The organism is Kribbella steppae (assembly GCF_004342025.1).
Classification (GTDB): Bacteria; Actinomycetota; Actinomycetes; order Propionibacteriales; family Kribbellaceae; genus Kribbella; species Kribbella steppae.
This window is the reverse complement of sequence record NZ_SLWN01000013.1, coordinates 55,358-241,822: the sequence shown is the minus strand read 5'-3', so window position 1 is coordinate 241,822 and position 186,465 is coordinate 55,358. Positions and strand designations below refer to the sequence as shown.

Here is a 186,465-nt window from a genome sequence, read left to right as displayed (position 1 = left end):
TCGGATGCGAAGAACGTCGCGATGTACTCGGCCTGCAAGAACCGCGGTACCGCGTGGGAGGTGCTGAAGTTCGCCACCAGCAAGGAGCAGGACGGCAAGTTCCTCGAGACCACCGGCCAGATGCCCCTGCGTAAGGACGTGGCCTCGACGTACGCCGACTACTTCGCCAAGAACCCGGACTACAAGACGTTCGCGGACCAGGCCGCGCGGACAACTGACGTGCCGAACGTGCCGAACTCGATCACCATCTGGCAGACCTTCCGGGACGCCTACTCGAAATCTGTGATCTTCGGCCGGGACGACGCGGGCGTGGCCCTCGACGGCGCAGCCCAGACGATCGATCAGCTCGCCTCGAAGCCATGACTCTGATGCGCAGTACCTCGGCCGGCAGAAGGTCTGTCGGTGGGACCCGGAGTGGCGGACGCCTGGACGGACGGCCTTCCGTGAGGTCCCTGTCCGGCCGGATCCTCGGCAACCAACCGATCGGTACTGCGTTCGTCGCTCCGTACCTCGTCTTTCTTGCGGCGATCTTCGCCTACCCGCTCGGGTTCGCCGTCTACATGTCCTTCCACGACTACTTCTTCACCGCGCCCGGCGCGATCGTGGAACGGCCGTTCGTGGGATTCGACAACTACACGGCAGCGCTGTCGGACCCCGCGGTGCGCCGGGCCTTCGGCAACGTCGGGATCTTCCTGCTGATCAACGTGCCGCTGACGGTGGTGCTGTCGCTGGTGCTGGCGACCGCGTTGAACGCGGCGATCCGGTGGCGGACGTTCTTCCGGGTGAGCTACTACGTTCCCTATGTGGCGGCGAGTGTGGCCGTGGTCGGGGTCTGGCTGTTTCTGTTCAACTCGAACGGGCTGATCAACTCTATCCTCGGCCCGCTCGCTCCGGATCCGTCCTGGCTGGTGAACTCCACGCTCGCGATGCCGACGATCGCGATCTACGTGACCTGGAAGCAGTTGGGCTTCTTCATCCTGCTGTACCTGGCCTCGCTGCAGAACGTGTCGAAGGATCTGTACGAGGCGGCATCGGTGGACGGCGCCGGGCGGTGGAAGTCCTTCTGGAGTGTCACCGTCCCCGGAGTGCGGCCCGCCACAACACTGGTCGTCCTGCTGGCGACTGTAACCGGGGCGAACCTGTTCACCGAGCCCTATCTGCTCACGGGTGGCGGCGGCCCCGACGGAGCCTCCGCATCGCCAGTACTGGTGATGTATCAGCGCGGGATCGAGCAGGGCAACCCCGATGTCGGCTCAGCGATCGGCGTCCTGCTGGTGATCGGCGTGCTGCTGCTGGCTCTGTTCGAACGCCGGTTCGTCGGGCGGGAGGATCGATGAAAAGTCCGTGGCGATTCCTGGCCCTGCTGATCGGAGCCTTCGTCTTCCTGTTCCCCTTCTACTACATGCTGATCGGAAGCCTGCAGGCCGAACCGGACCCCAGCGTCAAGGGCGCTTTCCCCTCGCCGGCGAACCTGACCGGCAGGAACTATGCCGAGATCGACACCGCGATCAACCTGGGCAGGTCCCTGCTGAACTCGGGAATCTTCACCGGCGGGGTCATCCTGGGGACGCTGGTGTTCGGCGTCCTCGCCGGCTACGCGCTGGCCCGGCTGCAGTTCCGCGGCCGGGGTGCGGTATTCGGCCTGATGCTGCTGGTCCAGGTGATCCCGTTCCAACTGCTGACCATTCCGCTGTACGTGATGATCGTGCGCAGCTATGGACTGGCCGACTCCTACCTCGGCATGATCGCGCCGTTCGCCATCAACTCCACGGCGGTGTTCGTCTTCCGGCAGTACTTCCTGCAACTGCCGCAGGAGCTGTTCGACGCGGCCCGGATCGACGGCGCGAATGAGCTGAACATCCTCTGGCGGGTGGCCCTCCCGTTGGTCAAACCTGCCCTGCTGACCGGGGTGCTGATCACGTTCATCGGTCCGTGGAACGAGTTTCTGTGGCCGTTTCTGATCACCAAGCAGCAGGATCTGCAGCCGCTCGCGGTGTCCCTGTCGAACTACCTGACCACCGTGTCGGCGCGCGCGGCGAACCCATTCGGCGCGGTTCTCGCCGGGGCCTGCGTGTTAGCCGCCCCAGCTGTGGGTCTGTTCACCGTCTTTCAGCGCCGCTTCATCTCCCAGGGCATCGAGTCCGGGATCAAGGGCTGACCATCCGAGAAGGGCTTGCTGTTGTGACCATTTCCTACACCCTGACCCGCGTCGGCGTCCTGATGACGCCCGAACCCGGCAACGACCTGGAAGTCGAAGGGGTGCTGAACCCCGCCACCGGCCACACGCCGGACGGTACCCTGTACCTGCTCCCGCGGCTGGTTGCTTCCGGCAACGTGTCCCGGGTCGGGCTGGCGAAGGTCGAGCTCACTGATGGTGTACCGACCGGTGTGTTCCGCGAAGGGATCGTGCTCGCTCCCGACGAGGGCTGGGAGCGCGGCCTGAACAACGCCGGTGTCGAGGATCCACGAGTTACCTGGATCCCGTCGCTACGCAGGCACGTGATGACGTACGTCGCGTACGGGCCGCTCGGGCCGAAGCCCGCGCTCGCGGTGTCATCGGACCTGCGGAACTGGGAGCGGCTCGGACCGCTGCACTTCGAGTACCAACCTTGGTTGGACACCGACCTGAACCTGTTCCCGAACAAGGACACGGTGTTCTTCCCCGAACCCGTGACCGGCCCGGACGGCGAGCCCTCGTACGCGATGCTGCACCGGCCGATGTGGGATCTCGGCTGGTTCCGCGAGGGGGAAGGCGTGCACCTGCCGGCCGGGATCACCGACGACCGGCCGGGGATCTGGGTGTCGTTCGTGCCGGTGGCTGATGTCGAGCGTGATGTACGCAACCTCGTGTACCTGCGGAACCACCGGCTGGTGGCGATGTCGGAGCATCCGTTCGAGGAGCTCAAGATCGGGGCTGGGCCGGCTCCGCTGCGAGTGCCGGAGGGGTGGTTGGTGATCCACCACGGCGTGACGGGTGAGCAGCCGCAAGGCTTCGACCCGACCACGCAAAAGGTCATCTATGCAGCCGGGGCATTGTTGCTCGACGCATCCGATGTGACCAAGGTCCTGGACCGCACCGCCGAACCGATCCTCGTGCCGGAAACGGACGAAGAACGGACCGGGACAGTCGCCAACGTGGTGTTCCCGACCGCCATCGAGGAGGTCGGCGGCGTGCACTACGTGTTCTACGGCATGGCCGACTCCAAGATCGGCGTAGCCAGGCTCGACCGGTCCTCATGATCGCCTCGCTCAGCTCACCGAGAAGCTAAGGACCAGACAGCCATGCGAGACCTCACAAGCCTGATCAAGGCGTACGACATCCGCGGCACCGTGCCGGACCAGCTCGACGCCCAACTGACCTACCAGATCGGCGCCGCCTTCGCACACCTGAGTGGCGCGAACCTGATCGCGGTCGGACACGACATGCGAGTGTCGTCACCCGAACTGGCCGACGCCTTGGCAGCTGGCATCAACAGCCGCGGCATCGACGTGCTCGCAATCGGGCTGGCCTCCACCGATCTGCTGTACTTCGCCTCCGGGTCACGTGACGTGCCCGGCGCAATGATCACCGCCAGTCACAACCCGCCTGCCTACAACGGCATCAAACTTTGTCGCGCCGGAGCGAGACCTGTCGGGCAGGACACAGGCCTCGCCGACATCAGGACCCTGCTGGCGACCGGACTGCCGACATACGACGGACCGGCCGGAACCTCGCAGTCCGAGGACCTGTTGCCCTCGTACGCCAAGTACCTCCACGGCCTCGTCAGTCTCGCCGGCAGCCGCCGGTTGAAGATCGTCATCGATGCCGGCAACGGAATGGCTGGACACACCGCCCCCGTCGTGCTCGACGACGCGGCCCTCGACATCGTGCCGCTCTACTTCGATCTCGATGGCACCTTCCCCAACCACGAGGCCAACCCGCTGAACCCGGCCAACCTGGTCGACCTGCGTGCTGCGGTTCGACTGCACCACGCCGATGTCGGCCTCGCCTTCGACGGTGACGCCGATCGGTGCTTCTTCGTCGACGAGAACGGCGAAACCGTGTCTCCCAACAACGTCATCAGCCTCATCGCCGCGCGGGAACTCGCCGGGCACCCCGGCTCCGCGATCGTCTACAACGTCGTCGCCAGCAAAGCTGTCGCCGAGCAGATCGCCGAGCGCGGTGGCACACCCGTCCGCAGCCGAGTCGGACACTCGTTCATCAAGCAGGCCATGGCCGACCACGGCGCGATATTTGGCGGGGAACACTCCGGCCACTACTACTTCCGCCAGTTCTGGCGCGCCGACACCGGCATGTTGGCGGCCCTACACGTGCTGGCGGCCCTGGGGGAGACCGACCAGCCGCTGTCAGCGCTGGCAGCCCAGTCCTCCCGATACGTTGACAGCGGCGAGATCAACTGCACGATCGCCGATCTCCCCGCCGTTCTGGACCGAGTCGAAACGCACTACACAGCACACGGCGCGACCGTAGACCGACTGGACGGCTTGACCATCACCCTGCCCGACGGAGCGTGGTTCAATCTGCGCCCCTCCAACACCGAACCACTACTCCGCCTCAACATCGAGGCAACCGACCACGACAGCATGACCCGGCTCCGCCAAGACGTGGTGACCCTTTTGGACCAGTGAACGGTCATGGGCAACGCGACACCGTCGGCCGGAGTCTGCGCCTTGCTGCCCACGTGCTTACTGGCCAGGCCCGAGGAGGAGGGCCTGGCCAGTGAGCTGCTCCGTTTGAAGTGGCCGGAGCTCGCGGTTACCGCACTCGGGTTGAGTGCACCGCGTGTTCGATGAGCGCGGTGAAGTGTGACGCCAGCCGGGTGATTCCGCCGACGTGACTGGCGTCGGGGAATTCGACAACGGTGGCGCCGACGCGTGCCGCCATCCAGCGTTCCTCGGCCGGGTCGATCATGCGGTCCTGGCCGGAAACGGCGTACCAGGACGGAACGTCGTGCCAGCCCACGGGGCCGGAGGGTGTCCCGACGATCGAGAAGTTCAGCGGCCTCTGGGCGGCGTTCAGCACGGCCGCCTGTCGTTTGCTGAGGTCCTGGGCGAAGAACTGATGGAAGAAGGCCGGGTCGATGAAGGCCGGCGAGGCGAAGGGTTCGCCGGTGAAGATCAGGTGCCCAAAGGCCTCGGATGGGGTGAAGTCGGCGCCGAGGCTGGCGATCGAGTCCCCCTCGTCAGATACCAGGGCGGCTGCGTAGACGAACGCGGAGATGTCCGTGCGGCCGTGGGAGGCGCCGGCGGTGACGATGCCGCCGTACGAGTGCGATACCAGCACCTTCTTACCCGAGATCTTGTTCAGCGCCGTACTGACGATCGCGACGTCCTCGGCGACGCTGTTGAGGCCGAGGCTGGGGGTCACGGTGCGGTAGCCGTCGTCCTTGAGTTGCCGGGTGACCTTGTCCCAACTGGTGCTGTCGGCCCACGCGCCGTGGACGAGCACGATCGTCGGCTTGCTGGTGTGCGCCTCGGCCGGCACCGTGAGGGACACAGCGGCGGTCAGGACAGCCAGTGCGGCGGCCCCGAGCGCGGCGATTCTTCGGCGGCGGCCTGGGGGAGTGGCGGTCTCGGGCGTGGCATGAGTTTGCATGTGGTCCTCCTGGTGTGTGGTGAGTCCGTTGGTGAGGGGATGTCGCCACTCTGGGTGTGAGGGCAGGCCCAGGGCACCCGCGTAGTCCCGGGTCGATGCCCTGGTCGCCCGCCCGTTACTTCACCCGGCGCCGGGTTGTCCTGATCCACTCGCCGCTGTCCGCCGTTGGTCCGGGGCCTCAGACCCGGGGGTGGCTGGGGTACTCACAGGCGCGCGCTCATCTGCTCGGCTCCGACAGTTGAACTGCTGGACCAGAGGCACTGATCGAAGTCCCGAGACCTGTTGATCGAAAGGGTGGTTCGCTGATGACCTGGACTCCCACCATTCAGTCCTGCGACTCCTACCTGGACGATCGCACTGGCAAGTACGAGTTCCGTGCCGTCCGGTACCGCGCTGCTGCCGACTGGTTGACAGCGAGCGGCCTCACCCACGACATGACCGTCGTGGACGTCGGCGCCGGTATGACCGAGCTGGACTACTGCCTGCGCGCCGAGTACGGGTGGCGGGGCCGGTACATCCCCGTGGACGGCGGCATCGACGGCGTCGATCTGAACGACTGGACGCCACCACGGGAGGCACACTTCTTCGTCGCCCTGGAGATCATCGAGCACCTGTCCAACTGGCGCGACCTGATCGAGCGGATGCAGCAGAAGGCGCTCATCGGAGTTGTCATGTCAACGCCGAATCCACGTACTACGGATGTGATCGGCATGGACCCGACACACGTGGTCGAGGTCTTCTCCGCAGATCTGGAGCCATATGCGTTCCTGGTCTCGGAGGAGACATTCTACGGCGGCGCACTTTCAGACGGCGAACCGGACGCGCTGTTCGCGACCTGGCGACACTGACCTGAGGAGGACGGGTGATGACGTCACCCACCGCTGCGCCGGCGAAGTCTCGCCTGTTCCCGATGCGGCCACACGATCCCAACGAGCCCGGCCGGACCGCCTCATCGCTGGAGTTGTTCTTCGACCTGGTCTTCGTCGTGGCCGTCAGCATCGCGGCGGCCGAGCTCCATGACGCCTTCACCGAGGCGCACATCACCGACGGCCTGATCGCCTACAGCGTGGTGTTCTTCGGCATCTGGTGGGCCTGGATGAACTTCACCTGGTTCGCCACCTCCTTTGCCACCGACGACTGGCTCTACCGGATTCTCACCATCGTCCAAATGGGCGGCGTACTGGTCCTGGCCGCCGGCATCGAACCGGTCTTCGCCGACCGAGACTTCACCGTCCTCGTCCTGAGCTACGTCGTCATGCGCGTCGCGATGGTCGCCCAGTGGCTCCGCGCCTCCCGGTCCGCAGGACCAAGCCGACGCGCCACCCAGATCTACGCCGGTGGCATCGCGACCGTCCAGGTCCTGTGGCTGGTCCAGCTGCTCCTGACTGGCCCCGTCTCGTCCGTCGCATTGTTCCTACTCATCGCGGCCGAGATCGCCATCCCCATCGTCGCCGAGAGACAGGGGACGACACCGTGGCACCCACACCACATCACGGAACGCTACGGCCTGTTCACGCTCATCCTGCTCGGTGAGAGCCTCCTCGCCTCGGCCAACGCCATCATTGAGGCCCTGCACGACGACCAGGCCCTCGGTCCACTCATCTCGATCGCGGTGCTCACCCTCGTAGTCACCGCGGCTCTGTGGTGGATGTATTTCTGGCCACCACATCACCGAGCCATCAGCTCCTTCGGCAGCTCCCTGCGCTACGGCTACGTTCACTACTTCGTCTTCGCCGCAGCCGGCGCCTTGTCGGCGGGCGTTGAAGTCGAGATCGACGTCTTGACCCACCACAGCAAACTCGGGGAAGTCACCGCCTCCTTCACCGTCACTGTCCCGATCGCGATCTTTGTCCTGGGCATCTGGTGGATCGCGCTCCGCGGCACCGCCGACCGCGTCGTCAACGCAGTCATCCCCCTGGCAGTTGTCCTCGTCCTCCTCGACCCGATACTCCCGATTCCATTCGCGATCACAGCCGTCGTCATGACCCTGGTCGTCGCTGTCCTGGTCCTCCGCCCACCCCTGCCACAGCAGGCGATTCGCCGTACCTTGCTCGAGGTCGTGCGCGAAAGCTGATGTTCTAGGTCCTGGGGCGGCACATCGCTTGGTCGATCGCGGTCATCGCGGCCATCACGGCTACGTCCGGATCGGGGTCGGCCAGGTTGCGCCAGACCTGGGGATCGCACGGGCGGCCGCCGAGGTCCGGAGGCGTGGTCGAGCTGTCCCAGACAGCGCGTGCGGTCGCGCCGCTGGATGCGAGGGGGATGACGCTCACTCCGCGCTCGAGAGCCGATCGGACCTCGTCGAAGGCGCTGTCTCCTCCGCAGATAACAAGCAGTGCGCGGCAGTTGTCCAGGACGCTGCCGACGAGTTCATCCCGCTCGAGGTCGGTGAAGATCGCGGTGCCGAAGTGCGCGTCCGTCAGTGGCGTCTGCTCTCCGGGATTCTTGCGGAGGTAGATGCGGAACCGGTCAGGCGTGTAGCGATTGTTGGCACGCAGGAGCTCGGCGAGCCGGCTCGTGACGCCCCATCCGGCCGGTCCGCCGAGCGAGGCGAGCTGCCACGACGGAGGACGCGTGGTGAGCGCGACCGCGAGCTTGTCGTACCACGGTTTCAGCTGTGACGTGTCGCCACTCCCGCTGACGAACAAGCGTTCCGGCCGGGTTCGGGTGGTGATTGCGTGCAGCATGGGGGTGAGTTCGCTGAAGTCGCTGATCTCGCAGACATGCACACCGCTGTTCTCCAGGTCGCGGACCCGCAGTTCGTGGAGTTGGATGCCCTTGGGGTCGACCGGTCGACGCAGAGCGGTGAGGTGCCGGTCAGCGGCTGTGGTGCCGTATCGGCGGGCAAGCCGCAGTAGGACGTCGATGTTGGGGTCAGCGAAGCTGAAACCGAGGAAAAGCATGGTGCGGGTGAGGTACGACGCTCGCAGGAGTGCCCACATCCGGGGATGAGTGTCTTCGTACTGCTCGAAGTCGCTGCGGGTGATCACCGGCGGCGCGATCCAGACCGATGGGCCATCGAGACTGAGGCTGCCGTGCATCTTGATGATCGTCCGGCGCCCGGTGCCGATGTCGAGAGCATCGTTGTCATGAGCGGCGACGCTGGCATCGGGAGCTGCCGCTTCCAGCAGCGAGTCGAAGTTGGTCGTCCAGATCTCGTCGATCGGGAGCTTCGCGATCAGGCGATGACTCTCAGCCGGTGTCCGGTACGCCGACAACACGTTGCGCAGGTGGTTCTCCAACGCCGGCCGCCGCCCGGGACCGTTCTGCTCGTAGTACTCGGCGAGCAGCGGTAGATCCGCGAACTCACCCCCTACGCCGATCTCGGCGGCGAGCGGGCCGAGGAGATCGCTCCAGGTCGGCAGTCCGGCTGCCGCGGACAGACCGGCGCCCACGAACAGTGAGGCAACGCCGGCATCGACAGCGCCGCCGAAGATCCCCACGAGCTCGTACCGGTCGATGGTCACCCGACCAGCGTGCCACGTCCTGCCCGCGCTCGTTCCACTTCGAGGATCCGTCAGGCGTTCGTGCCACCGGCCGTTGTGCTGAACGTGTGAGATGATCCGGCGGAGGGTTCCCGCCCGATCCGGCGCGTGTTTCCCGAACGATCATGTGAGTCGTCGAGGCCGCTTGGGCAGTCATGGACCTCGCCTGGAGGCTCAAATGGGCACGACGACAGCACGTGGTTCCCCCGGTGCCCGGTCGTCGTCGTGACGTCACACCGGCTGCCCACAGAGCTGCGCGGCAGGCAGAGCGAGTGCGCGACCCTTGACGCCCTCGTGGGGAATGTGCGCGCCGGCGCGAGCCAGGTGCTGGTGCTGCGCGGCGAGGCCGGCGTCGGCAAGACAGCCCTGCTGGACTACTTGGCGAGTGGGCTACGGCCGACCTGCCGGCTCGCACGAGCGGCGGGTGCCGAGTCCGAAGCGGCGTTGCCCTTCTCTGGCTTGCACCAGTTGTGCGCGCCGATGCTGGACCATCTCGATCGCCTGCCGGGGCCGCAGCGCGATGCGTTGGCCACGGCTTTCGGGATGCACATCGGGCCACCGCCGGACAGATTCCTGATCGGACTGGCGGTGCTGAGCCTGCTCGCGGACGTGGCGGAGGAGCAGCCGTTGGTGTGTGTGATCGATGACGCGCAGTGGCTCGACCCCATCTCGGCCCAGACACTCGCGTTCGTTGCACGTCGCCAACTGGCCGATCCGGTCGCGCTGGTCTTCGCGATCCGGGGCGAGCACGAGGACAGCGACCTGACCGGGCAACCGACGCTGAACGTTCGAGGGCTGGGGGACGCCGATGCGCACGCGCTGCTCGAGTCTGTCCTGACGGGCGACGTAGACCATCGGGTGCGCGAGACGATCGTCGCCGAGACTCGGGGCAACCCGTTGGCGCTGCTGGAACTTCCCCGCGGCCTTTCGACGGCCGAGCTCAGTTTCGGGTTCGGTCTGGCGGATGCCGTGCCGTTGGAGACTCACCTGGAGCAGGGCTTCGCGCAGCGATTGGCAGCACTTCCCGGACCGACGCGCCTGTTCTTGCTTGCGGCTGCCCTCGAACCCGTCGGGGATCTGAGCCTGCTAGGACGAGCCATGCAGCGGCTCGATGTCGACCTCGCAGCCTCAGCGCCGGCGGTGCGGGTGGGCCTGATCGAGCTGAGCGCGAGAGTTCGGTTCCGGCACCCGTTGGTGCGATCCGCCGTTGTTCGGGCCGCAGAGGTGACCGACTTGCGAGCCGTGCACCTTGCTCTGGCCGAGGAGACCGATCCGGAGCTTGATCCCGACCGGCGGGCGTGGCATCTGGCGCACGCGGCAAGCGGCCCCGATGAGGAGGTCGCCGTCGAACTGGAAAGGTGCGCAGATCGGGCGCGCGCCCGAGGAGGTCTCGCGGCGCAGGCGGCCTTTCTCGAACGTGCCATCGAATTGACCCAGGACCCCGCTCGACGTCCTGCCCGCATCCTGGCTGCCGCGAGGGCCTGGCACCAATCCGGCTCGTCGGACGCGGCACTGGCACTTCTGGCGGACATCGAGACTGCGCCGCTCGAGGGGCCTACTCGTGCCAGGGTGGAAGTTCTCCGGGCCCAGATAGCGTTCTTCTCCAGCCATGGCCGCGACGCGCCGCCCCTGCTGCTGTCAGCAGCGCGGCGGATGGAAGCGGTGGACGCAACTGCCGCCCGCGACATCTACCTCGACGCATTGGCGGCGGGGTTGATGGTCGGACGTCTGGCCGGAGATGTGGACGCCCGCGATGTCGCCCGGGCGGCCCGCGCGGCACCTCCGTCGACCGAGCGTCCAGCCGATCTGTTGCTGGACGGTATGGCGTTGCTGATGACCGATGGGTATGCGGAAGGCGTCCCACCACTGCGGTCTGCACTGAACGCCTGGCGAACCGACGAGGTGTCGGTCGCCGATGCACTTCGCTGGCTATGGCTCGCCACGCATGCCGCCCATGACGTGTGGGACGACGAGAGCTGGGAGGTGTTCTGTACACGCCACCTTCGCCTGGCGCGGCAAGCCGGAGCCCTGGCGGTGCTGCCGATCGCACTCAACAGCCGCATGGGCCTTCATTTCCTCGCCGGTGAGTTCGCGGAGGCGGCCGCGCTGGTCGACGAGGTCTCGACGGTCAACGAGGTCATGGGCAATCCTCTGCCGCCGTACGGCGCTTTGGCGCTCGCCGCGTGGCAGGGACGGCCAGAGATTGTCTCCGGCCTCACTCGATCGACCGTTGCGGAGGCCGCAGCGCGAGGTGAGGGCATGGGACTCAGCATCGTCGACTACTCATCGGCCGTTCTCCACAACGGTTTGGGGAACTACCAGGAAGCGCTGAGAGCCGCAGAGCAAGGAGCCGGATACCCCGACGAGCTCGGATTCTCCACCTGGTCGCTGGTCGAACTGGTCGAGGCCGCCGCGCGAAGCGGCCACCCCGACGGCGCCGCGGATGCATTCGAGTTGCTGACTCGGACAACCAGGGCCAGCGGTACCGACTGGGCCCTGGGAATCGAATCCCGATCCCACGCGCAGGTGAGCCGAGGAGAAGCGGCCGAGGGCTACTACGTCGAGGCAGTCGAGCGGCTCGGCCGGACTCGCCTGCGCGTCGAGCACGCCCGCGCTCAGTTGCTCTACGGCGAGTGGCTGCGGCGGGAGAACCGCCGTCGCGAAGCCCGCAACCACCTGAGGTCGGCGTACGACCTGCTCACCGAGATGGGCGTGGAGGCCTTCGCCGAACGAGCCCGTCGCGAATTGGTCGCCACCGGCGAGACGCTCCGCAGTCGATCCGTCGAGGCTCGGGAGGGGTTCACAGCGCAAGAGGCTCAGATTGCTCGATTGGCGGCGGAGGGGCGCACGAACCCCGAGATCGGTGCTGAGTTGTTCCTCAGCCCACGCACCGTCGAGTGGCACCTCCACAAGGTTTTCGCCAAGCTCGGGATCGGCTCCCGCCGAGAACTCTCCGGCACCCTCCTCAACGTGTAAGGCCTGCCCGGCCCGGCTCATCGGCGGAGTGCGGGTTCGACGTACTCGAAGGTCGGGCCGGCTGTGCGGCCGTCCCCGTCGGGCATCTGCATCAGGCTCTGTGCCTGTGCCTTGAGCGTGTACATGGTGTCGACCGCTGCCCCGAGCAGTGTCGGGCTGCCGTTGAACGCCTGATCCAGCAACTGGAGCAGTGCGCAGTACGTGTGGTTGAACGCTGCCTGGGCGGTTCGGATCGGGCTGTCGAGGGGATGGTCAGCCAGTCGCGGGTTGCGACGCATCGGGTGGACGCCGCTGTAGTCAACCGGGAGAGCCTCGCCGGTGGGCCCGGATCGTGGAGTGTCGCCGCACCGGTAGCGCCGACCCACCTTGAGTTCGACGAAGCGGTAGTAGTGCGCAACCTCGCCCCGCTCGGGGTGAAAGATGTCCTGGTCGCCGTCCCAGACCTCGCCCCGCGGGCTGCCCTCGCCCTGCTCGACGATCTCCGTCAGCGCCACGAGGGCCGTGTCGAGATCGTCGACCTGGGGCAGTCGTCCGGCGGTGTGGCTGAAGTGGTCCGCGACGACCTGGCGAGCCGGTTCGCCGGAGAAGACCTTCTGCTCGCCGAGTTGGGCGCAGAGGCGGTGCAGTCCTTGTTCGATCGCGCTGTAGAACTGCCCGATCGTCTCGTAGTCGTCACTCTCGGCCGGTGCACCGGGCGGCGCCGGCTGTTCGAGGCGGAGGAACATCTCGAGTGCCTCCGGCCCGAATGGAACCAGTGAGAACTCCAGCGAGCGGTCGCCGTGGGGCAGGCGCCGAGGGTAGCGGGGCAGCATCTCGGGCTTGTCCAGACAGGGCGTCCCGCCGACGGCGTTGAGGAGGTTCGCGGCCAGCGCGAGGTGGATCATCTCCTCGACGAAGACGCTGCTGACCACTTGAACGGCGTCTGGGTTCCGCTCGCCGAGCGAATAGAGCGCGCAGAGGTACGGCGGCAGGGTGGCGTGCTCCAGTTCGATCGCCCACTGGAGGTGCTCGCGAAGGCTTTCCAGCGTGTCGATCCGCGCCCTCGGGGACGCCACGACGTTCCGTTGCCGGCCTGCCTGATTCATGAGTGCCTCACTTCGGCTGCCGACATGGGTGGGTTCTTGAGTGCTGTAAGTCAACTGTCGGAGCCAGCCAGGAGCGCGCGCGCCTGTGAATACCCCGGCCACCCCCCGGTCTGAGGTCCCGGGCATGGTGTCGGCGACCGGGCCGTTGTCCCGGACGACGCGGGCGCAGGGGTGTGCGGTGAAAGGCCCGTCAGGACCGCGTTCGTCGTTTGCTACCGTGGACGATGAGATATTTGGAGGAGATCAGACGTGGTGGGTGAAGACGACATCTCCGGGTGAGTCCCGAGGTGACAGGCCGCTGGTTCGTGGAGCCGTGGCCTTTTCGTCGTTCCGTCTTCCTGTCTCCCGCCGAGCGGCTGCTGCACGCTCGGCATCTCATCTCACCTCGAGGTCGTCCGCATGTCTGATGCATTTGTCGTTGTCTCCAACCTGTCCTTCTCCTGGCCCGACGACACACCTGTCTTCGACGGGCTGTCGTTCGCGATCGGTGCTGGGCGCACCGGTCTGGTCGCACCGAACGGTGCCGGGAAGAGCACGCTGCTGAAGCTGATCGCCGGGGAGCTCCACCCCACCTCGGGCAGCGTCACTGTCGAAGGGGTGGTCGGCTATCTGCCGCAATCCCTGCCGCTGGCCGGCGATCTGACGGTTGCGGAAGTGCTCGGCGTCGCGCCGATCATCCAGGCGCTGAACGCGATCGAGTCCGGTGACGTCGCGGACGAACACTTCACCACGGTCGGCGACGACTGGGACATCGAGGAGCGCACGGTCGCCCAGCTCGACCGGCTCGGTCTCGGACATCTTGAGCTCGAGCGAAACCTGAGCACACTCAGCGGAGGCCAGGTCATCTCACTCGGCCTGGCGGCCCAGCTGCTGAAGCGGCCGGACGTCCTGCTCCTCGACGAACCGACCAACAACCTCGACTTGGTTGCCCGACGCAAGCTGTACGACGTACTCGAGGACTGGGCCGGCTGCCTCCTCCTGGTCAGCCATGACCGCGCCCTCCTCGACCGGATGGACCGCATCGCCGAACTGGATCGCACTGAAGTCCGGTCGTACGGCGGGAACTTCACCGCGTACGAGGAAGCTGCGCAGGCAGCGCGGGAAGTCACCGAGAAGAACCTGCGCAACGCCGAGCAGGAGGTCAAGCGCGAGAAGCGCGAACTCCAGCAGGCCCGCGAACGCGCGGCGCGGCGGGCGAGCAATGCGAGCAAGAACCTCGGCAACGCGGGCCTGCCGAAGATCTTCGCCGGGACGATGAAGCGCAACGCGCAGCAGTCGGCAGGTAAGGCGAACGAGACGCAGACTGCGCGAGTCAACGAAGCCAAGGCCCGCCTCGACGAGGCCGGCCGGGCGGTCCGCGACGAGCAGAAGATCGCGCTCCAACTCCCGGCGACGAATGTCCCGGCAGGCCGCACGGTCTTCGACGGCGAAGGCCTACGGGTCAGTCTGGGCGGCCGCGAGATCTTCTCCGACGCCGACCTCACCGTCCGCGGCCCGGAGCGCATCGCCCTCACCGGTCCCAACGGCAGCGGTAAATCCACGCTCCTCAGACTGATCCACGGCGATCTCGCCCCCGAATCCGGTGAGGTCAAACGCGCGGACGGCCGTATCGCCTACCTCTCCCAACGCCTGGACCTCCTCGACCTCGACCGCACCATCGCCGAGAACCTCGCCACCTTCGCCCCCGGCATGCCCGAAGCACAACGAATGAACCTGCTGGCCCGCTTCCTCTTCCGCGGGGCACGCATCCACCTCCCGGTCGGCGTTCTCTCCGGCGGCGAACGCCTGAGAGCCACCCTCGCCTGCGTCCTGTACTCCGAACCCGCCCCACAACTACTCCTCCTGGACGAACCCACCAACAACCTCGACCTTCTCAGCGTCGGTCAACTCGAAAGCGCTCTCGACGCCTACGAGGGCGCTTTCATCGTCGTCAGCCACGACGAGCGCTTCCTCACCGAGATCAAGGTGTCGAGATGGCTCCGACTCGACGATCGGCGGTTGCTGGAGACGGACGCGGGCCGTGGCTGACCTCCGGTTGGACGGACGGGCGCTGCTCGATCGCTCAGGATCTCGTCCGGACCTCGGGACGCGGCGGGTCCTCGACGAGGTCTCGCTGACCGCGTCACCCGGGCAGCGGATCGGTCCGATCGGGGAGAACGGCGTCGGCAAGAGCACGCTGTTGCGGCTGTTGGCCGGCACGGACGAGCCGGACGGCGGCAGCGTAGTACAGCCTGCGGAGCCGGGGTTTCTCGAGCAGGAGTTGCCGTTCAAGCCTGAGCAGACGGCGGCCGACGTACTCGATGATGCTCTCCGGGAGGCTCGCGACGACCTCGCCGCGCTCGATCTCTTGACGACGGCGCTCGCCGAGCCACGCCTCGAGCTCGAGGTCTGAGTGGCGGTCGGCGTGGCAATCATGGTGATTGCTGTGCCGGTCGCGTTGCGCCGTGCAGATACTGCTGTCGCATGAGTGTCGTCGCGATGAAGTGGTTCGGATTGAGTAGATAGGTGTCGTTGATTGCATGACGACGCGGGGTGGTTGTGGTTGGGACGGTGATGTCTCCCGACAAATTCTCGGATGGAGACGTCCTGTGGCAACGATCTTGGCTCGGCTTGGCCGGTTCGCCTTCAAGCGCCGTGGTCCGGTGGTCCTCGCCTGGCTGGTGATCCTGGCCGGAGCGCTCTTCGGGGGGCTGACGGCACCTTCAGTTCCCGATGATGACTTCTCGGTGCCTGGCGTCGAGTCGCAACGGGCGTTCGAACTGATGCAGGAACGGTTTGCCGGACTCACGGCCGATGCCGGTGGTGCGACGGTGGTGTTCGTGGCTCCGGAGGGCAAGGCGGTGACCTCGGCGCCTTTCAAGTCGGCCATCGAGTCGGCGCTCGAGCGGCTTGGCGACGGTGATCAGGTGGAGATGGTGGCCGACCCGTTCCAGGCGGGTGGGGTCAGCAGGGACGGATCGGCGGCGTACGCGAGTGTGATGTACACCGTGCCGGCCAGCGGGGTCACCGACGTCAGTCGCGCGCAGCTCGATGCCGCTGCCGGTATCGCCAGGGACGCCGGGTTGACGGTTGAGGCCGGTGGGTCCGCGATGGAGTCCAGCGGTGGAGGCGGTGTCGCCGAGATCATCGCCATCTCGTTGGCTGCGGTGATCTTGCTGATCACCTTCGGGTCGCTGGTCGCCGCGGGGCTGCCGCTGCTGACTGCTCTGCTCGGAGTTGGGGTGAGCATGCTGTCGACGCTTGCGGTCAGTGATGCACTCGGGCTGTCGGCGACCACCGGCACTATGGCGTTGATGCTGGGCCTTGCGGTGGGGATCGACTACGCGCTGTTCGTGGTTTCGCGCTACCGCGAGGAGCGGGCGCGCGGTCTGTCCGCGGTCGAGGCCGTGTCCCTGGCGGCGGGTACCGCGGGCTCCGCCGTGGCCTTCGCGGGTCTGACCGTGGTGATCGCGCTGGCCGGCCTGGCTGTGGTCGGTATCCCGATGCTGACCAAGATGGGGTTGGCTGCTGTCGCGGCGGTGGTGGTGGCCGTCCTGGTCGCACTCACTCTCGTGCCGGCGGTCCTCGGGTTCGTGCCTGACAAGGTGTTGTCTCGCTCGGCGCGCCGTACCGCGGGCCAGCCCGCCGCCGCCGGCGAGAAGTCCCTGGGCCGCGGTGGAACATGGTGGGCACGCTTCGTACTTCGCCGCCCGGTAGCGGTCCTGACTCTCGGTGTGGTGCTGCTCGGAGCGCTTGCGATTCCCGCGACCGCACTGCGATTGGGGATGCCGGGGGATGAGTCCAAGCCGACCTCGGCCACCGAGCGCCGTGCCTACGACGAATTGGCCAAGGCTTTCGGACCGGGCTTCAACGGTCCCCTGATGATCGTGGTCGACGCCGGTGATGCGGCCGACCCGAAGCAGGCAGTCACCTCGATCGCAGCCGACGTTGCTGCGGTGGAGGGTGTGGTTTCGGTCTCGCCCCCGCAGTTCAACGACGCAGGAGACACCGCGTTCTTCGACGCCGTTCCCTCCACCAGCCCCACCGATGAGGCGACCAAGGACCTGGTGCGCGATCTGCGTGATGCGCGATCGCAGTTCACCGAGGGCATGGGTGCGACGTTCCAGGTGACTGGAACCACGGCGATCAACATCGACCTGTCCGCCAAGCTTCAGGGTGCTCTGGTGCCCTACCTGGCCACCGTGGTCGGGCTCGCCGTACTGCTGTTGCTGGTGGTCTTCCGCTCGATCCTGATTCCTCTCAAGGCAGCCCTGGGGTTCCTGCTCTCGGTGCTGGCCGCCCTGGGCGCGGTGGTCCTGGTCTTCCAGGAGGGCTTCGCCGCGGACCTGCTGGGCGTCGAGCAGACCGGTCCGATCATGAGCGCGGTGCCGATCTTCATGATCGGCATCGTGTTCGGGCTGGCGATGGACTACGAGGTGTTCCTGGTCTCGCGAATGCGGGAGGCGTACGTCCACGGTGAGGAACCGCGGCGGGCGCTCGAAACCGGGCTCCGGCACAGCACTCGCGTCGTGGTCGCGGCCGCCCTGATCATGATGGCCGTCTTCGCCGGGTTCATCTTCGAGCATGATGCCTTCATCAAGATGATCGGCTTCAGCCTCGCGGCTGCGGTGCTCCTCGACGCATTCGTGGTCCGCATGGCCATCGGCCCCGCCGTGCTCGCGCTCCTCGGCCACCGGGCCTGGTGGCTCCCGGGCCGGCTGGGCAGAATCCTCCCGCGGGTCGATATCGAGGGCGAGAGCCTGAACCGGACCCCGGTGAGTGAGCAGCCCACGCGCCCCGAAGAGCCCCTACCCGCGCATACGCCGTGACACCTATGACGCCGCGCTCGGTCGTCCGGGGACAATCGACGTCAGAACGCAGTACACCAAGAGGGAGGTCACCCATGGTCAGCGTGGACGAGTACGCCGAGCGAAATCCGCGCCTGACCGATGTGTTCATCGTGATCGCACTACTCGGTGCCGCGGTGCTCGGCGCGAACCTGATCGCTCCAGGCGAGAGCCGTCCGCAAGACGTCTGGGTCGCCGAGGCAGTGACAGGGCTCGCCTGCCTGGCGTTGCTGAAGGCACGCGAACACCCACGGGTCACCGTCATGGTGACCACGGCCTGCGCGGTCGCCACGGGAAGCCTTGGCTTCCTCCTCACCCCGTTGCTGTTGGCACCGGTGATGGTTGCGCTGTACTGGCTGGCTGCCACCAGTTCTTCCCGGACGACCTGGGCGTACGGCGGCATCGCGGTCGTCCTGGTTGTCAGCACCGCGGTCGGTGTCACCATCGACGGGACGGTGGTGCTGCGCGCCGTCGGACCTGCCCTGTGGTTGCTGTTGCCTCTGGCAATGGGTAGCAGGTCCCGGCTGCGCCACGCCTATCTCGACGCCGTCCATGCCCGGGCCGAGCACGCCGAGCGGACCCGCGACGAAGAGGCCCGGCTACGCGTCACGGAGGAGCGCATGCGAATCGCTCGCGATCTCCATGAGGTCGTGGCCCACCACATGGCCGTGGCCAATGCTCAGGCCGGCACCGCGGCTCATCTGTTCGAGACCGATCCAGAGCTCAGCAAGAAGATCCTCACCGAGCTCCAGGCCACCACGTCCTCGGTCATGCTCGAGCTGCGCGACACGGTCGGTGTACTGCGCCAGATGGGCACCGACACGGAGAACCTCGAACCCGCGCCGGGGTTGGACCAACTCACGGACCTGTTGGAGGTCTGCAGATCGGCAGGTCTCGCAGTCAACCTCGAGATCGAGGGAGAACCTCGAGATCTGTCGCCCGGGGTCGACCTCACCGCCTACCGCATCATCCAGGAGGCCCTCACCAATGCCACCAAGCACTCTGCCTCCGCGGTCGCGTCCCTACGCCTCCGGTACAGCAGCACCAGGCTCACGATCACGGTGACCAACGATGTGCGTCCCGACGACGAATCGGGACCCGGCGATCACGGCTACGGCATCATCGGCATGCGGGAACGTGCCCATTCGATCGGAGGAGATCTGCGCGTGAGTGACAGCAGGGACGTCGGCTTCGAGGTCGTGACCGACCTGCCCGTGCAACCCCGCGTGTCCGCGCCACACGTCCCGGCGCCGCAGGTGACGTCGTGACCACCCGCGTCCTCCTCGCCGACGACCAAGCGCTCTTGCGGGGCACCTTCCGGATGCTGATCGATTCCTGCGACGACCTCGAGGTCGTCGCAGAGGCCGCCGACGGCGCACAGGCCGTCGGCCTCGCCCGGATGCATCATCCCGACGTCGTCGTGATGGACGTGCGGATGCCCGGAACTGACGGACTGACCGCCACCGAGACCATCTGCGCTGACTCCGACCTGGCCGGCACCCGGGTGCTCATCCTCACCACGTTCGAGAACGACGAGCACGTCGCCCGCGCACTCCGCGCCGGTGCCAGCGGCTTCCTCGGCAAGTACGTCACTACCGACGCCCTGCTCGAAGCCATCCGTACTGTCGCCGCCGGCGAGAGCCTGCTGTCCCCGGGTGCGACCAAGGCCCTCATCACCCAGTTCCTCTCCACCCCGCCACCAGGATCGGCCGCCTCGCTGCCCACCGCCCCAGGGATCCGCGACCTGACCAACCGCGAGCGCGAGGCCATGAAACTGGCAGCCGATGGCAAGTCCAACGACGAGATCGCCGGCGAACTCCACCTCAGCGTGCTCACAGTGCGCACCCACATCCAACGGGCGATGAACAAGCTCGGTGCCCGCGACCGGGCACAACTCGTCGTCCTGGCCTACAAGAACGGCCTGGTCCCGCCGGACCCTGGCAACACCTGATCCGACACCGCATCCCGGACTACTGACACCCGGCGGGTGACGGCAGGGATTGGGGTCCAGGCTGGCTCGAACTCTGAACGGTCATCGGGTGAACTCCAGGTCGTCGTCGGACTGCTCCTGCACCCGACGGAAGTCGGCGATCCAGGCGTAGCCCGGTGTCGAGATGCCCTGGTCGCTGGGCTGCACCGTCAGCGTTGCGAACACGCTGTTGAGCAGCCAGGGCGGCTTTGTGGCGCTCCAGCCGGTCGTCATCGAGGGGTTCTGGATGAAGCCGTACGTCGCCACGGCGAGCCGGCCCGTACTTCGCAAGCGCGCCATCTCGTCGCGCAGAAAGTGCTTCTTGGACTGGAACCAGGGGCTCTGCGAGAGGAGGTCGTTCCACTTGTGCGACGGGAAGGGGTGCTCGATCGCCTCGCCGATGACTTGCCACACCTGGGTGTCGGGGCCGTAGCCGTAGCGCTGGGCGAAGGTGGCCGGGATCCGGTCGGTCAGGTGTTGCTGCCAGTACCAGACCAGCGAGAACTCGGTGACCAGGAAGGTCTGGCCGGGGCGAAGCCGCGGCAGGGTGTAATCCAGAAAGTCCTGGATACCGGCCTCGTCGGCAAGGTGTGGATGGAGGTCGACGCCCTCGATCTCGGGCGTCTCGCGGACAAAGGCGAGGTACCGTTCGACGGCGGAGGTGCGGTTCGCCGGCAGGTCCAGCCGGTTCAGCGCTCCCATGAACAGATGAGTGGCGCAGTCGGTGCCACAGAGTGTGGCCCGGGTCTCGATGACGTGGCGTGCGACGGTCTCGTAGAACCGGTTGAGCCGCTCGTCGCGCTGGCCCGGCATGCTCTCGATGAACGGCTCGTTGCCGATGGTGACCACGTCGACCGTCCCGAGCACCAGCGGCAGCACGCGGTCCAGTCGCGCCAGCTCGGCGGTCATCTCCGCACTGCCGGGTTGCGGGAAGGAGATTCCGGCCATGGGGAACTTCAGGCTCAGCACGGTGTGAAATCCCCGGGCATGGGCCTCGCGGATCACCCGGATGGTGTCGCTCTGCGCCGGCGGGACATGGTCGGCCTCGGGCAGGGTGTAAAAGCCGCGGACCCAGTCGGCCCGGGCCGTTCGCAGCTCGCGATAGTCCAGCTGGTCGAGGTTCTCGTTGTAGTTCGCGCCGAGAGCACCCAGCGCGGGGAGAGGCTTGACCTGACCGCGGTCCCCTCCTCCCGCCGCGGGGAGGGGGACGGCGAGCGCGATGGCGAAGGTGCCGGCGAGGGTGAGGATCCGGTGGGTCACGCGGCGACGTGGCATCAAGTCAGCTCCTGGTGCGTGCGTGGTCAGCCGTTGAGCGGGCGCTCGCCGCCCCGGCGCTGGACATACAGGCGATTGCCCTCCGGACCGGTCCATTCCAGCCGGACGACGCCGGGTACGGCGGCGTCGGCGATGCGCGACGGGTCGGACCAGTAGCCCACGGTCGGGTTGCGGAAGAACGTCGCCCACAGGTGGCCGTTGTGATCGGTGAAGAAGTTGTTGTGGCCGGCGCCGACACCCGCTGTCCATCGCTCGGAGTACGGGCCCTCGAAACTGTCCGAGACCGCGACGATCGCGTCGTACTGGTACTGCGTGCGGCCTGGACCGGCTGGGTCGTACGCGTACCGCGCGCTGCCGTCAGGATTGGTCGACGACCGGTCCCAGGCCGCCTGGACGAGGTAGTACTTGCCGCCGTGCTTGAACACGTACGCACCTTCGAGATACGGCTCGGGTGCGTAGGGCGTCTGCTGGAACCTCGGGAGGTTCGTCGTCGGGACGATGCCCTCCATGTCGGGCCGGAACTTCGCGTACAGGTCGTTGTGCAGCACCAGCCACGCCTCGTCGCCCTCGGAGTAGAGGCCACCGTCGATGTGGTGGTAGGCGCCAGGTTCGATGAAGTTCGGCCCGCCGATGAACGAATCGCCGAAGGGCTTCTCGAGGTTGCCCTCGACGAGCCGGTAAGGGCCCTCGACCCCGCCGTCGCTGACGAGCATGAAGGAACCGACCTTGCGGGAGTGGTCGCCCATACACGCGACGATGTACCACTTACCGTGGAAGTGGTGCAGCTCCGGAGCCCACACGTCGCCTCGTTTGCCGAACCGGTCGTCGTACCAGTACTCCTGCCACGGAGCGACGACGGTGCGGCCGGGCCGGTTCTCGCCGACGAACTCGGGGGACCACACCTTGCCCCGCTCGGCACCGGGCCGGACGCCGGTCGTGTCTGCCAGCCTCCAGGGTCCTCGCAGAGAAGGGGACGTCCATACGAAGATGCCGTCGTTCCACGGACCCGCGGCATCGCGTCCGGGCACCCGGGTCGTGCCCGTGGCGACGTAGATCGGACGATCGTCGACGACGAAGCAGTTGACGTAGGTGTCCCGCATCCAGACCTGGCCGCGCTCGTGGTCACGGGGGCGGAGCTCGAGCGGGAGGATGAAGGAGTTGTCATCGCGTGGCCAGAGGTCCGGCCGGGTGTCGGCGCGGCCGTAGGGATCGAGGTCGGGCCAGTTCGACGGATACCGCCGCCCCGAGGCGACCTCCGTCGGCGCAGCCTGCGCCGCGGTTGTGGGCAGTACCGCCGCGCCCAAGGAGCCGATGGCTCCAGCCAGCAAGGATCGCCGGTCGAGGTGTAACCCGTGCTCGGAGCTGGTCATCAGTCAGGTACTCCTTCGTCGTGTGATGACTGGGGTGCCTGGTACGTCGTCTCGTCCAGCCCGCTCAGGGTCGGGTCGTAGGCCACGTCGCCGACGTCGTACATCGAGGTCATCCAGTGGTAGAAGTTGTCGCCGCGGTCCCGCAGGACGCCGTACAGCCGGCGCATCATCCGGGTCCGCACCTCGGCCATCTCAGGGTGCTCGTAGACGTTGAGGAGCTCGTCCGGGTCGACCGACAGGTCGTAGAGCTCGTTGACCGAGTCGGGGTTGACGACGAGCTTGTGGTGGTCGGTGCGGAGCATTCGCTGCGGGTACGGGAAGTGGTGTCCGTGGAACTCGCAGACGATGTCGTCATCCCACTCCGCCTCGCCGCCGGCGACGAGCGGGAGCAGGCTGCGCGAGTCCACGGCGGGCTTGGGATCGATTCCCGCCAGCTCGAGGATCGTCGCGGTGCAGTCGAGCAAGCTGACGAACTCGGACCGTTCGATGCCCGCGGGCGCGCCCGGCACGCGCAGCAGCCCGGCCGTGCGGTAGATGTCCTCGTACATCGCCGGCCCCTTGTCGTGCAGCCGGTGCGCTCCGGTGAACTCGCCGTGGTCGGAGGTGAAGAAGACGGCGGTCTCGTCGACCAGGCCGAGGCGGTCCATCGCCTCCATCACCCGCCCGATCTGCCGATCGATCAGCGCCACATAGCCCCAGTAGACGGCGATCAACTTGCGGGTGGTCTCGATCGGCATCGTGTCGAAAGTCCAGTGCGCGCTGTAGTTGCGCTGCACCGGCGGCTTTCCCTGGAAGGTCTCCGCGACCGACCGCGGCAGCTCGACGTCGGCGGGGTCGATGAGGTCGAAGTACTCGTCGGGCAGGATGTACGGCAGGTGAGGGCCGAAGAAGTGCAGCGCGAGGTAGAAGGGGCGATCCCGCTCGTGCGCGTCGGCCGCGTACCGCTCGAGCGTCTCGATTGCCCGCGTGGCGAGGTAGTGCTCGAAGGTTGCCTCGACCGGTTGCTGCAGCCTGGCAGCCAAGAGATTTCCCGGCCCGCCGTTCGGCAGCGTGCCACGAATCCGGTTCCTGATCCGGTACGGCGGGAGGTCGCGCTCGGCCAGGTACGCGAGGTAGTCCGGATGATCGACCGGGTTGTGCCACCCCGGCAGGTGTGGACCGTCGAACCCGAAGTCCGCCGCGGACTTGTCGGTACCGACATGCCATTTGCCGATCAGGCCGCAGCTGTAGCCCTTCTTCCGCAACGCCTCGGAGAAGGTGAACTGCCCGTCGGCGAGGTCCTCGATGTATCCGACGTTGCGCTCGTGGTTGGCGAGCAGTTTGTGCCGGAACGGCGCCTGGCCGGTCAGCAGGCTCGCTCGCGCCGGGGTGCAGATCGCGGTGGGTGTGTACCAGCGGTCGAAGCGGGTGCCGGTCCTGGCGAGCTCGTCGAGGACCGGCGTCACCGCCCGGCTGTTGCCGTAGGCCCCGAGAGTGTCGGCCCGGTGCTGGTCGGTCATCAGGAAGAGGATGTTCGCCGGCTTCGTCACTGCGCGGCCGCCATGAACAGGTCGCCGGTGTAGTACGTCTTCGGATCGCCTGGCTGCTTGAGTTTGCCCGCCTGGACGAAGTAGTTGTCCATCCCGGTGAGCCACTTGTCGATCGTGCCGTCCTTGGTCATCGCGTCGAGGTCCTTGACGCTGAGGATCTTCACGTTGCCCGCGTCTGCCTTCACCTGGTCTTCAGCCACGGACAGCATCTCGGCGGTGAGCTTGACGGCCTCGTCGGGCTTCGCCGACCTGAACTCCATCGCCTCCCGCAGTACCGCGAGCACCTTCTTGGTCTTGTCCTGCTGCTTGGCGACCACGTCGTTGCCGGCGACGAAGGCCGTCGGGAAGGAGACCTGCGACTCGAAGTCGGAGTTCTTGGTCAGCTCGACGAGGTCGGGCACCTGCTTCTTGATCGTCGCGATCGCGGGGTACCAGAACCCGGCGGCATCGATCTTCTTCGACGAGAACGCGGACACGATCGTCGAGGCGTCCATCGGGACGATCTTGACGTCGGACCTGGTCATGCCGGCCTTTTGCAAGGCAAGGGTCAGGATCATGTCGCCGGACGTGCCCTCGGGTACGCCGATCGTCTTGCCCTTCAGCTGGTCCATCGACGTGGTGCCGGCCTGGGCGATGACGCGGTCGGCGTTGCCGAGAGTGTTGATGGCGACGACCTTCGCCTGGCCGGAAGCGGGTAGCCACATCGCACCCGGGCCGATGTAGCCGAAGTCGAGGTCGCCGGTGCCAAGTGCCTGGATCTGGAGCGGGCCGTTGGTGAAGACCTTGGCGTTCGCCTTGAGGCCGTGCTTCTTCCACAGGTCCTGATCGTCGGCGATCGCGAGCAGGCTGGTGCCGTTGAAGTCCCCGATGTAGCCGAAGTTCACCTCTTCGGTGCCGCCGCCGGCGGTGGAGGAGTTGCCGCCACAAGCGGCAACGACGGCGACCAGGGCCAGTCCGACGGCCCCGGCCGTGAAGCGCCGGCGGGGGAGCGGGCGAGCTGATGAGAACGACATTCTGGGTCCTTCGGGTCAGGCCGTCGATGACGGCGACGGAGCGGCCGACCGGCGGCCGTCCTGGTGGTAGACGGAGTGCCAGACGCGGTTGCGCAGCGCGGCGAACTCCGGGCTGAGGCGGAACCCCTCCGAGCGCGGGTAGGGCAGGTCGACCTCGATGACGTCGTAGATCCGCCCGGGCCGGGCGGCCATCACGATGACCCGGTTGGCGAGGAAGACGGCCTCGTCGACGTCGTGCGTGATGAACAGCACGGTGCGCCGCTCCTTGCTCCACGTGTCGAGCAGCTGCTCCTGGAGTTTCACCCGGGTGAGTGCGTCGAGCGCGCCGAATGGCTCGTCCATCAACAGGATCGACGGGTTGACGGCATAGGCGCGGGCGATGGCACACCGCTGCCGCATGCCGCCCGACAACATCTTCGGCAGCGCGTCGGCGAACTGCTCGAGCCCGACCATCTTGATGAAGTACTCGGCGCGCGACCGGCGCTCGGAGCCCGGCACACGAGCTGTCCGGAGGCCGAACTCGACGTTCTGGCGGACGGTCAGCCACGGGAACAGGGCGTACTGCTGAAAGATCACACCGCGCTCGGGCCCGGGCCCGGACACCGGTACGGCGTCGACGAGGGCCTGGCCGCGCGTCGGTTCCTCGAGACCGGCGAGGATGTTCATCAAGGTGCTCTTGCCGCAGCCCGAAGGGCCGACGACGGTGACGAACTCGTTGTCCGCGATGTCGAGCGAGACGTCGTCGAGTGCGGTGAACATCTCGTTGCCCAGGGCGAAGGTCTTGGTGACGCCCCGCACGGAGATCTTGGCTGTCATGGTGGTCATCGGCGTTCCTGCCATCCGGTCAGCTTGCGTTCGGTCAGCAGCAGGATCCGATCCATCACCAGACCGAGGATCCCGATCGAGATGAGGCCGACGAAGATGGTGGGCAGGTCGTAGTAGAGCTGCGCGTTCTGCATCCGGTAGCCAAGGCCCTGCTGGGCCGCGATCAGCTCCGCCGCGACCAGAGTCGCCCAGGCCGATCCGAGGCCGACCCGCATGCCGACAAGGATGAACGGCGTCGAGGCCGGCACGACCACTCGGACGAAGATCGTCAGGTCGTTCGCGCCGAGCACCCGCGCGGCGTTGATCAGCGTGCGGTCGACGTTCACCACACCCTGGAACGTCGAGATGACACAGGCCAGGAAGGCGGCGAGGAAGATGACGAAGATCTTCGGCGCCTCGCCGATGCCCATCAACACGATGGCCAGTGGGATGATCGCCAGTGGCGGGATGGTGCGGAAGAACTGCACCCACGGCTCGACGAGCGCCCGGACGACGCCGTACCAGCCCATCAGGAAGCCGATCGGGATGGCGACGGCGGTCCCCAGCGCGAAGCCGGCGAGCACTCTGGTCAAGCTGGCCAGGATGTCGCGTTCGAGCGTGCCGTTGCCGAGCAGCGTGGCGGCCTGCCCGACAACCTCCGGCGGCGTCGGAAGCTTGAGGCCGAGCGCGGCAAGCGTCCACCAGAGCGCGATGCCGAGCAGGATCGACACCGCGTTCAATGCCGTCGGAACGCCTCGCCGCCCGGACGACGAGGGGTTCCGGCCGATGGCTGCGTCGCTGGCAGTCGCCGGCCCACCGTCGGTTGCGGCCGGTCGGTCGTCTGGTGCGTTTGCCGGGGCGTCAGCGTCGTGCATTTCGACGCCTCGCTTATCGAGAACGGCCATGAGCCACTCCTTCGGTGGTGGTCTGGCGTGGGCCTGCCTGACTGGCCGCGTCTGCCTCGGGGTATCCGGCCAGCAAGGGGGAGTTGTGGAACAGGGCCGCGAGCGCGCCGATGGCGCCGTCGTCGTCGGACAGCTCAGCGGCGCGCACGAGGGGTCTCGCGGCGGGTCTGGGGAAGAGCTCGTAGGCGACGGTCGCGGTGACCTGCTGGACGATGACCGGCGCGATCCGGGTGATCTCCCCGCCGACGACGATCTGCGCCGGGTTGAGCGCCATCGCCGCCGTACCGACGACGTGACCTACAGCCACGGCCGCGGCGCGTAGCACCTGATCGACGACGGGGTGCGAGCGCTCGACGGAGGCCCTCAGGTCATCGAGGGTCTCCAGCCGTAGGCCGAGGTCCTGGCAGGTGGCGAGGATGGCGGGAACCGAGGCGACCGTCTCGAGACAGCCGAACTTGCCGCACCGGCATTCCTTCCCCTCCGGCTCGACCATCACGTGCCCGAACTCGCCGGCCAGGCCGGTCGAGCCGGTGACCAGCCGGCCGCCGACGACGAGCCCACCACCGACGCCGTCGGACAGCCGCACGTAGAGGAGGTCGTCGACAGCGCTGCCGCCGCTGATCGCCTCGGCAAGAGCGGCGAGTCGCGTGTTGTTGTCGACGAGCACAGGCGCGTCGAAGCGGCCGACGAACGCGGCATCGACGTCGTCCGCCGAGCCGTGAAGCGCCGGCACAGCGGTGGCGTGAGGGCTCGCTGTCGGTTGCGTGGGGTACGGACCTGGCACGCCGATGCCGATGCCCTGGAGTGCTCCGTAGTGCACACCGGCGTCGACGCTCAGCCGATCGATGAATTCGAAGGCCAGGTCGATCCGGGTCCGCCAGGGCGCGTCGTCGTCGTACCGGGTCGAACCCGAGACCAGGATCTCGTGCGACGCATCCGCCACCACGACATGAACGCGCCGATGGCCGAAGTCGACTCCCATGAACTGGCCCGAGCCCGGATCGAGCGCGAGCCGCTCAGCCGGGCGTCCGCTGCCCTCGCGCTTCGCCGCGTCGGTGTCCACGACGACGATGGCGCCCCGCTGCAGCAGACTCCCGGTGATCTCGGACAGCGTCGACCGGGAAAGACCGACGATCTCGGCGATCTGACCACGGCTCATGGCGCCGCCCCCTCGAAGGGCGCGGAGGACGCGCTCCTCGTGGGTGCGCCGGACGAGCGCATGCACTCCGGTTGGCATCGACATGTCCGCACCGTAGGAACGCCGGAATTTTTCCGTCAATACTCCGGATAAAAAACTCCACGATTCGTCCGAGATCCGGCGCGACGAAGGCCAGGGCCGCCGGGTGTGAGCTTCCACGTTCCGCGGTGACGAGGACCTGGCCGAAGGCAGAGACCGTGATCGGCCACCGACCCCAGGTCGCTCGGCACCAGGTCGGGTCCTCCGCAGCGGACGTTCGAACGCATCGGTCGTCGGCGCGACGGAGCGGTGCTTGAAGGCGAAGCACTACCTCGAGAACTCGAATCGCAGGCCATGGCTCACTCGTGGGACAGTTGCCCGACGATGACGATCTTTACGTTCCACCTCGCGGAGCTCCGTCCGACGACGACAGCGGGGGTACTGTGGAAGGCGCCGACTGTGCCTTCCACGCCCGGGTTGCGGTACGCCGAGTGCCTAGCGCTGATGCGGCTCGGTGCACCGACCGTCTCGCCGGCCCGGATGCAGCTGCGTCGGATGGCGATGTTCGCGCGGTGGGAGGACGAGGCGGCGGTCGAGACCTTCCTGGCGGATGACCTCCTGGGCAGGCAGTTGGCGGCAGGCTGGCACGTGCGCATGCAGTTCCTGCGCCGCTGGTCGCGGCTTGCGGCGCTGCCCGACCTTCCGGCGAGAGCGGGCGAATGGGACCCTGCCGAACCCGTCGTGGCGGTCACGCTGGCCCGGATGCGCCTCCTGGAGGTGCCGAGGTTCCTTAAGTGGGGCAAGCCCGTGGAACGGCTGGTTCGCGACCATCCGGGGGCCACGCTGGCGCTGGCCGCGATGCGCCCGCCTCGGACGATCTCTACGTTCTCGGTCTGGCGGTCCGTGCGGCAGATGGAAGAGATGGTGCACGGCCACAGCACTGTCCCGGCACCCGACCGTCATGCCGCCGCAATGGCCGAACGCCGGCGCAGGGATTTCCACCACGAGTTCGCCACCCTGCGGTTCCGGCCGCTGTCCGAGCACGGCTCGTGGCAGGGGCGGAGCGGGATCGTTCCCCGGTAGTGGCGCTGCTGCTCGTCGCCTGCAGGTCGAGGGCAGAGGATGTCGTCCGTGAGGTTCTCGAACGGCTTCGTCTGGATCCACCCGTCGAGAAACACCGGCTTGCGGTTGAGTGACGGACGGAGCCGATGATGTTGTGGCTGACGCCAGCGTTCTGCGTCGCGTGACGGCTGACAGAGCTGGATCACCGCGACGCACAGCGTCGCGGTGCGCTGACGCACGCCGCTCCTACTACGGCATCAGCCGATGACAGGAAGTGACCGCGCGGACCGCTCGCTGGCCGTGCCCGGCGGCTGCTGCTGCCCAGCGCCTCTGGATCGGCTCAGCTCCTTGCCGGGGCGCCGCGAGCGGACGAAACTGAGAGGTTGCGACCACCTGGCCGGTGCTCGGGGCAGCCAGGCGCGCCGCGCAGAACGATCCATCTATCCGAGGAGCGTCATGCGCAGGATCAATGTCGCCGCGACGGTCGCCGCGGCAGTCGCAGCACTACTTCTCCCGGCGCCGGCCCAGGCCGCGCCAATCACGCCCGGCGGGTCGACGGAAGTCACCGTTGGCAGCAATGACCAGCTGTTCTCGCAGAACAAGCAGAACGAGCCGGGTCTGGCCGTGAACCCGGTCAACCCCGCGATCCTCGCGGCGGGAGCCAATGACAACATCGACATGGAGGCGTGTAACGCCGGCGATGACCGCACCTGTCCGTTCACCCCGGGCGTGGGCCTATCCGGCATCCAGTTCTCGACCGACTCCGGCCGCACGTGGACGCAACCGACGTACACCGGCTTCTCGGCGCGCGTCACACCGTCCTGCCTCGGCGCACCCGACGTCGCGCCCGGCCAACCCCCGGCCGGCGACACCGGCTGCGTGCCCGATCCCAACGGCCCGATCGGCACGCTGCCCAACTACGACGTCAACGGCATGGTCTCCAACGGCGACCCGGAGCTGGTCTTCGGTCCCGTTCCCGACGCCTCAGGGAATTTCTCCTGGGCGAACGGGCAGCGGTTGTACTACGCGAACATCGCCACCAACTTTCCGGGCAATCCCGGTTTTCCCGGCGATGCCGCCATCGCGGTGTCCCGCACCGATGACCTGGCCGGCGCCATCGCCGGTGACAACGATGCCTGGATGGACCCGGTGGTCGTGACCAGGCAGAACCAGGCCCTGTTCAGCGACAAGGAACAGGTCTGGGCCGACAACGCTGAGATCAGCCCTCACTTCGGCAACGCCTACGTCTGCAACGTCGGGTTCCGCGGGGCCGCCGGAGCCGAGCCGGTGCTGTTCGCTCGTTCCACCGACGGCGGCGACACGTGGACCACGCGCCAGCTGTCCGCGGCGACCAACAACAACCAGACCGGCGGACGGCAGGGCTGTGCCATCCGAACCGACAGCCAAGGCGTGGTCTACGTGGTGTGGGTCGGCACCGACATCCGAACCCGCCAGGGCGTCTTCTTCCAGGCCCGGTCCTTCAACGGTGGCCAGAACTTCGAGCGTCCGAGGGCCGTGGTGTCGGGGCTTGGCGGGATCGGGCAGTTCGACCCCGCGCAGGGCCGGTTCACCATCGACGGCATCGCGGGCGCCCGGACCAACACCTTCCCGTCGTTCGACATCGCCAACGGCGCGCCGACCGGTGCGGACGCCACCGACCAGATCCTGCTCACCTGGTCCGACGACAGTCAGGGAACCAACCTCGAGAAGGCGTTCCTGGTGAGCTCGACCAACGGCGGCAGCACCTACTCGGCCAAGGTGGTAGTCAGCGAGGGCAGCGACCGAGCCAACTTCCCGGCGGTGGCGATCTCGCCCGACGGCACCGACGCGTGGCTGGTCTACAACGCCTGGCTCGACCCATGGCGCAACGACACCACCTCCGCACGCCGGGTGCTGGGCGTGGTACGGCACGCCGACATCACCGGCACGGCCCACACCGTCGGCGCGTTCACGACAGTGTTGCGTGGAGCAGTAGGCGACGGACGCGCGTCCAGCGCCAACAGCCTGACCTCAGAGTTCCTCGGCGACTACAACTACGCCGTCGCCACGCGGGACTACGGCTCCGCCGTCTGGAACGACATGCGCAACGGAACCGTCTGCACCGCCATCAACACCTACCGTCAGGCGTTCGTCGAGGACGTCCTGGCCGGCACCACCGAACCCATTGTGGGAGACGAGAAGGAGGACCAAGACGCGGCAGCCGAGCTACCGGCCACGCACTCCACGGAACTGCGACCGGGACCCAACAACGACTGCCCGGCAACCTTCGGCAACTCCGACATCTTCGGCGGAACCTTCAGCGACGACTCCTGAGCCCGTTCGAGCCGCAGCCACAACAACCCGACGGCCGCCCAGATCGGCGGCCGTCGGTAGTGGCGCTGCGGTCCGTCTGACCTCGGACGGGGTGGCGGACGAGCGCGCGCCGTGTTGAGCAGATCGTGGGCGGGCGGGAGGATGAGGGGCATGATGGATCGCACAGATCACACCGGTCAGCGGGGTGCTCGTACCGAGGCGCCCCCGGAGACCGAGTTGGCGACGATCAATCCTGACGGCGCGGCCGCCGCCGATGTGTTCGCCCGGTTGGCGGTCGAGTTGCACGACGCGCCCGGAGTCGAGGAGACCGTCCAGGCGGTCGTGGACTTCGCGCTGCAGGCCCTGGACTGCTCCTATGCCGGTGTTGCCCTTCATAGCCGCGGCCGCCCCGAGGTTCCGGCTGCTACCGACCCGCTGGTCTGCGAGATCTTCCATCACGCCATGGCGACTGGGCATGCGCCGCTGGTCGAGGCGATGCGAACCGGCCAGGACGTCCTGGTATCGGACACGACCACTGACGGGCGCTGGCCCGCATGGGCTGCCGAGGTCCGCGAACTCGGCGTCCGCACCGTGTTGGACGTGCCGCTGACCACCGCCGCCGGCACCGTCGGGATGCTCGGCCTCTACAGCACCACGCCCGACGCCTTCGGCGCCGATGACATTGCGATCGCGCACATCCTTGCGCGGCACGCCTCGGTCGCAGTCGCCACTGCCCGCCGCGAGGCCACCCTCGGGCAAGCCGTCGACGCCCGCAAACTGGTCGGACAGGCGATGGGGATCTTGATGGAGCGCTACGACCTCGACAGCGACCGGGCCTTCACAGTCCTCAGACGCTACTCACAACACACCAACACCAAACTGCGCGATGTCGCCCAGGAACTCATCGACACCCGCAGACTCCCCCCGCACCGAGCCCGACGAGTGAACGCCGAAACCGCGGCCGGGACTCAGGATGGTCAGGAAGCCTCAGCGCGCGGCACGGCGTAGATCCCGGGGTCGCCCTTGGCGCATCGCCCCGGAAACGCCGAGCCCAGTGACGATGTAGGCGCCCGCGCGCGCTGTTTCGATCAACGCGCACGGCCTGAGCCAGGTCCCCGGTCTCGAGCCCGACGGCCGGGCCTGATGAACGAGTTCCCCGCAAGCCTCGGTTCAATCCTTGCGCTTCAAGGTCACACCCCGATGGCAGCCTGTCCAGAACATATTTCCCTAAGCTCTGCTTCTGGGTATCGGTGCCGGCATCGGGCTCGTTGGCGGGGACGCGGAAGCGGAGTCGGCCGACGACGGCGTTCGTGTTCTTGCGCAGGGCGTGGGCGAGGATGGCTCCGCGCTGGTTCTGGAGGAGGCGCCGCCACAGGTGATCGGGTTCGACCTCCGGGATCAGGACGAACACGGTGTCGATCTTGGTGTTGGCGACGTAGTTGACGATCGGATCGCTGAGGCTGCGGCGTTCGTCGTAGAAGGCGACCAAAGGGATCTGAGGCTGCCAGCGTTGCCAGGTGACAGTCACCTGTCCACTGTCCGTCGTACGATCGGCCGAGAGGGCCGTACTCACGGACCTCTAACGCCTTTGCTGACAGGCCAAACGCCGGTCTCACATGATGTTCTCAGCCGACGTGGATTCCCGGCCTGCGGGTCGGGTCGGATTCGTGCTGGCGGATGATTTCGCGGACGACGGGCGCGGTGTCACCGCGGCCCAGGATGAGGTACCGCAGCAGGTGGCTGAGCGGGTTGCCTTCGGACCACTCGAAGTGGCAGTGCGGCGTGACGTGGGTGGTGTCGCGCAATGCCAGCAGGATCGCGGCGATCGCGTTGGGAACCGCGGGGCTGTCGGCCCGCAGTACCCGGTGCCCGTCGACGTCGACCCCCTTGACCCGCAGTACGTCGCTGAACGTGGACGGGTCGACCACGTCGATCTCGAGGAACAGGACGTCGGTGCGGTGGGGGACCGGATCGGCGTCGCGGACGTCAGCCTCTTTGGCGGCGTACTCGGCGGCGTCGCCGGCCTGGCGTTGGTTGGCGATGATGTTGAGGATGCCGTCGCGGCGGATCGAGTCGGTGAGGAACTCGCGAGCTGCGTCGTCGAACTCGATCCGGTCGGCGCGCAACTCGGTGGTGCGGGAGACGCGCGAGATCAGCGAGACGGTGATGATGCCGGCGATGAACAGGCCGGAGATGGCGATGCCGTCGGGCTTCTCGATGATGTTCTCGACCAGAGCGTAGAGCAGGACCAGGGTGAGAACGGTGAACGCGATCGCGGCCCGCCGTTGGCCTCGCCGCGCGGCGGAGATGGTGACCGCGACGGCGCCGGAGACCATCATCACCAGGATCCCGGTGGCGTAGGCACCTGCCTGGGCGTCGACGTCGGCGCCGAAGGCGATGGTGATCGCGATGCTGATCGCGGTGTAGACCAGCACCACGGGACGTACGGCGCGGCCCCACTCGGGCGCCATTCCGTACGACGGGAGGTAGCGCGGCACGATGTTGATCAGCCCGGCCATCGCCGAGGCGCCCGCGAACCAAAGGATGAGAACGCTGCTGAGGTCGTAGACGGTGCCGAAGCCTTCGCCGAGCATCTCGTGGGCGAGGTAGGCGAGTGCCCGGCCGCTGGCCGCGCCGCCGGGTTCGAACTCGTTGGCCGGGATGAGGACCGTCGTGATGAAGCTGGTCGCCAGCAGATAGACGCTCATGATCAGAGCCGCCGCCGTGAGCAGCTTCTTGGTGTTGCGGATGCGGTTCGCGAGCCGTTCCTCGGCATCCTGGCCGTCGGCGGCGACCAGTGGCATCATGCTGACACCGGTCTCGAAGCCGGACAGGCCGAGCACGAGGAGCGGGAAGGCAACGACAGCTGGTCCGATGACTCCGCCGAAGCCCTCCCGGCCGGCGGTGAGGGCGTCGACCCAGCTCGAGAACGCGCCGGGAACGGTCGCGACGTCGTACAGGCCGACGACCACGATCACGGCGTTGAGGGCGAGGAAGATCCCGACCAAGGGGATCGCGACGCCGACGGCTTCGCTGAAGCCCATCAGGAACACCCCGCCGAGGATCAGCAGCAGCACCACGGTGACCGCGACCTCCTGTCCGTGCAGGAAGTCCGGGGTGTAGGGATTCTCGATCAGGTGCACGGTCGCGTCGGCCGAGGACAGGGTGATGGTGATGATCCAGGACGTTGCCACGAAGCCGAGCAGAACAAGAACGAACAGCTTGCCCCGCCAGAACGGCAGGAGGTTCTCCAGCATCGCGATCGAGCCCTGTCCATGCGGACTCTCCTTGGCCACCCGCCGGTACATCGGCAACATGCCCAGCAGCGTCAGGGCGACAATCAGCAGCGTCGCGAGAGGTGACAAGGCACCTGCCGCGAGGGCGGCGATCCCGGGCAGGTACGACAAGGTCGAGAAGTAGTCGACGCCGGTCAGGCACATCACCTTCCACCAGGCCTGTGGTGTGGCGTGGCCTTCGCCGGCTTCGGGTCCGACCGGCTGCACCCGGTGCTGCAGAAGCCAGCCCGGCAGCCCGCGGCTAGGGGCAGATTGCTCGCCCGGCCCGCTGACTGTGGCCGGTACGACGTACTCGTCTGGAGTGCTCACGCGGGCCAGAATGCATGACCTGCGGGCCATCTCGTAATCGGTGTTAGAGGTGTGTGAGAATCCCGCCACTTCGGCTGAACACGCGCTACATTTCGCCGATGCCCGTTGGAATGATCCTCTGGGTCATCGCCATGATTCTCACCGTCACAGGCCTCGTGGCGGTCCTGCGCGGGCGAATCGCGGTCGGCGCCGTCCTGATTCCCGCAGGTCTCGCCCTCGGCCTGCTGAGCACCGAATACCTAGGCTGAGGTCTGCAGCCGGATCAACACAGACCGAGCACTGTGTGACCACTCCGGTGTGATCGGGAGCCGACGTGGAGGCCTTTGCTGCGGGAGCCATCCGCCCTCGCTGGAGGTCGGATCGCGATGACCGGCGGGGTTTCGGGAGGATGGGCACATGAACGAGGACAAGGACTTCCTGGCTGAGCAGGCGCGTCTGGTGGAAGCCGAAGCCGAACGGATTCGGCAGGAAGCCGAAGAAGCCGCCGCCGACCCGGCGGCCCAGGTGGAATGGATCCGCCAGTCCAACCTGATCTACGGAGGACTGGCGGGCGCCGGCCTGGTAGTGGTCCAGCCGTTCCTGACGGAGACCTCGCTCGACCCGTCCGCGATGGTGTGCGTCATCGCGTTCGCCGTCTCGATACCGTTGCTCGCCGCGCTCCTGGTGCTGAATCGGCAGGAAGAGTTTCGGCATCGGGCGAGCAAGTCACCGTTCGTCGAGGTGGCCAAGGCGGTCGCGCAAGCCTCGGCGTTCGTCGGCCTCACGGCGGCCTTCTGGCACATGTCGATCGTCGCGGGGATCGTGTTCCTGGCCGTGGGGATCGTTGCGGTGGGGGTGCACTCCTCGGGATACGTGCGGCTGGAGTACGACTCGAAGTTCCGCTCGAGATTCCGTCCCCGCAAGGCACCCGAGGCATAACTACCACGATTCGGCACCGCCGACGTCGTTGTGGCGGCACACCGAGCCATGCAGGAAGACCTCAGGCAGAGGGATCCCTAGGCGGCTGTCTATCCGCGGGTTGGCACTGCCGCCTGGGCTTGCTTCGCGTTTCATGTAGAGGACAGACTCCGCATCGCAATATCAGAACGTCGTGCGCGCCGTCCTTGCCAAATGGCGAACTCAACGTCTTGACCTTGATGAGGCAGCCTATGGGTGGCTGGAACTGCGAGGGAGAGCCCGCCACGATCAGCGGCAGAACTGTTGCGTTCGTTCGGATCCTCTATCAAGACTCGACTGTGCGCCGGGGGCAGGAACTCGTCGTCTACCACGCGGACCGGACAGCCGCAGCGCCGAGGCACTTTCCCTTCTCAGCGCCCTCGTCAACTGGTGAACCAGCGCGGTTGGCTTGAGTGAGGTCTTGTATCCGTCACACTGGGGGTTAGCAACGCAACGTCCGGTAACCACGGAACCGAAGGATTGCGCATGAGTGTGTTCGACATGTTGAAGAACAAAGCCTCTGAACTGCTGCAGGGCGCCAGTGAGAAGGTCAGCGACGCGACCGGCATCGACCTTCCGGTCGGCGATGCCGCCGACCAGGTGACGCAGGCGACCGACGGCCTCGGCGAAACCGCGCAAGGATATGCCGACACCGCCGGCGAACACGTCGACGCCGCCACCGGTCTCGACCTGCCGGTGGATGGCGTCGCCGACCAGGTGACGCAGGCTACCGACGGCCTTGGCGAGGCAGTCGATCCGGGGCAGAAGCCCTGAGCATGATCTGCAGGTGAGCGGCTTGGCGTTGGCCATGCGGTGCGCCTTCGGCAGCTGCTGAGGGTTCGTGCATCGGCCTGTCAGTTGCTAGCCCGAGGTAATGCACTGGGCCGCCCTGCGGGCCGCAGTCCACGCCATGGTGGTGGCCCAGCCAACGCTGTCTGACTCCGTGCGCGGGTGCGGCTGGCGCGTCTGATCGTCGGGCAGGGCTGGGCCTGCCCGCGGCGAAGGGGGTTGATGTGTGCGTCGGGGTACCGGGGAGGTCGCGGGGTTCAAAGGGAAGCCTCTGGTACGCCGTTGCGCGCTGGGTCTGGCGCGGACTGGAGGCTTTGGGTGACCGACGACGAATCCGTCCGCCCCGCTGCGGGGTTGGGGCTGAACGATCCGCTGTTGAGCACGTCAATAGTTGGCCGGAGCGGGCTCCGAAGGTCTGCCGGCGCTTCACCGTCCGGCCGGCGGCTGGGCGCGTCCCTCGACGTTGCGCCCCTTGACGCTGCGCCCCTTGACGCTGCGATGCTCCGGTCGCTGTTTGCCGGCACCGTCGCGGGCACCGTGGGGTTCGAGGAGGAGCTCCTGCTGGTTTGGCGGGGGAGCTGGCTACCGGTGGATGTCGCCGCCGTGGTGGCGGGCATCGGCGACCCGCGGGTGAAGCCGGAGCTGCCGGCGTGTCAGCTCGAGATCGCGACCTCCGTTCACGAGAACGTGGCGGAGGCCGTCGAGGAGCTGCGCTCGTGCCGAGCGCTGGTCGCCGCCGCCTGCGGTCCCGACTTGGCCGCGATCGCCGCGCCCGTCCACCCACTTCTCGAAGGGCCTACAGCACTTTCGGCCACGGAGCGGGCCGCCGGGCTCGGGGTGCGATACCGCGAGGTGATCGGCCGGCAGCTGGTCTCCTCATTGCAAGTGCATCTGGCCTTTGGTGACGCCGACTGCACGCTGGGCGTCTACCACGCACTGCGAGATCTCCTGCCGGAGCTGGCGGCGCTGGCCGGAGCCGCCCCCTTCGCGGCCGGCCGGGACACCGGCTTGTGCTCGGTGCGCCCGGTGATCGCTTCCCAGCTTCCCCGCCAAGGTGTGCCCCCGATCATCAGCTCCTGGGAGCAGTTCGCCGACGGCCTTGCCTGGGCGGTGCGAGGGGGCGCCGTGACCGATGCTTCGGAGTGGTGGTGGGAGCTTCGACCGCATCTCCGCTACGGCACGCTCGAGCTGCGAGTCCTGGACGTACAGGCGACCGTGGACCGAACCAGCGCGATTGCCCGGTTCGTCCATGCTCTCGCGGCCAGGCTTGCCGACCTGCACTACCTCGGCGAACTTCAACCGCCCTCGCCGACGTGGAGAATCGCGGAGAACCGGTGGGCCGCGCTCCGCGACGGCGTCCGGGGAGAACTTCTCGACCTGCGCACCGGCGAGTCCCGATCCACCCTGCTCCGCCTTCACGACCTGATCGACGCTGCCGAGCCCTACGCACCGGGCGGCCTGGACGACGTACGGGCGATGGTCGAGGACCCACCGGTGGAGCACCTGCGTGCGCTCGGCCCTGATCGCGTCGTTCCCTGGCTCGCGGAGGTGTTCAGCGCATGAAGCTGCTGACCCTTCCGGGCGTCTTCGCCCCGATCTCAGACTCGTGGATGTTGGCCGAGGCCATCCGCCAGGAGACCGTCGATGCGGGTTCGCGGGCGCTCGACGTCTGCACCGGGAGCGGGGTCCTAGCCCTCACCGCGGCGGAATGCGGCGCTACCACGACCGCAATCGACATCTCCAGACGAGCACTGCTGACCGTCCGGCTCAACGCGACCCGAGCTGGCCTGCGCGTCCGGACGCTCCAGGGCCGGACGTTCGCGCCTGTCGCCGGTCAGCGGTTCGACCTGATCGTGAGCAATCCGCCGTACGTGCCGTCGCTGAGGCCCGACGTACCGCGGTTCGGCGTGAGCCGGGCGTGGGAGGCGGGCCGCGACGGGCGGCTGATCATCGACGCGCTGTGTGACGGAGCCCCTGCCCACCTGCGGCCCGGTGGAGTGCTGCTCCTCGTGCACTCGTCACTCGTACGGGTCGAGGCCACCATGCAGCGACTGCGACGGGCGGGTCTGGTGAACGTCGAGGCGCGAGCCAGCGCGCGCGGTCCGCTGGGACCGCTGATGCGAGCGCAACAGGTCGCAGGGACGATCCCTGCTGACGTCGACGAGGAGGACGTGGTGATCATCCGTGCGAGCGCCCCACCGGCCCGCTGATGACATCTCATCTGAGCTTGGTTTGGCCGAGTACGGGACCCCTTGGCTCAGCTTGCCGCGGTGTGGCGGGGCAGGGTGTGGGTGCCGTCGCAGAAGGGCGGGATGGCGGTGCGGCCGCAGCGGCACAGCGCGATGGTACCGCGGGGAGCCGGAACCGGATCGCCGTGCTCGTCCAAGAGCTGGAAGTCGCCGCGGACCAGGATCGGGCCGTCCGGATAGGCACGGATCTGCGTCGCGCCGTCGTCCTTCGTCGTCATGAACCGGTAGTACCCACCTCTACGTGATCAACGACGGATTCCCGACCAGGTACCGAATCGTTGCCCGATGCCTCAAGGAGACATGCATGCAGCTACCACCGCCACGTGGGCCTCTCAGCGCTTGGCTGAACGATCGGCTCACGGGAATCGACGACCGAGTCGGATCCATCGATGTCGGCGCACCCGGTCGACCGTTCGCCGACGATGATCTCCAGCTGGCGCTCTGGGTCACCTACGAGCTGCAGTATCGCGGCTTCGACAACGTGGACCCGGATCGCCAATGGGATCCGGGCATCATTGCCTTCCGCACCCAGTTGGAGCACTCCTGGATCGATTGGCTCGAAGCCGACTGCCGGGTCCATCCCAGCGATCAACCGGTCGCGGAACAGCTGCGAGCAGTGATCGACGCCGATGACGGTCCACGGCTGGCGCCGTACCTCCGTCGGCACGCCACCAAGGAGCAGTTCCGCCAGTTCGTTCTGAACCGATCTGTGTACCAGCTCAAGGAGGCCGACCCGCACAGCTTTGCCATCCCGCGCCTGGACGGCGCCGCAAAGGCGGCGTTGGTCGAGATCGAAGCCGACGAGTACGGCGGCGGCCGGCTGGAACGCATGCATTCCGAACTGTTCCGTACGACGATGCGCTGGCTCGAGCTCGACGACAGCTACGGCTATTACGTCTCGGCGGTGCCGGCCGTCACGTTGGCCGTGTCGAACGTGATGTCGCTGTTCGCGGTCCACCGCCGCTGGACTGGTGCGCTCATCGGTCACCTGGCAGCTCTCGAGATGACCTCCACTCTTCCCAACCGCCAGTACGCCGCCGGGGCCGCAAGGCTCGGCGCCTCGGCAGAACAGGCACGCTATTTCACCGAGCATGTCGAAGCGGATGCGGTCCACGAGCAGATCGCGGCACACGACCTCTGCGGCAGCTACGTGCAACAGCATCCCGACGCTCTTGGCGACGTGCTGTTCGGCGCACGCTGCTCGCTTGCCCTGGACAACCTCTTCGCCGAGCACCTACTCACCGAATGGAAGGCGCCTACCCGCCATCTACGCAGGCCTGTCACCGCCGCAGGATGAGCCACCTCCGTATTCCTGCGCGGATCGTGACTCTCGATCCGCGCTGTTGAGGGTTACGTCAGTCGTCCGACGTTCCGGGCCCGAGCCGAACAGGCGGCCTCGGCTCAGGTCGTGCGCGTTGAGGGCAGCACCAGCGCGCGCGACCGGTCCGCTTCCTGAAGCGGCCGGATTGCTGGTTTGGCTGCGGGTACCGGGCGTCCAGTTTCAGTAGTGGTACGGAAGTGTGCCATTTCAGTAAGTCCTTGTTGCGAGGCAGAGATGCTGCGCCTTTCGGCCTGAGCCAGGCCACCCCTCGACCTGTCGCCGGCTTTTTCTCGTACGGCGGACCAAAGGGCGAGCCTCGCAACGTCATCAACGCTCCTGGAAGGAGCCGTCACATGACGGATATGAATCATCGGATGGACGCCGCGAGTCCACCGGCAGAAGGTATGACCGAGACTGCGCGGGACGAAGCCGGGCAGTTGAAGGAGACGTCGGTCGAGGCCACTCGCCAGGTTGCGGGGACCGTCAAGGACAAGGCATCGGACGTGACGTCGGACGCCCGTGAGCAGGCCCGGCAGCTGGCCGGTCAGACCCGGGAGGAGCTGGTCGGACAGGCCCGCCAGCAGAAGGAGCGGGCCACCGACGGACTGCGTTCGGTGAGCCACGAGCTGCGCGGGATGGCAGAGCACGGTGAGTCCGGCCTGGGAGCCCAATTGGCACGGCATGGTGCCGACTTCACGGACCAGGCTGCGGACTTCCTGCAGAAGCACGAGCCCGGGGATCTGCTGGAAGAGGTGCGCGGGTACGCGCGGCGCAAGCCAGGCACGTTCCTGCTGGTAGCCGTGGCCGCCGGCGTTGTCGCGGGCCGCCTAACGCGTTCCCTGGCAGCAGGCGGCTCCGGGACGTCGAGCAACAGCACCATCGGAGTGCCAGAGCAGTCGGCTGGAGGCCCTGCAGCGGATGACTATCTGATCCCGCCGCCCTCGGCGCCGATGAGCGCCCCACCGGTCGCTCCGACTTCGACACCGCCGCCGGCGCCCACGCCGGTAGCGCCGGATCCGGATCCGGGCGCGCCCGTGACGCCGAGGTTCGGACCTGGATCGGGGCAGTGACATGACTGTCGGCGGATCACCACCGGGCAGCGAGCCGAGGAGGTTGTCGATGGATGAGTCGGTCGGCGAGCTCGTCTCCCAGCTGACCACCGATCTGGGACAGCTGACCCGCCAGGAGCTGGCGCTGGCCAAGGCCGAGCTCCAGGCCGAGGCGAAGAAGGCCGGCAAGGGCGCGGGGATGCTCGGCGGTGCGGCCTTCGCGGGCTGGATGGTCGCTCTGTTCATCTCCTTGACGGTGATGTGGGCCCTGGATGAAGCCATGGACCTCATCTGGGCAGCGCTCATCGTCGCCGCCGTGTGGGCGCTCGTTGGCGCCGTACTGGCGATGACGGGACGCAAGGAGTTGCGCGAGGTCGATCCGAAACCCGACCAGACGGTCGAATCACTCAAGGAGGACGCGAAATGGCTGAAGACCCGGAACAGCTGAAGCGAGACATCGAGCAGACACGGCGCAATGTGGGTCGCGACGTCGACGCCCTGACCGAGAAGGTCAGCCCCAGTCGCGTGGTAGGCAGGCGGGTCGACCGGGCCCGCGGCGGGGTCCATCGGCTGAAGGAACACGTGATGGGCTCGGCCGAGTCGGTCGGCGGATCGATGAGCGACACAGGGGGTTCAGCGGTGTCAACGATGCAGGACGCGGGGAGCAAGGTCGGTGATGCAGTCGGTTCAGCACCGGACAAGGCTCGCGCGAGAACTCGCGGTACGCCGTTGGCCGCCGGAGTGATCGCGTTCGCGGCTGGCTGGGTCGCGGCCGCCGTACTGCCTGCATCGACCAAGGAACGCGAACTGGCGCAGGACGCCAAGGAAAGGGCGATGGACGTCGCCGGACCGGTGAAGGAGCAGGCCGCCCAGGTCGCCCAAGAGGTCAGGGAGAATCTGCAGGAACCGGCGCAGGAAGCCGTTGAGCAGGTCAAGCACTCCGCATCCCAGGCAGCCGGCGAGGTGGCCGACGAGAGCCGGTCAGCGGCTCAGCAGGTTGCCGGAGATGCGAAGGACTCGGCCGACAACGTCCGGCAGGCGGGTTCCTCGAGATGAGCGATGAACGACGGCCGGACGTTCCGGGTGTGGATGCAGATGGCAGGCGCAGGAACGAACCGGCCACCGAGCGGCCGCTGCCCGATGACAACACGGCCAGGCAGTCCGATCGCGGCCTGAGGCAGGACGAGTCCACGGATGTCGAGCCTGGCAGCAGTACTGCTTATGACCCAGAGGCCGCCTTGGCCAGGGACCGGCACAGTGTCGTGGGTCGCGAGAAGGAAGAGTACGGCGGTATCAAGGTGGGGTCGGCCTTCTTCGGTTGGCTGACGGCGACAGGTACGGCAATCCTGCTGACCGCGCTGCTCACAGCCGCCGGCACCGCGGTCGGGGTCGCGACGGGCACCAGCGCCGCCGAAGCCACTGACCAGGCTGACGCCAATTCAGGAACCATTGGCTTCATCGGCGCCATCCTCGTGCTCCTCATGCTGTTCATCGCCTACTACTGCGGCGGCTATGTGGCCGGCCGGATGGCCCGTTTCAACGGCATCAGACAGGGTCTCGCGGTCTGGTTGTGGGCCGTGGTCATCGCGGGCGTTGTCGCAATCGTCGTGGCGATCGCCGGCGATCAGTACAACGTTCTCGGCCGACTGAACAGTTTTCCCCGAATCCCCATCAGCGAGGGCAGCCTCACCACGGGCGGCATCATCGCGCTGCTCTTCGCGGCCGCTGCCAGCCTTATCGGCGCTTTGGTCGGTGGCCTGGCGGGGATGCGATTTCACCGCAAGGTCGACAAGGCCGGACTTGGCTCCTGAGCGCCTGCACATGTTGAGGGAGCACTATGCGAGTGGTCATTACCGGCGCTAGCGGCAATGTGGGCAGCGCCTTGGTCCGTCGCCTGCGAGAGGCCGGCGAGTACGACATCGTTGCGGTGGCACGACGGATACCCCACTATGCCGCGACGAGTAGCTCCCGGTGGGTGTCGATCGACCTGTCCAGCCGCGAGTGCGAACACGAGTTGCGACGGGCGGTCCGTGGCGCGGACGCGGTGGTGCATCTGGCGTGGGCGTTCCAGCCGTCGCATCAGGTGCGCTACCTCGAGTCTGTCGGTGTCGGTGGGACGCAACGGGTCCTTGACGCGTGTTCGGCGTTGGGTGTCGGGCAGGTGGTGCACATGTCGTCGGTGGGGGCGTACGCACCCAAACGCAACGACATTCCGGTGGCGGAGGACTATCCGGTCGACGGCGTGCCCAGCTCGTCGTACAGCCGTCACAAGGTCAGGGCCGAAAGGCTGCTGGATGCTTTCGAACGGTCCTCTGACGGTACGGCGGTGGCGCGGCTGCGGCCCGGGATCATCGGTCAGCGCTTGGCGGGGAGCGCGTTGCTGCGGTACGCGCTGCCGGTGCTGCTGCCGGCCAGAACCGTCGGTGCGGTTCCGGTGCTGCCGATGCCGGCGGGGCTGACCGTTGCGATGGTGCACGCCGACGACGTCGCGGACGCGGTTGTGCGGGTCCTGCAGCAGCGAGCTGTGGGAGCGTTCAACCTGGCCGCGGCGACGCCGGTCACCTCGGCGATGATCGCTGAGGCACTCGGCGCCCGGTGGGTCAAAACCCCTGCTCGAGTGGTCCACGCGCTGATGCTGGCAGCCTGGCAGGCGCGGCTGCAGCCGGTGTCACCGGGCTGGCTGGACCTGGGGTGCGCGGCGCCGGCTTTGGACAGCTCTCGGGCTGAGCGTGAGCTCGGCTGGTCATCGTCGATCGACGCAATGGATGTACTGCGGGAAACCCTCGACGGGATGGGCAACGCATCGGCCGACTTCACAGCGGTATTGCGGCAGCGCACCGTGCTGAGTGAGCTGTCCGAGCTGCTCAGCCGCGGTCCGGTCAGTCACCGCGCCAATCATGAACCGGGAAACCCTGAGCCGAGCGGGAGCAGTCCGACTGCTGGCTAACGCGCCGACGCACGGGTTTTCGGCGTTCTTAGACGCGATGGCCTGGCTGCGGCATGCTCCCGCCGTACATCCGCGCGGCGTGACCTTCGCCGCGCGTCTCACGGTCGATCAGCAGATTCCGTTGATTCCACAGGGCGATCACCTCGCGACGGTGAGGCTGTCGAAGGGCGGCGGATTGCCTGGCGGATTGCCGGATGTCCTCGGCTTGGCGTTGCGATTCCACTTGCAGGAGCCGGCCGAACCATGTGACTTCTTGTTCTCCAGCGCAGGCGATGGCCGGTGGAGTCGCTGGCTGCCGGTGCCCGCCGGGGACTGGAGTGCCACCCGCTACGGGACGCTGGCGCCCTACGAATCAGCCGCCCGGGCGGGGTCATGAGGCTGGTTGGAAGGTTTCCGTGAACGTTTGGTAGAGGGAGCGGCTTTCGGCCCATTGGGTGTCAGGGGTGGACCAGTAGATGCCGTAGGCCCGGTTATCGCTGGTGACCACGCCGCGGTTGAGGACGTGGCGGCGGCCGGAGGGGGTGGCGTAGGTGAACTCCCAGTCGGCAGCCTTCTCGAAGTAGTCGACCGGCTCGATCCGGATGCGCTGGTAGTCGGCGTAGCCGTCTTTGCGGGCTGCTTCCTGCTGACGCCAGTCAGCGACTGGATCCGGCTTGGGTTGGTTGGTCTGGTCGATGAGCAGGAAGCGCGCGCTGCCCGGCTCACGGAAGTAGACGCGCTCACCTCGCCGCTCCACGGTCCAGTCTGCCGGCACTGCGAGTGAGAATCCGGTCGGGTCCATGTGCCGCTCGAAGCCGGCGGGCACCGGACCACGCTCGGTCGCGGGAGACTCGGGCGCGGTGGTGCGGCTGCTAGGAGAGGCAGGTCTGCTGGTAGCGGGCGACGAGGGCCGGCGTTTGGTTGGTGGCGGCGTACTCGAAGGCGCCGCTGTACTGCGTGGCGCGTTGCTGACTCCACTGGTCTGCGGCGAGCCGGTCGATTCCGGCTGACTTCCCTGGTCGTCGTCGCCCGGTCGGAACAGCGCCCAACCGATCACGGCGACCGCGAGCAGTACACAGGCGAGCATCGCACCGACAACCTTCGGAAGATTTCCGTTGGACGACTCCCTCCCATCCGACGAGGCCGAATCGGGTTCGGCGACAGGACCGTCGGCTGATGACGTGGAATCGGCCGGTGTCGCCACCGCCGTACCGTCTCCGGTTGGCTGAGCATCGCCGTACTGCCCGGGCTGCGAAACGACCGGCGGAATCGGCAGCATCCGCGTCCGCTGACCACTGTCCACCTTCGACGTGTCGACAGCCTCAGATCCCTGCGAACCGGAGGGAACCTCAGACGCCGTCTCGGCTTGGTGAAGTAGACGTCTCGCCTCCCAGACGTCGATGCGATCCGTGGGGTCCTTGCGCAACAGACCGTCAAGCGCCGGCCCGAGCGGCCCAGCCAGCCGCGCCGGGTCGGGCTCCTCGGTCACCGCGGCCGCCAGCGTAGGAAGCGTGGATCCCCGGTCGTACGGCGGCCGCCCTTCCACTGCGGTGTAGAGCGTGGCGCCCAGCGACCACAGGTCCGACTCCACACCGGCGCCCCGACCTTGAACCCGTTCCGGAGCGATGAACGCCGGCGACCCCAGCAGTGTGCCCGACGTCGTCAGCGACGGATCGCCCTCCAAGGTGGCGATGCCGAAGTCCGTCAGCACGACCCGGCCGTCTCCGGTGAGCAGCACGTTGCTCGGCTTGACGTCACGATGCAGTACGCCGGCGCGGTGTGCGGCGTGTAACGCGGCCAGCACTTGCAGGCCGATCCGAGCCACCTCTCCCGGCGGCAACGGTCCGTACTCGCGGATCGCCTGCGCCAGCGTGGTGGACCGGACCAGCTCCATCACAATCCAAGGACGGCCGTCCGCTTCGACGACGTCGTACACGGTCACTACGTTCGGGTGACTGAACCGGCCGGCGGAGCGGGCCTCGCGCAGGGTGCGCCGCCGCAGGATCTCGCGTTCCTCATCGGGTAGCTCCGGCGGCAGCAAGACTTCCTTGACCGCCACTGACCGGCCGAGGAGCTCGTCGCGGGCCTGCCAGACCACGCCCATGCCTCCGCGACCCAATACCCCGACCAACCTGTACCGGCTGGCTAGGAGGCGACCTGCCATCGTCGGGTCGGTCATCGTCATGCCGCCTTCCGGAAGCCGGGCAGGGCAAAGCGAAAGCCCAGCGCACTCTCACCCTGAGCTCTCCGCACCTACAGGTGCCCAGTCCGTCTGGTCACTACACGACCCAACGAGAACCTGAAGATGTGGTGCCTCTCGCTGGGCGTGGCTGATCCGCCTCGTGGATGCATGACATCGGCGGACCGGTCGGTTCGAGATTCGCAGTCAAACGGACAGAGCGAGTCGCAGCTGGAGCATGATGCGGCCGAGGAGTCGGGAGACCTGCATTTGGGTGACGCCGATCTCGTGGCCGATCTCGGCCTGGGTTCGGTGTTCCAGGAAGCGGCGCTGGAAGATCAGCCGATCCCGGGCCGGCAGGTTGGCGACGACCGGGCGGAGCGACTCGATCTGGTCGACGAGCTGATAGGTGTCAGCGGGATCGGCGACCAGTTGTCCGCGGGTGATCGACGAGTCGTCGTGCAGGGGAATGTCGAGGGATGACGGGTTGAAGCATCCCTGAGCCCGTTGGGCCTCGACGACTTCCTTCACCTCGAGACCGAGGGCTTCGGCCAGCTCGTGGCTGCTGGGCCAGCGTTCGAGGCGAGCCGCCAGTGCGGCTTCGGTGACGGTGAGCTGCGTCTGGATGTCCTGCAGGCGGCGCGGCATCTTGACGGCCCAGGCGTGGTCCCGGAAGTGGTGCCGGATGCCGCCGCGGATGGTGGGGATGGCGAAGGAGCGGAAGTCGGAGGTGTCGTCCGGCTGATAGCTGCGGGCTGCCTTGACGAGGTACTCATAGGCGACCTGGTCCAGGTCTTCGGCGTCGACGCCGCGCCGGTAGTAGCGGCTCGCGAGCGTGCGAGCGAGTGGTACGGACGCGACGATTGCTTGATCGAGGAGGTCCTCGCGCCGTGGCCCGGTGGCTGATGCTGCTTCTCGGAGGAGTCTTTCCGCAATCGCTGCCTGATCGACGCGGGAATCGGTGACGGCTGCCAAGGTTGCGGTTGGCTGGGGCAGCCGGGTGGTGAACGACATGTGAGCCGCCTGAAATGCGATTGTCCGGCGGAGGAGGCTAGGGTTTGAACCACGGCCGGACCACACCCAGGTACCCCACGCACACCAGCTTGAAGCTTGCTTCAGCACGCCGCATCGGCGGGTTTGGACCATTCGGCGCAGGGAACCGTCACCAGGTTGCGATTGTGCCGAACAACTTGGTGTGGAGCGCGCTGGCGATCACTGAGTTGGACGCCACGTTGCGCGGTCGCGCGCCCGCCGAGGCAGCGCAGCTCGTTGAATGCTGGAAGACCTGCCTCTGCACACTGGCTGGGGCCGGCCGGACGACAGCAGTCCCGCAGCGGTCTGGATGCGTACCTCCCGCCGTAGCTGCCACACCAGACGGGACGTTCACCGGTTCCGGGTGGGCGTCCCATCTGGTAGCTGGTGCGCTGTCGCGGCGACTACTACTTCTTCTTCTTCGTCTTCTTCTTCGTGACTTTCTGGGCGGCCGACTTCGCCTGGGACTTCACGGTGCCCTTCAAGTCCTGGACGGGGGAGTAGGTGCCGAACAGCGCCGGGTCGGGTGCCGGGGCCGAGGCCGGGCCGCCGAGTGGTTCGGGATCGGTCAGGTACTCCAGCGGATCGTCGCCCTTCGTCCAGTCGCCCTTGGGTCCGTCGGTGCCGTCGGACAGGCCCCAGATGGTGTGGTTGTGTTCCTGGTCTTCCTCGTCGAACAACGCGTTCGGGACGATCGGCGTTTCGAGTCCGTCGGCTTCGAGTTCCTCGATTGCCTTCAGCCATTGCTTCTGGTGCACGGTGTCGCGGGCGAGGTTGAACTGCAGGGTTGCCTTGACGCCGGGATCGTCGGTCATGTTGTAGAGGCGTGCGGTCTGCAGCCGGCCGTGCGCCTCGGCGGCGGCGTTCGCGCGGAAGTCGGCGAGCAGGTTGCCGCTGGCGACGATGTAGCCGCCGTTCCAGGGCACTCCTTGGGAGTTGGCCGGGAGTGCGCCGCCGCCGGCGATGATCGCTTGCTGCGGGTCCATCCCGCCGATGATGGCTGCCATCACCGGGTCCTGGACGGCCTCGGCCGTCATGGTCGCGGGGGCACCTTCGAGGAGTCGCGCGACCATCGTGGCCAGCATCTCGATGTGACCGATCTCCTCGGTCGCGGTGTCCATCAGGAGATCCTTGTACTTGCCTTCCATGCGGCAGTTCCAGCCCTGGAACAGGTATTGCATCGTCACGCTCATCTCACCGTAGGCGCCGCCGATGAGCTCCTGCAGCTTGCGCGCGTAGACCGGGTCAGGGCGTTCGGGTTTGGCCTCGAACTGCAACCGCTTCGTATGACGGAACATCGCGACTCCTTCGTCGACCTCAGAGTTCTCTGAGCCAGACGCAGCTCCTGACTGGACCCCACCTGGCCGGACGGCGCAGGTACCCGCCACGAAGGCCTGAATGCATTCCGCCGAGATTTCGGCCGGCGTACTCGCCTTCAGGTATTGGGATCTGTCGCGTGATCGCGGCCGTGGCGGCTGCCGCGGTAAGCGGCTTCACGAATCTCGCGCAGCCATGCAGGTGCCAATCGCCAGTTCGGCGGACAGTTGAGCACCGGGTCGAACCGGTCGCCGGTGTCGGCGAGCGGGGTCAATAGCGTGAGTCGACCGACGGTGATCGCGTCTCTGGTTCGGCCTGCGATCGAGAGTGTGAACGCCTCAGGCGCATGGTGTACGAGTTGGGACGTCGATGCGTGGCCGGCCGTCGTACCTTGTGGCGTGGCGAAGAGGCGCCTTGCCTGCTCGAGCACCGACAAGCCATGTGCCGAGAGCGCATCGCTCGACCTGAGCTGGGGTACCTCGGCGGCATGAGCGAGATGTCCCCTCAGCGGCTGATTGCGGGCGAGGCACCCCGTGAGTTGCCAGTGATCCAGACATTGGCCGAGTTGGTCGAGTTCGTCGTTGCCCAGGACGGCGTGCTCCTGCGCTACTCCAAGGGGCCCTGGTACGACGCCGAGGCTGGGCCGAGCCGCGACTACGAGGCGGATGTGGACTTGCCCGGCCTGTCCGCGACCACGGTCACTCCAGAGCCGTGGTGGCCACGGCCGCCGGCGGATTGGGTAGCGCGACGGGTCTGTAAGTACGCAGAACTGGGTGAGGACAAGGATCGCTATCCCTGGCTCCTGACCGGCGAGGTCGCAGGCTGGGGACCGGACCATGAGCCGGTGGTCGTTGATGTTCACCCGCTGGCCCGGATCAGCCAGAAGGCCCTGGCCCAGGCTCGAGACTTGTACGAGAAGCGATTCAATGTCGGGAAGGGCTCCGCGTCGTAGTGGTCACAGCAGATCTCGGCTCGTGCCGGAGCGTTCCGGATTATCGAAGGGTCCTTCATCGAAGGCGCGGTATCCGCTGGCCCAAATGCCAATCGGTCTGTGACCGGCAGGACGGCGATAGTTCAGGCAGGGCAAGGTGGCCACGATCGGTGCCGAGGAGGTGCTTCGGCGGCGGGGAGAACTGCTTCGCGCCGGGCGCCGAACCCGGAGGCCAGGACGAGACCCGGCTTTCGAGCTTGGCTGCACTCGGCCTGGCCGGTGCGGCCCGACGCGAAGCGCTGTGGTGAGCGATGACCACCAGTACCCACTGGCGGCGCAACAATGCCTGCTAGAACGGGATTTATGGCTGCTCGGGATCGGCTGTAACGCCGAAGTGGTCGGTGCCGGAGCGCGATCACGCGGCCTCCTCAATCGTCGTCCACCCGTGCCGCCTGTACCCGCCCGGAAGTACGACAATCGGCATGGGCGAACGTTTTCTGAGGGTGCGGGCGGGTACCTCGGGCGCATGCCTCAAGCAATCGTGACCGGATCGGACAGTGGGATCGGCAGGGCGACCGCGGTCGCGCTGGCGGAGGACGGCTTCGATGTCGGTATCACCTGGCACAGTGATCAGGCCGGAGCGGAGGAGACGGCCGAGGAGGTCCGTGGCCTGGGCCGACGTGCCGAGGTCGAGCACCTGGACCTCGAGGCTCTCCCTGACGCTGTCGCCGGGATCGATCGACTGATCGAGCGACTGGGTGGTGTGGACGTCCTCGTCGCCAACAGCGGTACCGGGACCAGCGAGCGTGCCGTGGACCTCGACTACAAGGACTGGCGCCGGGTGCTGAGTGTCGATCTGGACGGTGCCTTCCTGTGTTTGCAAAGGGCGGCGCGGCGGATGATCGACCAGGCACGAGGCGGGCGGTTGATCGCCGTCACCAGCGTGCACGAGCACCAGCCACGAGTCGGCGCCGCGCCGTATGACGCGGCGAAGGGTGGTCTCGGTCTGCTGATGAAGACGCTGGCGCTCGAGTTGGGCGAGTACGGGATCACCGCCAATGCTGTCGCGCCGGGCGAGATCGCGACGCCGATGACCGGCCAGACCGATGAGGCCGGCAGCCACCTCACCGACGACTCCTGGCGCCGACCCTGACCCGACCTATCGAGTACGACGATTGCCCGAAGTCAAGGCCACACGAGCAATAACCGCAGTCACCGCCGCGGCCAGAGTGAGGACGGCCAGCGCGGCTGATCCCCGGCAGCATCATGAGCCGAACATGCGGGTCCGTCGCTTTCCACCTGCTCGGAAGGTGATTTGCAGGCGGCAGGAATGTGCGGTGAGCGCTGGGGTACTGCCCTGAGCGTCGGAGTACAAGGTCTGAAGATTGAGGTGTTCGACATGACGACCGCACGTGACCTGATGACGGCCGGCGCCGAGTGTGTCGGCGAGAACGAGACACTGATCGACGCGGCTCGGAAGATGCGCGATCTGGACGTCGGGGCGTTGCCGATCTGTGGCGAGGACAACCGGCTCAAGGGCGTGCTGACCGACCGCGACATCGTGGTGAAGTGTCTCGCCGACGGTGGCGATCCGGCCTCGGCGACCGCGGGGCAGTTCGGGCAGGGCAAACCGGTCACGATCGGCGCCGATGACAGCGCCGAAGAGGCCCTTCAAACGATGAGCAAGCACCAGGTACGGCGCTTGCCGGTGATCGACGGCCATGATCTCGTCGGCATGCTGGCCATGGCCGACGTCGCACGTAGTTTAGGCAAGTCCGACACAGGTGATGTCATGAAGGACATCTCTCAACCCTGATACGTCGCAACGAATCCGGGGGAGATTCCGTTTGGTGCCTGCGAACCGGCCTCGTGATGCGCAGGCACCAGACCGTTGGGAAGTCATGCGGATTGCTCCCGCCGCGAAATACGCATGCCCTGAACCCGCAATCGTTGAACGGTTCCACGTGGTGCTCTCGTTCCGAATGACGGCGGGGCCATCGGGCACAGGGCGGGCTTCGGGGGACGGAAGGGAATGCGATGCGCAGCGTGGTGATCACCGGTGTCGAGGTCAACGTGATCGGTCAGGTTGCCGTCACCCAGCAGTTCCTGCCCATGCTGCGGCGTTCCGAGGGATCCAGGGTGGTGTTCGTCGGGTCGGTCGGTGGTCGCGTCGCGGCCGGCTTCGCAGGCGCGTACCACGCGTCGAAGTACGCTCTTGAAGCGATCGCGGAGGCTTGGCGGCAAGAGCTGACACCGGAAGCGATCCACGTGGTGATCGTGGAGCCGGGCCCGCTGGCGACACCGATCTGGTCGAAGGCCGCCAAGACCCTGGACGCTCTTCCACCGAGCGACCTCTACCGCGAGCGCCTTGACGCTTTGCGCCAGCGGGTGCAGCGCAGAGGCAAGGAGAGTGCCAGCCCGGAGGAGGCCGTGGAGCTGATCGTGCGTGCGGTGACTGCGAGCCGGCCGCGAACCCGGTACGCCAATGGGCTCGCGGCAACTGCTCTGCCTGCCGTCCGCCGGTTGATTCCGGATCGTATCTTCGACCGCCTCGCACTCCGCATCGCTACTCACCCCGTCGAGAACAAGCACGAGTGACGGCAGGCCGGACAGCCGGATCAGGTCATGGCAGGTTAGGGGAGTGGGCGGCCGCCGGTGGCGCCGATGCGTTCGCCGGTGATGTAGGTCGAGTCGTCGGAGGCGAGGAAGACGTAGGCCGGTGCGAGTTCGGCGGGTTGGCCGGCGCGGCCGAGCGGGGTGTCGGCGCCGAACTCGCCGACCTTCTCGGCCGGCATGGTTGCGGGGATGAGGGGTGTCCAGATCGGCCCGGGTGCGACGGCGTTGACGCGGATGCCCTTGGGCGCGAGTTCCTGTGCCAGTCCTTTGGTGAAGTTGAGGATGGCTGCCTTGGTGGTGGCGTAGTCGAGCAGGTTGGGCGACGGTTCGTAGGCCTGGATGGAGGTCGTGTTGATGATCGCGGAACCTGCGGACAGGTGTGGCAGGGCGGCCTTGCAGAGCCAGAACATCGCGTAGACGTTGGTCTTCATGACCTGGTCGAACTGCTCGGTGGAGATGTCCGCGATGCCTTCGCGGGACATCTGGTAGGCAGCGTTGTTGACCAGGATGTCGAGGCCGCCGAGCTCATCGACGCAATGCTCGACGAGTCGTCGGCAGTGTTGTTCGTCCTGGATGTCCCCTGCCAGCGACGCGGCCTTGCGCCCGGCCTCGGTGATCAGGCGGCAGGTTTCGCGTGCGTCGTTCTCCTCAGCGGCAAGGTGGGAGATCATTACGTCCGCGCCCTCTCGGGCGAAGGCGAGGGCAACCGCGCGTCCGATGCCGGAGTCGCCGCCGGTGATAAGGGCTCGTCGTCCGGTGAGCTTTCCGCTGCCCTGGTAAGTCTTTTCGCCGTAGTCCGGCTCGGGCTGCATCGCGCTGCTGTGCCCGGGGTGTCCCTGCTGATCGGGCTCCTGCTGGTCCGGTCCGCCGTACCGCGTTCGCGGATCTGTGCTCATCGTCCGCCTCCCCTTGTGCGGCACGGCGGTGGAGACCCAGCCCGCGGTTCTGGCCGCACTCCACCGACCGTGCCGTGTGCAAGTTGTGGGGGCTCCGGCCAGGAGTCCGCCGTGGACCGGGAGCCACCCAGCACGACCTCGCGTCCGTGCTCGCACTGAGTACCCGCACCACGCGGATCCATGCGGAGAAATTCGAGCAGCCGGCCGCGGATCAGCTCATGATGCGGTTCGGCGGCGACAGGCTGATGCCCTCGGTCTGCGCCTTCGACCTGATGGCGTCCTCCCTCCGGCCGAGCCGGACGCTCATCAGTCCCACGGGAGTGTTGCCTTCGGCCAGTTCGCTCAACTGCTGAACTTGCTCAACGGTCATTCCTGTCCGCTGTTTCGGCCCGACGTCGTATAGGTCAGGGCAGATCCGGGTACTTGGGGCCTAGTCGTCAAGCAACGGCGGCGTGCGGGATCGCTCAATCCGGAGGCTGCCGTGGTCACTGTGGGCGGCGTGGATACGTACTACGACTATGACGAGCAATGCTGGAAATACAGACGCCTGGGTGGTGGGCCCGTCCACGATCGCGCCGTCTGCCCGGCCCCACCGCGCCTGAGAGATGAGCGCGACGCTGCGCGGTCGATGTCGCGAGCTGGGAACCAGGCGAGGCGTGAGTTGATCCGCGGGGCCAACAACGCATCCGGCCGATCGGCCCGCAGGAATCCAGCGGGCGCGTGACAGGAAGGGCGTAGACCACCGGTGTCTGTGCTTATTGGATGATCTGGCTTGCGGCACCGGTGAGGGTGTAGTGCGCGTGAAGGCCCCGGTGCCCCACATCCATGCATCGGTGTCGTCGAGCGGGGTTTGTGTGGGTGTGGCCTGGCTACCGGTCGGGGATGACAGCTGAACCGAACCCGGTCGAGCCGTTGGGTACTCCGCCAGAGGCGGATCCTGGCCGGGCGACCGAGCCGAATCCCGTTGACCCACTGGGCCGGCCCGATCCGGCGGAGCCCGCGGGACCGCCCGCTCCCGACGTACCCGAGGAGACGCGCCGATCCGACGCACCCGAGGACAGGCGCCGATCCGACGAGCAGGAGGGGAAGCGACGAAGCTGGGGTTCAAGTTGATCGCCGAGGCCTACGGGCCGGTCGAGATCGTCGAGCAGGCGGTACGGGCCGAGGAGGCCGGGTTCGACTTCGTGGAGGTCAGCGATCACCTCCATCCGTGGCTCGGGGAGCACGCATTCCATTGCTAGCATCCTAGACAGCTACCAGTCAACCAAGGAAGCACGATGAGCCGGTCAGGCCTTTGCGCTGCCGCGACCACAGCCTCGCTTAGTCGCCACGCCGAACGATGGTGCAGCGAAATCCGTGTACGCCGCGACAGCCCAATCGGGTGGAATCAGCGTTTGCGGTAGGTGGCGGTGTAGGTGGTGTTGACGGCGGGGGCGGTGATGGTGTGGCTTTGCGGGCCGCCGTCGGACCACGAGGTGAACAAATAGGTGGACTTATTGAAGGGTTGTGGGGACGGGGCGCTGACGGAGTTGGCGGAGCCCACGATGACCGTGACGGAGAACGGGGTCGAGCGGGGTGCCTCGTTGACGACCAGGTTGGTGAGGTTGAGGCCGCCAGGCGTGGTCTTGAACGTGAGTACGACGGTTCGCGGGTTCAACCGGAGACTGGTTGTCGACGTCAGACCGGATGAGTCACTCGCGGTCAACCTCAGTTCGATCCAGGACGGGTATGCATGGTCGGGCGCGGTGAACGAACCACTGGCGACGCCGTTCATCGTCTGCAGGAGATGCGCGTGGCAGTCGGTCGGCGTGATGCAGTGATTCATGTACGCGGACCAGCTCAACGATGACGCCGGAAGCGTTCCGTCCTGTACGTCGGTTGCGTGGCCGCTGAACGGGATCGGGTCGCCGACCTTCCAGGTGAGCGACGCCCCGGGTGAATCGATCACAACGGTCGGCGCGGTATTGCCAGCCGTGACGGTCACCGACGTGGTGTCGCTAGCGCCTTGGTCATCCGTCACCCGAAGCGCTGGATGATAGACGCCCGAAGACGAATAGGTGTACGACGTCGTCGTACCGGTCGCGTCACCAAAGGTCCCGTCGCCGTTGAGATCCCACGAGTACGTGAGCGGACGGCCTTCCGGGTCGGATGAGCTGCTGCCGTCGAAGTTGACCGTCAGTGGGACCGCGCCACTGGCCGGGTTTGCGGTGAAGGCAGCATTCGGCGCCTGGTTGGCGGCGGTGAAGGTGATCCGGTGGACCGAACCGTTCTCCATGTCGACGTAGAACAGGTCGCCACCGGGGCCAATCTTCAGGTCGACCGGATGCCCGGCCGCGCCGCCGGCCGCGTCGACACCCACGAACGACTGCAGTCTGGCCGGATCAGGCAATCCGTTCGTACCAGGCAGCATCGCCCAGATCTCGTTGCGCGAGTGGTCGGCGAAGAAGAGTGCGCCGTTGTACTGCGCCGGATACGACCCGCTTTGGTAGAACGCGATGCCCGTGATCGACGAACCACCGGTGCGGCAGCCGGTGTAGTTCACCACGCAGGCGTTGTGGTTATAGGCGTAGTACGGCGCAACGACCGAGCCAGGCGTCGAGTACAGCGACTGGCACGAGGTGAGACCGGCACCCTGGTAGCCGCTCTGAGGGCTCGTGCCTTCGTAGCACGGCCAGCCGAAGTTGGTGGCCGTGGTCGGTGCCACCAGCCGGTTGATCTCTTCCCAGGCGCCCCAGCCGACATCGCCGACCCATAGTTCGTCAGTGCCCGGACGTTGCGTCATCCGGAACGGATTGCGTACTCCGTAGGACACGATGCGCCGCGCGTTCGGGTCGGTCGACGAGAAGAACGGGTTTCCGGGTACGCCGGCACCGGTCGCCGGGTCGAGGCGCAGGATCGCACCGTCGAGCGTCGCCGGCCCGGTGGGACGCCGTACGCTCTGACTCCGCAGCGCTCCACCTTGCGCTCCGGGCGGGCTCAGCGCAGTACCAACCGCACCTGGCGGATCGCCACACGGGTTGGCCTTATCGCCGGCGTACGTCGCGCCGTACTGCCCGTAGTCCACGTTGTTGAAGCTGGCACCGTCGCCGGCGCTGGCGTACAGGTAGCCGTCGCGTCCGAACAGGAGCGTGCCGACGGAGTGGCTCGGGTACTGCTGGCACCAGTCGTTGATGAGGACCTGTTCGCTGCCCGTCATGACGTTGCCGCTGATCTGGAGTCGCGACAGGCGCGCCGACACCAGGCATCCGTCGGTGGTCGGGCCGGGTGGTGTCGGACAGGCGTCGTTCCACGTCGGCGCCGTACCGCCGATCGGCGCTTCGTACGCGTAAAGCACGTAAACAAAGGGGTTTGCCGGGAAGTTGGGCGGGATCGCGAAGCCGAGGAGACCGCGGTCCCAGTAGTCGTTGACCTGTGTCCTGAGGTCGGCCACCGTCACCGGGTTCGTATCCGTCAGGCTCTGGAAGACCTTGATCACGCCGTTCTTCTGGCCGACGAAGATCCGCCCGTCGGGTGCGAACTGCAGCACCGTCGGGTTGGTCAACCCGCTCAGTACGATGTTGTCGCGAAACCCGGTCGGCAACGTCGAAGCCCCTGCCGGACCAGGCCCGACCTGCGTGAGCAACGCGGCGCCCAGCAACATCGCCGCGACCGCGCTGACCAGCCCGCGCCTACGCGTGGCAAATCCCAGACGCATCATGGATGCCCCCACCCTTTGTTCCCCCGGCGCGCAGCCCCACCACACGCCCTGTGCTTCGCATTCTGCGCGCTCAACCCCTGCTGGGTAAGAGCTTCGGGCAACCGTATTCGCTGCGTGCTCACACGCTGGCGCTGAGCTAAGGGCTCGTGTCAGAGATCCGTCTGTACGACGCGCATCGCGTAAGCGGTCGTGAGGTCCAGAGCGACGGACGCCGTCGTAGACGACGTCGATCGTGCCGGCGACGTCGTGGCGGCGGTTCACCGTGAGCGTCGTACCGATGGTGATGCCGAGCGGTCGAGCTGCCGGAGGAGCTCGGCGTCGCTGTCGGAGACGCGGGCCGGCCTTGATTTCGGAGGCCGGTGCCCCGTCACTGCGTGGTTGCGTGGAGAAGTTGCCGGGTGGTCGGGCGGTCATCTTTGTCGAGCCGTACGACGATGTGCTCGTCCCAGCGCTCGTCGGAGTGCGGGTAGTCCGAACGCCAGTGGCAGCCGCGGCTGTCTTGTCGTGTGGTCGCTGCCGCGATGACAGATCGCGCCACCGTCGCGAGCGGTCCGGTGCCCAGGGGCTCGAGTTCGTCAGCGGCGGCGTTCAGACCTGCGCCGTCGCGACGGATACCGGCGTACTTGGTCAGGATCGCGCGAACCCGTTCCGGTTCGCGATCATGGTTCAGTGCCAGTTCGTGTGAGTGGCCGTGGTCCGTTGCGGGGAGATCGAGGGTCAGGGCCGTTGCGACGCGCCGGCCGAAGACCAGTCCCTCCAGGAGGCTGTTGGAGGCGAGCCGGTTGGCCCCGTGTACGCCGGTTGCGGCGACCTCGCCGACGGCGTACAGGCCTGGTACGTCGGTTGCGCCGTCGCGGTCGGTTCGGATGCCGCCGCACAGGAAGTGTTCGGCGGGCGCGACCGGGATCTGCTCGGACAGCAGGTCAACGCCGATCCGTGCGCAGGAGGCCAGTACGGTCGGGAATCGCTGTCGGAGTACGTCGGGCGCGATGGATGTGGCGTCCAGCCAGACGTGGTCGGATCCGTCGCGGCGCATCGTTGCCTCGACCTCCCGGGCGACGACGTCCCGAGGGGCCAGATCGGCTCGCGGGTGCCGGCCGGCCATGATCCTGCGACCATGCATGTCACGTAGTACTGCGCCTTCACCGCGCACGGCTTCGGTGACCAACGGCAACTGACCGCCGGTTTCACCGGTGAAGAGCGCGGTCGGGTGGAACTGGACGAACTCCATGTCCACCACAGATGCGCCGGCCCGCAGCGCCAGAGCGATGCCATCACCGCGCACCGTCGGCGGATTGGTGCTCGCCAGGTAGGCGTTGCCGACTCCGCCTGTGGCCAGTACAACGGCGCGCGCGTCGATCCGGGTGATCTCCGTGCCGGTTTCGACGAGCACGCCGACGATGCGGCCGGAGTCTGACTTGATCAGGCCGATGGTCCGTCCGTCCATCGTCTGAACGCCGGTGAGCTGTAGCGCGCTACGGAGCGCGCGATGAACCTCCGCGCCGGTGGCGTCACCGCCTGCGTGCACGATCCGGGAACGACCGTGGCCTCCCTCGAGAGTTCTCGACAGCGATCCGTCGTCGTCACGGTCGAAGCGAGCCCCCTGAGCGATGAGTTCGGCAAGTCGCTGCGGTCCCTCCTCGACCAATGCCCGAACGTTGCGTAGATCGCAGAATCCTGCGCCGGCGATGTCGGTGTCGCGCGCGTGGTCGAGCGGATCGTCCTCGCCGTACGCGGCCGAGACGCCGCCCTGTGCCCAGGGCGTGCTGCCGTCGCCGGCGCTGAGCAGGAGCACATCGCGGGTCGCCGCGAGACCGAGCGCGGTTGACAGGCCTGCCACGCCGGCGCCGATGACGACGACGTCGACGGTGCGCGTCATCGAGCACCTGCAGGTTTGCCGATGGCAACCATCCGTTCGACCGAGCGCCGGGCACGCTCGACGACCTCTGGTGCCAGTTGGATCTCGTCGCGTCCCTCACGCAGGCACCGCACCAGTAGGTCCGGGGTGATCATCTTCATGAATCGGCATGAGGCCTTCGGGTTCACCGGCAGGAAGGTCGTCTTCTGGTTCACCTTGCGAAGTTGATGGAGCATGCCGATTTCCGTCGCGACCAGGGCGGTCTTCGCGGTCATGTCGCGAGCGGCGTCCAGCATGCCGGCGGTGGAGAGGATGTGGGTCCGATCTGCCGGCAGATCACCCACGCCGGCGAGCCAGATCGCCGACGACGCGCAGCCGCACTCGGGATGGACCAGAACCTCGGCAGCAGGGTCGGCCGCCACTTGAGTGCGCAGGTCGGCCGCGCTGATGCCGGCATGCACGTGGCACTCGCCCATCCACACCTCGATGTTCTCCCGACCGGTCTGCCTCCTGACATGGTCCCCGAGGAACTGGTCGGGCAGAAACAGAATCGGCTGATCCGCCGGGATCGAGTTCACCACCTCCACCGCGTTGGACGACGTACAGCAGATATCGGCCTCGGCCTTCACGGCCGCACTGGTGTTGACATAGGCAACAACCGCAGCGTCGGGGTGCTCGGCCTTCCAGGCCCGCAACTGGTCAGCGGTAATGGTGTCCGCCAAGGAGCAGCCGGCCCGGGCGGTGGGGATCAGCACGGTCTTGTCAGGGCTGAGCAGTTTGGCGGTCTCCGCCATGAAATGCACGCCACAGAACACGATCGTGGACGCGTCGGTACTGGCCGCGACGCGCGACAACGCGAGCGAGTCGCCGACGTGATCGGCGACATCTTGGATCGCCGGTTCCTGGTAGTTGTGGGCGAGCACCACCGCATCTCGCTCCCGGGCCAGGCGGCGTACCTCTTCCTGCCAGCTGATTGCTGTCCCAACGGTCACAACAGGTCCTTCTCTCGGGAGATTTTCGCTTCATAGGCGATAACTGGGGATGACGACGCCGCCGGCGCCGTGCCGGAGCTCAGTTGAGTTCGTGGTCGCGAGTGACGAGCAGGCTGATGTCGAGTGCGGCAGGGGAGTGGGTGAGGGCGCCGACCGAGACGGCATCGACACCGGTGGCGGCGACGTCGGCGACGGTGTCCAAGGTGATCGTGCCGGAGGCCTCGAGTTGGGATGTCGACCCGGAGGTGTTGCGCCGCTCGACGACCGTGGCCATCTCCTCGGCGGACATGTTGTCCAGCAGGATCCACTCGACCTGGCAGTCGAGCGCTTCGCAGGCTTCCTCCGCAGTGGTGACTTCGACCTCGATCGCCATACCTCTGCCTTCCGCGGTCATGCCGTCTCGGACCCGGCGAACGGCCGCCAGGACGCCGCCGGCCGCAGCGAGATGGTTCTCCTTGAGCAGCACCATGGCGGCCAGGTCGAGCCTGTGGTTCGTTCCACCGCCGCAACTCACGGCGTACTTGTCCATGGCCCGGAGACCGGGCGCGGTCTTGCGGGTGTCGAGCAGCCGGACCGGGCGCGCTCCGATCGCAGCTACGAAGGCCGACGTGAGGGTTGCGATGCCCGACATCCGCTGGACGAAGTTCAGCGCCACCCGCTCGCCGGTGATGATCGAGTGCGCCGCACCACTGATCCACGCCAGCGGCTGTCCGGGGAGAACCGAATCGCCATCGGCAACAGCCGGCCGCACCGTGACGGTGGGATCGATGGCGGCGTAGACGCCTTGTACAGCAGGCAGACCGCCTACGCGTCCCGGCTGCTTGGCGATCATCGTTGCCTCGACTTGTAGCGCCGCTGGGACGCTCCACCGTGTGGTGACGTCGTCTGCCGACTGATCCTCGGCCAGTGCGGCCAGCACCGCGGTCCGGACCGTCTCCGTCGTCAGTTGCATGGGTTGTTCCGACCTTCTGTCTGTGGTGCTGATCTGCGTGGATCGCAACCATTCGGATGTTTTCGCCTGATAGTCGATAACTACACGCACGCTACCATCGTCGTCGTGCCCGCAGCCAAGAAAGGTGATCCGGTTAACTTCCCCAGTTATCCGCACGAAGTGCTCGCCGTGGTCCTGTCCGTCCGCGACGGCAGGTTGTGCGTCCTGCTCTGGAAACGCGCACGGAGTCCGCACCGTGGCCGCTGGGCTCTTCCCGGCGGCGGGGTCGAGCCTGTAGAGCGGCTCCGGGAGGCCATCACCGGGCACCTCGCGACGAAGGTCGACGTCCGCGACGTCGCGCACCTGGAACAGTTGGCCACCCACAGTGCGATCGATCGTGATCCGCGGGCCCGCGTGCTGGCAACGGGCTATCTCGGCCTGGTTCCGTCCGACGTACGGCCGGAGCTTCCGTCCGACACGCTCTGGCACCCGATCGACGACCTGCCGCGGACCGCGTTCGACCATCACTACTTCATCGATGCCGCGGTCGGGCGTCTGCGCGCGAAACTGTCGTACACGAACATCGGGTTCGCGCTGGCTCCCTTGGAGTTCACCATTGCCGAGCTGCGTGACCTGTTCGGCGCCGCACTGGGCTATGAGCTCGGCGCCACCAACCTCACCCGCGTCCTGACCCGGCGGCACGTGATCGACCCGACCGAGCGGCGAGCCAGCCCCGGCCAGAGCGGCGGCCGTCCCGCGACCGTCTACACGTTCGTGGCCCGCGAGCTGACCGTCACGGACCCGTTCGCAGTACTCCGCCCACCACGCTGACCAGCTGCGGTCACTCGTCGGCGATCGGATGCGACGAGCGAGTCGCCCAGCGGCGTTCGCCAGTACAGGACCTCTCGGCAGAATGGGTTGTTCATGGGGCTGTGGACCGGGTTGTCGAGGGGGTCTGCGGTGGTGGTCGGTTAGCGTCGGGGCGTGTTGCTGCCTGAATTGTCGGTGCCGGGGGCGGATCTGCCTGTCCGGGCCGTTCTGCCTGCCACGGTCGATGCGGTGCGTTCGCGCGGTACTGCGGTGTTGGTTGCGCCGCCTGGATCGGGGAAGACCTCGCTGTTGCCGCTTGCGCTGGGCGACGCGCTCGGGGGCACGATCATCGTCGCCGAGCCGCGAAGGATGGCAACCCGCGCGGCTGCGACCCGGCTGGCGATGCTGGTCGGCGAACCGCTCGGGCAGCGGATCGGCTACGCGATGCGCGGTGAACGCAGCGGCGGCAAAGGACTCCGTGTCGAGGTGGTGACGACAGGGCTCCTTGTACGGCGTCTGCAGCAGAACCCGGAGCTGCCGGGGGTCGCCGCGATTGTGATCGACGAGTGCCACGAGCGGCACCTCGATGCCGATCTACTGCTCGCGTTCTGCGTCGACATCCGGGCGAATCTTCGGGAAGACCTGGCGATCGTTGCGACCTCGGCCACGGCGGACACCACCAGGCTGAGTCGCGCATTGGGCTTGGACGCGCCGGCGCCCGTGATCACGGCGTCTGCTGCGCTGTTCGACGTGGCGATCGAGTGGGCCCCACCACCGGTCCCCGTGCCGCTGCTTCCCGGTGGGCGGGTCGACCCGCGCCTACTGGATCACGTCGCGGCCGTCGTCCAGCGTGCACTGACCGAGAACGACGGCGACATCCTCGTGTTCGTCCCGGGGGAAGCCGAGATCAACGGTGTGACTCGCCGGTTGGCCGGTCATAATGTCCTGCCGTTGTTCGGTCGCCAGTCCAGGGCTGAACAGGATCGCGCGTTGGCGTCGGCCGCCACTCGTCGGATCGTGGTCACGACGTCGGTCGCGGAGAGTTCGCTGACTGTGCCCGGGGTCAGGGTTGTGGTCGACTCGGGTCTTGCCCGGGAGCCGCGGACCGATCAATCCCGTGGCCTCGGTGCGTTGGTTACTTGCCGGGTTTCGAGATCGTCGGCCGACCAGCGAGCGGGTCGCGCCGGGCGGGAGGCGCCTGGCCGGGTCTATCGGTGCTGGTCTGCCACCGACCACTCGCATCTCGACGATCACGCGGCGCCGGAGATCGCGATCGCCGATCTGGCGGCCTTCGCCCTCGACCTCGCGGCGTGGGGTGCGCCTGCTGGTGACGGTCTGACCTTGCTCGAGGCGCCGCCGGTGGTGGCGATGACCGCGGCCACCGACTTGCTGCGCCGCCTCGATGCCCTTGACGAGGGCGGCCGGATCACCGAGCGGGGACGGCGGATGGCGGCGATCGGGGCGCATCCTCGGTTGGCTCGTGCGTTGCTGGACGGGACGCCGCGGGTCGGCGCCGACCGGGCACTCGAGGTCGTCGCGATGCTTTCGGACGACTCCGGCCGCGACTTCGGCGATGATCTACCGGCCCGCTGGCGAGCCCTCCGCCGGGGCGAGGACCGCGGAGCCACGGCCCGCTGGCGAGAAGAAACAAAGCGTCTCGGCCGAGGCACGATGACCGGCGACCCGTTGGGTGGAGCTGGAGTGCGGCCGGCGGTCGGTGGGCCGGCTGGTCGGGGGACGCGCGCAGTACCGGATGATCTTGCGGTGGGGGTTGTGGTGGGACTGGCGTATCCGGATCGGATTGCGCGGGTCCGGGGGGTCGACTCGGCGACGTACCAGATGTCTGGTGGTACAGGTGCTGCGCTGGATCCGCAATCGCCGTTGCGGACCACGACATGGCTGGCGATCGCGGTTGCTGACCGGGCACCCGGTCGCGCCGACGCCAGGATCCGTTCCGCGGCGCCGATCGATGAGCAGACCGCGCGAGACATCGCAGGCGACCTCGTCTCGACCACCGACCAGATCCGCTGGGAAGACGGCCGGATCGTGACGCGGCGCGTCGAGGCACTCGGCGCGATCGTGCTCAACGACGTCCCGCTGGCAAAGCCCGACCGGCTGCTCGTCCAAGCGGCCGTCCGCGACGGCATCCGGCGCAGCGGTCTGTCCGTACTGAGCTGGTCGGAGGCCGCTCTCGCCTTGCGAGAGCGGCTCGCGTTCTGCCACGCCCACCTCGGAGCCCCGTGGCCTGCGGTCGACGACGAGACACTCCTGGCCGATCTCGACGAATGGCTGGGTACCGAACTCGCCTCGGTGCGAGGCTCGCGCGATCTTGCCCACATCGACGTGGCTTCGGCGCTCCGGCGACTACTGCCATGGCCCGCAGCAACCCGGTTCGGCGAACTCGCACCGGAACGGCTCCGGGTCCCATCGGGTTCCGAGGTGCGACTCGCGTACAACGGTGCCGAGCCCCCGGTCCTCGCCGTGAAGCTGCAGGAGGTATTCGGCTGGACTGCCACTCCAGCCGTCGCGGACGGTCGTGTCCCAGTCGTTCTCCACCTACTGTCGCCCGCACGGCGCCCGGTCGCGATCACGAGCGACCTCGCCTCTTTCTGGAAGCAGGGCTATCCCCAGGTCCGAGCCGACCTGCGAGCCCGCTACCCCCGCCATCCGTGGCCGGAAGATCCACTCACTGCCATCCCGACCAAGCGACTAAAACCTCGCCAGTGACCGAGCTGCCCTGGCAGTGTGTACGTACTGTCCGCGCCGTTCCGGCGTTGTTGCGCGGTCGCACTCTCGGCTCTCAGTGTGGCGGCACCAGGAGCAGCGGTGGGTGCGACGCTCTGGCGCGGCTTGAGCCTGACGTCGATCCGAGAGAGGGTCAGATCCCGGCTCAATCCGCCGCTCAGGGAGCCGTGTCCACGTGGGCGGCGCGCGACGGCGGGGTCGGCCAGGGTGAACGCGACCGGCCTACCCGGTGCGCTCCAACCGAAGCGGATGGCGCTTGGTCTTCGTCCCGCAAGGTGCCCTGTGCCTATTCGCACACGCGACTCAGCTTTCGAATTGACCAAGAAAGGAACCTGGAATCGAGGGTGGCAGGGGCCACGTCAGTGTGCTCGCGCACTGCGCCGCGCGTTGTCCCGTTGCGGGATCGTCAATCGTTCCGGGTGCGGAGGCTCCGGGCCAGGATGGGGATCATCACCGTCGCAGCGACGACGTGTAGCCCGAGGAGGGCGGCGGTGGTGGCGGTGTTTGCCCCGGCGAGGAGGGGCGGGACCAACGAGATCGCGGTCAGCGACACTGCCGTCCACACGAATCGCTTGGCGGGGCGAGCGCTCCAACGAAGAAGAGCGACGGCAATGAGGAGGCCCACGACCGAGAAGAAGCCGGTCACCACGGCGAACCCGGACAACGGGATCGTCTCGCCACCATCGGGGACCTCGAAGTCGACGCCAACGGCCTGGGCAAGCGCAGCGGCGAGGGTGGTGGCCGCCATCGCTGCGAGCGTGGCAATGACGCCGGTGCCGGCGAGCCCGCGGAGTTGGTGGGTGTGGCTGGTCTGGCCCGATGCCGGGCCTGCGACGACCCCGGTGTCATCCATGGTGTTCATGTCGTTCCTCCATCATTCGGTAACTGGCGTACGGGGTGTGTTGACTGGCATATGACGGTCCTGGCGCTGGGGGTGACGATGCGCACCCTCGCCGTGCGACGGCCAGGGTTCCGCAGAGCGCGGACGCCGGTGCCGCGGAGCCAGAACCCGGCGTCGCGTCGGAGGACCGGCCCGGGCTCGCCGTCGCGCAGCTCCAGCTGCACCCGCCCGCGGGTGACGACGCCGAACGCGTCGCACCACTCCGCCGCGACCACCGCGACACCCGCGCCACCGCGCAGCGCGAGCGTCCACACCGGGACTACTCCGTGCCGTCCGCCGGCAGGCGCCCCGGCAGCCCGAGTCGCGGGAACTGGTCGTCGTGGAACGTGACGATCTCGGTGATCGCCTCTCCGGTGACGCGCAGGACGTCGATCGTCAGCGGCAGGTACGCGCCCTCCCGCTCCCGCCAGAGGTAGAAGGCGACGGCGGGCTGCCGGTTCACGGAGGTGAGGACGGCGCGCAGGTGCTTCATGTCCTCGAAGCGGCTCTCGACCCAGTCGTTCACCACCGCGTCGCGGCCGACGTACAGGCCAGGCGTGGGCGGCATCGAGCAGCGGACGTCGTCCCGCAGCAGTGCGGCGAGCCCGTCGACGTCCGTGGCCACGCTGGCGTCGGCATAGCGGCGCACCAGCTCGCGCGTCCCGGCGTCCTCCTCGCCGCCGGTCCAGTCCTGCCGCTCGGCGGGCAGGTGCACCCGCATGCCGGCGCGGGCACGCTGCAGCGCGCTGTTCACGGAGTTGACGGAGTCCCCGAGGAGCTCCGCGACGTCCTTCGCCGGCCAGCCGAGCACGTCCCGCAGGATCAGCACGGCCCGCGGGCGCGGCGCGAGGTGCTGGACTGCGACCAGGTACGCCAGCTCGATCGTCTCCCGCGCGACGGCGACGGTCTCCGGCTCGTCCGCGTCGCCCGCGGGCAGCTCGTCGAGCAGCCGGTCCGGGTAGGGCTGCAGCCACAGCACCTCGCCGCCGGTCGCGGGCTCCGGGCGGCACTTGGCGAGCAGGTCCAGGCAGGCGTTGGTGGCGATCCGGTACAGCCAGGCCCGGAACGTCGATCGCCCCTCGAAGGTCTCCCGCCGCCGCCAGGCACGCAGGAACGTCTCCTGCACGGTGTCCTCGGCGTCCTCGAACGACCCGAGCATCCGGTAGCAGTGCACGTGCAGCTCCCGCCGGTGCCGCTCCGCCAGCCCCGAGAACGCCCGCTCGTCTACCTCGCCCAGACCGCTCACGCCCAGACCGCTCACGCCCAGCTCCTCCAGCCACGTGTCCGCACTCATCACGTCATCCTTCCGTCTCGTCGTGTCCCGTCGTAGGTATGACGGGTGCGGGCGCGACAACTCATCACTAGGGTCGGTCGGCATGGCTGAGCGTTTCCTCCTTGGTCGGTCGGATTTCGACGTGGTGGAGAACGAGGACGGCCTGCACCATTGCGGTCGTCCGGGAGGGGGACGCAGCGCAGCTTGGTCAGAATTTCCAGGTCTTGAGGGTGGCGACGGGGCGTACCCGCCGCGGAAGCGGATCCGGGCGTGGGCCCTGTTCACGGCCTTCTGCCGGCGCGACAGCTTCGGCCGGTAGCGGTGACGGGTCACTCGACCGAGTCACTGCAACGGGAAGGGTGGCTGCCACCACCACGGCCGGGTATCGACGACCACGTGGTCCAGCCATTTGACCCACCAGAAGCCTCGCCGACCCTGCGCGACGAGCCGTGCGGGCGCACCATGCCCGATCGAGAGCGGTCGGTCGGCGACATGTGTCGCGACGAGCAGGTGTGGTAAGTCCCGCAACGGCAGGCGCCGCGCGTACCCGGTGACGGAGACTGCGACGACGCTGCGTGCGTCCGGCGGGAGCGATGCCGGCAGTAGCCGGTCGAGCCGCACCCCGCGCCAGTGCTGGTCGGCATACCAACCGCCCGTGCAATCGAGCACCGCCTCCATCTCGTCGGTGGCCATCGCCAGCAACGCGTCAGGGTCGAGCTCGGCCACCTGTCGACCCGCCACCTCGACCCGCAGCCGCCATGTGGCCCGGTCGATCTCCGGCACAGCGTCCAGTGCCCACTGGGTGACGGGCATCGCCCGCGGGCGATGCGAGCCGACCTCGTGCGAGCCGGTCGCTCTGCGGTCTTGCCCTGGTAAGGAGAGGCCCCGGGCGACACCTTCAACGGCGAGATAGGCCGCAGCCGCACCCCCGCCGAGACCGAGCGCGCGGAGCAGGGTGCGCCGGGACAGGTCCGTGCGCCGCGGCCGCTGCGGGTGCCGGAACACGTGCACGGCGGCGAACGGCACCGCGAGCACCGCGGCGCCGACGTGCGCCTGCATCGGGGTCAGTCCCGCGTAGGTCCGGAAGCCGCCGAGGACGTGTACGACGCCCGCGAGGACCGATACGGCGACGAGAATTCCGAGGGCGACGCCGTCAGCCGCGCGCCAGGAAGCTGACCGGAACGCCTTGCTCCGCCGCACGATCAGCGACTTCCACGGGACGAGCAGCACCAGCACGAGGCCCGCTGCGCCGTGCAGCACCGTGACGACCCTCCCGGGCGTGGTGGTGCCCGTGCCGAACGCGACCCAGCCGGTCGCGAACGCGAGAAAGAGCAGCACCAGCAGGGCAACGTTGGTACGGCGCCCGGCACGTCGGCGGACCCCACCTTCCCGGCCCATACCTCAAGTGTGCAGTGTGAGAGCTAGCCGGCGTGGACCAGTCCGGACTCGTAGGCGAAGACGACCGCATAGGCGCGGTCACGGGCGGCGGTCTTGACGACGACATGCCCGATGTGGGTTCGCACGGTGGCTTCTGCGAGGTGCAGGGTTCGGGCTATGTCGGCGTTGGACAGGCCGCGGGCTACCTGGATGAGGACCTCGCGCTCGCGAGCGGACAGGCAGTCCAGGCGGTCGGCCGACGGCTCGGTCAGGGTTCGTCGCCATCCGCTACCTCGACACGTTCGTCAAGCAGGACGGAACGTGGCTGTTCGCCGAGCGTCGCCTGATGGTCGACTGGACCGATATTCACGATCGCGACATCGAGCACGACCATGAACTGCGCCGCGCAGGATAGGAGGAGAACGATTCCTTTGCTCGTGTGTGTCCTCGTGACCACAACGGTCTCCGTCAGTCGTCCAGGCTGCCCATGGTCAGATTGACCGTGGTTCCGGTCATCCCGCCCGCCTTGTCGGATGCCATGAAGACCGCCACGTTCGCCATCTCCTCCAGCGTCATCAGCCGTCGCGGATGTGTTCTGGCTGCGAGCGACTCCTGCCACTGCTCCCAGGTCATGCCCGATGCCTTCGCGCGAGGCTCGTAGGCGTCCTTGATCGTGCGTGTCTCTGGCATGCCCTGCGGTCGCAGACCAACCACGCGAATGCCGTGTGGTGCAAGCTCGGCGGACAGTTGACGAGTGAGTGCCTCCTTGGCGGCCTGTGCCGGACCGTAGCCTCCGACCAGGGGGACGCCCGTCCGCGAGTGGAGCGCGGTGACGGTCATGACCACCCCGGAGCCGTTCGGAATCATGCGCCGGGCCGCCAGTCGTGCGGTCAGGAAGTACGACGTGAGGTACGTCGTGACCGCCAGGGAGAAGCGCTCGGCGTCCAGCTCGGCCAACGGCGCACCCACGATCCGCGCGTTCGGGATTCCGACTGCGTTGAACGAGATGTCGACACGGCCCGCCGTGTCGATCACCGACTGCAGATGTGTCTCCACGGCCTGCTCGTCGAGTGCGTCAACCTCCGCCGCCTGCGCGGATCCGCCGGCGGAAACGATGTCCTTGGCAACTGTTTCGACCGCTGCCAGGTCGCGCCCGGTGAGATAGAGGTTGGCCCCCTCGTGCGCGAACGCGCGTGCCACCGCACCTCCGATCCCGCCGCCGGCCCCGTAGATCACCGCAACCTTGTCCTTCAGCATCATCTCTGGTTCCTTTCGCCAAACCATCGGACGGCCGGGTCTTCCGAGCCGTCGATGATGCAGACACCTCGACGCCGCAAACTGGGCGCCCCTCCAGCGCCCAGTTCGCTGCTTTGCCGGTGTCTGTACAGGATGGAAGTACGACGAGAGGCGCGAGGAGAAGGTGAGCGCGGTGACAGCCGAACTGATCTCGAGGGCGCGGGCCGGGGACGGCGACGCGTTCCGGGAGTTGACCGAGCCGTACCGCCGCGAGCTGCAGGTGCATTGCTACCGGATGCTCGGCTCCATCCAGGACGCCGAGGACATCCTCCAAGAGACGCTGCTGGCCGCCTGGCAAGCCTTCGGAGCGTTCGAGGGCCGCTCCTCGGTCCGCACCTGGCTGTACCGGATCGCCACCAACCGGTGCCTGAACGCGCGTCGCTCCGCCGGCCGGCGACCCGCCAAGGAGTGGAACGTGCCCACAGTTGAACCGCCCGAGCCGACCCGGCTCGGCGAGATCGTCTGGCTGGAGCCACTCCCCGACGCCCTGCTCGAGGGTGCGACCGCCGTGCCGCTCGGCCCCGAGGCCCGCTACGAGCAGACCGAGTCCATCTCCCTCGCCTTCGTGACTGCCCTTCAGGTTCTGCCGCCCCGCCAAGTCGCCGTGCTGATCCTGCGCGACGTGCTCGGATTCCACGCGAGCGAGGTGGCCGAGATGCTGGACTCGACCGTCGAATCCGTCACCAGCGCCCTCAAACGGGCGCGCGCCGGTCTGCGGCGTTCCTGGCCGGCGGCCGACCAGGAACCGCCGCCCGGCTCCGACTCGCCGGCCGAGGATGTGCTGGTGGCGCGGTTCGTCAGCGCCTGGGAGTCCGCCGATCTGGACGCGCTGGTGGCCCTTCTCACCGACGACGTCTTCGTCTCGATGCCACCGATGCCCTTCGAGTACGAGGGCCGAGACGCCGCCGAGCGCTTCTGCGCCAGTATCTTCCGCTCGGGCCGCCGCTTCGACCTCGTCCGGACGCGAGCTAACGGTCAGCCCGCGTTCGGAGCGTACCTGCGCGCGCCGAGCGGCATTCGCCATGGGACCGGCCTCTACGTCCTTACCCTCAGCGGCGACTCGATCTGCGCCATGACCCACTTCGACAAGAGCGTGCTCCCTTGGTTCGGGCTACCACGATCACTCCCGAACCAATAGCAATCCGCCGGTGCAGTCATACCGAAGGCCCGGACCATATGGTCCGGGCCCCTCAACATTGACTCCGGTCATGACCGGGCGATCGCGTCCGGCATCGGGTGCACCTCGAAGGTGGCGAGCCCGGAGCCGACCGCCGGGTCCTTGGCCCCAAGGGCGTGGACCTCGTCCGCCTCGCGGGCCGTGACCACGGCGAGCCCCCAGACCGGTGTGCTGAGGACCTGATGCCAGGGTGGCATCAGGTGAGGCGGGCTCCGACTCCGGGGTCTGCGCCTTGGAGACTGCGCAGGCCCTCGAGGGCTACGGCGAGCATGGGGACGTCGACATCGGCTGCTGCGCGGAGGTGCTGCAGGGTGTGCTCGAAGAGCGCAAGCCTGCGCCCGCGGGGATGGAGCCAGGTGGCAATTGCTTCGTGAGGTGACGAGGCGGTGCCGACTTCGTGGAGGATGGCGAGTGCGATGCGCTGCTGTTCGGCGACCAGGTCGTCGCCGTACGCACCCTGGCCAGGATCGACCAGTGGTCGTCGGTGGGTCGCTCGGTGGCCTGGTCACGCAGCCAGTCGACTTGGAGCTGTTCTCCTACCAGCGCGAAGATGCCGGTCAGGAACGTCAGGTCGGCGCCGCTGGCCTCCGCGGCTTCCACCACGCCCAGGGTCAGGGTGAGTGGCTTGAGAAGGCAGACCACTCGGGCGAGTTCCTGCGGCGCGCCCTCATTGGTCACCAGGTCGGCGACGCGGGCATCGAGTCGCTGCCGAGCGTGCGGCGGCATCAGCTCGTCGAGGCAGCCGCTCAGCTTGTCGATACCGGGTCGCAGCCGGGCCACCTCGATCGCCGGGTCCACGGCGTGCCCGTGCCGCATGAACCAGCGGGCGGCGCTTTCGACGATATGCCTGGTCTCGCCCAGGAGCCGGGTCTGCAGCTGGGCGTGCCGGACGACGTCGAGGCGGTCGATCTCCGTCCAGACAGCCGGAAGAGCGAACACGTCACGTGCGGCGACGTACGCCACGACGAGGTCCTCCCGGTCCCGGCCGGTGAGCTCCTGCACTCCTAGCAGCGCCCCGGAGCCCATCCGGTTGAACACCTCGTTGGCGAGCACGCTGCAGGCGATCTCGCGGTGCAGGGGATGGCGGGGGAGGAGCTCGTTGAACTCGGCGCGCAACGCCGGCGGCAGGTATCGCGCGAGGGCGGCGGAGCCGATGTACGCGTCGTCCGGTACGCCCGACTCGAGGAGGAAGTGGGTAGCCACGTCCTTGCTGACTGCGAGTAGCACCGCGATCTCAGGGCGGGTCAGCCCGAGGCCGCCGGCCTGCCGCTGCGCGATTGCCTCTTCATCCGGCAGTGACTCGAGCGCGCGCTCGAGGACGCCCAGGTCCTCGGCGTGCCGGATCATCTCCACTTGCTTGTCCAGCCACGCGGCGCCCAGCGCGTGGCTGACGCTGATCGCCCTGGCTTGCGCGGCGTTGTTCGCCAGTACCTGCTCGACGATTTGTGGAGCAACGTGCCGGAGCAGTTCGTCGCGCCGGGAGCGGGACAGCCGCCTGCCCTTGACCGCCGCGTCGAGCAAGATCTTCAGGTTGACCTCGCGGTCGGAGATGTCCACCCCGGCGGAGTTGTCGATGAAGTCGGTGTTGATGAGTCCACCCGCCAGGGCGTACTCCACCCGGCCGCGCTGGGTCACGCCGAGATTGCCACCCTCTGCCACCACCCGAACCTGCACCTCGGACGCGTCCACACGGACGGCGTCGTTGGCACGGTCGCCGACGTCGGCGTGCGACTCCGTCGAGGCCTTGACGTAGGTGCCGACGCCGCCGTTGAACAACAGGTCGGCCCGGGCCCGCAGCACCGCCCGGATCAGCTCGTCGGCGGGGAGTTGCTCTGCTTCCACGTCCAGGAGGGCGCGCGCCTGTGGTGACAGCGGCACTGACTTCGCCGTCCGCGAGAACACCCCACCACCTGAGGAGATCAGCTCGGGTTCGTAGTCGGCCCACGAGGTTCCGGGTAGCCGGAAGAGTCGCTGCCGTTCGGCGTACGACGCCACCGGGTCGGGATCAGGGTCGAGGAACACATGCCGATGGTCGAACGCCGCGACCAGCCGGATCCGGTCCGAGAGCAGCATGCCGTTGCCGAAGACATCTCCGGACATGTCGCCGATACCGACCACGGTGATCTGGTCCTTCGCCGGGTCCAGCCCGAGCTCGCCGAAGTGCCGTCGTAGCGACTCCCAGACGCCTCGGGCCGTGACGCCGAGAGCCTTGTGGTCGTAGCCGGTGGCACCGCCGGAGGCGAACGCGTCGCCCAGCCAGAAGCCGTACTCCTGGGCGATCTCGTTGGCGAGGTCCGACATCGTCGCGGTGCCCTTGTCCGCGGCCACCACCAGGTACGCGTCCGCATCATCGCGGCACCGCACCCGCGGCGGCTGGGCTACCGTCCCATCGACGCGGTTGTCGGTGACGTCGAGCAGCCCACGGACGAAGGTCTTGTACGCCGTTCGCACCTCCTGCCGCATCGTCTCGGCATCCGTGGCGGCAGGCGGCCGCTTCACGACGAACGCGCCCTTCGCGCCGTGCGGAACGATCACCGCGTTCTTCACCCGCTGCGCCTTCATCAGGCCGAGCACCTCGGTGCGGTAGTCCTCCGTCCGGTCAGACCAGCGCAGGCCACCTCGCGCCACCTTGGCGGTGCGCAGGTGCAGCCCCTCCATTCGCGCGGAGTAGACGAAGGTCTCCGTCATCGGCCGGGGGACGGGCAGGAACGGCAAACGTGTCGAGTCCAGCTTGAGCACGATGTACTTCTTGTGAGCGCCGTCTGTGTCGGACTGGTAATAGTTGGTGCGGACCACAGCGCAGACCAGCTCGAGGAATGCGCGCAGCAACCGGTCCTCCGAGATGTTCTCCACCGGTGCGAGCGCCGTCTCCACCTCGGCCAACGCCTCTTCCTCGCGGGTGCTGCCGATGTACGCCGGATCCAGCCGCGCATGGAAGAGCGCCACCAGCAGCCCGGTCACCCGCCTGTGCATCAAGAGCGTCCGCTCGACATAGGCCTGACCGAAGGTGAGGCCTGCCTGCCGAAGGTAGGCGAAGCAAGCCCGTAGCACACTCACCTCACGCCATGACAGGCCTGCTCGCAGTACCAGCTGGTTGAACGCATCGTTCTCCGCATCTCCCGACCACACCGCCCGGAAGGCGTCAGCCACTTCGTTGCCGATGGCAGGGTCGGCTGTCAGTACCGCCACATCACGCGGCAGCAGCGCGAACTCCTCGGCGCGGACCGATGCCCGGCCGGCCGGACGCACCTCGTATGCCTCATGCCCGGCGATCCGCAAGGCCAAGTTCTCCAGGACCGGGAACACGTCCGCCAACAGTGCCGGCGCCGGGCTGGGCCACAAGAGCAGAAACCGGGTGCCGTCGTCCAGATCCAGGTCTAGCTGCCCGTCGGCCGGGCGGTCAGGCACCACCAGACGCAACAGCGGTCCGGTGCCGCCGGCGTACTCCTCCAGCGCCGTCACCCAGGCGCCAGCGACTGCCGGCGGATGTGTGACGTGGAACCCGGCAGGGAACGCCTGGGCGTATCGGCCCGACGTCATCATGGCGCGCGCCTCTCCGAGGCGCCTGGTCAGTGCCTCCTGGAGCCCGGCCTGCCACCTCCGGAGTGAACCGGTGGCCATGCGCTCATCGTAGGCCTGGAGAACCGACACTCCCACTGTGCGGACTCCGCGCGGTGGAGAGCAGCTGACGAAGACCCCGGCGCCCACTCGACCAGCTTGGCGTGATGCCCTGACCCGCGCAGTGTTTTCGGCGGATCGCGGCCCGGCCATGCCGGGAGCGTACGGCGTGGTCGTGGGGGATCCGGCGTGCATGCGCCGACGTAGCGCCGCGGATGCGTCGTCGGAAGGGGAATGAGTCGTTGTCGCGTTGCCGTCTGGCGCAAGGGCGGGCGCAACGTCTTGACCTCGGGTGCGTGTCGCCGGAGCGTGGCGATGAAAGCGCTCCACCGCCTATTCGCCCCGAGGAGCTCGTCATGCGTTTGAGCGAATCACCACGTAGCATCTGGGCGCGCCGGACCACTCACACAGCGATCGCAGGCGCACTCGTCCTTGCACTCGTCGCCACGCCGTCCGCCGATGCCGCGAGGACCGCCTTTGCGGCCGACCCGGGCCTGACGTCGTACCCGACCGATGCGTTCGGCCGTCCGCTGATCAGCAACACCGGGCAGGCCTATCTCGACCCGAAACTGCCGGTGCGGTCCCGCGTCCAGGATCTGCTGAGCCGGATGACACTGGAAGAGAAGGTCGGCCAGATGACGCAGGCCGAGCGTGGCGCCGTCTCGGACGACCCGTCACTTGTCACCGCCTGGCGGCTCGGTTCGGTGCTGTCCGGCGGCGGCTCGGTGCCGACGCCGAACACCCCGCAGGCATGGGCCGACATGGTCGACCGGTTCCAGGCCGCCGCGTTGCAGACCCGATTGCAGATCCCGCTCGTGTACGGCGTCGACTCGGTACACGGTCACGGAAACTTGCTAGGGGCAACGGTCTTCCCGCACAACATCGGCCTGGGCTCGACCCGGGATCCGCGACTGGTCGAGCGGATCGAGCATGTCGTCGCCGAGGAGACCCGCGCGACCGGTCCGCAATGGGCCTTCGCACCCTGCGTCTGCGTCGCGCGGGACACCCGCTGGGGAAGGACCTACGAGAGCTTCGCCGAGGATCCGGAGTTGGTCACCCGGTTCGCGTCGGCCATTGAAGGCTTCCAGGGCACCCGGCTGACAGACGCCGACCGGGTACTGGCGACCGCCAAGCACTACGCCGGTGACGGCGACACCGAATTCGACACCGCGGCCGGCGACTACACCATCGACCAAGGTGTGACCATCACGAACCGGCACGACTTCGCGCGGATCGACCTCGCGCCGTACCAGGCCGCCGTACGACGACACGACACCGGCACCGTGATGCCGTCGTTCTCCAGCGTCGACTGGACCGAGGACGGCATCGGGAACCCGATCAAGATGCACGCGAACCGTGAACTCATCACCGACGAACTCAAGGGCAAGCTCGGGTTCGACGGTTTCGTCATCTCCGACTGGGAGGGCATCCACCAGATCCCTGGCGACTGGCCGACGCAGGTCCGGACCGGGGTGAACGCGGGCACCGACATGTTCATGGAGCCGTTCTCGGCGCTGCAGTTCGAGACCACCCTGCTCGACGAGGTCCGGGCCGGCCGCGTGTCGCAGGCGCGCATCGACGACGCCGTACGACGGATCCTGGCGAAGAAGTTCGAGTTGGGCCTCTTCGAGAAGCCGTACACCGACCGCACGCATCTCGCCGAGGTGGGGTCCGCGGACCACCGGGCGCTCGCGCGCGAGGCCGTCGCGAAATCCCAGGTGCTGCTGAAGAACACCGACGGTCTGTTGCCGTTGCGGAAGGACGCCAAGGTGTACGTCGCCGGCCGCAACGCTGACGACATGGGCAACCAGGCGGGCGGCTGGACGCTCAGCTGGCAAGGCGCATCGGGCCAGCACCGGCTGCCGGGCAACACGATCCTCGACGGCATCCAGCAGGTCGCTCCGGGTGCGCAGGTGACCTACAGCAAGGACGGCTCGGCCCCGACCGCGGGCAGTGATGTGGCGGTCGTGGTCGTCGGCGAAACGCCTTATGCGGAAGGTTTCGGCGACGTCGGTGGTCCTGAGTGGGCGTTCGACCCGGAGGACGGTGGAGTACCGCGCGAAGCAAAGAGCCTCGACCTGCAAGCGGTGGACCAGGCTGTCATCGACAAGGTGTGTGGTGCGATCGCGAAGTGCGTGGTGCTGGTCGTGTCTGGCCGTCCGCAGGTGATCCCGCCGGCGCAGCTCAGCACGATCGATGCACTGGTGGCGTCCTGGCTTCCGGGTTCACAGGGAGAGGGCGTGGCCGACGTACTGTTCGGCCAGCGCCCATTCACCGGCAAGCTGTCGCACACCTGGCCGCGCAGCGCCGACCAGGAGCCGATCAACATCGGCGACCGCGGCTACGACCCCCTCTACCGCTTCGGCTGGGGTCTCCGAACCACCGTCAGCCGCTAGACCGACGCGCAGGATCGAGTCCTGCGAGAGCGATCCGGAGACGGCGACGGCCGCAATCAGTCGATCTGTACTCGGTCGTCGCCGACCCGTTCGCGACTTGCGCCTGCTCAGTGGGATCCGTCGCGACTTGCTACGTTGCCGCCATGACCAGGTGGGCTGCGGGGCGGGCGTGAAGGCGGTCGTCTACGACCGGTACGGGTAGCCTGATGTGCTGCGGGCCAGGCGTCGACCATCCCGCAGGCGGGGCGATCGACCTGCAGGGCACGGAGAGGGCCGTGTCGGGTCGCCGGGTGCTGATCAACGGCGCCGGCGGACGGTCGGATCCTTCGCGATTCAGCTCGCCAAGCGGCTCGGGCTTACGTCACCGGTGTCGACAACGTCGCCAAGCTGGACTTCATGCGCTCGGTCGGCGCGGACGACGTCATCGACTACCGCCGGGACGACTTCACCCGGACCAACGGGCCGTCCGCTGGGACACCCTAATCACGCGCTTGGGCCTCAGCGCGTGGCTGGCTGGTCCTCTTCAGGAGTTTCCGTGCAGAAGGACGATGGAGCGGGGGTTGACCCGGACGTGGTCGCCGGGGGCGAGCTGGGCTGGTGCTGCAATGCCGTCGGGTTCGTAGGTGTCGATCTCCGGGGTCCATGTCTTGCCGGTCTCGGTCGCGGGTACGACGAAGTCCAGCGGCTCCCACCAGGCGTTGACCAGGAGCAGGAAGTCGTCATCGACCAGCAGCGTTCCGTCCGGGGCGCGATCGGGATCGTCGTCGCCGTCGAGGTAGAGCGCGACGCTCCGCGCACCCGGATCGGCCCAGTCCGCCTGAGTCATTTCCGTTCCACCCGGGGTGTACCACCGCAGCTCGCCGGCCTCCACGCCGGTGAGGAACCGGCGCCGCCGGAATACCGGGTGAGCTCGGCGCAGCGCGATGAGCTTCTTGGTGAAGGCGGTCAACTGCTCGTCCGGTGTGGACCAGTCGAACCAGCTGATCGCGTTGTCCTGGCAGTACGCGTTGTTGTTCCCTTGCTGGGTGCGGCCGAGCTCGTCGCCTCCCAGGAGCATCGGTACTCCGAACGACAGCATCAGCGTGGTGAGCATGGCACGGCTCTGCCGGGCTCGTAGGTCCAGGACATTTTGATCGGAGCTGGGCCCCTCGACTCCGCAGTTCCAGGAGCGGTTGTCGTTGCTGCCGTCGGTGTTCGCCTCGCCGTTGGCCTCGTTGTGCTTGGCGTCGTACGAGACGAGATCGGCCAGCGTGAAGCCGTCATGCACCGTGATCAGGTTGACCGAGGCGGTAGGACGCCGGCCGGCCGCGGAGTACAGGTCGGACGACCCGCTGAGGCGGGAGGCGAACTCGCCGATCAGGCCGTCGTGGCTGCGCCAGAAATCGCGCATGACGTCGCGGTACCGGCCGTTCCACTCACTCCACAGCGGCGGGAACCGGCCGAGGTCGTAGCTGTCGGCCTGTCCGACGTCCCACGGCTCGGCGATGAGCTTGGCGCGCGAAACCACCGGATCCTGCGCGATCAGGTCGAAGAACGCCGCCATCTTGTCGAAGCCGCCGTCCTCACGTGCCAGCGTCGGTGCCAGGTCGAAGCGGAAACCGTCGACCCGCATCTCGGTCAGCCAATAGCGCAATGAGTCCATGATCAGCTGCAGACTGATCGGACTGTCTGCGTTCAGTGAGTTGCCGGTGCCCGTCGTGTCCACGTAGAACCGCGGGTCGTCGGGGTTCAGCCGGTAGTACGCCGGGTTGTGCAGTCCGCGATGGCACAGCGTCGGGCCGAGGTGGTTCCCCTCGGCAGTGTGGTTGAAGACCACGTCCAGGATCACCTCGAGGCCGGCACTGTGGAGGGTGTCGACCATCTCCTGGAACTCGGCGACCTGACCTCCGGGGCGACCGGCACGTACTGCGGCCGAGTAGCCGGCGTGCGCCGCGAAGTACCCGATGGTGTTGTAGCCCCAGTAGTTGGTCAGGCCGCGCTCGACCAGGAAACGCTCGGGCACGCTTTGGTGCACCGGGAGCAGTTCCACCGCGGTCACCCCGAGGTCGACGAGATGGGTGACCGCGGCGTCGTGGGCGAGGCCGGCGTAGGTGCCTCGGAGCGGCTCCGGTACGTCGGGATGCGCAGCCGTGAAGCCTTTGACGTGGACCTCGTAGATGATCGTGTCGGCATAGGAGTGGGCGGGCCGGGGACGGTCGCCCCAGTCGAAGGAGGCGTCCACCACCAGGCTGCGAGGCACGTGTCCGGCCGAATCCAGCGTGCTCGGCGCATCGCCAACCGTGTAGCCGAGCAGCTCCGGCCCGAACCGCACTTCGCCGTCGACGGCCCGCGCGTACGGATCGAGCAGCAACTTCGCGGGGTTGCAACGCAGCCCTCGGTGCGGCTCGTAGGGCCCGGTGGTCCGGTAACCGTAAGCCTGACCAGGTCGTACGCCGGGCACGAATCCGTGCCAGACGTCGCCATCACGCTCCGGCAGCGGGACCTGGGTCTCGGTGCCGTCGGAGTCGAACAGGCACAGCAGCACGCCATCGGCTGCCGACGCGACGGCGAAGTTCGTCCCCCCGGGCCCGGGAGTCGCGCCCAGCGGGGCCACCGCGCCGGGCAGAGCCGGCGCGGTGGTGGCCTGCGCGCTCATGACGGTCCGCCCATCGCGCGGAGGACATCTCCGATGGACTGCACGTCCCCGTGGCGGCGCCGGATGATGTCGGCCACGATGCCGGTCCAGCCGGTCTGGTGGGTGGCACCCAGGCCTGCCGCGTTGTCGCCATGGAAGTACTCGTTGAACATGAGGTTGTCCCGCCAGTTCGGGTCGTGTTGCAGGCGGTCGACGCCGCCGAAGCAGGGCCGCCTGCCGTCCGGGCCGACGAGGAAGATCGACACCAGCCGGGCGAACAGGTCGTCGGCGACGGCGTCGAGAGCGAGCCGCCGGCCCGATCCGGTTGGGTACTCGATCGTCAGGTCCTCGCCGAAGAAGCGGTGGTAGCGCTGCAGGGCGGTGGTCGCGAGGAAGTTCAGCGGGAACCACACCGGACCGCGCCAGTTCGAGTTGCCGCCGAACATGTCGGTGGTCGATTCAGCCGGTTCGTAGTCCACGGTGGCCCGCAACCCCTCCACCTCGAGGGTGTACGGGTGGTCGCGGTGGAACGCAGAGATCGAGCGCAGCCCGTACGGCGACAGGAACTCATCGGGGTCGAACAGCTTGTCGAACAGCCGCAGGACTTGCTCGACCCCGACGACGCCCATCAGCAACCGCTGCTGCCCGGCATCGCCCCGCAGCAGGCCGGCCGCGGCCAGGCTCTCGCGGTCGCGCAGCCCCTGACGATCGAGGAACTCGGCGAACTGCTTGCCCGGGGCAACGGCTCGCTCGAGCAGCTGGTCGTCGATCACGGCGACCGCCAGCAGCGGGATGATGCCGACCATCGAGTGCACCTTCACCGGCACGATGGCGCCGGCGGGCGTCGCGATCCGGTCGTAGAACAGACCATCGGCCTCGTCCCACAGGCCCTGCTCCACCATCGCGGTGCGGATCGCGGCGAAGTGCTCGAGGAACTTGTGGACCAGGTCGAGCGCGGGCCGGTGTCCGGTCCGGTTCAGGATCGCCGCGATCGTCGTCATCCCGAGCGCGTACGACGCCATCCAGCCGGTGGCGTCGGACTGTTCGAGCACACCCCCGACCGGCAGGTGCGAACGATCGAGCGGGCCGATGTTGTCCAGGCCGAGGAACCCGCCCTCGAACAGGTTCGTCCCGTCGGCATCCTCCCGGTTCACCCACCAGGTGAAGTTGACCAGCAGCTTGTCGAAGATCCGGCTGAGGAAGTCGAGGTCGCGCCCGCCGTCGATGGCGAAGACCTCGAGCGCCGCGTAGACCGCGACCGGCGGATTGACGTCGCCGAAGTCCCATTCGTAGGCCGGCAGGGCGCCGTTCGGATGCTGGAACCACTCGCGACAGACCAGCAGCAGCTGATCCTTGGCGAACTCCGGATCGACATGCGCAAGGGCGATGCAGTGGAAGGCGAGATCCCAGGAGGCGAACCACGGGTACTCCCACTTGTCCGGCATCGACATCACGTCGAAGGCGTTGAAGCTGCGCCACCGGGAGTTGCGTCCGGTGAGCCGGGAGGCCGGTGGCACGGGCTGTCCCGGGTCCCCGTCCAGCCATCGCGCGACGTCGTAGTAATAGAGCTGCTTGCTCCACAACATCCCCGCGAACGCCTGCCGCATCACCATCGCCTCGTCGGGCGCTGCAGCCGCCGGGGTGAGACCGGCGTAGAACTCGTCAGCCTCAGCCCGGCGGGATCTCACGACGCTCTCGTACTCCTGTCCGAGCGCGGTCGCGGCGTCTGTGCCTGACCCTGCCGGACGCAGCCGCAACCGCAGCTCGGCGGTCGAACCCGGCGCGACGTCAAGGCGGTACCAGGCCGCGCACTTGGTACCGCGCTGAGCCGGGTCGACGGTGGACGCACCGGTCACGACGTGGTCGTTGATCCCGTCCTTGGGGTACGGCGTCGACCCGGTGACGCCGTACAGGCGCTTGGTGTTGGTCTCGTTTTCGCAGAACACGAGTTTCGGTGACGACCCGTCCGGACCAGGTGCGACCAGTAACTCCAGCTCGCCCAGCGATGGGTGCGATACGCGCACGCTCGAACCACCCGTCGCGGCGAGCTCGGGTCGGGGAGCACCCGGGCTCCACGACCAGGTGTTGCGGAACCAGGCCGTGGGCAAGACATGGAGTGTTTCCTGGTCGGGTCCGGCGTTCGTGACCTGGATCGACATCAACAGGTCGGTCGGGCTCGCCTTGGCGTACTGCACCTCGACGATCCAGTACCGATCCTCGTCGAACGCGCCGGTGTCGAGGAGTTCGTACTCCGGATCGTGCTTGCCGCGCCTGCCGTTCTCGGCTCGGAGGTCTTCGTACGGGAACGCACGCTGCGGGTAGTGGTAGCGCCAGCGGTTCCAGGCATGGCTGGGCACGGCGTCGAGGTACCACCAGTAGTCCTTCACGTCCTCGCCGTGGTTCGCCTCCGAGCCGGTCAACCCGAAGGGCCGCTCCTTGAGGATCGGGTCTCGCCCGTTCCACAACGCCAGCCCGAGGCATAACCGTTGCTCGATGTCGCTGAACCCGGCCAGTCCGTCCTCACCCCACCGGTACGCCGTGGCGCGGGCGCGGTCGTGCGAGAGGTAGCCCCATGCCTCGCCGTCGGCGCTGTAGTCTTCCCGCACTGTGCCCCACTGGCGCTCGCTGAGGTACGGACCCCAGAGATACCAGTCGCTGCGCTGCGACATCGGCCGGTCGCCCGCCAGCCGCTCGTGCTCGACTCCGGACGTGTGAGGCTGGGTCGTCACGCGGTCCTCCTAGCAATGGTGATCGTGCACGGCAGCTCTCACACGGAGAACTCACCTGGACCAGTTCCGTTCAGGCGGCAGTGCGCCCGAGCCGATGCCCATTGTTTGGCTGCTGGCCAGATCTCGCCTCGCCCGCAGATGATGATTCAGAGCTGATGATCTGCCATTGGGTGTAGTTCAGGAGGCTGTGCGTCGGGACGTAGAAGCGCACCTGGCGGCCCAACTGGAGGGCTTCGTCGCGCAGCACGGAGGTGACCCGGTCGAGGCTGCGGGAGAGCAGGTGCTGCTTGAGTTGCCCGGCGCCTTCATGACAGCCGACTCTCAGAACGGCGGCAGACCCTCAGAACTGTCGCGGTGATCGGAGACCGCTCGCCACCGTCGCCGGCCCACAACCCGAGGACGTCGCGGCGATGGGCGCAGTTGGCCGACGACCTCAGGAGCGACGGTTTGATTATGAGACCTTGGTGGCCCTCGGGCTTGGCCAGAGTGACCAAGATGGGTGTGTTGGCCGACCGGTTCCGGGATCGGATCGTGTCCCTGCTTGGGACTGTCGTCAGCAGCCGGTCGGGTTCGTGGGACGATCGTGCGGCGGATGGACGAAGTACCCGAATTCGCCGACCACACCGATTTGGCAGAAGTCCCACACTCTCGTCGGACTGGCCGAGTAGCGCGACCTCCAGGAGAGTTGTGAGCGGCAACGATCTGGCGAAGTCAGCTGGAGAACGTCCCCTCCCAGACCGCCCTGGCGCCGGCGTCGCCGGTGCGCACCGTCTGCCAGAGCATCAGCACCGACATGACCACCAGCCCGGCGCTCACCACCAGTTCGACCGGACGCCGGGCACCGGTCCTCGCACCGCGGCCGCTGGCCAACGCGGACCGGCCGGTCAGCCACAGCGCCCCGAGGATCGTGATGAACGCGAACCCGATGCTGTACCAGAACAGCAGATCCCCGCGCTCCTCGTGCTCGCGCACCAACTGGGCCAGCGCCGGCTTGGCCGCGACGAAGGCCTCGCCGCTCTCCTTGGCCACGAAGGCGACCACGGCCGACCCGATCCCGAGCAGCAGCGTCGGCCAGCGCAGCAGCCGGCGCCACCTGGGCATCACAGCGAACACGATCGCGACCAGCGCCGACGCAGGCAACAGCACCACGGCAAGGTGGATCACGAGCACGTGCAAAGGAAGATCGCCGAACCGTTCGAACATTGACGCCTCCAAAGGTGCAGAGTCCGGGTAGTGGGTCGCCAAATAGGTTGTTCGTCGGCGACGCCGGGTAGGTCACAGGAAGGGCCTGGCCAGCGGGGGTGGGCCGTTCCGCATGGCTCAGCTCGCGGGACCGATGATTTTGCCGCCCTGCACAGTGATGTTGGCCGCCGGCAGCGGCGTGCCCGCCGGGCCGTTGGCCACCGAGCCGTCCGCGATCTTGAACTTGCTGCCGTGGCAGGCGCAGTTGATCGTGCCGTCGGCGACGTCCGCGACGATGCATCCCTGGTGCGTGCAGACCGCCGAGAAGCCCTTGAACTGGCCCGAGGCGGGCTGTGTCACGACCACCTTGGCGTCGCCGAATACCTTGCCGCCGCCGACGGGGATCTCCGAGGTCGTCGCCAGCGCGGCGCCGGGGGCCTGTGCACCGCCCGCGGGTGCGCTGGTGGTGGTGCCACCGCCCGCGTCGCCGCCGTCGGTGCACGCGGCGATCACCGGCATAGCCGCTCCCGCAAGCCCGATCACGGCCGCGCCGCGCAACACGGTCCGGCGGTCGCGGAGAGTCTGCTTGGGTGCCGAGGGCTCGGGCTGGGTGCTCATCGAATCAGTCCTTCCGAGGCAAGGCGAGATTGCCGAACGCTCTGGTACTTCGGTGTACGACCGGCGGTTGAGGTGGTCGTGGTCATAGGTGCTCCTGTCTGCTGGCGGCACAGGTTCGGACGGTTCCCAGGACGCCCAAGGGCCATAAATAGAGTGCGATACCAGGACGAGGGAGTCGTGCCCGCTGGCACCCGTTGTGACTGCATGCTGCCTGGACCCCGCGATACCGCCAGGCAGGCAGGTGCCGGACCCCGGCAGTCCTGACGGTGGAGATCCCCCCGACCAGACGCTGGAGGGTCGCCCGGCCGAGGGGCATCCCGGTGCCTGTCGGCCCATACCGAGGTCGAGCACGCGATGGAGTTGCTGGCGACCGGCCGGCGGATCGGCTACCTGCTGAAGAGTCGCGTGACTGATGTGGATGAGTTCATCAGACGCTCGAGCGGATCGTCGTCACAGCCCTCCGGCCGTTCTCACCCCGGCCGGCCAACGTCCGCCATCCCCGCTGGTGGGTACACCGTCATCGGACGTCGAGCCTGACGAGTAGCTCGTCGCGCGGTTGACGGGAGGCAGGCTGACCGAGTGACACGTAGGGGCTATTGGCTCGCGATCGGGAGTTCTACGCGCAGCGACGTACCCCTGGCGGGTGGGCTCGTGATGCCGATCGTGCCTCCTAGCGCCGCGACGCGGTCCGTCACCCCGGTCAGCCCCGATCCCCGCGCGGGATCCGCTCCGCCCACGCCATCGTCATCGATCGTCAGTCGCAGTATGCCGTCGCCCACCCGGCGAGCAGCTCTGCCTGTCACCCCGGACCGTCGGAACTCACCTCTACCAGCTGTTCCCCAAACTCGGAATCACCTCCCGCGCGGCCCTCCGCGACGCCCTGGGCGATTCGCTCGACCCGGACTAGCCGGTGGGCCCCGGAAGCTCTTTCCGCACGCGTCGACGAGCTCGTGCGATTCGCCGGGATCGGGCGGTGCCCGCTAGCAGGTAGGGGAAGATGCACGCCTGCCAGGATGATCCCCGTCCCGAGTCGGTCGATCGTTGCCGGTATGACGGCTCGATTGAACGTACTCCGCACGGCCATGGCGACGACCGGAGTCGCCGCCGCGATGGTGGCCGGGCTGACCGGCTGTGGCAACAAGACGGCGTCCTCCCCGGGTGCCGCCCCGCCGGCGAACGCGAAGGTGGGCATCCTGCTGCCCGATACGGCGACCTCGCCGCGCTGGGTTTCGGCCGACCCCACCGAACTCCGCAAGCAGTGCGCCGCGAACAAGCTCACGTGCTACATCGACAACGCCAACGGCAGCGCGACTACCCAGCAGTCTCAGGCCCAGGCCCTGATCAACGCCGGTGTCGGCGTCCTCCTGGTGGTGAACCTGGATTCGGGTTCCGGCAAGGCCATCGAGGCTCTCGCCCAGCAGCACAATGTCGTCACGATCGACTACGACCGGCTGACGGCCGGCGGCACCGCCTCGTACTACGTGTCGTACGACAACGTGAAGGTCGGCGAGGACCAGGGCACCGCGCTGACCGGAGCCGCACAGGTGAAGGGCAAGAGTCCGGTCAACTACGTCGAGATCGACGGCGCGCCGACCGACAACAACGCCGCCCAGTTCGCACAGGGCTACAACTCCGTGCTGTCGAAGCAGCCCGGCTGGAACAAGCTTGCCGACCAGACCGGCAACTGGGACGCCGCAACCGCGCAGATCGTGTTCACGACGATGCTGGGGCAGCACCCCGACATCAACGCGGTGATGGTTGCCAACGACACCATGGCGCAGTCGGTGATCAACGTGCTCAAGTCCCAGGGCCTCGCGGGCAAGGTCGCCGTGTCCGGGCAGGACGCCACCGCGGGCGGACTCGTCAACGTCATGTCCGGCACACAGGCCTTCACCATCTACAAGCCGGTCGCCGGTGAGGCCGATGTGGCCATCAAGCTCGCCGGCCAGATCCTCGCAGGTCAGAAGCCGACCGCGCCGACGACCGTCAAGGACCCGTCGAACGGCCGCGAGATCCCGGCGTACCTCGCCGACCCGACCGTCATCACCAAGGCGAACGTGGCCCTGCCGGTGACCGACGGCTACGTGGGCGCAGCGGCCGTCTGCCCCACTTCCGCGCTCGTGCGGTTGTGTGCGGCCAACGGCATCAAGACGCCATGACGTCCCATCCCGCCTTGGAGCTGCGGGGCGTCGACAAGTCCTTCGGTCCGGTGCGCGTGTTGTCGTCGGTGAACTTCACCGCCGAGGCCGGTGAGGTGACCGCGTTGGTCGGCGACAACGGCGCCGGGAAGTCGACTCTGGTGAAATGCATCGGCGGCACCTATCGCGTCGACGCGGGGGAGTTGATCTTCGACGGTACGCCGCACGTCGTCAACGGCCCGCGGGACGCCGCGGCGCTCGGGGTCGAGATCGTGTACCAGGATCTGGCGCTGTCCGACAACCTCGACATCGTTAGCAACATGTTCCTCGGCCGCGAGAAGGTCACCCGGCTCCGCACGCTCGACGAGAACTCGATGGAGAAGCTGGCCCGGCAGGCGCTGACCTCGCTGTCGGTGCGGACGGTCCGATCGGTCCGGCAGCGGGTGGCGAGCCTGTCCGGCGGACAGCGCCAGACGGTGGCGATCGCCAAGTCCGTGCTCTGGCAGTCGAAGGTCGTCATCCTGGACGAGCCGACGGCCGCTCTCGGCGTCGCGCAGACCGAGCAGGTTCTCGAGCTGGTCCGCCGGCTGGCCGAGCAAGGTGTCGCCGTGATCCTGGTGTCGCACAACATGAACGACGTGATGCGGGTGGCCGACTCCATCGGCGTACTCTTCCTCGGCCGGATGGCGGCGCAGGTCAGACGCCCGGACGTAACCCAGACACAGGTCATCGAGCTCATCGCCACCGGCCGGTCGGGCGACGTCGGCCTCTCCCCGGAAGAGTCGAGCGGAGCGGCTGTATGAGCGCGCACGTCGATGACGTCGTCCAGCAGGACGAACCGCGGAGCGGGAAGCCGCCCGAAGGTCTGGCCGCGCTGGGGACCTACCTCTCGGACTACCTCGCGCGGGTGCGAGGCGGTGAGCTCGGCTCGATTCCGGCGCTGACCGGCCTCGTCGTCATCACGGCCGTGTTCGCCCTGGTCCACCCGGGCTTCCTGAGCGCCTACAACCTCGAGGCGCTGGTGATCCAGGCGGCACCGATCATCGTGATGGCGATGGGCCTGGTCTTCGTACTGTTGCTGGGCGAGATCGACCTGTCGGCAGGCACGACCGGTGGCCTCTGCTCGGCCATCACGGCGGTGCTGATCCTGCGGCACGGGTCTCCCTGGTGGCTAGGCCTGGTCATCGGCCTGATCGTCGGGGTCGTCATCGGCTTCGGCATGGGGTGGCTGCGGGCCCGGGTCGGCATCCCGTCGTTCGTCATCACGCTGGCGACGTTCCTGGCGTTCCAGGGCGTCACCCTGATCCTGATCGGCGGCCAGGGATCGGTGATCCTGACCGACAACTCGCCGCTGATCAAACTGGAGAACGGCTTCGTGCCGCTCTGGCTCGGGTGGATCCTGCTGGCGCTGTTCGTCGCCGGGTACGCCGCGATCAAGATCAACGACGCGCTCGGGCGCCGACGCGCCGGACTCACCCACGCGCCGTTCACCGTGATCGCGGCGAAGGTCGTCGTACTCGCGGCCCTCGGTACGGCGTTCGTGCACGAGATGGATGTCAACCGCAACCTGACCACTAACGCCTTCTTCAGCAACAAGGCGCAGGGCATGCCGTGGGTCGTCGTCCTGCTCGTGATCCTCTTCGCAGTCTGGCACTTCGTCGTCAGCCGCACCCGGTACGGGCGCCATCTGTACGCCGTCGGCGGCAACGCGGAGGCGTCCCGGCGCGCAGGCATCGTGGTGTCCCGGATCCGGATCTCGGTGTTCGTGATCTGTTCCGGCATGGCCGCCGTCTCCGGCATCGTCGCGGCCTCGTTGCTGCAGTCGGTTCAGTCGAACGCCGGCGCGGGCAACACACTGCTGCTGGCCGTCGGTGCCGCAGTCATCGGCGGCACCTCGCTGTTCGGTGGGCACGGCCGCATCATCGACGCGGTTCTCGGCGGCCTGGTCGTCGCAGTCATCGTCAACGGCATGAGCGACCTCATCCAGGGGTCGAACTCGGCAGGCTACGAGTGGGTCGTCACCGGCGTCGTACTGCTCCTTGCCGCCGGCTTCGACGCGGTGGTCCGCCGCGCACGGTCAGCCTGATCGGCGAACGCCCCGAGCCGGAATCCAGGCAGCGCGCTCGGATCTGGTGAGCATGAACCCTGCATGCAGCGCGGGGTCTACTGGTCAACAAACAAAGGAGAAACTCTCAAATGAAACGCTTCGCTTTCGTCGTCGGCACCGCCGTGATCGGGCTCTCCGCCCTGACTGCATGCGGTGGCAGCGCCTCGGGCACCAGCTCGCAGAACACCCCCAGCCCGTCGGCGCCCGCCACTGCCGGCTCGTCGTCGCCGGCCACAACCGCCGGCCCCGGCACGCTGTCCACGGCCAGCGTGGGCAGCTTCGGCAAGATCGTTGTCGACGGCACCGGCCGCACACTGTATGTCTACGACCTGGACACCAAGAACCCCTCGAAATCGAACTGCGACGGCTCGTGCGCGACAGCCTGGCCGCCGCTGCCGGCCGGCACCGGTCGCCGAAGGTGAGTGGGGTAGCCGCGTCCCTGGTGGGCACGGTGACTCGTTCGGACGGCACCAAGCAGATCACGCTCGCCGGGTCGCCGCTCTACTACTTCGCCAACGACGCTCAGCCCCGCGACACGAAGGGCCAGGCCGTCGGCGGAATCTGGTGGGTCGTCGGTGCGAACGGCCAGAAGATCACCACCCAGGCATCCTCGAACAACTCCTCCGGCTACTGATGTCGGGAGTTGCACATGCGGGGCTATGAGTATGTGGTGGTAGGCGCCGGTACTGCGGGTTGTGTGCTGGCGGCTCGATTGTCGGAGAGCGGCGTACGCGTGCTGTTGCTCGAGGCAGGTGGTGGGCGGGCTCTCGAGGCCATGGCCATCCCACCGGCCTGGCCGAGCCTGATGGGATCATCAGCCGACTGGGCGGATCAGACCGTGGCCCAGCAGGCCTCGGGCCGGCCGGTGGCCTGGCCACGTGGCAGAGGGCTGGGCGGCTCCTCGTCCATCAATGCGATGAACTTCGTGCGCGGGCATCGAGCCGGGTATGACGCCTGGGCCGACGGTGGCGCGAAAGGCTGGGGATTCGATGATCTGCTGCCGGCCTTCAAGCGCAGCGAACACACCGAGGGGCGTGATCCGGCGCTACGTGGTGTCGGTGGTCCACTCACGCCGGGTCCGGCGGTTCAGGGGCATCCGATCTCGGCGGCCGGGCTGGAAGCTGCCGGTGAAGCCGGGTACGCGATGGCGCGCGACATCAGCGGTGGTCTGGAGGAGGGGTTCGGCTGGTGCGACCTGAGCATCGTCAACGGCCGGCGCCAAAGCGCGGCGGACGCCTACCTCACCCCGGCGCTCGACCGTCCGAACCTCGGGGTGGTCACAGACGCGCTGGTAGAGCGGTTGCTGCTGGACGACGACGGATGCAGGGGCGTCCAGTACCGCGTCGGCGACGAGACGTTCGTCGCGGACTGTTCAGGGGAGGTCGTGCTCGCCGCGGGCACGATCGGTACGCCGCAACTGCTGATGCTCTCCGGGATCGGACCGGCGGATCACCTGCGAAACGTCGGCATCGAGGTGGTTGCCGATCTGCCCGGTGTCGGCGCGAACCTGCACGACCATCCGATGTGCGGTCTGGTCTACCGGTCCGCCCAGCCGATGCCACCAGGTGCCAACAACCACGGCGAGGTCCAAGGTCTGTTGAGCACCGGAATCGGTGCGCACGGCCCGGACGTGCAGCTCATGTTCGTGGACGTTCCGCTGCACGCCGACGCGGTGCCCGGCCCCGATCTCGGTCAGGGCTACACGATCGCGGTGTCGTTGGTAGCGCCGTACAGTCGTGGTTCCGTTCGTCTGGCGAGTATCGATCCAGGTGCGCGCCCGGTGATCGATCCCGCGTACTACACCGACGAGCGTGATCTCGACATCGTGGTTGCCGGGCTGCGCATCGCCCGTGAGATCGGTGCGGCGCCGGCACTGTCTCCGTGGCGTGGGAGCGAAGCGCTTCCCGGGCCGGATGTCCGGGAGACCGACGAGTTGCGGCGCTACGTCCGGACGAACCTGCGGAGCTACTCGCACTACGCCGGGACCTGTGCGATCGGGACCGACGAGCGTTCCGTCGTGGACATCGGCCTGTTCGTCCACGGCATCCGCAACCTCAGGGTCGCCGACGCGTCGGCGATGCCGTCGCCGATCTCCGCCAACACCAACGCAACCGTCTACGCGATCGCCGAGCGCGCAGCCGAACTCATCCGTTCGTAGCGACCGAAGGAGCCGGCAAACATGAGGAACGGTCTACTCGTTGCTGTTGGTGGTGTGGTGGCAGTCCTGGGGCTGTTGTTCACCCTGCAAGGCACCGACGTCATCGGCGGCAGCGCGATGAGCGGAACCACCTTCTGGGCGGTGGCCGGTCCGATCATCATCGTGATCGGACTGGCCCTGGCCGCAGTGGGCCTCAGGCGACGACCTGGGTGATGCGTGTCCGGGGACCTGCGCGGGGAGGCCCCCGGGACACGGCTGGTGGCTTGGAATCGGGTAGCACCCTCCGGACCCACCGCAGCCGACACCGCCGAAGATCGCCGCCGAGTCGGCCCCGTTGATCAGCCCGGAGCTCGCTACTTGGTCGTGGCAGCCGAGTGGCCGGTGATGGAGCGGTCGATAATCAGCGTGTTCAACTCGCGGCCGTAGCCCACGGTTTCGCGCATCCGCCCTGGAGGCTCAGCGCTCGCACGGCGCGGCCAGGGCTGCCCAGTCGTAGGCGCGTTGAGGGGCGACGCTTCGCCTCATCCGGGGGATGCCGAGGCGGCGGAGCCGGGTGCGGATGCTGAGGTCCGCGCCGACCAGGCGGACCTCGTCGACCGTGCAGACGAGGACAAGATCGGACACCCGAGCAGTCCTGCTTCCATCGGTGATCGGGATCCGGCGATCGAGGAGGTCGCGGGCCAGCGCGACCCAGTTGTCATGACCGGGGAGCGGGTGCGGCTGGAGACCTGAGGTCGTGAGATAGACCTCCCACCGGCAGATGCCTGCGATGCCGGTGTACGGGATGAAGACCACCTTGAGGCGTCTACGGACGAGGATGCCGTGCAGCGGTGGGTGCTCAACGCCGATGCCTGAAGCAACGACCAGATCGACGATCCGGCCGACCCGATACCCTCTGCGGTCGTAGACGGAGCGATCGATCAACCCGGCCAGGGATACGAGGATGCCGCTCGAGGTCATGCACACACCACCAGGAGAATTCTGTTGACGCCAGGCACGGACGGCGTCGTGGTGTCGCCCGTGCCTGGACGCTGGTCAGTACTTGATCATCAGGTCGTCTCGAACGGACGTGACCCCGGGCGCCGCCCACGCGGCGGCGATCGCCTCGTCGCGCTCGGCCCACGACCTCACCGTTCCCTTGACCGTCACGGCGCCGTCGATCGTCGAGAGCTGGATCCCGTCGGCGTCCACGGCGGCGTTGCGCTTGAAGGCCTTCGTGATCGAGTCCTCCATGTCCGCGAGGTTCGGCGCCGACGGCGCGATCCCGATCTCGTTGAAGACCTCGAGTGCCCCGGCGATGTTCGAGGCAACGAGGTCCGCCTCGTCGCGCTGGTACTGCCAGTCCACCGTGCCGGTCAGCGTGACGAAACCATCCGTCACCTTGGCGTCGACCGTGGTCGGCACAAGGCTGTCCAGCATCAGCGCCTGCAGGACGAGACCGCGCAGATCGGAGTCAGCGCGCCCCTGGCCGTCCAGCAACCGCACCTTCAACTGGTTGTTGACCGAGATCACCCCGAAGACCCGCTGCGCCGCCTTCTGCGCCTCCCGCTTCTCGCGCAGGCTGCCGACAGTGCCACGAAGCGTTACCGTGCCGTCGTCGGCGGACACGGCGATCGCCGCGCTGTCCACCTTCGGATCCCAGAAGAGCTCGTCGTTGACATCCGCCGTCACATCGTCGTCCCAGGACATTGTGTCCTCCTTCGCATCGGTTCATCGGACTCTTCGATCCTCCGTGCCGAGCCGCTCCACGACATCGGAGTGGCCGCTGATCAGTTGCGGAAAGCACGTAGAACAAGGCTTCTGGCGCGCAGCTACGCGGTGGCCGCGGCCGGGGTCGCATCGCCGCGGGACTGAACGAGGATGGCTCGGGCGAGTTGGGTGCGGGAGCTGACACCGACCTTGCGGAAGACCTTCCGCAGGTGGTACTCGACGGTGTGCTGGCTGATGAACATCTGTGCGGCGACCTGGCGGTTCGACGAGCCCTCGGCGACCAGTCGGGCGATCTCCGCCTCCTGCGGGGTGAGCTCTTCGTCGGCCTCACCGCTGCGATGACGAACCGCCTCGCTGGTCGCGTGGAGCTCCACCGAGGCACGGTGCGCGAAAGCCGTCAAGCCGATGGCGTCGAACAAGTCCTGTGCAGCGCGCAGTTGCTCGCGGGCGTCTCGGCGACGACGCCGACGCCGTAGCCACTCGCCGTACAGGAGATGGGCGCGGGCCAGGTCTACCCCGGCATCGTCTTGCTGCAAGTGCTCTATCGCCAGTCGGTAAAGAGACTCCCCGTCGTCGGTCAGCAGAGCCCGGGAACGGGCGAGCTGCCCAGACGCCAGGTGGCTTCCGCTGGATCGTGTCCGCTCGGAGAGCCGCTCGAGAGCGGATGCCGCCGTGTCCCCGTCGCCGCTCCGGACAGCCGCCTCGATCAGATCGGGCAGGATTCGAGTACCGAACTCTGGGGGATCGTCGTGGAAGACCTCCAGCGCGCGGCTGAGTGCCTCCTGGTAGCGCCCATGCCCGAGGTCGAGCATCGTCAGGGCGCAGGTCGCGGGAGCGGGGTCCGTTGATCCCTCTCCGTCGGTACTCGGGGTCAGCTGCAGGGTCGGTAGTGCGTCAAAGGAGCGAAGCCGGGGGGTCGGTTCGCGTACGGCGATGACGAAGGCGATCGGCGTGGCGATCAGCCGCCGCGCCACGAAAGCGAGGACGTCTGCCGTCGCCGCGTCAAGCCACTGCGCGTCGTCGATCGTTATCAGCACCGGCCGCTCCTCCGCCGCCTCGGTCAGCAGCGCCAAGACGGCCAGGCCGACCAGGAACCGTTCCGGAGTCGCCGCCGCGACCAGTCCGAACGCCGCACCAACGGCATCACGCTGCGGTTCGGGAAGCTGGTCCAGGCGTGACAGGAACGGGGTGAGTAGACCGTGCAGCGCTGCGAAGCCGAGCTCCATCTCGGGCTCGACGCCCGCCGATTGCGCGACGCGCCACGTGGTCGCGTGCTCGACGGCGTGCGCCAGCAGCGCGGTCTTGCCGCTGCCCGACTCCCCCCGCACGACGAGCGCGCCGCCAACTCCGTCGCGAGCGTTTGCCAGCACCTGATCGAGGGCCGCACGCTCGTCGTGGTGGCTCGTCGGCCGGACGTCACCAGGGGCAATCGCGAGCGATGTGGGACGGACCGGCAGTGGTGAAATCGATCGCGTCCGTGATGCCTGGCGCGTTCCCGTGCTTCGCATGGTCAACCTCGTCGTTCGTGGGTGTCGGCCGATGTGACCATCGTCTGCAACCCGACGACGTCGCGTCGTCGGTCATTTGACTGTCGCGCGGCGCAAAATCACCGGCTGCGGCCAGGCTGAACCGGTGCTTTCACCGACCGACGTCGACGCCGTCCGTGATCGTCTCCAGGGCCGAGCGGAGAGCAGCGCGTGAGGCGATACCGAGCTTGGGGTACAAGCGATGCAGGTGCGAGCCGACCGTGCGGTGGGACAAGTACAGCCGTGCGCCGATCTGCTTGTTGGTCAGCCCGGTGGCGGCCAGTTCGGCGATCTGGCGTTCCTGCGCGGTCAGGGGGATCGTCGGGGTGTCGGGGCGACTGGTGGTGGCGATGCCGGTGGCACGTAGCTCGCTGCGGGCCTGCTGTGCCATCGCGGCGGCGCCGATCCGCTCGAAGGTTTCGAGGGCGGCCCGGATGTGCAGACGGGCGCGCCCGGTATCGCGGGTACGGCGCAGCCACCGTCCGTAGGCGAGGTGGATGCGCGCATGCTCCCATGGCCACCGGTCGGCTTCGGGCAGCTCCAGGGCGGCTTCGAACAGGGGCCCGGCTTCGGTCTCTTCGGCGGCGATCGCCGCGGCGCCGGCGACGATCAGCTCGATGCGTGGGCCGATGCCGGCCATGCCGGCCTGCTCGGCGGCGGCGACGTGGCCGCGGGCCTCGTCCATGCGGCCGGTGAGGACCGCGGCTTCGACCTGGTCCAGGATCACCCATCGCCCCGGGACGCCGGGGCTGGGAACGCCGAGTGCGTCGATCTGAGAGATTTGTAGATGCGCCTCGTCGAAGTCGCCTTGGCCGATCGCCGCGAGGTGCCGGGCCGAGTGGGCGTACGCCCGGGCAACCTCGATGCGGCGTGGAGCGGCCCAACTCGTGGTCTGTTTGCTGTGGGCCAGAGCGAGGTCGACATCGCCGCGACGGGCCGCGCCTGCCGCTTGCAGGGCGCGAATCTGAGCCTCCCAGAAGTGGTAGCCGTAGGCCGTGGCCAGGTCCAGTCCCTCCTGCGAAAGCTTCTTGGCCTCGTCCCACTGGCCGCGCACATGAGAGTCGTGGCTGAGCAGCATCAATCCTGGAATGGCCATGGCGATCGCGCCGCCGTCACGTTCACGGTCGATCATGTGCCGGACCACGTGGCGGTAGTCCGACATCGCGTCCATCGCTACGGCCGCGAAGGCCAGCGGGATCAGTTGCCAGGGTGCGGGGTCGGGCGGCAGATCGTCGAAGGCGCGGGCGAGGCCGGCTCGGATGTTGTCGGAGGTGCGGGTGGGGTCGACGTAGGCGTCATGACACAAGCGAAACGCCGTGACGGTGTCGGGATCGAAGCGGGCCAGTGCCTTGTTCAGCAGCTCCCACGGCTCTGGCCGGAGTGTGTAGAGGCTGGCAAGCAGCAGCGTGTACAGGATCGCGTGGTGGTCCCAGCCGCTGGGCTTGGCGGTGTCCGCGACGTCGTCCAGCGCTCGGGCGAGCAGCCGGTAGGCGGAGTCGACATCGCCCTCGTTGGTTAGCAGGTGGGCGGTGGCCGCGAAGACCAGCCCGGTCGGGGTGTCCTGGGGGTGTCCGGCATCGGCCAGCAACCGGTCCACCTGGTCGAGCTGGCCGCTGAGGCCGGCGAGGTAGGCGGCCTCGACCAGTCGCCGCGACCGGTCGTTCGGGTCCGGGCTGAGTTCTCCGGCACGCACGAGCAGGGTCACCGCGGCGGATGCGCCCCGGCGTCGACGATCGCTGGCCGGCAGCTCGTCCGCCGCCTGGTCGGCGGCGCCGGGCCGATCGCCGCGCCTCCAGGCAGACAGGGCCGCCTCGTCGAGTGCCCGGGCGACCGCCTCGTCCGGTCCGGTCGCGGCCTCGGCCATGTGCCACGCCCGGCGTACCGGGTCGTCGGTCAGTGCGGCGAGGGCCTCGTGGGCGACCCGGCGTTCAGTTGCCGGTGTCAGGTTCACGATCGCCGAGCGGATCAGCGGATGGCGAAACGACACACGGTCGGCGGCGTGATCGACATGCACCATGGCTGCCTGGGTCGCGGCGGCCAGATCGTCGGTGCGTGCGTCGCCCAGCGCCGCCGCCTCGATGGTGGTCAGGCGCGCGCTCTTGTCGAGCGCGGCCAGCAGCAGCATCTTCCGGGTCGGCGCCGGCAGCGTGTCGAGCGCGTGGGCAACGGTCTCCTTCAGGCGCCCGGTCACGGGCAGGAATCTCGGGAGTGGGTCCTGGCCGGAGCGTTGCCGGTCGGTCAGGCCGGCCGCCAGGTCGCGCAGCGCGAGCGGGTTGCCGTCGGCCTCGGTCAGCAGTCGGCGCCGTACGGTCGGCGCCAGCCCGGGCCACTGAGCGTCGAGTAGTTTCGAGGCCGCCTTCGTCGCCAGTGGCCCGATCACACGTTCGGGAAGCCCGACCCGGTCGCAGAAGCCATCCGCGGCTGTCCGGGCGGTGGCCAAGAACAGGATCGGGTCGTAGCCGAGGCGCCGCGCGGCGAACCCCAGCGCGATCGCGCTGGCTTTGTCGATCCACGGCAGGTCGTCGGCGAGCACCAGCAGCGGGCCTTCCTGAGCAAGCTTGCTCAGCATGGCGAGCACAGCGGTCGAGGCCGCGAGTGGGTGCAGTGACGGTTCCGGCGCGAGATCGAACACCCGATGCAGGGTGTCACGGTGGTGGCCGGCGAGCTGGTCCACGTGGTCGCGGAGCGGGTAGAGCAGCTGGTGTAACGCCGAGAAGTCGATGTCGGACTCGAACTCGACGCCACAGACCCGCAGTACCCGCGCGCCGGCGGATCCGGCGCGGGCGGCCGCGGCGTCCAGCAGCGCTGTCTTACCTACCCCCGGGCATCCCCGTAGTAGTAGGCCAGTGCCGCTTTGCCCGTCGAGCATCGAGTCGATCAACTCCAGCTCGGCCGTGCGCCCGACCAGCTCGGCGGAAGCCGGAAGCACTGTGATCACTTTGACCGCTCCTCGATGATCAGGAACGCCGGCTGCGGCATGGCCGGGTTCCTTCGGTAGGGATTGCCCCGTTGTCCGAGGTCAAGAGCCAAGCGTGGCAGGTATCGGGTTGTGCGGGTGCACAACGTAGAGCGCGGGATTTGGGCACTGCGACCAGGCCGCGCGACTGCATCGACCCGGACCGCTGGTCCGCATCGGTCACGGTCACATGTCTCGTTCATGCAGTCACTGTCGCGCCGGTCGGCGCGTGTCATCCCCGGCGTAGACCCGGGTCGAGTCCCCTGGTTGTGCCCGGGTACGGGGGGCGGCGGAGCCTCGGGTGTGCTCTTGCTCCGAGCGGCCTGGCAGGCGCTGCGGCGAAATGACCGTTGCTCGAGAGGTCACCGGCGGATCGGGCGACGGAGGTCCTTGCGTGAGGTGATGCCGAGCTTGGTGAAGACGTTGCCCAGGTGCCACTCAACGGTGCGGGGGCTGATGAACAGCTGGCTGCCGATCTCCTGGTTGGTGCGCCCGTCCCGGGCCAGCTTGGCGATCTGAGCTTCTTGGGCGGTGAGATCGGTGAGCGTGTCCACGGTGCGCTTGCGCGCGGTCTCTCCGGTGGCCAGCAGCTCGCGGCGGGCGCGGTCGGCGAAGCCGTCCATCCCCATATCGGTGAGCGTCTCGTGGGCGATGCGAAGCTGCTCGCGGGCCTCGGTACGGCGATTCTCGCGCCGGAGCCATTCGCCGTAGACGAGATGCGCGCGAGCAAGCTCCGCACCCATGCGAGTGCGACTGAGCCGCTCGATCGCCTCACGGTGCAGCCGGTCGGCGGTCTCGCCCTCGCTCAGCAGCGCCCGTGAACGCGCCTCGATCCCGAGCGCCCAGTCGGTGCCGCTGAGGCTGGTGGACTCCGACAGCCGCCGCAGGGCGTCGATCCCGTGTTCGGGCGACCCGGCGCGGACGGCCGCCTCGATCAGCTCGACCAGGCCCCAGTTCACTGTGACGCTGACGTCAGCGAGGTATGCGCTGGCGTTTTCGGCTGCAGCCATCGCTCTCCGATAGTGACCAAGACCGTTGCTGTGCACTGCGGTCGCCCAATCGGTCAGGCCGATCCCCAGGCCCTCGCCACGCAGCATCACTTCTTCCTTGGTGGCGTTGGCCAGCGCGGAAGGCTCGGGTTCGCGGCCCCGCAACGCGTCGAGCGCCAGGACGCCGTACGGCGCGATGCGGCTCCCCATCGCCTCCGTGACGACCTCCGCTTCCTCGACGAGGGAGGCCGCGTCGGCCAGCTCGCCGGCGAAGAGGAGCACGTAGGCACGTTGGGTCAGGGCGAGGGGAAGCTCGCTGAGAGCGCCGGCTTCCCGGGTCAGCCGGACGTGCCTGCTGGAGAATTTGTCCCAACGGTCGTCGTCCCACAGGTCGACCGCGGCGATACAGGCCAGCCACAGCCAGCGAAGATCCTCCTCCGCGGACGTCTCCCGGTCGAAGGCGGCCACCGCACGTCGCAGAAGCGGCAGTCCTGCCGCGTATCCGTCGCTGAACGTCGCGGCCAGGCCGTCGAGGAGGAGATCGGGCGCGCGGGGCGGGTGCGGCGGCCGCGGCACCGCACGCGCTGCCGCTGCCACCTCCTGCGGTGTTCCACCCGGACTGGCCAGGCGCCCTGCGAACAGGGCGGCATTCAGTGCGTCCAGGTAGGTATCGCGGGCAAGACCGGCATCGATGGGCTCGAGCCGCTGGGCGGCTCTCAGCAGCAGTGGCGAGGCGTCTCTGCCACGATTTGCCGCGAACGCGAGCTGGGCCCGCAGGAGGTCGACGCGGGCGCGCTGGAGGCCGTCGAGCGGTGCGGCCTCGGCCATGCCCAGCAGTTTCACCGCGGCATCGAACGCGCCCGCCAGGATCTTGGCCTGGGCCGCGGCCAGCGCCCGTGCGGCGCGCTGCGTGGGGTCGGTGAGCGCCGCTGCGCGCTCGAGGAACGCGGCCGCGGCGGCCAGTCCACCGCGCGCCTGGGCCCGCCCGGCCGAGTTCTCCAGCTCGGCGGCCACCTGCTCGTCAGGCCCTGCCGCGGAGTGGGCGCGGTGCCAGGCCCGCCGGTCGGGATCAGCCTCGGGATCGGTGACCTCGGCCAGCGCGCGATGCGTCTCCCGCCGGTCACCGGCCGAGGCCGCCTGATACACAGCGGAGCGGACCAAGGGATGGCCGAAATGCACCCGGGCGCCGAGCTCGACGAGGCCGGCAGTCTCGGCAGCCGCTGCGGCGTCGGGTGGGATCCCCTGCAGTTCGGCCGCGCGCCACAACAAGGTCACGTCGCCGGTCGGCTCGGCTGCGGCGGTCAGCAGCATCCGCCTGGTCTGGGGCGGCAGCGACTGGAACTGCCGGTGAAAGCTGTTCTCGATCCGGCTGGCCAATGGCCGCGAGTCGGGCAGCCAGAAGCCGCCGGCCAGCTCGGACGGTCCCAGACCGCGGGGCAGCTGGAGCAGGGCGAGCGGGTTCCCGCCTGTCTCGGCGATGATCCGGTCCCGCACCTCCGCATCCACCCGGCCGCCGATCGCTGTGGCCAGCAACGCCCGCGCGTCGTCGTGGCCCAGCCCGGTCACGGTCAGCCCCGGCATCCCGGCCAGCTCATGGTCACCGCCAGGCCCCCGGGCGGCGAAGATCAGCGCGACCGGCTCGGCCAGCAGCCGCCGGGCCGCGAACGCCATACACTGTAGCGAGGACCGGTCCAGCCACTGCGCGTCATCGACCACGCAGGCCAGCGGCTGGTCCTCTGCCGTCGCGGCCAGCAGGCTCAAGACGGCCAGGCCGACCAGGAAACGATCCGGAGCCTGCCCCTCCCGCATCCCGAACGCGACTGCCAGTGCGTCACGCTGCGGCTTCGGCAGCTGTTCCAGCCGGCCGAGCAGCGGCATGCACAACTGGTGCAGCCCGGCGAACACGAGCTCCATCTCCGACTCGACGCCCCCGGCCCGGACCACACGGAACTCCGATGCCGAGGCCCGGCGCACCGCATAGTCCAGCAGCGCCGTCTTGCCGATCCCGGGCTCGCCTCGCACCACCAGCACGGTGCTGTTGCCTGCACGTGCCCGGTCCAGCGCCCGATCCACTGCCGCGCGCTCGCCGCGCCGGTCCAGCAGCCCGGTTCCAAGATCACCGCTAGACACGCCCATGATCGATGTCCTGCCGTTCCACTGCCGAGTCTCGCCGACATAGGCAGCGTAGGCCACCGAAGACCCGGCCTTCAGGCGCCGCTGTGCGCCAGTTGCGTCGCTTGCCCGTCGACCCCGGTCAGCTGGAGGCCAGCCGCCGGCGTACCGGGCTGGTCTCCCACATGACGGCAAGCAGTACAAGGCTGCGGTCTTGCTGCTCCCTGAGGTTGAGGCCGGTGAGCTTCTCGATCCGCTTCACCCGGTGCAGCAGCGTGTTGCGGTGCACCGGGATCGCGGCGGCGGTCGCCGACGCGTCGAACCCGTGTGCGGCCAAACTGCGCAGGGTGGTCGCGAGGTCCGCTGTGCCGGCCCCGGTGAGCGGGCCGAGCACCCGCTTGGTGATCCGCTCAGCCAGCGCGGGCGAGTCTGCCAGCAGAAGCTGGGGTCCGAAGTCCTCGGCCGATACACGTCCGCGGCGCCTGGACTCTGTCGCCAGGAGACTCAGGGACCGGAGGCTGTCGACCGCCGACCCGAGACGGTTCCTGGGCGTTGGTGGGTCCTGTGCCAGCACCAGCCGACGGTCCGCGAGGAATCCTTCCCACGCGAACGCAGGCGGGGTCAGCCCGGTGACCCGGACGCCTTCGGTAAAGGCGAGCGCGGCCGTGCCGCGCAACCGCGCAGCCAGAGCGGCGTGATGTGCGACCGAACCGCCCACAAGCTCCGCCGTGAACGGGCAGAACGGCAACGAGAGATCAAAACCGAGCCGGGCCGCGCGGTCGGTGTCCTCAATCGTGATCGGCAACCCGGCGGCGCACAGCCGGTCGAACAGAGCACCGGCGCGACGGTCGCCGGCTGTGGACGGCATGTCTTCCTGGTCTGCATAGACGAGGGCGAACGTGTCCACGACGATGTCCAGGTATCGGTCGAGGTAACTCCACAGGCTGTCGGCGTTCGCGGTCAACAGCGACCGGTCCACGTCGCTGGAGAGGTCCACCAGCGCGTCCCACAGCATCCGCGTACCCCGACGATAGACAAAGATGCCTTCTTCGATCGGCAGGCTGGCCGCCGCGCGATCACGGACGAACTCGCGCAGCTCGGACAGCACGTACTCATCTGGAGGCGTCCCGTGCATCATCCAGCGAAGCAAGAGATCGACGTTCCACCGCACCCACGGCGTATGGTCCCGCAGGAGGTCGAAGCGGGTGTACGCCGGGAGCTGGCGGTAGCCCAGCATCATCCGGCGTACGACCACTCCCACGTCGAAGCGCTCCAGGACGATGCGCAGGCCCTCCTCGGGGGTCGGCTCGCGTGATGAGACATCTTCACCCACAAGCATGATCCTCGCACGTGCGTGCGGGGACCTCACGCGCTTCCGATCAGGCCGTTTGCGAGCGCGAAGAGAACCAGCTCGGCGCGCGTGCCGAGGCGAAGCTTGCGCATGATGTGTGCCCGGTGCGTGTCCACGGTGCGCACAGAGAGGTAGAGCTTCGCACCGATCTCCGCGTTGGTGTAGCCGAGGGCGAGCAACTGGATGACATCGAGCTCGCGATTCGAGAGCGGTTCGAGCTCCGGCACGGAGTCCGCACCGGCGAGTTGGGCGCCAAGATCGGGGTCGACGTACCGCTCGCCCGTCGCGACCCGACGAATGGCGTCGATCAGTTCGGCTTCGGAGGCTCGTTTGAGCACGTAGCCGCGCGCTCCGGCGGCGATTGCTTGGCGTACTGAGCTCGGTCTGCTCTGGGACGAGACGACGATCACCTTCATCGACGGCGCGGCCTTCAACAGCTCTGGAATGGTCTCGCTGCCGCTCTTTCGCGGCAGCACCAGATCCAGCAGTACGACGTCGGGCTGCAGCGCACGAGCCACGATCACCGCCCGCCCAGCAGTGCCTGCTTCGCCGACAGTGCTGATGCCGTCCTCCTCCCGGAGCCGCGCCCGGACCCCCGAGCGAAACAGTTGGTGGTCATCGACGAGCAGCACCCGGATCACTCGCAGACTCCACTCAAGACCAGCATGGCGCGCGTTCCGCGGACGGCACGTGGTCTGAGTTGGAGCTCTCCACCGCACCTCGCAACAAGCCGACGACACAGAGCGAGACCGAGCTGAGTACCGGTGGCATAGCATTCCGTCGCCCCCAGCTTGGCGCCATCGTTGTCGACGATCAGCATGGTGCGATCGCCAAGAGTGCGAGCCCAGATGTGGATCCTCTTGGCGCCGGCGGCCACCGCGTTTCGGAGCAGGTTGCGCAGCACCAACCGGAGGGCAGCGTGTGGCATCGGAACGTCTCCGCCAACGCTCGTCACGAGATCCGCAGGGACGCCGCCGAGATCCGCCGCGGCCAGTCGTACGCAGTCGGCGACCGACGCTACACCTCTGGGTGATTGGTCGGCACGCACCGCCTCGAGAATCGAGTCGACGAGCTCGAGCGCCGGCATCTTGTTCTCTCCCGGGCCGTCACCTCCCAGAGCGGACAGCAGGCTCGACCTCACGTCATGGGCGACGAGCGCCACCAGGTCTTCGAGCGCCTCGTTCTGTCGCGCTAGGCGCTCGGCCTCGTCCGCCAGTTGCTCGGCGATCGACCTGTGATGCAGCACCGGTCCGACGCGGGAGACGGCTGAGATCAGGCGAGCGGAGACGTCACCGACAAGCACGAGTGCTCCGGCCGCGCCGAGCGGAACCGCCGTCCTCGGCCCCACTGATCCTTCCTTGAGCACCAGGTGGAACACGGACTTGTGGCCGGTCCCACGCCACCACTCGACGCCGGCGACCCCGCTGCGCTGTCGCAGGACCGTGGCGACCTCGGTGAGTCCCGCGTGCAGGTCCTCACCAGTGGCGGCGGCGGAGAGAAGCTCAGCTTCGAGTGAGGCCCAGATCGGTCCGCTCGAACGTCCCGCGTCGGCCTGGCACAGGGGAGTGGCGGTGGCCTTCCTGGCACTCAGGCGCGGCGGCGTTTTCATCTCAGTCAGTTTGCGGTGCTTGGCATCACTGAGCATGGCCTGCCCTTCCATGTTCGCAGGGGGATGTAGGGCGGGTAGCCACAGGCCGACCCCGCCTCGGGTTGGAACCCGGTGCTCGCGGGGCCACCTGTGTGCCGCTGCGGCGTCAGGCCGCGGCGGTGGCCGTCTGGGGAGCGGCGGCGCCTGCCTTCCGGGTGTGGATCGACAACACCACGCCCGACACTCCATAGACGATGGCGTACAACCCGAACACGGTGGCCAGCGAGAGCGCGCCGATGTCCGGCCGGATGAAGAGCACGACTCCGAACGCGACCGACACGAGTCCGGTCAGCATCCACAGGGCACGCTCGCCGGCCGTCTTGCTTCCCTGGAAGGTCACCACCATCTCGACGACGCCGGTGACAACGGCCCAGACCCCCACGCACACCGTCAGCACAATCGCCGTGATGCCCGGCCACACCAGTGCGACGATCCCTGCGGCGATCGAGAGGAGAGAAAGCAGGAGCCATCCGAGGACTGGTCCGGCGCGGTCGCTGCTGAACGCGGCGACCGCATCCCACCCGGCCGCGATGAACGCATACACGGCGAACAGGATCACCAGCGCTCCGACCGTGACATTGGGCCACGCCACCGACACGATGCCGATCACGATCGCCAGCAACCCGCGCCAGAGCAATGAATTGGAGATGGACATGGAAACGCTCCTAGACAAAGGAATTCAGTGGCGGACATCGCCATCCGGCCTGACGTGGAGCCAGGCCAGATGGCGGTTGCGAAGGCCTGAACACCCGCGATTGATCAACACCCCCGTGATCGAACCATCGCGGGTGCTTCCGGCCTTGGCGTGTGCTCAGTAGAAGATGCTCAGGCGGTCGTTGACGTCGGTCACGCCCGGAGCAGCCCAGGCCGCGGCGACCGCCGCGTCGTGCTCGGCCCACGAACGCACGTTTCCGGTCAGAGTCGCCGTACCGCTCGCCGTCTCGACCTGGATGTTCTCCGCGTCGAGCTTGGCGTCACGTTGCATGGCCTTCTTGATCGAATCCTCGACGTCGGCGGGCCAAGGGGTCGGGGTCTCCAGGAAGATGTCGTTCTCGACACCGATGACTCCGAGAATGTTTCCGGCGACGAACGCAGCCTCCGAGCGCTGGTACTGCCAGTCCACGGAGCCGGTGAGGGTGACGAATCCGTCCTTGACCTTGGCATCGACGGTGCTCGGTACGAGCGAGTCGAGGACGAGCGCCTGCAGGACATCGCCGCGTAGGTCAGCGTCGTCGCGCCGTTGCTCGTTGAGGATCCGCACCTCCAGTTCGTTGTCGACGTACACGACCCCGTAGACGCGCTTGGCCGCCTTCTTGGCCTCCCTCTTCTGCCGGAAGCTGCCGACCGTTCCGCGCAGTGTCACCGTGCCTTCCTTGGCTGACACCGCGATCGCCTCGCTGTCGACCTTGGGGTCCCAGAACAGTTCGTCGGCAACGTTCAGCTGCAGTTCGTCATTCGTCATTTGAACTCCCATGCGTCGCGAACCCGCACCGTGCGGATCTCGGTTGCAACCGAACGTATGAGCCGGAGCGGGTAGCTCGAATCACCAGATCCCGTAGTGGTTGTGCGCGGCGGCATGACTACCCACCTTCAGGATTCGAAGCGGCCGGATCAGCTTGCCCACCACGGATTTCCGTGATTCGAAAGGCGAGCAGATTTCTTATCGTGGCTGCCGTGACCCGCGCGGATCGACCCGGACGCGACCGACTGGAGATGCCATGGCCGTGGCAGCCGATGACCGAGACGACCGTGACGACTCCGAGTCGCGGGCCGAGGCCGGCACTCGCGCAACGACCCCACCGGGGATCGCGCCCGTACCATCCGCCACGGTGTTCCGGTGGGCGGCCGCAGGTACCCTCGGCGTGCTTACAGTGCTGCTCGGCGCATTCAGTCTCTACGCCGTACGCGGCATCCTCGTGCTGGTCCTCTTCGCGCTGTTCCTCGCGGTAAGTCTGGATCCGGCGGTGCAGTGGCTGCTGAGGCGGGGCCTGCGCCGCTCGACCGCCGTGGCCGTCGTCTGCCTGGTCGGCGCGGCGGTCGTAGCGGGCTTCATGTGGTCGGTCGTGCCTGCGATCGTCGACCAGGGCACCAAGCTCCTCGCCGACCTTCCCGGCTACCTCCACAGGCTGTCCGGCGAGTCGACGGCGGTACGCCAGGTCACCGACCGGTACGACCTCACCAACCGGTTGAGCGCCCTGGTAGCCGGGATCCCGGCCAAGCTCGCCGGTGGCGCCGTCGGCTTCGTCCACGGGTTCATCGGAACGGCCGCGTCCACCATCACCGTGCTCGTCCTCACGATGTACTTCATGGCGGGCCTCCCGCACATTCGGCAGGGACTGCCCGGGTTGTTTCCCGGCCGCCGCGATCGGGTCGCTGAGATCACAGATGTCGTGGTCGACAAGGTCGGTGGTTACATGCTCGGCAACGTCGCCATCTCCCTGATCGCCGGCGTGGCGGCCTTTGCCTGTCTCACGCTGGTGCGAGTTCCGTTCGCCCTGCCGCTCGCCGCCGCGGTCGCGATCGCTGACTTGATCCCGATGATCGGAGCGACGCTCGCCGCGGCGATCTGTCTCGTCGTCTCGCTCTTCACCGTGGGCATCTGGCCGAGAACCGTCATTGTGCTGCTCTTCTTCATCCTCTACCAGCAGGCCGAGAACTACTTGATCGCACCGCGTGTGCTGCGCAGCACCGTCAACATGTCCTCCGTTGCGGTGTTGCTGGTCACCCTGATCGGCGGCAGTCTGTTCGGCCTGGCCGGCGCGATCATGGCGATCCCCGTAGCGGCTGCCGTAAAGGTGCTCGTTCTCCCCGAAGGTCAAGGCCCCCGAAAAAGCCACCTCAGACGGCGAGGCCACCCGGACTCCTGAACGCGCGAGCACCACCCATTCCGGTGCGACGTGATCGATGAGGTGGGCTATTGCTGGGGCTGCTCGCTACTCGTGTCCCGGATCAAGTGCTTGTGCAGCTCGGCGGTGAGCGTGTGAATCTCCCGGGTGAGCTTCGTGTTGTCCTTGAGTTCCAGCTCCTGCTCGGTGAAGTCGTGATCCGCCTTGGCCTGCTGGAATGCGGCCTGCCGGTTCTGTCCGATCATGACGAACGTGGACAGGAAGATCGCCTCGAGGGAGACGATCAGAGTGAGAGTCGGCCAAGGACTGGACTCGACGAAGAGCATCCAGAGCGCGAATCCCACGGCATGGAGGTAGACGAACGGCATCGAGCCGGCGAACGCGGTGATCTTGTCGGCGATCAGCAGTTGGAGGTCCTGCGATCGTTTGTTCATGGCTGCGAGGACGACTGGATGGTGCTGTTCGGCGCTCGTGTCTGTGGTGCTCATGTGACCTCCAGGTCGTCAGGTGGAGATTACGACCGTACGCGCGCGCGGCCCGGCCTGGTCTGCGCATCATGCTCGGCATCCCGGCTTTCGTGCAGAGATTCACGCGTGGCCGAGGTGCTCGATAACGGTGTGCGCAAAATGCCGAGACGTTGAGCACTGTGCGCCGGTCACACCCACCGGATCAGACATAACGTTCTCAGCGCAGACGCGAACAGATGGGTACATCCCACACAGAGAGAAAGGAGCCCGCCATGAAGCGGTTTTCCGAGCGGCTCAGCACCCTGACCGAAAGCGCGAAGCGGACCGAGGACGTCATCGACGCGGTCCGAGCGAAGAACGCGACCCGGCCGGAAACGCGACGCGAAAGCAGTGGAAAGAGCTTCTTCGGGTGGATCAGATCGAACGATGTCCCGTTGCTGATCATCGGAACGGCTGCCGTCATGCGCTCTCGCCAAAAGGCGAACAGGCACCGCGAGGAGATCGCAAGTCGTGACCGTCGCCGTCCGGGATTTCTGCGGTGACTGCTCAGCCGGCAACCGATGTCGTACCAGCGCGCCAGGCCGGTCGGCTCGTGGAGCTGACCGGTCGCCTGTCGCTGGACGACCTTCCAGGCCGGGACCTGGACCGCACGGAGCTGTCCGAGGTCGCCGCGTCCATCGCGGCCCAGCCGCACCTGTGGGAGGGCAAGGTCGCCTACTCCGACGAGGAGCGTGTCTTCGCCTCGCTGCACCGCGACGCCAACGTCGATGTATGGCTGATCTGCTGGACGCCGGTCAACGACACCGGTTGGCACGACCACGACGTCTCCTCGGGCGCCGTCGCGGTCGCCCGCGGCAAGCTGGTCGAGCACAACCTGGCCATCGGCACCGAGTCGATCGAGACCGAGGTGGAGGCCGGCGACGTCTACGGCTTCGGCCCTGACCATATCCATCGCCTGATGGGTGTCGAGAAGGGCAGCGTCACCGTCCACGCCTACAGCCCCCCGCTGTGGCGCATGGGTCAGTACTCCGTCAGATCCGGCGTCCTCCGCCGGACCTCGGTCTCGTACGCCGACGAACTCCGCCCGCTCGACTGAGTGCTGCGGCACGAAGCGTCCCGGACCGACCTCGGCCGGGGCGCCTCTCCTGTTGCCGTCAGCAAGTAATCTGATCTGGTCCCACATGCGCGGCATCGTGGACATAGCGCCGCAACGCGGTGACTGCTTCTGCTCAATTGGGTCGTCGGTGCGTCGGATGGCCGATGCCGGAGTGGCGCCTGGCCTCCTAGCGTCGTATTTGCCGCCCAGATATGGGCGCGATGATCGACAGGAGGCTGCAATGGCTCACGACCTCGAACTGGTGCCGTCCCACCGGAACGGCTCGCTGCCCGAGTTGTTCGACACCGCGAAGATGCCGCCGGACGACCGACTCCGTCTCTTGCGGGACGCGATCGGCGGCGCCGCGGTGCCGGTCGAGATCGAGCATCATGTTGGTCCGGACGAGGTGTCCGCGAGAGGTGCCGGTCGCAGGCTGGGCACATTGTCGATCCTGATGGTCAGGACGACGCCGTTTACCGTGCGGCGCACAGTACGACTGGCCCGGGCCGATTCCAAGCCGAGCATCGTCGTCGAGCTACAGCTGGGCGGTCGGCGGTCCGTCGTCCAGGGCAACCGGCGAACGCTGCTCAGCCGGGGCGATTTGATCCTGCTCGACTGCAGCCAGCCGTACCTGTCGACCAGTCTGGACAGGAACAACCAGCTTTCCGTACGCATTCCTAGGCCCGGCCTGGCGCTGACCGACGAGGCGCTCACCCGTGTCGCGGGGTTGTGCCTCGGCTCACCGAATCCGGTCGCGAACCTCGCGGCGACGTACCTGCGGCAGTTGGTCGGTGACCACCGGCTGGCCACCGAGGCGGACCTGGATGTGTTCGAGGCTCCGACGATCGAGCTGATCCGGGCAGTCGTCGCCTCCCAGCTCGGCGACGGCGCACCTGACCTGGAACCGATGGAGAACACGCTCGCCCTGCGGATCATGGAGTTCGCACGGCAGCATCTCACCGATCCCGATCTGACCGCCACGAAGATCGCCCGGGCCCACAACATCTCTGTCCGGCACCTCTACACGACACTGTCGCGGTCCGGCGTCGTACTGGGTGAATGGATCCGGGTACGTCGGCTGGAGGGGTGCCGGCGCGAGCTCGCCAGAAGCGCGGCGACCGGTCGGACGATCTCCGCCGTCGCGCATGGCTGGGGCTTCGGCGACCCTACTCACTTCAGCCGCACTTTCCGCGAGGCCTTCGGCATGTCACCGCGCGAATGGCGCGCACTGCACCAGGACAAGCACCGTGCACACCTGACCGAGACCTGCGCACAGACAGCACACCAGGCCGACGCAGACCGGCATAGCGTCGCATCATGACCGATTCCCAACGGCAGCGCTCGCTCGGCTACCTGCTGGCGGGTACACCGAGTGGCAACCAGCAGGGGGTCGAAGTTGCCGCTTGCCGCGACGACAGAACAGAACGCCCGCGGAATCCTGAAAGCGTGCGAACCCAGTGTCCCGAACAGCTCAAGGCTCGCTTTGAAGCGGAGGCGCTGCCGCTGCTGCCACGCTGCTACGCCGCAGCCTACCGGCTCACCCGCAACCCGGCGGATGCCGAGGATCTGGTGCAGGAGACGTACCTGCGTGCTTACCGTGGCTTCGGGCGGTTCGAGCCGGGGACGAACCTGTCGGCCTGGTTGCAGAGAATCCTCCGCAACGTGTTCATCAACGGGTTCCGCCAAGCACAGATCCGGCCCCGTGCCGTCCACGAGGACTGGGAACGGAACCCGGCTGTGGTGCGGCGTACGGCGCACGTCTCGGCCGAGACCACCGTGATCGCATCGATCCCGGACGAGCGGCTTCGAGCGGCGCTGTCCTCGCTGTCCGCGAAGTACCGCGAGGTCGTCCTGCTGTCCGATGTCGAGGGCTTCAGCTACAAGGAGATCGCGGGCCTCGTCGGCATCCCACTCGGAACGGTGATGTCCCGGCTGCACCGTGGCCGGAAGGCGCTTCGGGACTTGCTCGCGCCGGCACCTCAGGCCCAGCACGCGGCGGCCTGACGCAGGGCCTGCGGATGTACACCGACCGCGGGCGATCCCGACTTGGTGGTCACGAGCCACGAGGGCCGTCAGGGGCTCTCCCCAGCAACACCTCGATCGCGTGTGCGGACAACTCCGCCTTCGGGATGAACCCGACGGCTGCACTCTCGGCGATCAGGTCCCGGAAGTCCTCCTCGGCATGGGTCGAGATCAGCACGATCGGCGTCGACGCCGAACCCGGCCTCCCGTCCAGCCGTTCGGCGACCTCCAGACCGCTTTCGCCGCCCAGATCGATGTCGACGAGGACGACGTCGGGTCGCAGTTCGTCGAGGCTGCGGACGGCCTCGTCACCGTTGGACGCGACACCGACCACCGTGAACCCCTGCCGCTCCAGCAGTCGCCGGGCCGCCGCGAGGTACGCCGTACTGTCGTCGACGATCAAGCACTTCACCACGTGCTCAAGCATCACAGTCAGCGACCGCCCGCGCATTCCGGCTAGCAGGGGTCCGGGCAAGATTCCCGCTAGCATCCATGACGGACGGCCCGCGCGGATGATTGCCTGCCGTTGTGCGCTGCGAACGGCAGTGGGAGGCTCGACAGGTGGTGACAGGTTCCGGCAGGTCCTGGATGGGCCCCACCGGCGGTCGACCGGACGAATCTCGCGGAACCACCTGGTGGTGGACCCCGCCCCGCGGGCGATTGGTGCTGCAGATCGTCGCCGCGCTCCTCGCCGGAGCCGGTGCCTTCGTGCTTGCCGCCGTCGTGTGTTCGGCGGCACGAGACCGGGTGCCGGCTGTCGTCCTCGGCGTACTTCTGCTCGCGGTCGTCTTCGGCGTGGCTCGACTGGCCGGAATCATGTACGCCCTGCCGGTAGGTGTCGTCGTGATTCAGGCGTTCGACTGGTACTTCCTTCCGCCGCTGCGGGAGCTGAACGCGGCCACCGTGCTGCTGCTCTGCCTCTTCCTGGTGATGTCGGTGACCGTCGGCGCAGTGACGATAGAGGCCGGCCGTCGTACTGCCGAGGCTGAGAAGGAGCGGAGCGATCTGGCCGACACGCAGGCGTCGTTGCGCCGCCTGGCCATGCTGGTCGCGGCGGCCGAACCGCCCGATGCCTTGTTCGCGGCGGTGACCAGGGAGGTTTCGCGGCACTTCGGCAACGACACGGCCCGGATGATCCGGTTCGAGGCCGACGGTACGGCGACGCTGGTCGCGAGCGAGGGTACGACGGGACCGCACGTGCGGGTCGGTGAGCTGTGGACCGGCTATCCGCCGACCGGCCTGACCTCGACCGTGTTGCGGACCGGGCGGGCCACCCGGATCGACGACTACAGCAAGATCCCGGGCGGGGAGCGGTATCTGCGCGAAGGCCTGCGTGCGGCCGTGGGGATGCCGGTTCATGTCGACCGCCGGGTATGGGGGCTCATCGCGATCGGGTCCACGGAGGGACCACTGCCGTCCGACACTGAACGGCGACTGACGGATTTCACCGATCTCGTCGCGACTGCGGTGGCGAATGCGCAGGGCCGGGCGGAGCTGATGACGTCGAGGGCCCGGCTGGTGACCGCATCGGATGACGCGCGCCGCCGGATCGAACGCGATCTGCATGACGGCGCTCAGCAGCGTCTGGTCTCGCTCGCCCTCGGTCTGCGATCGGTGGCGACCGAGCCGACGGCATCGGAGGAGGTCCGCGCCGAGGTCGAGCAGATCGCCACCGAGCTCGTGGAGGTCATCGACGAACTCAGGGAGATCTCCCGCGGGATCCACCCGGCGGTCCTCTCGGAGTCGGGGCTGCGGCCGGCCTTGCGTGCGCTGGCACGGCGTTCGGCCGTACCGGTGGAGCTCGACGCGGCGATCGACGGCCGGCTGCCGGAGCCGGTCGAGGTGGCGGCCTATTACGTGGTCTCGGAAACGCTGACGAACGCGGCCAAGTATGCGAACGCGACGCTCGTCGAGGTGAAGGCCGAGGTTGCCGAGGGCAGGCTCCGGCTGTCCGTGCGCGACGACGGCGTCGGAGGTGCGGATCCGGCCCTGGGATCGGGACTGGTCGGTTTGAAGGACCGCCTCGACGCATTGGGCGGGACCTTCACCGTCCGTAGCCCCGCAGACGGCGGTACGACGGTGTCATGCACGCTGCCGATCTCTGTACCCGACCACAACGGCTGACGCGTCCGCAGCTGGAGCCGGGGATCGGCCCGGGGGGATCCGGCAAGAGGTCCCGGTACCCGGAATGTGTGGGGGAGTGGCGTGGGCGATGCTGAGGGCATGGCACTGCGCTGCTTCATCGTCGACGACAGCCTGCACTTCCTGGCGGCTGCCCAGGCGGCCCCCTAGATCAGGAGACGCCGCTGATCGGCTGATAGGTGATGCCGAACGGCGCGAACACCTCGTGCACGTGGCGCCCGACGGACTCGTCGTACGTCACCGAGTAGACCGCGGCTTCGCGGAGCTGCTGGATCGTCAGTGCGACACCGGCCCGGCGCGCGACGTGCATCTCGACGGATCGGTGCATCGCCATGACGCAGGGCACCAGGGACGCCTGCCCGGCCGTCTGAGAGAACTTCAGCCAGACCGGCCTGGTCGTTGCCACTGGCATCATTAACGGCCTGGGACCGTGATGCCCGGGCGTCCGGATCGTTGCGTCCGATCCGGTATGGGCGAGGGTCACTGTCCGCAGTAGCAGCGCGGACCGGTTGACCAAGTAGCGCAGCAGAGTCATGTCCTCGATGGTGCTCCCCGCCGGGGCGTCGGTCATCGAAGCCAACGCCCAATCCAGTTCCTGCTACCCGGTACGTCGGCCGCAGCAAGAGCCGACGAGTCGTCAGCGGGCGCGCACGTCCGTTAGCGTTCGGCTAGGGAGAAGGTGCGATGACCCTCAGCCGGGTGCTTGACCAGCTCAGTGCTCGCTGGTTGGCCGGGGCGGCCGCCAGCGTGGTGCTGGTCGCCGGCGTGACCGCTGCGGTGGCGGTCCTCGAGCGACACGTTGCGGTGGCGGGCCTACTGGTGCTCTATCTCCTCGCGGTTCTGCCGGTCGCGATCGTCTGGGGCGCCCGGTTGGCCGCTCTGACTTCGGTCCTGAGCATTGTGACCTTCGCGTTCTTCTTCCTGACGCCGATCGGCTCCCTGGCGGTTGCCGACTCCGAGAATCTGATCGGTCTCGGAGTGTTCCTCGTGACAGCGGTCGTGGTGGCGCAACTGGCGGCGCGGTCGCGGCGGGCGGCCTTGGAGTCGGTGCGTCTGACGGAGGAGCAGTCGGCGTTGCGGCGGGTGGCGACTCTGGTTGCCGAGTCCGCGTCGCCGACGGCGGTCTTCGAGGCTGTGACTCGTGAGGTCGGTCTGCTGTGCGACGCTGACCTGGCCCGGATGGAGCGCTATGAGCCGGACGGAACGGTCGTCGGGATCGCCGCGTGGAGCAGGGACCAGGTCGGACTGCCGGTCGGCACGCGATTCGAGCTCGACGGTCCGAGCGTCGCACGTGAGATCCGGCGATCCGGTGTCCCAGTGCGGCTGGAGACCTTCACGGGCGCCGCCGGCGGGATCGCGGCGGAAGCTCGCGCCCTGGGCATCCGTTCCTCGGTCGGATGTCCCGTGGTCGTGGCCGGCAGCGTCTGGGGCGTGGTCGCCGCATCCACCAAACGGCATGACGGCTTCCCACCGAAGACAGAGGCACAGATCGCCGCGTTCACCGAGTTGGTGGCCACCGCCGTCGAGAATGCCGAGGCGCGGGCCGAGCTCCGCCGTCTGGCGGACGAGCAGGGAGCACTCCGGCGGGTGGCGACGCTGGTCGCCCGTGGGGTCGAGCCGGATCGCGTCTTCGCGGCGGTCGCTGCTGAGATCGGCACCTTGTTCGCCGTGGAGGCGACCGCGCTGATCCGACTCGAGCCGCAGGGCAAGGCCACGTTCCTCGCCGGCCGGGGATGGCCGGGTGAGACCCGGCCGGGGACGCTGTTCGACCTGCCTGCCGGTACGGACGGCGCCGTACCGGCCATGCCCTCGGTGATCGACGTGCCGATCCTGGTCGAGGGCCGGGTCTGGGGAGCGATCAAGGTCGCCTCGCGGCGTGCGGAACTGCCACCGCACACCGAGTCCCGGATCTCCGACTTCACCGAGCTCATCGCGACGGCAATCTCGAACACCGAGGCACGGTCCAAACTGACCCAGTCGCGGGCGCGCATCATGGCCGCCGCGGATCAGACCCGCCGGCGGATCGAGCGGGATCTCCATGACGGCGCGCAGCAGCGACTCGTCTCGCTGGCGTTGGACCTGCGTGTCGCGGAGAGCAGCGTGCCCGCGGAGCTGCCGGACGTGCGCGCGGACATCGGCCGCGTCGCCGATGACCTGACCGCCGTACTGGACGAGTTGCGGGAGTTGTCACACGGCGTACACCCGGCGGTCCTGTCGAAGGGCGGCCTGGGCCCGGCGCTCCGAGCGCTGGCCGGGCGCTCACCTGTCCCGGTGGAGGTGGTCAACCACGCCAAGGGCCGGTATCCGCCGGAGGTGGAGGTAGCGGTGTACTACGTCGTCGCCGAGGCGCTGACCAACACCGCCAAGCACGCCGATGCGTCCCGGGTCGATGTGACGCTCGAGGAGCTCGACTCCACCCTGCGGCTGCACGTCGGAGACGACGGCATCGGCGGGGTGCAGCCGGACCGCGGTTCGGGGCTGGTCGGTCTGCGCGACCGGGTCGACGCGCTCGGCGGAACGATGGACGTCACCAGCCCGGTCGGACACGGCACCGCTATCACGATCTCACTGCCGATCGACCCAGCTGACCGCCCCCCAGCAGCGCGGGACGTACCTGCCAGCGGGTAGCACGGACTGCGGCTGGCGGTGAGGAAAGTCTCGCTTCGAACCGACATCGTGGGGGCACAGCGGCGGTACAGGGTCGCCGTCAATCGCATCGGAGGATCGGTCGTGCCGAGAAGGCAGTGTGCGGATGCGCACCGGCAGATCAGCACAGTGTCGCGGTTCCGGATCGGGCTCCTGCGCTCGCCTGCCGTGGTGTCCGCCACGTTGCTGCCACTGCTGGGCGCTGGAGCAGTCGACGGCGGATTGGACTCTCACCGGCTGTCCGCTGTTGTCCACCACGTAGCGGGTGTGGTTGGTGGACCGGCGCGGCCCGTCGCAGACATCGTGCGCAGTACGGTCGATCCGGACCGCAGCGAGACCATCCAGGTCCGAACACCGGCCGCCCGGGTCGAGACGGCACTGCTCACCGCGTCGCCCTCGGACCGAAGCCAGGTGCTGGCCGCGGCAGCGGCAGCCGGTTCGCTGCAGCAGCCCTACGTGCTCAAGGCTTTCGCGGCCGGGCACAGCGCCGACGAGGTGGTCCGCTTCGCGGACTCGATCAACGGCCGGAGTCCGGTCTGGTTGCGGAAGCATCTGAACCTGATCGAGCCCGATGGACCCTGGCTGGTCACGTACCACGCCGCCCTGGTGAAGCAGGTCGACGACACGACCTGCGGCTCCACCGTGATCGTGATGGCTCGCGCGATGACCGATCCGATCTACGCGTTCGACCTGACGACCGGCGGCGGCACTCGGGCGGCGGCAACGGCGGACGAGTTCGAGGCACGGCTCGCGGCCGAGGAGCAGCGCATCCACGGCGCGACGAACACGCTGTGGCCGGAGAAACTCGGCACGACACCGTCAGGTATCAGCGCCGAGCTCAACCGGCATGTCGACGCGCTCGGAGCGCGGTACGAGGTCAGGATCGCCGGGCAGGCCCCCGGCGGAAGGAAGGCGCGCCACGCCGCGGTCGCAGCCGCGGAGTCCGGCCAACCGGTGCCCGTCCTGGTCGGTGACTGGCTCCCGCGCCATTACGTCCTGCTGATCGGTGTGGATCGAGCGGGCCTGCTGTTCTACGAACCGACCGAGGCGACCCTGGTTCGGATCGGCATCCAGGACTTCCTCGGCGGCGACGTGAGCGCGCTTGGATTCCCGCACGTCCACGCCGTGATCACGCCATCCCACTGAACCTCGCCGGACGGCGGGGGACGGCGCCCCATCGTTGCCCTGGGCCCCTTCGTGGTGCTCTTCTGCGGACCGAGGCCGTCACACAGCGCCGGTGTGGAGCTCGAAGGCTTGTGGACATCCATGATCACCGGCACGTACGTCCCGGTGACACTGCGGTTCGCACACACCGCTCCGGTGACTGTGCGCGTCGCTGTCGGGCAGCTCGCCGTACCTGAGCCGCAGGATCCGTCCACCTCGGCCTGACACAGGCTGACGCACTGGTGCTGCAGTAGCTAGGCCTCAGGCGACCGAAGCCCTAGCCGTAGGGGTCCAGTCAGCGGGCATCGAGGATTCCCGCTGGCAGGAAGCGACGGGGGCACCGCAGCCGGGATACTCGTTGATATGGCGACCGAACTGTTCCACCAGCAGCCGAAGCGCAAGGACGACGGTGCTGTCATGGCGCGCGTACTGCTGGCCGAGGACGACGTCCTTCTTCGCGAGGGTGTGGCCAGCCTGCTGGATCGGTCGGGGTTCGACGTGGTTGGGCAGACCGGCGACAGCGCCTGGATTCTGCCGCTGGTTCGCGAGTTGAAGCCCGATCTGGTGATGGTGGATATCCGAATGCCGCCGACGAACACCACCGAGGGACTGGACGTCGCCCGGGAGATTCGCAAGGAGTTTCCGGCGACCGGGATCCTGGTCTTGTCGGCGCATGCCGAGGTCGAACACGCGATGGAGTTGCTGGCGAACGGCCAGCGGATCGGCTACCTGTTGAAGAGCCGCGTGACGGACGTGGACGATTTCATCGAGACCCTCGAGCGGATCGTCAAGGGTGGATCGGTGATGGACCCGGCGCTGGTGCAGGAGTTGGTGAGTGCTCGCCGGCGTCATGATCCGCTCGCTGAGCTGAGCCAGCGGGAGGAGCAGGTGCTGGCGTTGATGGCGGAGGGACGATCCAACGCCGGCATTGCCCGACGGTTGTGGGTCACCGAAGGCACTGTGGAGAAGCATGTCCGCCACATCCTGTCCAAGCTGCGTCTGCCGGAGGCAGACGATGACCACCGCCGGGTGCTCGCCGTCATAGCGTTCCTCGAGGCTCACTGATCCCGTCGCAGGGCCTCGAGGCCGGCCCGGTGCCGGATCAGGTCGGTGATGGCCATCAGCAGGGCGATGACCATGAGTATGGACGCGGACAGCAGCGCGTCGGAGACTGCGACCGGATAGTCGTGGGCAGAGGCTGTGAGGACTCGGTAGAAGATCGTCGCGAGTACGGCGCTGCCGATCGCCGCACCGATCCGCTGGGCGGTCTGGAGTGCGCCACCGGCCGCCCCCGCCATTGCCACCGGGACGTTCCGCAGGGACAACGTGACGTTGGATGAGGTGACCATGCCGCCACCGAGCCCGGCCACCAGCAGAGGACCGGCGACGGCCAAGGCCGCGTCCTGGCTGCCCATGTTCCGTAGCAGTAGCGCAGCGGTGACAAGTCCAGCCACGGTCGCGGTCAGGCCTATGACAGTCAGCGCGCGACCGAATCTCGACACCAGCCGGCCCGCGATCGCGGCCGAGACCGCGGCCCCGATCGCGAAAGGGGTCACCGCAAGGCCGGACTGCAGCGGTGAATAGCCGAGCCCGTCCTGGTAGAACAGCGCGAGCACAAGCCAGATACCGGTGAAGCCGATGAAGTAGACCGAACCGATGATCGCTCCGGCGGCAAAGCCGGAGGTCTGCGCGAGTCGCGGGTCGAGCAGTGGCTCGCGACCTCGACGTACGGCGCGGAGCTCCCACCAGCTGAAGGCGGCGAGCAGGCTCACGGCTACCACGAGCAACCACCAGTCCATGCCCAGACCCCTTGTCTCCGCGTCGACTGCCGGGAGTAGCAGGCAGAGCACTCCGCCGCCGAGCAACAGCGCCCCGATCAGGTCGAGGTGTGCGGTGCGGCGTCCGATTCCCACATTCCTCGGCACCAGGCGGGCGGCGAGCGCGAGGGTGACCAGACCGATCGGCACGTTGACGTAGAACACCCAGCGCCAAGCATCCGGCCCGGCGATCCCGGTGATGATCAGGCCGCCCACCACCGGGCCGGTCGCCGTGGCCAGTCCGATCGTGGCTCCGAGAACTCCGAACGCCTTGCCCCGTTCGGCGCCTTGGAAGAGTTCCTGGATCAAACCGGAGTTCTGCGGCAGCAGCATGCCGCCGGCGACGCCTTGCAGCAGCCGGAACGCGATGAGTAGACCGATGGTCGGCGCCGCGCCGGTCAGTGCACTGGTCACCACGAAGGCTGACAGAGCGATCAGGAACATCCGGCGGCGGCCCAGGAGGTCGCCGAGCCGTCCCGCCGGTACCAGCGCCAACCCCAAGGCGAGAGCGTAGCCGGACACGACCCACTGGACGGCTCCTGCCGACACACCAAGCCCTCGCTCGATGGACGGCAGCGCCACGTTGACGATGCTGACGTCGAGCAGTGCCATGAACGCGGCCAGCTGGCTGACCGCCAGCGTGCGCCAGCGCATCGGGTGGCCGGCCGTGATGATTGCGGTCGCCCCTGGAGCCTTGATCATGCTGTCCTTACTGCTGCCGTGGTTCGTTCCTCCAAGGTGCCGTTCCGGCCGGAAGGAAACATCGTGGCCAGCAACCATGACGGTTTCCTGCTGGCTGGAATCGCGGCGCTCCATCGCTCAGCGGCGGTGAAGTTCCAGTACGGCGGTGTGGGCTGCGTCCGCGCTGAGCCGTCGGGCGGCGTCCTTGACAAGGAGACCGGCGATCACTGTGCCCAGTCGGCCCGTCCGCGGCGACACCCGCGGAGCGTCTTGGACAACGGCGGTGAGCGTCGCCCAGACGTCGGTCTTGGCGAAAGGAGGACTGCCCTCGAGGAGGGTGAACAGCGTCGCGCCGAGCGAGAAGAGGTCAGACGGCGGGGCGGGCTCATCGCCGCGGAGCTGCTCGGGTGAAATGAAGGCTGGGCTGCCTTCCAGTACGTCACGTGGACAGTTGAGTTCCTCGTCCCGCATCCAAGCGATGCCGAAGTCTGTCAGGACTACCCGACCGTCGTCGCAGAGTTGCACATTGGCGGGCTTGACGTCGCGATGGACAACGCCTCCTTTGTGCACTGCCCTCAGCGTGTCGAGCAGCTGTGCCGCGATCTCGGTCACCCGATCGATCGCCAGCGGCCCTTCTCCTGCAAGGATCTCTGCCAGTGTTCGGCCCGACAGCGGCTCCATCACGAGCCAGGGGAGACTGCCGTCCCGCACGACATCCCAGACCCGGACCACTCCGCCATGATCGATCCGCGCAGCCGTGCGGGCCTCGTTCAGCGCGCGTGCCCGGATCACTCGCTTCGCATCCTCCGAGTCGGCTTTGCGTGCGAGGTATTGCTTGAGGGCGACCGGTCGGCGCAGCAGCTCGTCCTCCGCCAGCCAGACGCGGCCCACGCCGCCGCGCCCCAGAAGTGACTGGATCCGGAAGCGCCCCGCGACAAGTTGTCCGGACGACGCGCTCGCCAGCCCGCTGGGCCGTCCGTAAGAGCGGATGGCCGGCCCGGCCGCGACAGTGCTCTCCGTCGGGCTCGCAACACGACGGGTCTGGCTGACGCGTGAATGCCGACCGGAAAGTTCGACGAGAGCCCTCATACGGCCAACTCTTCGCGCGCCAAGACATCGTGTCGTCCCCGCGGACAACCAACGTCTGTACCTGCTGGCAGGGCCAACGAGCGCGTCGACCGCTCAGCTCAGGTGGGTGCGGAGGAAGGCGACGACGCGGTCCATGAGTTGAGCGCAGCACGCGGTCGTCGGCGATTGCTGCTAGCAGGGGTTGAGGACGGGCGGTGGCTGTGACGACACAGTCCCGTGCCGTCGCGAAGCTGGAGTCAGCAGTTCACGAGGACGCGGTGAGGACCAAGGATGACAGAGATGGCGAGTACGGCGAGCCGTCCGGCGATCGGGCTTGTCGGCCTGGGCCACATGGGCAGTGCGATGGCGACACGTTTCCTGGATGCCGGCTACCAGGTGTACGGGACGAGCCGGACGCGCCGGCGGGCGGAGCCGCTGATTGCCAAGGGCCTTCGGTGGCGCGACGATCCTCGAGCTGTGACCAAGGAGGCTGAGGTCGTTCTCACGTCGATTCCCGATGATGCGGCGCTCGCGATCGTTGCTGATGGCATCATCTCGGAACTGGACGATCGCAAGGTCTGGACCGACCTGAGTACCGTGAGTCCGCGGGCGAGTCGCGAGCTGGCCGCCCGGGTGGCAGACACGGGGGCCAGGCTGCTGGACGCACCGGTCTCGGGCAGTGTTCCGCAGGCGAGCGCCGGGACGCTGACCATCATGGTCGGCGGGGACGAGACAGCGTACGCGCGGGTCGAGCCAGTCCTGAGCGTGTTGGGGCATCCGACGTACGTCGGCTCGAACGGGCAGGGCTTGGCGTTGAAGCTCGGGATCAACATCAGCCTTGCGGTCCAGGTCCTCGCTGTGGCGGAGGGTCTGTTGCTGGCTGAGCGTTCCGGGGTGGACCGGGCGGTCGCGCTTCGGGTGATGACCGCGAGTCCGATCGGGTCGCCGATGTTGCGGGCGCGCGAGCAGTTGCTGCTGGATCTTCCCGACGAGGCCTGGTTCGACATCGGCCTGATGCAGAAGGATCTCGTCCTCGCACTGGAGGCGGGGCGTGCGCTGACGGTACCGCTTCCGACCGCCACCGTCGCGGACGAGATGCTGACGGTCGCCCGGGCACTGGGCTATGAGCGGCGTGACATCGCCGCTGTGTTCGAGGTCCTGAACCGGCTGCTGGTGCGATGAGCGCTTGGCGGCATGTCTGGGGTCGGCTGGCCCCGCATCGGTCTCGATTCGGCGACGACGACCTGGCGGCGGAAAGACCGTTGGACGACCGTGCGACGGTAGCGCTCCTGTTGGTGCTCACTGCGGTCACCGGGCTCGTCGATGCGGTGAGCTACCTTCGACTGGGTCACGTGTTCGTGGCGAACATGACTGGAAATGTGGTGTTTCTGGGCCTCTCTCTGGATCCTGGCTCGGACCTGTCGCCTGCCGCATCGGTCACCGCGATCGCCGGCTTCCTCGCCGGAGCGGTCCTCGGCGGCCGGCTCGGGACGATTCTCGGCGATCGACCGCGAGTATGGCTTGGCGTGGCGTTCTCGTTCCAGGCGTTGCTCGTCGCGGTGGTTGCCGTCGCCGTTGGCCTGGGCCTGCTTCCTTACCGCGGGCGGCTCGCGCTCGTCACGATCGTCGTACTCGCCGTCAGCTCTGGCCTGCAGAACGCGACAGTACGGCGCATGGCGGTCCGCGACATGACCACGACGGTGCTCACGATGGCGTTGGTGGGAGTGGCTGCGGACAGCGTCCTGGCCGGTGGAGGTGGCGGGAAATCGCAGCGTCGCATCGCATCGGTCGCCGCTATGCTCGCCGGCGCCGCCGCCGGCGCGCTGATGCTCCGCGTAACGGTCGCAGGTGTACTCGCGCTGGCGGCCGTCCTCCTCGCCCTGGTCGCCCTCAGCATCGCGGCGCAACCACGATCGGTCCACGTCTCCATCTGAGGCTGCCTCTCCACAGGGTCGTAGATGTGGGTCACGGCTGTTTGTTCTCGCCTGGTTTGCCGGCGGACGACCTCGACGCCGTTGAGTCCGGGCATCATCACGTCGAGCAGTACCACCGCGGGCAGTTGGGTGCCGATCTCGGCCAGGGCCGCTTCGCCGGTCGGGGCCTCCGCCAACTGCCACACCCTCACGTGGCGCTGAGGCTGAGCGGCTCCTGCTCGGTGAAAGTGAGTTCGGTGGTGGTCTCGCCGTACCGGATCCGATGGGTGGTGGTTCTCGAGGGGTGGATTCGGGCGTGCTGGAGTCGGCGGTTCTGCCAGGTGATGTCGACGGTGAAGCCGCCTCGGGTGCGGAGTCCCCGGACGGAGCCGTTGGGCCAGGATGCCGGGAGCGCGGGGAGTAGTTCGAGTTCGTTGCCGTCCGACTGGAGGAGCATTTCGGCGATGGCTGCGGTGCCGCCGGCGTTGCCGTCGAAGGAGTAGATGTTCTGGGCGGCTCCGGCGACGCCGCCGACGGAGTAGCTCATCAGGTTCGCTTCGCTGGCGTCGGTGACGAGGCTGGTCAGGTGGGCGAGCGCCTGGTCGCCGTGCAGCAGCCGAGCGTGGAAGAGGGCGAAGTTGGCCTCGACCCATTCGGTCTGTTCCCAGCCGGGCGCGCTCTGGCGTCGCGCGATCGTGACCTCGGCGGCGCGGGCCAGTTCGGGAGTCGTGCGCGGTGCGATTTGCCGCTCGGGGAAGAGCGCGCACAGGTGGGAGGTGTGGCGGTGGGCTGGATCCGCCTCCTCGAAGTCATGCAGCCATTCCTGCAGCTGGCCCTGCCGGCCGATCGTGAACGGCGACAGTCGTGCCCGCGCCGTCGCGATCCGCTGGCGTAGGTCCGCGTCGACGTCGAGCACCTCCGCCGCGGCCGCGCAGGCTCGTAGGATCGCCTCGGCGAAGACGCGGTCGACGGTGTTGCCCATGGCGATCGAGCACCGAGCGCCGTCGGGAGCGACGTACCAGTTCTCGGGGGACTCGGACGGACCGGCGACAAGCCGGCCGTAGTCTGGTTCCTCGGTGAGATAGGACAGCAGGAAGACCGCGGCGCCCCGGAGGACCGGGTAGGCGAGGTCGGTCAGGAACTGATCGTCGCCGCCGTACTCGTAGTGTTCCCAGAGGTGGGTGGCCAGCCAGGCACCGCCGGTCACGTTAAGGCCCCAGCCCATCGCGGTGCCCGGGGCCGTGTAGCCCCAGGCGTTCGTCACGGTGTGCGCGACCCAGCCGGGTGCGTCGTACATCTGCGTTGCGGTGGTCTGGCCGGTCTCGGCCAGAAGCTGGAGGAACCGGAACAGGGGAGTGTGGCACTCGGCGAGGTCGGTTGGCTCGGCGGCCCAGTAGTTCTGCTGGGTGTTCATGTCGAGGTGGAAGTCGTTGCTCCACGATGCGCTGCTGGCCAGGCCGTCGTTCCAGAGTCCTTGCAGCGCCAGTGGCAGCGGTGAGTCCGCGCGAGAACCGGCGATGGTGAGATAGCGCCCGTACTGGAAGTACAAGGCTAGGAGCCCGCTGTCCCGCTGCCCGCCGGTCAGTCGGTCGCGTCGCCGATCGGTCGGGAGGCCGACCGCTTCGGGCTCCGCGCCGAGGTCGAGCGACACCCGCCGCATCAGGCCGGCGTGATCGTCGACATGGGCCGACAGAATGCCGTCGTACCCGGCCGCGACTGCTGTCGTCGTGAGTGCCTCGACCTGTCGGACTGGGTCCTCGCCCGCCCAATCGGTGCCGACGGCCACGATCAGTACGGCGGAGTCGGCGCCGGCAACCTCGAACGTGTCGTCGGACGACCGTACGGCGCCGCGCTCGGTCTCGACGTGGACCCGGATCTCGACCGCCGTACCCGTGCGGCCGTCGCTGTGGAGTGATTCGACGGCACGACCGCTGAACGCGACGCCGGTGTCGGTGCCGGTCGCCCGCCCCGGGAAGACCGAGCCGTCGAGGCCGAGCCTGAAGCTGACCGCTCCGGGCTGGTCAGCGGTCATGCGTAGGGCGATGACGCCGTGCGGATGGGATGCGAGAGTCTCCCGGACGAAGTGCACGCCGCCGGCGTCGTAGGCGACCGACACGACGCCCTGATCGAGGTCGAGCGATCGCCGGTACGCCGTGGCTCCCGCATCATTGAAGCTCAGGTGGACGGACGGCAGCGGCAGATTGGTGCCGAACGACGCCCGCGTGCCCAGCAGGTGCTCACCAGCCAGCTGCTGTGCCCGGGCGTACTCACCTGCGAACAGCAGTTTGCGGACGCTCGGCAGCGTGTCCCGCGCGGTCGGACTGAGATCGACGGCCGACGGCCCGCCGGACCACGCGGTCGACTCCGACAAGTCGATCCGCTCTGCGGGCGATCCGCCGTACACCATGCCGCCGAGACGGCCATTGCCGATGGGCAGTGCCTCGAACCATCGTTCGGCCGGCCGGTCGTACCAGAGCGCACCGGCCGGGGCGGCAGGCGATCGTGGTCCGGTCGCGGGTGAAGCGATCAGCATGGGTCTCTACTTACCTTCCGCCAGCATCGTCCGGCTCTGCTCCTGCATCTTGGGGAAGATGCTCTCATCCGCCTTGTTCGTGAAGTAGGCCTCGAACTGCGGGATCATCGCGTTGGTGAGCGCCGCACCGTTGTTGTAGACCGGGCAGGGCACGAGCTCCCCGCTGGTCAGGTAGTTGTTGAAGACAGAGAAGTCGGCACCCTTGCCGGCCTGCTGGTCGGCAAGTGCCTTCATCGACGCGGCGATCGACGGGAAGAAGGAGCCGTTGAACTTCGCCGCCGTCGTCTGGCACTCCTCGCTCTCCTGGTACTTGATCCACTGCCAGGTCTGGTCCGGATGCTTGCTCCCGGCCCACATGTTGTTGCCGTTGGCATTGGTCATCAGTGCACGCTTGCCGTCGGCGCCGGCCGGGAGCGGAGCGACGCCGATCTTCGCGTCCTTCAACGCCGCGTAGGTGGCGGCTTCCCAGGTCCCGCCGACGACCATCGCGACCTTCCCCGAGCCGACCTGCTGGCTGTTGGCGGTGGTGAACTGGTTGAGTTTCGGAGTGAACCCGTCGTTGGTGAGCGCACGGACGAGCTGGACCGACTTGACCACCTTCGGATCGTTGTAGTTGAAGACAGTGGCCCACTGCTGCTTGTCGGGGATGTTGATCCCGTCGTTCGGGAGCAGCCAGCCCCAGGCGTTCTGCCCGAACGGGTCGCCGGTGGACTCGAGATTGCCGAGCCCGTACGTCTTTACGGCGTCGGCGCGGAACCCGGGCTGGTCGCCACGCTTCCCGGCGGCGTCGACGGTGAGGTGCTTGATCATCGTCCAGAAGCTGCCGCCGCCGTCGTACGTCCAGTCGAGAGCGGCGACATCCTTGTCCGTGTAGCCGGCCTTGGCGAGGAGATCCTTGTTGTAGTACAGCGCTCCTGTCGCCCAGTCCATCGGCAGGGCGTACTGCTTGCCGTCCTTGTACTTCCAGCCCTCGGTGCCGATGGCGAACTGCCCGAGGTCGAGCTTGTCCTTGGCGATGTAGTCGTCGAGGGGCAGCAGTTGTCCCTGACCGGCGTAGGACTGCAGGAAGGTCACGCTGTTCATGAAGCCGTCGGGGGCGTCACCGGACACGAACCCGGCCGTCAGCTTGGTGAAGTAGTCGCTGACGTTGTAGTTCGTGATCTTGACCTTGATGTTCGGATTGGCCTTCTCGAACGCCGGAACGCACTGCTGGTACGCAATCGCCTGGTCCGGCGACCACGTCCACCAGTTGACCGTGGTCGTCTCTCCGGAGTCGGCCGAGCCGCCTCCGGAGCAGCCGGCCAGAGTGGTCAGTACCGCTGCCGCCAGTGCGGCCGTGCGGGTGAGTCGTGTCCTTTTCACCGTGTCTTCCCCTTTCAAAGGGCAGAATCGGAACGGTCGGATGATCCGGCTACCGGATGCCGGTGAAGCCGATGGAGTCGACGATGCGTCGGCCGAAGAGCACGAAGAGCACGAGCATCGGTAGCGCGGCGACGAGGGCGGCCGCCATCAGGCCGGCGAAGTCCGGCTGGGTCTGGGGTGAGGCCTGCTGGAAGACGCCCAAGGCAACGGTCAGCGGCTTGACGTTCGAGTTCCCGGCAACCATCAACGGCCAGAAGTAGTCGTTCCAGGCGCTGATGAAGGTCAGCAATGACAGCGTGGTGATCGGTCCCCGGCTCATCGGGACGGTGATCCGGAACAGCAGTTTGAAGCGACCGAGTCCGTCGATCAGCGCCGCGTCCTCGATCTCGGTCGGCAGCCCGAGCATGAACTGCCGCAGGAAGAAGATGCCGAACGCCGAGAACAATGCGCCGGGCAGGATCAGGCCCGCGAAGGTGTTGGTCAGGTCGAGATCGTGGATCAGGACGAAGTTCGGCAGCAGCGTCATGATGCCGGGGATCATCAATGCGCTGAGGAAGAGGCCGAAGACGACGTCCCGGCCCCGCCAGTGCAGCCGGGCGAACGCGTACGCGGCGGTCAGCGAGCTGAAGACCACGAGCACCGTCAGCGTGGTCGCGTAGATGATCGAGTTCCGCAGGTAGAGCCCGAGCTGGATGGTCGCGCCGGAGCCGCCCTCTGCGACGGCCTGCTCGCGGGTCGCCAGTCCGAGAACGCGCTCGAACGGACCGAGGGTGAGGTCGACCGGGAGCAGCGACGCCGGGTGATCGATCAACGCGTAGTTGTTCGACAGCGCCGTACGGACGATCCAGTAGAACGGGAAGAGCGTGACGGCGAGAAAGAGAATCAGATAGGCCCAGGCGAGGCCCTTTCCGATGCCCGGTCTGCGCCGCCTCGGCGGCTGGGCTGCCGGCGCCGGGGCGTGCGTCACCCGGGACAGTGTGGTCGTCATGGTTGCGCTCTCAGTTCGTGTCGGACTCGTTGGCGCGCAGCAGCCGCAGCTGGGCGAAGGTGATCGCCAGCAGCAGCACGAACAGGGCCATCGACATCGTCAGCGCGTAGCCGAAGTCGAACTCGGCGAAGCCCTTGCCGTAGATGTAGAGCGGCAGCACGTTCGAGGCATTGGCCGGCCCGCCTTTGGTGGTGACGGCAACCAAGTCGAAGACCTGGAACGAGCTGATCACCGTGAGCACGGCCACCATCGCCATGATGGGACGCAGCAGCGGTAGCGTGAGGTGCGCGAACATCCGCGGCTCGCTCGCCCCGTCCAGCCGCCCGGCCTCGTAGATCTGGGGCGAGATCGTCTGCAGTCCGGCGAAGATCAGAATCGCGTTGTAGCCCATCGACTTCCATACGCCGATGAACGCCAGCGTCGGGACCACCCACCCTTGCGAACCAAGGAACAGGATGTCGTGACCGGCGATCGCCTTGACGACCACGTTGACGATGCCCAGACCAGGGTCGAGCATCCACTGCCAGATCAGCGCGGCGACGACACCGGACACCAGGAACGGCAGCAGCACCAGCCCGCGGACGACGCTCGACCGTGTCAGCCGGTGCATGACGACTGCCGTCGCCAGCGAGACAGCCAGTCCGAGCCCAACGGACAGTACGACGAATTGTGCGGTCACGCCGAGCGATTTCCAGAAGACGTCGTCACCGATCAGGCGCCGGTAATTGTCCAGACCTGACCACGTCGCCGGGGTCAGGATCCGGAATCTCGTGAAGCTCAGGTAAATCCCGCGCAGCACCGGGACCGCGGCGAACACGATGAATCCGGCGGTGGCGGGAAGAATGAGCACCAGGGCGAGTTTCCAGTCGGCCCGGTGCGCGGGACCCGGGCTTGTTTTTCGGCGCGGCCGCGTGGCGGCGGCAATTGTCACCACGGTGAGCTCCTTCGCGGAACAATGCGGCGAGTCGTTACCAGGAATGACCGCCTGCGAAATGCGGTTCGACTCGAAGGATTAACCTCACCGACATTCAGTCATGCGCGTACCGCCCGGTGCAACGACGCATGCCGGATGTGGGGTATTCGTCCGGCGAATAGGTTAGGCGGCCGGGATGGCCAGTGTCCCGGCCGGGCGGTCCGCCTCGAGCACGAGGTCGACGAAGGCCTGAACCGCTCTGCTGAGCGGTCGGTCGGAGTGCCACCAGATGCCGACATCGCGGTAGAGATGCGGGCTGTCCACCTGGCGCACTTCCAGTCCGTCCGTGCGCACCATCGCTGCGGCGAGGCTGTTGATCAGGCCGATACCGTGCCCGGCCCGGACCATCGCAGCCAGCGTGGTCGGCTGGTGGGAGACGATGCCCCCGGCCGGCTCGATCCGGCTCGCCTGCATCGCCGACCAGGCCTCGTATCCGAGGCTGGGGTCGCCGAGCGGATCGCCGATGGTGATCATCTGGTGCGCCGCCACGTCCTCGAGGCCGATCGCGTCCGCGGCCAGGATCGGATGGCCGGGCGGTGCCAGGACGACAAACGGCTCGCGCCAGATGCCGCGGTGGATCCAGGTGTGGTCGGCCGGCTCCGGCCGGAGCGGACGGAGCGCGACCGCCGCGCGCCGGTCGGCCAGCCACTCGTCGCTGATCTGGACGTCACCGTCGAGGACGGCGATCTCGAGCAACGGGTTGGCGGTTCGCAGCTGCTTGAGGATGCCGGGGAGGAACTCCGAGCTCCCGCTGGCGAAACTCGCGATCGCCAGCTTCCCGGACAGGGATCCTGCCGTGGCTCGCAGGTCGGAGACCGTGTCGTCCACCTCGGTCACGATCAGCCGGGCGCGCGGGAGCAGTCGCTGACCGTCGTCGGTCAGGGTGAGGGGACGCATCCGTCGTTCGATCAGGACGCAGCCCAAAGAGCGCTCGAGGCTGGCGACCCGTGCGGATACCCGGGGCTGCGACAGGTGGAGCCGTGTGGCCGCGCGGGCGAATCCACCGGAGTCGACCACCTCGATCCAGGTGCGGAGCCAGGACAGCTCGACATCCATCACCGGCTGCCTCCTTTCCGAACGACCAGGGTTGTTCGGACGCTACCAGTCGCACCGGATGCGATCGGCAATCGGTATTCGTCGTACGAAACCTCTGCATTCGTACTTCGGCGTTGTGGTGGACCAGACCGGCATGCCTGAATGTCGGTGCCGAACAACCATGCGGACAAAGGGGCGTCGAGTGGACTTCGAGCTAGCGGACGACGCGCTGGGGCTGCTGTCGCCCGCGCAGACCGACCTGACACCGGGAGAGGCAGGCAACGTCATCGTTGCCGTCGAGACGTACGCGCTCGCCGTACCACTCGCGCAACCCCTGGCGGACTCGACCGCGGCGCTGACGTCCTGGATCGTCCCGGTGGTCGAGATCCGCACCGCTGACGGGCGGGTCGGGACCGGTATCTCCGGAGTCCACACCGGGCCCGAGTTGCTGTGCCAGGTGATCGATCGGTACTACGCTCCCGCTCTCGTCGGCGCCTCGTCGGAGGACATCCTCGGCACCTGGAAGCGGTTGTACTGGTTGCCGACGCACTGGATCGGCCGCGCCGGTGTCGTGCACATGGCGTTGTCGATGGTCGACATCGCCTTGTGGGATCTCGCCGCACAGCGTGCCGGTGTACCACTGTGGCGGCTGCTCGGCGGCTCGGCCGATCCGATCGAGACGTACAACACCGACGGAGGCTGGCTCAACCTGAGTGTCGCGGACGTCGTTCGCGATCTCGGTTCGCTGATCGACCGGGGCTGGCGGCGGGTGAAGATCAAGGTGGGCAAGGCCGACTGGCGTGAGGACGCGTCCCGGGTCCGGGCCGTACGGAAAGTGGTCGGGGCTGACATCACGGTGATGGCAGACGCCAACCAGCGCTGGGATCTCGCCACCGCGCAGCGCATGCTGCCAGTGCTTGCCGAGGCCGGCATGGACTGGATCGAGGAGCCGGTGCACGCCGATGATCTCGGCGCGCATCAACGTCTGCAGGTCGTGGGAACGGTTGACGTCGCGGCGGGGGAGAGCCTGTACTCGTACCACGCCTTCGCCAGCTTCATGGACGCCGACGCCATCCGGGTGGTGCAACCGGATGTGACCCGCCTCGCTGGAGTGACGGAGTGGTTGCAGGTCGCTCATCAGGCCGCTGGGCACGGACTGCGGCTGGTCCCACATGCCGGGGACATGATGCAGGTGCATCAGCATCTGGCCGGCGTCGTACTGGCCGAGAGTCCGCCGCTGCTGGAGTTCATCCCATGGACGCAGGACGTCTTTGAACATCGCAGTGTCGTGAACGAGGGGTTCGCCGAACGGCCGCGGGCGCCGGGTGCGTCGACGGCCGTGAACCCGCGGGCGCGGGAGAAGTGGCAGCTCAAGGGGGTCGGGGGGAGGACGTCGAATGAGTGAGTCACGGGTCGGCCGGACCGACTTGTTCGTGCCGCAGGTCGGCTTGGGAACCGCTGCCTTGGGCAACTTTCAGCAGGCGATCAGCGACGCGGCTGCGGTCGCTGTCGTCGATCGCGCGATCGAGCGGGGTGTCGGTTACCTCGACACCGCCCCGCTGTACGGACACGGACTGGCCGAGTCCAGGGTTGGCCAGGCGGTGGCGAAGGTCTCCCGCGACGGGTTGGTCATCTCGACGAAGGTTGGCCGGCTGCTCCGTGAAGACGCCCCGCGGGACGAGACGCAGTACCACGACGGCGTCCCGTTCTACCGGGACGTGCCGACGACGGGTCCGGTGTGGGACTTCACTTACGACGGCATCCGCCGTTCGGTCGAGGAAAGCCTGGAGCGGACCGGCCTCGACCGCTTCGACGTACTGTTGCTGCACGATCCGGACAAGCACCTGGCGGACGCAGCTTCTACCGGGTACACCGCGCTGCATGATCTGCGCGCGGCCGGTCTGGTCCAGGCGATCGGCGCCGGCATGAACAACTCGGCTCCACTCACCGAACTCGTCCGCTCGTGTGAGCTTGACGTCGTACTCCTCGCCGGGCGCTACACCCTGCTCGACCAGTCCTCGCTGACCGATCTCCTGCCCGCCTGCGAGGAACGGGAGGTGTCGGTTGTGATCGGGGGTGTCTTCAACAGCGGGGTTCTCGTCGACCCGGCACCAGGAGCGTCCTTCGACTACATCCCGGCCGGTGACGCGGTCCTCGCCAAGGCTGTGGCGATCCGGGATGTTTGCCGGAAGTACGACGTACCGCTGGCTGCGGCCGCGCTCAGGTTCCCGGTGGCGCATCCGCGGGTCTGCACGGTGCTGGTGGGCGCACGGACAGTCGACGAGCTCGACGTCGATCTCGGCCTGTTCGACGTCGACATCCCGGCCGGTCTGTGGGCTGATCTCCGCCACGCCGGCCTGCTCGATCCCGACGTACCGACACCGGAGTGAGCCATGCGAATCGACGCGCACCAGCACTTCTGGGATCCGGCCCGCTACTCGTACCCCTGGATGGCCGGCGAGGCCATGGATCCGGTCCGGCGTGCCTTCACGCCGGACGACCTCCGCGGCGTACTCCAGGACGCCGCGATCGACGGCACCGTGCTCGTGCAGACGCTTTCGAGCCTGGCTGAGACGCGCGAATTCCTCCAGCTGGCGGACTTCGTCGCCGGGGTTGTCGGATGGGTCGACCTGACGTCCTCGACAGTCGGCGACGACTTGGACGTGTTGCTCGACGAGCCAGGCCGACTGGTCGGCATTCGGCATCAGGTTCACGACGAGCCCGATCCGGACTGGCTGGGCCGGGACGACGTACGTCGTGGCCTGGCCGTCGTGCAGAGTCGGGGACTGACCTACGACCTCCTCGTCCGGCCGCGCGAGCTGCCCGCCGCCATCGACGTTGTCCGAGCCTTCCCCGAGCTGCAGTTCGTCCTCGACCACATCGCGAAACCACGCATCGCGGACGGCTCCGATCCAGCCTGGACTGGGCTGATGCCGGCTCTGGCCGCGGCTCCGAACGTCGCCGTCAAGCTCTCCGGAATGGTCACCGAGACTGATTGGACCAAGTGGACCGCCGATGACCTACGTCCGTTCGTCGAACGTGTCGTCGAGTGGTTCGGCCCGGATCGCCTCCTGTTCGGCTCGGACTGGCCGGTCTGCCTGCTGGCCGGCTCGTACGACGAAGTCCGCAACGGGCTCGACACGGCACTCCCGGCGATGGGTCCGGCCGAGCGAGGTCTGTTGTACGGCGGGAACGCTCAGCGGGTGTATCGGCTCGAGAGTTCACCCGCGGCCGGATGACACAGGTCCGGGAGGTGGGCGGACTGGGGCGGGAAATGTCCCTTCACGGGGGGAGTCCTTCCCGGACTGGTCCGGGCGTCGGGCATAACCCGTGGTCGAGTACAGGTCCTGGTCGGAGGGGAGGGGCTCGGCACACCTGGGCGGTCGGGATCGCCCCGATCTCCCCATTTGCAGGAGGTTGAGGGAAAGGACCGCCTCGCACTGTCCGTCATCGCCCTGCCCGACGTCTAATTCAGCGGCGGCGGAGGTGTGCGTGTTCGATCGCCGGCGGGGTGGCGTTGTAGTTGTCGGTCGGGTCCAGTTCGGTGCCGGGCGCAACGATCTCGTCGATCCGGTCGAGGATCTCGGCGGACAGATCGATCTCCGCAGCGGGCAGAAGGCTGTCGAGCTGCTCCTGCGTACGCGGGCCGACCAGGACCGACGTCACCGCCGGATGCGCCCGGACGAATGCCGTGGCGAGCTGCGGCAGCCTCAACCCGGCCTCGTCGGCCAGCGCAGTGAGCTTCGCTACCGCCGCGGTCTTCGCCTGACCGGTCGGACTGGACGGGTCGTAGCTGGACGGCCGAGTCGACGCCCGGTGAGACGACGCCAGGTTCGCCCGGCCGGACAGCCAACCGCTGTTCAGCGGGCTGAAGGTCAGTACGCCGAGGTCATACCGCTGAGCCACCGGGAAGACGGATGCCTCCGCCCGGCGGGTCAGGATCGAGTACATGCACTGCTCGGTCAAGAACCGGTGCGTGCGGCGTCGCTCCGCGGCCCACTGGGCCTCGACGATGCTCTCAGCCGGGAACATCGAGGAGCCGAACGCGAGGATCTTCCCCGCCTGCACCAGATCGGACAGTGCGGACAACGTCTCGCCGGGATCGGTGTCGTGGTCCGGGCGGTGCAGCTGGTACAGATCGAGGTGGTCGGTGCCGAGCCGGCGCAGGCTCTTCTCGACGGACTGGACGATCCACCGGCGGGAGGCGCCGTGCTGGTTCGGGTCAGCGCCCATCGGCAGGCCGAACTTGCTCGCCAGGACGACGTCGTCGCGCCGGGTCCTGATCGCCGTACCGACGATCTCTTCGGACTCGCCGGCCGAGTAGACGTCGGCCGTGTCGATCAGGTTGATGCCCCCGTCGAGCGCGCGCTGGATGATCCGGACCGAGTCGTCATGGTCCGGGTTGCCCATCGCGCCGAACATCATCGCGCCGAGGGCGACGTCGCTGACCGAGATGCCGGTGGCGCCGAGGATTCTGCGTTGCATGGGGTTGGTGCCTTTCTGACAAAGTTGGCGATGGTTCGATCACAGCACCGCCAGGCGGTGGAGCGTGAGCCTGATGCTGGCGCCGGCTTGCGCGATCCTGCCGACTTGGCAGGTTGACCCCGTGGGTGACACTGGGGGAGTGGATCTGCTCGACGAGCTTCGGACGCTGATCACGCGGCACGCCGCCGGGCAGCGCGGGCACAGCCGTCGGCTGATCGAAGGCGTCCAGGTCAGCCGGGTCGAAGAACCGGCGGGACCGACCGCCGGACTGCTGCGGCCATCGGTCACGATCGTTGCCTCGGGCATCAAGCAGACGCTGCTCAACGGTGTCGCCTACGAATATCGGGCCGGGCAGTTCCTGGTCACCTCATTGGACCTGCCGGTGATCGGCCAGGCGCTGAAGGCCAGTCCGGACGAGCCGTTCGTCGTGGTCAGCATCCGGCTCGATCCGGTGGAGATCGCGCCGCTGCTGCTCGAGACGCCGGCCAGACCACCGCAGTACGGCGGTCTCGTGGTCAGCAATGCGACACCTGAGGTGCTGGATCCTGTCGTCCGGCTGCTGCGCATCATCGACCGCCCCGAGGATGTGCGGGTGCTGGTGCCAGGGATCCGGCGCGAGATCCTGTGGCGGCTGCTCACCGGCGAACAGGGCGCGCTGGTCCGGCAGATCGGTCTGGCCGACGGCATGCTTGCACACATCTCGGAGGCGATCCGCTGGATCCGTCGCCATCACAGCGAGCCACTCCTCGTGGCGGACCTGGCGGAGCTGGCAGGCATGAGCCCCTCGACCTTCCACCGGCACTTCCGCGCCGCCACCTCGATGACCCCGATCCAGTTCCAGAAGCAGATCCGCATGCAAGAAGCCAGGATCCTGCTCCGGACCCAGGCCCTCACGGCGGCCGAAGTCTCCTACCAGGTCGGCTATACGAGCCCGGCCCATTTCACCCGCACCTACTATCAAGCCTTCGGCCGAACCCCGGGCGAGGACCGAACTCCTTCCTGAGCGAGGACTGAAACGATCACCGACGGGACGATCGTCGGGTCCGGCAACGCCGACCCCTTGGGCGACCGACCTGTTCGGTCGGGCGCCCCTGGGCGTGCGTTGCGGTTATGAGGCGACGTCGGCTGTGCTCGTGGCGTTCGCGCTGATCGGAGAAGCTGGGTCGATGGGCGTGGGTCGGCGGCTTGCTTTGTTCCCTGGTGCGGCCTGCCACTCGGGGCCCGGCCAGTCGCCGGGGGAGGGCTTGTCAGCCGGCCGCCGAACAGGAGGTGTTCTGCCGACTATGCGGCCTGCGGGCACTGATGCCCGGGTGCCCCGGGCAAGCCGCGCAGCGGCGAAGAACAGCCGCCGCAGCGTTCTACGTTGCGGCTCATCCGGACGTACGGGCGCGTTGGGGAGGGCGGAGTTGGCGTACTCGTTGATGGCGCGGATCGCGATGTATGCGCCGAGTTGCTCTTGCATGGGTCAGATTGCTCCGTGGCCGGCGCCGGTACGACGGATGGCGTCAGCGATCTCGGTGAGGTCGGTGGCGGTGAGTGTGATCTGCGGTGCGCCGATCCAGCCGTCGACCTGGCGCGGGTCGCGGGCGCCGACGATGGCGGCCGTGACTCCCTGCGTGGCAAGGCACCACGCGATGGCGACGCTGGCGACGTTCGTCTGATGGCGGTCGGCGATCGGCCAGAGTGCGCCGACCAGGGCTAGGTTGCGTTGCAGTTGCTCGCCGGTGAACTCGGCGTCACGTGAGCGCCAGTCGTTAGCAGGCAGAGCCGCTGCACGTTCAGCGGTGAAGGCGCCGCTGAGCAGACCCGACTGCATCGGGCTGTAAACGATGACGCCGGTGTCGTGCTGGTGGCACCAGTCGAGTTCGCCGGTGGCGTCGCGGTTGATCAGTGAGAAGGGCGGCTGGAGCGAGTCGACATGTCCGATCGCCTCAGCCTTGTCGAGTTGTTTGCTGTCGTGGTTGGACAGCCCGATGGCGCGAACCTTTCCCTGCGCCTTCAGGTCGACCAGCACCTCCCAGTAGTCCTCGACCTGCTCGGGTGCCGGCCAATGCATCTGGTAGAGGTCGATGCGCTCGGTGCGCAGCCGTCGCAGCGATGCCTCGACCTCGCGCCTCACGCTGGCGGGATCGCCGCTCCGGCGCGGGTCGACACTGCGGTCGGCCTCGTCCCACACCAGGCCGCACTTGGTGAAGACGTGGGGCCGGTCGGCGTCGCCGTACGGCTCGAGGGCCTTCGCGACGACCTCCTCGGAGTGTCCTAGGCCGTAGACGGCCGCGGTGTCGATCCAGTTGACGCCGGACTCGACCGCGTGCCGGATCGCGGCCACCGACGCGTCGTCGTCCTGCTCACCCCAGGCGTAGGCCCAGTCGCCGCCGCCGATGGCCCAGGCGCCGAAGCCGACCCGGGTGATGTTCATATCCGTCGTGCCGAACGGCACTGTGCTCAGACTCATGCGTCCACCCTGGATCCCGGCGGCTAATCTTTCCAACAGAAAGAAACGATCCCTTCGATCGGTATTGGTGATCAATCGTGGAACTACGTCAGCTCGAGTACTTCGTCGCGGTGGCCGAGGAGCGGCACTTCACCCGGGCCGCAGGCCGGATGCATGTTGCACAGTCCGGCCTGTCCGCGTCCATCCAGTCGCTCGAGCGGGAGCTCGGCGCGGACCTGTTCGTGCGGAACACGCGCAGCGTCGAGCTGACCGACGAGGGGCGGGCGCTGCTGACCGAAGCCCGCCACACACTTGCCGGAGTTGCCGCTGCCAAGGACGCTGTCGCTGCGGTGAAGGGCCTGCTGCGCGGCACGCTCGCCGTGGGCACCATGCAGTGTCTCGGCGCCGTGAACCTGCCAGGGATCCTGGCCCGCTTCCATGCCGCGCACCCCGGTGTGGAGATCGAGCTGCGTCAGGGTGGTTCGACAGAGTTGATCGAGCGTGTGCGCACCGGTGACCTGGACCTTGCCTTCGTCTGCGCGCCCACGGACGGGGTGCAGGGCGTGGCGTTGAGGCCGGTGGCCGAGGAGTCGTTGTTGCTGGCCTGCTCTCCGACCCATCCGCTCTGCGATCGCGAGTCCGTCGACCTCGAGGAGCTCCGTGACGAGACGTTCGTCGACTTCTACCCCGGCTGGGTGACCCGCGACGTGGTCGACCGCGCAATGGCGGCGGCCGGCGTCGAGCGGCGGGTCGCCTTCGAGGTGAACGACGTGCATTGGCTGCTCGACCTGGTTGGGCTCGGCCTCGGGGTCGCGGTGGTGCCAGAGGTGTTCAAGCACAAGAAGAGCTCGGTCCGGTTCGTTCCGATCACGGCAGGACCGACCTGGCAGGTCGCCGTGGCCACCGCGACCGGCCGGTATCCGGCCGCCGCCGCGAAGGCCCTGCTGTCCCGCGCCGATCTCGGAGCGACTCGCTGATTCGGCCGCCATCGCGCACACCGGGATCAGATCTGACAGCACTCCGGACCCCTGCTAGCAGGTAACGGCGACTTGCGGCCAGCAGGAAGGGGGAATTGGCGCTCGCCGCGAGGACGCGGGAGGGCCTGCGGGCGACTCTCGGAAGATGCGATCCGAGTGTTCCCGCGAGCTCAAGGCCAGGTTCGAAGCCGAAGCGGTTCCGCTGCTGCTTCGGTTCTACCCGGCCGCGGTGCGCCTGACGCGCAACGCGGCCGATGCGGAGGATCTGGTGCAGGAGACATGCCTGCGCGCCTATCGCGGCTTCGACCGGTTCCAGCCGGGAACCAATCTGAGGGCCTGGCTGTACCGGATCCTCCACAACACCTTCATCAACGACTACCGGAAGGCCCAGCACCAACCCCGAACCATCGCGGACGACTGGTCCCAGAACCAGGCCGTCGAGCGACGCATAGCAGACGTATCGGCAGAGGATGCGGTCATCGCCGCGATCCCCGACGACCGGTTGCGAGAGGCGCTGGCATCGCTGCCTGAGATCTACCGGCGCGTTGTGCTGCTCTTCGACGTGGACGGGTTCAGCTACCAGGAGATCGCCACCATCGTCGGAGTCCCGCGGGGAACGGTGATGTCCCGGCTGCACCGCGCGCGCAAGGCGCTGCGCGAGCGGTTGCAGGCTTCGCCGGAGGCTCGGTGTGTTGCCGCCTGAGCAGATGCTGCTGCAACGACGTCCTCGACGCGGTGGCGGAATACTGCGCAACCTCTTGGGCTGGTGTCGGAATCATGCGTCTGCAGCGGCATCGTGGAACTGGCCCCACACACTGGCGGACACCAAATCCGGTACGACGGCGTGAGGTATCCCGATGACCACGAACAGACCCAACCCGATCGACGACGAGTTGACGACGACGGACGAGGCCGGCCGCCTGAGCGGCGTACTCGGTCTCGTCGAGCGCCTCGGCAACAAGCTCCCCAACCCCTTTCTCCTCTTCGTCGGTCTCCTGCTGCTGATCGCGGTCGCGTCGACGGTCGTGGCTGCGTTCCATGTCACGGTGAACGTCCCTGGGGTGGATGAATCGGTGCCGGTCCGGGCCGCGCTGGCGCCGGACGGCCTGGTCGCGTTGATGGACGGCGCGATCGACAACTTCGTGACGTTCCCGGCGTTGGGTCCGGTTCTCGTGGTGGTGCTCGGGGTCGGTGTCGCGCAGGGCACCGGCGCCCTCGAGGCCGCCGTACGGCTCGTGTTCGCACGCGTTCCGCGGGGCGCCGTGCCGTACGTCGTCGCGCTCGTCGCCTGTCAGGGGCACGTCATGTCCGACGCGTCGTTCCTGGTGATTCCTCCGCTCGCAGCGCTGGTCTTCCTGGCGGTCGGACGGCATCCGCTGGCCGGATTGATCGGTGCGTACGCCTGTACGGCGACCGGCTACGGCGGTGGACTGCTGATGGGGACGCTCGATGCTTCGCTGGCCGGGATCACCCAGAAGGCGGCTTCGCTCCTGCCGGCCGGGCAGGACTTTCACGGCAACATCGCGATGAACTACTACTTCGGTGTCGCCGCCGGGTTGATCCTCCCGATCATCGGAGGCCTGCTGATCGACAAGGTGCTCGAGCCGAGACTCGGTCCGTGGCGTGGCGAGCCTGCCGAAACCGGGGGCGTGCGGGTCAGCCGGGATGAGAAGCGGGCGGTGCTGGTCGCGGCCGGCGCGGTCGCCGTGTTCGGTGTGCTGCTCACGATCGCCTGGCTGCTGCCGGGTTCGCCGCTACAAGGAGAGGGTGGAACCCTCGTTCCGTCGCCGTTGCTGTCGAATCTCGTGATCGCGATCTCGCTGTCGTTCCTCATCTTCGGGCTGGTCTACGCCCGGGTGTTGCCGGTCCAACGTGACAAGCGCGAAGTCGGCAAGCTGATGGAGCAGTCGATCCGGGACATGGCCGGATTCATCGTGCTGATCTTCATCGTCTCGCAGACCCTTGCTGTGCTGGCGTACTCCAACCTCGGCGTGCTGATGGCGGTCAAACTGGCCGATGCCGCCGAAGGCGTGGGCCTGCAGGGTTTCGGTGTCCTGGTGTTCCTGGTCGTCCTGTCGGCGCTGCTGAACCTCGTCATCACGTCCGGCAGCGGCCTGTGGTCGCTGGAGTCGACGGTGATGGTGCCAGGTCTGATGCTGCTCGGCCTGTCGCCGGCGATGATCCAGGCGGCCCACCGGATCGGCGACTCGGTGACGCAGGCGATCTCGCCGATGCACATCTTTCTCTACCTGGTCCTGACGATGGCGCGGCGCTACGAACCGAACCTCAAGCTCGGCACGCTGGTGGCGCGGCTGCTGCCGTTCGCGCCCGCGTTCGCCGTCGTATGGATCGGCATCCTCGCACTGTTCTACTTCCTCGGACTCCCGCCAGGCCCAGGGCAATCGGTCTTCCTGCCCTGAGCGCCGGGTCCGGGAGTCACCGGGGCTCGAGGGCCCACGGGTCGACTGGGGTGGCGCGAACCCAGCGGCCCGTGGCGTCCAGCACACGTCCGTACAACTTCGCCTGCCGAAGCACCATCTGCCGATCGACGACCCGGACGTGCGGGAACTCCCCGGTGAGCCGGGACACCAGCGGATGGAGATCCGAGGCGGCGTGCAGGCCGACCGTGAGGAGCATGTTGGCCGGCCCGGCAATGGCCGCGCAGGTCCGCGTCTCGGCCCACTCGACCAACGCCCGGCCGGTCTTCTCGAGCAGGTTGTCCGGCATCTCCAGCCACAGCACGGCTGCCGCGTGCCAACCCGCCAACGGCCGGGCGAGGTCGCAGCGAAAGTCCACGTCGCCGGTCGCAACGAGTCTCGCCAACCGCCGTTGCACCGTCCGGGCGGAGGCGCCGACCACCTCGCCCAATTCAGGGTAGGTGGCCCGCCCGTCGACCGACAGAGCCGAGAAGAGACGTCGGTCGATGTCGTCCATCGGTCTGGTCGACTCGGCCGAGCCCACTGACGGAGCCAATGCGGACACCGCCACTCGCGGCAGTACCCGCAGGCGCCAGCGTCGTGACGCGTCGAAGACCCGGGTGGCCATGTGGGTCCGGATCTTGCGTACGCCGGGCAGTCGCGGCAGGTCCGTGAGGAGGTAGTCGGCCAGCGGTGGCAGGGACGCCGACACCGCGATCACCCAGAGGTCGTAGGTGCCGGCGATGTGCTGGAGCGTGATCAGGTGCCCGGCCCGGCCCAGTGCGTCGGCGACCTCGAGGGTCGAGCCCGCCTCACAGTCGAGCTCGAGAAACGCCATCGTCATGGTGTGCAGCTGCCGCTGCCCCAGCGCGACGGTCGACCACGCCTCACCGTTCGAGTTCAGCCGGGCCCAGCGTCGTGCCACGGTCACCGGGTCGACGCCCAGGGCATCGCCCAGTTGCGCCCAGCTCGCGCGCGGGCTGATTTGCAGGGCGTCGATCAGCGCGAGGTCCGCCTCGGACAGCAAGAGGCTCGGCGCGATGTCCGAATCCTGCGGCCTGACTATGCCCTGTGTCCCAATACGGCGCATATCCACGTGATGAAGCGTAGTTCCGGATACTTGCCATGCCAACGAGACAGCCGGCCGAAATGGGCCGGCCGGAGAGGACGGTGCGATGGACTCGCGACCCGATGCGGTTGCCGAATGCGACCTGCTGCTGACCGGTGGCCGGGTGATCGACCCGGAGACCGGGCTGGACAAGGTCGTCGACGTGGCGGTGAGCGACGGCCGGATCGTGGCGGTCGGCGGTCCGGCACCGCGGGCACGCACGACCTTCGATGTCGGCGGGCGGGTGGTGACCGCGGGTTTCATCGACCTGCACAGCCATGCACAGAACATCCCGTCACTGCGGCTACAGGCTCTCGACGGCGTCACCACCGCACTGGAGCTGGAGTCCGGCGCGGGCGACGTACAGAGGTCGCTCGAGCGTGCGGCCGAGGCGGGCCGCCCGGTCAACTACGGGTACTCCGCCTCCTGGGCGCAGGCACGCATGGACGTCATGGACGGATCGAGTCCTGAGGGTGGCTTTCTCGACTTCACCAACGGCATCGCGGGCACCGGCTGGCAGCGGCCCGCCGATGCCTCCGAGCTGGCCAGGATCATCGGCCGGCTCGAGGAGCAGCTCTCCGCGGGGGCGGTCGGCATCGGTGTGCTGGTCGGCTACGCACCCCAGACCGGTCGCAACGAGTACCTCCGGGTGGCGTCTCTGGCCGCGCGGCACGGCGTACCGACGTACACGCATGCTCGCTTCAAGAACCCCGAAGATCCGGAGTCCGCACTGGAAGGCGCGGCCGAGGTGGTCGCCGCGGCTGCCGGCAGCGGCGCCCACATGCACCTGTGCCACGTGAACTCGACGTCGCTGCGGGCCATCGACGAGGTCGCCGAGCTGATCGACGGCGCGCGACGCCGAGGGCTGGAGGTCACCACCGAGGCCTACCCGTACGGGGCCGGGATGACCGCGGTCGGTGTGCCCTTCCTGCACCCGGACAACCTCGCCCGGCTCGGGATCCAGCCGTCGAACCTCAGCATCGTCGCGACCGGTGAACGCCCGAAGGACGCGGCCCGGCTGGTCCAGATCCGCCGGGAGACCCCGGGCGCGCTGGTGATCATCCACTACCTCGACGAAGACCAGGAGCAAGACTTGTCACTCATCCATCGCGCACTACTGATGGCCGACACCGCGGTCGCCTCGGACGCGATCCCGTTCACGACTCCCACCGGCACAGTTGTCGAAGGTGATCGGGAGTTGCCGCCGGACGCGTCGTCGCATCCCCGCACGACCGGCACCTTCTCCCGGTTCCTCCGCACGATGGTGCGCGAGACCGGCGCCCTGCCGTTGATGGAGGCACTCCGGCGTTGTTCGTTGCTGCCGGCACAGATCCTGCAGGAGGCGTGCCCTGCCATGGCGCGCAAGGGCAGAGTGCAGATCGGGGCCGACGCGGACCTGGTGGTGTTCAACGCCGAGCTCGTCAGCGATCGTTCGACGTACGACGCTCCGCAGGCCAGCTCGACCGGGTTCGACCACGTACTGGTGGCCGGCCAACCGGTTGTCCGTGACGGCAGTATCACCACGGCGCTCCCCGGCCGGCCCGTCGTACGGGGAGCCCGATGAGCCCCGAACTGGTCGGCCTCGACGACATCCGTGCCGCGGCCGATCGGATCGCCGGAGTGGTTCTCCGTACGCCGGTGATCGACCTGCCGCACCCGGAGAGTCCCGACATCTCGCTGCACTGCAAGGCCGAGTCGCTGCAACCGACCGGAGCCTTCAAACTCCGTGGTGCGTACAACACGATTGCCCAGGTCATCGATCAGGCGCGGGCCAACGGCATCGTGGCGCAGTCCTCCGGCAACCACGCCCGCGCGGTGGCGTGGCTTGCTCGCCGCCTCGACCTCCGGGCCGTCATCGTGATGCCCGATGCGGCACCGCCGAACAAGGTCGCGGCCGTCCGGGCACTCGGCGCGGAAGTCGAGTTGGTACCAGCGGCCGAGCGTGACACCCGGCCGCTCGACTGGGCCGCGAAGGGGTACGTCCACGTCCCGCCGTACGACGATCCGCGCGTGATCGCGGGGCAGGGAACGATCGGGCTGGAGCTCCTCGAGCAGGTGCCCGACCTCGAGACCGTCGTGGTGCCGGTGTCCGGAGGCGGGCTGATCTCCGGAGTGGCGACCGCCATCAAGGTGCTCCGCCCGGACACCAAGGTGATCGGTGTCGAGCCGGTGTTGGCTGCCGATGCGGCCGAGAGCCTGTCGCTGGGCCGGCGAATCGCCTGGGACCCCAAGCGCACCTATCGCACGGTGGCCGACGGGTTGCGAACCACCGCGCTCGGCATCCATCCGTGGGAGCACGTCCGCCGCTACGTCGACGAGATCGTGACCGTCACCGACGCGCAGATCCTCGCCGCGGTGCGGTACCTGGCGATCGAGGGCCGCCTCGTCGTCGAGCCGGCCGGCGCAGTCGCGGTCGCGGCCTGGATGCAGGAGATCGTGCCCCTCCGGCGGGGGACAGCGGCTGTCGTATCCGGCGGATCCATCGATCCGCAACTACTGGCGTCCGTACTGGAGGAGACTTCATGAGTGCCGACAAGGTCGAGGCACATCCGTACAGTGACGCGGTCGTCGCGGCGGGACTGGTGTTCGTGTCCGGGTCGCTTCCGTTGCGCCCGGACGGCGTTGTCGTCGGTGGCCGGGCGGAGGCACTGGCCGAGGCGATGGAGACGGTACGACGCCGGCTCGCGACTGCGAACGCCCGGCTCGAGGACGTCGTCAAGGCGACCTACTATCTGACTGACATCACCCTGCGGGACGAGGCCAACGCCCAGTTCTGCGAGGTGTGGCCGGCGCCGCGGCCTGCGCGGACGGTGGTCGAAGTGGCCGGTTTGCCGTACGGATCGGTCGTCGAGATCGACGTCGTGGCAGTGGCCAGGTGAGCGCGACGGCCGGCCGTCGGATCGGCGTACTGGGCGGAATGGGGCCTGCGGCAACCGTAGACTTCTACGCCAAGCTGATCGAGGAGACGCCGGCCGGTCGCGACCAGGATCATCTCCCGGTGGTGATCTGGGCAGACCCGAGAGTGCCCGACCGGAGCGCGAGCTTGCTGGGTGGAGCAGCGGACCCGACGCCTTGGCTGCGGAGCGGCATCGAGGCGCTCAAGCAGGCCGGCTGTGACCTGCTGGCGGTGCCTTGCAACACAGCCCACGCGTTCGTGCCTGCCCTGGCCGCCGAGGCAGGAATGCGACTTGTCAGCATCGTCGACGTGACAGCAGAGACAATCGCCTCCAGTGGCGTGCGGGTCGTGGGGCTGCTCGCCACCAACGGCACCGTCCGCACCGGCCTGTACGCCGAGGCGCTGGCGGAACGTGGTGTCGCGGTGATCGAGCCCGACCCGGGCGATCAGCAGCTCGTGGTGAACGTGATCGCCTCGGTGAAGGCCGGCCGCGTCGGGCCGGTGGATGCACGTGCTCTGACGGCGGTCGCTCGGCGGCTCGCGGCACGCGGTGCCGAGCAGGTCGTCGCAGCCTGCACTGAACTCGTGCTGGCCATGAACGAAGGCGATCTCGGACCCCCGGTGGTCGACCCGGCCAGGCTGCTGGCCCGAAGGATGGTCGAGATCGTCACCCTCGCTCACTGCGCGCCCCGACAACTCCCAGCAGGCTCGAGGCTCGGCTGAAGCTGTCTGACGGGGCCATCAGGTACTGCCGGCTGATTTGCGTGTTCGTGGTTACACACGCGAAACCTGCGAGGCCTCATCGGAAACGCGAGTTTGTTCCGGGGGCAATGGTGCGGCAATCGGATGGTTCTTCACTGGATGTCAGCCAGGACGGATCGAACCCCGGGAGCCGGCATGCAGCTCAGAGACGGTGCGCACTACTCCGTCGTCGTGGTCGGCGGGGGTCAGGCGGGTCTGGCGACGAGTTGGCACCTGACCCGCCAGGGCCTGGATCACGTTGTTCTGGAGGCGGACCGGGTCGCGAGTGAGTGGCGCAACCGGCGGTGGGACTCGTTTTGCCTGGTGACGCCGAACTGGCAGTGCCGGCTCCCAGGATTCCCGTACGACGGACCGTCGCCGAACGGATTCATGGCCAGAGACGAGATCGTCCGGTACCTCGAGGACTACGCCGGCTCGTACGACGTCCCGCTGATGGAGGGCGTTCGTGCGACGGGACTGGATCACGGGTTCCGGATCACCACGACGCACGGCACCATCACCGCCGGGCAGGTGGTGGTTGCGACCGGGCCCTACCAGCAGCCGCGGATCCCGCGGATGGCCGAGCGGTTGCCGAGCGGGATCACGCAGCTGCATTCCTCGCAATACAAGCGCCCTGGGCAGCTGCCGGACGGCGAGATCGTCGTCGTCGGGACCGGGCAGTCGGGTTGCCAGATCGCCGAAGATCTCCATCTCGCCGGGCGGACGGTTCACCTGGCCACCGGCGGCGCGCCGCGGGTGGCCAGGTTCTACCGCGGACTCGACGTGGTCGCCTGGCTGGACCGGATGGGCTACTACAGCAAGGGAATCGACGAGTTCGACGACGCCGACGCGGTCCGGTTCCGGGTGAACCACTACGTCACCGGACGCGACGGTGGCCGGGACATCGACCTGCGAAAGTTCGCGCTGGAGGGGATGCAGCTGTACGGACGGCTGATCGACGCGGACCGGTCCACACTGCGGTTCGCGCCGGACCTGCGGCAGAACCTGGACCACGCGGACGCGGTCTCCGAGGGCATCAAGGACTCGATCGACGCCTTCATCGCCGCCCGGGGGATCGTGGCGCCGCCAGAGGCTCGCTGTCAGCCGATCTGGAAGCCGGTCCAGGAGCCGGAAACCCTTTCACTGCACGGGATCAGCGCGGTCGTCTGGAGTACCGGGTTCCAGCGGGACGACGCTTGGATCCGGGTTCCGGTGTTCGACGGTCGCGGTTATCCGACGAACAAACGTGGCGTCACGAGTGTGCCGGGCCTGTACTTCATCGGTCTGCCGTGGCAGCACACCTGGGGTTCGGGCCGCTTCGGTGGTGTCGCCGACGACGCGCAGTTCCTGGTGGAGCGAGTCACGGAGTGGCAGGCAGGTGTGCACTGGATCGCCGGCGTGCCCCGTGCGCAGCGGACGGTGGCCTGAGATGAAGGTGTACGACGCACATCGTCATCTCGGCGTGCTGCCGGCGTACCCGTTCTACGGCGGTCCGCCGGTCAGTCCCGACATCACCGCCCGCGCGACCATCGACGAACTGCTCGAGGATCTCGATGCCGAGGGCACCGAACGCGCGCTGGTGATCCCGAACTACGGCGTACCGGACGTCGCGGTCTCTTTTGCCTTCAACGACCTCGTAGTCGAGGCAGCGGCACGCGACGACCGGATCCGGGCCGGACTCTGGGTCTCCCCGCGACCGCAGGACGCCAAGCTCACCGCGAAGGCGCTCACCCTGGCGACGGAACCCGGCGTACGGGCGCTGAAGCTCAGCTTCCTACTGGGCGGACATCCGACAGACGACGATGCTCGGCCGCTGCTCGACGAGATCTTCAACGCTGCAAGGGACAACGGCCTCGTCGTGCACGTGCACACGTCGCCCGGCGCCGCGTCCGACATCGACCACGTCGGCCACCTGGTCGAGTCGTATGCCGACCAGGTCCCGCTCCACCTCGTTCACTTCGGTGGCGGGATGAGCGGTCACATCAAGCTGATCGGCTCCCGGTTCTTCGACTGGATCGAAGCCGGCAAACGCGTCTACACCGATCTGTCCTGGGCGATCGGGTTCGCCCCGGGCTGGCTGGCGGCCGAGATCGAACGCCGCGGCACCGGGCACGACCGGGTCCTGTTCGCCAGCGACCAGCCGTGGGGCGACCACGCCGGCGAGTTGGCCCGGATGCGGACCGCGATGGGCGACGGCGAACTCGGCGACCTGGTCTTCCACCGCACTTTCACCGCTCTCTACGACTGATCAACCATCACAGCACAAGGAGCAACGACATGCCCGAACTGGCCGAACTGACCGAGCTCGAGACGAAGAGCCTGGAGGAGATCCCGCACCCGTCGCTGCCGCAGGGCTCGAGCATCTACGGCGGGACCAAGGTCTTTCCCGACTACCAGGCCGAGGACGGCGAGACCTACTTCACCCTGGTGCACGGCATCGCGCACGAGTCCTCGGTGAGCTTCGTCGCGATCCTGCAGGCGACTCGGGCGCAGCGGAAGGGGTTCGAGTCCGCGATCTACTTCTACGGTCCCGGCTCGCTGAACTGCCTGGCCACTCGCGGGTTCCCGACCACCGGCAATTCCGCATTTCCCGGTGAGCACAACATCAACGAGTCGCTGACGACGTTCATCGCCGAGGGCGGCAAGGTGTACTGCTGCCGGTTCGGCTTGTCCCTGCACGGCGCCCGCGAGGAGGACCTGATCGAGGGCGTCATTCCGACCCACCCGCTGGATGTGCAGGACGCGCTGATCCACTACGCGCGCAAGGGCGCCATCATCAACTCGACCTACATGTTCTGAGGAGCCGGCTATGAGCGTTGGCACCGAAGGCCTCGCGACCAGAGCCGAGATGGCCGTGTACGGCGTACAGGTCGACGCACCGGTACGTCGCAGCAAGGGCGCCGGGCCGAGCGACGACGGGCACCTGGTCATCGACGGTGCCAACGCGACCCTTCCGATCGTTGCTAACAGCCCCTATCAGGTCAGGGACGGGTCTGTGTTCCGCAACGGCCTGAATCTGGGGCTGTCCGTCGAACCGGTCCGGCGGCCGCGGTTCTACGACCTGACCACGGCCGACGGCATTCCCTACCAGCAGATCGCTCTCCTGCACGGCAAGGACGTACTCGCCACGACGGTCGTCCAGACCTGCATCCGGTACGACGAAGCCACCCGCTGCCGGTTCTGCTCGATCGAGGAGTCGCTGCGGGCCGGGGCCACGATCGCGGCGAAGACCCCTGCCCAGTTGGCCGAGGTCGCCGAGGCGGCGGTCCGGCTCGACGGCGTCACGCAAATGGTGATGACGACGGGTACGACCACCGGCCCGGATCGCGGCGCCCGCAACCTGGTCCGATCGGTGCGGGCGGTCCTCGCCGCGGTGCCGGGTCTCCCGATCCAGGTGCAGATCGAACCGCCGGATGACCTGAGGGTGCTGGCGGATCTCCGAGGGGCCGGGGCGACCTCGATCGGCATTCACGTGGAGTCGCTGGACGACACCGTCCGCCGGCGGTGGATGCCGGGCAAGTCCACTGTCACCTTGACCGAGTACGAGGACGCATGGGCCGAGGCCGTCCGGGTGTTCGGCCGTAACCGCGTCTCGACGTACCTGCTGATCGGTCTGGGCGAGGACCCGGACGAACTGATCGCCGGGGCAGGACGGTTGATCGAGCGTGGTGTCTATCCGTTCGTGGTGCCGCTGCGTCCGATGCTGGGCACACTCGCGCGGGCCGACGGTGTCAAGCCCCCGCATCCCGACCTCGTCCGGGACATCACGTCCCGGGTGGCCGCGCTGCTGGCCGCCGCCGGGATGCGCGGCACCGATCAGGGCGCGGGTTGTGCTGCCTGTGGTGCTTGCAGCCTGCTCTCGGCGGCCGGCTCATGAGTACACCGCTGGTCCAGACCACGGGTGTCCTTCACGCCGCGGATGTGCATGCGCTCCTGGGTGATCCTCCTCCGGCCTTCCTGATCGAGGAGGTCGAAGACACAGCCACGCTGGCCGCGTACCGGAAGCTGCGCAGACAGACCTTCGTCGAGCGGCAAGGTCTGTTCGATCACAGTGACCTCGACGAGCGCGACGACGATCCACGCACGATCGTCCTGGTGGCTCGTGATGCCGATGGAACGGTGACCGGGGGAGTGCGGCTGGGCCCGGTGGCCGACGGTCCCGACATCGCCTGGTGGCAGGGCGGACGATTGGTCACTCTGCCGGGTGGGGCGACCAAAGGTGTTGGCGCGGCGCTTGTGCGCGCTGCCTGTGCGCGCGCCGAAGCAGCAGGTGTTCTTCGGTTCGACGCAACCGTGCAGACGGGCACCCACCGGTTCTTCCAGCGGCTGGGATGGGAAACCGTCGATCGGGTGACGGTGGCCGGCACTCCGCATGTGTTGATGCGGTGGCCGATCGACCGGGTCCGGCGGCTGGCATCGGCCACCAAGAGTGAGCTGGGGCCATTGCTGCAAGGGATCGGGCCGGCGGGATTCGTCGGGGATGACGGCGCGCCGGTGCCAGGGACCGAACTGGTCGCGGCTTGTGACGCGATTGTGCCGGCCATGGTGGAGCGGGATCCGGAGTGGGCCGGGTGGTGCTCGGTGCTGGTGAACGTCAACGATCTTGCTGCGATGGGCGCCGTACCGCTCGGGCTTCTGGATGCACTCGGTGCCCGGGATCGGTCGTTCGCGAGTCGTGTGTTGAGCGGATTGCGACGGGCCGCGGACGCGTACGGAGTGCCGGTGCTGGGTGGACACACACAACTCGGTGTGCCGGCGGCGTTGAGCGTGACGGCGCTCGGGCGGACCGCGCGTCCGGTGCCGGGTGGCGGCGGTCGGCCGGGGCAGCCGGTGCGGCTGACGGCAGACCTCGGCGGAGGCTGGCGTCCCGGCTATGCGGGGCGACAGTGGGACTCGACCAGTCATCGGCGACCGGAGGAGCTGCGGGCGATGGTGACCGCAGTTGGGGAGGCGAGACCTGCAGCGGCGAAGGACGTGTCGATGGCAGGTGTCGTCGGCACGCTCGGGATGCTCGCGGAAGCCAGTGGGTGTGCGGCCCTGCTCGACGTCGCCGACGTACCGAAGCCGGATGCCGCGTCGATGGGGGACTGGCTGACGTGCTTTCCCGGCTTCGCGATGCTCACCGCCGGTCCGGAGGAGCTGTCAGCGGGTCCGGCCGTCGGCTCGGTGTGTGGCGAACTGACCATCGGACAAGGCGTCCTACTGCGCTGGCCGGATGGCGAGGTCACCGAAGCGCTGAGTGCCGGTGTCACCGGGATGGGAGCAGCATGACTCTTCGGATGGCGGCGGTCGCCGCGAACTTCGACCGCGATCTGGACGGCGACTTCGCGCGCGTGGCGGTTCTGATCGAGCAGGCCCGTGAGGCCGGGGTGAAGCTGCTCGCCCTTCCGGAGGGTGCCCTGGGCGGCTACCTGCTCAGCCTCGACGGTACGGCGGAACCGCCGCCGGCGTTCGGTGTCGACGGCCCGGAGATCAAGCGGCTTGCCCGGCTGGCCGGCGATCTCGTCGTCACCGCCGGGTACGCCGAGGCCGAGAACGGACTGATCTACAACAGCGCCGTCTGTGTCACCGGCGACGGCGTACTCGGGCATCACCGCAAGGTGCACCAGCCACTGCGGGAGGACGAGCATTACGCGGCCGGTGATCGGTTCGAGGCGTTCGATACGCCGGTCGGGCGGCTGGGACTGATGATCTGCTACGACAAGGCGTTTCCGGAGGCGGCGCGGACGCTCGCCCTCGACGGCGCTCAGATCATCGTGTGCATGTCCGCCTGGCCGGGAGCGCGGACGAATCCGGATCCCGATCTCGCGAAGGACCGGTGGAAGAGGCGGTTCGACCTGTTCGACCGGGCCCGGGCGCTGGAGAACCAAGTGGTCTGGTTGTCCTCGAACCAGTCCGGCACATTCGGCTCGCTGCGGTTCGTCGCCAGTGCCAAGGTGGTCGATCCGGGCGGCGAGATCCTCGCCGACACCGGCGTCACCGAAGGAATGGCGATCGCCGAACTGGATGTCGAGCTGGCGCTGGAACTGGCCCGCCGGTCGATGGGACATCTGCGCGACCGGCGGCCGGAGACGTACGAACTGGCATGGGTCTGAAGATCGGAGCCGTGGCGGCGGGCTTCACCCGGGACCTGGAGTTCGACCTGTCCAGAGTGGAGGCGCTGATCCGGCACGGTCGCCGTGCGGAGGTCCAACTGCTGGTCCTGCCGGACGCGGCGCTGGGCGGCTACCTCACCGACCTGAGCAAGCCGTCGCTCGACGACCTGCCGCCGGCACTCGCGCTCGACGATCCGTTGATCTCCAAGGTGATCGCGATGGCCGGCGAGATGGTGGTGTGCTTCGGCTTCTGCGAGGCCGTCGGTCCTGATCGCTACAACACCGCGTTGTGTGTCACCGGCGACGGCGTACTCGGGAAGCATCACAAGGTGCACCAGCCGCCGGGGGAGCGGTCGATCTATGCGGCAGGCCACGAGTTCGCGGCCTTCGACACTCCGATCGGCCGGATGGGCATGATGATCGACTACGACAAGACGTTCCCGGAAGCGGCCCGCGCGCTCGCGGTCGACGGCGCCGAACTGATCGCCTGCCTGTGCGCCTGGCCGACCAGCATCACCAACCGCGCGCCCCGGATGAACGAGGACCGCCAGTCCCGACTGTTCGACCTGTACGACCGATCCCGTGCGGCCGAGAACCAGGTGGTGCTGGTCTCCTCCAACCTGACCGGCTCGATCGGCGGCATGCGCTTCCTCGGACAGTCGAAGGTGGTCGGTCCGGGCGGCGACATTGTCGCCCGGACCTGGTCCAAGGCCGGGATCGCGATCGCCGAGGTAGACATCCAGGCCGAGATCGAGGTAGCCCGTCGCGTCCTCTACCACCTCGACGAACGCCGCCCGGAGGCCTACTGATGCGGATCGCGCTGCTCAGCTACTCGACCAAACCGCGCGGCGGTGTCGTCCACACGGTGTCCTTGGCCGAAGCCCTGGCCGCAACTGGTATCGACGTGACGGTGTGGTCCCTCGGCCGCGGTGGCGACACCCACTTCTTCCGCCAGGTCGACCCCCGCGTGCGACTGTCCGTCGTACCGTTTCCCGACGTACCCGGTGAAGAGGTCGGCGCTCGGATCCTGCGGTCGATCACCGTACTGCGGGATGCTTTCGACGGATCGCAGTACGACGTCGTGCACGCACAGGACTGCATCAGTGCCAACGCGGCCGGCCGGTGCATCCGGACGGTCCATCACCTCGACCACTTCACCACACCTGAGCTGGTCGCCTGTCACGAGCGGGCGATCGTCGATCCGGTTGCGCACATCTGCGTCTCCGAATCGGTCGCGACCGACCTGCTGGACGGGTGGGGGCTCAAGGCAACAGTCATACCGAACGGTGTGAACGCCGCCCGCTTCGCCGCCGCTGCTGCCGACACGCCGACCGCGACAGCCGCCCGAGCCCGCTGGCGGGAACAGCTGGGCCGGTACGTGCTGACCGTGGGCGGGATCGAGCCCCGCAAAGGATCGCTCGACCTGCTCGAGGCATACGCACGCATCGGCGACCCTGGGCTGAGGTTGGTGATCGCCGGCGGTGAGACCCTCTTCGACTACCGCCCCTACCGTGCCGCGTGGGACTCGCGGGCAGCCGAACTCGGTGTCTGTCCGATCGTCCTCGGGCCGGTCGAGGACGATCTGCTGCCTGGCCTGGTCGCGGGTGCCGAGGTCTTCGCCTTCCCTTCGGTCAAGGAAGGATTCGGCCTGGCCCCGATGGAAGCCCTCGCGGCAGGTGTCCCGATCGTCGTCTCCGACCTGCCCGTCTTCCATGAGATCTTCCGCGCGGCGGCGACGTACGCGACCGGGCCAGTCGCCGTGGCGACTGCCCTCCGGGCGGCGATGACGGAGCGGTCATCCGTGCGTCGAGAACTCGGGCGGACAGTCGCCGCGAGCTACACCTGGGAAGCCGCGGCTGCCGCGCACCTCGACTTCTACTCGTCCCTCAACTGACTTCCGCTGCGATCCGACGGCGGATGACCTGCTTCACCGGTCACTGGTCAGCTGATCGAGGACGGCGAAGAAGGCCGCGATGTCACGCCGCGCGAATCCGAGCGTGCGGGCCACCGCCAGCACCTCGTCCGCGCTGATCGTGCTCGGCAGCGGAACACCCAGACTCCGGCCCAGGTCGAGAGCCAGGTCGACGTCCTTCTGCATCAGGCGGATCTCGAACCAGGCCTCGTCGGGCAACTGGAGCACGAGCGGCGCCCGCGCCTTCAGCATCGGCGAACCGATCGCGCTCTCGGTCATCACCTGGAGGGCGAGCTTGCGGTCGACGCCGGACCGGTCGGCGAGCAGCAGACCTTCTGACAGCGCCAGCATCTGGACGGCCAGGCTGATGTTGATCGCGAGCTTGAGCGCCAGGCCCTGCCCGTTCGCACCGATGTGAGTCGGCTTGCCGAGCACCCGCAGGATCGGTTCGACCCGCGCATATGTCCTGTCGTCGCCGCCGACCATGATTGTCAACGTCCCGGACCGGACCTGCGGAACGCTCCCCGACACCGAGCATCGAGCATTGCCGCATTCCGCGCCCGCACTCGTTGCGCGAGCGCGGTGCTCGCGGCGGGACTGACGGTGCTCAGGTCGACCCAGATCTTGTCCGGTGTGAGGCCGTCGAGAACGCCGTCCGACCCAGAGGCGACGGTGTCGAGTGCGCCATCGTCAGGGAGAGAGCTCAGTACGACGTCCGCCGCGTCGGCCACTGAGCGCGGGGTCTCATGCCAGTGCAAGCCGCGGGCTACCAGCGGTTCGGCCCGCTCGCGCGTGCGGCTCATGCCGTGGACGGGATAGCCGGCGTCGAGCAGGCGGTTGACCATCGCACCACCCATGTGACCGAGACCGACAAATCCGAGAGTGGGGAGCGCTGTCACCATTTCGTCTTCTCCGCTGCCTAGCCGTCGTACTGCGTCCTGATCGGACGCAACCAGCCTCGCGTCAGCGGCGGCCGAGGACATCGCGGTCAGCGGCCGTTCGACGTTCCCGCTAGCCGGAAGGTGCGAGGGCAGGTGGTCGGCTTCCGAGCGCGGCCAGCGGGGGTATCCCGGCCTTGACGTTCGTCGCCCGCCTCCGCCTCCGGCTCAGCGGCGTCGGTGGTGGATCACGAGGTCGGTCGTGGCGATGCAAAGTGCCGCCAGCATCAGCGCGGATGCACGCAGCAGAGTGGCCGGCACCGTTGTCGCGTAGTTGTGATGGGAGTCGGCGAGGAGCCGGTAGAAGATCGTGGCAAATACGGCGGTGCCGACAGCACCGCCGATCCGCTGAGCGGTCTGCAAGGCACCGCCGGCCGCCCCGGCCATCCGCACGGGGACATGCTGCAGGGACAGGGGTGATGTTGGGTGACGTGACCATGCCGCCGCCGAGGCCGGCCAGCAGCAGCGGCCCGGCGACGATGCACGGTCCCATCCCTGGACTCCCGTGTCGTCGTGGTCAGCGCCCAACGGAGATTCCTGCTGGCTGGAAAGCCCGTCGGCCCGCCACTGGCGATACTCGCTGACATGACGACGAAGCTGCCCGATCAACGCCCGGACCGCGATGCCCTCGGTACGGCGCCCGCGCGGGTACGTCTGGCCGAAGACGACCTCCTCCTCCGCGAGCTCCAGCCGTGCCACCGACCGCCAGATCGCCTCCCGGACCGTCGCCGCCCGGTCACGCACCGGCACGGAATCCGTCGTCAGGAACACGCCGATCACTTCCTCGTCGAGCCCGCACGGCCAACGATGTTTGCGGACCTGTCGGACCGTACTGATGGCGGACTGGCGGCGTGTACGTAAAAACACGCAATCTGAACCTGGATGACGTCGGTGAGTGGCGCCATTGAAGATCCAGCGCCGCCCAACCCAACAAACCGCTTCGTTCACCCCGTGAGAAGGTGCCAACTCTCCAGCCCGGCCGGGACATCCTCCGGCCACTCAACCTTCCGGACGCGATCGGTCGAAATGTGCCACAGGTCGCCGCGCGGCTTGAGCGGCGCCCACCGGGGTACGGCGACAGCGGCCTCCGATGCCCGTGATCTGTGGGACAGATGACCGCAGCGCAAACCTGGCCGCTTCCGGGGCGCTGCGACGATCCAGAAGCTCCACGTTCCGACTTCTCGGCAGGAGGTGGAGATACCCTCGATCCGCTCAGCAGATGGAGGTTCGGGCATGGAGTTGCGCCAGCTACGCCATTTCATCGCACTTGCGGAGGAGCGCAGTGTGACCGCCGCGGCCCGTCGCGAGCTGATCGTGCAATCCGGACTGTCGAACTCCCTGCAGACCCTGGAACGCGAGCTCGGCACCGAGCTCTACCTCCGCGGCACCCGGCCGGTGCGGCTCACCGCCACCGGAGAGGCCCTGTTGGCGCCGGCGCGCGAGGCGTTGCGCGCCGCAGAAACCGCCCGTCGCGCGGTGCAGGAGACCCGGGAGGTGCTCGTGGGCCGGCTCCGCCTCGGCATCGCCCTCTCGGCGCAGTACCTCGTACCGTTCGCGGGCTACCTCGGCGCGTTCCTGCGCGACCATCCCGGCGTCGACGTCCGGATGCGCCCCGCCGCCGCGCTGGTCATGCTCGACATGGTGGAGAACGGCGAGCTCGACTGCGCCATCGGACCGGCTCTGGAGCAACGCGGCCGGTTGCGCCTTACTTCGCTGGCCAGCGAGCCGCTTGCGCTGACCTGTCGCAGCGATCACGAACTGGCCCGCCGTGACCATGTGACCGTCGCCGACCTCGCCGGCGAGCGCTTCGTCGACGTGCCCCCGGGCTGGACCGCGCGGCTGCTGTGCGATGCACTCTTCGCTGGGGCCGGAATTACCCGGCGGATCGTCGCGGAGGTCGGCGACTGGGAGGTCCTGCTGGAGATGATCGCCGCCGGTGCCGGCATCGGATTCACCCCGGTGGGACTCCAGTACAGGGTCTTGACCGGTCCCGACAGCCTGCTGCGTCACCTCCGAGTGGACGGTGCCCAGATGGATCGCCATCTCTACCTGATCCTGCCGTCGCGTGCCGAGACCAGTCCGGCGGCCGCCGCGTTCGCAGCCGGCATGTTGGCCCGGCACAGCAGTCCAACCGGGCCGGTCGGCAGCGACCGCGTAGACCGCGACGGCCGCACCGACGTACCCCCAGGCGGTGGCGCCGGCTGAGGAGCTCCAGCCTCGGGATCTCCAGGGGAGATGGAAGCCATCTCATCCGGGCCCACGAAGTCCGGTATCGGCCTTCGCGAGCAGGAGGTTCTCATCGGGTGGAAGCACCATTCGCTTGCGAGAGGTTTTGGAAATGAGTACTGCTACACGTTCGTCAGGTGTCGCGGTTGCCAGCGCTGGGCGACATCTGGCCGGTTTCTGGTTCGTGGCTGCCGCGTTCCTGACGTTGATGGCGTTCGGTACCGTCCCCACCCCGCTGTGGCCGATCTACCAGGTCCGGGATGGCTTCGGCGCGACGACGGTGACGGTCGCCTTTGCGGTGCTGGTCGTCGGCACCGGCGCCAGTTTCCGGCTGCTCGGCCACCTGTCCGATCGGCTGGGCCGCCGCCGGGTGATCGTCCCCGGACTACTGGTCGCGATTCTTGCCGATGCGGTGCTGGCCTTCTGGCCTGACCTGCCTGGCCTGATCGTCGGCCGGGTGCTGACTGGTGTGGCGATCGGTCTGATCGCGTCGACCGCGACTGCCTATCTCAGCGATCTTTACCACGAGGCGCGGCCCGAGCGAGACGGATCAGCCGCTCCCGCACTGGTCGCGACCGCTGTCAATCTCGGTGGTCTCGCACTCGGCCCGCTGGCAGCGGGAGTATTGGCCCAGTGGGCGCCTTCCCCGCTGCGTACGCCGTACATCATCTTCGGAGTGTTGATGGCGGGGCTTCTCGTGCTGGTTCTGGCCAGCCCCGAGACAATCGACACCGAGGCGGCGGATCAGGACCGGCCGGTGCGCTTTGCTCTGCGTCCAGGTCAGCGCGCAGCCTTCGGGGCAGCAGCAGCCGTCGGGTTCTTCGCGTTCGCGGTGATGGGATTGTTCGCCTCGCTCGGCGCCATCATCGTGCGCGGCGAGTTGGGCATCACGTCATACTTCGTCGCCGGCCTTGTGCCGTTCGCCGCCTTCGCCGCGTCAGCCGTCGCGCAGCTCGCGCTCGGTAGGCTCGCCGAGTCGACGGTGCTCTTGATCGGCGGGCTGCTGTTCCCCATCGGGCTGGCGCTGACCGCGGTGTCGCTCTACCAGCCGACGCTCTGGCTGGCGCTCACATCCGCGGCTCTTGCCGGCGGTGGCGCGGGGCTCCTCATCAAGAGCGGTGTGACTCAGGCCGCGATCGTCGCCGTACCGGCTTCGCGGGCCGGCGTGCTCGCCATGTTCTTCATCATCGCGTACGTCGGCATGGGGCTGCCGTCGATCGCATTCAGCCTGGTCATCCAGCATGTCGCGCTCCGGCCGTCGATGATCGGTTTCGCCAGTGTGCTGTCGGTGGGCGCATTCATCGCCATCGTCATCGCTCGACGATCGGCCGCCGTCACCCGATAGCCCTGGTCGGCGGCTGCCGAATCATTTCAAGCGAACGGAGTACGGAATGACGATTGTCAGCCGCCACCTCGAGGCCGCGCTGAAATGGCGAGCTGAATGCACGGCCCGAGTACTGCGAACGTGCGTGACCGGATCCTGGCCGCCGCGGATGAACTCTTCTACCGCGAGGGTGTGCAGACAGTCGGCGTCGACCGGATCAGCAAGCGCGCCGGCGCCTCGAAGAAGTCCCTTTACGCAGTCTTCGGCAGCAAGGAAGCGCTGGTCGTCGCCTACCTCGAGGCACGCCGGATCTCCATCGAAGAGGCGATCAAGGACGGGTTGGCCCGTTTCGACGCGTCCCGAGACCGACTGCTCGGGGTCTTCGAGGTCCAAGGAGACGTCTTCGCGTCACCGGACTTCAACGGCTGTCCCTTCCTTGCCGCCAGCGCGGAGGCGGCACCCGGAAGTCTGGTCGAGCGTGCCCACGCCGACTACCGCGCCTGGGTTCGCGCGCTGCTGACGGAACTGGCCGCCGAGGCGCACGTACCGAATCACGAGGCAGTCGGACGCGAGCTGCACCTGCTGTACGACGCCGCAAGCGTGGCAGCGAATGCGGACCGCGACCCCTCGGCGGCCGTCGCCCGACACGCCGCCGCCGCCATCTTGGAACTCGCAGGTACACCAAGGCGATGCTGAGTACGCCGGGCTGTGTGTGACCGTGGAGCGGTGGCTCGAGGAGGCAGGACGCCAATGGGCCCACGATCGCGGGCTGGACCCGGCCGACCCGACACTGCCCGATACCGAACTGGAGGCGCTGCGCACCCTTCGCGCGAGCGTGCAGGAGATGCTTGCGATTCCGCCCGACCAGCGCCCCGCCGACCCGGGCGGCGCATCCTCCACCATCACGCGCCGAGCCCAGGTTCACCTGGTCACCGACGAGCTGGAACGGGTGGTCTGGTCCCGGTCGGCTCAGGTCCCACCTGGCTCGCGTCAGCCATCTGGTCGGAGGTCCTGCTTGCGCAGTGCACCGGTACCTGGTCCGCCTGAAGCGAAGGGGCAGAGATGCGATACACCGACGAGCGCGAAGCCGGAGCGGGTCCGAACACGACCGGTTCCACGAAGATCCAGGTACTGGTAGTGGGAGCCGGGCCCGTGGGGCTGGTCGCCGCCTGTGATCTGGCGCGCAGGGGGATCGCGGTACGTGTCATCGACGCCGCCGACGGATCGCCTTCAGGTTCTCGCGCGAAAGGGCTGCAGCCCCGCAGCCTCGAAGTACTCGATGACCTCGGTGTGGTCGGACGGATCATGGCTTTTGGACGCTCCCGTACGCCGATACGCAAGTACGAGGCCACGACTGTCCTGGGAACGAGCGAGGTGAACCCCGATGCCCAGGAGCCGAGCAGCTCCACCCCCTACACCCGCACCATGCTGATCCCGCAGTGGCGCGTGGAGGAGGTGCTGCGCGAGCGGCTCGGGGAGCTGGGCGTGGCCGTGGAGTACGGGGCGCGGCTTGTGGGCCTGGGACAGGACGGCGAATTCGCCCATGTCACCATCCAGAACGCGGGCGGACGCGAGAACGTCTCCGTGCCTTTTGTGGTGGGCAGCGACGGGGCGTCGAGTGACGTGCGAAAGCTCATTGGCGTCGGCTTTCTGGGGCAGACGGACGAGACAGTCAGGATGCTTACCGGTGATGTCGAACTGAGCGGCTTGGATCGCGACTTCTGGCACTGGTGGCCCAGCCCCGACGGGAAGCTCCTGGCGCTGTGCCCGCTGGCGTCGACGGACACCTTCCAGATCCAGATCGGTGTGTCTGACGATGCCGCGGAGGAGTTTTCGCGGGAGGAGATTCAGAGCCTGATCGACCAGCGGAGCGGGCGAGACGATATCCGCGTCCGGCGCGTTGTGTCCCAGTCCATCTGGCGTTTCAACCTGCGGATGGTCGACCGGTACAGGGTCGGCCGGGTCTTCCTCGCCGGTGATTCGGCCCACGTCCACTCGCCGGCAGGAGGGCTGGGAATGAACACCGGTATCCAGGACGCGTACAACCTCGGCTGGAAGATCGCTCACGTGCTGGACGGGGCCCCGGAAGCACTCCTCGATACCTACGAGGAGGAACGGCTCCCCATCGCCGCCGACATCCTGAGTCTCTCCTCGAAGCTCATCTCCGAACGCCTCAAAGGGGGCGTGCCGAGTGAGGGGCGAAGCACGGACACCCTGCAACTGAATCTGAACTACCCCGCCAGCGCGCTCAACGACGGCCCCGCGCGATCAGATGCAATCGTGAACCCGGGGGACCGCGCACCGGACTCGCTGGGCCAGGCGGCTGACGGCAGCGCTGCCCGGTTCTTCGACCTCTTCCGCGGTCAGCACTTGACCGCGCTCGCGTTCGGGCCGCAGAGCCGCAAGACCGCCGAGGTTCTCGCCGATCGCTTTCCTCGGGTACTGCGGTCGTTCGCTGTCCTACCGGCCGATGCTCCCAACGCCGGCCTGGATGCGAGTTCGGTGATCGATCACGAGGGCCACGCCCACCGCGATTACGGCATTGACGGCGACACTCTCCTGATCGTGCGGCCTGACGGATATGTCGGCCTGCGCGTCACCGACCCGGACCAAGTCCGCGCCTTGGACTACCTCGGGCGAGTCCTCCCGCCAGGAAGACCAGTCGGCAGCTGAAACCATCCGGATTTGGTGCGATCTCCTTCATCGGGAAGGTGGACTCGAGCCAAACCGCCGGGCCGGCTGAGGTGGATCTCCAGGAGAGATGGAAGCCATCTCATCCCGGCCCACGAAGTCTGGTATCGGCCTTCGCGAGCAGGAGGTTCTCATCGAGTGAAAGCACCATCCGCTTGCGAGAGGTTTGGAAATGAGTACAGCTACACGGTCGTCTCGTCTCGCGCACCTGATAAGCGTGCGTGCACTCGCCATCGTCATCGCGGCCGTCGCCGCCATCGCCGGGCTGCTCATCGCGGCCGAACCAGGGGCGTCCGCCCAAACCGGATCCGCTCACGCTCGATCCGCCCCGGGCAGCCCTGCCCTCACGGCCCAACGCGCCTGCTCCCTCAACCCGTCACCCCCAGCCGGCTTCGTCGAGCGCAAAGTCAAAGTCAACGGCATCGGCATCAACTACGTGCGCGGCGGTCACGGGCCTACCCTGCTCCTGCTGCACGGCTACCCGCAGACCTGGTACACGTGGGACCACGTCCTGCCCGCGCTCGCCCAGCGCTACACGGTCGTCGCGCCCGACCTACCCGGCGCCGGGCTGAGCGATGCTCCCGCCTCCTCCGCCGCCTATACGAAGAAGGCCATGGCCGCCGACATCTACGCGCTCATGGTCAAACTCGGCCTCAGCCGCAACATCAGGATCGTCGGCCACGACATCGGCACCACAGTCGCCTATCCGTACGCCGCCGCCCATCGTGATGATGTCGTGAAACTCGTGCTCAGCGAGGCCCCGATCCCGGATCCGGTCATCTACACCTTCCCCTCGCTGACTCCGAACGGTCCCGGGCTGTGGTGGTTCGGCCTGTTCGCCGAGAAGAACGGCCTGGCCGAGGACTTGATGAGCGGCCGGGAGAGGCAGTGGGTGACCGACTTCATGCCGACAAGCGAGGTGGTCAAGGGCGCCGTCACTGCATGCGACATGGACATCTACGCCCACTTCCTCGCGCAACCCGGACATTTGCGGGCAAGCATCGAGTGGTTCGCCACCCTGCCGCAAGACGTCAAGGACAACGCCATCTACCAGAAGACCAAGCTCAGCATGCCGGTCCTTGCCATCGGTGCCTCGGGCAACCTGGGCACCCGTGAGGCCACCTGGGTCCGCGAGTACGCCGCCAACGTGACCGGGCTGGTCATCCCGAGCTCCGGGCACTGGCTCTACCAAGAACACCCCGCGGAACTCACCAGCGTTCTCCTGCAGTTCCTGCGATAACCGGCGCTCGGGCGGCTGCCGCTGCGACCAACGGCAGCCGCCCGTCGGGAACCTCGGCTGAAGTGCACGCCCTGTTAGAGGAAGGATCGACGAGTTCACCTCGTGGATGCCGGTACACACCGCCGACATGGACTTCAACCTGGTCGGACGGACTGCAGTGATCACCGGGGCCAGCGCATGCATCGGACTGGCCGTCGACGCGGTGTAGCGTATCGACGAGAGTAACGAGATCTCCCTGGGAAAGCTCTGGCCGAGTCCGCCGTAGTCCGTGAGTTGGCGCACTGTGAGTGGCAGCGTGGCGCACAGCCCACAGCGATCATCCGCCTTGGCCGGAAGCGAGCCAAACCCGGCGGCTACGAGCTTCTGGTCGAGACCGACCAGGACCTCGATTCCTGCACCCTCGAACTCGCCGAGAGCGCCGCCCTCACTGAGGCGACCGGACTCGCTGAGGCGATCTTCAATCACAACCAGCAGGGCGTTCTTCGCCGCGCGAAGGCCGGAACGACCGCCCGGGGTGCGCAGGTGACGTACAGCAAGGTCGGTTCGGCCCCGACCGCGGGCAGTGATGTGGCGGTCGTGGTCGTCGGCGAAACGCCTTATGCGGAGGGTTTCGGCGACGTCGGTGGTCCTGAGTGGGCGTTCGACCCGGAGGACGGTGGAGTACCGCGCGAAGCAAAGAGCCTCGACCTGCAAGCGGTGGACCAGGCTGTCATCGACAAGGTGTGTGGTGCGATCGCGAAGTGCGTGGTGCTGGTCGTGCCTGGCCGTCCGCAGGTGATCCCGCCGGCGCAGCTCAGCACGATCGATGCACTGGTGGCGTCCTGGCTTCCGGGTTCACAGGGAGAGGGCGTGGCCGACGTACTGTTCGGCCAGCGCCCATTCACCGGCAAGTTGTCCCACACCTGGCCGCGCAGCGCCGACCAGGAGCCGATCAACATCGGCGACCGCGGCTACGACCCCCTCTACCGCTTCGGCTGGGGTCTCCGAACCACCGTCAGCCGCTAGACCGACGCGCAGGATCGAGTCCTGCGAGAGCGATCCGGAGACGGCGACGGCCGCAATCAGTCGATCTGTACTCGGTCGTCGCCGACCCGCTCGCGACTTGAGCCTGCTCAGTGCGATCCGTCGCGACTTGCTACGTTTGCCGCCATGACCAGGTGGGCGGCCGGCCTCGACGACTCTGGCGAGCCAACGCCCGACACCGGCTCGGACCTGGAGTTCCTTCACGAGGACCTCTTGACCTCCGATCCGACTGGCGCGGAGGGGCAGGACCTCTTCACCTAGGGACCATCCGCCCGGATGCAGCCGCGATCCGCGCTTCCGCACTGGCGCAGATCACCTGACGGACGGGTGTCGCGCATCACCCGATGGAGGACACTCGAGAGCCGGAACGACGTCACCTCGACCGATCGTCGGGATCACCACGATCAGCCGATTCGGCACGAGGCCCATCGTCAACACCGCGCGAGCTGCTTCGAAGTCGCCCTGATGCGACGGTCGGGAACGACCGGTTGCTCACCGACCTCTCCACCAGTTTTCACGATCGTGCAGATCTCCTGACTGGTCTCTCAGCCGTTCGGCTCGCGACTCTCTCCGAGGTGGGCGTGGAGGGTGTTGGCGAGTTGGACGCGGGACTGGATGCCGAGTTTGGCGAAGACGGCGCGGAGGTGGGTGCCGACGGTGTTGATGGAGATGCCGAGGGTCGAGGCGGCCGACTTGTTGGTGTGGCCGACGGCGATGAGTTTCGCGACGCGTTGCTCGGCGTCGGTGAGGGCTTCCCAGCCGGTGGCCGGGCGTGCGGTCGCCTGGTCCCACTTGGTACGGCGGGCACCGGCGCGGCGCATCGTAGCCTCGACACCGTTGCGGCTGTCCAGCGAGCCCATCGCGTGGTAGATGTCCCAGGCTCGGTCCAGCTCGACCATCCCGGCGTCGCGATCGCCCGCGGCGAGCAGCGCCCGTCCGTAGCTTGCGGCGCCGACCGCCAGGAGCGCTGGTCGCGGGCTCGATGCGAGCACCTCGGCCGACCGGGCCACGAGGGCGAGGTCGTCCTCGGCGCGGCCGCGCAGGTTCAGAGCGAGTCCTTGGAAGCTGATGACCCCAGGGTTGCGCTCGGCGCCGAGCTCGGCGAGGTCGACCGCCTGCCGGGCGAACTTCGGCTCGCCGGCGGCGGTCCCGATCTCGTAGAACACCGCCGTCCAACCGGGCCACCACGGCCAGAACGTGCGTGATTCGGCCGCAGTGTCGAGCAGTGGGCGGAGGATCGCGGTCGCCCGATCCAGATCGCCTCGGGTCGCGGCCAGCCAGCCTCGCATCAGGGGTACGGCGGGCTCGCGGATGTTCTCGTCCGCGTCGGTGAGCCTCGCCGCCGCCTCGATCTGGCGGCCCGCGGCCTCGTAGTCGCCGCGGGCCAGCAGGACCGCGGCGTGGATCATCATCGCCTCGAGCGCGTGCACGCTGGTGCCGAGCTGCCGGCCCAGCTCGATCAGACCGAGTGCTCCCGCGTCGGCGTCGTCGAGCCGGCCCAGATTGAAGTCCTGCCACACCTGCGCGTAGGCCAGTGCGGGCAACGCGCCCTCGACGGCAGACTCGCTGTCGCGGCGGGACTGGTCCAGCAGGGTCTGCGCGTGCTCGTACCGGTCGAGGAGCTGCAGAGCGATGATCTCTTCGGCCAGGTACGACGTTCCGAGCAGCGGCCGCAGATCACGGAAGTGCCGCAGGCTCGCCTGATGCCGCCCTTCGTTCTTGGCCGCCTCACCGGATGCCTGCAGCGCCAGTGTGATGGCCTCCTGGTCGCCGACGGTACGAGCGGTTTCGAGCGCGACCCGGGCTCCTTCGGCGGCCGCCGTTCCGGGGACTAGCCGGGTCCGGGCGAGGGCGCGTGCCGCGGTGAGCCGGGCGGCGATCACCGGCGCCAGTCCGGGCAGGCGCAGTACTCGGTCGCAGCGTTCGGTGAGCTCGGCGACCCGGCCGCCCAGCCACAGGGCACGGGCCGTCACGGTCTCGATCTGCCCGATCACCTCGGCCTCGTCGGCGCGGGCGAGCAGCTGATCGGCCACCGTCAGTGTCTCCGTGACGTGCTGTGCGCGCGCCACCACCGCCAGGCAGCGCCTGCCGATCTCGAACCACCGGTCGTGACTGGGCCGCAGGGTCCCGAACGCGAGCATCGCGAGCTCGCTGGCATCGTCGGGGCTGATCGACGTCAACTGCTCCGCGGCGGAGGTGAGAATGAGGGCGCTTCCGAGATCGCCTGGGATCGTCGCGGCCTTGACGTGCGATGCCGCGAGCAGCTCTTGGCCGGCGACTCGCAGCAGATGATCTGCGATGCGGAGATGAAGTTCGCGGACGATGCGTCCGGCGATCGCGGCGTACACCGTCTCGCGAATCAGGTCGTGCCGGAACGACAGTGTTCCCGACGTCTCGGCGACCAGGCCGCTGACTATTGCGTCGCCGACGAGCTCCGGTGTGAGCTCGGGCTGGAGTAGGACGAGGTCGTCGATCGGCAGTGGTCGCCCGGCGACTGCGAGCAGTTCGACGGCCCGCCGTACCGTCGGATCGAGCTCGGACAGGCGGCGATGGATCGCGGCGGTGAACTCGGCTGGAACCGCGTCCTCTCGGCCCGCCGTCCGCGCGATCCCGTCGATGATCTGCACCGCGAGGAACGGGTTGCCGTCGGATGGCGCCAGGAGTTGCTGGGTGTGCCGGCTCGGTACGCCACCCAAGCGGTCGTGCGCCATCGCGGCGAGGTCCGGAGCGGTCAGCGGCGTGAGCAGCAGGTGGTGGAACCGGACGTGATCCACGCTCTCCAGCTCGGACTTGAGCCGCCGGTCACGGCTGGTGAGCACCCACAGGACCGGCAGGCCGATCAGCCGCGGGATGAGCGAGCGCAGCAGGAACAGGCTGACCCGGTCGGCCCAGTGCAGGTCGTCGATCGCGATCACCAGCGGCCCGCCCGCGGCCGCCTTCTCCAGGTACGTCGCGATCCGGTCGGCCAGGACCAGCGGCTCGATCTGCCCCAGGTGCTCGTAGTCGTCGGCCGAGATCAGGGGATCCCGGCCCGAGCGCAGTACGGCGATCACCGGCGCGCCGGGCGAGACCTGTTCGATCTCGTCGCACTTGGTCCGGGCGACGCGGAAGCGCTGGACCGCAGCCTGGCGGCAGATCTCGGTGAGCACCGCCGTCTTGCCGATCCCGGGCGCGCCGGTGACGAGTACGACGCCGGACGCGCCGACCGCACGGACCCGGCGTACCGCACTGAGCGCCAGGCCCAGCTGCTCACTGCGTCCGCGCAGCGGCCGGCTCTCGACCATCGTCGTCTCCGCTCATCTCCAGCCCCATCGAAGCAGACCGGACGAGCGCAGGACAGCAGTCATCCCGCCAGCGCACGCCGGATGAACCCGGCGACCGCGACGGGCCGGGCGATGAACACGGTGTGCGAACCGGCGATCGTCGCGGTCGTGGCCCGCATCCGCTCGGCCATGAACCGTTGGGCGGCCGGCGCGATCGCGTTGTCGTGGTCGGGGATCAGGGACCAGGACGGTGTGGTGTTCCAGCCGGCCGCGGTCGCGCTCTCGGTGAGGGCCGCCAGGGTCAGCGGTCGCTGGGTGGCGAACATCGCCGCCGCGACGTCGACTGGGGCGTCGGCGCAGAACGTCTCTCGGAACTCCGGCTCGGTGATGTACAGATCCGGACCGCCCGGGCCGCCCGGAGCGTCATACGGCGTCGGGGCGGACGTCTTGGCCAGCAGGGTCGGTGGGAACGCCTCGTGGACACTCGCGCAGCTTTCGCCCACGTCGATCCCGAATCCGGCGAGGTAGACCAGGCCGACCAGGTTGTCGAGCTCGGCCGAGGCCTGCGTGATCACTGCGCCGCCGTACGAATGGCCGGCGAGCAGGACCGGGCCGTCGATCGCCTCGATCATCGTGGCGAGGCCGGCGGCGTCGGATGCGAGACTGCGGAGCGGGTTGGGTGGGGCGATCACGGTGATTCCCGCGGTCTGGAGTTCGCGGATCACGCCGGCGAAGCCGGACGCGTCCGCGAACGCGCCGTGCACGAGAACGACCGTGGGTGCCACGTCTGTCAGCGTCCGATCTCGGCGATCTGGGCTCTGGCCGCGGCGACCAACTCTTCGTTGGTGTTGGCATGGCCCGCGAGGCCCCAGCCGCCGTCCGGTGCCTCGGTGAGCAAGACCCAGGTGCGGTCGGCCAGGGTCGGATCGCCGACCGCCTCGGCCACGATGCTGGTGAGCTCGGCGACGACCGCGAGCTGTTTCTGGCGGTCGAGCGCTCCATGGTTCGTGAGCACCTGGACGCGGACGTAGGTGTTCTCACCGTCGACGTTGGCGAGGCCGGCTGTGTCGAGTTCATGGACGAAGGCCGCGGTGTTCTGCCGGAACATCGGGATGTCCGGCACCTCCTCGATCTTCATCAGCGTCGTCGCGAGGTCGACCGCGAGCTGATGCTTGTCGCCGAACGTGCCGGCTACCGCATAGACGTCGATCATCGGCATGGCAGTGCTCCTTCAGGTCGCTGACGTGTCAGAGCCAACCACCTAACGGCCGGGACGCTCCATCACCTGAACAGGTGATTGGAATCGGCCGTTGCGCACCATCTACTGATCGCGATGAGTACCGTGACTTCGGGGCCGGCGTCGTTGGTGCGCGTCTTCGGCCGACCGATGGACCCTGCGTCCTATGTACTGCGTGACTTCTTGAGCCGCAGCGTCGCGCAGTACACGTGGACCGAACTGGCCACCGACCACGACTGTCTCCGAGCGCTGGGCGTTCCACTCGACGGAGTCGAGTTGCCGGTTGTCCAACTGCCCGGCGGGGAACGGCTGGAGGCGCCGGATCCGGAGACACTTGCCAAGCATCTCGGCTGGGTCGTTCGGCCTTCGACCGACGTGTACGACCTGTCGATCTACGGTGCTGGTCCCGCTGGGCTTTCCGCTGCCGTCTATGCCGCGTCGGAGGGGCTTCGCGTGGCGGTGATCGAAAGGAACGCCGTCGGCGGGCAGGCGGGCTCGAGCAGCCTCATCGAGAATTACCTCGGGTTCCCGACCGGAATCTCGGGTGCCGAGTTGGCCGAGCGAGCCCGGCAGCAGGCGGTACGGTTCGGCGCCGAACTGCTCCAGATGCGCGCCGGACTCGAGGGAGCCTTCACTGACGGACTCCTTCGGGTGAACCTGTCCGACGGCTCGGTCATGGCGTCGCGGTCCAACATCTGCGCGACGGGTGTGCGTTGGCGTCGGCTCGGCCTGGATGACGAAGAGAAGTTCTTCGGCGCGGGGCTGTACTACGGCTCGGGGATCGGCGAGGCGCCGCAGTGCGCAGGCCAGCAAGTCGTGGTCGTCGGTGGAGCGAACTCCGCGGGCCAGACCACCATGAATCTGTCGCAGTACGCCGAGAAGGTGACGCTGCTCGTGCGGGGCCCGGAGCTTTCCAGGACCATGTCGGCGTACCTGGTCGATCGAATCGCGGCCCAGCCCAACGTGGAGGTCTGGACCGGAACCACGATCAGGCGTCTGGTGGGCGACCGGGAGATCATGGCGATCGACCTACAGATAGGGGACAGGGCCACGGTCGAAGTCCCGGCCACGAGGGTCTTCGTGTGCATCGGCGGCGAGGCCAACACCGAATGGGCGGAGAACTCCGATCTGATTCTCGACGAGCACGGTCTGTTCCTGACCGGAAACGATCTCTCGCCCGCGATGCTCGAGGGCACCTGGTGGTTGGATCGGCGGCCGTTCGACCTCGAGACGAACGTGCCCGGCTTCTTCGCCATCGGCGACGTCCGCAAGGGCTCCATCAAGCGCGTCGCATCCGCGGTGGGCGAAGGTGCGCTGGCGGTCAGCTACGTCCACCGCTTTCTTGCCGAGACCAACTCATCGACCTGACAGCTCAGTCGTCAGCTCTGGCCGCAGGATGACGGCCCGTGCCAAAGCGGAGCGGAGATCTTGCGTGCCTGCTCCACCGCCATCACCGATTCGTCGCTCTTGGTCCTAGCAGCTGAGCCTGCCCTAGCCGCCGCTGAAGGAGCATCACACGTTCACGTGATGTCGCCGCATCGCCGGACGCGGGAAAGTCGCGCTGTACAAGGCGTGGTGATTTTGAGGAAGGGCAAGCAGATGAGTGTTCCAGAAGCCGTATCGATCCCGACCTACTTTCGGGTCTGCGACGGAGTACGCGTGCGCTACGCGGATACCAGGGCAGAGTCCGGCACAACCGTGCTGATGCTCGCGCCGTGGCCGGAAAGTCTCTTGGCCTTTCGCCGGATCTGGGGCAAGGTAACCGCGCTGGGAAGGGTTGTCGCCATCGACATGCCGGGCTTCGGTCATTCCGACCAGCACCGCCCGGAGCTCATCGCTCCCGACGCCATGGGAGGGTTTCTGGCGCGGTTGATCGACGAGTGGGGACTCGGCGCACCCCACGTTGTCGGCCCCGACGTCGGGGCCGCGGCAGCGCTCTTCCTCGCGGCCACAGCCCCGGACCGTGTCACGAGCCTTACCGTCGGCGGCGGAGCCGTCCGGTACCCGATCGATGCCGGCGGGGCCCTGAAGGACGTCATCGAGGCGCCTGACCTGGACGTCGTACGCGCGTTGGACGCAAGGACCAACATCGGCTACGCGGTCCAGGCAGGTGCAGGTTCCGAAAGCGAGCCGGAGGTCCACGAGGACTACGTCAGCGCCTACGACCTCGGGCGGTTCGCCGAGTCGGCCCGGTTCGTGCGGCACTACCCCGAGCAGAACCCGGTACTGCGTGATCTTCTGCCAACCATCACCACGCCGGTTCAGATCCTCGCCGGAAAGGGCGACGACCTCGTGCCCTGGTCGAACAACCAGTTCCTGGCCGACAACCTGCCGCACAACGAGGCCCATCCTCTCGAGGCCGGCCACTTCGCCTGGGAAGAAGCGTCCGACGAGTACGCACGGCTGCTCGTGAACTGGATCAGCGGCGGCTACCAGCGCGTTGGAGCCTAGGACCCGCATACTTAATGCAGTAAAGTATCTTCGCCGTGCCTGACGGGCATGGAAGCGTCATGCGGTGGTCATTGGAGGTTTCAGGTGCGCTGGGATCGGCTGCGGTCGAAGCTCGAGGCGATGGCGGCGCAATGGGACGATCAGGCCTATCGTGGAGCGGTTTCGCGAACGATGCCGGATACGGGTCTGCTCGGCAATGGTGATGTCGGTGTGACCTCTGGTGGCCGGGTAGGGGCCGAGACGTTCTATCTGTCGAAGGGTGATTTCTGGAACGCGCATCCTGAGCCGATGCCGGCCGCACTCGGCGGGGTGACCATCGAACCGGTCAGGCAGGCCGCTGATGCCGCGCCGGATGAGGTGTTTCGCGAGCGGTTGCACATTCTCGGCCCTGCGATCAGGACAGAGATGGCCATGGACGGTGTCCGGCTGGCGCTGACGACCTGGTTGGCGGCCGACCGGAATGTGCTGGTCACTGAGGTGACGTCGCATGAGGGGCCGTCGGTCGAGTTGATGGTGTCCGCGTTCAGCGGCGCCGAGCTTGCCCAGTCCGCCTACACGAACTCGGCCGGAGTGGAAGGCGGGACGCTGTGGGCGGCGCGCGCGACGACGCCCGGCGGGGCCTGGGTATCACGGGCTGCGCTGGCGACGCGGGTTTTCGGGGCCGAGCCTACCGGTGAGCCGATGTCAGCTGACCACGCGGCGCGACAGGCGTTCGTTCTCGCGCCGGGCGCCACGTTGCGCGTCGTCACCGCGGTGGCTGGAGGTGGGCGCGACTGCGTGCACCCCGAACGACAGGCCGTCGCCGACGCCAACTCCCTGGACAATGGCGGGTTGCGGCACTTACGGCGGCGTACGACGGAATGGTGGGCTGAGTACTGGTCGAAGTCGTGGGTGGACCTGGGAGATGAGGTTCTCGAGCGGTACTACTATCCGGCGCAGTACTTCCTCGGTTCGTCGAGCCGGCCGGGCAAGCTCGGTCCGGGACTTCACGGGATCTGGACGACGACCGACTTCCCGCTGTTCCACGGCGATTATCACCTCAACTACAACGCGCAGGCGCCGTACCACGGGGTCTACTCGAGCAACCGGCCTGACCTGGCGTTGCCGTTCTTCGCGGTGATCGCGGACTATCTGCCCGAGGCGAGGCAGCGAGCCAGGCACGACCTCGCACGGGTGAATCCGCGCTACGTCGCGGCGCGCTTCCCGACCGGCGGTCTGCCGGGTGGCGCACTGTTCCCGGTGGGCATCGGACCGTACGGATCGACGACCGACGACGTCTACTTGAATCAGGTGTCGAACATCTTGTTCACGGCGTCGCAGTACGTCGAGTACTACGACTACACCAGAGACGAGCGTTTCCTCCGCGACGAGGCATATCCGGTACTGCGTGACGCTGCTGAGTTCTTCATCCACTATCTGGAGTGGGATGCCGACGCCGGGCAGTACGCGTTGTGGAGTGGGCCGCACGAGGGCTCGTGGGGGCGGAACTCCGGGCCGGATATCGCGCTACTGTGCCAACTGCTGCGACTCTTGGTGGAACGGGAGCACGGCCTGCCGTCATCGGATCCGCGCTGGCGGCACCTGCTGGAGCATCTGCCTGCGGTCCCCACGACCTGCGAGGCTGGACAGACCGTGTTCGCATTGGTTGATCCGGGCACGATGCGGGGAGAGGATGCGCGCGAAATCCGGCCAGGTGACAACACGGTGAACCTCGAATTCGTCCATCCCGCCGGCCGGTTGGGTGTCGAGAGCCCCGTTGAGCAGCGCCGCATCGCCATCGACACCGTCGAGGTGATGAATTCGTGGGAGCAGGACAACAGCTTCCCCAAGGTGTTCACCCAGGCAGCCCGGATGGGCTACCCACCCGAGCGGCTGATCAGCCGGTTCAGGGCGGTGATCGAGCGGCGCCAGGGACCGAACCTGCGGATCACCGATGCCTGGCATGGGATCGAGAAGTCTGGGGCCGTCGAGGCGATCAACAGCATGCTGGTGCAGAGCGACAGCGGCGTGATCAGAGTGTTCCCGGTGTGGCCGGCAGATCGGGACGCCTCGTTTCACCAGTTGCGCCAGCGGGGTGGCTTCCTGGTTTCGGCGGCACAGGTCGACGGAGTCGTGAAGACGGTTGAGATCACGTCGACGGTCGGCGGGCTCCTGCGGCTACGCAATCCATGGCCCGGCTGTCCGATCCAACAGGTCGTCAACCGATCCACGACTGACGAGGTGATGAGCGGCAATGTAGTTGCCTTCGAGACTGTGGCCGGTGACCAGCTGCTACTCACGCCCGGCATCACGTGAACGTGTGATGCCGAGCCTCGCCGGCCATGAGTGATCGTTCAGGAATGCTTAGCCTGCTTGACGAAGTACTGCGGACCTATCACCTGTCCGTGGACATCTTGCTGGATGACAACCCGCCGGACGATCTGCGGAAGGGTACGTCGCTAGATTCGTTGGTGACTGCGTCCGCGCCGCCGTTCTTCCTCTGGCACACGGCCGAGGACGTCTGGGTGCCACCGGGTCATGCCTACCGAATGGCGACGGCGCTGGCGGATTACGGCGTACCGCACGCTGTGCATGTTCTCGCGCATGGTCCGCACAGCCTCGGCCTGGCCCTGGACACCGGTGACACCTCGAGGTGGATCGAGCTGGCGGCGATGTGGATCTCTGAGCAGGTCAACGCTGATCGGTGAGGAAGGCGTTGGCTCAGGACTGTAGCGGGCGGGTTTCCGTCCAGTCGACGAGGAGGTTGCGTTCGGCGAAGTACCAAGTGCCGTCCAGTTTGACGAACTGGTCGAGGTAGCGGATGGACGCGACCATCAGGGTACGTCGACCGTCGTCGTCGACCGTCACGTGATGCGCGAGGGTGTAGCTCTCGCCGCTCGCTCGGTTGCCGTCGACAACGACTGTGCTCTGCCCGTTGAAGTGGGTGGTCGCGGCGTACTGGTTGAGATTCTCGAAGACCGGGGCGAGCGAATCGCGGCCGTGCAGTTCCTGTGTCGGCTCGTCCGCCGTGGCATCCATGTAGACCACGAAATGGGCGTCTTCGGTGAACAGGGCCATCTGCCGCTGCGCGTCCCGGCGGTCCGCGCAGTGGGCGTAGGCGTCGAAGAGTTCGCGAATCGCCAGGCGGTCGGCGGCTTCCTCCGGCGACAGACTGGCGTGTCGGCTCATGACGACCGCTTCAACTCGAGGACCGGGATAGTGCGGATGCCGGCGGTTTGGCGTTCGTACTCGGCGAAACCGGGGTAGCGGCCGGCGTGGATGGCATAGATGCGGTCGCGCTCGGGACCAGTGACGTCGTGGACGGTCACCGCATAGGTCTCGGTGTCGCGTTCGATCGTGGTTTTGCCGGCCGCGATGAGGTTCCGGTACCAGGCCGGGTTGGCCGCCGCGCCGCCGTTGGACGCGAAGACGTAGATGACATCCGGGCCGGTGTCGTCCGCGAGGTACATCGTCGGGGCGACATACTCCCGTCCGCTGTTCCGGCCGCGATGGTGCAGCAGGACCATCGGCGCGCCTTCGAACGGGCCGCCGACCTTACCTTCGTTGGCCCGGAACTCTTTGATGGTCTGGGTATTCCAGTCGCTCATTTCATGCTCCAATCGTTCGCTCGACCCCAACGCGCGCTGCCTCGGACATATGCCCGGCCAGCAGCCGACCCGCTCGGTCCAGTGCCTCTGTGCCCTCGTCGAGGATCGCGTGGTAGGCCTGGAACACGTGCGGCACTCCAGGGGTGATGGCGAGAGTGACTTCGACGTCGGCGGCTGCGGCTTCGCGCGCCAGGCGGGTGGCGTCGTCGAGTAGGACCTCGTGCGATCCGGCCTGGATGATCAGCGGCGGCAGACCGGACAGATCTGCGAAGATCGGGCTGATGAGGCCGAGCGCGGCAGCCTGTCCGGCGGTGTAGTCGGGGATCCGGGCGAGGAGCGCGTCCGGGTTCATCAGCGGGTCGGCCTCGCGCTTGGTCCGCATGCTTTCTCCGCTGAGCGTGAGATCGGCGTACGGCGACATCAGGTACGCCGCGGCGGGCAACGGGAGGCCGTGGTCGCGGGCTCTGATCAGCAGGGCGACAGCGAGTCCACCGCCGGCGGACTCGCCCGCGAGGACAATGTCCGCGGGGGAGGTGCCATTCTGCAGCAGACCTTGGTACGCCGCCAGCGCGTCGTCGACTGCTGCGGGATAGGGGTGCTCGGGGCCGAGGCGGTACTCGACCGAGATGGCCTTGGCCTCGATCCGCCGGCCGATCTGCGATGCCAGGTCTGCTGAGAGTGCGGCCTCGCCCAGCACGTATACGCCGCCGTGGAAGTACAGCATGGCGTGGCGTGGCTCGACGCCTTCGACGGTGACCTCGGCTGTCGGCACACCGCCGAGCTCGCCAGCGATCACGGTCAGGTCAGCAGGCAGAGGCTGCGCCGACAAGAGCGCTCGGAGCTGTTCCCGCAGCTCGTCGACGCCGAGATCGGCAGGGAACGGCGCCTGCCGCAGGATCGCATCGAGTGTTGCGCGCTGCTCCGTACTCACCCAGGATCTCCCTTCGCGAACCGATCACTGCGAGTCTTGTCGCCAGGCCCCTCGTCGGGCATCACCGGATTCCGGTGATTCACCGGACCGTCAGCGGCGTCTCGTCCACGAACACCAGATCCGTCACGTCGTCGCCGTACCGGACGCGGTCATCACCTTCGGGTTCTCCGCGCCGCCGGGATCGTCCACGGCCGTCACGAAGGCACGCGGTGCTTCGTCAAGCTGCGCGGCGGCGACCTTGCGGCACGCTTTCCGGGCTGCTCGATGCCGTGCTCTCCGCCGCTGACCGCGACGGCGTCGGCGCCGAGGTGGGGCTGGCCGACGAGATGCCCAAGGTCTGACTCAGGCTCGGCCGGCGGACAGGAGGCGGAGCTCGCGGGCGCGCTGGACGGCCGCAGACCGGTCGGTGGCGCCGAGTTTTATGTAGATGTGGCGGATGTGTGTGTTGACGGTGTTCAGCGAGACCGACAGTTTGCCGGCGATCTCGGGCCGGGTCAGGTTGGTCGGCAAATAGCGCAGGACTCGCAGCTCACTCTTGCTGAGCGCCTCCGCAGGTGCCGGAGCAGCTGAGTGAGTCGAGGTCGCGTCGAGGATGTCGGTGACGAGCGCGGCATGAGTCGTACCGTGCGTCGGCAATCCGGCGAGGAGCGGCGCGGCGCCGGTCATCACGAATGGGAGGAGGATGCGATCGGGCTCCGCGAGGTGCAGGGCTCGTTCGGCAGACGCACGGGCGGATTCGTCGTCGCCGAGAGCCCGAGCGGCGAGGGCGTCGAGCAGGTTGGCCTCGATCAGGGTGAGGACCGGGTTGCGGGGTGCGGTGCCGTCGAGCACGCTCCGGAGCTCGGCGCGCGCCTCGGCCGGCTGTTGTTCGGCAAGGTGGAGTACGGCGACTGCGTTGCGAAGCTCGCCCGTCGACGCCAGGTGGTCATCGACGGCAGCGACCGCTGCGCGCGCCTCCGCGAGCTGCCCAAGGCGAACCTGAGTCTCGATGGTCCAGCCGAGCACCCGGCCGATCAGCGCATGCCTGCCGGCCATTCGCACCTGGCCGGCGGCGACGAGCTCGGCCAGGGTGTCCTCATGCCGCCCGCGCCCCGCTGACAGCGTCGCGGCGGCCAAGTGGAGGAGCAGTTGGGTGCCTGGCTCACCTCCGCTGGGTACGGCGTTCCGCGCACGGGCGAGCCATTCCTCGGCCTGGTCGAAATCGCCCGTCCAGCTGAGGACTCCGGCGAGCGTGATGTACGCCGGCGCGATCACTGGCTCCGCCGCCCAGCCGTAGCGGGTCGCCTGCTCGATCGCGTCCTCGCAGTACCTGCGGGCGCGCGCCGACGCGTCGCGAGTGGCGGTGAATCCCAGGTGGGCCAGACAGGCGACCTCGAGGTACGGCCGCCCGATCTCTCGCGCTACCTCCGCGCCCTGCAGCAGGTACTTCTCGCTGTCGGACAGTCGCAGCGACCAGGCCGCCGTGACACCGAGGTTGAGCAATGCGGTCGCGTGCGCATCGTTGCTCAGGACAACGTCTGCGCTGGACATGCTGGTGGTTGACGGCAGCGCTTCGACACGTTCGATGATGCCGTCGAAGTGGCCGCGCAGGCGTGCTGCTAGCAGGTCGAGTGCGGCGATCGTGGTCCGGAGGCGGTGCCGGTGGTCGACCGGCGCGTCCGCGAGATCCGCTCGGGCGACCTCGAGGTGAGCCACTGCTTCGTCAGGGCGTCCGCGGTTGAGTTCGGCGACCGCGTGCGCCAGTGCCAGGCCGCGGACGCCGTGGGGGAACGAGTGGAGCAGCGCAGCGACCGTGGCGGCTTGCCCGTCGAGCGTGAGGCTGAGGGCATGGTCGGTCAGCATCTGGGCAGCCGCGGTCCAATCGCCGGACGCTTGGAGGTGGCGCGTCGACTCCGCGACGTCTGCGTGGTCCGCGAACCACCGTGCCGCGACGCGGTGCAGTTCATGGACGTCATCGGTACGGCGAAGCTCCAAGCGCAGCAGGTCCCGGAACAGATGGTGGTAGCGGAACCACGTCCGCTCGTGGTCCAGCGACACGACGAACGCGTTGGCGTCCTCGAGGGCGAGCAGGATCCGTTCGGAGCCGGTCGTGCCGGTCAGCAGATCGGCAAGCTCTCCGTTGACCCGGTCGAGCACCGAGGTGCGGAGCAGCAGTCGCTGCACCTCGGGCGGCTGGTGGTCGAGCATCTCCGCCAGCAGGTACTCCGCGACAGTCCGGTCGGTGCCGGAGAACTCGGCCACGAACCGCTCGGGATCTGGGTGCCCGGCGAGTGACAGGATCGCGAGCCGCAGTCCGGCGGCCCAGCCTTCGGTCCGCTCCTGCAGTACGGCGACCGCTCGGTCCGAGATCGTAACGCCGGCAGTGGCGAGCAGCTCGCGCGTCTCGTCCTCGGTGAACGGCAGTTGCGCGCCACGGATCTCGGACAGCTCACCGGCGAGCCGCAGACGTTGCAGCCGCAGCCTGGACTCACCACGGGTTGCGACGACGGCATGAACTCCCGCGGGCAACGTCGTCAATAGCGTGGTGAGCTGGGGGATCGCCTCGGCGGAGTTGAGCTCGTGCAGGTCGTCGATGATCAGGATGAACTCGTCGTCCGCGGCAGCGAGCTCGGATCGTATGGCCGCTGGACCGTCGAACCCGGGCGGGCGCGGGGGAGGTTCCGCGCTGCCGGTCGCCGCGCGGACAGCTGCCAAAAGTGCGAGCCAGAACAGCTGGGCGTCGTACTGATCGGGTCTGATCGAGAGGTACGCCGTACGGCTGCCCGTGTGCTCGGACCAGCTGCGCAGCAGTGACGTCTTTCCGCTGCCGGCCGGTGCGGACACGATCGTGACCTGCTTCGTCGCGGCGCGGTCGAGCGCCGCGATCAGGTCGTGGCGGTCGATCAACCCTTGCAGGGATGCGCCAGTTCGTCCGGGCACCCGGTCAGCCTACCTGTGGAAATCACCTGAATCCGGCGACGACCGGCCACCGGCCGGCGGCAAGTCTGGAGTAGCACAGATCGCCCCCGATCCGACGGAGAACATCGCGATGTCCACTCCCGGCGCCGACAGCGCGCCGCAACTGCCGGATTACGTTCCGGTGCCAGAGTCTGCGCTCGGCCCGGCGCTGAACGCGGACGGCTACTACGTCGATCGCGTTCAGGACAACCTGTTCTGGGTCACGGACGGCACGTACCAGTCGGCGTTCCTGGCGACGCCCGCCGGCGTCGTTCTGTTCGACGCGCCGCCGACGATCGGCGGCAACCTCCGCCGGGCGGTCGACGAGATCACCGCCGCCGAGAACGTGCCGAACACGGTCACTCATCTGGTCTACTCCCACCATCACGCCGACCACGCGGGCGCGTCGTACCTGTTCGGCGACGTCGTCCGGATCGGGCACACGGAGACCCGGCGACTGCTCCAGCGCGACAACGACCGGGCCCGCCCGGTGCCGGACGTCACGTTCGAGGAGAACTACACGCTCGAGGTCGGCGGCTCGCGGGTCGAGCTCGTGTACCACGGACCGAACCACTCGCCGGACAACATCTACATCCACTTCCCGGACCACGACACGTTGATGCTGATCGACATCGTGAACATCGGGTGGGTGCCGATCTACAACCTGAACCTCAGCGAGGACGTGCCCGGTTACCTCGAGGCTCCGGACCGCGCGATGGAGTATTCCTGGACGAACTTCCTCGGCGGGCATCTCGGCAAGCTCGGGCGCCGCGACGACGTCGTACTGCATCAGCAGTACATCGCGGACATCGTGGACAGCTCGCACGCCGCGCTCGCGTCGGTCGATCCGACGCCCTACTTCATGAGGTACGGCGAGAACGCGTGGGCCGGGGTCGCCGGGTATCTCGATGCGGTGACCAACGCCGCTGCCGCTCCGGTGATCTCGAAGTACACCGGCGTCCTGGCGGCGGCCGACGTACCGGCGCTGACGACGACCACGACCTTCTCGATCCTGCAGTCGATCCGGCTCGATCTCGGCGGCGGATCGCAGGTGCACCCATGAGCGCGCAGGTGGCGATGGTCGTCGGTGCGGGTGGGGAACTCGGGCGGGCGACCGCCGCGAAGCTGGCCGGAGCAGGATTCACGGTCGTCGGTGTCGATCGGAATGCCGACGGGCTGAAGCTACTGCCGGACGGAATCCGCGTCAACGCGGTCGCGCCGGCGCAGCTCGACACCGACAAGACCCGGCCGTACCTCCCACCGGAGCTGCTCGCCCACACGGTGAAGCCGGAGGCCGTGGCCGAGATCATCGCGTTCCTGGTCAGTGATGCCGCCGCAGCCGTGAGCGGCGCGATCGTGCCGACGTACGGCGCTTGAGTTCGGAAAGGACTGTCATGTCTACGAAACGTCGTACCTTCCTCGCTGGTGGTGCCGCACTCGCAGCGGTCCCGATTCTCGGGGAACTGCCCGCGAATGCGGAGACGCTGCCGGACTACGCGCCGATCCCGCCGTCGGCCCTGGGGCCTGCGGTCAACGAGCAGGGATACTTCGTCGGCCGTGTGAAGAAGAACCTGTACTGGGTCACCGACAGCACATACCAGGCCGCGTTCCTGACCACGAAGGACGGGGTGGTGCTGTTCGACGCGCCACCTTCGATCGGCCACAACCTGCAGCGCGCGATCGACCAGATCGCTGCCGAGAACGGTGTGTCCAACAAGGTGACGCACCTCGTCTACTCGCACCACCACGCGGACCATGCCGGGGCCTCGTCACTGTTCGGCAAGCACGTCACGCGGATCGGTCATGCCGAGAACGAGCGATTGCTTGCCCGCGACAACGATCCCACCCGGCCGGTGCCCGATGTCACCTTCGAGAGTCGCCGTACGCTGCGGGTCGGGGGAGAGCGGATCGAGCTGGCCTATCACGGGACCAACCACACCCCGGACAATATCTACATCCACTTCCCCGACCACGACACGTTGATGTTGGTCGACGTCAACCTGCCCGGCTGGGTGCCGTTCGACTTCTTCAACATCAACGAGGACGTGCCAGGTTCGATCGCGGCCCCGGCCAAGGCGTTGTCCTATCCGTGGAAGCACTACATCGGCGGCCACATCGGCAGGCTTGGCACCCGCCAGGACATGGTCGTGTACCGGCAGTACATCGACGACATCATCGCAGGAGTGAAGCAGGCGCTGGCCGCCGTCGACCCGACGCCGTACTTCGCGAAGTACGGGAACAACGCCTGGGCGGCGGTGAAGGAGTACCAGGCGGCGCAGGTGCGGTACGCGTCCGAGCCGGTGATCAAGAAGTACCTCGGGGTTCTCGCCGCGGCGGACGTGTACACGGCGACCACGACGTTCCTGATCCTGGAATCCGTCCGCCTCGACCTCGGCGAGGGCTCCCAGATCCACCCCTGACATCACCGCACGTGGAGTGAACCTAATGGCAGCAGGCGGCCCTGGCCTCGGCCGTCTTTCAGCATCCGGCTGGCTCACCCAGTCTTCTGCCGCAGCCTCCGATGGCGCGTTCGACCAGCCTCGCGGGATCCGCGGATACCCGCGCTTCTTTGCGTCGACCAACGCGCACCTCCTCGACTGACATTCGCCACCAACGGTGTGGCCCAAGTACATCGCCATGCGCTCCGCGTACGTCGGATCGGCCGCGTAGCGTGGTCAGGCCTCTGAGCGCTCCAGGGCCTGTCGGTAGGACTCGAAGGCGATCGGGTCCTTCACCGGATCCGGACGGTTGGCTTCGTTCAGGGTGGCGGCGCGGGTTATCCCGCCAAAGACGCGATCAACGGCGAGTGCGGAGTCCTCGGCTGAAAGAGAGAACTCACCCGCGACCGCAGTCTCCAGTTCGAGCCCGGAGACTCCACGCGCACTGGCGGCGAGCGTGTAGTTGACGACGTCGGCCACGTCGCGCCCTGACGGCAGGGCCACCGCCATGTCGTCCGACCACACGAGCGCCTCGGAGGCTTTGGTCGCCTGATCGAGCGGCTTCGCGGGTTTGATTCGAGACAGCCACATTCTGGCTTCGTCGTTGGGTAGTGGAGTGGCCTCGACACTGGCGCACAGGAGCGGGTACGCGCGGCCGGAGTCCCAGCCGCGTTGGTAGGGAGGCGGGTCGAGAACGATGACGCGCACGCCGTCGATCAGCGGGATCTCGTCAGGCCGGCCTTCGTTCCAGATCCAAGCTCCCAGGCCGTCAACGAGGTTGAACTGGCCGGTGAGACCGCCTGCCGGGGCGAGGTCTCCGGAACCATCGGCGGCCGCGAGCATCGCTGGCGTCGGCGCGGCGGGCAACCCCGAGGTGTCTCGGCGACGGAGGACGCCTCGCCGCGCGACCGGAAGCAGCGGGATGATGTGAGCCCCGAGAAGTGTGTGGAGTTGGAAGTTGTCGGACACGCCCGAGATCGTGACGCGGAAGGCAGTGCCTGTGGGGCGGTGCAGCACGACCAGCGGCTCGTCGTCGAGAATGCGGAGCAGCCCAACCAGCCATGGGGCAAGGCCCGGAAGGTCGTCCTCCGCGGCGATCGCTGCCGCCGTTAGCCGCTCCCGCTGCGGCAGCGCACGCCGGACGTCGGCGCGCTGGCCGAGGAACAGGACGGGTTGCACCCAGGACTCGGCATACATCCACGAGCGGGCGACGGCGCCTGGGTCGTCGATTCGGGAGGCTGCTGCCGCGACGAACTGCTCGTATTCGCGCTCACCGCACTCCGCTCGCTCTGGGACTGGTCCGACAAGCTCATCGTAGAGTGCCACGAACTGCCGCGTGCCCTCCAGAGCCCGGCACGCGTGCTCAACCAGGGTGTCGAGAACCGGCGTGGCATCCCCGTCCATGCCAATCAGGGAACCGAGGTACTGCGCGAGCGGTCCGCCCAGGGACTCCGGCGCGTCGGTGAGTACGGGTGCGAGCAACGTGACCGCTGCGTCGAGGTCTTGCCGCGATGCCTCGTGGAACCTGTCCGCGAGGCGCTGTCCGGCCGCGAGGAACGCTTCCGGGTCCTTACCTCGCGCCGCCGCAGCGATGTCATTGACGATGGTTTGCAATGCGTCTGGGAGAGCCACCGCGCGAGCGTACAGGCCCACGCGTCAAAGTGGCGCTCTCTCACGACCGGACAGCAGGTGACTGCGGCGCACGCCTAGCACCATCACGCCGCCTCACGACGAGCACCGCTGCCGCTGTCGGTGAAGCACTGAACTGCCGAATTGAGTGTGTTGGCCGTGCATGGCTGGTAGAACTTCTGCGGGTGGCTTCGATGGAGGGTGACAGAACATGACAGTAGACGGCGCGGACCTCCCGAGCAGTTCTCGTACGGACCCAGCTCGACGGACGACGCCTGCACCCGTCACGGCACTGTTCCTCGCGCTACTGCCGGTGACGTGGGTCGCGTTTGACCTCCTTGCACTCGAACTGCGAACTGTTCGGCGTAAGCGACTCCGCCATGGGGTCACTCCTGTTCGCAACGCTCTTGAGCTGGGCAGTGGTCGGCGCAGACTCTGCGGCGCTACGCAGAGCGGGCGTACAGGTCTCGGCATGGTGGGGCATCCTGCTTCTCCCCGTCTATTTGATCCTGCGTACGAGGCGTGCGCGCAGTTCGCTAGCAGTCCCTGCTGTGTTCTTTGCTCTCGCGGTGGCATATCTGGTCTCCGCCGATCTCATCCTGGACCGGCTCGACCTACGCTGACCTCGGTCGCAAGCGCAACGAAGGCGGCAAAGAGTCCCCCGACCGCCTGCCTGCGTCGAACTCCCGCAGGTCATCTCTACGTCGACTCTGCGCGGACGAGAGCCCGCGCACGAGTCGCCAGGAAACGTCCGGAGTAGCCGCGATGCGAGCGTTGACGCTCATGACGGCATGTCGGGGTGATCTCCCCAAACGTCGAGCACCTGCTGACGGACGACCAAGTCACTGAAGCCGACGGCACGCCACGGGACGTTGAACTCGGGGCATGCAGCCCACATCGCGAAACCTGCGAGGTCATCGTCGTCGGTGCGCTCACCTCGATCGCCCACCCTGTAGTCGTGATCGCCAGCCTCTACAACGCCGCCGGCGAGCTAGTCATCCGCGACAGCTGTCTGCCAACTGATCCGCGACAGGCTAGAAGCCTGGTGACCATCTGAGGGGGCTGCCCAATGCACGCACAGCCGATACGCGGGTGTGTTAGGGGCGAGCGCGTCGGCCAGCCCGACGATCATCGCGTCTGGCGGGATGAGCGAACGTCAGACTGCGCTGGTCAGCCGGCGACGGCTGTCGCTTCGGCGGCCTGCAGGATGAGTTGGGTTGCGGCCTCAGGCTGGGACACGAATGAGACGTGCGAAGCCGCGACCTCCACGATCGTCGCGTTGGCGCGCTCGGCCATGAACCGCTGCAGCTCCGGAGGGATGGCCCTATCCTCGGTGCCGAGCAAGTACCAGCACGGCAGTGTGTTCCACGCCGGCGGGGACGACGGCGTGGCTGCGAATGCCGCGGCGGCGTAAGGTCGCTGTGCCGCGGCCATTACTGCGGCCGTTGCAGGGTCGACATCGGCGGCGAAGGCTTCGTGGAAGGCCTCGTGGGCGAGGTAGAGATCGGTGCCCTCGCTCCCGTCGGGGTTGGTGAACGGAACGGGCCGGATCGAGGGCCCCACGAGGCTGCCTTCAAACCTTTCGAGGAGCTGCTGCTGGCTCTCGCCGACGTCGCACATCCAGCCGTTGAGGTAGACGAGCGCCTGGACCTGCTCGTTGGCGATGGCGGCGGTGGAGATCACATTGCCGCCGTAGGAGTGGCCGACGAGTACGATCGGACCGCTCAGGGTCCGCAGGAACCCGGCCAGGTAGGCGGCGTCGCCAGCGAGGTCGCGAAGCGGGTTGCCGAACCCGACAGCGGAATACCCGCGGTCCTGCAGGGCGCGGATTTCGGCGGCGAAGCCGGTCGCGTCGGCCCATGCACCGTGGACCAGGACGATCGTCGGGGTCTCAGCAGCCATTCTCATCAGAGCTCCGATGGTGACGGATTGCCTATGTCGCGACTGTAGACCTGTGAGCGGTGCCGGGGGCAAGACAATCGAAACGTATTGGTATGTCGTCACTCTTACGCACCTCGTCTATGGACCGTCGCGACCTAGCCGAAGCACCATCCGTAGCATCGTCTAAGCGCGCTCACATGCCGCAGAGGGCGCGAGGCTCAAGGCCGGCGGAAGATCTCGATCGCCTCGTCGCCGAACGAACTCCAAACCGTCCGACGGCAGCGTCCTTGTAGAGACTGCCGCACGGACAGCTCGCCGCGAGAGCGGGATCCAGCGACAGCACGGCTCCGCAACGCGGGCACTTGGCGAAGAGGTCCGCTCGCATGCTCCACCCCCGACCTGAACCCCGTTGGGGATGGACCGTGTCCCAGGAACGCATAGTTCTCGGCGGCGGTCACGTTGGACGGTAGACCCGCAACATAGCCGGGGCGGGTAGGCCCGGCCACCCCGAGCCGCGCAGAGCCATCTCCTCTGCTCCGCCTCGATCAACCGGCGCCCGCCGGTCAGTACGTCTACCTGCAGCCGCGCCTGCAGCCAGGAGTACATGGACGATGCACGATCTCTCGACGCCGCGAGTTGATCCGTCATGGCTGGCTCACAGCGCCGGCCTAGTGTCGCCGTGCGTCGCACTACTCGTGGCACGAAAGCGCTGACACTCATGGGGAATCTCGCGTGCGCTGCGGGTGGCCGTGTTACCAAACCGCTGGTGGAGAGCAGATGCGACGCCGACGTTCGGCGGGCGATCGAACTGCTCGATGAGGCGATCGATCGGGCCAAGGATCTGGTGACGCCGGCAGTCAATCGGTGGATTGGCCAGCTCTTCGATCCGGTGAACCGTGAGGCGACGATCACCGCGCTGGTCGCCGCGGACGACACCTCCGAGAGGCACCTGGGTCGGGCGCGAGAGCTACGGGGCCGAGTCGCCGCGGCCGAGGCTGCTCTCGCGGCGGCCCACGGGACGAAGACCTGAGCCGACATGAGATCGAGACAATCATCGACGGCCTCGGCGATATCGGGCGAGCCTTGGACCGGGCTGAAGCTGCAGATCTCGCAGACCTGTACGCCGCGCTGCGACTGTCGCTGACATATCACCACACCGAACAGATTGTCGACGTGGAGGTCGAGCCGTTGGCCGACCGTGTGGTTAAGTACCGTGTCCGAGGGGGGACACGCACCTTAACCACACGCATTCTGCTCAGCGTATGAGCGGTGGATACCTCGGCTCGAACCCCGTAATCGCTGACTGTCAGCCGGCCTTGCTCGATGTTTGCCGTCAGCACCCAATGTTTGTTGTGACCTGCGCGTTTGTCCGGCCGACGTTGTCGTTACTGCTGGTCGCACTGCATCACATCGCGTCGATAACCATGCGCAAAACGATGCGTAGATCACTCGGCGATGGTCTCCGCGCTCCCTCAGGGTCGACATACTCGAGGAGCGTTGGGTAAGGAACGGGCGACCCGTGGGGGCGGCGCAGGCCATCCAGCGGTCGTGCACAGGCTTCGCCGCCTCAGGTTTGCCAGAGCAGTGGCAGCGAGGTGCTGCTTGCTCCCGTTGGCGAACTCGAGCAAGACCTTCACGGCCTCAGCGGGCGGTACAGAGTGACGCACGGTTTAGGAAACCGACGCACCCCGCCCACATGCGCATCTCCAGGCGTGTCTGGCCCAATCTAGTTCGGCCGATCTTGACTCCAGTTGACTCGAATCGACGCCTCTTTGTTCCCAGAGTGTTCCCACGCTGAACTGCCGAGCGCGCGGGCGACGTCCTCGGCCCTGCTACGGCAGCTGAGCTGAGCCGTTGAAACGGGGCGCATGCCACGTCGACGAACCGACAACCGGCGCCATGACACAGGACTACCTGCGAGGCAGGCGCCGAACCTGAGCTATCGCCTCCTCACTCGGGGCCACCAGCCTGCCACTGCCGCGTTCGCCGTCAGACGAGCGCAAAGCGCCGAGCTGTTCTCGGTGTCTCGCGTCACGGTGGACTGCAATTCGGCTGCACTTTGTGCAGATTGCCTGATGCTCGCCGGGCCGGATGGCGATTGGCGTTCCGGGCCGCCGGTGGACCCTCGAGTGTCTGGGGTGCCGGGAGAAGCGCGCCGCCACCGGCATGTACTTGTGTGCGCTCGGGCCGGCCCCCTAGGGCAGGTCTCGCAGGGGCCCGTAGTTGGATCTGAAGATGCGCTCGGCGGCTAGGCGCAGGGTGAGGTTGCGGAGGGTTGTGGGCAGGTTTCGCGTACGGTCGCGGCGATGGGTCTGCTCCTGCACCCACGTCACCCTGGCCTCGCGCCGCTGTACATAGCCGGCCAGTGCCTGCTCGACGGGTTGGTCGGCGGTGAGCATCTCTGCGAGTACGAGCGCGTCCTCGAGCGCCATGGCCGCGCCCTGCGCCATGTTCGGTGAGCTGGCGTGGGCGGCGTCGCCGATCAGCACGACGCGGCGCGCTGTCCAGGCCGGCGCCACCATCTCCTCGATCGGTGCGAAGTACGCCTCTGTGGCCTGGTCAAGCAGAAGTGGCACCGGTGCGGCGAAGCCGGCGAACGCCCGGCGCCAGTCCTCGCTTGCAGCAGTGGCCGGGTCGTTCGTGTTGAGGTCGGCGTAGCAGTACACGACCCCTTGGCCGAGCGAGACGGTCAGGAACGTGCGTCCTCGGCCCAGCATGACCGTCCAATCGGTGATGTCGGAGAAGCCGTCGGCGACGAATCGCCAGGACGCCTGTCCCACGTAGGTGGCCGGGGGACCCCCCAGGGCGAGGTTTCGGATCGTCGAATGGACGCCGTCCGCGCCGACGACCAGGTCGTAGCTGCCGGTCGAGCCGTCGGAGAAGGTCACCTGCGGCGCCCCGCCGATTTCCAGGTCCGTCACCGACGTGCCGAGCCGGACAGGCACTTCAGCGGTCGCCTGGCGAAGCGACTCATGTAGCGCCGCGCGCTGGATCGCGACGCAGCCGCCGACGCCGTCCCAGATTCGGTCGAGGTCGATGTTGGCGAGAAGACGGCCGCGGTGGTTGAGGAGACGCTGACGCCCGATCGGGTTCGCGTGGGCGGTTGCGGCCGGTCCGATGCCGAGCTCGTGCAATGCCCGTACGGCGTTGGCCGGTAGGTACAGGCCGGTGCCGCTCGGCTGCCAGTCTGTTGCCCGCTCGACAACCTCAGCGATGATGCCGCGTTGACACAGGGCGCGGGCCAGCGCGAGACCGGCAATACCTGCACCGACCACGAGCACCCGCGAGGCGTTCATGTTTGCCTCGCTCTATCCGGCACGGGCTCGGGGACGGATGTTCCGGTTCCGGCGGAACAGGTTCTGCGAGTCGTACGCGTTCTTGACCGCGACGAGGCGGTCGAAGTTGGCGCCGTAGGTCGCGCGGACACGCTCCTCGTCTTCGTCGGCGGTCTGGAAGTTGAGGTAGTTGCCCCCTGTCGAGAAGGGTCGGACGCTCTTCCATGCCTCCCGTACCCAGGCCACGTGCTCGTCGTCGGGGCTGTCAGCCGGCCATTGACCGGCGAACGCGGTCATGTAGCGGGCGTCGCGGTTGCCGACCGCCCCGTCGTCGTCTGCTCTCTCATTCAGCTCACCCGCGAGGTGGATAACAATCGACGCCGACAGCGGGGACGTCACTTTCAAGGCACTGTCGCGGAAGATGTCGAGGAACTCATTCGTCAGGCCGGCCAGGTACTCGGTCTTCCAGTAGTAGCGGTGCCCCTTGGGCTCATCGCCGTCGAACATCGACTGCTGGTCGGTGTAGGGCGTCTCGGTGACGAGGTCGGCGATCGGGTCGCCGAGGGTGCGAACGGGGGCGAGGTCGGCCGCCGCATCCGCACCGCTGTGGCATATGAGCAGCGCCACTATCGGCCTGCCGTGCCAGTCCTCGGGGAGGAACGGGGCCGGCGGCGCGAGGCGCACGCTCACGGCGGCGGTCAACTCGCGTGGCGCCGACTCGGTGAGGTTGCGGTAGGTCGCGAGCACGTCGTCGACCTGGTCGGCACTCCAGACGATGAGGCCGCCGGTAACGGTCGGGCCGACGTCGTGCAGGCGGAACGTGAATCGTGTGACGACGCCAAAGTTGCCTCCACCGCCCCGCAGCGCCCAGAAGAGTTCGGTGTTCTCCTCGCGGTTGGCCGTCCGGATCTGGCCGTCGGCAGTGACGATCTCGACCTCCTCGAGGTTGTCCGCGGTCCAGCCGAAGCGACGCGTGAGGTAGCCCAGCCCGCCGCCGAGGGTCAGGCCAGCGACGCCGACCTCGGAGGAGAAGGAGCCTAACGGCGTGGCCAGCCCGTGGGCCTGTGTCGCCCGGTCGACGTCTTGGAGCAGACACCCAGGTCCGACCTGCGCGAGCCGCGCGTCCGGGTCGACCGTGACGTCGCGCATGCGCGACATGTCGAGCGTCAGACCGCGCTCGGCGATCGAGGTACCGGCCATGTTGTGCCCCCCGCCCTTGATGCTCAGCAACAGACCGTGGTCACGCGCGAAGCCGACGGCAGCTGCGACGTCCCGGGCCGACGTCGGCTGCAGCACCACCGCGGGGGCTTTCGCGACCATGCCGTTCCAGACCAGCACGGCGTCGTCCCAGCCAGCGTCGTCCGAGCGAAGCAGCGGACGCTTGACCCGCGACTCGAACTCGTCGAGCTGCTCCGACGTCAGCCGCACCAGTGCGCCGTCGAGTCCGGCGACGTCGATGGTGCTCGTCTTCATGCGCCGTCCATCCGCGCCGGCGAACTGTGGCTGATTCGCTTCCATCATGCCGCTCCTCCCTTATCGTTGTGCTCAACGCTAAGTCGTTGCCAGGCCGGTGACTGGCGGGATTCGGCCAACTGAGTGGACGTCTACCGAGCTGGCCGAAAACCGCTGATACGGTTGACTCCGGGGCGAGAAATGAGCCACATCGTCGAGGACTTCGAGAGCTGCTACCGGCTGAGTTGCAGCCGCGATCCGCGCTACGACGGCATCTTCTTCATCGCCGTCACTTCGACGCGGCTCTACTGCCGGCCGAGCTGCCCGGCGCGGATTGCGAAGCGCTCGAACGTCTGCTTCTACCCAACGGCGGCCGCCGCGCAGTCGGCTGGCTTCCGCGCTTGTAAGCGCTGTCGCCCCGACGCATCGCCCGGGTCGCCCGATTGGAATTGGCGTGCCGACCGTGTTGGGCGCGCCATGCGCTTGATCGGAGACGGCACCGTCGACCGCGAAGGAGTCTCCGGGCTCGCAAAGCGACTGGGCTTCAGCGATCGGCATCTTCGGCGACTCCTGTCCGAGGAGGTCGGCGCAAGCCCGGTCGCACTTGCGCGCGCCCAGCGTGCCAACACCGCCCGGCTCCTGATCGAGTCGACCGCCATGTCCTTCGCCGATGCGGCCTTGGCGGCCGGGTTCCATAGCGTTCGCCAGTTCAACGCCACTATCAAAGACGTTTTCGACTTGACCCCGGGCGAGATGCGGCACCGGTCGGACCGTGCCTGCTCCCGGTCGCCCGGAGTCGTCGAGCTTCGCCTGAACTGCCGGGAGCCCTTCGACGCGGCCGCCTTGCTGCGGTTCCTGGAAGTACGCGCAGTCCCCGGTCTCGAAGACGTCAGCGGCGGTACCTATCGGCGAGCGCTGACTCTCGCCCATGGCATCGGGATTGTCGAGCTGACCCCGGAAGTGCGTTCCGTTCGCTGCGTTCTCCTCCTCGACGATTTTCGCGATCTCGCCGCGGCGGTAGCACGCTGCCGACGCCTGCTCGATCTCGACGCCGACCCTCTGGCCATTGCCGGGGCCCTCGGCCGTGACAAGGTGATCGGCGGCCTCGTCCGCGCCCGGCCGGGGCTGCGAGTGCCGGGCTGCGTCGACGGAGACGAACTCGCCCTGCGCGCAGTGCTCGGTCAGCGCGCGTCGCTGCGGGCTGCACGGACACAGACAGCCTGCCTCGTCGAAACGTTCGGTGCGCCGCTGCGCCAGCCGCTTGGGACGGTGACCCGTCTATTCCCATCCGCGGCAGTCCTCGCCGAAGCCGACCCCAGCGCGTTTGCCGGGCTGGGGCTACGCCGCGCCCCGTTGCAGACTCTCGCCGCCCAGCTCACCAACGGCGAAGTCCGGGTCGACGCCGGCTCAGACCCGATCGAAGCGCTCACCCGGCTACTCGCGATTCGTGGTATCGGACCTTGGACTGCCGCGTACGTGGCGATGCGAGGATTTCACGATCCCGATGCGTTCCCAAATGGCGACGCTGGTCTTCGCCGCGCACTCGAGGTACTGGGTTGCCCGGTCGACCCCCGCTCGGTCGCCAAGCTGCAACAGCGATGGCGGCCCTGGCGTGCATACGCCGTCGTTCAGCTCTGGACGAGCCTCGACCACTGACCGTGAGCGTTGGTCATGACCCCGCGCAGCCGCGCTTGAACGCGCTGATCTCGAGCTGCGCGGGCCGTGACGCCCTGACCGGACTACCGTACTGACGGCCGACGCGTCGTCACTTCCACGATCCAGCCCCGCTCAGCCCGAGCAGCATGCTTGATCAGCGCGGCGAGGCTCAGCGTGCTCGCCGTTGGTGTTGCCCAAGCTTGGGCCTCGGTAAGACCGCCGACAGCGTTCCGAAGGGCATCACGCTGTTGGCCAAGTAGGCGAGCAACCCGTCACGTTCATCGGTGACTGGACGCACCAATCCCGACATCATCCACTCCTCGGCGTTGATCTTGCGTCGCTGTCGGCGCACTCGAGGTCCGGCCGGCGA

The 186,465-nt window shown here is 67.7% G+C and carries 162 protein-coding genes and 5 pseudogenes (1 of these 167 running past the window's edge); 92 read left to right on the top strand and 75 right to left on the bottom strand.

The window, feature by feature from the left end:
• The 5 genes and pseudogenes from EV652_RS33410 to EV652_RS33390 all read left to right on the top strand — a co-directional run.
• Positions 1-363, top strand: a pseudogene (locus EV652_RS33410) (sugar ABC transporter substrate-binding protein); the annotation flags it as partial.
• Between the two features lie 80 nt (positions 364-443).
• Positions 444-1,337, top strand: a complete 894-nt coding sequence (locus EV652_RS33405; RefSeq protein WP_242002152.1) for a carbohydrate ABC transporter permease — start codon at positions 444-446, stop codon at positions 1,335-1,337.
• Positions 1,334-2,158, top strand: a complete 825-nt coding sequence (locus tag EV652_RS33400) for a carbohydrate ABC transporter permease (RefSeq protein ID WP_132213267.1) — start codon at positions 1,334-1,336, stop codon at positions 2,156-2,158. Before EV652_RS33405 ends, EV652_RS33400 begins: the two co-directional genes overlap by 4 nt.
• Positions 2,159-2,181: 23 nt before the next feature.
• Complete coding sequence (locus tag EV652_RS33395) at positions 2,182-3,240, top strand: glycoside hydrolase family 130 protein (protein WP_242002151.1); 1,059 nt, start codon at positions 2,182-2,184, stop codon at positions 3,238-3,240.
• A gap of 42 nt (positions 3,241-3,282) precedes the next feature.
• Positions 3,283-4,629: a phosphomannomutase/phosphoglucomutase gene (locus EV652_RS33390; RefSeq protein ID WP_132213266.1), complete on the top strand. Its 1,347-nt coding sequence runs from the start codon at positions 3,283-3,285 to the stop codon at positions 4,627-4,629.
• A gap of 127 nt (positions 4,630-4,756) precedes the next feature.
• Here EV652_RS33390 and EV652_RS33385 read toward each other — a convergent pair whose 3' ends face one another.
• On the bottom strand, positions 4,757-5,596 hold the full coding sequence (locus EV652_RS33385) for an alpha/beta hydrolase (RefSeq protein WP_132213265.1): 840 nt from the start codon (positions 5,594-5,596) through the stop codon (positions 4,757-4,759).
• Positions 5,597-5,901: 305 nt separating this feature from the next.
• Here EV652_RS33385 and EV652_RS33380 point away from each other — a divergent pair, with 305 nt between their 5' ends.
• Positions 5,902-6,444: a hypothetical protein gene (locus EV652_RS33380; RefSeq protein ID WP_132213264.1), complete on the top strand. Its 543-nt coding sequence runs from the start codon at positions 5,902-5,904 to the stop codon at positions 6,442-6,444.
• 17 nt (positions 6,445-6,461) lie between these two features.
• The gene (locus tag EV652_RS33375) at positions 6,462-7,670 is read left to right on the top strand and encodes a low temperature requirement protein A (protein WP_199238543.1); all 1,209 of its coding nucleotides are present in this window, start codon (positions 6,462-6,464) and stop codon (positions 7,668-7,670) included.
• A gap of 4 nt (positions 7,671-7,674) precedes the next feature.
• Here EV652_RS33375 and EV652_RS33370 read toward each other — a convergent pair whose 3' ends face one another.
• Positions 7,675-9,063, bottom strand: coding sequence for an SIR2 family protein (locus EV652_RS33370; RefSeq protein ID WP_158441368.1), 1,389 nt, complete (start codon positions 9,061-9,063; stop codon positions 7,675-7,677).
• A 243-nt stretch (positions 9,064-9,306) separates the two neighbouring features.
• On the opposite strand from EV652_RS33370, the gene EV652_RS33365 reads away from it, so the two are divergent.
• Positions 9,307-12,057 (top strand): ATP-binding protein, encoded by a 2,751-nt coding sequence (locus EV652_RS33365; RefSeq protein ID WP_132213262.1) that lies wholly within the window; start codon positions 9,307-9,309, stop codon positions 12,055-12,057.
• 17 nt (positions 12,058-12,074) lie between these two features.
• On the opposite strand, the gene EV652_RS33360 is transcribed toward EV652_RS33365, so the two are convergent.
• Entirely contained in the window at positions 12,075-13,142 is a 1,068-nt protein-coding gene (locus EV652_RS33360) for a ferritin-like domain-containing protein (protein WP_132213261.1), read from the bottom strand.
• A 399-nt stretch (positions 13,143-13,541) separates the two neighbouring features.
• Between EV652_RS33360 and abc-f the strand changes: the two genes are divergently transcribed.
• The 5 genes from abc-f (at position 13,542) to EV652_RS33335 (ending at position 19,919) form a co-directional block, all read left to right on the top strand.
• Entirely contained in the window at positions 13,542-15,170 is a 1,629-nt protein-coding gene (gene abc-f, locus EV652_RS33355; RefSeq protein WP_132213260.1) for a ribosomal protection-like ABC-F family protein, read from the top strand.
• Positions 15,163-15,534 carry an ATP-binding cassette domain-containing protein gene (locus EV652_RS33350; RefSeq protein WP_242002150.1) on the top strand — a complete coding sequence of 124 codons (372 nt, stop codon included), beginning with the start codon at positions 15,163-15,165 and terminating at the stop codon, positions 15,532-15,534. Before abc-f ends, EV652_RS33350 begins: the two co-directional genes overlap by 8 nt.
• Positions 15,535-15,730: 196 nt before the next feature.
• Positions 15,731-17,950 (top strand): MMPL family transporter, encoded by a 2,220-nt coding sequence (locus EV652_RS33345; protein WP_158441366.1) that lies wholly within the window; start codon positions 15,731-15,733, stop codon positions 17,948-17,950.
• A gap of 74 nt (positions 17,951-18,024) precedes the next feature.
• A complete protein-coding gene (locus tag EV652_RS33340) occupies positions 18,025-19,236 on the top strand; it encodes a sensor histidine kinase (protein WP_132213258.1) in 1,212 nt (403 codons plus the stop codon).
• Entirely contained in the window at positions 19,233-19,919 is a 687-nt protein-coding gene (locus EV652_RS33335) for a response regulator transcription factor (protein WP_132213257.1), read from the top strand. The genes EV652_RS33340 and EV652_RS33335 overlap by 4 nt, the downstream gene beginning before the upstream one ends.
• A gap of 81 nt (positions 19,920-20,000) precedes the next feature.
• On the opposite strand, the gene EV652_RS33330 is transcribed toward EV652_RS33335, so the two are convergent.
• Genes EV652_RS33330 through EV652_RS33300 form a run of 7 tightly spaced genes read right to left on the bottom strand, consistent with a single transcriptional unit; the run spans position 20,001 to position 28,076 of the window.
• Positions 20,001-21,212: a hypothetical protein gene (locus EV652_RS33330; RefSeq protein ID WP_199238542.1), complete on the bottom strand. Its 1,212-nt coding sequence runs from the start codon at positions 21,210-21,212 to the stop codon at positions 20,001-20,003.
• 26 nt (positions 21,213-21,238) lie between these two features.
• Positions 21,239-22,582 carry a family 43 glycosylhydrolase gene (locus EV652_RS33325; RefSeq protein WP_132213256.1) on the bottom strand — a complete coding sequence of 448 codons (1,344 nt, stop codon included), beginning with the start codon at positions 22,580-22,582 and terminating at the stop codon, positions 21,239-21,241.
• Positions 22,582-24,111: a sulfatase-like hydrolase/transferase gene (locus EV652_RS33320; protein WP_255512658.1), complete on the bottom strand. Its 1,530-nt coding sequence runs from the start codon at positions 24,109-24,111 to the stop codon at positions 22,582-22,584. The genes EV652_RS33325 and EV652_RS33320 overlap by 1 nt, the downstream gene beginning before the upstream one ends.
• On the bottom strand, positions 24,108-25,124 hold the full coding sequence (locus EV652_RS33315) for an aliphatic sulfonate ABC transporter substrate-binding protein (RefSeq protein WP_132213254.1): 1,017 nt from the start codon (positions 25,122-25,124) through the stop codon (positions 24,108-24,110). Before EV652_RS33315 ends, EV652_RS33320 begins: the two co-directional genes overlap by 4 nt.
• Before the next feature lie 15 nt (positions 25,125-25,139).
• Positions 25,140-25,949: an ABC transporter ATP-binding protein gene (locus EV652_RS33310; protein WP_132213253.1), complete on the bottom strand. Its 810-nt coding sequence runs from the start codon at positions 25,947-25,949 to the stop codon at positions 25,140-25,142.
• Entirely contained in the window at positions 25,946-26,833 is an 888-nt protein-coding gene (locus EV652_RS33305; RefSeq protein ID WP_242002149.1) for an ABC transporter permease, read from the bottom strand. Before EV652_RS33305 ends, EV652_RS33310 begins: the two co-directional genes overlap by 4 nt.
• The gene (locus EV652_RS33300) at positions 26,817-28,076 is read right to left on the bottom strand and encodes an ROK family transcriptional regulator (RefSeq protein ID WP_132213252.1); all 1,260 of its coding nucleotides are present in this window, start codon (positions 28,074-28,076) and stop codon (positions 26,817-26,819) included. Before EV652_RS33300 ends, EV652_RS33305 begins: the two co-directional genes overlap by 17 nt.
• 318 nt (positions 28,077-28,394) lie before the next feature.
• Between EV652_RS33300 and EV652_RS33295 the strand changes: the two genes are divergently transcribed.
• From EV652_RS33295 to EV652_RS33285, 3 genes are all read left to right on the top strand, one after another.
• The gene (locus EV652_RS33295) at positions 28,395-29,093 is read left to right on the top strand and encodes a hypothetical protein (RefSeq protein WP_132213251.1); all 699 of its coding nucleotides are present in this window, start codon (positions 28,395-28,397) and stop codon (positions 29,091-29,093) included.
• Positions 29,094-29,528: 435 nt separating this feature from the next.
• A complete protein-coding gene (locus EV652_RS33290) occupies positions 29,529-31,385 on the top strand; it encodes a hypothetical protein (protein WP_132213250.1) in 1,857 nt (618 codons plus the stop codon).
• Between the two features lie 150 nt (positions 31,386-31,535).
• A complete protein-coding gene (locus EV652_RS33285; protein WP_132213249.1) occupies positions 31,536-32,372 on the top strand; it encodes a GAF and ANTAR domain-containing protein in 837 nt (278 codons plus the stop codon).
• Here the strand turns inward: EV652_RS33285 and EV652_RS46470 are convergent.
• Both EV652_RS46470 and EV652_RS33280 read right to left on the bottom strand, forming a co-directional pair.
• The gene (locus tag EV652_RS46470; RefSeq protein WP_500784504.1) at positions 32,266-32,937 is read right to left on the bottom strand and encodes a hypothetical protein; all 672 of its coding nucleotides are present in this window, start codon (positions 32,935-32,937) and stop codon (positions 32,266-32,268) included. The two genes, EV652_RS33285 and EV652_RS46470, sit on opposite strands and share 107 nt — an antisense overlap.
• A 52-nt stretch (positions 32,938-32,989) precedes the next feature.
• Entirely contained in the window at positions 32,990-34,969 is a 1,980-nt protein-coding gene (locus EV652_RS33280) for an APC family permease (protein ID WP_242002148.1), read from the bottom strand.
• 98 nt (positions 34,970-35,067) lie between these two features.
• Between EV652_RS33280 and EV652_RS44260 the strand changes: the two genes are divergently transcribed.
• The 5 genes from EV652_RS44260 to EV652_RS33260 all read left to right on the top strand — a co-directional run bounded on the left by EV652_RS44260 (position 35,068) and on the right by EV652_RS33260 (position 38,904).
• A complete protein-coding gene (locus EV652_RS44260; protein WP_158441364.1) occupies positions 35,068-35,217 on the top strand; it encodes a hypothetical protein in 150 nt (49 codons plus the stop codon).
• Between the two features lie 148 nt (positions 35,218-35,365).
• Positions 35,366-35,887, top strand: coding sequence for a hypothetical protein (locus EV652_RS33275; protein ID WP_132213247.1), 522 nt, complete (start codon positions 35,366-35,368; stop codon positions 35,885-35,887).
• Positions 35,888-36,391: 504 nt separating this feature from the next.
• Positions 36,392-36,679: a hypothetical protein gene (locus tag EV652_RS33270; protein ID WP_132213246.1), complete on the top strand. Its 288-nt coding sequence runs from the start codon at positions 36,392-36,394 to the stop codon at positions 36,677-36,679.
• A gap of 513 nt (positions 36,680-37,192) precedes the next feature.
• Positions 37,193-38,257, top strand: a complete 1,065-nt coding sequence (locus EV652_RS33265) for a carboxylate-amine ligase (protein WP_158441362.1) — start codon at positions 37,193-37,195, stop codon at positions 38,255-38,257.
• Positions 38,254-38,904, top strand: coding sequence for a HemK2/MTQ2 family protein methyltransferase (locus EV652_RS33260; RefSeq protein ID WP_132213244.1), 651 nt, complete (start codon positions 38,254-38,256; stop codon positions 38,902-38,904). Before EV652_RS33265 ends, EV652_RS33260 begins: the two co-directional genes overlap by 4 nt.
• A gap of 47 nt (positions 38,905-38,951) precedes the next feature.
• On the opposite strand, the gene EV652_RS33255 is transcribed toward EV652_RS33260, so the two are convergent.
• Positions 38,952-39,161, bottom strand: a complete 210-nt coding sequence (locus EV652_RS33255) for a CDGSH iron-sulfur domain-containing protein (protein ID WP_132213243.1) — start codon at positions 39,159-39,161, stop codon at positions 38,952-38,954.
• 86 nt (positions 39,162-39,247) lie between these two features.
• On the opposite strand from EV652_RS33255, the gene EV652_RS33250 reads away from it, so the two are divergent.
• The 7 genes from EV652_RS33250 to EV652_RS33220 all read left to right on the top strand — a co-directional run bounded on the left by EV652_RS33250 (position 39,248) and on the right by EV652_RS33220 (position 44,636).
• The gene (locus EV652_RS33250; RefSeq protein WP_132213242.1) at positions 39,248-40,240 is read left to right on the top strand and encodes an iron-containing redox enzyme family protein; all 993 of its coding nucleotides are present in this window, start codon (positions 39,248-39,250) and stop codon (positions 40,238-40,240) included.
• A gap of 377 nt (positions 40,241-40,617) precedes the next feature.
• The gene (locus tag EV652_RS33245; RefSeq protein WP_132213241.1) at positions 40,618-41,334 is read left to right on the top strand and encodes a hypothetical protein; all 717 of its coding nucleotides are present in this window, start codon (positions 40,618-40,620) and stop codon (positions 41,332-41,334) included.
• A gap of 49 nt (positions 41,335-41,383) precedes the next feature.
• Positions 41,384-41,761: a phage holin family protein gene (locus EV652_RS33240; RefSeq protein ID WP_242002127.1), complete on the top strand. Its 378-nt coding sequence runs from the start codon at positions 41,384-41,386 to the stop codon at positions 41,759-41,761.
• Positions 41,737-42,369: a DUF3618 domain-containing protein gene (locus tag EV652_RS33235; RefSeq protein WP_132213239.1), complete on the top strand. Its 633-nt coding sequence runs from the start codon at positions 41,737-41,739 to the stop codon at positions 42,367-42,369. Before EV652_RS33240 ends, EV652_RS33235 begins: the two co-directional genes overlap by 25 nt.
• A gap of 29 nt (positions 42,370-42,398) precedes the next feature.
• Positions 42,399-43,124: a hypothetical protein gene (locus EV652_RS33230; RefSeq protein ID WP_242002147.1), complete on the top strand. Its 726-nt coding sequence runs from the start codon at positions 42,399-42,401 to the stop codon at positions 43,122-43,124.
• Positions 43,125-43,150: 26 nt separating this feature from the next.
• Positions 43,151-44,260, top strand: a complete 1,110-nt coding sequence (locus EV652_RS33225; protein WP_132213237.1) for an NAD-dependent epimerase/dehydratase family protein — start codon at positions 43,151-43,153, stop codon at positions 44,258-44,260.
• A 79-nt stretch (positions 44,261-44,339) separates the two neighbouring features.
• Positions 44,340-44,636 carry a hypothetical protein gene (locus tag EV652_RS33220; RefSeq protein ID WP_158441360.1) on the top strand — a complete coding sequence of 99 codons (297 nt, stop codon included), beginning with the start codon at positions 44,340-44,342 and terminating at the stop codon, positions 44,634-44,636.
• Here the strand turns inward: EV652_RS33220 and EV652_RS33215 are convergent.
• The 4 genes from EV652_RS33215 to EV652_RS33200 all read right to left on the bottom strand — a co-directional run bounded on the left by EV652_RS33215 (position 44,631) and on the right by EV652_RS33200 (position 49,197).
• Positions 44,631-46,424, bottom strand: coding sequence for a serine/threonine-protein kinase (locus tag EV652_RS33215; RefSeq protein ID WP_199238541.1), 1,794 nt, complete (start codon positions 46,422-46,424; stop codon positions 44,631-44,633). The two genes, EV652_RS33220 and EV652_RS33215, sit on opposite strands and share 6 nt — an antisense overlap.
• Before the next feature lie 201 nt (positions 46,425-46,625).
• Positions 46,626-47,432: a sigma-70 family RNA polymerase sigma factor gene (locus EV652_RS33210; RefSeq protein WP_132213235.1), complete on the bottom strand. Its 807-nt coding sequence runs from the start codon at positions 47,430-47,432 to the stop codon at positions 46,626-46,628.
• A 425-nt stretch (positions 47,433-47,857) separates the two neighbouring features.
• Positions 47,858-48,748, bottom strand: a complete 891-nt coding sequence (locus tag EV652_RS33205) for a manganese catalase (RefSeq protein ID WP_132213234.1) — start codon at positions 48,746-48,748, stop codon at positions 47,858-47,860.
• A gap of 137 nt (positions 48,749-48,885) precedes the next feature.
• Positions 48,886-49,197 carry a hypothetical protein gene (locus tag EV652_RS33200; protein WP_132213233.1) on the bottom strand — a complete coding sequence of 104 codons (312 nt, stop codon included), beginning with the start codon at positions 49,195-49,197 and terminating at the stop codon, positions 48,886-48,888.
• Between the two features lie 57 nt (positions 49,198-49,254).
• Here EV652_RS33200 and EV652_RS33195 point away from each other — a divergent pair, with 57 nt between their 5' ends.
• From EV652_RS33195 to EV652_RS33180, 4 genes are all read left to right on the top strand, one after another.
• Complete coding sequence (locus EV652_RS33195; protein ID WP_199238540.1) at positions 49,255-49,719, top strand: DUF6098 family protein; 465 nt, start codon at positions 49,255-49,257, stop codon at positions 49,717-49,719.
• A 505-nt stretch (positions 49,720-50,224) separates the two neighbouring features.
• Positions 50,225-50,851 (top strand): SDR family oxidoreductase, encoded by a 627-nt coding sequence (locus tag EV652_RS33190; protein ID WP_132213232.1) that lies wholly within the window; start codon positions 50,225-50,227, stop codon positions 50,849-50,851.
• A 246-nt stretch (positions 50,852-51,097) separates the two neighbouring features.
• The gene (locus tag EV652_RS33185; protein ID WP_132213231.1) at positions 51,098-51,514 is read left to right on the top strand and encodes a CBS domain-containing protein; all 417 of its coding nucleotides are present in this window, start codon (positions 51,098-51,100) and stop codon (positions 51,512-51,514) included.
• A gap of 221 nt (positions 51,515-51,735) precedes the next feature.
• Positions 51,736-52,296: an SDR family NAD(P)-dependent oxidoreductase gene (locus EV652_RS33180; protein WP_132213230.1), complete on the top strand. Its 561-nt coding sequence runs from the start codon at positions 51,736-51,738 to the stop codon at positions 52,294-52,296.
• Between the two features lie 35 nt (positions 52,297-52,331).
• On the opposite strand, the gene EV652_RS33175 is transcribed toward EV652_RS33180, so the two are convergent.
• On the bottom strand, positions 52,332-53,210 hold the full coding sequence (locus EV652_RS33175) for an SDR family oxidoreductase (RefSeq protein WP_132213229.1): 879 nt from the start codon (positions 53,208-53,210) through the stop codon (positions 52,332-52,334).
• A gap of 211 nt (positions 53,211-53,421) precedes the next feature.
• Positions 53,422-53,580: a hypothetical protein gene (locus tag EV652_RS44830; RefSeq protein ID WP_199238539.1), complete on the bottom strand. Its 159-nt coding sequence runs from the start codon at positions 53,578-53,580 to the stop codon at positions 53,422-53,424.
• Between the two features lie 739 nt (positions 53,581-54,319).
• On the opposite strand from EV652_RS44830, the gene EV652_RS44825 reads away from it, so the two are divergent.
• Positions 54,320-54,451, top strand: a complete 132-nt coding sequence (locus EV652_RS44825) for an LLM class flavin-dependent oxidoreductase (protein ID WP_132213227.1) — start codon at positions 54,320-54,322, stop codon at positions 54,449-54,451.
• A 146-nt stretch (positions 54,452-54,597) separates the two neighbouring features.
• On the opposite strand, the gene EV652_RS33160 is transcribed toward EV652_RS44825, so the two are convergent.
• The 4 genes from EV652_RS33160 to nadC all read right to left on the bottom strand — a co-directional run bounded on the left by EV652_RS33160 (position 54,598) and on the right by nadC (position 60,709).
• A complete protein-coding gene (locus tag EV652_RS33160; RefSeq protein ID WP_199238538.1) occupies positions 54,598-56,907 on the bottom strand; it encodes a PQQ-dependent sugar dehydrogenase in 2,310 nt (769 codons plus the stop codon).
• Positions 56,908-57,274: 367 nt separating this feature from the next.
• Positions 57,275-58,786 (bottom strand): L-aspartate oxidase, encoded by a 1,512-nt coding sequence (gene nadB, locus EV652_RS33155; RefSeq protein ID WP_199238537.1) that lies wholly within the window; start codon positions 58,784-58,786, stop codon positions 57,275-57,277.
• Positions 58,783-59,757 (bottom strand): quinolinate synthase NadA, encoded by a 975-nt coding sequence (nadA, locus tag EV652_RS33150; RefSeq protein WP_132213226.1) that lies wholly within the window; start codon positions 59,755-59,757, stop codon positions 58,783-58,785. The genes nadB and nadA overlap by 4 nt, the downstream gene beginning before the upstream one ends.
• A 79-nt stretch (positions 59,758-59,836) precedes the next feature.
• Positions 59,837-60,709, bottom strand: a complete 873-nt coding sequence (gene nadC / locus EV652_RS33145) for a carboxylating nicotinate-nucleotide diphosphorylase (RefSeq protein ID WP_132213225.1) — start codon at positions 60,707-60,709, stop codon at positions 59,837-59,839.
• 159 nt (positions 60,710-60,868) lie between these two features.
• Here nadC and EV652_RS33140 point away from each other — a divergent pair, with 159 nt between their 5' ends.
• Together EV652_RS33140 and hrpB are read left to right on the top strand one after the other, a co-directional pair.
• A complete protein-coding gene (locus tag EV652_RS33140) occupies positions 60,869-61,519 on the top strand; it encodes an NUDIX hydrolase (RefSeq protein ID WP_199238536.1) in 651 nt (216 codons plus the stop codon).
• 153 nt (positions 61,520-61,672) lie between these two features.
• On the top strand, positions 61,673-64,225 hold the full coding sequence (gene hrpB / locus EV652_RS33135) for an ATP-dependent helicase HrpB (protein ID WP_132213223.1): 2,553 nt from the start codon (positions 61,673-61,675) through the stop codon (positions 64,223-64,225).
• Between the two features lie 424 nt (positions 64,226-64,649).
• Here hrpB and EV652_RS44820 read toward each other — a convergent pair whose 3' ends face one another.
• The 7 genes and pseudogenes from EV652_RS44820 to EV652_RS33110 all read right to left on the bottom strand — a co-directional run bounded on the left by EV652_RS44820 (position 64,650) and on the right by EV652_RS33110 (position 69,033).
• Positions 64,650-65,105, bottom strand: coding sequence for a DUF6069 family protein (locus EV652_RS44820; protein ID WP_199238535.1), 456 nt, complete (start codon positions 65,103-65,105; stop codon positions 64,650-64,652).
• A gap of 298 nt (positions 65,106-65,403) precedes the next feature.
• On the bottom strand, positions 65,404-66,417 hold the full coding sequence (locus EV652_RS33125; protein ID WP_132213222.1) for an RNA polymerase subunit sigma-70: 1,014 nt from the start codon (positions 66,415-66,417) through the stop codon (positions 65,404-65,406).
• Positions 66,418-66,484: 67 nt separating this feature from the next.
• A pseudogene (locus EV652_RS45515) lies at positions 66,485-66,723 on the bottom strand (hypothetical protein); the annotation flags it as partial.
• 15 nt (positions 66,724-66,738) lie between these two features.
• Positions 66,739-67,794: a molybdopterin-dependent oxidoreductase gene (locus tag EV652_RS33120; RefSeq protein WP_132213221.1), complete on the bottom strand. Its 1,056-nt coding sequence runs from the start codon at positions 67,792-67,794 to the stop codon at positions 66,739-66,741.
• Positions 67,795-67,817: 23 nt separating this feature from the next.
• Complete coding sequence (locus EV652_RS33115; protein ID WP_305000227.1) at positions 67,818-68,012, bottom strand: response regulator transcription factor; 195 nt, start codon at positions 68,010-68,012, stop codon at positions 67,818-67,820.
• Positions 68,013-68,041: 29 nt separating this feature from the next.
• Positions 68,042-68,167 carry a hypothetical protein gene (locus tag EV652_RS45895; protein WP_255512657.1) on the bottom strand — a complete coding sequence of 42 codons (126 nt, stop codon included), beginning with the start codon at positions 68,165-68,167 and terminating at the stop codon, positions 68,042-68,044.
• Positions 68,168-68,241: 74 nt separating this feature from the next.
• Positions 68,242-69,033 (bottom strand): SDR family NAD(P)-dependent oxidoreductase, encoded by a 792-nt coding sequence (locus tag EV652_RS33110; RefSeq protein ID WP_132213219.1) that lies wholly within the window; start codon positions 69,031-69,033, stop codon positions 68,242-68,244.
• A gap of 169 nt (positions 69,034-69,202) precedes the next feature.
• Here EV652_RS33110 and EV652_RS33105 point away from each other — a divergent pair, with 169 nt between their 5' ends.
• A complete protein-coding gene (locus EV652_RS33105; RefSeq protein WP_132213218.1) occupies positions 69,203-70,207 on the top strand; it encodes a sigma-70 family RNA polymerase sigma factor in 1,005 nt (334 codons plus the stop codon).
• A gap of 68 nt (positions 70,208-70,275) precedes the next feature.
• Here EV652_RS33105 and EV652_RS44255 read toward each other — a convergent pair whose 3' ends face one another.
• Both EV652_RS44255 and EV652_RS33100 read right to left on the bottom strand, forming a co-directional pair.
• The gene (locus EV652_RS44255; protein WP_158441358.1) at positions 70,276-70,443 is read right to left on the bottom strand and encodes a hypothetical protein; all 168 of its coding nucleotides are present in this window, start codon (positions 70,441-70,443) and stop codon (positions 70,276-70,278) included.
• Positions 70,443-73,867, bottom strand: a pseudogene (locus tag EV652_RS33100) (NAD-glutamate dehydrogenase domain-containing protein). The gene EV652_RS44255 and the pseudogene EV652_RS33100 overlap by 1 nt, the downstream one beginning before the upstream one ends.
• Before the next feature lie 353 nt (positions 73,868-74,220).
• Between EV652_RS33100 and EV652_RS33095 the strand changes: the two are divergent.
• On the top strand, positions 74,221-76,260 hold the full coding sequence (locus EV652_RS33095) for a glycoside hydrolase family 3 protein (protein ID WP_132213216.1): 2,040 nt from the start codon (positions 74,221-74,223) through the stop codon (positions 76,258-76,260).
• Positions 76,261-76,783: 523 nt separating this feature from the next.
• On the opposite strand, the gene glgX is transcribed toward EV652_RS33095, so the two are convergent.
• Together glgX and EV652_RS33080 are read right to left on the bottom strand one after the other, a co-directional pair.
• Positions 76,784-78,895: a glycogen debranching protein GlgX gene (gene glgX / locus EV652_RS33085; RefSeq protein WP_132213215.1), complete on the bottom strand. Its 2,112-nt coding sequence runs from the start codon at positions 78,893-78,895 to the stop codon at positions 76,784-76,786.
• Positions 78,892-81,603: an MGH1-like glycoside hydrolase domain-containing protein gene (locus EV652_RS33080; RefSeq protein ID WP_199238534.1), complete on the bottom strand. Its 2,712-nt coding sequence runs from the start codon at positions 81,601-81,603 to the stop codon at positions 78,892-78,894. Before EV652_RS33080 ends, glgX begins: the two co-directional genes overlap by 4 nt.
• A gap of 410 nt (positions 81,604-82,013) precedes the next feature.
• Between EV652_RS33080 and EV652_RS46260 the strand changes: the two genes are divergently transcribed.
• Positions 82,014-82,271, top strand: coding sequence for a hypothetical protein (locus EV652_RS46260; protein WP_132213214.1), 258 nt, complete (start codon positions 82,014-82,016; stop codon positions 82,269-82,271).
• Between the two features lie 43 nt (positions 82,272-82,314).
• On the opposite strand, the gene EV652_RS33070 is transcribed toward EV652_RS46260, so the two are convergent.
• Both EV652_RS33070 and EV652_RS33065 read right to left on the bottom strand, forming a co-directional pair.
• Entirely contained in the window at positions 82,315-82,806 is a 492-nt protein-coding gene (locus tag EV652_RS33070) for a DUF2231 domain-containing protein (protein ID WP_132213213.1), read from the bottom strand.
• A gap of 117 nt (positions 82,807-82,923) precedes the next feature.
• Positions 82,924-83,403 carry a Rieske (2Fe-2S) protein gene (locus EV652_RS33065; protein WP_199238533.1) on the bottom strand — a complete coding sequence of 160 codons (480 nt, stop codon included), beginning with the start codon at positions 83,401-83,403 and terminating at the stop codon, positions 82,924-82,926.
• A 1,049-nt stretch (positions 83,404-84,452) separates the two neighbouring features.
• On the opposite strand from EV652_RS33065, the gene EV652_RS33060 reads away from it, so the two are divergent.
• The 7 genes from EV652_RS33060 to EV652_RS33030 all read left to right on the top strand — a co-directional run bounded on the left by EV652_RS33060 (position 84,453) and on the right by EV652_RS33030 (position 90,019).
• Positions 84,453-85,562: a sugar ABC transporter substrate-binding protein gene (locus tag EV652_RS33060; RefSeq protein ID WP_132213212.1), complete on the top strand. Its 1,110-nt coding sequence runs from the start codon at positions 84,453-84,455 to the stop codon at positions 85,560-85,562.
• The gene (locus EV652_RS33055; protein WP_132213211.1) at positions 85,559-86,344 is read left to right on the top strand and encodes an ATP-binding cassette domain-containing protein; all 786 of its coding nucleotides are present in this window, start codon (positions 85,559-85,561) and stop codon (positions 86,342-86,344) included. Before EV652_RS33060 ends, EV652_RS33055 begins: the two co-directional genes overlap by 4 nt.
• Complete coding sequence (locus EV652_RS33050; RefSeq protein ID WP_132213210.1) at positions 86,341-87,627, top strand: sugar ABC transporter permease; 1,287 nt, start codon at positions 86,341-86,343, stop codon at positions 87,625-87,627. Before EV652_RS33055 ends, EV652_RS33050 begins: the two co-directional genes overlap by 4 nt.
• 110 nt (positions 87,628-87,737) lie before the next feature.
• Complete coding sequence (locus EV652_RS33045) at positions 87,738-88,070, top strand: hypothetical protein (RefSeq protein ID WP_132213209.1); 333 nt, start codon at positions 87,738-87,740, stop codon at positions 88,068-88,070.
• Positions 88,071-88,099: 29 nt separating this feature from the next.
• The gene (locus tag EV652_RS44245; protein WP_158441352.1) at positions 88,100-88,282 is read left to right on the top strand and encodes a COG4315 family predicted lipoprotein; all 183 of its coding nucleotides are present in this window, start codon (positions 88,100-88,102) and stop codon (positions 88,280-88,282) included.
• Positions 88,283-88,297: 15 nt separating this feature from the next.
• The gene (locus EV652_RS33035) at positions 88,298-89,806 is read left to right on the top strand and encodes a GMC family oxidoreductase (RefSeq protein ID WP_132213208.1); all 1,509 of its coding nucleotides are present in this window, start codon (positions 88,298-88,300) and stop codon (positions 89,804-89,806) included.
• Between the two features lie 21 nt (positions 89,807-89,827).
• Positions 89,828-90,019 (top strand): hypothetical protein, encoded by a 192-nt coding sequence (locus EV652_RS33030; RefSeq protein ID WP_132213207.1) that lies wholly within the window; start codon positions 89,828-89,830, stop codon positions 90,017-90,019.
• A 243-nt stretch (positions 90,020-90,262) separates the two neighbouring features.
• On the opposite strand, the gene EV652_RS33025 is transcribed toward EV652_RS33030, so the two are convergent.
• The 10 genes from EV652_RS33025 to EV652_RS32980 all read right to left on the bottom strand — a co-directional run bounded on the left by EV652_RS33025 (position 90,263) and on the right by EV652_RS32980 (position 103,560).
• Positions 90,263-90,766, bottom strand: coding sequence for a hypothetical protein (locus EV652_RS33025; RefSeq protein ID WP_132213206.1), 504 nt, complete (start codon positions 90,764-90,766; stop codon positions 90,263-90,265).
• A 75-nt stretch (positions 90,767-90,841) separates the two neighbouring features.
• The gene (locus EV652_RS33020; protein WP_132213205.1) at positions 90,842-91,495 is read right to left on the bottom strand and encodes a BON domain-containing protein; all 654 of its coding nucleotides are present in this window, start codon (positions 91,493-91,495) and stop codon (positions 90,842-90,844) included.
• A gap of 122 nt (positions 91,496-91,617) precedes the next feature.
• Complete coding sequence (locus EV652_RS33015; protein WP_132213204.1) at positions 91,618-93,024, bottom strand: helix-turn-helix transcriptional regulator; 1,407 nt, start codon at positions 93,022-93,024, stop codon at positions 91,618-91,620.
• Positions 93,025-93,154: 130 nt separating this feature from the next.
• Positions 93,155-95,980: an AAA family ATPase gene (locus EV652_RS33010; protein ID WP_132213203.1), complete on the bottom strand. Its 2,826-nt coding sequence runs from the start codon at positions 95,978-95,980 to the stop codon at positions 93,155-93,157.
• 380 nt (positions 95,981-96,360) lie between these two features.
• Positions 96,361-99,123 (bottom strand): helix-turn-helix transcriptional regulator, encoded by a 2,763-nt coding sequence (locus tag EV652_RS33005; protein WP_132213202.1) that lies wholly within the window; start codon positions 99,121-99,123, stop codon positions 96,361-96,363.
• Positions 99,124-99,241: 118 nt separating this feature from the next.
• On the bottom strand, positions 99,242-100,432 hold the full coding sequence (locus tag EV652_RS33000; protein ID WP_158441348.1) for a PucR family transcriptional regulator: 1,191 nt from the start codon (positions 100,430-100,432) through the stop codon (positions 99,242-99,244).
• A gap of 32 nt (positions 100,433-100,464) precedes the next feature.
• Complete coding sequence (locus EV652_RS32995; protein ID WP_158441346.1) at positions 100,465-101,091, bottom strand: response regulator; 627 nt, start codon at positions 101,089-101,091, stop codon at positions 100,465-100,467.
• The gene (locus tag EV652_RS32990) at positions 101,088-102,059 is read right to left on the bottom strand and encodes an ATP-binding protein (protein ID WP_158441345.1); all 972 of its coding nucleotides are present in this window, start codon (positions 102,057-102,059) and stop codon (positions 101,088-101,090) included. The genes EV652_RS32995 and EV652_RS32990 overlap by 4 nt, the downstream gene beginning before the upstream one ends.
• 145 nt (positions 102,060-102,204) lie before the next feature.
• A complete protein-coding gene (locus EV652_RS32985; RefSeq protein ID WP_132213198.1) occupies positions 102,205-102,753 on the bottom strand; it encodes an HdeD family acid-resistance protein in 549 nt (182 codons plus the stop codon).
• Positions 102,754-102,909: 156 nt separating this feature from the next.
• Complete coding sequence (locus EV652_RS32980; RefSeq protein WP_158441343.1) at positions 102,910-103,560, bottom strand: BON domain-containing protein; 651 nt, start codon at positions 103,558-103,560, stop codon at positions 102,910-102,912.
• Positions 103,561-103,960: 400 nt separating this feature from the next.
• Between EV652_RS32980 and EV652_RS32975 the strand changes: the two genes are divergently transcribed.
• A complete protein-coding gene (locus tag EV652_RS32975) occupies positions 103,961-104,965 on the top strand; it encodes an AI-2E family transporter (protein ID WP_206752106.1) in 1,005 nt (334 codons plus the stop codon).
• A 47-nt stretch (positions 104,966-105,012) separates the two neighbouring features.
• Here EV652_RS32975 and EV652_RS32970 read toward each other — a convergent pair whose 3' ends face one another.
• Entirely contained in the window at positions 105,013-105,432 is a 420-nt protein-coding gene (locus tag EV652_RS32970) for a DUF1003 domain-containing protein (RefSeq protein WP_132213195.1), read from the bottom strand.
• Positions 105,433-105,628: 196 nt separating this feature from the next.
• Positions 105,629-105,874, bottom strand: a complete 246-nt coding sequence (locus EV652_RS32965) for a hypothetical protein (protein WP_132213194.1) — start codon at positions 105,872-105,874, stop codon at positions 105,629-105,631.
• Positions 105,875-105,949: 75 nt separating this feature from the next.
• On the opposite strand from EV652_RS32965, the gene EV652_RS32960 reads away from it, so the two are divergent.
• The 3 genes from EV652_RS32960 to EV652_RS32950 all read left to right on the top strand — a co-directional run bounded on the left by EV652_RS32960 (position 105,950) and on the right by EV652_RS32950 (position 108,511).
• Positions 105,950-106,507, top strand: a complete 558-nt coding sequence (locus EV652_RS32960; RefSeq protein WP_132213193.1) for a cysteine dioxygenase — start codon at positions 105,950-105,952, stop codon at positions 106,505-106,507.
• A gap of 241 nt (positions 106,508-106,748) precedes the next feature.
• Positions 106,749-107,828 (top strand): helix-turn-helix domain-containing protein, encoded by a 1,080-nt coding sequence (locus EV652_RS32955; RefSeq protein ID WP_158441341.1) that lies wholly within the window; start codon positions 106,749-106,751, stop codon positions 107,826-107,828.
• Positions 107,825-108,511, top strand: a complete 687-nt coding sequence (locus EV652_RS32950) for a sigma-70 family RNA polymerase sigma factor (RefSeq protein ID WP_132213191.1) — start codon at positions 107,825-107,827, stop codon at positions 108,509-108,511. Before EV652_RS32955 ends, EV652_RS32950 begins: the two co-directional genes overlap by 4 nt.
• A 49-nt stretch (positions 108,512-108,560) precedes the next feature.
• On the opposite strand, the gene EV652_RS32945 is transcribed toward EV652_RS32950, so the two are convergent.
• Complete coding sequence (locus EV652_RS32945) at positions 108,561-108,956, bottom strand: response regulator (RefSeq protein ID WP_199238532.1); 396 nt, start codon at positions 108,954-108,956, stop codon at positions 108,561-108,563.
• Positions 108,957-109,192: 236 nt separating this feature from the next.
• On the opposite strand from EV652_RS32945, the gene EV652_RS32940 reads away from it, so the two are divergent.
• Positions 109,193-110,653 (top strand): GAF domain-containing protein, encoded by a 1,461-nt coding sequence (locus EV652_RS32940; RefSeq protein WP_199238531.1) that lies wholly within the window; start codon positions 109,193-109,195, stop codon positions 110,651-110,653.
• A gap of 169 nt (positions 110,654-110,822) precedes the next feature.
• On the opposite strand, the gene EV652_RS32935 is transcribed toward EV652_RS32940, so the two are convergent.
• Positions 110,823-111,206, bottom strand: coding sequence for a hypothetical protein (locus EV652_RS32935; RefSeq protein WP_132213189.1), 384 nt, complete (start codon positions 111,204-111,206; stop codon positions 110,823-110,825).
• Positions 111,207-111,355: 149 nt separating this feature from the next.
• Between EV652_RS32935 and EV652_RS32930 the strand changes: the two genes are divergently transcribed.
• The 4 genes from EV652_RS32930 to EV652_RS32920 all read left to right on the top strand — a co-directional run bounded on the left by EV652_RS32930 (position 111,356) and on the right by EV652_RS32920 (position 115,546).
• Entirely contained in the window at positions 111,356-113,299 is a 1,944-nt protein-coding gene (locus tag EV652_RS32930; RefSeq protein WP_132213188.1) for a DUF4118 domain-containing protein, read from the top strand.
• 102 nt (positions 113,300-113,401) lie between these two features.
• Entirely contained in the window at positions 113,402-114,463 is a 1,062-nt protein-coding gene (locus EV652_RS32925; protein WP_132213187.1) for a hypothetical protein, read from the top strand.
• Between the two features lie 93 nt (positions 114,464-114,556).
• Entirely contained in the window at positions 114,557-114,706 is a 150-nt protein-coding gene (locus EV652_RS44240; protein WP_158441339.1) for a hypothetical protein, read from the top strand.
• 138 nt (positions 114,707-114,844) lie between these two features.
• Positions 114,845-115,546 (top strand): response regulator, encoded by a 702-nt coding sequence (locus EV652_RS32920; RefSeq protein WP_199238530.1) that lies wholly within the window; start codon positions 114,845-114,847, stop codon positions 115,544-115,546.
• Here EV652_RS32920 and EV652_RS32915 read toward each other — a convergent pair.
• Both EV652_RS32915 and EV652_RS32910 read right to left on the bottom strand, forming a co-directional pair.
• Complete coding sequence (locus EV652_RS32915) at positions 115,540-117,000, bottom strand: MFS transporter (protein ID WP_132213186.1); 1,461 nt, start codon at positions 116,998-117,000, stop codon at positions 115,540-115,542. The two genes, EV652_RS32920 and EV652_RS32915, sit on opposite strands and share 7 nt — an antisense overlap.
• A gap of 117 nt (positions 117,001-117,117) precedes the next feature.
• Positions 117,118-118,068 carry a serine/threonine-protein kinase gene (locus EV652_RS32910; protein WP_132213185.1) on the bottom strand — a complete coding sequence of 317 codons (951 nt, stop codon included), beginning with the start codon at positions 118,066-118,068 and terminating at the stop codon, positions 117,118-117,120.
• Between the two features lie 270 nt (positions 118,069-118,338).
• On the opposite strand from EV652_RS32910, the gene EV652_RS32905 reads away from it, so the two are divergent.
• The gene (locus EV652_RS32905) at positions 118,339-119,229 is read left to right on the top strand and encodes an NAD(P)-dependent oxidoreductase (RefSeq protein ID WP_132213184.1); all 891 of its coding nucleotides are present in this window, start codon (positions 118,339-118,341) and stop codon (positions 119,227-119,229) included.
• On the top strand, positions 119,226-119,981 hold the full coding sequence (locus EV652_RS32900; RefSeq protein ID WP_199238529.1) for a YoaK family protein: 756 nt from the start codon (positions 119,226-119,228) through the stop codon (positions 119,979-119,981). The genes EV652_RS32905 and EV652_RS32900 overlap by 4 nt, the downstream gene beginning before the upstream one ends.
• Before the next feature lie 187 nt (positions 119,982-120,168).
• Here EV652_RS32900 and EV652_RS32890 read toward each other — a convergent pair whose 3' ends face one another.
• The 5 genes from EV652_RS32890 to EV652_RS32870 form a co-directional block, all read right to left on the bottom strand.
• Positions 120,169-122,493 (bottom strand): glycoside hydrolase family 95 protein, encoded by a 2,325-nt coding sequence (locus EV652_RS32890; protein WP_132213183.1) that lies wholly within the window; start codon positions 122,491-122,493, stop codon positions 120,169-120,171.
• 6 nt (positions 122,494-122,499) lie between these two features.
• Positions 122,500-123,855 carry an ABC transporter substrate-binding protein gene (locus EV652_RS32885; protein ID WP_132213182.1) on the bottom strand — a complete coding sequence of 452 codons (1,356 nt, stop codon included), beginning with the start codon at positions 123,853-123,855 and terminating at the stop codon, positions 122,500-122,502.
• 49 nt (positions 123,856-123,904) lie between these two features.
• Positions 123,905-124,843, bottom strand: coding sequence for a carbohydrate ABC transporter permease (locus EV652_RS32880; RefSeq protein ID WP_132213181.1), 939 nt, complete (start codon positions 124,841-124,843; stop codon positions 123,905-123,907).
• 10 nt (positions 124,844-124,853) lie between these two features.
• Positions 124,854-125,777, bottom strand: coding sequence for a carbohydrate ABC transporter permease (locus EV652_RS32875; protein ID WP_242002146.1), 924 nt, complete (start codon positions 125,775-125,777; stop codon positions 124,854-124,856).
• A 162-nt stretch (positions 125,778-125,939) separates the two neighbouring features.
• Positions 125,940-126,872, bottom strand: coding sequence for a LysR family transcriptional regulator (locus EV652_RS32870; protein ID WP_132213279.1), 933 nt, complete (start codon positions 126,870-126,872; stop codon positions 125,940-125,942).
• 181 nt (positions 126,873-127,053) lie between these two features.
• Here EV652_RS32870 and EV652_RS32865 point away from each other — a divergent pair, with 181 nt between their 5' ends.
• From EV652_RS32865 to EV652_RS32855, 3 genes are read left to right on the top strand one after another with little or no spacing between them, the layout of a single operon-like run.
• Entirely contained in the window at positions 127,054-128,256 is a 1,203-nt protein-coding gene (locus EV652_RS32865) for a mandelate racemase/muconate lactonizing enzyme family protein (RefSeq protein WP_199238527.1), read from the top strand.
• Positions 128,249-129,241 carry an aldo/keto reductase gene (locus tag EV652_RS32860; RefSeq protein WP_132213179.1) on the top strand — a complete coding sequence of 331 codons (993 nt, stop codon included), beginning with the start codon at positions 128,249-128,251 and terminating at the stop codon, positions 129,239-129,241. Before EV652_RS32865 ends, EV652_RS32860 begins: the two co-directional genes overlap by 8 nt.
• Before the next feature lie 3 nt (positions 129,242-129,244).
• Positions 129,245-130,090: an amidohydrolase family protein gene (locus EV652_RS32855; protein ID WP_132213178.1), complete on the top strand. Its 846-nt coding sequence runs from the start codon at positions 129,245-129,247 to the stop codon at positions 130,088-130,090.
• 232 nt (positions 130,091-130,322) lie between these two features.
• Here EV652_RS32855 and EV652_RS32850 read toward each other — a convergent pair whose 3' ends face one another.
• Positions 130,323-131,336, bottom strand: coding sequence for an aldo/keto reductase (locus tag EV652_RS32850; protein WP_132213177.1), 1,014 nt, complete (start codon positions 131,334-131,336; stop codon positions 130,323-130,325).
• Between the two features lie 121 nt (positions 131,337-131,457).
• Here EV652_RS32850 and EV652_RS32845 point away from each other — a divergent pair, with 121 nt between their 5' ends.
• Positions 131,458-132,339 carry an AraC family transcriptional regulator gene (locus tag EV652_RS32845; RefSeq protein WP_199238526.1) on the top strand — a complete coding sequence of 294 codons (882 nt, stop codon included), beginning with the start codon at positions 131,458-131,460 and terminating at the stop codon, positions 132,337-132,339.
• Between the two features lie 462 nt (positions 132,340-132,801).
• On the opposite strand, the gene EV652_RS32840 is transcribed toward EV652_RS32845, so the two are convergent.
• Positions 132,802-133,791 (bottom strand): aldo/keto reductase, encoded by a 990-nt coding sequence (locus tag EV652_RS32840; RefSeq protein WP_199238525.1) that lies wholly within the window; start codon positions 133,789-133,791, stop codon positions 132,802-132,804.
• A gap of 77 nt (positions 133,792-133,868) precedes the next feature.
• On the opposite strand from EV652_RS32840, the gene EV652_RS32835 reads away from it, so the two are divergent.
• From EV652_RS32835 to EV652_RS32825, 3 genes are all read left to right on the top strand, one after another.
• On the top strand, positions 133,869-134,747 hold the full coding sequence (locus tag EV652_RS32835; protein WP_132213175.1) for a LysR family transcriptional regulator: 879 nt from the start codon (positions 133,869-133,871) through the stop codon (positions 134,745-134,747).
• A gap of 145 nt (positions 134,748-134,892) precedes the next feature.
• Complete coding sequence (locus tag EV652_RS32830) at positions 134,893-135,450, top strand: sigma-70 family RNA polymerase sigma factor (protein ID WP_132213174.1); 558 nt, start codon at positions 134,893-134,895, stop codon at positions 135,448-135,450.
• Between the two features lie 154 nt (positions 135,451-135,604).
• The gene (locus EV652_RS32825; RefSeq protein WP_132213173.1) at positions 135,605-137,167 is read left to right on the top strand and encodes an AbgT family transporter; all 1,563 of its coding nucleotides are present in this window, start codon (positions 135,605-135,607) and stop codon (positions 137,165-137,167) included.
• 16 nt (positions 137,168-137,183) lie between these two features.
• On the opposite strand, the gene EV652_RS32820 is transcribed toward EV652_RS32825, so the two are convergent.
• Positions 137,184-138,254: an Lrp/AsnC family transcriptional regulator gene (locus EV652_RS32820; RefSeq protein WP_242002156.1), complete on the bottom strand. Its 1,071-nt coding sequence runs from the start codon at positions 138,252-138,254 to the stop codon at positions 137,184-137,186.
• 85 nt (positions 138,255-138,339) lie between these two features.
• Here EV652_RS32820 and EV652_RS32815 point away from each other — a divergent pair, with 85 nt between their 5' ends.
• The 12 genes from EV652_RS32815 to EV652_RS32760 all read left to right on the top strand — a co-directional run bounded on the left by EV652_RS32815 (position 138,340) and on the right by EV652_RS32760 (position 149,898).
• Positions 138,340-139,836, top strand: a complete 1,497-nt coding sequence (locus tag EV652_RS32815; RefSeq protein ID WP_132213171.1) for an amidohydrolase family protein — start codon at positions 138,340-138,342, stop codon at positions 139,834-139,836.
• A complete protein-coding gene (locus EV652_RS32810; protein WP_132213170.1) occupies positions 139,833-140,798 on the top strand; it encodes a threonine ammonia-lyase in 966 nt (321 codons plus the stop codon). Before EV652_RS32815 ends, EV652_RS32810 begins: the two co-directional genes overlap by 4 nt.
• Positions 140,795-141,151 carry a RidA family protein gene (locus EV652_RS32805; RefSeq protein ID WP_132213169.1) on the top strand — a complete coding sequence of 119 codons (357 nt, stop codon included), beginning with the start codon at positions 140,795-140,797 and terminating at the stop codon, positions 141,149-141,151. The genes EV652_RS32810 and EV652_RS32805 overlap by 4 nt, the downstream gene beginning before the upstream one ends.
• Positions 141,148-141,891, top strand: coding sequence for a cysteate racemase (gene cuyB, locus EV652_RS32800; protein ID WP_132213168.1), 744 nt, complete (start codon positions 141,148-141,150; stop codon positions 141,889-141,891). The genes EV652_RS32805 and cuyB overlap by 4 nt, the downstream gene beginning before the upstream one ends.
• A gap of 174 nt (positions 141,892-142,065) precedes the next feature.
• Complete coding sequence (locus tag EV652_RS32795) at positions 142,066-143,337, top strand: MSMEG_0569 family flavin-dependent oxidoreductase (RefSeq protein WP_132213167.1); 1,272 nt, start codon at positions 142,066-142,068, stop codon at positions 143,335-143,337.
• A 1-nt stretch (position 143,338) separates the two neighbouring features.
• On the top strand, positions 143,339-144,157 hold the full coding sequence (locus EV652_RS32790; protein WP_132213166.1) for an amidohydrolase family protein: 819 nt from the start codon (positions 143,339-143,341) through the stop codon (positions 144,155-144,157).
• Between the two features lie 29 nt (positions 144,158-144,186).
• On the top strand, positions 144,187-144,708 hold the full coding sequence (locus tag EV652_RS32785) for an MSMEG_0572/Sll0783 family nitrogen starvation response protein (RefSeq protein ID WP_132213165.1): 522 nt from the start codon (positions 144,187-144,189) through the stop codon (positions 144,706-144,708).
• 10 nt (positions 144,709-144,718) lie between these two features.
• Complete coding sequence (locus tag EV652_RS32780; protein ID WP_132213164.1) at positions 144,719-145,786, top strand: MSMEG_0568 family radical SAM protein; 1,068 nt, start codon at positions 144,719-144,721, stop codon at positions 145,784-145,786.
• Positions 145,783-147,180, top strand: coding sequence for an MSMEG_0567/sll0787 family protein (locus EV652_RS32775; RefSeq protein WP_132213163.1), 1,398 nt, complete (start codon positions 145,783-145,785; stop codon positions 147,178-147,180). Before EV652_RS32780 ends, EV652_RS32775 begins: the two co-directional genes overlap by 4 nt.
• Positions 147,177-148,004, top strand: coding sequence for a carbon-nitrogen hydrolase family protein (locus tag EV652_RS32770; protein WP_199238524.1), 828 nt, complete (start codon positions 147,177-147,179; stop codon positions 148,002-148,004). The genes EV652_RS32775 and EV652_RS32770 overlap by 4 nt, the downstream gene beginning before the upstream one ends.
• Positions 147,995-148,813 carry a carbon-nitrogen hydrolase family protein gene (locus EV652_RS32765; protein ID WP_132213162.1) on the top strand — a complete coding sequence of 273 codons (819 nt, stop codon included), beginning with the start codon at positions 147,995-147,997 and terminating at the stop codon, positions 148,811-148,813. Before EV652_RS32770 ends, EV652_RS32765 begins: the two co-directional genes overlap by 10 nt.
• Positions 148,813-149,898 (top strand): MSMEG_0565 family glycosyltransferase, encoded by a 1,086-nt coding sequence (locus EV652_RS32760; RefSeq protein ID WP_132213161.1) that lies wholly within the window; start codon positions 148,813-148,815, stop codon positions 149,896-149,898. The genes EV652_RS32765 and EV652_RS32760 overlap by 1 nt, the downstream gene beginning before the upstream one ends.
• A 33-nt stretch (positions 149,899-149,931) precedes the next feature.
• On the opposite strand, the pseudogene EV652_RS46255 reads toward EV652_RS32760, so the two are convergent.
• Both EV652_RS46255 and EV652_RS44815 read right to left on the bottom strand, forming a co-directional pair.
• Positions 149,932-150,792 (bottom strand): annotated as a pseudogene (locus EV652_RS46255) (NAD(P)-dependent oxidoreductase); the annotation flags it as partial.
• A gap of 230 nt (positions 150,793-151,022) precedes the next feature.
• A complete protein-coding gene (locus tag EV652_RS44815) occupies positions 151,023-151,802 on the bottom strand; it encodes a hypothetical protein (RefSeq protein WP_199238523.1) in 780 nt (259 codons plus the stop codon).
• A 285-nt stretch (positions 151,803-152,087) separates the two neighbouring features.
• Between EV652_RS44815 and EV652_RS32735 the strand changes: the two genes are divergently transcribed.
• From EV652_RS32735 to EV652_RS45890, 7 genes are all read left to right on the top strand, one after another.
• Complete coding sequence (locus EV652_RS32735; protein WP_132213157.1) at positions 152,088-153,059, top strand: LysR family transcriptional regulator; 972 nt, start codon at positions 152,088-152,090, stop codon at positions 153,057-153,059.
• Between the two features lie 133 nt (positions 153,060-153,192).
• Positions 153,193-154,425 (top strand): MFS transporter, encoded by a 1,233-nt coding sequence (locus tag EV652_RS32730; protein ID WP_199238522.1) that lies wholly within the window; start codon positions 153,193-153,195, stop codon positions 154,423-154,425.
• A 120-nt stretch (positions 154,426-154,545) separates the two neighbouring features.
• Positions 154,546-155,100, top strand: a complete 555-nt coding sequence (locus EV652_RS32725; RefSeq protein WP_199238521.1) for a TetR/AcrR family transcriptional regulator — start codon at positions 154,546-154,548, stop codon at positions 155,098-155,100.
• A gap of 366 nt (positions 155,101-155,466) precedes the next feature.
• Positions 155,467-157,077, top strand: a complete 1,611-nt coding sequence (locus tag EV652_RS32720; protein ID WP_132213155.1) for an FAD-dependent monooxygenase — start codon at positions 155,467-155,469, stop codon at positions 157,075-157,077.
• Positions 157,078-157,267: 190 nt separating this feature from the next.
• Positions 157,268-158,335 (top strand): alpha/beta fold hydrolase, encoded by a 1,068-nt coding sequence (locus EV652_RS32715; RefSeq protein ID WP_132213154.1) that lies wholly within the window; start codon positions 157,268-157,270, stop codon positions 158,333-158,335.
• A gap of 273 nt (positions 158,336-158,608) precedes the next feature.
• Positions 158,609-159,340, top strand: coding sequence for a glycoside hydrolase family 3 protein (locus EV652_RS32710; RefSeq protein WP_242002145.1), 732 nt, complete (start codon positions 158,609-158,611; stop codon positions 159,338-159,340).
• Between the two features lie 144 nt (positions 159,341-159,484).
• The gene (locus EV652_RS45890; RefSeq protein WP_255512655.1) at positions 159,485-159,619 is read left to right on the top strand and encodes a hypothetical protein; all 135 of its coding nucleotides are present in this window, start codon (positions 159,485-159,487) and stop codon (positions 159,617-159,619) included.
• A 284-nt stretch (positions 159,620-159,903) separates the two neighbouring features.
• Here the strand turns inward: EV652_RS45890 and EV652_RS32705 are convergent, their stop codons facing one another.
• From EV652_RS32705 to EV652_RS32695, 3 genes are read right to left on the bottom strand one after another with little or no spacing between them, the layout of a single operon-like run.
• Positions 159,904-162,642, bottom strand: coding sequence for a helix-turn-helix transcriptional regulator (locus tag EV652_RS32705; RefSeq protein ID WP_132213153.1), 2,739 nt, complete (start codon positions 162,640-162,642; stop codon positions 159,904-159,906).
• Between the two features lie 59 nt (positions 162,643-162,701).
• Entirely contained in the window at positions 162,702-163,406 is a 705-nt protein-coding gene (locus EV652_RS32700; RefSeq protein WP_199238520.1) for an alpha/beta fold hydrolase, read from the bottom strand.
• Between the two features lie 5 nt (positions 163,407-163,411).
• On the bottom strand, positions 163,412-163,840 hold the full coding sequence (locus EV652_RS32695; RefSeq protein WP_132213151.1) for a tautomerase family protein: 429 nt from the start codon (positions 163,838-163,840) through the stop codon (positions 163,412-163,414).
• A gap of 114 nt (positions 163,841-163,954) precedes the next feature.
• On the opposite strand from EV652_RS32695, the gene EV652_RS32690 reads away from it, so the two are divergent.
• The 4 genes from EV652_RS32690 to EV652_RS32675 all read left to right on the top strand — a co-directional run bounded on the left by EV652_RS32690 (position 163,955) and on the right by EV652_RS32675 (position 168,996).
• Positions 163,955-165,226 (top strand): NAD(P)/FAD-dependent oxidoreductase, encoded by a 1,272-nt coding sequence (locus EV652_RS32690; RefSeq protein ID WP_132213150.1) that lies wholly within the window; start codon positions 163,955-163,957, stop codon positions 165,224-165,226.
• Positions 165,227-165,385: 159 nt separating this feature from the next.
• Positions 165,386-166,309 (top strand): alpha/beta fold hydrolase, encoded by a 924-nt coding sequence (locus tag EV652_RS32685; protein WP_132213149.1) that lies wholly within the window; start codon positions 165,386-165,388, stop codon positions 166,307-166,309.
• 84 nt (positions 166,310-166,393) lie between these two features.
• Positions 166,394-168,604 (top strand): glycosyl hydrolase family 95 catalytic domain-containing protein, encoded by a 2,211-nt coding sequence (locus tag EV652_RS32680; protein ID WP_132213148.1) that lies wholly within the window; start codon positions 166,394-166,396, stop codon positions 168,602-168,604.
• Positions 168,605-168,648: 44 nt separating this feature from the next.
• Positions 168,649-168,996 (top strand): alpha/beta hydrolase family protein, encoded by a 348-nt coding sequence (locus EV652_RS32675; RefSeq protein ID WP_132213147.1) that lies wholly within the window; start codon positions 168,649-168,651, stop codon positions 168,994-168,996.
• Positions 168,997-169,009: 13 nt separating this feature from the next.
• Here the strand turns inward: EV652_RS32675 and EV652_RS32670 are convergent, their stop codons facing one another.
• The 3 genes from EV652_RS32670 to EV652_RS32660 are packed head-to-tail and all read right to left on the bottom strand — an operon-like array spanning position 169,010 to position 170,827.
• Positions 169,010-169,477 (bottom strand): nuclear transport factor 2 family protein, encoded by a 468-nt coding sequence (locus EV652_RS32670; protein ID WP_132213146.1) that lies wholly within the window; start codon positions 169,475-169,477, stop codon positions 169,010-169,012.
• Positions 169,474-169,896 carry a nitroreductase family deazaflavin-dependent oxidoreductase gene (locus EV652_RS32665; protein WP_132213145.1) on the bottom strand — a complete coding sequence of 141 codons (423 nt, stop codon included), beginning with the start codon at positions 169,894-169,896 and terminating at the stop codon, positions 169,474-169,476. Before EV652_RS32665 ends, EV652_RS32670 begins: the two co-directional genes overlap by 4 nt.
• 1 nt (position 169,897) lies before the next feature.
• Positions 169,898-170,827 carry an alpha/beta hydrolase gene (locus tag EV652_RS32660; protein WP_132213144.1) on the bottom strand — a complete coding sequence of 310 codons (930 nt, stop codon included), beginning with the start codon at positions 170,825-170,827 and terminating at the stop codon, positions 169,898-169,900.
• A 209-nt stretch (positions 170,828-171,036) separates the two neighbouring features.
• Between EV652_RS32660 and EV652_RS45885 the strand changes: the two genes are divergently transcribed.
• Entirely contained in the window at positions 171,037-171,168 is a 132-nt protein-coding gene (locus EV652_RS45885) for a hypothetical protein (protein WP_255512654.1), read from the top strand.
• A gap of 1 nt (position 171,169) precedes the next feature.
• Here EV652_RS45885 and EV652_RS32650 read toward each other — a convergent pair whose 3' ends face one another.
• Positions 171,170-173,746: a winged helix-turn-helix domain-containing protein gene (locus EV652_RS32650; RefSeq protein WP_199238519.1), complete on the bottom strand. Its 2,577-nt coding sequence runs from the start codon at positions 173,744-173,746 to the stop codon at positions 171,170-171,172.
• 109 nt (positions 173,747-173,855) lie between these two features.
• Between EV652_RS32650 and EV652_RS32645 the strand changes: the two genes are divergently transcribed.
• The 3 genes from EV652_RS32645 to EV652_RS32635 are packed head-to-tail and all read left to right on the top strand — an operon-like array spanning position 173,856 to position 176,184.
• Complete coding sequence (locus tag EV652_RS32645) at positions 173,856-174,827, top strand: MBL fold metallo-hydrolase (RefSeq protein ID WP_132213143.1); 972 nt, start codon at positions 173,856-173,858, stop codon at positions 174,825-174,827.
• Positions 174,824-175,141 (top strand): SDR family oxidoreductase, encoded by a 318-nt coding sequence (locus EV652_RS32640; protein ID WP_132213142.1) that lies wholly within the window; start codon positions 174,824-174,826, stop codon positions 175,139-175,141. The genes EV652_RS32645 and EV652_RS32640 overlap by 4 nt, the downstream gene beginning before the upstream one ends.
• 17 nt (positions 175,142-175,158) lie before the next feature.
• Positions 175,159-176,184: an MBL fold metallo-hydrolase gene (locus EV652_RS32635; RefSeq protein ID WP_132213141.1), complete on the top strand. Its 1,026-nt coding sequence runs from the start codon at positions 175,159-175,161 to the stop codon at positions 176,182-176,184.
• Between the two features lie 255 nt (positions 176,185-176,439).
• On the opposite strand, the gene EV652_RS32630 is transcribed toward EV652_RS32635, so the two are convergent.
• On the bottom strand, positions 176,440-177,834 hold the full coding sequence (locus tag EV652_RS32630) for a hypothetical protein (RefSeq protein WP_132213140.1): 1,395 nt from the start codon (positions 177,832-177,834) through the stop codon (positions 176,440-176,442).
• Positions 177,835-179,001: 1,167 nt separating this feature from the next.
• Positions 179,002-179,739 (bottom strand): alpha/beta fold hydrolase, encoded by a 738-nt coding sequence (locus EV652_RS32625; protein ID WP_242002144.1) that lies wholly within the window; start codon positions 179,737-179,739, stop codon positions 179,002-179,004.
• Positions 179,740-180,478: 739 nt separating this feature from the next.
• On the opposite strand from EV652_RS32625, the gene EV652_RS32620 reads away from it, so the two are divergent.
• Complete coding sequence (locus EV652_RS32620) at positions 180,479-180,742, top strand: hypothetical protein (protein ID WP_132213139.1); 264 nt, start codon at positions 180,479-180,481, stop codon at positions 180,740-180,742.
• A gap of 1,165 nt (positions 180,743-181,907) precedes the next feature.
• On the opposite strand, the gene EV652_RS32615 is transcribed toward EV652_RS32620, so the two are convergent.
• Positions 181,908-183,008, bottom strand: a complete 1,101-nt coding sequence (locus EV652_RS32615; RefSeq protein WP_132213138.1) for an FAD-dependent monooxygenase — start codon at positions 183,006-183,008, stop codon at positions 181,908-181,910.
• Positions 183,009-183,020: 12 nt separating this feature from the next.
• Entirely contained in the window at positions 183,021-184,460 is a 1,440-nt protein-coding gene (locus EV652_RS32610; protein ID WP_132213137.1) for an FAD-binding oxidoreductase, read from the bottom strand.
• A gap of 180 nt (positions 184,461-184,640) precedes the next feature.
• On the opposite strand from EV652_RS32610, the gene EV652_RS32605 reads away from it, so the two are divergent.
• A complete protein-coding gene (locus tag EV652_RS32605; protein WP_242002143.1) occupies positions 184,641-186,095 on the top strand; it encodes an AlkA N-terminal domain-containing protein in 1,455 nt (484 codons plus the stop codon).
• An 83-nt stretch (positions 186,096-186,178) separates the two neighbouring features.
• Here the strand turns inward: EV652_RS32605 and EV652_RS44810 are convergent.
• Together EV652_RS44810 and EV652_RS32595 are read right to left on the bottom strand one after the other, a co-directional pair.
• Positions 186,179-186,346: pseudogene (locus tag EV652_RS44810) on the bottom strand (mycothiol transferase); the annotation flags it as partial.
• A gap of 58 nt (positions 186,347-186,404) precedes the next feature.
• Positions 186,405-186,465 carry the final stretch of a hypothetical protein gene (locus tag EV652_RS32595; protein WP_132213136.1) on the bottom strand. Its footprint extends 293 nt past the window's final position, so only the last 61 of its 354 coding nucleotides appear in the window; its start codon lies off the right edge, out of view; it ends in the stop codon at positions 186,405-186,407.

Excerpts from the sequence above, each read along its gene's own strand:
- EV652_RS32915 (WP_132213186.1), bottom strand. The coding sequence starts at position 117,000 with ATGATCAAGGCTCCAGGGGCGACCGCAATCATCACGGCCGGCCACCCG.
- EV652_RS33265 (WP_158441362.1), top strand. The coding sequence starts at position 37,193 with ATGCTCCGGTCGCTGTTTGCCGGCACCGTCGCGGGCACCGTGGGGTTC.
- EV652_RS33110 (WP_132213219.1), bottom strand. The coding sequence starts at position 69,033 with ATGATGCTGAAGGACAAGGTTGCGGTGATCTACGGGGCCGGCGGCGGG.
- EV652_RS33215 (WP_199238541.1), bottom strand. The coding sequence starts at position 46,424 with ATGACGATGACCGACCCGACGATGGCAGGTCGCCTCCTAGCCAGCCGG.
- EV652_RS32900 (WP_199238529.1), top strand. The coding sequence starts at position 119,226 with ATGAGCGCTTGGCGGCATGTCTGGGGTCGGCTGGCCCCGCATCGGTCT.
- EV652_RS32805 (WP_132213169.1), top strand. The coding sequence starts at position 140,795 with ATGAGTGCCGACAAGGTCGAGGCACATCCGTACAGTGACGCGGTCGTC.
- abc-f (WP_132213260.1), top strand. The coding sequence starts at position 13,542 with ATGTCTGATGCATTTGTCGTTGTCTCCAACCTGTCCTTCTCCTGGCCC.
- EV652_RS32695 (WP_132213151.1), bottom strand. The coding sequence starts at position 163,840 with ATGCCGATGATCGACGTCTATGCGGTAGCCGGCACGTTCGGCGACAAG.
- EV652_RS44260 (WP_158441364.1), top strand. The coding sequence starts at position 35,068 with ATGCCCGTTGGAATGATCCTCTGGGTCATCGCCATGATTCTCACCGTC.
- EV652_RS33315 (WP_132213254.1), bottom strand. The coding sequence starts at position 25,124 with ATGTCGTTCTCATCAGCTCGCCCGCTCCCCCGCCGGCGCTTCACGGCC.
- EV652_RS32950 (WP_132213191.1), top strand. The coding sequence starts at position 107,825 with ATGACCGATTCCCAACGGCAGCGCTCGCTCGGCTACCTGCTGGCGGGT.
- EV652_RS33030 (WP_132213207.1), top strand. The coding sequence starts at position 89,828 with ATGAGGAACGGTCTACTCGTTGCTGTTGGTGGTGTGGTGGCAGTCCTG.
- EV652_RS32815 (WP_132213171.1), top strand. The coding sequence starts at position 138,340 with ATGGACTCGCGACCCGATGCGGTTGCCGAATGCGACCTGCTGCTGACC.
- EV652_RS33235 (WP_132213239.1), top strand. The coding sequence starts at position 41,737 with ATGGCTGAAGACCCGGAACAGCTGAAGCGAGACATCGAGCAGACACGG.
- EV652_RS32615 (WP_132213138.1), bottom strand. The coding sequence starts at position 183,008 with ATGAACGCCTCGCGGGTGCTCGTGGTCGGTGCAGGTATTGCCGGTCTC.
- EV652_RS32610 (WP_132213137.1), bottom strand. The coding sequence starts at position 184,460 with ATGAAGACGAGCACCATCGACGTCGCCGGACTCGACGGCGCACTGGTG.
- EV652_RS33195 (WP_199238540.1), top strand. The coding sequence starts at position 49,255 with ATGAGCGAGATGTCCCCTCAGCGGCTGATTGCGGGCGAGGCACCCCGT.
- EV652_RS32920 (WP_199238530.1), top strand. The coding sequence starts at position 114,845 with ATGGCGACCGAACTGTTCCACCAGCAGCCGAAGCGCAAGGACGACGGT.
- EV652_RS33035 (WP_132213208.1), top strand. The coding sequence starts at position 88,298 with ATGCGGGGCTATGAGTATGTGGTGGTAGGCGCCGGTACTGCGGGTTGT.
- EV652_RS33005 (WP_132213202.1), bottom strand. The coding sequence starts at position 99,123 with ATGGGCGTGTCTAGCGGTGATCTTGGAACCGGGCTGCTGGACCGGCGC.
- EV652_RS44830 (WP_199238539.1), bottom strand. The coding sequence starts at position 53,580 with ATGACCGTTGAGCAAGTTCAGCAGTTGAGCGAACTGGCCGAAGGCAAC.
- EV652_RS33300 (WP_132213252.1), bottom strand. The coding sequence starts at position 28,076 with ATGTCGATGCCAACCGGAGTGCATGCGCTCGTCCGGCGCACCCACGAG.
- EV652_RS33285 (WP_132213249.1), top strand. The coding sequence starts at position 31,536 with ATGATGGATCGCACAGATCACACCGGTCAGCGGGGTGCTCGTACCGAG.
- EV652_RS32930 (WP_132213188.1), top strand. The coding sequence starts at position 111,356 with ATGACCCTCAGCCGGGTGCTTGACCAGCTCAGTGCTCGCTGGTTGGCC.
- EV652_RS32985 (WP_132213198.1), bottom strand. The coding sequence starts at position 102,753 with ATGTCCATCTCCAATTCATTGCTCTGGCGCGGGTTGCTGGCGATCGTG.
- EV652_RS33045 (WP_132213209.1), top strand. The coding sequence starts at position 87,738 with ATGAAACGCTTCGCTTTCGTCGTCGGCACCGCCGTGATCGGGCTCTCC.
- EV652_RS44255 (WP_158441358.1), bottom strand. The coding sequence starts at position 70,443 with ATGCCACCCTGGCATCAGGTCCTCAGCACACCGGTCTGGGGGCTCGCC.
- EV652_RS32935 (WP_132213189.1), bottom strand. The coding sequence starts at position 111,206 with ATGACTCTGCTGCGCTACTTGGTCAACCGGTCCGCGCTGCTACTGCGG.
- EV652_RS32955 (WP_158441341.1), top strand. The coding sequence starts at position 106,749 with ATGGCTCACGACCTCGAACTGGTGCCGTCCCACCGGAACGGCTCGCTG.
- EV652_RS32855 (WP_132213178.1), top strand. The coding sequence starts at position 129,245 with ATGCGAATCGACGCGCACCAGCACTTCTGGGATCCGGCCCGCTACTCG.
- EV652_RS32720 (WP_132213155.1), top strand. The coding sequence starts at position 155,467 with ATGCGATACACCGACGAGCGCGAAGCCGGAGCGGGTCCGAACACGACC.
- EV652_RS45890 (WP_255512655.1), top strand. The coding sequence starts at position 159,485 with ATGACCAGGTGGGCGGCCGGCCTCGACGACTCTGGCGAGCCAACGCCC.
- EV652_RS33400 (WP_132213267.1), top strand. The coding sequence starts at position 1,334 with ATGAAAAGTCCGTGGCGATTCCTGGCCCTGCTGATCGGAGCCTTCGTC.
- EV652_RS32785 (WP_132213165.1), top strand. The coding sequence starts at position 144,187 with ATGCCCGAACTGGCCGAACTGACCGAGCTCGAGACGAAGAGCCTGGAG.
- EV652_RS33065 (WP_199238533.1), bottom strand. The coding sequence starts at position 83,403 with ATGAGCACCCAGCCCGAGCCCTCGGCACCCAAGCAGACTCTCCGCGAC.
- glgX (WP_132213215.1), bottom strand. The coding sequence starts at position 78,895 with ATGAGCGCGCAGGCCACCACCGCGCCGGCTCTGCCCGGCGCGGTGGCC.
- EV652_RS33245 (WP_132213241.1), top strand. The coding sequence starts at position 40,618 with ATGACGGATATGAATCATCGGATGGACGCCGCGAGTCCACCGGCAGAA.
- EV652_RS32605 (WP_242002143.1), top strand. The coding sequence starts at position 184,641 with ATGAGCCACATCGTCGAGGACTTCGAGAGCTGCTACCGGCTGAGTTGC.
- EV652_RS32675 (WP_132213147.1), top strand. The coding sequence starts at position 168,649 with ATGCTTAGCCTGCTTGACGAAGTACTGCGGACCTATCACCTGTCCGTG.
- EV652_RS32860 (WP_132213179.1), top strand. The coding sequence starts at position 128,249 with ATGAGTGAGTCACGGGTCGGCCGGACCGACTTGTTCGTGCCGCAGGTC.
- EV652_RS32980 (WP_158441343.1), bottom strand. The coding sequence starts at position 103,560 with ATGACGAATGACGAACTGCAGCTGAACGTTGCCGACGAACTGTTCTGG.
- EV652_RS33275 (WP_132213247.1), top strand. The coding sequence starts at position 35,366 with ATGAACGAGGACAAGGACTTCCTGGCTGAGCAGGCGCGTCTGGTGGAA.
- EV652_RS45895 (WP_255512657.1), bottom strand. The coding sequence starts at position 68,167 with ATGGTCGTGCTCGATGTCGCGATCGTGAATATCGGTCCAGTCGACCAT.
- EV652_RS32795 (WP_132213167.1), top strand. The coding sequence starts at position 142,066 with ATGCAGCTCAGAGACGGTGCGCACTACTCCGTCGTCGTGGTCGGCGGG.
- EV652_RS32685 (WP_132213149.1), top strand. The coding sequence starts at position 165,386 with ATGTCGCCGCATCGCCGGACGCGGGAAAGTCGCGCTGTACAAGGCGTG.
- EV652_RS33225 (WP_132213237.1), top strand. The coding sequence starts at position 43,151 with ATGCGAGTGGTCATTACCGGCGCTAGCGGCAATGTGGGCAGCGCCTTG.
- EV652_RS33205 (WP_132213234.1), bottom strand. The coding sequence starts at position 48,748 with ATGTTCCGTCATACGAAGCGGTTGCAGTTCGAGGCCAAACCCGAACGC.
- EV652_RS33055 (WP_132213211.1), top strand. The coding sequence starts at position 85,559 with ATGACGTCCCATCCCGCCTTGGAGCTGCGGGGCGTCGACAAGTCCTTC.
- EV652_RS33240 (WP_242002127.1), top strand. The coding sequence starts at position 41,384 with ATGGATGAGTCGGTCGGCGAGCTCGTCTCCCAGCTGACCACCGATCTG.
- EV652_RS32910 (WP_132213185.1), bottom strand. The coding sequence starts at position 118,068 with ATGAGGGCTCTCGTCGAACTTTCCGGTCGGCATTCACGCGTCAGCCAG.
- EV652_RS33050 (WP_132213210.1), top strand. The coding sequence starts at position 86,341 with ATGAGCGCGCACGTCGATGACGTCGTCCAGCAGGACGAACCGCGGAGC.
- EV652_RS33340 (WP_132213258.1), top strand. The coding sequence starts at position 18,025 with ATGGTCAGCGTGGACGAGTACGCCGAGCGAAATCCGCGCCTGACCGAT.
- EV652_RS33095 (WP_132213216.1), top strand. The coding sequence starts at position 74,221 with ATGCGTTTGAGCGAATCACCACGTAGCATCTGGGCGCGCCGGACCACT.
- EV652_RS33375 (WP_199238543.1), top strand. The coding sequence starts at position 6,462 with ATGACGTCACCCACCGCTGCGCCGGCGAAGTCTCGCCTGTTCCCGATG.
- EV652_RS32825 (WP_132213173.1), top strand. The coding sequence starts at position 135,605 with ATGACCACGAACAGACCCAACCCGATCGACGACGAGTTGACGACGACG.
- EV652_RS32715 (WP_132213154.1), top strand. The coding sequence starts at position 157,268 with ATGAGTACAGCTACACGGTCGTCTCGTCTCGCGCACCTGATAAGCGTG.
- EV652_RS32890 (WP_132213183.1), bottom strand. The coding sequence starts at position 122,493 with ATGCTGATCGCTTCACCCGCGACCGGACCACGATCGCCTGCCGCCCCG.
- EV652_RS33175 (WP_132213229.1), bottom strand. The coding sequence starts at position 53,210 with ATGAGCACAGATCCGCGAACGCGGTACGGCGGACCGGACCAGCAGGAG.
- EV652_RS33305 (WP_242002149.1), bottom strand. The coding sequence starts at position 26,833 with ATGGCCGTTCTCGATAAGCGAGGCGTCGAAATGCACGACGCTGACGCC.
- EV652_RS33390 (WP_132213266.1), top strand. The coding sequence starts at position 3,283 with ATGCGAGACCTCACAAGCCTGATCAAGGCGTACGACATCCGCGGCACC.
- EV652_RS32850 (WP_132213177.1), bottom strand. The coding sequence starts at position 131,336 with ATGCAACGCAGAATCCTCGGCGCCACCGGCATCTCGGTCAGCGACGTC.
- EV652_RS33060 (WP_132213212.1), top strand. The coding sequence starts at position 84,453 with ATGACGGCTCGATTGAACGTACTCCGCACGGCCATGGCGACGACCGGA.
- EV652_RS32665 (WP_132213145.1), bottom strand. The coding sequence starts at position 169,896 with ATGAGCGACTGGAATACCCAGACCATCAAAGAGTTCCGGGCCAACGAA.
- EV652_RS33015 (WP_132213204.1), bottom strand. The coding sequence starts at position 93,024 with ATGCGAAGCACGGGAACGCGCCAGGCATCACGGACGCGATCGATTTCA.
- EV652_RS33190 (WP_132213232.1), top strand. The coding sequence starts at position 50,225 with ATGCCTCAAGCAATCGTGACCGGATCGGACAGTGGGATCGGCAGGGCG.
- EV652_RS33310 (WP_132213253.1), bottom strand. The coding sequence starts at position 25,949 with ATGACCACCATGACAGCCAAGATCTCCGTGCGGGGCGTCACCAAGACC.
- EV652_RS33070 (WP_132213213.1), bottom strand. The coding sequence starts at position 82,806 with ATGTTCGAACGGTTCGGCGATCTTCCTTTGCACGTGCTCGTGATCCAC.
- EV652_RS32870 (WP_132213279.1), bottom strand. The coding sequence starts at position 126,872 with ATGGATGTCGAGCTGTCCTGGCTCCGCACCTGGATCGAGGTGGTCGAC.
- EV652_RS46260 (WP_132213214.1), top strand. The coding sequence starts at position 82,014 with ATGGGCGCAGTTGGCCGACGACCTCAGGAGCGACGGTTTGATTATGAG.
- EV652_RS33185 (WP_132213231.1), top strand. The coding sequence starts at position 51,098 with ATGACGACCGCACGTGACCTGATGACGGCCGGCGCCGAGTGTGTCGGC.
- EV652_RS33380 (WP_132213264.1), top strand. The coding sequence starts at position 5,902 with ATGACCTGGACTCCCACCATTCAGTCCTGCGACTCCTACCTGGACGAT.
- EV652_RS33120 (WP_132213221.1), bottom strand. The coding sequence starts at position 67,794 with ATGGGCCGGGAAGGTGGGGTCCGCCGACGTGCCGGGCGCCGTACCAAC.
- EV652_RS32830 (WP_132213174.1), top strand. The coding sequence starts at position 134,893 with ATGCGATCCGAGTGTTCCCGCGAGCTCAAGGCCAGGTTCGAAGCCGAA.
- EV652_RS33360 (WP_132213261.1), bottom strand. The coding sequence starts at position 13,142 with ATGAATCAGGCAGGCCGGCAACGGAACGTCGTGGCGTCCCCGAGGGCG.
- EV652_RS32765 (WP_132213162.1), top strand. The coding sequence starts at position 147,995 with ATGGGTCTGAAGATCGGAGCCGTGGCGGCGGGCTTCACCCGGGACCTG.
- EV652_RS33290 (WP_132213250.1), top strand. The coding sequence starts at position 29,529 with ATGCGCAGGATCAATGTCGCCGCGACGGTCGCCGCGGCAGTCGCAGCA.
- EV652_RS33270 (WP_132213246.1), top strand. The coding sequence starts at position 36,392 with ATGAGTGTGTTCGACATGTTGAAGAACAAAGCCTCTGAACTGCTGCAG.
- EV652_RS32730 (WP_199238522.1), top strand. The coding sequence starts at position 153,193 with ATGAGTACTGCTACACGTTCGTCAGGTGTCGCGGTTGCCAGCGCTGGG.
- nadC (WP_132213225.1), bottom strand. The coding sequence starts at position 60,709 with ATGCAACTGACGACGGAGACGGTCCGGACCGCGGTGCTGGCCGCACTG.
- EV652_RS32625 (WP_242002144.1), bottom strand. The coding sequence starts at position 179,739 with ATGAGAATGGCTGCTGAGACCCCGACGATCGTCCTGGTCCACGGTGCA.
- EV652_RS32735 (WP_132213157.1), top strand. The coding sequence starts at position 152,088 with ATGGAGTTGCGCCAGCTACGCCATTTCATCGCACTTGCGGAGGAGCGC.
- nadB (WP_199238537.1), bottom strand. The coding sequence starts at position 58,786 with ATGACGCGCACCGTCGACGTCGTCGTCATCGGCGCCGGCGTGGCAGGC.
- EV652_RS32775 (WP_132213163.1), top strand. The coding sequence starts at position 145,783 with ATGAGTACACCGCTGGTCCAGACCACGGGTGTCCTTCACGCCGCGGAT.
- EV652_RS33180 (WP_132213230.1), top strand. The coding sequence starts at position 51,736 with ATGCGCAGCGTGGTGATCACCGGTGTCGAGGTCAACGTGATCGGTCAG.
- EV652_RS33125 (WP_132213222.1), bottom strand. The coding sequence starts at position 66,417 with ATGAGTGCGGACACGTGGCTGGAGGAGCTGGGCGTGAGCGGTCTGGGC.
- EV652_RS33385 (WP_132213265.1), bottom strand. The coding sequence starts at position 5,596 with ATGCAAACTCATGCCACGCCCGAGACCGCCACTCCCCCAGGCCGCCGC.
- EV652_RS32640 (WP_132213142.1), top strand. The coding sequence starts at position 174,824 with ATGAGCGCGCAGGTGGCGATGGTCGTCGGTGCGGGTGGGGAACTCGGG.
- EV652_RS32970 (WP_132213195.1), bottom strand. The coding sequence starts at position 105,432 with ATGAGCACCACAGACACGAGCGCCGAACAGCACCATCCAGTCGTCCTC.
- EV652_RS32780 (WP_132213164.1), top strand. The coding sequence starts at position 144,719 with ATGAGCGTTGGCACCGAAGGCCTCGCGACCAGAGCCGAGATGGCCGTG.
- EV652_RS32790 (WP_132213166.1), top strand. The coding sequence starts at position 143,339 with ATGAAGGTGTACGACGCACATCGTCATCTCGGCGTGCTGCCGGCGTAC.
- EV652_RS32770 (WP_199238524.1), top strand. The coding sequence starts at position 147,177 with ATGACTCTTCGGATGGCGGCGGTCGCCGCGAACTTCGACCGCGATCTG.
- EV652_RS32690 (WP_132213150.1), top strand. The coding sequence starts at position 163,955 with ATGAGTACCGTGACTTCGGGGCCGGCGTCGTTGGTGCGCGTCTTCGGC.
- EV652_RS32840 (WP_199238525.1), bottom strand. The coding sequence starts at position 133,791 with ATGAGTCTGAGCACAGTGCCGTTCGGCACGACGGATATGAACATCACC.
- EV652_RS33160 (WP_199238538.1), bottom strand. The coding sequence starts at position 56,907 with ATGATGCGTCTGGGATTTGCCACGCGTAGGCGCGGGCTGGTCAGCGCG.
- EV652_RS32965 (WP_132213194.1), bottom strand. The coding sequence starts at position 105,874 with ATGACGGCAGCCGTTCCGATGATCAGCAACGGGACATCGTTCGATCTG.
- EV652_RS32670 (WP_132213146.1), bottom strand. The coding sequence starts at position 169,477 with ATGAGCCGACACGCCAGTCTGTCGCCGGAGGAAGCCGCCGACCGCCTG.
- EV652_RS32645 (WP_132213143.1), top strand. The coding sequence starts at position 173,856 with ATGTCCACTCCCGGCGCCGACAGCGCGCCGCAACTGCCGGATTACGTT.
- EV652_RS33025 (WP_132213206.1), bottom strand. The coding sequence starts at position 90,766 with ATGACCTCGAGCGGCATCCTCGTATCCCTGGCCGGGTTGATCGATCGC.
- EV652_RS33330 (WP_199238542.1), bottom strand. The coding sequence starts at position 21,212 with ATGCCACGTCGCCGCGTGACCCACCGGATCCTCACCCTCGCCGGCACC.
- EV652_RS32905 (WP_132213184.1), top strand. The coding sequence starts at position 118,339 with ATGACAGAGATGGCGAGTACGGCGAGCCGTCCGGCGATCGGGCTTGTC.
- EV652_RS33210 (WP_132213235.1), bottom strand. The coding sequence starts at position 47,432 with ATGTCGTTCACCACCCGGCTGCCCCAGCCAACCGCAACCTTGGCAGCC.
- EV652_RS33260 (WP_132213244.1), top strand. The coding sequence starts at position 38,254 with ATGAAGCTGCTGACCCTTCCGGGCGTCTTCGCCCCGATCTCAGACTCG.
- EV652_RS44820 (WP_199238535.1), bottom strand. The coding sequence starts at position 65,105 with ATGAACACCATGGATGACACCGGGGTCGTCGCAGGCCCGGCATCGGGC.
- EV652_RS33020 (WP_132213205.1), bottom strand. The coding sequence starts at position 91,495 with ATGTCCTGGGACGACGATGTGACGGCGGATGTCAACGACGAGCTCTTC.
- EV652_RS32635 (WP_132213141.1), top strand. The coding sequence starts at position 175,159 with ATGTCTACGAAACGTCGTACCTTCCTCGCTGGTGGTGCCGCACTCGCA.
- EV652_RS32820 (WP_242002156.1), bottom strand. The coding sequence starts at position 138,254 with ATGCGCCGTATTGGGACACAGGGCATAGTCAGGCCGCAGGATTCGGAC.
- EV652_RS32990 (WP_158441345.1), bottom strand. The coding sequence starts at position 102,059 with ATGAAAACGCCGCCGCGCCTGAGTGCCAGGAAGGCCACCGCCACTCCC.
- EV652_RS33250 (WP_132213242.1), top strand. The coding sequence starts at position 39,248 with ATGCAGCTACCACCGCCACGTGGGCCTCTCAGCGCTTGGCTGAACGAT.
- EV652_RS33295 (WP_132213251.1), top strand. The coding sequence starts at position 28,395 with ATGACGATCTTTACGTTCCACCTCGCGGAGCTCCGTCCGACGACGACA.
- EV652_RS33255 (WP_132213243.1), bottom strand. The coding sequence starts at position 39,161 with ATGACGACGAAGGACGACGGCGCGACGCAGATCCGTGCCTATCCGGAC.
- EV652_RS32705 (WP_132213153.1), bottom strand. The coding sequence starts at position 162,642 with ATGGTCGAGAGCCGGCCGCTGCGCGGACGCAGTGAGCAGCTGGGCCTG.
- EV652_RS33325 (WP_132213256.1), bottom strand. The coding sequence starts at position 22,582 with ATGACCAGCTCCGAGCACGGGTTACACCTCGACCGGCGATCCTTGCTG.
- EV652_RS32760 (WP_132213161.1), top strand. The coding sequence starts at position 148,813 with ATGCGGATCGCGCTGCTCAGCTACTCGACCAAACCGCGCGGCGGTGTC.
- EV652_RS32880 (WP_132213181.1), bottom strand. The coding sequence starts at position 124,843 with ATGACGACCACACTGTCCCGGGTGACGCACGCCCCGGCGCCGGCAGCC.
- EV652_RS32945 (WP_199238532.1), bottom strand. The coding sequence starts at position 108,956 with ATGCTTGAGCACGTGGTGAAGTGCTTGATCGTCGACGACAGTACGGCG.
- EV652_RS32810 (WP_132213170.1), top strand. The coding sequence starts at position 139,833 with ATGAGCCCCGAACTGGTCGGCCTCGACGACATCCGTGCCGCGGCCGAT.